The 230,686-nt window shown below is 71.4% G+C and carries 194 protein-coding genes and 3 pseudogenes (1 of these 197 cut by a window edge); 112 read left to right on the forward strand and 85 right to left on the reverse strand.

Annotation, left to right across the window (positions count from 1 at the left end; all coding sequences use genetic code 11):
• Positions 1–265: 265 nt before the first annotated feature.
• From ACFVHI_RS00005 to ACFVHI_RS00015, 3 genes are all read right to left on the reverse strand, one after another.
• A complete protein-coding gene (locus ACFVHI_RS00005) occupies positions 266–457 on the reverse strand; it encodes a DUF397 domain-containing protein (RefSeq protein ID WP_380334000.1) in 192 nt (63 codons plus the stop codon).
• Between the two features lie 65 nt (positions 458–522).
• A complete protein-coding gene (locus ACFVHI_RS00010) occupies positions 523–714 on the reverse strand; it encodes a DUF397 domain-containing protein (protein WP_380334003.1) in 192 nt (63 codons plus the stop codon).
• 10 nt (positions 715–724) lie between these two features.
• Positions 725–1,573 (reverse strand): helix-turn-helix domain-containing protein, encoded by an 849-nt coding sequence (locus ACFVHI_RS00015; protein ID WP_380334006.1) that lies wholly within the window; start codon positions 1,571–1,573, stop codon positions 725–727.
• 237 nt (positions 1,574–1,810) lie between these two features.
• On the opposite strand from ACFVHI_RS00015, the gene ACFVHI_RS00020 reads away from it, so the two are divergent.
• From ACFVHI_RS00020 to dnaE, 4 genes are all read left to right on the forward strand, one after another.
• Positions 1,811–2,170, forward strand: a complete 360-nt coding sequence (locus tag ACFVHI_RS00020; RefSeq protein WP_063347198.1) for an ATP-binding protein — start codon at positions 1,811–1,813, stop codon at positions 2,168–2,170.
• Positions 2,170–2,436: a hypothetical protein gene (locus ACFVHI_RS00025; protein ID WP_159398403.1), complete on the forward strand. Its 267-nt coding sequence runs from the start codon at positions 2,170–2,172 to the stop codon at positions 2,434–2,436. Before ACFVHI_RS00020 ends, ACFVHI_RS00025 begins: the two co-directional genes overlap by 1 nt.
• A gap of 174 nt (positions 2,437–2,610) precedes the next feature.
• On the forward strand, positions 2,611–3,543 hold the full coding sequence (locus ACFVHI_RS00030; RefSeq protein WP_380334010.1) for a hypothetical protein: 933 nt from the start codon (positions 2,611–2,613) through the stop codon (positions 3,541–3,543).
• A 139-nt stretch (positions 3,544–3,682) separates the two neighbouring features.
• Entirely contained in the window at positions 3,683–7,216 is a 3,534-nt protein-coding gene (gene dnaE / locus ACFVHI_RS00035) for a DNA polymerase III subunit alpha (protein ID WP_380334013.1), read from the forward strand.
• A gap of 42 nt (positions 7,217–7,258) precedes the next feature.
• Here dnaE and ACFVHI_RS00040 read toward each other — a convergent pair whose 3' ends face one another.
• Positions 7,259–8,146 carry a LysR family transcriptional regulator gene (locus tag ACFVHI_RS00040; RefSeq protein WP_380334016.1) on the reverse strand — a complete coding sequence of 296 codons (888 nt, stop codon included), beginning with the start codon at positions 8,144–8,146 and terminating at the stop codon, positions 7,259–7,261.
• 72 nt (positions 8,147–8,218) lie between these two features.
• On the opposite strand from ACFVHI_RS00040, the gene ACFVHI_RS00045 reads away from it, so the two are divergent.
• From ACFVHI_RS00045 to ACFVHI_RS00070, 6 genes are all read left to right on the forward strand, one after another.
• Positions 8,219–9,109 (forward strand): dihydrodipicolinate synthase family protein, encoded by an 891-nt coding sequence (locus tag ACFVHI_RS00045; RefSeq protein ID WP_380334018.1) that lies wholly within the window; start codon positions 8,219–8,221, stop codon positions 9,107–9,109.
• A 100-nt stretch (positions 9,110–9,209) separates the two neighbouring features.
• Entirely contained in the window at positions 9,210–10,256 is a 1,047-nt protein-coding gene (locus ACFVHI_RS00050; RefSeq protein ID WP_063347192.1) for an aspartate-semialdehyde dehydrogenase, read from the forward strand.
• A gap of 324 nt (positions 10,257–10,580) precedes the next feature.
• Positions 10,581–12,032: an NYN domain-containing protein gene (locus ACFVHI_RS00055; RefSeq protein WP_063347191.1), complete on the forward strand. Its 1,452-nt coding sequence runs from the start codon at positions 10,581–10,583 to the stop codon at positions 12,030–12,032.
• Positions 12,033–12,134: 102 nt separating this feature from the next.
• Entirely contained in the window at positions 12,135–13,133 is a 999-nt protein-coding gene (locus ACFVHI_RS00060) for an ABC transporter ATP-binding protein (protein ID WP_063347190.1), read from the forward strand.
• A complete protein-coding gene (locus tag ACFVHI_RS00065) occupies positions 13,130–13,945 on the forward strand; it encodes an ABC transporter permease (protein ID WP_063347189.1) in 816 nt (271 codons plus the stop codon). Before ACFVHI_RS00060 ends, ACFVHI_RS00065 begins: the two co-directional genes overlap by 4 nt.
• 110 nt (positions 13,946–14,055) lie before the next feature.
• Positions 14,056–14,877, forward strand: a complete 822-nt coding sequence (locus tag ACFVHI_RS00070) for a hypothetical protein (RefSeq protein WP_063347188.1) — start codon at positions 14,056–14,058, stop codon at positions 14,875–14,877.
• 45 nt (positions 14,878–14,922) lie between these two features.
• On the opposite strand, the gene ybaK is transcribed toward ACFVHI_RS00070, so the two are convergent.
• From ybaK to ACFVHI_RS00085, 3 genes are all read right to left on the reverse strand, one after another.
• Positions 14,923–15,417: a Cys-tRNA(Pro) deacylase gene (gene ybaK, locus ACFVHI_RS00075; RefSeq protein WP_063347187.1), complete on the reverse strand. Its 495-nt coding sequence runs from the start codon at positions 15,415–15,417 to the stop codon at positions 14,923–14,925.
• A 98-nt stretch (positions 15,418–15,515) separates the two neighbouring features.
• On the reverse strand, positions 15,516–16,244 hold the full coding sequence (locus tag ACFVHI_RS00080) for an LON peptidase substrate-binding domain-containing protein (RefSeq protein WP_063347186.1): 729 nt from the start codon (positions 16,242–16,244) through the stop codon (positions 15,516–15,518).
• A 71-nt stretch (positions 16,245–16,315) separates the two neighbouring features.
• Positions 16,316–17,893, reverse strand: a complete 1,578-nt coding sequence (locus ACFVHI_RS00085; RefSeq protein ID WP_380334026.1) for an oxidoreductase — start codon at positions 17,891–17,893, stop codon at positions 16,316–16,318.
• A gap of 91 nt (positions 17,894–17,984) precedes the next feature.
• On the opposite strand from ACFVHI_RS00085, the gene hisD reads away from it, so the two are divergent.
• The 8 genes from hisD (at position 17,985) to hisF (ending at position 23,842) form a co-directional block, all read left to right on the forward strand.
• A complete protein-coding gene (gene hisD, locus ACFVHI_RS00090) occupies positions 17,985–19,292 on the forward strand; it encodes a histidinol dehydrogenase (RefSeq protein ID WP_063347184.1) in 1,308 nt (435 codons plus the stop codon).
• Positions 19,293–19,345: 53 nt separating this feature from the next.
• Positions 19,346–20,446 carry a histidinol-phosphate transaminase gene (locus tag ACFVHI_RS00095; RefSeq protein WP_063347183.1) on the forward strand — a complete coding sequence of 367 codons (1,101 nt, stop codon included), beginning with the start codon at positions 19,346–19,348 and terminating at the stop codon, positions 20,444–20,446.
• A gap of 5 nt (positions 20,447–20,451) precedes the next feature.
• A complete protein-coding gene (gene hisB / locus ACFVHI_RS00100) occupies positions 20,452–21,045 on the forward strand; it encodes an imidazoleglycerol-phosphate dehydratase HisB (RefSeq protein WP_380334030.1) in 594 nt (197 codons plus the stop codon).
• The gene (locus tag ACFVHI_RS00105; protein WP_167745856.1) at positions 21,042–21,194 is read left to right on the forward strand and encodes a hypothetical protein; all 153 of its coding nucleotides are present in this window, start codon (positions 21,042–21,044) and stop codon (positions 21,192–21,194) included. Before hisB ends, ACFVHI_RS00105 begins: the two co-directional genes overlap by 4 nt.
• A 72-nt stretch (positions 21,195–21,266) precedes the next feature.
• Positions 21,267–21,902: an imidazole glycerol phosphate synthase subunit HisH gene (hisH, locus tag ACFVHI_RS00110; RefSeq protein WP_063347181.1), complete on the forward strand. Its 636-nt coding sequence runs from the start codon at positions 21,267–21,269 to the stop codon at positions 21,900–21,902.
• Positions 21,903–21,921: 19 nt separating this feature from the next.
• Positions 21,922–22,647 (forward strand): bifunctional 1-(5-phosphoribosyl)-5-((5-phosphoribosylamino)methylideneamino)imidazole-4-carboxamide isomerase/phosphoribosylanthranilate isomerase PriA, encoded by a 726-nt coding sequence (priA, locus tag ACFVHI_RS00115; protein WP_063347180.1) that lies wholly within the window; start codon positions 21,922–21,924, stop codon positions 22,645–22,647.
• Positions 22,644–23,075, forward strand: coding sequence for a RidA family protein (locus ACFVHI_RS00120; RefSeq protein ID WP_063347179.1), 432 nt, complete (start codon positions 22,644–22,646; stop codon positions 23,073–23,075). The genes priA and ACFVHI_RS00120 overlap by 4 nt, the downstream gene beginning before the upstream one ends.
• Entirely contained in the window at positions 23,072–23,842 is a 771-nt protein-coding gene (hisF, locus tag ACFVHI_RS00125) for an imidazole glycerol phosphate synthase subunit HisF (RefSeq protein WP_063347178.1), read from the forward strand. The genes ACFVHI_RS00120 and hisF overlap by 4 nt, the downstream gene beginning before the upstream one ends.
• A gap of 75 nt (positions 23,843–23,917) precedes the next feature.
• Here the strand turns inward: hisF and ACFVHI_RS00130 are convergent, their stop codons facing one another.
• Together ACFVHI_RS00130 and ACFVHI_RS00135 are read right to left on the reverse strand one after the other, a co-directional pair.
• The gene (locus ACFVHI_RS00130) at positions 23,918–24,700 is read right to left on the reverse strand and encodes a VOC family protein (RefSeq protein ID WP_380334035.1); all 783 of its coding nucleotides are present in this window, start codon (positions 24,698–24,700) and stop codon (positions 23,918–23,920) included.
• Between the two features lie 129 nt (positions 24,701–24,829).
• Positions 24,830–25,435, reverse strand: a complete 606-nt coding sequence (locus ACFVHI_RS00135; RefSeq protein ID WP_380334038.1) for an aminoglycoside phosphotransferase — start codon at positions 25,433–25,435, stop codon at positions 24,830–24,832.
• Between the two features lie 378 nt (positions 25,436–25,813).
• Here ACFVHI_RS00135 and ACFVHI_RS00140 point away from each other — a divergent pair, with 378 nt between their 5' ends.
• Positions 25,814–26,413 (forward strand): HAD-IA family hydrolase, encoded by a 600-nt coding sequence (locus ACFVHI_RS00140; protein WP_380334041.1) that lies wholly within the window; start codon positions 25,814–25,816, stop codon positions 26,411–26,413.
• On the opposite strand, the gene ACFVHI_RS00145 is transcribed toward ACFVHI_RS00140, so the two are convergent.
• Positions 26,399–27,682 carry a helix-turn-helix domain-containing protein gene (locus ACFVHI_RS00145; protein WP_380334043.1) on the reverse strand — a complete coding sequence of 428 codons (1,284 nt, stop codon included), beginning with the start codon at positions 27,680–27,682 and terminating at the stop codon, positions 26,399–26,401. The two genes, ACFVHI_RS00140 and ACFVHI_RS00145, sit on opposite strands and share 15 nt — an antisense overlap.
• 236 nt (positions 27,683–27,918) lie before the next feature.
• On the opposite strand from ACFVHI_RS00145, the gene ACFVHI_RS00150 reads away from it, so the two are divergent.
• From ACFVHI_RS00150 to ACFVHI_RS00200, 11 genes are all read left to right on the forward strand, one after another.
• Positions 27,919–28,695, forward strand: coding sequence for a 6-carboxytetrahydropterin synthase (locus ACFVHI_RS00150; RefSeq protein WP_380334046.1), 777 nt, complete (start codon positions 27,919–27,921; stop codon positions 28,693–28,695).
• The gene (locus ACFVHI_RS00155) at positions 28,692–29,417 is read left to right on the forward strand and encodes a 7-carboxy-7-deazaguanine synthase QueE (RefSeq protein WP_380334049.1); all 726 of its coding nucleotides are present in this window, start codon (positions 28,692–28,694) and stop codon (positions 29,415–29,417) included. Before ACFVHI_RS00150 ends, ACFVHI_RS00155 begins: the two co-directional genes overlap by 4 nt.
• Positions 29,407–29,931 (forward strand): phosphoribosyltransferase, encoded by a 525-nt coding sequence (locus ACFVHI_RS00160; protein WP_380334052.1) that lies wholly within the window; start codon positions 29,407–29,409, stop codon positions 29,929–29,931. Before ACFVHI_RS00155 ends, ACFVHI_RS00160 begins: the two co-directional genes overlap by 11 nt.
• Positions 29,928–31,040: a glycosyltransferase family 4 protein gene (locus ACFVHI_RS00165; protein WP_380334055.1), complete on the forward strand. Its 1,113-nt coding sequence runs from the start codon at positions 29,928–29,930 to the stop codon at positions 31,038–31,040. Before ACFVHI_RS00160 ends, ACFVHI_RS00165 begins: the two co-directional genes overlap by 4 nt.
• 88 nt (positions 31,041–31,128) lie before the next feature.
• Positions 31,129–31,830 carry a PIG-L deacetylase family protein gene (locus tag ACFVHI_RS00170; RefSeq protein ID WP_380334058.1) on the forward strand — a complete coding sequence of 234 codons (702 nt, stop codon included), beginning with the start codon at positions 31,129–31,131 and terminating at the stop codon, positions 31,828–31,830.
• 1 nt (position 31,831) lies between these two features.
• Positions 31,832–32,569 carry a WbqC family protein gene (locus ACFVHI_RS00175; protein ID WP_380334061.1) on the forward strand — a complete coding sequence of 246 codons (738 nt, stop codon included), beginning with the start codon at positions 31,832–31,834 and terminating at the stop codon, positions 32,567–32,569.
• Entirely contained in the window at positions 32,566–33,171 is a 606-nt protein-coding gene (gene folE / locus ACFVHI_RS00180; protein WP_380334064.1) for a GTP cyclohydrolase I, read from the forward strand. The genes ACFVHI_RS00175 and folE overlap by 4 nt, the downstream gene beginning before the upstream one ends.
• Entirely contained in the window at positions 33,168–33,842 is a 675-nt protein-coding gene (locus ACFVHI_RS00185) for a thymidylate kinase (RefSeq protein ID WP_380334066.1), read from the forward strand. Before folE ends, ACFVHI_RS00185 begins: the two co-directional genes overlap by 4 nt.
• Positions 33,839–34,888: a radical SAM protein gene (locus tag ACFVHI_RS00190; RefSeq protein WP_380334069.1), complete on the forward strand. Its 1,050-nt coding sequence runs from the start codon at positions 33,839–33,841 to the stop codon at positions 34,886–34,888. Before ACFVHI_RS00185 ends, ACFVHI_RS00190 begins: the two co-directional genes overlap by 4 nt.
• Positions 34,881–35,978: a DegT/DnrJ/EryC1/StrS family aminotransferase gene (locus tag ACFVHI_RS00195; RefSeq protein ID WP_380334072.1), complete on the forward strand. Its 1,098-nt coding sequence runs from the start codon at positions 34,881–34,883 to the stop codon at positions 35,976–35,978. The genes ACFVHI_RS00190 and ACFVHI_RS00195 overlap by 8 nt, the downstream gene beginning before the upstream one ends.
• Positions 35,966–36,631 carry a PolC-type DNA polymerase III gene (locus ACFVHI_RS00200; RefSeq protein WP_380334074.1) on the forward strand — a complete coding sequence of 222 codons (666 nt, stop codon included), beginning with the start codon at positions 35,966–35,968 and terminating at the stop codon, positions 36,629–36,631. The genes ACFVHI_RS00195 and ACFVHI_RS00200 overlap by 13 nt, the downstream gene beginning before the upstream one ends.
• Before the next feature lie 7 nt (positions 36,632–36,638).
• Here the strand turns inward: ACFVHI_RS00200 and ACFVHI_RS00205 are convergent, their stop codons facing one another.
• A complete protein-coding gene (locus ACFVHI_RS00205; protein WP_380334076.1) occupies positions 36,639–37,133 on the reverse strand; it encodes an NUDIX domain-containing protein in 495 nt (164 codons plus the stop codon).
• A gap of 150 nt (positions 37,134–37,283) precedes the next feature.
• Between ACFVHI_RS00205 and ACFVHI_RS00210 the strand changes: the two genes are divergently transcribed.
• From ACFVHI_RS00210 to ACFVHI_RS00220, 3 genes are read left to right on the forward strand one after another with little or no spacing between them, the layout of a single operon-like run.
• Entirely contained in the window at positions 37,284–38,270 is a 987-nt protein-coding gene (locus ACFVHI_RS00210; protein WP_380334078.1) for a hypothetical protein, read from the forward strand.
• On the forward strand, positions 38,267–39,835 hold the full coding sequence (locus ACFVHI_RS00215; RefSeq protein WP_380334081.1) for a PEP/pyruvate-binding domain-containing protein: 1,569 nt from the start codon (positions 38,267–38,269) through the stop codon (positions 39,833–39,835). The genes ACFVHI_RS00210 and ACFVHI_RS00215 overlap by 4 nt, the downstream gene beginning before the upstream one ends.
• A gap of 34 nt (positions 39,836–39,869) precedes the next feature.
• Positions 39,870–40,370: an NUDIX domain-containing protein gene (locus ACFVHI_RS00220; protein ID WP_380334083.1), complete on the forward strand. Its 501-nt coding sequence runs from the start codon at positions 39,870–39,872 to the stop codon at positions 40,368–40,370.
• A 103-nt stretch (positions 40,371–40,473) separates the two neighbouring features.
• Here the strand turns inward: ACFVHI_RS00220 and ACFVHI_RS00225 are convergent, their stop codons facing one another.
• Both ACFVHI_RS00225 and ACFVHI_RS00230 read right to left on the reverse strand, forming a co-directional pair.
• On the reverse strand, positions 40,474–41,118 hold the full coding sequence (locus ACFVHI_RS00225; RefSeq protein WP_380334086.1) for a TIGR03085 family metal-binding protein: 645 nt from the start codon (positions 41,116–41,118) through the stop codon (positions 40,474–40,476).
• 19 nt (positions 41,119–41,137) lie between these two features.
• A complete protein-coding gene (locus tag ACFVHI_RS00230) occupies positions 41,138–41,713 on the reverse strand; it encodes a hypothetical protein (protein WP_380334088.1) in 576 nt (191 codons plus the stop codon).
• 227 nt (positions 41,714–41,940) lie between these two features.
• On the opposite strand from ACFVHI_RS00230, the gene hisI reads away from it, so the two are divergent.
• From hisI to ACFVHI_RS00325, 19 genes are all read left to right on the forward strand, one after another.
• Positions 41,941–42,312, forward strand: a complete 372-nt coding sequence (gene hisI / locus ACFVHI_RS00235) for a phosphoribosyl-AMP cyclohydrolase (protein WP_063347172.1) — start codon at positions 41,941–41,943, stop codon at positions 42,310–42,312.
• Positions 42,313–42,360: 48 nt separating this feature from the next.
• A complete protein-coding gene (locus ACFVHI_RS00240) occupies positions 42,361–43,884 on the forward strand; it encodes an anthranilate synthase component I (RefSeq protein WP_380334091.1) in 1,524 nt (507 codons plus the stop codon).
• Positions 43,885–43,957: 73 nt separating this feature from the next.
• Positions 43,958–44,458, forward strand: a complete 501-nt coding sequence (locus ACFVHI_RS00245; RefSeq protein ID WP_380334094.1) for a Uma2 family endonuclease — start codon at positions 43,958–43,960, stop codon at positions 44,456–44,458.
• On the forward strand, positions 44,455–45,057 hold the full coding sequence (locus ACFVHI_RS00250; RefSeq protein WP_063347170.1) for a TIGR02234 family membrane protein: 603 nt from the start codon (positions 44,455–44,457) through the stop codon (positions 45,055–45,057). The genes ACFVHI_RS00245 and ACFVHI_RS00250 overlap by 4 nt, the downstream gene beginning before the upstream one ends.
• A gap of 202 nt (positions 45,058–45,259) precedes the next feature.
• Positions 45,260–45,514, forward strand: coding sequence for an HGxxPAAW family protein (locus ACFVHI_RS00255; protein WP_380334098.1), 255 nt, complete (start codon positions 45,260–45,262; stop codon positions 45,512–45,514).
• 135 nt (positions 45,515–45,649) lie between these two features.
• Positions 45,650–46,093, forward strand: a complete 444-nt coding sequence (locus ACFVHI_RS00260; protein WP_063347168.1) for a DUF2752 domain-containing protein — start codon at positions 45,650–45,652, stop codon at positions 46,091–46,093.
• Positions 46,094–46,440: 347 nt separating this feature from the next.
• Positions 46,441–47,247: an indole-3-glycerol phosphate synthase TrpC gene (trpC, locus tag ACFVHI_RS00265; protein WP_063347167.1), complete on the forward strand. Its 807-nt coding sequence runs from the start codon at positions 46,441–46,443 to the stop codon at positions 47,245–47,247.
• A 9-nt stretch (positions 47,248–47,256) separates the two neighbouring features.
• Complete coding sequence (gene trpM / locus ACFVHI_RS00270; protein WP_167745855.1) at positions 47,257–47,406, forward strand: tryptophan biosynthesis modulator TrpM; 150 nt, start codon at positions 47,257–47,259, stop codon at positions 47,404–47,406.
• A 47-nt stretch (positions 47,407–47,453) separates the two neighbouring features.
• Positions 47,454–48,725, forward strand: coding sequence for a tryptophan synthase subunit beta (gene trpB, locus ACFVHI_RS00275; RefSeq protein WP_063347166.1), 1,272 nt, complete (start codon positions 47,454–47,456; stop codon positions 48,723–48,725).
• Positions 48,726–48,727: 2 nt separating this feature from the next.
• Entirely contained in the window at positions 48,728–49,537 is an 810-nt protein-coding gene (trpA, locus tag ACFVHI_RS00280; RefSeq protein ID WP_063347165.1) for a tryptophan synthase subunit alpha, read from the forward strand.
• A gap of 212 nt (positions 49,538–49,749) precedes the next feature.
• Positions 49,750–49,998: a hypothetical protein gene (locus ACFVHI_RS00285; protein ID WP_063347164.1), complete on the forward strand. Its 249-nt coding sequence runs from the start codon at positions 49,750–49,752 to the stop codon at positions 49,996–49,998.
• A 200-nt stretch (positions 49,999–50,198) separates the two neighbouring features.
• Positions 50,199–50,717, forward strand: coding sequence for a MauE/DoxX family redox-associated membrane protein (locus tag ACFVHI_RS00290; protein ID WP_079135521.1), 519 nt, complete (start codon positions 50,199–50,201; stop codon positions 50,715–50,717).
• Positions 50,718–50,790: 73 nt separating this feature from the next.
• Complete coding sequence (locus ACFVHI_RS00295) at positions 50,791–51,654, forward strand: DsbA family protein (RefSeq protein WP_380334105.1); 864 nt, start codon at positions 50,791–50,793, stop codon at positions 51,652–51,654.
• Between the two features lie 143 nt (positions 51,655–51,797).
• Complete coding sequence (gene lgt / locus ACFVHI_RS00300; protein WP_380334107.1) at positions 51,798–52,898, forward strand: prolipoprotein diacylglyceryl transferase; 1,101 nt, start codon at positions 51,798–51,800, stop codon at positions 52,896–52,898.
• Positions 52,899–53,058: 160 nt separating this feature from the next.
• The gene (locus tag ACFVHI_RS00305) at positions 53,059–53,781 is read left to right on the forward strand and encodes a VIT1/CCC1 transporter family protein (RefSeq protein ID WP_380334895.1); all 723 of its coding nucleotides are present in this window, start codon (positions 53,059–53,061) and stop codon (positions 53,779–53,781) included.
• A gap of 601 nt (positions 53,782–54,382) precedes the next feature.
• Positions 54,383–58,984 (forward strand): glutamate synthase large subunit, encoded by a 4,602-nt coding sequence (gltB, locus tag ACFVHI_RS00310; protein ID WP_380334898.1) that lies wholly within the window; start codon positions 54,383–54,385, stop codon positions 58,982–58,984.
• Entirely contained in the window at positions 58,977–60,437 is a 1,461-nt protein-coding gene (locus tag ACFVHI_RS00315; protein WP_380334110.1) for a glutamate synthase subunit beta, read from the forward strand. Before gltB ends, ACFVHI_RS00315 begins: the two co-directional genes overlap by 8 nt.
• 342 nt (positions 60,438–60,779) lie before the next feature.
• A complete protein-coding gene (locus ACFVHI_RS00320) occupies positions 60,780–61,646 on the forward strand; it encodes a helix-turn-helix transcriptional regulator (RefSeq protein ID WP_363368552.1) in 867 nt (288 codons plus the stop codon).
• Positions 61,647–61,730: 84 nt separating this feature from the next.
• Positions 61,731–63,188, forward strand: coding sequence for an aldehyde dehydrogenase family protein (locus ACFVHI_RS00325; protein ID WP_063347158.1), 1,458 nt, complete (start codon positions 61,731–61,733; stop codon positions 63,186–63,188).
• Between the two features lie 115 nt (positions 63,189–63,303).
• Here ACFVHI_RS00325 and ACFVHI_RS00330 read toward each other — a convergent pair whose 3' ends face one another.
• The 5 genes from ACFVHI_RS00330 to ACFVHI_RS00350 all read right to left on the reverse strand — a co-directional run bounded on the left by ACFVHI_RS00330 (position 63,304) and on the right by ACFVHI_RS00350 (position 72,136).
• Positions 63,304–66,450 (reverse strand): discoidin domain-containing protein, encoded by a 3,147-nt coding sequence (locus tag ACFVHI_RS00330; protein WP_380334114.1) that lies wholly within the window; start codon positions 66,448–66,450, stop codon positions 63,304–63,306.
• A gap of 320 nt (positions 66,451–66,770) precedes the next feature.
• On the reverse strand, positions 66,771–68,603 hold the full coding sequence (locus tag ACFVHI_RS00335; protein ID WP_380334117.1) for a bifunctional metallophosphatase/5'-nucleotidase: 1,833 nt from the start codon (positions 68,601–68,603) through the stop codon (positions 66,771–66,773).
• A 251-nt stretch (positions 68,604–68,854) separates the two neighbouring features.
• Entirely contained in the window at positions 68,855–69,433 is a 579-nt protein-coding gene (locus ACFVHI_RS00340) for a hypothetical protein (RefSeq protein WP_380334120.1), read from the reverse strand.
• Complete coding sequence (locus ACFVHI_RS00345) at positions 69,420–71,051, reverse strand: VWA domain-containing protein (RefSeq protein WP_063351039.1); 1,632 nt, start codon at positions 71,049–71,051, stop codon at positions 69,420–69,422. Before ACFVHI_RS00345 ends, ACFVHI_RS00340 begins: the two co-directional genes overlap by 14 nt.
• Before the next feature lie 8 nt (positions 71,052–71,059).
• Positions 71,060–72,136, reverse strand: a complete 1,077-nt coding sequence (locus ACFVHI_RS00350) for a hypothetical protein (protein WP_063347154.1) — start codon at positions 72,134–72,136, stop codon at positions 71,060–71,062.
• 281 nt (positions 72,137–72,417) lie between these two features.
• Here ACFVHI_RS00350 and pyk point away from each other — a divergent pair, with 281 nt between their 5' ends.
• Positions 72,418–73,848 carry a pyruvate kinase gene (pyk, locus tag ACFVHI_RS00355; protein ID WP_063347153.1) on the forward strand — a complete coding sequence of 477 codons (1,431 nt, stop codon included), beginning with the start codon at positions 72,418–72,420 and terminating at the stop codon, positions 73,846–73,848.
• A gap of 53 nt (positions 73,849–73,901) precedes the next feature.
• On the opposite strand, the gene ACFVHI_RS00360 is transcribed toward pyk, so the two are convergent.
• Positions 73,902–76,901, reverse strand: a complete 3,000-nt coding sequence (locus ACFVHI_RS00360) for a trypsin-like serine protease (RefSeq protein WP_380334124.1) — start codon at positions 76,899–76,901, stop codon at positions 73,902–73,904.
• Positions 76,902–77,252: 351 nt separating this feature from the next.
• Between ACFVHI_RS00360 and ACFVHI_RS00365 the strand changes: the two genes are divergently transcribed.
• Complete coding sequence (locus tag ACFVHI_RS00365) at positions 77,253–77,864, forward strand: hypothetical protein (RefSeq protein ID WP_380334127.1); 612 nt, start codon at positions 77,253–77,255, stop codon at positions 77,862–77,864.
• A gap of 271 nt (positions 77,865–78,135) precedes the next feature.
• Here ACFVHI_RS00365 and ACFVHI_RS00370 read toward each other — a convergent pair whose 3' ends face one another.
• Entirely contained in the window at positions 78,136–79,479 is a 1,344-nt protein-coding gene (locus tag ACFVHI_RS00370; RefSeq protein WP_380334129.1) for an FG-GAP repeat domain-containing protein, read from the reverse strand.
• A gap of 698 nt (positions 79,480–80,177) precedes the next feature.
• On the opposite strand from ACFVHI_RS00370, the pseudogene ACFVHI_RS00375 reads away from it, so the two are divergent.
• Positions 80,178–80,399 (forward strand): annotated as a pseudogene (locus tag ACFVHI_RS00375) (hypothetical protein); the annotation flags it as partial.
• Here the strand turns inward: ACFVHI_RS00375 and ACFVHI_RS00380 are convergent.
• The 4 genes from ACFVHI_RS00380 to ACFVHI_RS00395 form a co-directional block, all read right to left on the reverse strand.
• A complete protein-coding gene (locus tag ACFVHI_RS00380; protein WP_380334132.1) occupies positions 80,353–81,303 on the reverse strand; it encodes a MerR family transcriptional regulator in 951 nt (316 codons plus the stop codon). The pseudogene ACFVHI_RS00375 and the gene ACFVHI_RS00380 sit on opposite strands and share 47 nt — an antisense overlap.
• A 416-nt stretch (positions 81,304–81,719) precedes the next feature.
• Positions 81,720–82,166 carry a nitroreductase family deazaflavin-dependent oxidoreductase gene (locus tag ACFVHI_RS00385; protein ID WP_380334135.1) on the reverse strand — a complete coding sequence of 149 codons (447 nt, stop codon included), beginning with the start codon at positions 82,164–82,166 and terminating at the stop codon, positions 81,720–81,722.
• Positions 82,167–82,452: 286 nt separating this feature from the next.
• Positions 82,453–83,007, reverse strand: a complete 555-nt coding sequence (locus tag ACFVHI_RS00390; protein ID WP_063351886.1) for a hypothetical protein — start codon at positions 83,005–83,007, stop codon at positions 82,453–82,455.
• A gap of 195 nt (positions 83,008–83,202) precedes the next feature.
• On the reverse strand, positions 83,203–83,730 hold the full coding sequence (locus ACFVHI_RS00395; RefSeq protein WP_380334139.1) for a MarR family winged helix-turn-helix transcriptional regulator: 528 nt from the start codon (positions 83,728–83,730) through the stop codon (positions 83,203–83,205).
• A gap of 168 nt (positions 83,731–83,898) precedes the next feature.
• On the opposite strand from ACFVHI_RS00395, the gene ACFVHI_RS00400 reads away from it, so the two are divergent.
• Positions 83,899–85,098 carry an FAD-dependent monooxygenase gene (locus tag ACFVHI_RS00400; protein WP_380334142.1) on the forward strand — a complete coding sequence of 400 codons (1,200 nt, stop codon included), beginning with the start codon at positions 83,899–83,901 and terminating at the stop codon, positions 85,096–85,098.
• Positions 85,099–85,235: 137 nt separating this feature from the next.
• On the opposite strand, the gene ACFVHI_RS00405 is transcribed toward ACFVHI_RS00400, so the two are convergent.
• Together ACFVHI_RS00405 and ACFVHI_RS00410 are read right to left on the reverse strand one after the other, a co-directional pair.
• Positions 85,236–85,799, reverse strand: a complete 564-nt coding sequence (locus ACFVHI_RS00405; RefSeq protein WP_380334145.1) for a DoxX family protein — start codon at positions 85,797–85,799, stop codon at positions 85,236–85,238.
• A 282-nt stretch (positions 85,800–86,081) separates the two neighbouring features.
• Entirely contained in the window at positions 86,082–86,663 is a 582-nt protein-coding gene (locus tag ACFVHI_RS00410; protein WP_380334147.1) for a TetR/AcrR family transcriptional regulator, read from the reverse strand.
• Positions 86,664–86,747: 84 nt separating this feature from the next.
• Between ACFVHI_RS00410 and ACFVHI_RS00415 the strand changes: the two genes are divergently transcribed.
• On the forward strand, positions 86,748–87,629 hold the full coding sequence (locus ACFVHI_RS00415; protein ID WP_380334150.1) for an SDR family oxidoreductase: 882 nt from the start codon (positions 86,748–86,750) through the stop codon (positions 87,627–87,629).
• A gap of 103 nt (positions 87,630–87,732) precedes the next feature.
• On the opposite strand, the gene ACFVHI_RS00420 is transcribed toward ACFVHI_RS00415, so the two are convergent.
• Together ACFVHI_RS00420 and ACFVHI_RS00425 are read right to left on the reverse strand one after the other, a co-directional pair.
• Positions 87,733–88,593 carry a DUF4240 domain-containing protein gene (locus ACFVHI_RS00420; RefSeq protein WP_380334153.1) on the reverse strand — a complete coding sequence of 287 codons (861 nt, stop codon included), beginning with the start codon at positions 88,591–88,593 and terminating at the stop codon, positions 87,733–87,735.
• Between the two features lie 185 nt (positions 88,594–88,778).
• A complete protein-coding gene (locus ACFVHI_RS00425) occupies positions 88,779–89,408 on the reverse strand; it encodes an isochorismatase family protein (RefSeq protein WP_063351891.1) in 630 nt (209 codons plus the stop codon).
• A gap of 239 nt (positions 89,409–89,647) precedes the next feature.
• Here ACFVHI_RS00425 and ACFVHI_RS00430 point away from each other — a divergent pair, with 239 nt between their 5' ends.
• Positions 89,648–90,103, forward strand: coding sequence for a MarR family winged helix-turn-helix transcriptional regulator (locus ACFVHI_RS00430; protein WP_380334156.1), 456 nt, complete (start codon positions 89,648–89,650; stop codon positions 90,101–90,103).
• 190 nt (positions 90,104–90,293) lie between these two features.
• Here the strand turns inward: ACFVHI_RS00430 and ACFVHI_RS00435 are convergent, their stop codons facing one another.
• Positions 90,294–90,971 carry a GAP family protein gene (locus tag ACFVHI_RS00435; RefSeq protein ID WP_380334159.1) on the reverse strand — a complete coding sequence of 226 codons (678 nt, stop codon included), beginning with the start codon at positions 90,969–90,971 and terminating at the stop codon, positions 90,294–90,296.
• 249 nt (positions 90,972–91,220) lie between these two features.
• On the opposite strand from ACFVHI_RS00435, the gene ACFVHI_RS00440 reads away from it, so the two are divergent.
• From ACFVHI_RS00440 to ACFVHI_RS00450, 3 genes are all read left to right on the forward strand, one after another.
• Positions 91,221–91,811, forward strand: coding sequence for a hypothetical protein (locus ACFVHI_RS00440; protein WP_244293777.1), 591 nt, complete (start codon positions 91,221–91,223; stop codon positions 91,809–91,811).
• A gap of 321 nt (positions 91,812–92,132) precedes the next feature.
• A complete protein-coding gene (locus tag ACFVHI_RS00445; RefSeq protein WP_380334162.1) occupies positions 92,133–93,488 on the forward strand; it encodes a Dyp-type peroxidase in 1,356 nt (451 codons plus the stop codon).
• 55 nt (positions 93,489–93,543) lie between these two features.
• Positions 93,544–94,668, forward strand: a complete 1,125-nt coding sequence (locus ACFVHI_RS00450) for a catalase family protein (protein WP_380334165.1) — start codon at positions 93,544–93,546, stop codon at positions 94,666–94,668.
• Positions 94,669–94,752: 84 nt separating this feature from the next.
• Here ACFVHI_RS00450 and ACFVHI_RS00455 read toward each other — a convergent pair whose 3' ends face one another.
• Positions 94,753–95,658 (reverse strand): hypothetical protein, encoded by a 906-nt coding sequence (locus ACFVHI_RS00455; protein ID WP_380334168.1) that lies wholly within the window; start codon positions 95,656–95,658, stop codon positions 94,753–94,755.
• Positions 95,659–95,925: 267 nt separating this feature from the next.
• Between ACFVHI_RS00455 and ACFVHI_RS00460 the strand changes: the two genes are divergently transcribed.
• A complete protein-coding gene (locus ACFVHI_RS00460; protein WP_380334171.1) occupies positions 95,926–96,852 on the forward strand; it encodes a DUF4232 domain-containing protein in 927 nt (308 codons plus the stop codon).
• 96 nt (positions 96,853–96,948) lie between these two features.
• Here ACFVHI_RS00460 and ACFVHI_RS00465 read toward each other — a convergent pair whose 3' ends face one another.
• From ACFVHI_RS00465 to ACFVHI_RS00475, 3 genes are all read right to left on the reverse strand, one after another.
• Positions 96,949–98,418 (reverse strand): condensation domain-containing protein, encoded by a 1,470-nt coding sequence (locus ACFVHI_RS00465; RefSeq protein ID WP_380334174.1) that lies wholly within the window; start codon positions 98,416–98,418, stop codon positions 96,949–96,951.
• Positions 98,415–111,800 carry a MupA/Atu3671 family FMN-dependent luciferase-like monooxygenase gene (locus ACFVHI_RS00470; protein WP_380334176.1) on the reverse strand — a complete coding sequence of 4,462 codons (13,386 nt, stop codon included), beginning with the start codon at positions 111,798–111,800 and terminating at the stop codon, positions 98,415–98,417. The genes ACFVHI_RS00465 and ACFVHI_RS00470 overlap by 4 nt, the downstream gene beginning before the upstream one ends.
• A gap of 159 nt (positions 111,801–111,959) precedes the next feature.
• Positions 111,960–113,240 carry an MFS transporter gene (locus ACFVHI_RS00475; protein WP_380334179.1) on the reverse strand — a complete coding sequence of 427 codons (1,281 nt, stop codon included), beginning with the start codon at positions 113,238–113,240 and terminating at the stop codon, positions 111,960–111,962.
• A gap of 371 nt (positions 113,241–113,611) precedes the next feature.
• On the opposite strand from ACFVHI_RS00475, the gene ACFVHI_RS00480 reads away from it, so the two are divergent.
• Complete coding sequence (locus ACFVHI_RS00480; protein WP_380334182.1) at positions 113,612–114,268, forward strand: 1,4-alpha-glucan branching protein; 657 nt, start codon at positions 113,612–113,614, stop codon at positions 114,266–114,268.
• A 179-nt stretch (positions 114,269–114,447) separates the two neighbouring features.
• Here ACFVHI_RS00480 and ACFVHI_RS00485 read toward each other — a convergent pair whose 3' ends face one another.
• Genes ACFVHI_RS00485 through ACFVHI_RS00495 form a run of 3 tightly spaced genes read right to left on the reverse strand, consistent with a single transcriptional unit; the run spans position 114,448 to position 120,814 of the window.
• The gene (locus ACFVHI_RS00485) at positions 114,448–117,249 is read right to left on the reverse strand and encodes a hypothetical protein (protein ID WP_380334184.1); all 2,802 of its coding nucleotides are present in this window, start codon (positions 117,247–117,249) and stop codon (positions 114,448–114,450) included.
• A complete protein-coding gene (locus ACFVHI_RS00490) occupies positions 117,246–118,847 on the reverse strand; it encodes a hypothetical protein (RefSeq protein WP_063351903.1) in 1,602 nt (533 codons plus the stop codon). Before ACFVHI_RS00490 ends, ACFVHI_RS00485 begins: the two co-directional genes overlap by 4 nt.
• Positions 118,848–118,864: 17 nt before the next feature.
• Positions 118,865–120,814, reverse strand: coding sequence for a hypothetical protein (locus tag ACFVHI_RS00495; RefSeq protein WP_380334187.1), 1,950 nt, complete (start codon positions 120,812–120,814; stop codon positions 118,865–118,867).
• Between ACFVHI_RS00495 and ACFVHI_RS00500 the strand changes: the two genes are divergently transcribed.
• The 4 genes from ACFVHI_RS00500 to ACFVHI_RS00515 all read left to right on the forward strand — a co-directional run bounded on the left by ACFVHI_RS00500 (position 120,737) and on the right by ACFVHI_RS00515 (position 125,705).
• Positions 120,737–122,707 carry a LodA/GoxA family CTQ-dependent oxidase gene (locus tag ACFVHI_RS00500; RefSeq protein WP_380334189.1) on the forward strand — a complete coding sequence of 657 codons (1,971 nt, stop codon included), beginning with the start codon at positions 120,737–120,739 and terminating at the stop codon, positions 122,705–122,707. The two genes, ACFVHI_RS00495 and ACFVHI_RS00500, sit on opposite strands and share 78 nt — an antisense overlap.
• Positions 122,707–123,855: an NAD(P)/FAD-dependent oxidoreductase gene (locus tag ACFVHI_RS00505; protein ID WP_380334192.1), complete on the forward strand. Its 1,149-nt coding sequence runs from the start codon at positions 122,707–122,709 to the stop codon at positions 123,853–123,855. Before ACFVHI_RS00500 ends, ACFVHI_RS00505 begins: the two co-directional genes overlap by 1 nt.
• Before the next feature lie 18 nt (positions 123,856–123,873).
• Positions 123,874–124,620 (forward strand): hypothetical protein, encoded by a 747-nt coding sequence (locus ACFVHI_RS00510; RefSeq protein ID WP_159398641.1) that lies wholly within the window; start codon positions 123,874–123,876, stop codon positions 124,618–124,620.
• Between the two features lie 212 nt (positions 124,621–124,832).
• Positions 124,833–125,705 (forward strand): universal stress protein, encoded by an 873-nt coding sequence (locus ACFVHI_RS00515; RefSeq protein ID WP_159398642.1) that lies wholly within the window; start codon positions 124,833–124,835, stop codon positions 125,703–125,705.
• A 62-nt stretch (positions 125,706–125,767) separates the two neighbouring features.
• On the opposite strand, the gene ACFVHI_RS00520 is transcribed toward ACFVHI_RS00515, so the two are convergent.
• Together ACFVHI_RS00520 and ACFVHI_RS00525 are read right to left on the reverse strand one after the other, a co-directional pair.
• Positions 125,768–126,421 (reverse strand): GAP family protein, encoded by a 654-nt coding sequence (locus ACFVHI_RS00520; protein ID WP_063351908.1) that lies wholly within the window; start codon positions 126,419–126,421, stop codon positions 125,768–125,770.
• Positions 126,422–126,584: 163 nt separating this feature from the next.
• Complete coding sequence (locus tag ACFVHI_RS00525) at positions 126,585–127,154, reverse strand: WHG domain-containing protein (protein WP_363367869.1); 570 nt, start codon at positions 127,152–127,154, stop codon at positions 126,585–126,587.
• 71 nt (positions 127,155–127,225) lie between these two features.
• Here ACFVHI_RS00525 and ACFVHI_RS00530 point away from each other — a divergent pair, with 71 nt between their 5' ends.
• Positions 127,226–127,711, forward strand: a complete 486-nt coding sequence (locus tag ACFVHI_RS00530; protein ID WP_380334198.1) for an FBP domain-containing protein — start codon at positions 127,226–127,228, stop codon at positions 127,709–127,711.
• Between the two features lie 48 nt (positions 127,712–127,759).
• Here the strand turns inward: ACFVHI_RS00530 and ACFVHI_RS00535 are convergent, their stop codons facing one another.
• The 3 genes from ACFVHI_RS00535 to ACFVHI_RS00545 form a co-directional block, all read right to left on the reverse strand.
• Positions 127,760–128,440: a hypothetical protein gene (locus ACFVHI_RS00535; protein ID WP_380334201.1), complete on the reverse strand. Its 681-nt coding sequence runs from the start codon at positions 128,438–128,440 to the stop codon at positions 127,760–127,762.
• A gap of 114 nt (positions 128,441–128,554) precedes the next feature.
• Positions 128,555–128,971 carry a hypothetical protein gene (locus ACFVHI_RS00540; protein ID WP_380334204.1) on the reverse strand — a complete coding sequence of 139 codons (417 nt, stop codon included), beginning with the start codon at positions 128,969–128,971 and terminating at the stop codon, positions 128,555–128,557.
• A 511-nt stretch (positions 128,972–129,482) separates the two neighbouring features.
• Positions 129,483–129,845 (reverse strand): hypothetical protein, encoded by a 363-nt coding sequence (locus tag ACFVHI_RS00545; RefSeq protein ID WP_380334207.1) that lies wholly within the window; start codon positions 129,843–129,845, stop codon positions 129,483–129,485.
• Positions 129,846–130,118: 273 nt separating this feature from the next.
• On the opposite strand from ACFVHI_RS00545, the gene ACFVHI_RS00550 reads away from it, so the two are divergent.
• Positions 130,119–130,604, forward strand: coding sequence for a hypothetical protein (locus ACFVHI_RS00550; protein WP_063351914.1), 486 nt, complete (start codon positions 130,119–130,121; stop codon positions 130,602–130,604).
• Positions 130,605–130,686: 82 nt separating this feature from the next.
• Here ACFVHI_RS00550 and ACFVHI_RS00555 read toward each other — a convergent pair whose 3' ends face one another.
• Positions 130,687–131,043 (reverse strand): hypothetical protein, encoded by a 357-nt coding sequence (locus ACFVHI_RS00555; RefSeq protein ID WP_380334210.1) that lies wholly within the window; start codon positions 131,041–131,043, stop codon positions 130,687–130,689.
• 184 nt (positions 131,044–131,227) lie between these two features.
• Here ACFVHI_RS00555 and ACFVHI_RS00560 point away from each other — a divergent pair, with 184 nt between their 5' ends.
• The 3 genes from ACFVHI_RS00560 to ACFVHI_RS00570 all read left to right on the forward strand — a co-directional run bounded on the left by ACFVHI_RS00560 (position 131,228) and on the right by ACFVHI_RS00570 (position 134,740).
• Positions 131,228–132,100 (forward strand): amidohydrolase family protein, encoded by an 873-nt coding sequence (locus ACFVHI_RS00560; RefSeq protein ID WP_380334213.1) that lies wholly within the window; start codon positions 131,228–131,230, stop codon positions 132,098–132,100.
• A 96-nt stretch (positions 132,101–132,196) separates the two neighbouring features.
• Positions 132,197–133,177, forward strand: coding sequence for a GlxA family transcriptional regulator (locus tag ACFVHI_RS00565; protein WP_380334216.1), 981 nt, complete (start codon positions 132,197–132,199; stop codon positions 133,175–133,177).
• A 156-nt stretch (positions 133,178–133,333) separates the two neighbouring features.
• Entirely contained in the window at positions 133,334–134,740 is a 1,407-nt protein-coding gene (locus ACFVHI_RS00570; RefSeq protein ID WP_380334219.1) for a DJ-1/PfpI family protein, read from the forward strand.
• Positions 134,741–134,802: 62 nt separating this feature from the next.
• Here ACFVHI_RS00570 and ACFVHI_RS00575 read toward each other — a convergent pair whose 3' ends face one another.
• A complete protein-coding gene (locus ACFVHI_RS00575) occupies positions 134,803–135,342 on the reverse strand; it encodes a MarR family winged helix-turn-helix transcriptional regulator (protein WP_380334222.1) in 540 nt (179 codons plus the stop codon).
• Between ACFVHI_RS00575 and ACFVHI_RS00580 the strand changes: the two genes are divergently transcribed.
• The gene (locus ACFVHI_RS00580) at positions 135,323–135,664 is read left to right on the forward strand and encodes an SDR family NAD(P)-dependent oxidoreductase (RefSeq protein ID WP_380334224.1); all 342 of its coding nucleotides are present in this window, start codon (positions 135,323–135,325) and stop codon (positions 135,662–135,664) included. The two genes, ACFVHI_RS00575 and ACFVHI_RS00580, sit on opposite strands and share 20 nt — an antisense overlap.
• A gap of 560 nt (positions 135,665–136,224) precedes the next feature.
• Here the strand turns inward: ACFVHI_RS00580 and ACFVHI_RS00585 are convergent.
• A complete protein-coding gene (locus ACFVHI_RS00585; protein WP_380334227.1) occupies positions 136,225–136,686 on the reverse strand; it encodes a hypothetical protein in 462 nt (153 codons plus the stop codon).
• A 371-nt stretch (positions 136,687–137,057) separates the two neighbouring features.
• On the opposite strand from ACFVHI_RS00585, the gene ACFVHI_RS00590 reads away from it, so the two are divergent.
• Both ACFVHI_RS00590 and ACFVHI_RS00595 read left to right on the forward strand, forming a co-directional pair.
• Positions 137,058–137,201, forward strand: a complete 144-nt coding sequence (locus ACFVHI_RS00590; protein ID WP_159398645.1) for a hypothetical protein — start codon at positions 137,058–137,060, stop codon at positions 137,199–137,201.
• A 360-nt stretch (positions 137,202–137,561) separates the two neighbouring features.
• Positions 137,562–138,257: an alpha/beta hydrolase gene (locus tag ACFVHI_RS00595; RefSeq protein ID WP_380334901.1), complete on the forward strand. Its 696-nt coding sequence runs from the start codon at positions 137,562–137,564 to the stop codon at positions 138,255–138,257.
• Positions 138,258–138,317: 60 nt separating this feature from the next.
• On the opposite strand, the gene ACFVHI_RS00600 is transcribed toward ACFVHI_RS00595, so the two are convergent.
• Entirely contained in the window at positions 138,318–138,866 is a 549-nt protein-coding gene (locus ACFVHI_RS00600) for a SixA phosphatase family protein (RefSeq protein ID WP_380334230.1), read from the reverse strand.
• Positions 138,867–139,005: 139 nt separating this feature from the next.
• Positions 139,006–139,908 (reverse strand): alpha/beta hydrolase, encoded by a 903-nt coding sequence (locus tag ACFVHI_RS00605; protein WP_380334233.1) that lies wholly within the window; start codon positions 139,906–139,908, stop codon positions 139,006–139,008.
• A 42-nt stretch (positions 139,909–139,950) separates the two neighbouring features.
• On the opposite strand from ACFVHI_RS00605, the gene ACFVHI_RS00610 reads away from it, so the two are divergent.
• On the forward strand, positions 139,951–140,424 hold the full coding sequence (locus tag ACFVHI_RS00610) for a MarR family winged helix-turn-helix transcriptional regulator (protein WP_380334236.1): 474 nt from the start codon (positions 139,951–139,953) through the stop codon (positions 140,422–140,424).
• A 452-nt stretch (positions 140,425–140,876) separates the two neighbouring features.
• Here the strand turns inward: ACFVHI_RS00610 and ACFVHI_RS00615 are convergent, their stop codons facing one another.
• Positions 140,877–141,986, reverse strand: a complete 1,110-nt coding sequence (locus tag ACFVHI_RS00615) for an FAD-dependent monooxygenase (RefSeq protein WP_380334238.1) — start codon at positions 141,984–141,986, stop codon at positions 140,877–140,879.
• 166 nt (positions 141,987–142,152) lie between these two features.
• Between ACFVHI_RS00615 and ACFVHI_RS00620 the strand changes: the two genes are divergently transcribed.
• Positions 142,153–143,217 carry a TetR/AcrR family transcriptional regulator C-terminal domain-containing protein gene (locus ACFVHI_RS00620; RefSeq protein WP_380334240.1) on the forward strand — a complete coding sequence of 355 codons (1,065 nt, stop codon included), beginning with the start codon at positions 142,153–142,155 and terminating at the stop codon, positions 143,215–143,217.
• A gap of 108 nt (positions 143,218–143,325) precedes the next feature.
• Positions 143,326–144,237 (forward strand): phosphotransferase family protein, encoded by a 912-nt coding sequence (locus tag ACFVHI_RS00625; RefSeq protein ID WP_380334242.1) that lies wholly within the window; start codon positions 143,326–143,328, stop codon positions 144,235–144,237.
• Positions 144,238–144,340: 103 nt separating this feature from the next.
• Here the strand turns inward: ACFVHI_RS00625 and ACFVHI_RS00630 are convergent, their stop codons facing one another.
• From ACFVHI_RS00630 to ACFVHI_RS00640, 3 genes are all read right to left on the reverse strand, one after another.
• Positions 144,341–144,922: a hypothetical protein gene (locus ACFVHI_RS00630; protein WP_380334245.1), complete on the reverse strand. Its 582-nt coding sequence runs from the start codon at positions 144,920–144,922 to the stop codon at positions 144,341–144,343.
• Between the two features lie 432 nt (positions 144,923–145,354).
• Positions 145,355–148,393 carry a M48 family metallopeptidase gene (locus tag ACFVHI_RS00635; protein ID WP_380334248.1) on the reverse strand — a complete coding sequence of 1,013 codons (3,039 nt, stop codon included), beginning with the start codon at positions 148,391–148,393 and terminating at the stop codon, positions 145,355–145,357.
• A complete protein-coding gene (locus ACFVHI_RS00640; RefSeq protein ID WP_380334251.1) occupies positions 148,390–148,989 on the reverse strand; it encodes a hypothetical protein in 600 nt (199 codons plus the stop codon). Before ACFVHI_RS00640 ends, ACFVHI_RS00635 begins: the two co-directional genes overlap by 4 nt.
• Positions 148,990–149,464: 475 nt before the next feature.
• Between ACFVHI_RS00640 and ACFVHI_RS00645 the strand changes: the two genes are divergently transcribed.
• Complete coding sequence (locus tag ACFVHI_RS00645) at positions 149,465–150,733, forward strand: phosphatidylserine decarboxylase family protein (RefSeq protein ID WP_380334254.1); 1,269 nt, start codon at positions 149,465–149,467, stop codon at positions 150,731–150,733.
• Between the two features lie 189 nt (positions 150,734–150,922).
• On the opposite strand, the gene dacB is transcribed toward ACFVHI_RS00645, so the two are convergent.
• The 4 genes from dacB to ACFVHI_RS00665 all read right to left on the reverse strand — a co-directional run bounded on the left by dacB (position 150,923) and on the right by ACFVHI_RS00665 (position 155,748).
• Complete coding sequence (gene dacB, locus ACFVHI_RS00650) at positions 150,923–152,584, reverse strand: D-alanyl-D-alanine carboxypeptidase/D-alanyl-D-alanine-endopeptidase (RefSeq protein WP_380334257.1); 1,662 nt, start codon at positions 152,582–152,584, stop codon at positions 150,923–150,925.
• A gap of 226 nt (positions 152,585–152,810) precedes the next feature.
• Positions 152,811–153,605 carry a DUF4097 family beta strand repeat-containing protein gene (locus ACFVHI_RS00655; RefSeq protein WP_380334260.1) on the reverse strand — a complete coding sequence of 265 codons (795 nt, stop codon included), beginning with the start codon at positions 153,603–153,605 and terminating at the stop codon, positions 152,811–152,813.
• Positions 153,606–153,631: 26 nt separating this feature from the next.
• Positions 153,632–154,972 (reverse strand): FtsX-like permease family protein, encoded by a 1,341-nt coding sequence (locus tag ACFVHI_RS00660; RefSeq protein WP_380334263.1) that lies wholly within the window; start codon positions 154,970–154,972, stop codon positions 153,632–153,634.
• On the reverse strand, positions 154,969–155,748 hold the full coding sequence (locus ACFVHI_RS00665) for an ABC transporter ATP-binding protein (protein WP_244293782.1): 780 nt from the start codon (positions 155,746–155,748) through the stop codon (positions 154,969–154,971). The genes ACFVHI_RS00660 and ACFVHI_RS00665 overlap by 4 nt, the downstream gene beginning before the upstream one ends.
• Before the next feature lie 267 nt (positions 155,749–156,015).
• Between ACFVHI_RS00665 and ACFVHI_RS00670 the strand changes: the two genes are divergently transcribed.
• On the forward strand, positions 156,016–157,026 hold the full coding sequence (locus ACFVHI_RS00670) for a sensor histidine kinase (protein WP_363367832.1): 1,011 nt from the start codon (positions 156,016–156,018) through the stop codon (positions 157,024–157,026).
• 33 nt (positions 157,027–157,059) lie between these two features.
• On the forward strand, positions 157,060–157,728 hold the full coding sequence (locus ACFVHI_RS00675; RefSeq protein ID WP_208869262.1) for a response regulator transcription factor: 669 nt from the start codon (positions 157,060–157,062) through the stop codon (positions 157,726–157,728).
• 19 nt (positions 157,729–157,747) lie between these two features.
• On the opposite strand, the gene ACFVHI_RS00680 is transcribed toward ACFVHI_RS00675, so the two are convergent.
• A complete protein-coding gene (locus ACFVHI_RS00680; protein WP_380334268.1) occupies positions 157,748–158,038 on the reverse strand; it encodes a hypothetical protein in 291 nt (96 codons plus the stop codon).
• A 162-nt stretch (positions 158,039–158,200) separates the two neighbouring features.
• Here ACFVHI_RS00680 and ACFVHI_RS00685 point away from each other — a divergent pair, with 162 nt between their 5' ends.
• The 8 genes from ACFVHI_RS00685 (at position 158,201) to ACFVHI_RS00720 (ending at position 169,901) form a co-directional block, all read left to right on the forward strand.
• Complete coding sequence (locus ACFVHI_RS00685; protein ID WP_380334270.1) at positions 158,201–160,882, forward strand: aldehyde dehydrogenase family protein; 2,682 nt, start codon at positions 158,201–158,203, stop codon at positions 160,880–160,882.
• 23 nt (positions 160,883–160,905) lie between these two features.
• Entirely contained in the window at positions 160,906–162,594 is a 1,689-nt protein-coding gene (locus ACFVHI_RS00690) for a thiamine pyrophosphate-binding protein (protein ID WP_380334273.1), read from the forward strand.
• Positions 162,595–162,619: 25 nt separating this feature from the next.
• Positions 162,620–163,897, forward strand: a complete 1,278-nt coding sequence (fabF, locus tag ACFVHI_RS00695) for a beta-ketoacyl-ACP synthase II (protein ID WP_380334276.1) — start codon at positions 162,620–162,622, stop codon at positions 163,895–163,897.
• Positions 163,898–163,907: 10 nt separating this feature from the next.
• Complete coding sequence (locus ACFVHI_RS00700) at positions 163,908–165,890, forward strand: condensation domain-containing protein (protein WP_380334279.1); 1,983 nt, start codon at positions 163,908–163,910, stop codon at positions 165,888–165,890.
• Positions 165,887–167,134, forward strand: a complete 1,248-nt coding sequence (locus ACFVHI_RS00705; protein WP_063351932.1) for an aminotransferase class I/II-fold pyridoxal phosphate-dependent enzyme — start codon at positions 165,887–165,889, stop codon at positions 167,132–167,134. The genes ACFVHI_RS00700 and ACFVHI_RS00705 overlap by 4 nt, the downstream gene beginning before the upstream one ends.
• Positions 167,135–167,236: 102 nt before the next feature.
• Positions 167,237–167,479, forward strand: a complete 243-nt coding sequence (locus ACFVHI_RS00710; RefSeq protein WP_063351933.1) for an acyl carrier protein — start codon at positions 167,237–167,239, stop codon at positions 167,477–167,479.
• 135 nt (positions 167,480–167,614) lie between these two features.
• Positions 167,615–168,871: an MFS transporter gene (locus tag ACFVHI_RS00715; RefSeq protein WP_380334282.1), complete on the forward strand. Its 1,257-nt coding sequence runs from the start codon at positions 167,615–167,617 to the stop codon at positions 168,869–168,871.
• A 259-nt stretch (positions 168,872–169,130) separates the two neighbouring features.
• Positions 169,131–169,901, forward strand: a complete 771-nt coding sequence (locus tag ACFVHI_RS00720) for a hypothetical protein (protein ID WP_380334285.1) — start codon at positions 169,131–169,133, stop codon at positions 169,899–169,901.
• 365 nt (positions 169,902–170,266) lie between these two features.
• On the opposite strand, the gene ACFVHI_RS00725 is transcribed toward ACFVHI_RS00720, so the two are convergent.
• Positions 170,267–172,549 (reverse strand): DPP IV N-terminal domain-containing protein, encoded by a 2,283-nt coding sequence (locus tag ACFVHI_RS00725; RefSeq protein ID WP_380334288.1) that lies wholly within the window; start codon positions 172,547–172,549, stop codon positions 170,267–170,269.
• Positions 172,550–172,638: 89 nt separating this feature from the next.
• Here ACFVHI_RS00725 and ACFVHI_RS00730 point away from each other — a divergent pair, with 89 nt between their 5' ends.
• Positions 172,639–173,307, forward strand: a complete 669-nt coding sequence (locus ACFVHI_RS00730; protein WP_363367813.1) for a TetR/AcrR family transcriptional regulator — start codon at positions 172,639–172,641, stop codon at positions 173,305–173,307.
• Between the two features lie 216 nt (positions 173,308–173,523).
• Here the strand turns inward: ACFVHI_RS00730 and ACFVHI_RS00735 are convergent, their stop codons facing one another.
• Both ACFVHI_RS00735 and ACFVHI_RS00740 read right to left on the reverse strand, forming a co-directional pair.
• Positions 173,524–175,185 carry a hypothetical protein gene (locus tag ACFVHI_RS00735; RefSeq protein WP_380334292.1) on the reverse strand — a complete coding sequence of 554 codons (1,662 nt, stop codon included), beginning with the start codon at positions 175,183–175,185 and terminating at the stop codon, positions 173,524–173,526.
• A 474-nt stretch (positions 175,186–175,659) separates the two neighbouring features.
• Positions 175,660–176,232, reverse strand: a complete 573-nt coding sequence (locus tag ACFVHI_RS00740) for a hypothetical protein (protein WP_380334294.1) — start codon at positions 176,230–176,232, stop codon at positions 175,660–175,662.
• Positions 176,233–176,459: 227 nt separating this feature from the next.
• Here ACFVHI_RS00740 and ACFVHI_RS00745 point away from each other — a divergent pair, with 227 nt between their 5' ends.
• A complete protein-coding gene (locus ACFVHI_RS00745; RefSeq protein ID WP_380334297.1) occupies positions 176,460–179,360 on the forward strand; it encodes a BTAD domain-containing putative transcriptional regulator in 2,901 nt (966 codons plus the stop codon).
• 6 nt (positions 179,361–179,366) lie between these two features.
• On the opposite strand, the gene ACFVHI_RS00750 is transcribed toward ACFVHI_RS00745, so the two are convergent.
• From ACFVHI_RS00750 to ACFVHI_RS00760, 3 genes are all read right to left on the reverse strand, one after another.
• On the reverse strand, positions 179,367–180,161 hold the full coding sequence (locus ACFVHI_RS00750) for a hypothetical protein (protein ID WP_380334300.1): 795 nt from the start codon (positions 180,159–180,161) through the stop codon (positions 179,367–179,369).
• A gap of 180 nt (positions 180,162–180,341) precedes the next feature.
• Positions 180,342–181,826, reverse strand: a complete 1,485-nt coding sequence (locus ACFVHI_RS00755; protein WP_380334303.1) for a sensor histidine kinase — start codon at positions 181,824–181,826, stop codon at positions 180,342–180,344.
• Positions 181,819–182,493, reverse strand: a complete 675-nt coding sequence (locus ACFVHI_RS00760) for a response regulator transcription factor (RefSeq protein WP_063351942.1) — start codon at positions 182,491–182,493, stop codon at positions 181,819–181,821. Before ACFVHI_RS00760 ends, ACFVHI_RS00755 begins: the two co-directional genes overlap by 8 nt.
• 130 nt (positions 182,494–182,623) lie before the next feature.
• On the opposite strand from ACFVHI_RS00760, the gene ACFVHI_RS00765 reads away from it, so the two are divergent.
• Positions 182,624–184,060, forward strand: coding sequence for a DUF2079 domain-containing protein (locus tag ACFVHI_RS00765; RefSeq protein WP_380334306.1), 1,437 nt, complete (start codon positions 182,624–182,626; stop codon positions 184,058–184,060).
• A gap of 191 nt (positions 184,061–184,251) precedes the next feature.
• On the opposite strand, the gene ACFVHI_RS00770 is transcribed toward ACFVHI_RS00765, so the two are convergent.
• Positions 184,252–185,676 carry an MFS transporter gene (locus ACFVHI_RS00770; RefSeq protein ID WP_380334904.1) on the reverse strand — a complete coding sequence of 475 codons (1,425 nt, stop codon included), beginning with the start codon at positions 185,674–185,676 and terminating at the stop codon, positions 184,252–184,254.
• Between the two features lie 187 nt (positions 185,677–185,863).
• Here ACFVHI_RS00770 and ACFVHI_RS00775 point away from each other — a divergent pair, with 187 nt between their 5' ends.
• Entirely contained in the window at positions 185,864–186,430 is a 567-nt protein-coding gene (locus ACFVHI_RS00775) for a MarR family winged helix-turn-helix transcriptional regulator (protein ID WP_380334309.1), read from the forward strand.
• A gap of 9 nt (positions 186,431–186,439) precedes the next feature.
• Here ACFVHI_RS00775 and ACFVHI_RS00780 read toward each other — a convergent pair whose 3' ends face one another.
• Positions 186,440–187,495 (reverse strand): MBL fold metallo-hydrolase, encoded by a 1,056-nt coding sequence (locus ACFVHI_RS00780; protein WP_380334312.1) that lies wholly within the window; start codon positions 187,493–187,495, stop codon positions 186,440–186,442.
• A 111-nt stretch (positions 187,496–187,606) separates the two neighbouring features.
• On the reverse strand, positions 187,607–188,542 hold the full coding sequence (bla, locus tag ACFVHI_RS00785) for a class A beta-lactamase (RefSeq protein ID WP_380334315.1): 936 nt from the start codon (positions 188,540–188,542) through the stop codon (positions 187,607–187,609).
• Positions 188,543–188,657: 115 nt separating this feature from the next.
• On the opposite strand from bla, the gene ACFVHI_RS00790 reads away from it, so the two are divergent.
• On the forward strand, positions 188,658–189,605 hold the full coding sequence (locus ACFVHI_RS00790; RefSeq protein WP_063351946.1) for a LysR family transcriptional regulator: 948 nt from the start codon (positions 188,658–188,660) through the stop codon (positions 189,603–189,605).
• Between the two features lie 86 nt (positions 189,606–189,691).
• Entirely contained in the window at positions 189,692–190,579 is an 888-nt protein-coding gene (locus ACFVHI_RS00795) for a serine hydrolase (protein WP_063352706.1), read from the forward strand.
• 66 nt (positions 190,580–190,645) lie between these two features.
• Here ACFVHI_RS00795 and ACFVHI_RS00800 read toward each other — a convergent pair whose 3' ends face one another.
• From ACFVHI_RS00800 to ACFVHI_RS00835, 8 genes are all read right to left on the reverse strand, one after another.
• On the reverse strand, positions 190,646–191,215 hold the full coding sequence (locus ACFVHI_RS00800) for a hypothetical protein (RefSeq protein ID WP_380334318.1): 570 nt from the start codon (positions 191,213–191,215) through the stop codon (positions 190,646–190,648).
• The gene (locus ACFVHI_RS00805) at positions 191,212–191,790 is read right to left on the reverse strand and encodes a hypothetical protein (RefSeq protein ID WP_380334320.1); all 579 of its coding nucleotides are present in this window, start codon (positions 191,788–191,790) and stop codon (positions 191,212–191,214) included. Before ACFVHI_RS00805 ends, ACFVHI_RS00800 begins: the two co-directional genes overlap by 4 nt.
• A 91-nt stretch (positions 191,791–191,881) precedes the next feature.
• A complete protein-coding gene (locus ACFVHI_RS00810; RefSeq protein WP_380334323.1) occupies positions 191,882–192,841 on the reverse strand; it encodes a hypothetical protein in 960 nt (319 codons plus the stop codon).
• Positions 192,826–193,524 (reverse strand): hypothetical protein, encoded by a 699-nt coding sequence (locus ACFVHI_RS00815; RefSeq protein WP_380334326.1) that lies wholly within the window; start codon positions 193,522–193,524, stop codon positions 192,826–192,828. The genes ACFVHI_RS00810 and ACFVHI_RS00815 overlap by 16 nt, the downstream gene beginning before the upstream one ends.
• Before the next feature lie 32 nt (positions 193,525–193,556).
• Positions 193,557–195,089 carry a Mur ligase domain-containing protein gene (locus ACFVHI_RS00820; protein ID WP_380334329.1) on the reverse strand — a complete coding sequence of 511 codons (1,533 nt, stop codon included), beginning with the start codon at positions 195,087–195,089 and terminating at the stop codon, positions 193,557–193,559.
• Positions 195,090–195,166: 77 nt separating this feature from the next.
• On the reverse strand, positions 195,167–196,567 hold the full coding sequence (locus ACFVHI_RS00825; protein ID WP_380334332.1) for a glutamine synthetase family protein: 1,401 nt from the start codon (positions 196,565–196,567) through the stop codon (positions 195,167–195,169).
• Positions 196,564–198,060 (reverse strand): amino acid permease, encoded by a 1,497-nt coding sequence (locus ACFVHI_RS00830; protein ID WP_380334335.1) that lies wholly within the window; start codon positions 198,058–198,060, stop codon positions 196,564–196,566. Before ACFVHI_RS00830 ends, ACFVHI_RS00825 begins: the two co-directional genes overlap by 4 nt.
• Positions 198,061–198,126: 66 nt before the next feature.
• The gene (locus ACFVHI_RS00835; RefSeq protein ID WP_380334338.1) at positions 198,127–199,107 is read right to left on the reverse strand and encodes a hypothetical protein; all 981 of its coding nucleotides are present in this window, start codon (positions 199,105–199,107) and stop codon (positions 198,127–198,129) included.
• Positions 199,108–199,355: 248 nt separating this feature from the next.
• On the opposite strand from ACFVHI_RS00835, the gene ACFVHI_RS00840 reads away from it, so the two are divergent.
• Complete coding sequence (locus ACFVHI_RS00840) at positions 199,356–200,714, forward strand: helix-turn-helix transcriptional regulator (protein ID WP_380334341.1); 1,359 nt, start codon at positions 199,356–199,358, stop codon at positions 200,712–200,714.
• On the opposite strand, the gene ACFVHI_RS00845 is transcribed toward ACFVHI_RS00840, so the two are convergent.
• The 3 genes and pseudogenes from ACFVHI_RS00845 to ACFVHI_RS00855 form a co-directional block, all read right to left on the reverse strand.
• Positions 200,692–202,086 carry a prolyl oligopeptidase family serine peptidase gene (locus tag ACFVHI_RS00845; RefSeq protein WP_380334344.1) on the reverse strand — a complete coding sequence of 465 codons (1,395 nt, stop codon included), beginning with the start codon at positions 202,084–202,086 and terminating at the stop codon, positions 200,692–200,694. The two genes, ACFVHI_RS00840 and ACFVHI_RS00845, sit on opposite strands and share 23 nt — an antisense overlap.
• 568 nt (positions 202,087–202,654) lie before the next feature.
• Positions 202,655–202,957, reverse strand: a pseudogene (locus ACFVHI_RS00850) (hypothetical protein); the annotation flags it as partial.
• A 92-nt stretch (positions 202,958–203,049) separates the two neighbouring features.
• Positions 203,050–204,189 (reverse strand): helix-turn-helix transcriptional regulator, encoded by a 1,140-nt coding sequence (locus tag ACFVHI_RS00855; protein WP_380334347.1) that lies wholly within the window; start codon positions 204,187–204,189, stop codon positions 203,050–203,052.
• Positions 204,190–204,282: 93 nt separating this feature from the next.
• On the opposite strand from ACFVHI_RS00855, the gene ACFVHI_RS00860 reads away from it, so the two are divergent.
• From ACFVHI_RS00860 to ACFVHI_RS00915, 12 genes are all read left to right on the forward strand, one after another.
• The gene (locus ACFVHI_RS00860) at positions 204,283–204,420 is read left to right on the forward strand and encodes a hypothetical protein (protein WP_167745851.1); all 138 of its coding nucleotides are present in this window, start codon (positions 204,283–204,285) and stop codon (positions 204,418–204,420) included.
• A gap of 14 nt (positions 204,421–204,434) precedes the next feature.
• Positions 204,435–205,625, forward strand: a complete 1,191-nt coding sequence (locus ACFVHI_RS00865; protein ID WP_380334351.1) for a cupin domain-containing protein — start codon at positions 204,435–204,437, stop codon at positions 205,623–205,625.
• Between the two features lie 29 nt (positions 205,626–205,654).
• Positions 205,655–206,467 (forward strand): aldo/keto reductase, encoded by an 813-nt coding sequence (locus tag ACFVHI_RS00870; protein ID WP_380334354.1) that lies wholly within the window; start codon positions 205,655–205,657, stop codon positions 206,465–206,467.
• Positions 206,448–207,296, forward strand: coding sequence for a hypothetical protein (locus tag ACFVHI_RS00875; RefSeq protein WP_380334357.1), 849 nt, complete (start codon positions 206,448–206,450; stop codon positions 207,294–207,296). The genes ACFVHI_RS00870 and ACFVHI_RS00875 overlap by 20 nt, the downstream gene beginning before the upstream one ends.
• Before the next feature lie 44 nt (positions 207,297–207,340).
• A complete protein-coding gene (locus tag ACFVHI_RS00880) occupies positions 207,341–208,060 on the forward strand; it encodes a class I SAM-dependent methyltransferase (RefSeq protein WP_380334359.1) in 720 nt (239 codons plus the stop codon).
• Positions 208,061–208,603: 543 nt separating this feature from the next.
• On the forward strand, positions 208,604–209,734 hold the full coding sequence (locus ACFVHI_RS00885; protein ID WP_380334361.1) for a radical SAM protein: 1,131 nt from the start codon (positions 208,604–208,606) through the stop codon (positions 209,732–209,734).
• Entirely contained in the window at positions 209,731–210,546 is an 816-nt protein-coding gene (locus ACFVHI_RS00890) for a hypothetical protein (protein ID WP_380334364.1), read from the forward strand. The genes ACFVHI_RS00885 and ACFVHI_RS00890 overlap by 4 nt, the downstream gene beginning before the upstream one ends.
• 118 nt (positions 210,547–210,664) lie before the next feature.
• A complete protein-coding gene (locus tag ACFVHI_RS00895) occupies positions 210,665–212,377 on the forward strand; it encodes a carbamoyltransferase (protein WP_380334367.1) in 1,713 nt (570 codons plus the stop codon).
• Positions 212,374–213,180, forward strand: a complete 807-nt coding sequence (locus ACFVHI_RS00900; RefSeq protein ID WP_380334370.1) for a hypothetical protein — start codon at positions 212,374–212,376, stop codon at positions 213,178–213,180. The genes ACFVHI_RS00895 and ACFVHI_RS00900 overlap by 4 nt, the downstream gene beginning before the upstream one ends.
• A gap of 112 nt (positions 213,181–213,292) precedes the next feature.
• The gene (locus ACFVHI_RS00905; RefSeq protein WP_380334372.1) at positions 213,293–213,736 is read left to right on the forward strand and encodes an NUDIX hydrolase; all 444 of its coding nucleotides are present in this window, start codon (positions 213,293–213,295) and stop codon (positions 213,734–213,736) included.
• A gap of 425 nt (positions 213,737–214,161) precedes the next feature.
• Positions 214,162–215,460, forward strand: coding sequence for a serine--tRNA ligase (gene serS / locus ACFVHI_RS00910; RefSeq protein ID WP_380334374.1), 1,299 nt, complete (start codon positions 214,162–214,164; stop codon positions 215,458–215,460).
• A gap of 150 nt (positions 215,461–215,610) precedes the next feature.
• The gene (locus ACFVHI_RS00915) at positions 215,611–216,180 is read left to right on the forward strand and encodes an HD domain-containing protein (protein WP_380334376.1); all 570 of its coding nucleotides are present in this window, start codon (positions 215,611–215,613) and stop codon (positions 216,178–216,180) included.
• On the opposite strand, the gene ACFVHI_RS00920 is transcribed toward ACFVHI_RS00915, so the two are convergent.
• The 3 genes from ACFVHI_RS00920 to ACFVHI_RS00930 all read right to left on the reverse strand — a co-directional run bounded on the left by ACFVHI_RS00920 (position 216,168) and on the right by ACFVHI_RS00930 (position 218,011).
• Positions 216,168–216,641 (reverse strand): NUDIX hydrolase, encoded by a 474-nt coding sequence (locus tag ACFVHI_RS00920; RefSeq protein WP_380334378.1) that lies wholly within the window; start codon positions 216,639–216,641, stop codon positions 216,168–216,170. The genes ACFVHI_RS00915 and ACFVHI_RS00920 overlap by 13 nt on opposite strands.
• Positions 216,625–217,398, reverse strand: coding sequence for an XRE family transcriptional regulator (locus tag ACFVHI_RS00925; RefSeq protein ID WP_380334381.1), 774 nt, complete (start codon positions 217,396–217,398; stop codon positions 216,625–216,627). Before ACFVHI_RS00925 ends, ACFVHI_RS00920 begins: the two co-directional genes overlap by 17 nt.
• A gap of 193 nt (positions 217,399–217,591) precedes the next feature.
• Positions 217,592–218,011, reverse strand: coding sequence for a hypothetical protein (locus ACFVHI_RS00930; RefSeq protein WP_380334384.1), 420 nt, complete (start codon positions 218,009–218,011; stop codon positions 217,592–217,594).
• 466 nt (positions 218,012–218,477) lie between these two features.
• On the opposite strand from ACFVHI_RS00930, the gene ACFVHI_RS00935 reads away from it, so the two are divergent.
• Together ACFVHI_RS00935 and ACFVHI_RS00940 are read left to right on the forward strand one after the other, a co-directional pair.
• Positions 218,478–220,154, forward strand: a complete 1,677-nt coding sequence (locus ACFVHI_RS00935) for an ABC transporter permease (RefSeq protein ID WP_380334386.1) — start codon at positions 218,478–218,480, stop codon at positions 220,152–220,154.
• Positions 220,155–220,184: 30 nt separating this feature from the next.
• Positions 220,185–221,549: a nitrate/sulfonate/bicarbonate ABC transporter ATP-binding protein gene (locus ACFVHI_RS00940; RefSeq protein ID WP_063351950.1), complete on the forward strand. Its 1,365-nt coding sequence runs from the start codon at positions 220,185–220,187 to the stop codon at positions 221,547–221,549.
• Here ACFVHI_RS00940 and ACFVHI_RS00945 read toward each other — a convergent pair.
• Together ACFVHI_RS00945 and ACFVHI_RS00950 are read right to left on the reverse strand one after the other, a co-directional pair.
• Positions 221,515–221,958 (reverse strand): hypothetical protein, encoded by a 444-nt coding sequence (locus tag ACFVHI_RS00945; protein ID WP_380334389.1) that lies wholly within the window; start codon positions 221,956–221,958, stop codon positions 221,515–221,517. The two genes, ACFVHI_RS00940 and ACFVHI_RS00945, sit on opposite strands and share 35 nt — an antisense overlap.
• Positions 221,959–221,977: 19 nt before the next feature.
• Positions 221,978–222,496 carry a hypothetical protein gene (locus tag ACFVHI_RS00950; RefSeq protein WP_380334907.1) on the reverse strand — a complete coding sequence of 173 codons (519 nt, stop codon included), beginning with the start codon at positions 222,494–222,496 and terminating at the stop codon, positions 221,978–221,980.
• 21 nt (positions 222,497–222,517) lie between these two features.
• Here ACFVHI_RS00950 and ACFVHI_RS00955 point away from each other — a divergent pair.
• Both ACFVHI_RS00955 and ACFVHI_RS00960 read left to right on the forward strand, forming a co-directional pair.
• Positions 222,518–222,670 (forward strand): annotated as a pseudogene (locus ACFVHI_RS00955) (pirin family protein); the annotation flags it as partial.
• Between the two features lie 507 nt (positions 222,671–223,177).
• Positions 223,178–223,534, forward strand: coding sequence for a beta/gamma crystallin domain-containing protein (locus tag ACFVHI_RS00960; RefSeq protein WP_063351953.1), 357 nt, complete (start codon positions 223,178–223,180; stop codon positions 223,532–223,534).
• Between the two features lie 450 nt (positions 223,535–223,984).
• On the opposite strand, the gene ACFVHI_RS00965 is transcribed toward ACFVHI_RS00960, so the two are convergent.
• The 5 genes in view from ACFVHI_RS00965 to ACFVHI_RS00985 are tightly spaced (at most 30 nt apart) and all read right to left on the reverse strand, a layout consistent with a single transcriptional unit that may run on beyond the window.
• Positions 223,985–224,185 (reverse strand): hypothetical protein, encoded by a 201-nt coding sequence (locus tag ACFVHI_RS00965; RefSeq protein WP_380334392.1) that lies wholly within the window; start codon positions 224,183–224,185, stop codon positions 223,985–223,987.
• 12 nt (positions 224,186–224,197) lie between these two features.
• Positions 224,198–224,944, reverse strand: a complete 747-nt coding sequence (locus ACFVHI_RS00970) for an SRPBCC family protein (protein ID WP_380334395.1) — start codon at positions 224,942–224,944, stop codon at positions 224,198–224,200.
• Between the two features lie 30 nt (positions 224,945–224,974).
• Positions 224,975–226,222, reverse strand: coding sequence for a cytochrome P450 (locus ACFVHI_RS00975; protein WP_380334398.1), 1,248 nt, complete (start codon positions 226,220–226,222; stop codon positions 224,975–224,977).
• Between the two features lie 11 nt (positions 226,223–226,233).
• Positions 226,234–226,449 carry an MbtH family protein gene (locus ACFVHI_RS00980; RefSeq protein ID WP_380334400.1) on the reverse strand — a complete coding sequence of 72 codons (216 nt, stop codon included), beginning with the start codon at positions 226,447–226,449 and terminating at the stop codon, positions 226,234–226,236.
• A gap of 3 nt (positions 226,450–226,452) precedes the next feature.
• A protein-coding gene (locus ACFVHI_RS00985; protein ID WP_380334403.1) for a non-ribosomal peptide synthase/polyketide synthase crosses the window boundary here: on the reverse strand, positions 226,453–230,686 show its final stretch. Its footprint extends 19,892 nt past the window's final position; only the last 4,234 of its 24,126 coding nucleotides appear in the window; its start codon lies off the right edge, out of view; it ends in the stop codon at positions 226,453–226,455.

Consider the following 230,686-nt stretch of genomic DNA (forward strand, 5'->3'; position numbering starts at 1 on the left):
GACGCCAACAACAGGCCCGGACCAGCCACTACAAAAGACGAGGCCACAGCCCAAGAGCTGAAGCCTCGTCACGGTAAGCACCGTTGCAGTACTAGGGCGTGTCTTCAAACCCCCGCCTGCGCGCCGACGCCGGGGCACGCGCCTCGCCGCGTTGTCGTCAGTCGCCGATGCTCCGCATGGACTCCCTCCTCCGCCTTGCGATGCACGCACCCCAACGCCGCCACGCCCGCCCTCCGGGCGGACGACGGGAGTTTGAAGACACGCCCTAGGCGTGGTGGTCGAACTCGCCGGCTTTGGCGGCCTGGAGGAAGGCGGCGAAGTGGGCGGGGGTGGTGGGGATGGTGAGGTGGCCCTCGTCCGACTCGCGGAGTTCGACGAGGCCGTCGGCGGTGCGGATCTCCACGCACTCGTTGTTCGCGGCGCTGTAGCTGGACTTTTGCCAGTTGCTGTCGGTCACCTGGGGTCCCGTTGGTTGTTTGGCGCAGGAAGTCGGGCTGGCCGACTTCCTGCGCTGTGGGGTGTCTAGGCGTGGTGGTCGAACTCGCCGGCCTTGGCGGCCTGGAGGAAGGCGGCGAAGTGGGCCGGGGTGGTGGGGATGATGAGGTGGCCCTCGTCGGACTCGCGGAGTTCGACCGTCCCGTTGGCCGTGCGTACCTCGACGCAGTTCTCGACGCTGCCGCTGAAGGAAGACTTCTGCCACTCGGTGTCGGTCATGATGGGCCTTTCATAGGTCTCGTGCGATTTTGCGGATCAGGTCGCGAGAGCCGCTCGCGCTCAGCGCAACCGATTCAGTGCGCTCGAAGATGTACCGGTAGCTGGCCAGCTCGTTGACGGCGTCGAGGTATTCGGGGCCCTGGGAGAGTTCCCGTTCGACAGTGTCGAGCTCAGGGACCGAGCCGAACGCATAGGCGAGGTTCTCGGCGGCCCCGGGGAAGGTCTCGACGTTGAACGGTACGACTCGAATGGTCATCCAGGGCAGTTCGGAGTCTTCGAGCAGGGAGCCGAGTTGTTCCTTGAGGATCTGGGTACCGCCGAACCGAGTCCACAGTACCGACTCGTAGATGAAAGCGGTCAGCGGCTTCGGATTGCGGCGCAGGTCGGCCTTGCGCTGCATTCTGAATGCGGTGCGGGCCTCCAACTCGTGCCGAGGGAGTGGAGGAAATACCCGACCGAAGACTGACGAGGCGTAGTTGATGGTCTGGCAGGGGCCCGGCATGTGGGTGAGGAGCCACATCATGAGCCCGTTCGAACGCTTCTCCAGCTCCGCGTTCTCAAGGATGCCGTCAGGGAGGGACCCTCGGTACTCCTCCCACCAACCCTTGGAGCGGTCCTGGACCATGGACTCCAGAGCCTCGATCAAGGGCATGTTCGTGCACTTGCAGGCTGCGGCGAAGGAGCGGAGCCGTTCTGGGCTCACGCCGATCTTGCCAGACTCCATCTGGCTGACCTGAGTTCTGTCGATGCCAAGGGCCCTGCTCAGGTTCACCGTCTGAAGACCGGCGGCCTCGCGCATCTTCCGAAGCTCGGCACCGATACGACGTTGACGGAGCGTCGGATTGAGTCGTGGCGGCATTGGGTCCTTCCTTGCCGGTGTGTTCCAAGTCTGCCGCGCCGCTTGGCGCGGGTCCACCTGGGGGCGGAGGGTGGCACTTCAGGGTGAACCTATCCGGTTTTCGTTCTACACGTGATACCGCTGCTGTATGTTCGGTGTCATGGCGATCCGACGGATCGTCAATAGGGCCCTCTCGTTGGGCCTTCGGCGGCATGCCCGCCGGTTCTTCCCTCACCATCACGCCTCGGGAGAACTCCCATGCGCCACCTCAACACGCCCTCCCTCGCCATCGCCCGCCAGTCCCTCCGGGACGCGATGGGTCGTTGCGGGTACCTGCCCTCGGTCACCGACGACGCCGAACTCGCGCTCGTGGAACTGCTCGTGAACGCCTGGCGGCACGGCGGCACCCCCGCGCCGCTCGTCCTCATCCTCGCCGTCGGCCCCACCCTCCGGGTGTCCGTCAGCGACGAGAGCCCGGACCTCCCCAAGAAGCAAGCGCCGGCGCCCCTCGCGCAGTCCGGCCGGGGCCTCCAGCTCATCGAAGGCCTCACCCATCGCTGGGGCGTGGATCCCCAGGAACGCGGCAAAATGGTCTGGTTCGAGCTGGACGCCGCCTGATGTCCTTCCCGCTCCCGCGCCGTCGCCCCATGCTGCCGACCGACCCCCGGATCCGGCACTACACCGACGACCACATCCACACGCTCCTCGCCGAAGTCCAGGAGCGTGGCCGGAGGTTCGGCCTGATCTGGCCCTCGGCCACCACCGACAAGACCATCGACGGCCGCATCCTCGTCCGCTTCAACGCCGCCCCCGCCTCCACTCTCCTCAACCTCCTCTCCCTCCTCCTCGCCGCCGAGCGAGGCGACGACTCGTGCGTTTCCTGATCGCCACCGCCTTCGCCGTCCTCCTCGCGCTCGCGATCGCCACCGTCGCCCTGGGTGTCATCACCGCCCTCCGCGCGACCCCGCCCGACGAGGACACCTAACCCCCAGCCCCCTCACCCCCACCTCCCCAGCCCCCGCCGCCCAGCCGTCGGGGGCTAAGGGACGATTGGGCACGTGGCACAGCGGAGATACGAGTACGCCCCGGCAGGCACCCTGCCCGGGCTGTTGCAGCGCGGCCGGGGCCTGGGCGCGCAGATGGCGGCGGAGGACCCGGCGGCAGCCGCCGAGCTGGTCTACGGGTGCATCCGCTGGGACTGGCGCTGGGACCGAGAGGCGGACGACCGGCACCTCTACCTGGCGCGGCTCGTCCGGGACCTGGAACTGCCGGTCGGACCGATCGTCGACCTGCTGACCGGGGACGAGGACACCTGCCTGCGGGCCACCGGAGTCCTGGAGCTGCTGGCGCTCGGCGGCTCCGCCGAGGCTCGGGAAGCACTCCGTACCCACGTCCGCGAGGGCGAGCACCGGGTGGCCGTCCTGGAGTCGGTGGCCACGGTCTGGCCGACCCCGTGGTGGGAGGACCTGGCGGCCGGGCAGGACGTCCGTGAGTGGCGTGGCCCGCGCGCCCTGCTGCCGGAGCACGGCGGCGCGAGTGATCTGCACATCGCGAGTGATCTGCCGACGGCGACGGGAGAGCTGGAGCGGCAGTGGGCGTCCCAGGAGTGGTGTGGCCCGATGCACACCGCCCGGGGCCTGGCCCGGTTCGGCCCCGATGCCGCCGGGGCCGCGTCGCTGCTGCGCCGCTTCTGGCTGTGGACGCCGCACTCCTCCGAGCGCCCCGCCTATCTGGAGGCACTGGCCGCCGTCGCCCCCGTCGGGCTGGCCGAGGTGTACACCGAGTGCCTCTGGGACTGCGAGGCCGGCGCCCGCCTGCCGGCCGTCGCGCACGCCCCCGACCGCCCCCACGTCCGGGAACGCCTCGCCCACCTGCGGGACGATCCGATGGAGGAGGCGGAGGTCCGTGAGGCCGCCGGGGCGCGACTCGCCGGGCTGAGCTCGGGAGGCTCCGAGCCGGAGGGAGCCGGCTCCGAAGGGGAGCTAGAGTAGACGGGTGAACGTGTGAGTGATGGTCCGGACCCCACGAGGTGGTCCGGGCCACATCCGTTTCCAGGCACCTTCCGTGACCTGCGCGTACCTGCGCGTTCGCCGGCCCACCAGACCCGCACTCGCCTCCGGAGGCCCCGCCTTGAGCGATCAGCCGTTCGCGCATCTGCACGTCCACACCGAGTACTCGATGCTGGACGGTGCCGCCCGGCTGAAGCAGATGTTCAAGGAGGTCGAGCGGCTGGGCCAGACCCATGTCGCGATGACCGACCACGGGAACATGTACGGCGCCGCCGAGTTCCACAAGCAGGCGACCGCCGCCGGGATCACCCCGGTGATCGGCATCGAGGCGTACGTCGCGCCGGAGTCCCGCTCCAACACCAAGCGCATCCTGTGGGGCCAGCCGCACCAGAAGCGGGACGACGTCTCCGCCTCCGGCGCGTACACCCACAAGACCATCTGGGCCCGTAACAAGGAGGGCCTGCACAACCTCTTCAAGCTGACCTCGCGCTCCTACGCAGAGGGCTGGCTGGTGAAGTGGCCCCGGATGGACAAGGAGCTGATCTCCGACCTGTCCGGCGGCCTGATGGCCACCACCGGCTGCCCGTCCGGCGAGGTGCAGACCCGGCTGCGCCTGGGCCAGTTCGACGAGGCGGTGAAGTCGGCCGCCGACTACCAGGACATCTTCGGCAAGGAGAACTACTTCCTGGAGCTGATGGACCACGGCCTCGACATCGAGAAGCGGGTCCGCGACGGGCTGCTGGAGATCAGCAAGAAGCTGAACATCCCCCCGGTCGTCACCAACGACTCGCACTACACCACCGAGGCCGACGCCGGGGCGCACGACCTGCTGCTCTGCGTGCAGACCGGCAAGAACCTCTCGGACCCGGACCGCTTCCGCTTCGACGGCACCGGCTACTACATCAAGTCGGCTGCCGAGATGTACGCCCTGGACTCCTCGGACGCCTGGCAGGAGGGCTGCCGCAACAGCCAGCTGCTCGTCGCCTCCCGGGTCGACACCGAGGGCATGTTCAAGTTCCGCAACCTCATGCCGCGCTTCCCGATCCCGGAGGGCTTCGAGTCCGAGGCGGACTTCTTCAAGTCCCAGGTGTGGAAGGGCATGGACTGGCGCTTCCCGGGCGGGTACGACGAGGAGCACAAGAAGCTCGCCGAGTACGAGATGGACACCATCATCCAGATGGGGTTCCCGGCGTACTTCCTCGTGGTCGCCGACTTCATCATGTGGGCCAAGGAGCAGGGCATCGCGGTGGGCCCCGGCCGTGGTTCGGCGGCCGGCTCGCTGGTCGCGTACGCGATGGGCATCACCGACCTCGACCCCATTCCGCACGGCCTGATCTTCGAGCGCTTCCTCAACCCCGAGCGCATCTCCATGCCCGATGTCGACATCGACTTCGACGAGCGCCGGCGCGGTGACGTGATCCGGTACGTGACCGAGAAGTGGGGATCCGACAAGGTCGCCATGATCGTCACGTACGGCACCATCAAGGCGAAGGCCGCCATCAAGGACTCCTCGCGCGTCCTCGGCTACCCGTACGCGATGGGCGACCGGATCACCAAGGCGATGCCGCCGGACGTGATGGGCAAGGGCATCCCGCTGTCCGGCATCACGGACAACAGCCACCCGCGCTACAGCGAGGCCGGCGAGATCCGGGGCCTGTACGAGAGCGACCCGGACGTGAAGAAGGTCATCGACACCGCGCGCGGCATCGAGGGCCTGATCCGCCAGCCCGGCGTGCACGCGGCCGGCGTCATCATGTCCGCCGAGCCGCTGACCGACCACATCCCGGTCTGGACCCGGCACACCGACGGCGTCACCATCACGCAGTTCGACTACCCCACCTGCGAGGGCCTCGGCCTTCTCAAGATGGACTTCCTCGGCCTGCGCAACCTGACGATCATGGACGACGCCGTCAAGGCGATCGAGAAGAACAAGGGCATCAAGATCAACCTGCTTGATCTGCCCCTGGACGACAAGCCGACCTACGAACTGCTGGCACGCGGCGACACGCTCGGCGTCTTCCAGCTCGACGGCGGCCCCATGCGCTCGCTGCTGCGGCTGATGAAGCCCGACAACTTCGAAGACATCTCCGCCGTCCTCGCGCTGTACCGACCGGGCCCGATGGGCGTCAACTCGCACACCAACTACGCGCTGCGCAAGAACGGCCAGCAGGAGATCACCCCGATCCACCCGGAGCTGGAGAAGCCCCTGGAGGAGATCCTCAAGCCGACGTACGGCCTGATCGTCTACCAGGAGCAGGTGCAGAAGGCCGCCCAGATCCTCGCCGGCTACTCGCTCGGCCAGGCCGACCTGCTGCGCCGGGCCATGGGCAAGAAGAAGAAGGAGATCCTGGAGGCCGAGTTCGTGCCCTTCCAGAAGGGCTGCCGGGACCACGGCTACTCGGACGCGGCGATCCAGGCGGTGTGGGACGTCCTGGTCCCCTTCTCCGGCTACGCGTTCAACAAGGCGCACACCGCCGGGTACGGGCTGGTCTCGTACTGGACGGCCTACCTCAAGGCGAACTTCCCGGCCGAGTACATGTCCGGCCTGCTGACGTCCGTCAAGGACGACAAGGACAAGTCGGCGATCTACCTCAACGAGTGCCGCAAGATGGGCATCCAGGTGCTGCCGCCGGACGTCAACGAGTCGGACTCGGACTTCACCCCGCACGGCGACACGCTCGTCCGGTTCGGCCTCACCGCGATCCGCAACGTCGGCGGCCCCGTCGTCGACTCGATGATCCGCACCCGCAAGGCGAAGGGGAAGTTCAGCTCCTTCCCGGACTTCCTCGACAAGGTGGAGTCGGTGGTCTGCAACAAGCGGACCGTCGAATCGCTGATCAAGGCGGGCTCCTTCGACTCGCTCGGGCACACCCGCAAGGGCCTCAGCGCGCAGTTCGAGCCGATGATCGACAACGTCGTCGGGGTCAAGCGCAAGGAGGCCGAGGGCCAGTTCGACCTGTTCGGCGGGGACGCCGTCTCCGACGAGCCCAGCTTCGGCCTCGACGTCGTCTTCTCCGAGGAGGAGTGGGAGAAGTCCTTCCTGCTCACCCAGGAGCGCGAGATGCTCGGCCTGTACGTCTCCTCGCACCCGCTGCACGGCATCGAGCACGTGCTCGCCGACAAGGCCGACTGCGCGGTGGCCGACCTCGCCGAACGGCCCGACGGCACCATCGTCACCATCGGCGGCATCATCTCGGGCCTCCAGCGCAAGATGACCAAGCAGGGCAACGCCTGGGCGATCGCGACCGTCGAGGACCTCGCGGGCTCGATCGACTGCATGTTCTTCCCCGCCAGCTACCAGCTGGTCTCGGCCCAACTCGTCGAGGACGCCGTGGTGTTCGTGCGCGGCAAGCTGGACAAGCGGGAGGACGTGCCGCGACTGATGGGGATGGAGCTGACCGTCCCGGACCTGTCGAACGCGCACGCCGAGGCGCCGATCATCATCAACATCCCGAGCGTGAAGATCACCCCGCCGCTGATCGCCCGGCTCGGCGAGGTGCTGGGCAGCCACCGGGGCACCACGGAGGTCCGGGTGCGGCTGGAGAGCCGCAACAAGACGACCGTGCTGCGGCTGGACCGGCACCGGGTGAAGTCGGACCCGGCGCTGTTCGGGGACCTCAAGCAGCTGCTCGGGCCGAGCTGCCTGGCGGGCTGACGTGCGCCTGATCCCCCGTGCCTCTTAGCGAGGCCCGGGGGATCAGCCGTGCCCGCCCAGGCCTGGGGGGACGGCCGTGTGCAGGGCGGAGACGAAGGCCGAGATGGCCGGGTGGGAACCGGCGCCCGCGCGGAAGGCGGCCCGGGTGCGGCGGTACATCGGCAGCCGGGTGAGGACCACGCCGGGCGGGGGCTGCGCGGCGCCCAGCTGTGGGACCAGGGCCACGCCCTGGCCGGCCGCGACCAGGGCCAGGACGGTCGCGAAGTCGTCGATCTGGTGCCGGATCCGGGGCGCGAACCCGGCGGCCTCGCAGGCCCGGACGGCCATGCTGTGGCAGAGCGTGCCCGGCGGGGCCATGATCCACGGCGCGCCGCGCTGCTCGGCGACCGTGCCCGGACTACGGGCCGCCAGGTACATCGGCTCGGTGAACACCGGACGGGTCACCGCCAGGCCCGGCTCCGGATCGGCCGGGACCAGGTCGTACTCGTGGACCAGGGCGACGTCCAGCTCGCCCGCGCGCAGCGCCGCCGCGACGCCCGCCGGATCCACCTCCGTCACCATCGGCTCCAGGCCCGGGTGCCAGGCGGCCAGCTCGCCCAGCACCGCCGGGATGATCGCGCGGGCCGCCGACGGATAGGTGCCGATCCGCAGCGGGCCGGCCAACCCCCGCCGGGCGTGGGCGAGTTCGGCGCCCGCCTGCTCCAGCAGGGCGAGCACCGCCTCGGCGTGCCGGACGAGGTTGCGCCCGGCCGGAGTGAGCGCGACCCGCCGCCCGGTCCGCTCCAGCAGCGGGACGCCCGCCTCCTTCTCCAGGACGGACAGCTGCTGGGACACCGCCGAAGGGCTGAAGGAGAGCGCCTCGGCGACGGCGGCGATGGTGCCGAGGTGGGCGAGTTCGCGCAGCAGGCGCAGGCGTCGGACGTCGAGCATCGGCTCAGCTTACGAGAAGCATCACGAATGTGAACTGGACCTGGGTGATCGGCGGGCCGCAGGATCGTGGCCATGGAACTCACCGGCATCCACGTCCCCCTGATCACGCCCTTCGCCGCGGACGGCACGGTCGCGCTGGACGCCCTCGCCGTGCTCGCCGCCGAGCTGCTGGAGGCCGGCGCGGCCGGGCTGGTCGCCCTCGGGACCACCGGCGAGCCCGCCGCGCTGAGCGAGGACGAGCGCTGGGCCGTGGTCGAGACCGCCGCGGCCGCCTGCGCCGCCCGCGGGGCCCTCCTGACCGTCGGCGCGCACGGCGGCGACACCCGCTCCACCGCCGATTCGCTGGCCGCGCTCGGCAAGCGGGTGCCGCAGGCCGCGGCCGCGCTGGTCACCGTCCCGGCGTTCCTGCGGCCGGGCGAGGCCGGGACGGTCGCGCACTTCCGGGCGCTCGCAGGGAGCAGCCCGCTGCCGCTGGTCGTCTACCACATCCCGTACCGCACCGGGCAGCAGCTGTCCGCCGCCGCGCTGCTCGAACTCGCCGCGCTGGACGGCGTGGTGGGCGTCAAGTACGCGACCGGGGGAGTGGACCAGACGGCGGTGGAACTGCTCGCCGCCGCCCCCGCCGACTTCGCGGTGCTGACCGGGGAGGACGCCTTCCTGTCCCCACTGCTGGCGCTCGGCGCGGCCGGCGGCATCCTCGCCTCCGCCCACCTGGCCACCGCCCGGTTCGTCGAGCTGACGCAGGCCTGGCAGGCCGGGGACGCCGCCCGGGCCCGGGCGCTCGGGCACCGGCTCACCGGGCTGGCGCTGGCCGCCTTCGCCGCGCCGAACCCGACGGTGATCAAGGGCGTGCTGCACGCCCAGGGCCGGATCCCCACCCCGGACGTCCGGCTGCCGCTGCTGCCGGCCGGCGGGGCGGAGGTCGAGGCGGCGCTGAAGCTCGTGAGTGGTCTGGACCACTAGTCGCTCTCACACCGTGGAACACCAGGCCGCCGCACCCTCGTGACAAGGCATGATGGGCAGAGTGCGGCTGTAGACAGCACCATCCAGAGGAGTAGTCGGAATGAAGATCGGCATTGTCGGGGCCACCGGCCAGGTCGGCGCAGTGGTCCGCGAGATCCTGGCGGAGCGCGCTGGTCGTGAAGGCGGACTGGGCCCGGTCGAGCAGCTGCGGCTGTTCGCCTCGGCCCGCTCGGCCGGACGCACCCTGCCCTGGCAGGGCACCGAGGTCACCGTCGAGGACGCGGCCACGGCCGACTACACCGGCCTGGACATCGTGATCTTCTCGGCCGGCGGCTCCACCTCCAAGGCCCTCGCCCCCAAGGCCGCCGCGGCCGGCGCCGTCGTCATCGACAACTCCTCCGCCTGGCGCCGCGACCCCGACGTCCCGCTGGTCGTCTCCGAGGTCAACCCCGGCGCCATCGCCGACCGGCCCAAGGGCATCATCGCCAACCCGAACTGCACCACCATGGCCGCCATGCCCGTGCTGCGCCCGCTGCACGAGGAGGCCGGCCTCGCCGCGCTCGTCGTCTCCACCTACCAGGCCGTCTCCGGCAGCGGCGTGGCCGGCGTGGCCGAACTCCAGGACCAGGCCGCCAAGGTCGTCGACGGCGCCGCCGCGCTCGCCCACGACGGCTCCGCCGTCGAGTTCCCCGAGCCCAAGGTCTACCAGCGCCCGATCGCCTTCAACGTGGTGCCGCTGGCCGGCTCCATCGTTGAGGACGGCTCCAACGAGACCGACGAGGAGCAGAAGCTCCGCCACGAGAGCCGCAAGATCCTCGGCATCCCGGACCTCAAGGTCGCCGGCACCTGCGTGCGCGTCCCGGTCTTCTCCGGCCACTCGCTCCAGATCAACGCCCGCTTCGAGCGCCCGATCAGCCCCGAGCGCGCCGCCGAACTGCTCGCCGCCGCCCCCGGCGTCGAGCTGTCCGACATCCCCACCCCGCTCCAGGCCGCCGGCCGGGACCCGAGCTACGTCGGCCGCATCCGGGCCGACGAGACCGTCGAGCACGGCCTGTCGCTGTTCGTGTCCAACGACAACCTGCGCAAGGGCGCCGCGCTCAACGCCGTCCAGCTGGCCGAGCTGGTCGCCGCCGAGCTCAAGGGCTGACACCCGGCCCCGCCGGGCCGCGGGCGCTCGCACCCCGCACCTCGCGGCGAGCGCCTCGCACCTCGCGGGGGGCGCCCGCTCGCACTCCCCGGCGTGACCAAGGGCGGGCCCCGTCGTTGAACGGGGCCCGCCTTTGCGTTCCGTTGGGCTTGCCGTTGCGGTACCGCGACATCCGTCGAGGTTCGGCGCGCGAACCAGGGGGAAAAGGTGACCCAACGATCGGGCGGCCACGGGGGCCCCTCACCCCACCACGTCCGGACGACGGGCGGATCCGCGCCCACCCGGCCCGACCCCCACACGAGGGCGAGTGGAAAGAGGTGCGCGATGGACCGCTGTGTCGTCCTGGTGGATGCCGGATACCTGCTGGGCGCCGCCGCCAGCCTGCTCGCCGGTGACCCATCCCGTTCCAGAGTCACCGTCGACCACACCGCGCTGATCACCGCGCTGCGCGAACGTGCCGAAGCCGAGACCGGGCTTCCGCTGCTGCGCATCTACTGGTTCGATGCCGCCCCCGACCGGCGCCCGATGCCCGAACACCGCCGACTGCGCGTCCTGCCCCGCGTCACCGTGCGGCTCGGCGCCCTCACCCGCGCCGAAGGGCGCTGGGTGCAGAAGGGCGTCGACGCCGCCATGCACGCCGAACTCTCCGAACTCGCCCGCAACCGGGCCTGCGCCGACGTCGTCCTGATCACCGGCGACGGCGACCTGCTGCCCGGCATGATGACCGCCAAGGAACACGGCGTGGCCGTCCACCTGTGGGCGCTCCAGGCCGCCGACGGCGACTTCAACCAGTCCGAGGACTTGGTCGGCGAGGCCGACGAGCGAAGAGTGCTCGACCGCGAGTGGATCGAGGGCTCCTTCAGCCTCCGGGACAACGCCAACGTCTTTCCGGCGCCCGGCGCCCGCCAGGAGATCGCCAAGATCCTCGCCGCCCCGCCCGGCGCCCCGCCCGTGGTGGCACCCGCCGCGGCGCCGGTCGTGGCGCCCCCGGTCGTCCAGCCGGCCGCCGTCGCCCCGGCCGCCGTGCCCGCTGCCGCCGTGCCCGCTGCCCTCGGGGCCTCCGCCGTCGGGGCCGTCCCAGGCGCCGGGCGGCCCCAGCCGGCCGCCGCGCTCAAGGTCGTCCCCACCCCCAAGGACCTCGCCGGGCGAACCCCCGCCGTCGCCCCGGCCGTCAACGGGCACGGCGGCACCGGACTCGCGAACGGCCACGGCGGCAACGGGCTCGTCAACGGGCACGGCGGCAACGGGCACGGCGGCAACGGGTTCCTGAACGGGCAGGCGAACGGGCAGGCGAACGGGCACGGCACCAACGGGCAGGCCGTCGGCACGACGGGCGCCCCCGGACAGGCCGGCCCCGTCCTGCGCTGGTCCTCCGACCGCGGATGGGTCGACCGCCCCGCCCCCGAACCCGCCGTCACCGCCGGCGACAGCCTCCCCACCCTCGCCCACCTCACCACCGCCGAACAGCGCTGGGCCGACCGCGAGGAGGACATCACCTCCATCGGCGGCGACGCCCACGAAGTCGGCCAGGTCTTCGCCCGCCGCTGGAGCGAACGGCTGGGCGACGTCGAACGGCTCACCGTGCTCTGGCCCGACTACCCCCGCATCCCGCACCGGGTCGACGGCGAACTCCTCCGCTACGCCGCCCGCTTCGGACTGCTCGCGCACAAGGACGACCAGATCGACGAACACGACCGCTACGCCATCCGGGCCGGATTCTGGAAGGAACTGGCGGTGCGGGTGCCCGGCGGATCGATGGTCGTCGTGGACGACTGACGGGCGCACGGCCCGGGTTGGACCCGGCGAGCCGCGTGCCGGTTTTCGGTGATCAGGCCCCCTTGTCCGGTTCGCCCGGGCGAACGCGTAAAGTCTTCGGTCGTGACCGAGTCGGCAGGGCGAGTACCCCAGAACACCCCGCCGTGCGTCGCCGTGCGCGACCTCGTCAGGACCTACCGCACCGGGCGCGGAGCCGGCGCCGGCGAGATCCGGGCCAACGACGGAATCAGCCTCACCGTCCACCAGGGCGAGATCTTCGGGCTGCTCGGACCCAACGGGGCCGGCAAGTCCACCCTCGTCCGCCAGCTCACCGGCCTGCTGCGCCCGGACTCCGGATCCGTCGAACTCCTCGGCCACGACATCGTCCGCCACCCCGAACGGGCCGCCCGGCTGCTCGGCTACCTCGGCCAGGAATCCAGCGCCCTCGACGAACTGACCGTCGCGCTCGCCGCCGAGACCACCGGACGGCTGCGCGGCCTCACCCGGGCCCAGGCCCGTACCGAAGCCGCCGACGTCCTCACCGAACTCGGGCTCGAACCCCTCGCCCAGCGGCCGCTCGCCAAGCTCTCCGGCGGCCAGCGCCGACTCGCCTGCGTCGCCGCCGCCCTCGTCGGGGAACGGCCGCTGCTCGTCCTCGACGAACCCACCACCGGCATGGACCCCGTCGCCCGGCGGGCCGTCTGGACCGCCGTCGACCGGCGCCGCACCGAACGCGGCGCCACCGTCCTGCTGGTCACCCACAACGTCATCGAGGCCGAGACCGTGCTCGACCGGGTCGCCGTCATCGACGACGGGCGGGTCATCGCCTGCGACACCCCCGGCGGGCTCAAGGCCCTCGTCGACGGCGACGTCCGGCTCGACCTGGTCTGGCGGGACGAGGCGCCGCTCACCGTCCCCGCCGTCGCCGAACTCGCCGAACGGGCCGAACGCACCGGCCGCCGCTGGACCGTCCGCACCACCCCCGAACAGGCCCGCGAACTGGTCGCCGCCGTCACCACCGGCCCGGCCTTCGCCGCCCTCGACGACTTCACCCTCGCCACCCCAAGCCTTGAGGACGCCTACCTCAAGCTCGGGGGCCGCCACGGAGGACTGGCCAAGTGACGCTGCTCTCGGTGCCGCCGCAGGCCACCGCCCCCGCGACCGGCGGCACCCCCGCCCCGCTCGCCCCCGCGGCCCGGCTGCTGCCCGCCCTCGCCGCCGTCTACCGGGCCCAGCTCGCCCGGGCCCGGGTGGCGCGGATCCCGCTGCTGTTCGTCGCCACCTTCCAGTCCGTCGGCATCCTCGTGATGATGCGGGGCGTGGTGGACGCCGGGCAGACCTCGGCCGCGCGGTCCGTGGTCGCCGGGTCCAGCGTGCTGGTGGTGGCGTTCGTCGCCCTCAACCTGCTCGCCCAGTACTTCGGGAAGCTGCGGGCCACCGGCGGACTCGACCACTACGCGACGCTGCCCGTACCCGCCGCCTCCGTGGTGCTCGGCGCGGCCGCCGCCTACGCCTCGTTCACGCTGCCCGGGACGGTCCTCACCGCGGCCTTCGGCGCCGTGATGTTCGGGCTGCCGCTCGGGCAGCTGTGGGTGCTGCTGGCCGTCGTCCCGCTCGCCGGAGCCGCCCTGTCCGGGCTCGGGGCCGCCTGCGGGCTGCTCGCGCCCCGCCAGGAGATCGCCACCATGCTCGGGCAGCTCGGCATGTCGGCGGCGCTGCTGCTCGGCGTGCTGCCCGTCGACCACCTCCCGCAGCCCGTCCTGTGGCTGCGCGACCTGCTGCCCTCCACGTACGGCGTCGAGGCCTTCGCCCGGACGTTCGAACCCGACCCGGACTGGGCGCTGATCGCGGGCGACCTCGCCGTCTGCGCGGGCGTCGGCGTGGTGTCGCTGGCGATCGCCACCTGGGCCTACCGGCGGGCCGTCTCCCGGTAGGGGGCGTCCCGGGGGTCGCCCGGGGTCCGGCTCCGCGAGGTGCGGGGTTCGGGTTCCGGGAGGCACGGGCGGCGGCTCGTCCCGGCCGCGATCGTGAAACGATGGGGCCTGTGACCGTACCGAACACACCTCCGGACCCCACCCGCGCCGCCGCGGACGCGGTGCCGGACATCACCCCCGATCCGTACGCGCCGCCGCCCGCCCCCGACGCCGGGACCCCGCCGCCGGCCGGCCTCGCGGTCGCGCAGTCGCCGGGCCCCACGCTCAAGGAGCGGCTGCTGCCCGAGCTGCGGCTCGGCGCGGGCACGGTACTGGCCTGCATCGCGGTCGGACTGGTGATGGCAGGGCTGTGGGTCTGGCTCGCGCCCAAGGTGCCGCTGGTCGTGGACGGCGACCGCATCCTCTACGCCGACCCCGAAGGCGAACAGCGGGCGGGGGCCGACGCGGTCTTCGCCCTGATCGCGCTCGGCGCCGGCCTCCTGACCGCGCTCGGGGCCTTCCTGGCCACCCGGCAGCGCGGCGGCGGCATCGCGGTCGCGCTCGGACTGATGGTCGGCGGACTCCTCGGCTCGGTCGGCGCCTGGCGGCTCGGCCGGTGGCTCGGCCCCAGCAACGACCTGATCGCCGAAGCCCGGCGGGTCGGCAACGGCGGGCACTTCGACGCGAGCATCGACCTCGGCGCGCTGGGGGCGCTGCTGGTGTGGCCGATGGCGGCGATGGTGGTGCTGCTGGCGCTGTCGGCGGCGTTCGGCAAGCGCGAGGAGGACCCGCCGCCGTACTGGGCCGGGCCGTACGGGGCGGCTGCGCCGCAGGCCCCCGCGGACGACGCTGTGTGGGCGGACGGCGCGGCGCGGCCGCAGGACGCCGTGCGGGCGGACGACGGTGTTCGGCCGGAGGACGCTGCACGGCCGGGGGAGCGCGGGCAGGGCTGACCGCGTAGGCCCGGGCCCACCCGCGGGTGGGCCCGTCGGCCGGGGTCAGCGGGCGATCGGTGCGGTGCGGGCGCCGGTCAGGGTGACCAGGTCGGCCGGGGCGAGTTCGACCTCCAGGCCGCGGCGCCCGCCGGAGACGTAGACGGTGGGGTGGGTGAGCGCGCTGGCGTCGACCACGGTCCGCAGCGGGCGGCGCTGGCCGAGTGGGGAGATGCCGCCGAGGACGTAGCCGCTGCTGCGCTCGGCGGCGGCCGGATCGGCCATGGCGGCGCGCTTGCCGCCGACGGCGGCGGCGAGGGCCTTGAGGTCGAGCTGACCGGCGACCGGGACCACGCCGACGGTGAGCACGCCGTCCACGTCGGCGACCAGGGTCTTGAAGACCCGCTCGGCGGCGACGCCCAGGACCTCGGCGGCCTCGCCGCCGTAGGAGGCGGCGGCCGGATCGTGCTCGTAGGCGTGCACGGTGAACGGGACGGCGGCGGTCTCCAGGGCGACGGTGGCGGGGGTACCCTGCCCGCCCTTCTTCGGCTTCTTCGCCATGTGGGGCTCCTTCTTCGCCGTGCGGGTTTTCCGGGTCAGCGTGCGGGCTTCCCGGGTCAGCGTGCGGGTTTTCCGGGTCGGCGTGCGGGCTTCCCGGATCAGTTGGGGCTGAACGACTGGCGGGTGAGGTCGACGGCGGGCAGCGACGGCAGCCAGCTGAGCACGGAGCTCTCGCGGCGCAGCAGGTCGAGTTCGGTGCGCAGCCGCTGGGCGGTGTCGGGGCAGGCCAGCAGCTGCTGCTTGACCGGGGTCTCGAACACCGAGGCGGCGGCGACCAGGTAGGAGAGCACCTGCGGGTCGTCCGGGAGCTCCTGGCGCCCGACCGTGCTGGCCTCGCGGGCCCCGGCGAGGCGCTTCTGGTAGACCCGGAAGGCCCGCTCGACCTCGGCGGCGAGGGCGCCGGAGCCTTCGCCGGGCTGTTCCTCGACGAGTTCGGCCTCGCCGGTCAGGTACGGGCCGGAGACGTCCGCCGAGCGGAGCCGGAACCGGGTGGTGCCGGTGACCAGCAGCTCGTAGCGGCCGTCCGGCTGCTCCTGGACGGAGGCGACGTCGGCGACGCAGCCGATGTGGAACATCGCCTCCAGCGGGTCCCCGGTGGCGGTGCCGAGGCCGTCGAGCGGCCCGGCCGGGCCCTCCTCGGGGCGGACCGGGGAGACCTCGCGGCCGTCCTTGATGGCGAGCACGCCGAAGCGGCGCGGCGTGTCGGCCGGTAGTTGGAGCAGGTCGGCGACGAGACGGCGGTAACGCTCCTCGAAGACGTTCAGGGGCAGCACGAGGCCCGGGTAGAGCACGTTGTTCAGCGGGAAGAGCGGGAGCCGTTCTGTCACGGCGGACAGCGTAGTTCCCCGCGCGGTCGCGGCGCGTCGGGGTTGTGCCCGAGGGCGGCCCGCCGGGGCGGTCAGCCCCGTTGCAGCATGCGGGTGGCGCCGGCCACGACGGTGGTGGCGAGCAGCCAGCCGACGATCACCAGTCCGGCGGTGACGTACTGGCTGAGGCCCCCGGGGTTCCAGCCCTGCTGGCCGAGCTCGACGACCGGGACCAGCTGGCTGAGCGTGTACAGCACCGGGTTCCAGTGCGGGTGCTCGTCGGCCTTCAGCGGCTCCAGCGGGTGGGTGGCGAACCAGACGCTGCCCAGCGCCCAGGCGAGCAGCAGCCACAGGCCGGCCCGGCCGGGGCGGTAGCCGTAGCCGACGGTGGCGTCCTGGACGCGGCCCCAGATCCGGGCGGGCAGCGGGAGGGTCCGATGGCGGCGGCGCTGCTTGGCGTACAGCACCTCGCGGGCGTCGTCGTCGGCGCCGTCGCGGCGCAGGGCGGCGGCGAGCTGCTCGTAGGACTCCGGCTGGAAGTCCACCGCGGAGCCCTCCAGCCAGGCGATCCGCTGCTGGACGCTGAAGGGCCCGGCCGGGCGCAGCACCTCGTAGACGAAGCCGGTCAGGCCCAGGTGGCGCCCGCGCGGCCAGGCGTCCGGGGTGTCGACGAGGTTGCCGACCCGGGCGCGGGAGAGCGAGACGGTGCCGGTGGGGCGGACCCGGCAGGTGAACCGCAGCTCGGGGGTGTGGATGCGGCGCAGCGAGAGCTCGTCGTCACCCTCCAGGTGGAACTCACCGGAGATCAGGCAGGCGCTCTCGAAGCGGGCGTCGGAGAGCCTGACCCGGCCGAAGGCGCGGAACGGGGTGCTGGGGGCGCCGGGCGGCGGGTTCTGGCCGTAGCCGGAGCCGTAGTAGCTGCGGGAGCCGAACCAGCCGCCGTCGGCGGAGCTGGTCAGGTAGAGGGTGTGGCCGACGGTGAGCCGGACGGCGTTGAGGCAGGTGCGGTTCTGCGGGACGGCGTGCAGCTGGGCGCCGCGCAGCGACAGCCGGCCGCCTATCCGGGCCGTGCGCAGGCTCAACTCGCCCTGCACATCGACGCGTTCGGCCTCGAAGTCCTGGTGGACGGCCAGGCCGTCGGCGGACAGCGCGCGGCCGTAGCGGTCGCCGCCCAGGACGGTCTGGTTGAGCAGCAGGTCGGTGCCGACCTTGGCGTCGGTGAGCCGTACGCCCTCGGGTATCCGGCAGCGGGCCAGATGGAGGTCGCCGGTGGTGGTGAGCCGGGAGGCCTCCAGGCGGGGGATCAGGCAGGTGACGAAGCGCAGCGTCGAGGCCGAGGCCTCCGAGATGAGGATCTTGCGCTCGAAACGGCACTCGCGGAGCTCGACGTAGTGGCCGATGGCGCCGCCGGCCAGGTTGAGCGCGCCGGTGACCAGCACGCCGTTGAGCCGCAGCGAAGCGACCCGCCCGGTCGCGGCGGCCGGGCCGGCCAGCAGCAGATGGGCGAGCACCCTGGCCCGGACGGTGCGCCCGGGGCCCCAGGCGGCGTCCCCGAACGGGTCGTCGGTGGCGGCGTCGCCACTCCGCCGGTCGAAGACGTTGCCGCGACGGAAGGCCTCCCAGAGCTCACGCTCCGTATCGGTCCAGCCCTCCGGGGCGTGCTCCAGCATGGTTTTCCCCGTCCCCCCGGTCGTCTCGCCTTTCGTATCACGGACTGAAATGCGGGACCAGGGGTTCCGGCCACTCCTTACACTGGGTGGCGTGATCTCTCGAATCGACCTCCGCGGCTCGCTGGACGACCCGCGTGACCTGCTGCCCCGTGCCGAGTTCGACGTGGCGGCCGCCCTGGAGAAGGTGCGGCCGATCGCCGAGGACGTACGCCATCGCGGGGTCGCGGCCGTGATCGAGATCACCGAGCGCTTCGACGGCGTCCGGCTGGAGTCGACCCGTGTCCCGGCCGAGCAGCTGACCGAGGCCCTGGAGACGCTGGACCCGAAGGTGCGGGCCGCGCTGGAGGAGTCGATCCGCCGGGCCCGCGCCGTGCACGCCGACCAGCGCCGCACCGAGCACACCACCCGGGTGGTGCCGGGCGGCACCGTCACCCAGCGCTGGGTGCCCGTGGAGCGCGTCGGCCTGTACGTGCCGGGCGGGCTGGCCGTCTACCCGTCCTCCGTGGTGATGAACGTGGTGCCGGCCCAGGAGGCGGGCGTCCAGGGCATCGCCGTCACCTCGCCGCCGCAGAAGGAGTTCGACGGCCGCGTCCACCCGACCATCCTGGCGGCCTGCGCGCTGCTCGGCGTGGACGAGGTGTACTCCGTCGGCGGCGCCCAGGCCGTGGCGATGTTCGCGCTGGGCACCGAGGAGTGCGCGCCGGTCAACATGGTCACCGGTCCCGGCAACATCTACGTGGCCGCCGCCAAGCGCTTCTTCGCCGGCCGGATCGGCATCGACTCGGAGGCCGGCCCGACCGAGATCGCCGTCCTCGCCGACGACAGCGCGCTGCCCTCCGACGTGGCCGCCGACCTGATCAGCCAGGCCGAGCACGGCCCGACCTCCGGCTCGGTGCTCGTCACCGACTCGCCGGCGCTGGCCGACGCGGTCGAGGCGGAACTCGCCGTCCAGGTCGCCAGGACCAAGCACAGCGAGCGGGTCGCCGAGGCGCTGGGCGGCCGGCAGTCCGGGATCATCCTGGTCGACGACCTGGAGCAGGGCCTCGCCGTGGTCAACGCCTACGCGGCCGAGCACCTGGAGATCCAGACCCGGGACCCGCACGCGGCGGCCGCCAAGGTCGTCAACGCGGGCGCCGTCTTCATCGGCCGCTGGACGCCGGTCTCGCTGGGCGACTACGCGGCCGGCTCCAACCACGTGCTGCCCACCGGCGGCTGCGCCTGCCACTCCTCCGGCCTGTCCGTGCAGACCTTCCTGCGCGGCGTCCAGGTCGTCGAGTACGACCGGGACGCGCTCGCCGACGTCGCCGCGCACGTGGTCAACCTCGCCAACGCGGAGGACCTGCCCGGGCACGGCGACGCGATCAAGGCGCGCTTCGACTGGACGGTGCCGGGATCGTGACTGCTGTTACTCCTTCTGTGACTCCTGTGACTTCTGAGGCTGGTGCGACTCGGGTGACTCGGATCGACGACCTCCCCATCCGCGACGAGCTGCGCGGCCAGTCCCCGTACGGCGCGCCGCAGCTGGACGTGCCCGTCCAGCTGAACACCAACGAGAACCCGTACCCGCTCCCCGAGGAGCTGGTCGCCCGGATCGCCGAACGCGTCGCCGAGGCCGCCCGCAACCTCAACCGCTACCCCGACCGGGACGCCGTCGAACTGCGCGAAGGCCTCGCCGCGTACCTCGGCCGGACCACCGGCTTCGCCGTCACCCGGCAGCAGGTCTGGGCCGCCAACGGCTCCAACGAGGTGCTCCAGCAGCTGCTGCAGACCTTCGGCGGCCCCGGCCGCAGCGCGCTCGGCTTCGAGCCCTCCTACTCGATGCACGCGCTGATCTCCCGGGGCACCGGCACCGAGTGGATCTCCGGCCCGCGCAACGACGACTTCACCATCGACCTGGACGCCGCCCTCGGCGCGATCGCCGAGCACCGGCCGAACGTCGTCTTCATCTGCTCGCCGAACAACCCGACCGGCACCGCCGTCGCCGCCGACACCGTGCTGCGGCTGTACGAGGCCGCGCAGGCCGCCGGGCCCAGCCTGGTCGTCGTCGACGAGGCGTACGTCGAGTTCTCGCACCGGGCCTCGCTGCTGCCGCTCATCGAGGGCCGCCCCAACCTGGTGGTCTCCCGCACCATGTCCAAGGCCTTCGGCGCGGCCGGGCTGCGCCTGGGCTACCTGGCCGCCGACCCGGCCGTGGTGGACGCGGTGCAGCTGGTCCGCCTGCCGTACCACCTGTCGTCCGTCACCCAGGCCACCGCGCTGGCCTGCCTGGAGCACACCGACACCCTGCTCGGGTACGTCGGCCGGCTCAAGGCGGAGCGCGACCGGCTGGTCGACGCGCTGCGCGGGCTCGGCCTGGAGGTCACCGACTCGGACGCCAACTTCGTCCAGTTCGGCCGCTTCGCCGACACCCACGCCGTCTGGCAGGCCATCCTCGACCAGGGCGTCCTGGTCCGTGACAACGGCGTCCCCGGGTGGCTGCGCGTCACCGCCGGCACGCCCGCAGAGAACGACGCCTTCCTGGACGCCGTTCGAACAGTGATCAAGGAGCTGTAACCCGTATGTCCCGCATCGGACGCGTCGAACGCACCACCAAGGAGACCGCGGTCCTGGTCGAGATCGACCTCGACGGCACCGGGAAGACCGACATCTCCACGGGCGTCGGGTTCTACGACCACATGCTCGACCAGCTCGGCCGCCACGGTCTCTTCGACCTCACCGTCAAGACCGACGGCGACCTGCACATCGACACCCACCACACCATCGAGGACACCGCCCTCGCGCTCGGCGCCGCCTTCAAGCAGGCGCTCGGCGACAAGGTCGGCATCTACCGCTTCGGCAACTGCACGGTGCCGCTGGACGAGTCGCTCGCCCAGGTCACCGTGGACCTCTCCGGCCGGCCGTACCTGGTGCACACCGAGCCCGAGAACATGGCGCCGATGATCGGCTCGTACGACACCACGATGACCCGGCACATCCTGGAATCCTTCGTGGCCCAGGCACAGATCGCCCTGCACGTCCACGTGCCGTACGGGCGCAACGCCCACCACATCGTGGAATGCCAGTTCAAGGCGCTCGCCCGAGCCCTGCGCTACGCCGCCGAGCGCGACCCGCGCGCGGCCGGAATCCTCCCCTCGACCAAGGGTGCACTGTGAGCAAGGCGACCCTCGCCCTCATCTTCGTCGGCCTCTTCCTGGCCGGCGGCGTGATCTCGTTCTGGAAGCAGAAGCTGCCCAAGGGCGTCATCCTGGTGCTCGCGTTCGGCTCGGTCATGTGCCTGGCCTCCGGCATCATGCGCCTCTAGCCGCATGGACGCTGGATACATGGGCTCTGGACACGTGAGCTCCGGACACGTAGAGAGACTGGACACCTGAACATGGGCAAGAACGTCGTCGTCCTCGACTACGGGTCGGGCAACCTCCGCTCCGCGCAGCGCGCGCTCGAACGGACCGGGGCGGACGTCACCGTCACCTCCGACTACGACACCGCGATGAACGCGGACGGCCTGCTCGTCCCCGGCGTCGGCGCCTTCGAGGCCTGCATGCGCGGCCTGAAGTCCGTCCGGGGCGACTGGATCATCGGCCGCCGGCTCGCCGGGGGCCGCCCCGTCATGGGCATCTGCGTCGGCATGCAGATCCTCTTCGAGAAGGGGGTCGAGCACGGCGTGGAGACGGCCGGCTGCGACGAGTGGCCCGGCGTCGTCGAGCCGCTGGACGCCCCCGTCATCCCGCACATGGGCTGGAACACCGTCGACGTGCCCGAGGGCAGCCGGATGTTCGCCGGCCTCGACCCGCAGAGCCGCTTCTACTTCGTGCACTCCTACGGCGTGCGGCACTGGGAGCTGGAGACCCACAGCGCACGGATCCACGCCCCGCTCGTCACCTGGGCCACCCACGGGCAGCCCTTCGTCGCCGCCATCGAGAACGGCCCGCTCTGGGCCACCCAGTTCCACCCCGAGAAGTCCGGCGACGCCGGCGCCGCCCTCCTGACCAACTGGGTCAACACCCTCTGAGCTTGGAAGAGTTGTGACTATGAGCCGCCTCGAACTGCTTCCCGCCGTCGACGTCCGGGACGGCCAGGCCGTCCGCCTGGTCAAGGGCGCGTCCGGCACCGAGACCTCCTTCGGCGAACCGCTCGCCGCCGCCCTCGCCTGGCAGAACGCCGGCGCCGAGTGGCTGCACCTGGTCGACCTCGACGCCGCCTTCGGCACCGGCACCAACTACGAGCTGCTGCGCGAGGTCACCGGCCGCCTCGACATCAAGGTCGAGCTGTCCGGCGGCATCCGCGACGACGAGTCGCTCGCCAACGCGCTCGCCACCGGCTGCACCCGGGTCAACCTCGGCACCGCCGCCCTGGAAGCCCCCGAGTGGGTCGCCAAGGCCATCGCCGAGCACGGCGACAAGATCGCCGTCGGCCTGGACGTCGTCGGCACCACCCTGCGCGGCCGCGGCTGGACCCGCGACGGCGGCCAGCTCTTCGAGGTGCTGGAGCGGCTCAACCAGGAGGGCTGCGCCCGCTACGTCGTCACCGACGTCAACCGGGACGGCACCCTGACCGGCCCCAACCTGCAGCTGCTGCGCGACGTCTGCGCCGCCACCGACCGCCCCGTCGTCGCCTCCGGCGGCGTCTCCTCGCTCGACGACCTGCACGCCATCGCCGGCCTGGTCGGTGCGGGTGTCGAGGGCGCCATCGTGGGCAAGGCACTCTACGAGCAGAAGTTCACCCTCGAAGAGGCCCTGGAGGCGGTTTCAGGATGACGGAACGTCGGATCGTACGTGGCAGGGTCGGCGGATTCTCCCCCTGGGAGGACCAGTTCGGCTACTCGCGGGCGGTCGCCGCGGGAGACCACGTGCACGTGGCCGGCTCCACCGCCTGGGTGGACGGCCGGATCGAGCACGAGGGAGACCCCTACCGGCAGACCCTCGCCGCGTTCGGCGTCGGGCTCAACGCCCTCGCCGCGTACGGTCTGACGGCGGACGACGTGGTCCGCACCCGGATGTACATCACCCACGTCCGCGACGCCGACGAGGTGGGCCGCGCCCACCACCAACTCTTCGACGCCGCCCGCCCGGTGGCCACCATGGTGGTGGTCGACGGGCTGATCGACTCCCGGATGATGGTCGAGATCGAGCTCGACGCCTATCGATCCGGGCTGGCAAAGACCCTGGAAGGCAAACAGCCGTGACCCTCGCCGTACGTGTCATCCCCTGCCTGGACGTCGACGCCGGGCGGGTGGTCAAGGGCGTCAACTTCCAGAACCTGCGCGACGCCGGCGACCCGGTCGAGATGGCCAAGCTCTACGACGCCGAGGGCGCCGACGAGCTGACCTTCCTCGACATCACCGCCTCCTCCGGCGACCGGGAAACCACCTACGACGTGGTCCGCCGCACCGCCGAACAGGTCTTCATCCCGCTCACCGTCGGCGGCGGCATCCGCGCCGTCGAGGACGTCGACAAGCTGCTGCGGGCCGGCGCCGACAAGGTCGGCGTCAACACCGCCGCCATCGCCCGGCCGGAACTGGTCCGCGAGATCGCCCAGCGCTTCGGGCGGCAGGTCCTGGTGCTGTCCGTCGACGCCCGGCGCTGCCCCCCCGGCACCGAGACCGCGTCCGGCTACGAGGTCACCACCCACGGCGGGCGCAAGGGCACTGGCCTCGACGCCGTCGAATGGGCCGGGCGCGCGGCCGAACTCGGCGCCGGCGAGATCCTGCTCAACTCGATGGACGCCGACGGCACCAAGGACGGGTACGACCTGGAGATGATCCGGGCCGTCCGCAAGACCGTCTCCGTGCCCGTCATCGCCTCTGGCGGCGCCGGCAAGCTCGCCGACTTCGCGCCGGCCGTCGAGGCGGGTGCGGACGCGGTCCTCGCCGCGAGCGTCTTCCACTTCGGGGACCTGCGGATCGGGCAGGTCAAGGACGCGCTGCGGGAGGCCGGACACCCGGTGCGGTGACCGGCCGTACGGCTTGAGGGCCCGCTGTTCCGGCTTCGGAACGGCGGGCCCTCCCGCGTTCTCAGGCCTTCTGTCTCACGCTTCCCGCGGCTCGCCCTTGATCAGCGCGAACGGCGTACCGTGCGGGTCCGCCAGCCAGGCCAGCCGCCCGACGTTCGGCACGCTCTCGGCGGGCATCAGCACCGAGCCGCCGGCCGCCGTCGCCTTCGCGATCACCGCGTCCACGTCGTCGGCGGCGAAGTACGGCGTCCAGGCGGAGGGCTGGCCCGGCTGCATCGTCGGGGCGATGCCGCCGAAGGCCGTGGCCTGCTGGTCGCCCTCGGAAGTCGAGATCACCCGGTAGTCCATGCCCGGAGCCGGCTCGAACTTCTCCACCCGCCAGCCGAACAGCGCCTGGTAGAAGCCGAACCCGGCGCTCTGGTCCGAAGTGTGCAGCTCGGACCAGACCAGCGTGCCGTCCTCCGACACCACGTCCAGACCGGTGGTCGCGCCCGGCTGCCAGACCGCGAACCTGGCCCCCTGCGGGTCGGCGAACTGGGCGAACCACCCCTCGCCCATGACATCCATCGGCGGGACCAGGACCGAACCGCCCGCCTGCTCGGCGGCCTGCGCGGTGGCGTTCACGTCGGCCGTACGGAAGTACGTCGTCCAGGTCGGCTGGTCACCCTCGTCGAGCGGGCCGACGGCGCCGACCGTCCTGCCGCCCAACTGGAAGAAGCCGTAGCCGCCCGCCTCCGGGCCGCCGGACCGGAACGTCCAGCCGAACACCTTGCCGTAGAACTCGGCCGTGGCGGGAATGTCCGGGCTGCCGAGATCGATCCAGCAGGGCGCGCCGGCCGGAAAGTCGGTGGTGAGCATGAGGTGGTGCCCCTTCGACGGAAGACGTGACCAGGCCGGTTCCGTCAGGCGCGCGCACGCACCCTCCCCGACCCTCTGCGAGTCTGCACCCGCCCACTGACATCCGCAGCCGGGGAGCGGCCGGAGTCCTCAGCTGCGCCCGCGGAAACGGGCCCACTGCTGAGCCGCCCGGTTCAGCCCGGCAGTCCACGGGTCCGGATCGTCTCCGGCGATCTCCGCCCACATCCGGGCCTGAGCCCGCGCGAAGGCGTCCAACACGGTCGGACCGCCGGTGTGCCAGGCCGGGACCCTGGCGGCCCACGCTTCCGCCGCAGCCGGGCTGTGGCCGCCCGCAGCGATCAACCAGACCACCCACAGGGCCGGGTCGATCCAGGGCGCTCCCCGGGTGGCCCACGCCCAGTCGACGAGAAGTGCATGGTCTTCGCGGATCAGGACGTTCTCGTTGTTCAGGTCGGTGTGCAGGAGGTGGTTGCCGCCGAACTGGCGTAGTACCCCGGGGTCGTCCACGTAGGCGGCCCATCGCTGCTCGGCACGGCGCAGCTCGATCGGGGGACACGGGGTGCGGCCGAGCCGGCTGAGGGCGTCGACCATCAGCTCCAAGTCCCCGGTGTCCCGGTAGTCGGCGTGGCGGGCCTCGACGTGCTCGAACGCGACGAGGCTCCAGCCGTCGACGTCGAGGTGCCAGAGGACGGTGGGGGGCGAGGCCTTCCACGTAGGGGTTGATCTCCCTCTCACGTCGCTGTGTCCACACGCGTGGGTGACTCAGCTGCATCCCCTTGACGAAGACGGCGCCCCTGGCGGTGCTGAGTCTGGCGGCGATCTCGGAGTTGAAACCGGCCGAGACGGTCTGCGCGGCAAGGACCGGCGTCCCGAGGCGGGCAGTGACGGCCCGGTGCACGGAGCCGGGCAGGTCTGCCCAGTGAAGGCGGGTGGTGGTCACGGCTCACAGGCTCCCAGAGTCACCCCGGAGGCCGACGGCACCGCAGTGAGGGCGACGATGGTGAGCGCGCCGTTTGAGCGTTCGGTGCCTCTCGTTCGGCGGGGTGTCGGGACGCTGAGGGTGGCCCGTACGCTTTGCGGATGGAGCGAGCTGGAGTGCCTTCGTTTCGCGCGGTGATCTTCGACTTCTTCGGTGTCCTGACCTCGAACATGGTCGAGGTCATCACGTGGTTCGAGGACCGGGAGAGGATCGCCCGGGGAACCTTCCTGCGAGCCTGGGCCGACCCCCGAGGGCAGGACCTGTTCCGCCGCCTCGAACTCGGCCAGATCAGCCAGGAGGATTGGAACAGCGGGTTCGCGACCCTGATGGGCGTGAAGCCGGACAACCTGCTGGGCCGATACCTCCACGACGCCTTTCCCGCCTACCCGGTCCTCCGGGTCGCACGGGAAGCCCGTGCGGCAGGGATCCGGACCGCGGTACTGTCCAACAGCCTCGGCAGGCAGCCCTACGACCCGTACACCGGCTTCGACCTGCACGGCACCTTCGATGTGGTGGTGCTGTCGGCAGAGCACGGTGTCCGCAAACCCGAACCTGCGGCCTTCCGGATCGTGCTGGAAAACCTTGATGTCCGCGCCACGGAGTGCCTGTTCGTGGACGACAGCGAGGAGAATCTCGCCGCTGCTCAGAAGCTCGGCTTCACCCCAGTACACGGGCTGGACGAGGACCTGGTGGCCCGGCAACTGCGCAAGCTTCTGCACCTACCCGGCCTCTAGGAAGGCGCGAACCCCCGCGTGAGCGGTGTGCGGGGCCAGCTTCTCGCGCAGGCCCCGCAGTTGGGTGGCGGAGCGTGCGGAGTCGACTGACCCCAGGCAGGCCGCCGCGTGCCTGCCTGTCGCCACGGCAGCGTCCAGGTCGTGCATTTTCAGGTGTGCCTCCGCCGTCCGGGCAAGGTAGATGGCGTGGCTGCGGGGGAATTCCTCGTCGCCCGGGTAGGCGGCATTCATTCCGGCTTCGAAGCACCTCAGGGCCTCGGCTGGGTCGCCCAGCTCCAGAGCGGACGAGCCGGCGATCATCTCGATTTCGCCGTAGTCCACCCAGTAGAGGAAGTTCGGGTCGTCCTCCCGCTTCCCCTTGTCCAACGCCGCGCGAGCGAGGTGAAGTTGGTGCTTGGCCTGCTCCTTCGCGCCAGCCTTGGACAGCGCTCGGGCGGTGCGGGCGGCCAGCATCGCCTCCATTCGCGGGGTGCTCCTGCCTCGCACCTGGGCCCTGGCCGCGTCGAGGAGGTCCACGGCCCGGTTGGCCAGGTTGGGGGTGGAGTAGCACTGGATGGCGGCGAACGAGAGCGTGTAGGCGCCAGCGAGCACGTCACCGCACTCGGCGGATGCCCGCAGGGAGGCGTCGAAGTAGTTCTGGGCGACGCCGAAGCGGTCCTGGTCGAAAGCGCTCCAAGCGACCTGCCGGGCCGCCTCGGCGGCGATCGCGAACAGCCGCACGAGGTGGCTGCCTTTGTAGCGCCCGGACTTGATCGCAGCCACTGTCAAGGCCAGGTCGCTGCGCGCTGCCGTGTAGACCTCGCCGCTGCCGAGTTCGTCGTCCACTCGGCGCAGGTGGTCGAGTCGGCCCTCCAGTCCCGCCAACAGGGCCGGGCCGTCCACTGGTGTGGCCCGCGGGTCCAGTAGGGCGCGTTGGATGGCCGTGATCCAGTTGTTTGCCGACGCCGACAGTGCGGCGCCGACGGCGAGGAACCCCCTGCGATCCACTCTTCTCCCGTCTACCAGGTTCGTGAGAACCGCCAGGGTTGCCCCGGCCTGGTTCCAAGGAACGTCCACAGGGGCGGCATCCGCAAGAGCAGCGGCGAACGCTCCGCCCGTGTCGAGAACCCGGTCGTAGGCGGCGGCGACCGAGTCGGTCACCCGCCGGTTGCCGTTCTCGACGTTGCGCATGTACGCCATGCCGAACCCGCTCGCGCGAGCGAAGTCCGCCCAGGTCATGCCGGATGCGCGGCGGGCTTCCCGCATGTCGTTCCGCAGTTGATCGGGCATCGCGGCGCTCCTCGGAAATGGGATCGCAGTTGGATCGCGCCACGCCATTGTCGTCGCGGCGCTGGCGGTGTGTGCTCGATTCAGTACAGATCGCGACAGTCCCCGCCTGACGTCGACGCTCGCTCGTCGCCGCGGGGTTGCTGTGCAGCGATCCGTCCACGCAGTCATGTCCATCAGTCACCATCCATCTGCTGCAGTCGAGTTCAGGCTGCCCTGCGCCGAAAGGTGCACCGTCAATGCCGCACTCTTCTCCGCCGCTCGATCGCTCGCCCGCAGGCCGGCTGAACAAGCCCGTCATCCCGAGACGACGCCCGATCGGCACCTACGCCATCGGCAAGCGGGCCAAGTTCGAGGCCGCCCGAACCGTCAACCGCGCAGACGCCAGCGACTCTCTGACCGCCGAACTCACCCTGACGGCCCATGAGCTGACCGGACCTGGGTTCGTCTGTGACTTCGGCGACCTCGCGGCATTCCAGAGGCACATCGAGGCGGCCCTCGACCACCAGGACCTCGACACCCTGCTCGCCGATGTCACCGACGCCGGCATCGCCGGCCACCTCCACCGCTGGGCGGCGGCGAACCTGCCCGTCGGCGCCCGAGGACGACTGAGCGAGGTACGCATCCTCACCGGCCGCCCCAGCAGTCCCCCTGACCCGGAAGCCGTCCACTTCCGGGCACGGCACTGGCTGCGCGGACTGCCGGTCGGACACAAGTGCGCCCGGCCCCACGGCCACGCCTACCTCATCACCCTGCCCACCGGGCCCAACCACGGGCAGCACCTGCCCATCCCCGCCCAACTGCGCGCACACCTGATGGCCGCGTTCCACGGACAGGTCCTCAACGACGTCCTCCCCGACCTCAATCCCACCTCCGAGAACCTGGCCGCGCACCTGGCCGACTTGCTTTCCGCCCGGGGCCTGTCGGGCCCCACCGGGCGGCCCTACACCGTGCGCGTGTCGGAGACGGAGACCACCTGGGCCCAGTTCACCCCGGACGCCGGAGCAGCCGCATGACCGGCCGGACGCTGCTGCCCGTGAACAGCCCGCGCCAGAGCATCGTGCTCTGCGAGACGTTCGGCCCGACGGTCCAGGGCGAGGGCCCCTCGGCGGGGCAGCATGCGTCGTTCCTGCGGATGGGGGACTGCAACCTCGCGTGCAACACCTGCGACACCCCCTACTCGTGGGACTGGAACCGCTACTCCCGTTCCGAGCAGACTCGCCGCGTGCCCCCCGAGCAGGTCGCCGCCGAACTCCTCCAGCACCCGACCCGGCTCGTGGTCATCACCGGTGGCGAGCCGATGATGCAGCAGGCCCAGCTGGCGCCGGTGGCCGCCCGCCTCACCGAGGCCGGACGCCGCATCGAGGTCGAGACCAACGGCACCATCGCCCCCGAGTCCGCCTTCGACCGGCACATCTCGCTGTACGTCGTCTCCCCGAAGCTCGCGCACATGGGCATGCCGCAGGTGCGCAGGATCAAGCCCGACGTGCTGGCTGTATTCCAGGCCACCAACCGGGCGGTCTTCAAGTTCGTCCTTGACAGCCCGCAGGACGCGGACGAGGTCGCGGTCCTCCAGGAAGCGTACGGGCTGGAACGGGTGTGGATCATGCCGCAGGCCACCACCGCCACGGCCGTTCTCGACGGTATGCGTGCTCTCGCCGACACCGCGATCGAGCGGCGCTGGAACCTCAGCCCCCGCCTCCACACGCTGCTGTGGGGGGACGAACGTGGCCGCTGATCGTGCGCCCAGGAACCTGACCTGGGGCGACATCGAGACGCAGACCGGCCGGATCGCCTCGGCGACGGGCGAAGTCGGCATCCCGCACACCATCGTCGCCGTCGTCCGCGGCGGCATGGTCCCGGCGGTGCTGCTGGCGCACCGCCTCGCTGTCAGGGACGTCCGGGCGGTGGAGGTCACCCACACCGTCGACGACTCGACCAACGCCGCAAAGACGGCCCGGCCGGTGGCGCGCAACGCCGCCTCCCTCGGAAACCTGTCCGGCCTCGACGTCCTCGTGGTGGACGACGTGGCCGGCACCGGCGACACCCTCGCGGCTTCCGTCCGCCTGGCGGAGCAGGCGGGAGCGGCGCGGGTGCGCAGCGCGGTACTGGTGCTCAACGAGGCGAACTGGACCGGAGACCGGCGGCCGCACGAGGCCGTGACCTGCATTGGGGAAACCGTCGGCTGTTGGGTGGTCTTCCCATGGGAGGAAAACGCCCCGGCGTCGGCCGAGAGGGAGGGATCACCGTGAGCACGATCGCGTTCTGCCTGCTGTCCTACCGGCCCAACCACCCCAGCGGGATCGAGCGATCAATCGCCGCGCTGGTGGAGGGCGTGCGCCGACTCGGCCACACACCGCTGATCCTGGCCGCCGGTCCCGCCGGGCCGGACGACCTGCTGGAACCGGGCCTGGTCCGGCTGGAGAGCGTTATCCTGCCGCGCCCGGCGCTGAACGAGGACGTCCTCGCCGCGCTCGCGGACCCCGCGCCGGTGGTGGCGGAGGTCCAGGGCATCCTGGCCCGCCACCGGGTGGACGCCGCCTGCTGGGCCGACACCCTGTGGGGCCTGGGCTACCTCAACCCCGCACCGGCCGGGGTGACCTCGGCGCTGATGATCCACAAGATCAGGCCCAGCGGCGAGGACCGGTGGCAGCGCGCACTGGCCGCCGTGGACGTGGTGTGCCCGGCAAGTCAGTACCTCGCCGAGGAGGGCGCAGCGGCGGGCCTGCACCGCGGCGAGTGGGTCACGGTGCCCAACGCGCTGCTCACCGATCCCGCCCCCGTCCCCGACGGGACCCGGGAGGCGCTACGCAGGGAAGGGCCGATCCGCATCGCCTCCCGGGTGGAGCCCGCCAAGGGCCTGGCGGAGTTCCTGACCGCGATGCCCGAGGACTGGGCCCGGCCCGTCGAACTGGTCCTGGCCGAGGCCGACTTCGAGTTCTTCACCGGCATGCAGGGCCAGGTGCTCGCGGCCTGCCGTGAGCAGGCCGCCCGCCGCCCGGACGTGGTGCGGATCCTGCCCGCGCTCGGATGGCGGGAGGTGCCCGCGTACCTGGCCGGGGCGGCCGCCACCGTCATCTCCTCCACCGAACCGGAGACGTTCTGCCACACCGCCGCCGAGGCCATGTCCGTCGGCACGCCCGTCATCGGCTTCGACTTCGGGAACGTCCCCACGATGACGGGCCCGGCCGGACGTGCCGTTCCCGCCGCCGACGGGCAGACGGGCCTGTTGGACGCGCTGAGCCGCCTGCTGGCCGACCCGGACGCGTACCGGGCCGCCAGCCGTGCGGCGCCGGGCCGGATCACCGCGTTCAATCCCGAGGACGCCGCCCAAGCGCTGCTCACCGCCCTCGGCCTGTAACACCCTCACCTCACGAGCTCCACCCTCGTCGCACGCACCCGCTGTGCGGCCCCGTCGACTCCTTCCCACGGACAAGAGGAGGGCACCCGTGTTCAACCCCGCCCCCGGCGACCGCGCCCTGGTGGTCGCCCCCCATCCCGACGACGAATCGCTCGGCCTGGCCGGCACCATCGCCAAGCTGACCGGCCACGGCGTGAGGGTGGACGTCCTGGCCGTCGCCCTCACCAGCGGCCCCATGCACGGCGGCCACTCCGATGCCACCACCCGCACCCGCGAGTTCACCGACGCCTGCGACGTTCTCGGCGTGAAGGCGCGGACCATCGCCTGGGTCGATGACCCGCGCGCCGCCAACCCCGCCGCACACCTGCCCGACCTCGTCCAGCTGATCGAAGCCGGCCCCGTCGCCTCCCTCGCCACCAGCCGACCCCATGTGCTGTTCCTGCCCGCCGCCGACGCGCACCACCAGGACCACCAGGCCGTCCACGCCGCAGGCCTGGCCGCCGCCCGCCCCGCCCTCGCCCGCCACCGGCACGTCCCGTGGACCGTGCTCGGCTACGACGGGCCCGAGGACCGCGCCTACCTCGCCCCGAAGACCACCCGGCCGCTGATCGTGGACACCAGCAGCCACTGGCCCGCCAAGCGCAAGGCCCTGGAGTGCTACGCCACCCAGCTGCGCCTGGCCCCGCACCCGCGCAGCCTGGAGAAGATCCACGCGCAGGACGAAGCCGCGGGTGCGGCGATCGGCACCGGGCTCGCCGAGCGGTTCGCTATCTACCGGATGGCGGCCTGACATGCGAGGCCCCGCCCGCCACGACGTGCTGGTCGCGCACCAGCCCGCCTACCTGCCCTGGCCCGGCTACTTCTCCCGGCTCCTGGACGTCGACAGGCTCGTGCTGCTCGACCACGTCCCCTACAGCGAACGAGGCTGGCAGAACCGCAACTTCGTCACCGGCCCGCTCGGGGAACGCATCCGGCTGACCGTTCCCGTCACCCGCGTCTTCGGCGAGCCCCTGGCCAAGGCCCTGGTCGCCGACGACCGGTGGCGCGGCCGGCATTGGCGCACCCTGCGCGAGGCCTACGGCCGCGCCGCCCACTGGCCGGGGCTGGAGCAGCGCCTGCTGCCGATCTACGAGCACCCGTGGACGCACCTCGCGGACCTGAACCAGGCGCTGCTGGCGGTGATGCTGGACGCCTTCGGCCTCGAGGTGCGGCTTGAGCGCTCCAGTGAGATCGCGCCCGACGGCGCGAAGACCGCCATGCTCGCGGACCTGTGCCGGCGCACGGGCACGAACGTGCTGCGGGTGGGCACCGGCGCCGCCGACTACCTCGACACCGCTTGGCTCACCGAGCGCGGCATCGGCGTGGAGGTCGCCACCTACCACCCGCCCGCCGCGATGCGCCCGAGTACCGGCGCCGCCGCATCCGCCCTGGACCTGCTCGCCCACCACGGCCCCGGTGCCCTCCGGCTCCTGGAAGCCGGAGGCCGTCTGCACCCCCAGGCACCGACGATCGAGGAGACCAACGCGTGAACCCCACCGCTGCCCACGACAAGCCCGCGACGCCCGGTATCGACGCCCCGCGGGTCGAGTCGATCATCGGCGAGCTGCTGAACGCCCTCGGCCAGGACGTCACCGGCGAGGGTCTGACCGGCACACCCGGCCGGGTCGCCCGGTTCTGGAAGGAGTTCCTGGAGTACGAGCCCGGCACCACCGACACCGTCTTCGAGCACCACGCCGAGGGAGAGGGCTGCGTCGCCGTCGGCGGCATCCGCACCGCCAGCGTGTGCGAGCACCACCTGCTGCCGTTCACGGTCCAGGTGTGCGTCGCCTACGCGCCCGCCGGCCAGGTGCTGGGCCTGTCCAAGCTGGTGCGCATCGTGGAGCGGCACGCCCACGCCCTGCAGTTGCAGGAACGCCTCAGTGCCCAGGTCGCCGAGGAGGTCGCCCGGCTGACCGGCAGCAAGGCGGTCGCCGTGTGGGCGGTCGGCGAGCACCAGTGCATGACGGTGCGCGGGGTGCGCGCCCACGGCTCCCGCACCGCCACCGAGTACCTGCTGGCGCCCCTGGCCGACGACCCCCGGACGGTGGAGCGGCTGCGCCGGGTCGCGGCCCTAGCAGGCGGTGCGCGGTGACCGCGTGGGTGGACCTGGAGGGGATCAACGGCGTCGGCAAGACTCGCCTCGGACGACTCGTGGCCGCCGTACTGGGCGAACTGTGCGTGCCGATGGTCGAACTTCCCGACTCTCCGCCCGGCGGCCTGCCCAGGCAGGTCATCGCCGCGCTGCACGGCTGCGGTGACCGGTTCCTGCGCACCGGGCACCCGCGCACGGAGACGCTGCTGCTGGCGGCCTTGCAGGTTCACCGCTTCGAGTCCCTGCCCGCGGTGGGCGCCGGCCAGGTCGTGCTGGAGGACCGCGGCCCGACCTCGGTCGCCGTCTACCAGGCCGCCGTGCTTGCCGAGGCGAACGGCGCCGCCGACGCCTGGGCGCTGGAGCAGGCCCAGGCCATCGCGCACCTCATCGAGGCGTGGCGACCGCCGCCCACGACCACCGTGCTGATCACCGACGAACCGGGGAGGTGTCTGGCCCGGTTCGAGGAACGCACCGGCCAGCCGTGCACCGGCAGCGAACGCGCGCTGATCAGCCGGGCCGACCGCGTCTACCACCTGCTCGCGAATGACCGGCCCGACCGGTACGTGCTGCTCGACCGGCGTACCACCGGCGAGGCGGAAGCCATCGAGTTCATCGCCGAGGCGTGCCGCACCGCGGCCGCCTCGAACCACACGGAGGGAACAAACCAGTGAAGGGACCGATCAGCGTGCTGTGGGGGCTGCGCTCGTTCTGCGCCTCGCACGGCTGCCTGGCCTGCTACTTCGGGACGATCCCCGAGCACCGCGAACAGATGCCGACCGCCCCCGGGGTGCTCTCGCACCTGTCGCCCAACGACCTGACCACCGCCGAAGTGTTCGCCTTCGCCAAGACCCTGGCGCACTCGCCGGTCGGCAGGGTGTTCCTCGCCGGCGGCGAACCGCTGCTGTGGAAGCCGATCATCAAGCTGATCCAGGTCCTCAAGGCCGGCGGCCTGGAAGTCGTGGTGTGCACCAGCGGCGTCGCCCTGAACCAGCCCGACCTGCGCGAGCCACTGGTCGAACTCGGCGTGGACGCCGTGTCCGTGTCGCTGGACTCGGCCGACCCCGCCTACAACGACCGCTGGCGGCCGCCGCGCCGTGAAGGCGACGGCTGGGAGGCCGTCGTGTCGGGCATCAGCGCGCTGATCCAGGCCCGCAGCTGCGCGCCCAGGCCGAAGGTCGGCATCTACAGCGTCATCACCCGCCTCAACCTCGCGGACGTCGTCGCCGTGCCCGAGCTGGCGGCCTCGCTCGGCTGCGACTACGCCGTCCCGCAGCCGATCGCCCTCGACCCGGGTCACAAGCTCGCCGACACGCTGTCCCTCACCCCCGAGCAACTGCCCCAGCTGCGCCAGCGGTTCAAAGACCTGTACTCCGCCAACCTGCCGATCACCCTGCCCTCGCGCACGTACCCGGGGCAGATCGCCTCCGCCGTCGCACAGCCGACCGGCCTCGTGCCGGGGTGCTTCGGCGGGGACACCCTCTTCTTCATCGAGCCGGACGGCACGGTGTGGGACTGCCCGTCCTCCCTGAAGATCGCCGCCACGCCGCCGCAGCGGCAACGCACCATCAAAGACGCCAAGGCCCAGGACCTGTTCCCGGCCCCGGCCGCCTGCGCTGCCGACTGCTCGCTGTTCAGCGTCGACTGCGTGAACATGTGGCCGCTCACCGGATTCGACCGCATCCTCACCGCCGCCGGACCGGAGGCGCCGGATGCCTGACCGCAACAGCGCCGCGCACCGGGCGATGGCCGCCGCCGTCGCCCGCATGCCCGACCCGGTGAGCTACCAGGAGACCGCCCTCCTGGAGACCGACCTCGTCGCCGCCTTCGGCACTTGCCGGGCGGTGGCCGTCTCCTCCGGCACCGCCGCGATCACCACCGCGCTGGCCGCCTGCGGCATCGGCGAGGGCCACGAGGTTCTCCTGCCCGCCGTCACCGTCGTCATGACGGTCGCCGCCGTCGCCGCCTGCGGCGCCCGCCCGGTGTTCGTGGACTCCGCCGCCGACGGCCGGGGCATGGACCTGAACGACCTCGCCGCGAAGACCGGCCCCGCAACCCGGGCCGTGGTCGCCGTCCACCTGGCCGGCCGCACCGACGGCATCCACGACCTGGCTGCCTACACCCGCGCCACCGGCCTGCGGCTGATCGAGGACGCCTGCCAGGCCCAAGGCACCACCAGCGGCGGCCGCCAGGCCGGAACCATCGGCGACATGGGCTGCTTCTCCCTCAAGGACGGCAAGCTGCTGGCGTGCGGGGAAGGCGGATACCTCCTCACCGACAACACCGATCTCGCCGCGCGGGCAGCCGCCTACCGCACCCACTGGCAGAGCGACGCCCCTGACGCCCCCGCCGGAACCCATCTCGGCGTCAACTTCCGACTGGCCGAGCCACTGGCGGCCCTCGCCCGCCACCACCTCACCCGCTTCCCCGAAGCCCTGGCGCAGCGCCGCGAGCAGGCCGCCGCCCTCCACCGCGCCGTGGATGGCACACCCGGCCTGGAACCCATCACGGCGGCTGCGGGGGAGGAACCGAACGGGTACGCCGCGCTGTGGCGGCTGACGTTGCCCGACCCGCGGGCCTTCGCCGCCCGCCTCGCTCAGGCGGGCGTGCCCAACAGCACCGGCACCCACCGCCTGACCGCCGCCCACCTCCACCCGGCCTGCTCCCGCTTCGCCTCCGGAGATCTGCCCCACGCGCGGGTTACGGTGGACGCCCTGCTGGCCGTCCCGTTCACCGAGCACGACACCGACGAGGCCATCCATCGAAGGGCGTTGACGATTCGACGGGAGGCCGTGCGATGGACGCGCTGATGCACGATCCGCGGTTCGCCGTAACGACATTCCTCGTCACGGACTTCGAGACCGTGACCCCGGCAGGCCGTCCCGCCGAGCCGATCGAGGTCGCCGCCCTGGCCCTGCGCCCCAGCGGCGGCCGACTGGCCGAGGTGGGCCGGTTCGAGGCGCTGATCCGCCCTCCCGCCGATGTCCCGGTCACCTCGCTCGACGTCCAACAGACCGGCATCACCGAGAAGATGCTCGCCGATGCCGCTCCGGTTGCCGAGGTGATGGCCCGGCTGGACTCCGGTCTGGTCTCGCCGTCGTACCGGATCGTCGCCCACCATGCCCCCACCGAGGCCGGACTGATCGCCCACCAGGGCACACACTGCCCGGTCCTGGCCGGCACCCCGCTGCTGGACACGGTGCGCCTGGCCCGGGCGCTCTTGCCGGGGCTCGGCTCCTACCGGCTCGATGCCCTGCTCGGCTACTACGGCATCCGCAAACCGGCGGGCCGGCACCGCGCGATGCCGGACGCCGAGGTCACTGCCCAAGTCCTTTCCCGGCTGCTGACGGACGGGTGCGCCGCCGGGCGGTGGCGCACCCTCCTGGATCTGGACGCGGCGGCCGGCCTTCAGCCCAAGCAGGTCGCCGCCCCGCCGGAGGCGGAGCAGGACGCCCTCTTCTGATCCCGGATCAAGAAGCGACGGTCAGCGATCCGTCGCTGATCATCGCGAACAACGCCTTCAGCTGGAGCCGGGAGTCCTCCGCGAGCCCCTCGGCCTCGGAGGCCTCCTGCTCGGTGAACCACCGCACCTCGTGCACCGCCCCCTCATCCGCGCCCCGCTCGTGAACCCGAGCAACGAACACATGGTCGATGTGGCGATGCGGCTCACGGGTGTGGTTGTCGGCGCAGGCGTACATCTCCACCACCCACCACGGCGCGACGGGCGCGGTGTGCGGGAAGCCGGCGGGAAGCGCGAGCGACGGCCCGGGAAGCAGCTCCGCGTCGAACCCGGTCTCCTCCCGCACCTCCCGCACCGCCGCCTCGGCGGCACCCTCATCAGCCTCGATGTGTCCGCCGGCCGGAAGCCACTCTTCCAACCGCGGGTGCCACACCAGAGCCGTCCTGCACACCCCATCCCCATCCACGTGGAAGAGGAATGTACTCGCCGTCGATTCCTTGATCATCCGCAACTCCTCGGCACCGGGCCCACCTTCACGCCGCCAGGCCCTCGCGGTCCGGCGGCCGGGCCGAGCCTTTCACAACCCTCACCCCCGACATGCCCGCCAGTCACCGATCCGACTGGCGCATCGTCAACCCAGCCAACGGAGAGGCCCGTGGAACCCGTCTGGAACGGCCACCTGACCTGCGACTACGAGCGCACCAGGCCCGGCAGCACCGCCCTGGAACTCGACCTCTACACCACCTCGCTCACCAGGTGGCCCACCGTCCTCATGAACGACCCGCGCCCCTACGGGCAGCTGCGCCGCGCGGGAATCGTCGACATTCCCGAACCGGACCACCGCACGCTCACCGAATCCTGGCACCGACAGCTCGGCGACCCCGACTACGCGGCCGCCATGGTCGCCGCCGCCCGACGACGGCGCCAGCACACCGACACGGCCCTCGACAGCCTCGAACACGCCCTCCGCGTCGCAGGGGGGAAGACCGGGACCTGCCTGGCGCGGGCCACAACAGCGTTCCTCGACGTGATGTCCACGCACGTCGTCAACTGGCTGCTGCCCGAACAGCAGTGGGAAGACCTGCTCACCGACCTCCTGGGCGGCCGGCGCCAGGGCCGCGCCTGCCTTCTCGTCCTCAACACCCCCGACGCGGCCGGACACCTGCTGGACGCCCACCAGTTCCTCCTGTCCAACGCCGCCGCCGTCCGCGACGGCACCGACCTGGCCGCCGCAGCGACCGCGGTCAGCGCCCGCACCGGCACCCTCTACGGACACGGCCCGCCCGCCGCCACTACCATGCCGCTCGAAGATCGGACCGCCGTTGCCGAACTGATCGTCACCACCGCCCGCACCGACACCGACGGCCAACTCCAAGCGATCGGTGATGCCCGCCACCGCGCCACCGTACTGCGCGACGCCTGGGCACTGGCCGCGCTCCTGGCCGCCGCCGGCGACACCGCCGCCACCCGCCAGGTGACGGCGCTCACCGCCGTGTGCCGGTGGGCGGCCGACAGCGAGGAGAGCCGCAAGATCCAACGCCACCGCTACCTGGCGGCCGCGCGCCGCTGCTGCGAGCGGGTCGACATCGACCCCACCGCCGTGACCACCGCCGACCTCCTCCACCTGGGAGCCGCCCGATGACCAGCACCACCCTGCGCTCCCTGAACGAGCCGCTGGAGCACACCAGCGCGGGAGCCAAGGCCGCCACTCTCGCCCGCCTCACCGCCGCCGGGCTCCCGATCACCGAAGGCGTCGTGATCCCCGTCGGCTACCCCGACGGCCTCCTGCCGTCCGCCGTCGCTGAGATCCTCAAGAACTGTGCGGCGCCCCACGGGCTGATCGCCCGCTCCTCCGCCGTCGCCGAGGACGGAACCAGCGCCTCCTACGCAGGCCTCTACACCTCCCGGATCTGCCTCGCCCACCCCACCGCGCTGCTGGACGCCGTCCGCGCCGTCCGCGCCTCCGTCCACAACCCTGCCGTCGCCGCCTACAGCCGCGCCCTGGGAGCCGAAGCTTCGCCGCCTCAGATGGCGGTCCTGGTGCAGCCGGTCCTGCGGCCGGCCTGCGCGGGCGTCCTCGCCGCAGACATCACCCGTGGCAGCTGGCGGATCGAAGCCGTCCACGGCCTCGCCGAGCCGCTCGTCAGCGGCAGTCGGACCGGAGAGATCCACACCGCAGGCCCCGACGGCCAAGCGGCCGTTCGCCCCACCACCCAATCGGTGCTCCTGCTCCCCGGCACGCCGCAGGAGCTGACGATGCCCCCGGGCGAGTGGGTGACCCTCGTCCCCGGCTCCGCCACCACCGCGAAGGTCCAGACGTCCGGATCGGGCATCCTCCACCTCTACACCCCCGGCGCCCTGTCTGAGGGGCCGGTCCTCGCCGACGACCTGCGCGCCCGACTGCTGACCGTCGCCGCCCAGGCCGCAGACGTCCTCGGCCTGGAGCACATCGACATCGAGTGGGCGATCACGCCCGACGGGCAGCTCCACCTCGTCCAGGCCCGCCCGCTGACCGTGCCGCTCACCGACGCCGCCGCGTCCGCCCCCCTCACCGACGCGCAGGTGCTCCACGGCATCCCGGCCGCCCCTGGCACCGGCGCAGGACCAGCGACCTTCGACGCCGACACCGCCAGCCGCGTCCTGGTCTGCGGCGCACTAGACCCCGGAGCGGTCGCCGCACTGTTGGCCCGCCCGGCCGCCGTCGTGGCCACCACCGGCGGACCGCTCTCCCACACCGCGATCATCACCCGCGAGCTGGGAATCCCCTGCGTCACCAACGTCACCGACGCCCTGACCGCCATCGCCCCCGGCACGCTCCTCGAGGTCGACGGCAGCGCGGGAACCGTGCGCCTCGCCTCCGCCGTCCCCACCCAGCGCACGGAGCCGCCCCGCTCGCTCGCCTCTGTCGCGGTGCTCACCCGCGCCCTGGACACCACCGCCCCAACGGACGGCCGGGCGGCGACGATTCTCTGGTACGACCCGGATGGCCCGACCACCGCTGGCCACGAGCATCCTGTGGGCGTGCTGCTGCCCGGCGACCTCCCGGCGCCGGTCACCGTGCCGGCCACCCACCGACCGCTCCGCCTGCCGGGCATGGGCGTGCTGCTGTGGGCCAGCGACGCAGCACCCCCGCCTGCCGAGATCGCGGTCCTGGACCCCGAGGGAGAGATCCTCTACCGCCGGGCGGTTCCCCATGCAGCAAACTGACCCGTGCCTTCGCGGCTACCAGGACCCGACCGACGTGGCCCAGCCGATCGCCGATCAGACGACTGTTCTCAAGCCCGCTACGGAGTCGATGACTCTGTTGGTCGCCGCCGTCATCGTCCACGACCTTGAAGCTCAACGTGTCGTTCTTCTTCGGCGGGGGCCCAAGGCCAAGTTCGCGCAGGGCCTGTGGGATCTGCCGGTCGGCAAGAGCGAACCAGGCGAGCCGATCACGGAGACGGCGGTTCGCGAGCTCAGGGAGGAGACCGGGCTCGTCGTCGCTCCCGAGGACTTGCAACTTGTCCACGTCATCCATGGTGCTCGCGGCGTCGAGGCTCCCAACGGCTTCCTGACCGTCGTTTTCGCGGCTCACCGGTGGTCCGGTGAGCTCGCGAACGGGGAACCTGCCAAGCGCTCGGACGTTACGTGGGTCGGCGTCGGTGCGGTACCGGAGGAATTCGTCTCCACTACCAGGGACGCTCTGATCAGTTATCTGACCAATGGACCGAGCGTCTCTCTCGACTCGTGGCGGAGCTGATTGTCGACCGGGAGTTTTCGATCTCCTCCCATTTCTATCGGTCTTGGGTCGTCGAGCGCTGCCCCTCGGTATTCCGAGGGGCAGCGCATCATTTTTCTCTCTTTTACCGCGCGGGTAGGGGGAGGACGTGGCGGAGGGCTTCGAGGGCGTCGGGGGAGCCGTCTGTGGTGAGGGTGGTGTGGGTGCCGCGGCCGTAGGTGAAGAGGACCAGGTCGCCCGGTTCGCCGGTGAGTTGGACGGTGGGGGAGCCGGCGGGGCCGACGGTGAGGGACTGGCCGTCGGGGCGGCGCAGGGTCAGGCGGACGGGGGAGCGGCGGCCGGCTTCCAGGCGGGCCAGCAGCGGCAGTCGGCGCCACAGGGCTTCGGCGCGGCCGGCGGGCACCGGGGAGGGCGTCCAGTCGTCGGCGGCCCGCAGGACGTCCTCGGCGTGCACGTAGTACTCGACGGTGTTCGCGGCCTCGTCGGCGCCGGGCAGGGCGAACAGGGAGAACACCGGCGGGCCGGAGCGGAAGAGCTTCAGCAGTTCCTCGTACGGGCGCTCGGCGTACGCGGACTGCACCCGGTGGGTCCAGTCGGCGAGGGCGCCGACCCGGATGCCGGCTGCCGCGTCGGCGCGGCGTTCCCGGATCACCAGGTGGGCGGCGAGGTCGCGGGTGGTCCACCCGGCGCAGAGGGTGGGGGCGTCCGGCCCGGCGGCGGCCAGGAGTGCGGCGAGGCGGTGGCGTTCGGCGAGGGCGTGGTTCGACATGGCGCCACGATAGAGGCTGTCAGTGCAGGTTGCCGGTGAGCTTGGGGCCGCCCTGCTTGTTGGAGGCCGTCAGGGTGCAGGTGTAGTCCCGCCAGCCCTGCTGGTAGTTGGCCTGGGCGGGGCCGAACTGGCGGCCGTAGTACGTCTTCCCGTCGTTCTGGCGGGCCTTGGCGGCGGCCTCGGCCTCCTTGCAGCCCTCGCGCATGGCGAGCGAGATCGGGATCTCGCCGGTCAGGCCGTCGGCCAGTTTCAGGTCGGCGATCACCTGGCCGTCGTGCTCGCCGGTGCAGGGGCGCTCCTCGGCCTTGGTGATCACCGGGCTGAGCTGCGGGTGGTCGAAGCAGGCGCCGACCGGGAAGAAGGCGTACGGCGGGGCCTTGGTCGGGGTGGGTGTCGGCGTGGGGGTGGGTGTCGGGGTCGGGGTGGCCGTGGGGGTGGGCGGAGGTGGCGAGGCGGCGGGCTTGCGCTCCTCCGGCCAGAGCAGGACGGTGGCCACCACCGCGAGCAGCACGGCCAAGACGGCCACGACGGCGAGGACCAGGCCCCGGGACGGGCGGGGGTCGGCGGCTGCGGGCGGCTGCTGCTCGGAGGTCATGGCCATGAGGATGGCCCACGCGGGGCCCGCCCGGCAGGCGGTTGGCCGAAATCGCCCCTTTACGGCGAGGTTCGGGGTGGGACGGGATAGGCTCCCCGGCCGCACGGATCCGGCCCGGAGGTAGTGAGTGCACCGCGTAGGGCCCACGGGGTAGGGCCCACCGCACAAGGCACGGCGCGGGGTGCAGGCCGCACCGGGGCTGCGGGCCGGACTGCAACAATGGCCCCATGTCCACCACACCCGCCACCCCCGGCACCACCGCCCTGGCCCCCGAGATCGCCGCGCGCCTCAAGCGCACCGAGGACGGCCTGCTCCCGGCGATCGCGCAGCAGTACGACACCGGCGAGGTGCTGATGCTGGGCTGGATGGACGACGAGGCGCTGCACCGCACGCTCACCACCGGCCGCTGCACCTACTGGAGCCGCAGTCGCCGCGAGTACTGGGTGAAGGGCGACACCTCCGGCCACGCCCAGGCGGTCAAGTCGGTGGCGCTGGACTGCGACGGCGACACCCTGCTGGTGAAGGTCGACCAGACCGGTGCCGCCTGCCACACCGGCGACCGCACCTGCTTCGACGCCGACGTGCTCCCGCTCGCCTGACCTCTCCTCCTGCTCCTCCTACCGGATCTCCAGAAGGTGCCGCTCGCCATGGATCTCGAAGCCTTCCGCAAGCTCGCCGTCGACACCCGGGTCATCCCGGTCACCCGCAGGCTCCTCGCGGACGGTCTCACCCCGATCGGCCTGTACCGCAGCCTCGCCGAGGAGCGGCCCGGCACCTTCCTGCTGGAGTCCGCCGAGCAGGGCCGCAGCTGGTCGCGCTACTCCTTCGTCGGCGTCCGCAGCGCCGCCGTCCTCACCGTCGGGGAGGATGGCGAGGCCCGCTGGCTGGGCACCCCGCCGGTCGGCATTCCGACCGGCGGTGACCCCTTGCAGGTGCTGCGCGCCGCGCTGGAGGCGCTGCACACCCCGCGCCGCGACGACGACGGCCTGCCGCCGCTCACCGGCGGCCTGGTCGGCTACCTGGGCTACGACGTCGTCCGCCGGCTGGAGAAGCTGCCCGACCTCAACCCGGACGACCTGCGGCTGCCCGAGCTGACCATGATGCTCGCCACCGACCTCGCCGTGCTCGACCACGTCGACGGCACGGTGCTGCTGATCGCCAACGCCGTCAACCACAACGACCTGGCCAGCGGCGTGGACGAGGCCTACGCGGACGCGGTGGCCCGGCTGGACGCCATGGAGGCCGACCTGCTCAAGCCGGTCGACCCGGGCCTGGCCACCTTCACCCCGGCCGGGCCGGGCGAGGCCCGCTCCCCGTTCGGCGGCGCGCCGTACCGGGCGGCGGTGGAGGTGGTGAAGGAGCGGATCCGGGCCGGCGAGGCCTTCCAGGTCGTCCCCTCGCAGCGCTTCGAGGCGCCCTGCCCGGCCTCGGCGCTGGACGTCTACCGCGTGCTGCGCACCACCAACCCCAGCCCGTACATGTACCTGTTCCGCTTCCCGGGGCCGGACGGCACCGCCGAGGGCGGCTTCGACGTGGTCGGCTCCAGCCCGGAGGCGCTGGTCAAGGTGACCGCCGGCGAGGCGATGGTGCACCCGATCGCCGGGACGAGGCACCGCGGCGCCACCCCGCACGAGGACGCGGCGCTGGCCGCCGAACTGCTCGCCGACCCCAAGGAGCGGGCCGAGCACCTGATGCTGGTCGACCTGGGCCGCAACGACCTGGGCCGGGTCTGCGAGCCGGGCAGCGTGGAGGTGGTCGACTTCATGCACATCGAGCGTTACAGCCACGTGATGCACATCGTCTCCACCGTCACCGGCCGGGTGGCGCCCGGGCGGACCGCCTTCGACGTGCTGACCGCCTGCTTCCCGGCGGGCACCCTGTCCGGCGCGCCCAAGCCCCGTGCGATGCGGATCATCGAGGAGCTGGAGCCTACCCGCCGAGGCCTGTACGGCGGCTGCGTCGGCTACCTGGACTTCGCCGGGGACTCCGACACCGCGATCGCGATCCGCACCGCCGTGCTGCGCGACGGCACCGCCTTCGTGCAGGCCGGCGCGGGCGTGGTCGCGGACTCCGACCCGCACGGGGAGGACACCGAGTGCCGCAACAAGGCGGCCGCCGTGCTGCGGGCCGTCGCCACCGCCAATACGCTGCGGACGCCGGAACTGTCGTGAGTCGACAGTCGTGAGCTGTAAGCCGTGAGCTGCAAGTCGTCAGTGTCGTGAGTCGTCGAGGGAGGCGGCCGGGATGTCCGAGGTGTCGCCCGACGAACTGCGGCGGGTGGTCGTGCTCGATGCGGCCGCCCAGATCGAGGACCAGCTGGGCGGGCACGGCCGGGTGCTGTCCGGCGCCGTGACCGACGTCCCGGCCGGGGCCCCCGACCTGATCCCCGACCTGACGGTGACCGCCCCGGGGGCGGAGCCCGACGGCCGGGGCCGGTACGCCGGGCGCGACGTCGAGGCCGTCCTGGAGGTGGCCCGGCCGCACCTCGCCGAGGCGGCGCTGGCGTACGCGCGCAGCGGGATCCCGCTGTACGTGGTGGTCGACCCGGCGGCGGCGGCCTGCACCGTGCACACCGCGCCGTCCGCCGACGGCGGGTACCGGGAGGCGGAGCGGGTGCCGTTCGGCAACGACCTGTTCCTGCCGCTCGCCGGGCGGACGCTGGTGCTGCGGACGGACGAGTTCCCGGCCGGGCCGCCCACCCCGGGTGCGGGGCCGGACGCCGGGCGGGGGATAGTGGACGGGTGAGCGCACCTGACCAGACCCCCGTACCCGCCCCGCCGGCCCCCGCGGCGGGCCGCCGGACGCTCGGCGTGATGCTCCTGCTGACCGTGCTGAGCGCCGTGCTGGTGCTGACCGCCGTCGGCCGGGTCTGGGCCGAGGGCCGGGCCGGCACCCTGGCGGTGTCCGTCTCCGGCGGCGCGATCTCCGAACTCCCGGGCGGGCTGGCCCTGGTGGGGCTGGCGGCGGCCGTCGCGGTGTTCGCGGTGCGCGGCGCGGGCCGGCTCGCGGTCGGCGCGCTGACCCTGCTGGCGGGCCTCGGCGCGGCAGCCGCCTCGGCCGCGGGCGCCGGGGACACCGCCGCGCTGGACGCCGAGGCGGCCCGCAAGCTGGCGCTGTCCGGGTCGGCGGCCACCGAGGTCGGCCACACCGGCTGGCCCTGGGTGGCGCTGGCCGGCGGGCTGCTGCTGGCCGTCGCCGGGCTGCTCACCCTCCGCTACGGCCGGAGCTGGCCGGCCATGGGCAGCCGCTACGAGGCGCCCACGCGCAAGGCCCCGGCGAAGAGCGAGACCCCGGCCGACCTGTGGAAGGCGCTGGACCGGGGCGAGGACCCGACCACGGTCTGAGCGCCGGCTTCGAGTGCCGGGCCCGAGCGGGTCCGGGCTTCGGGCTCCAGCGGCCCTCAACGGGCCCCGGCGGCGGTGTGACGCGATAGACCCGCCACCCGCTTTGGGTCGCCGGTGTGTGGCCCGGCACAATGGAACCCGTCAACCCGCCGGCGGCCCCGCAGGCCCGGCCGGGCCCCGAGAGGCTAGGAGCACCACTCAGATGGCAGCAGCAGCACACGGTCACACCACCGCCGCCTGGACCGGCGTGACCATCACGTTCATCGGTTTCGGGATCGCGGGGGTCGCGATGATCCTCCCGTCGGTGATGCTGGTCTGGGCCGGCATTGCGGTCATCCTGGCCGGCGGCGTGGTCGGCAAGGCGATGTCGATGGCGGGCATGGGCCAGCAGCCGAGCGCCAACGTGTACACCTCGCACGAGGAGCAGCGCGCGGCCCGGGCCGCCGTCGCCGCCTGACGACGGACTCCTCGCAGCAGTACGACTCGCAGGAGTACGACTCGTAGCAGTACCGACTTGTAGCAGTACCGAACGGCGGGCGCGCCACGCCCGCCGTTTCGTTCTGTCCGGGCCCGGCACGGGCAGAATCGGGGCGTGACCTCCGCCTCCACCACCTCCGCCCTGCCGCCCGTCCTGCGCCGGCTCGGCCCGCCGCTGGCCGCGCTGGCGGCGGTGGCCGTCCCCGCCGTCTACGTCGCCGCGGTGGACCCGAACACCCCCGGGCACTACCCCGACTGCCCCTTCCTGGCCGCCACCGGCTGGTGGTGCCCCGGATGCGGGGGGCTGCGCTGCGTCCACGCGCTGGCCCACGGGGACTTCACCGGCGCGCTGCACGACAACGCCGCGGCCGTCCTGCTGTTCGGCGTCCTGGCGCTGCTGTGGCTGCGCTGGGCCTGGGCCGCGCTGACCGGCGCCGGGCCGCGGCCCAGGCCCCCGGTCGGGGCCCGGCGCTGGGTGCTGATCCTCCTGCTGCTGCTGGTGTTCACGGTGGTGCGCAACCTGCCCGTCGGGGCGGGGCTGGCGCCCCTGCTGGTTTGATCGCCCACGCCGGCGGGTAGCGAGCCGCGCAGGCTCGCGCACCGGTCCACACCGGGGCCCGTACATCGGTCCACTTGGTCCGCACCGCGCGTCCGGGCACCGCCGGGGAACCGGTGAAACCGCAGTTGGGGGCTGCTCAGGGGGGCGTCCGGCACGCGAGACGCACACCGGGCGGATGCGCCCCGCGCCCCCGGGTGCCGATACCATCGAAGTGCCGCCGGGCCACCGCCCGGACGGCTCGTCGCCGGCGAACGAACAGAAATGTTGGGGGCACTTCGCGTGAGCGAGCGAACCATTGACAGGTGCGTGTTGCGCGCAGCGCCTGCTGAGCGAAGCGAGGTGTGCGCATGAGTGTGCTCGACACGATCATCGAGGGGGTCCGCGAGGACCTCGCCGAACGGCAGGCCCGGGTCTCCCTGGACCAGCTGAAGGAACTCGCCGCCAAGGCCCCCGAGGCCAAGGACGGCGTCGCCGCGCTCAAGGGCGACGGGGTCCGGGTGATCTGCGAGGTGAAGCGCTCCAGCCCCTCCAAGGGCGCCCTGGCCGCGATCGCCGACCCGGCCGCCCTGGCGAGCGACTACGCGGCCGGCGGCGCCGCCGCGATCAGCGTGCTCACCGAGCAGCGCCGCTTCGGCGGCTCGCTGGCCGACCTGGACGCCGTCCGCGCGGCGGTGGACACCCCGCTGCTGCGCAAGGACTTCATCGTCACCGCCTACCAGCTGTGGGAGGCCCGCGCGCACGGCGCCGACCTCGCGCTGCTGATCGTCGCCGCCCTGGACCAGTCGGCCCTGGTGTCGCTGATCGAGCGGGCCGAGTCGATCGGCCTCACCCCGCTGGTCGAGGTGCACGACGAGGAGGAGATCAAGCGCGCGGTGGACGCCGGGGCGCGGATCATCGGCGTCAACGCCCGCAACCTCAAGACCCTTGAGGTGGACCGCAACACCTTCGGCAACGTCGTCCACGCCATCCCGGACAGCGTCGTCAAGATCGCCGAGTCCGGCGTGCGCGGCCCGCTGGACGTGATCTCCTACGCCAACCTGGGCGCCGACGCCGTCCTGGTCGGCGAGTCCCTGGTGACCGGCAAGGACCCGCGCGCCGCGGTCGCCGACCTGGTCGCGGCCGGCGCGCACCCCGCCGTCCGGCACAAGGACTGACCCGCCGACATGAAGATCGCCACCCGCCTCGCCCCCGGCTGCCGCCCGCGCGGCTGCCGCGCGCCCGCACGCCGGGTGCTGGGGCGGCGGGTGCGCTACGTGATCGGCTGCGAGCCCGGGCAGGTGCCGGGCCGCCGATGGCGACGGACATCCGGCTGAGCCCAGCCACGAGACGTCCCTGTCGTCATCTTCCAAAGGACTCCACCATGTCCGACAAGTCCGCGAAGGACTACCTGCCCGGCGCCCAGGTGCCGGACGCCCGAGGCTACTTCGGTGCCTACGGCGGCCGCTTCATCCCCGAGGCGCTGGTCGCCGCGGTCGAGCAGGTCGCCGAGGAGTACGAGAAGGCCAAGGCCGACCCGGCCTTCGCCGCCGAACTCGACGGCCTGCTCAAGGACTACACCGGCCGCCCGAGCCCGCTGACCGACGTGCACCGCTTCTCCGCCGAGGCGGGCGGCGCGCGCGTCCTGCTCAAGCGCGAGGACCTCAACCACACCGGCTCGCACAAGATCAACAACGTGCTGGGCCAGGCCCTGCTCACCCGGCGGATGGGCAAGACCCGGATCATCGCCGAGACCGGCGCCGGCCAGCACGGCGTGGCCACCGCCACCGCCTGCGCCCTGTTCGGCTTCGACTGCACCATCTACATGGGCGAGGTCGACACCCAGCGCCAGGCGCTGAACGTCGCCCGGATGCGGATGCTCGGCGCCGAGGTGGTGTCCGTCACCTCCGGCAGCCGCACCCTCAAGGACGCCATCAACGAGGCGTTCCGCGACTGGGTCGCCAACGTGGACTCCACCCACTACCTGTTCGGCACCGTGGCCGGCCCGCACCCCTTCCCGATGATGGTCCGCGACTTCCACCGGGTCATCGGCATCGAGGCCCGCCAGCAGGTGCTCGACCGCACCGGGCGGCTGCCCGACGCCGTCGTCGCCTGCGTCGGCGGCGGCTCCAACGCGATGGGCATCTTCCACGAGTTCATCCCCGACGCCGGCGTGCGCCTGATCGGCTGCGAGGCCGCCGGCGAGGGCGCCGACACCCCCAAGCACGCCGCCACCCTCACCAAGGGCGACCCCGGCGTGCTGCACGGCTCGCGCACCTACGTCCTCCAGGACGAGGACGGCCAGACCATCGAGTCGCACTCCATCTCCGCCGGCCTCGACTACCCGGGCGTCGGCCCGGAGCACGCCTGGCTGAAGGACACCGGACGGGCCGAGTACCGCCCCGTCACCGACGACGCCGCCATGCAGGCGCTGCGGCTGCTGTCCCGCACCGAGGGCATCATCCCGGCCATCGAGAGCGCCCACGCGCTGGCCGGCGCCCTGGAGCTGGGCCGCGAGCTCGGGCCCGAGGCCACCATCCTGGTCTCGCTCTCCGGGCGCGGCGACAAGGACATGCACACCGCGGCCGAGTACTTCGGCCTGTACGACGAGCCGGCCGGCGGCTCGGCCCACGACGCGGCCCACGGGGGTAAGTGACCATGGCATCGAAGCTCAGTGGCATCCTGGCGGCCGCCAAGGCCGAGGACCGCGCCGCGCTGATCGGCTACCTGCCGGGCGGCTTCCCGACCGTCGACGGCGGCATCCGGGCGATCAACGCGCTGATCGAGGGCGGCTGCGACATCGTCGAGGTCGGCCTGCCGCACTCCGACCCGGTGCTGGACGGCGCCGTCATCCAGACCGCCGACGACATCGCGCTGCGCGGCGGCGTGCGGATCAAGGACGTGCTGCGCACCGTCCAGGAGGTCGCCACCGCGCACCCCGAGGCGGCGGTGCTGGTGATGACGTACTGGAACCCGGTCGACCGCTACGGCACCGCGCGCTTCGCCGCCGACCTCGCCGCCGCGGGCGGCGCCGGCTGCATCCTGCCGGACCTGCCGGTGGAGGAGTCCGAGGAGTGGCGCAAGGCGGCGGACGAGCACGGGCTCGACACCGTGTTCGTGGTCGCCCCCAGCAGCAAGGACCCGCGCCTGGCCGAGGTCACCGCGGCCGGCAGCGGCTTCGTCTACGCGGCCGCCGTGATGGGCGTGACCGGGACCCGCGCCCAGGTCGGCTCGCTCGCCGAGGACCTGGTCGCCCGCACCCGGGCCACCACCGACCTGCCGGTCTGCGTCGGCCTCGGCGTCTCCACCCCCGCGCAGGCCGCGGAGGTGGCGGGCTTCGCCGACGGCGTGATCGTGGGCTCCGCGTTCGTGAAGCGGATCCTGGAGGCCGGTGACGACGAGGCGGCCGCGCTGGACGCGGTGCGCGCCCTGGCCGGCGAGCTGGCGGCGGGCGTCCGCCGGCGCTGACCCCCGTACCACTGACGGCCCGTCGCCCTTCGTGGGCGGCGGGCCGTCGCGCTTGCGTGCGCCCGGCTCGCCGGGCGGCGGCGCTCGCGCGGCCCCGAACGGGTGAACAGCGACGGGCACACGCATCAGGCGGGGTTGACCGGCGTTGAGTGGAGGGACGAGTGCACGAACGAGGTGCACGGGGGTTGCCGAGCGAGCGAAGGAGTGAGCCGGTGCCGGGTCTCCATCGGGCCGTTCTGCTGCGGGCGGCCGCCGCCGCGCTGGCGCTCGGCGCCGCCGTCGGCGCGCACACCGAGGTGGGGCAGGCGCTGGCCAGGCGCGGTGCCGAGCGGGCCGTGCGGGACGCGTACGCCTGCGCCGAGGCGGCCCGCTGGGACGCCGCCGAGCGGGCCGCCCACCCGCACCACGAGGGCCGCGCCGACCTGTTCGACCCCGGCCGTCCGCCCGGCTGCCGCTCCTGAGGGCCGTGCGGACCTGATCGACCCCGGCCGTCCGCGCGGCCACCCGCCCGGCCGTCCGCCCTTGAACGGACGTTCGCCGGATTCGGACACACCATCACCAGACGTCACCCATCCGGCTTAATTCCTGAATATGGAGGAACCGCCCTTCATCCCTTACGGTTCATCAGGAAGTGAACGAGTTTCCCGAGGGGGGTTCCCTGATGGCCGGCCCGGCAGCGCAGCCCGGTGACCCGGCGCCCGCGCCGCCCGCCCGGCGGCCGGTGCCGGCCTGGAGTCCGTGGCTGGGCACCGTCGTCCGGCTCGGCCTCGCGGTGGTCTGGGGCTGGGCCGGCCTGGCCAAGATCGCCGACCCGGCGGAGGCCGCCCAGGCCGTCCGCGCCTACGAGATCCTGCCCGAGGGCCTGGTCAAGCCGGTCGGCTACGCCCTGCCCTTCCTGGAGCTGGCGCTCGCCCTGCTGCTGGTGATCGGCCTCGGCGTCCGGATCGTCGCCGGCGTCTCCGCGCTGCTGCTGCTCACCTTCATCGCCGGGATCGCCGCCGCCTGGGCGCGCGGCATCTCGATCGACTGCGGCTGCTTCGGCGGCGGCGGGCACGTCGACGCCTCGCAGACCGAGTACCTCCAGGAGATCCTGCGCGACACCGGGTTCCTCCTGCTGGCCGGGTGGCTGCTGTGGCGGCCCCGCACCAGGCTCTCGGCGGACGGCTGGCTGGCGAGCTGACCGGCCGGCCCCCGCCGCACCCCCACCCCACCCCACCCCACGAAGGCCCTCCCCGATTGTGGATGTCAAGGCAATGAGCGAGAAGAACCGAGAAGGCAAGCGCACCGCCCGCGAGCGGATGCTGGAGCAGCGGGCGGCCGACGAGGCCACGTCCAAGCGCAGGAAGAAGCTGTTGGTGGGCGGCGCGGTGCTCGTGGTGATCGCCGCCGCCGTGGTCACCGGCGTCGTGGTGCAGAACCAGCGCTCCAAGCCGGAGACCCCGGTCGCCGCCCCCGCCGGGACGATCGGCGACAAGAACCTGGTCATCCCGGCCGGCTCGGCCAACGCCCCGGCCGTCCTCACCGTCTACGAGGACCCGCGCTGCCCGGCCTGCGGGATCTTCGAGCGCGAGTTCTCCTCGACCGTCGACCAGTTGGAAGACGCCGGCAAGATCTACACCAACTACCACATCGTGTCGTTCATCGACCGGGCCGTCCCGGGCAAGGGCTCCAAGGCCGGCGCCAACGCGCTGGCCTGCGCCCAGGACGCCGGGCACTTCCGGGACTTCCACGACGTGCTGTACCGCAACCAGCCGGACGAGACCAGCGACGCCTTCGGCGACAAGGCCGTCCTGATCAACCTCGCCAAGCAGGTCAACGGCCTCGACACGCCCGCCTTCGAGGCCTGCGTCAACGACAACAAGTACGGCGGATGGGTGTCGTCGGTCCAGCAGGACTTCGACAAGTCCAGCTACAAGTCCACCCCGACCGTGCTGCTCAACGGCCAGCCGATCTACCCCAAGAACGGCGCCGAGGAGATCACCCCGGCGAACCTGGTGAAGTGGGTCGACGCCGCCAACCAGGGCAAGCAGCTGGGCACCGCGGGCTCCAACGGGCAGACCCCGGCGCCCACCAGCACCGCCTCGGAGGCCAACAACCCGTCGCCGACCGCAGGCTGAGCCCCGCCCACCGCCGGGTGACCGCCGCCGCCTCCTCCCCGTCCGGAGGGGGCGGCGGCGCCGTTCCCAGTGCCCGTTGTTCGGTATCTGTGACCCCGGGGGTGCCCAGCAGGGGCCGCAGACCCTGTAGCGTCGGAACCGCCATGGATATCGCCTACATTCCCAGCCCGTCGCGGGGCGTCCTGCACCTCGGACCGATCCCGCTGCGCGCCTACGCCTTCTGCATCATCCTCGGTGTCGTCGTAGCCGTCTGGCTCGGCAGCAAGCGCTGGGTCGCCCGGGGCGGTGCCAAGCACACGGTCGGCGACATCGCCGTCTGGGCCGTGCCCTTCGGCCTGGTCGGCGGCCGGCTGTACCACGTGATCACCGACCACCAGCTGTACTTCGGGGCCGGCAAGAACCCCTGGAACGCCTTCAAGATCTGGGAGGGCGGCCTCGGCATCTGGGGCGCCGTCGCGCTCGGCGCGGTCGGGGCCTGGATCGGCTGCCGCCGCCGGGGCGTGCCGCTGCCCGCGTACGCGGACGCCATCGCGCCGGGCATCGCGCTCGCGCAGGCGATGGGACGCTGGGGCAACTACTTCAACCAGGAGCTGTACGGCCGGCCGACCACGCTGCCGTGGGGCCTGGAGATCGACAAGAAGCTGCCGGGCGGCGAGGTCGTCAAGGGCGTCTACCACCCGACCTTCCTGTACGAGTCGATCTGGTGCGTCGGGGTCGCGCTGCTGGTCATCTGGGCCGACCGCCGCTTCAAGCTGGGGCACGGCCGGGCCTTCGCGCTGTACGTGGCCGCGTACACGGTGGGCCGGTTCTGGACCGAGTGGCTGCGGATCGACGAGGCGCACGTCTACTTCGGCCTGCGGCTGAACGACTGGACGTCGATCGTGGTGTTCATCGGCGCCGTGGTCTACCTGGTGGTCGTCGGCAAGAAGCGGCCCGGCCGGGAGGACCCGGCGAGCATCGACCCGCTGGCCGACGAGGAGGGCGAGGCGCAGGGCCCGTCCGACAAGGCGGCAGTGTCCGAGAAGGCTGGCAAGGCTGCGGGGTCCGAGAAGGCGGGCAAGGCCGAGAAGGCGGGCAAGGCCGCTTCGGCGGAGAAGGCCGCCGGGAAGCCCGCGCCGTCCGAGAAGGTCGCCGGGGCCGGTGAGACCGCCGAACTGTCCCAGTCCGTGGACGAAAAGGCGGACGCGGAGGCAGCCCCCGAAGCCGTCGAGAGCGCCGACAAGAATGCCAAGAACCTGACCTGACCTGGGAGTTCCCCCCGCTTCGGCCGCCCGCGCGATGCTCGCGCAGGGCGGCCGAAGCGCTGTTCGGACAGCCTTACTTTGCTGGAAATGCGCAGGTCAGACGGTCTACGGTCGGGGCAGACGAATCGAACGGAGGGGAACTGCCGTGAGCGCGACCACCCTGGAGCCCGAGGCCGGGCACCACCCCCGCATACCCGCTGCCGGGCACCACCGGGACGTGAACGGAGGCTGGCTGCGGCCCGCCGTGTTCGGGGCGATGGACGGCCTGGTCTCCAACTTCGCGCTGATGACCGGCGTGGTCGGCGGCGCGGCGTCCAGCGGCACGGTGGTGCTGACCGGGCTCGCCGGTCTGGTGGCCGGCGCCTGCTCGATGGCGGCGGGGGAGTACACCTCGGTGGCCTCGCAGGCCGAGCTGGTGCAGGCCGAGATCGAGGCCGAGCGGCTGGAGCTGAGCCGCAACCCGCACGGCGAGCTGGCCGAGCTGGCACAGCTGTACATGGCCCGCGGGGTGGAGCCGGAGCTCGCCCACGAGGTGGCCCGGCAGCTGTCCGCCAACCCGGACCAGGCCCTGGAGATCCACGCCCGGGAGGAGCTGGGCATCGACCCGAACGACCTGCCGTCACCGTGGGTGGCCGCCGGGTCGTCCTTCGCCTGCTTCGCGGTGGGCGCGCTGCTGCCGCTGCTGCCGTACCTGCTGGGGGCGACCTCGCTGCTGCCGGCGTTGCTGCTGTCGGTGGTGGGGCTGTTCCTGTGCGGCGCGGTGGTGGCCCGGGTGACGGCGCGCAGCTGGTGGTTCAGCGGGCTGCGGCAGCTGGTGCTGGGCGGGGCGGCGGCCGGGGTGACGTACCTGCTGGGGTGGCTGATCGGCGGGCACGTCGGCTAGGGGCTCTCTTTCGGATCACGCCGGGCGCGCGACGCCGGAGCACGCACCTCGCCGCGTTGTCGTCGGTCGCCGATGCTCCGCATGGACTCCCTCCTCCGTCTTGCGATGCACGCACTCCGACGCCGCGCGCTGATCCGACGTGATCCGAAAGAGAGCCCCTAGGTCCTGTCCGGCCGGGGTGTGTGTGACGACCCGGAGGAGTGCATGACTATGCCGGGCAGTGGGTGACGTTCCACACACGGCCGCCGGGCGGTGCCTGGCCTAGTCTCACCATCCGGGCCTCGGGGCCGAGGATTCGCATCCGTGGGTGAGCCCTCGGGATCGATTCACAGGCGTCCTTGATCGTCCTGTGTGGCGATCGGGTTTCGCCCCTGTTTCAGGCGGCCGACCGCCGGGCACAATCGAGGGGACGCGCATTGTGGCGCGTCCTCTCATTCCCCCCTTGACCTGCGGATCAGTCCGCCATGTGGACGAGATATTCCACTTCCCGGGATCTTGGGCATCATGTAACTTGCACGAAATCGCATCAGGGCCAACGTCGTCCCTCCTTGCACCACACAGCCGAAAGACGACGACGGGAGAGCCGATGCTGCCTGCATCCATGCACTCCGCCAACGAGCCCCAGGCCGGCGCAGCCCGCCAGCCGTACGCGCTCGTTCCGGATGCGCGACCTACCGCTCAGGGCCTGTACGACCCGCGAAACGAGCACGACGCCTGCGGCGTCGGTTTCGTCGCCACGCTGACCGGCATCGCCGACCACACCATCGTCGAACAGGCGCTGACCGTCCTGCGCAACCTGGAGCACCGCGGCGCCACCGGCGCCGAGCCGGACTCCGGTGACGGCGCCGGCATCCTCACCCAGATCCCGGACGCCTTCCTGCGCGGCAAGGTCGACTTCGAGCTCCCCGCCGCCGGCTCCTACGCGGTCGGCATCGCCTTCCTGCCCGACGAGGACGCCGCCGACGCGGACGCCGTCGCCCGGATCGAGGCCATCGCGGCCGAGGAGGACGTGACCGTCCTCGGCTGGCGCGACGTCCCCGTCACCCCGGACCTGCTCGGCGCCACCGCCCGCAGCGTCATGCCGCGCTTCCGGCAGCTCTTCCTCGCCAAGGACGGCCTGGCCGGGATCGAGCTCGACCGGACCGCCTTCGTCGTCCGCAAGCGCTCCGAGCGCGAGGTCGGGGTCTACTTCCCGTCGCTGTCCGCGCGCACCGTCGTCTACAAGGGCATGCTGACCACCGGCCAGCTGGAGCCCTTCTTCCCCGACCTGTCGGACCGCTCCTACGCCTCCGCCGTCGGCCTGGTGCACTCGCGCTTCTCCACCAACACCTTCCCGAGCTGGCCGCTCGCCCACCCGTACCGGTTCGTCGCCCACAACGGCGAGATCAACACGGTCAAGGGCAACCGCAACTGGATGAGCGCCCGCGAGTCCCAGCTCGCCACCGACCTCATCCCCGCCAACCGCAACGGCCGCGGCCTGGAGCGGATCTTCCCGGTCTGCACCCCGGACCACTCCGACTCCGCCTCCTTCGACGAGGTCCTGGAGCTGCTCCACCTCGGCGGCCGCTCGCTGCCGCACTCGGTGCTGATGATGATCCCGGAGGCGTGGGAGAACCACGCCACCATGGACCCGGCCCGCCGCGCCTTCTACCAGTACCACTCCAACCTGATGGAGCCCTGGGACGGCCCGGCCTGCGTCACCTTCACCGACGGCACCCAGATCGGCGCCGTGCTCGACCGCAACGGCCTGCGCCCGGCCCGCTACTGGATCACCGAGGACGGCCTGGTCGTCCTCTCCTCCGAGGTCGGCGTGCTCGACATCGACCAGGAGAAGGTCGTCAAGAAGGGCCGGCTGCAGCCCGGCCGGATGTTCCTCGTCGACACCGCCGAGGGCCGCATCGTCGGGGACGAGGAGATCAAGTCCTCCCTCGCCGCCGAGCACCCCTACGCGGAGTGGGTCGGCGCCGGGCAGATCCAGCTCGCCAAGCTGCCCGAGCGCGAGCACATCTTCCACACCCACGCCTCGGTCACCCGCCGCCAGCAGACCTTCGGCTACACCGAGGAGGAGCTGCGGGTCATCCTCGCGCCGATGGCCAAGACCGGCGGCGAGGCGCTCGGCTCGATGGGCACCGACTCGCCGATCGCCGCGCTCAGCGAGAAGCCGCGCCTGCTGTTCGACTACTTCGTCCAGCTCTTCGCGCAGGTCACCAACCCGCCGCTGGACGCCATCCGCGAGGAGCTCGTCACCTCGCTGCTCAGCAACCTCGGCCCCGAGGGCAACCTGCTGGCCGCCGAGGCCGCCGCCTGCCGCTCGGTCGGCATCACCTTCCCGGTGATCGACAACGACGAGCTGGCCAAGCTCGTCCACATCAACCACGACGGCGACCAGCCCGGCCTCAAGGCCGTCACGCTCTCCGGCCTCTACAAGGTCGCCGCCGGCGGCCAGGGCCTGGCCGCCCGGCTGGCCGAGATCGCCGCCGAGGCCGACGCCGCGATCGCCGACGGCGCCCGGATCGTCGTGCTCTCCGACCGGCACTCCGACGCCGAGCACGCCCCGATCCCCTCGCTGCTGCTCACCTCCGCGATCCACCACCACCTCATCCGCACCAAGCAGCGCACCCAGGTGTCGCTGCTGGTCGAGGCCGGCGACGTCCGCGAGGTGCACCACGTCGCGCTGCTGATCGGCTACGGCGCCGGCGCGGTCAACCCGTACCTGGCCATGGAGTCCGTCGAGGACCTCGTCGCCCAGAAGGTCTTCATCCAGGGCGTCGAGGCCGAGAAGGCCATCAAGAACCTGATCAAGGCGCTCGGCAAGGGCGTGCTCAAGGTCATGTCCAAGATGGGCATCTCGACCGTCGCCTCCTACCGCGGCGCCCAGGTCTTCGAGGCCATCGGCCTCTCCCAGGAGCTGGTCGACGGCTACTTCGCCGGCACCACCACCAAGCTCGGCGGCATCGGCCTGGAGGAGATCGCCAAGGAGACCGCCGCCCGCCACGCCAAGGCCTACCCGGCCTCCGGCATCCCGGCCGCGCACCGCGCGCTGGAGATCGGCGGCGAGTACCAGTGGCGCCGCGAGGGCGAGCCGCACCTGTTCGACCCGGACACCGTCTTCCGGCTCCAGCACTCCACCCGCAACCGCCGGTACGACATCTTCAAGCAGTACACGGACCGGGTGAACGAGCAGTCCACCCGCCTGATGACGCTGCGCGGCCTGTTCCAGCTGGACGCCCTCGGCCGGACCCCGATCCCGGTCGAGGAGGTCGAGCCCGTCTCCGAGATCGTCAAGCGCTTCTCCACCGGCGCCATGTCGTACGGCTCCATCTCCCTGGAGGCGCACGAGACCCTCGCCATCGCGATGAACCGCCTCGGCGGCAAGTCCAACACCGGCGAGGGCGGCGAGGACCCGGACCGCCTGTACGACCCGCAGCGCCGCTCGGCCATCAAGCAGGTCGCCTCCGGCCGCTTCGGCGTCACCTCCGAGTACCTGGTCAACGCCGACGACATCCAGATCAAGATGGCCCAGGGCGCCAAGCCCGGCGAGGGCGGCCAGCTGCCCGGCCACAAGGTCTACCCGTGGGTCGCCAAGACCCGGCACTCCACCCCGGGTGTCGGCCTGATCTCGCCGCCGCCGCACCACGACATCTACTCGATCGAGGACCTGGCGCAGCTCATCCACGACCTCAAGAACGCCAACCCGGCCGCCCGCATCCACGTGAAGCTGGTCTCCGAGGTCGGCGTCGGCACGGTCGCCGCGGGCGTCTCCAAGGCGCACGCCGACGTGGTGCTGGTCTCCGGGCACGACGGCGGCACCGGCGCCTCCCCGCTGACCTCGCTGAAGCACGCGGGCGGCCCCTGGGAGCTCGGCCTCGCCGAGACCCAGCAGACCCTGCTGCTCAACGGCCTGCGCGACCGCATCGTCGTGCAGACCGACGGCCAGCTCAAGACCGGCCGCGACGTCGTCATCGCCGCGCTGCTCGGCGCCGAGGAGTTCGGCTTCGCCACCGCGCCGCTGGTCGTCTCCGGCTGCATCATGATGCGCGTCTGCCACCTGGACACCTGCCCGGTCGGCGTCGCCACCCAGAACCCGGTGCTGCGCGAGCGCTTCTCCGGCAAGCCCGAGTTCGTGGTCAACTTCTTCGAGTTCATCGCCGAGGAGGTCCGGGAGATCCTCGCCGAGCTGGGCTTCCGCACGATCGAGGAGGCCGTCGGCCACGCCGAGCACATCGACGCGGCCGCCGCCATCGACCACTGGAAGGCCGCCGGGCTCGACCTGGCCCCGCTCTTCCACGTCCCGCAGCTGCCCGAGGGCGCGGCCCGCCACCGCACCACCTCCCAGGACCACGCGCTCGACAAGGCCCTGGACAACCAGCTGATCACGCTCGCCGAGGACGCCCTGGAACGCGGCGAGACCGTCCGCATCCAGCTGCCGATCCGCAACGTCAACCGCACCGTCGGCACCATGCTCGGCCACGAGGTGACCAAGCGCTACCGCGGCGAGGGCCTGCCCGAGGGCACCATCGACGTCACCTTCACCGGCTCCGCCGGGCAGTCCTTCGGCGCCTTCGTGCCGCGCGGCGTGACCCTGCGGCTGGAGGGCGACGCCAACGACTACGTCGGCAAGGGCCTCTCCGGCGGCGTCGTGATCGTCCGCCCGGCCCGCGACGCCGCGGCCATCGGCAACGACGCGCAGAACCACGTCATCGCCGGCAACACCATCGGCTACGGCGCCACCTCCGGCCGGATCCACCTGCGCGGCAAGGCCGGCGAGCGCTTCGCCGTCCGCAACTCCGGCGCCACCCTGGTCGTCGAGGGCGTGGGCGACCACGGCCTGGAGTACATGACCGGCGGCCGGGTCGTCATCCTCGGCGAGACCGGGCGCAACCTGGCGGCCGGCATGTCCGGCGGCATCGCCTACGTCCTGGACCTGCGCCCCGCGAACGTCAACGACGGCCTGGTGGGCATCGAGGCCCCCTCCGCCGCCGACCGCGACTGGCTGCGCGAGACCGTGCAGCAGCACTACGAGGAGACCGGCTCCACCGTCGCCGCCGAACTCCTGGCCGACTGGGGCAGCGGGGTCTCCCGCTTCTCCACGATCATGCCGACCGACTACAAGGCAGTGCTCGCCGCCAAGGACGCCGCTGAGCGCGACGGCCTCTCCGAGGCCGAGACCACTCGCAAGATGATGGAGGCGGCTAATGGCTGACCCCAAGGGCTTCCTGACCACGCCCAAGCAGCTGGCCGAGCGGCGCCCCGTCGACGTGCGCCTGCGGGACTGGAACGAGGTCTACGTCGAGCGCAGCCTCCTGCCGATCATCACCGAGCAGGCCGGCCGCTGCATGGACTGCGGCATCCCGTTCTGCCACAACGGCTGCCCGCTCGGGAACCTCATCCCCGAGTGGAACGACCTCGCCTACCGGGACGACTTCGTCGGCGCGATCGAGCGGCTGCACGCGACCAACAACTTCCCGGAGTTCACCGGCCGCCTCTGCCCGGCGCCCTGCGAGTCGGCCTGCGTGCTCGGCATCAACCAGGACGCGGTGACCATCAAGAACGTCGAGGTCACCATCATCGACAAGGCCTGGGACCGCGGCGGCGTCACGCCGCAGGTCCCGGAGCGGCTGTCCGGCAAGACCGTCGCCGTCGTCGGCTCCGGCCCGGCCGGCCTGGCCGTCGCCCAGCAGCTCACCCGGGCCGGGCACACCGTCGTCGTGTACGAGCGCGCCGACCGCGTCGGCGGCCTGCTGCGCTACGGCATCCCCGAGTTCAAGATGGAGAAGCGCCACATCAACCGCCGCGTCGAGCAGATGCGCGCGGAGGGCACCCGCTTCCGCACCGGCGTGCACGTCGGCGAGGACATCACCGGCCAGCAGCTGCGCGAGCGCTTCGACGCCGTCGTCGTCGCCGCCGGCGCCACCACCGCACGCGACCTGGCGGTGCCCGGGCGCGAGCTCAAGGGCGTCCACCAGGCCATGGAGTACCTGCCGCTGGCCAACAAGGTGCAGGAGGGCGACTTCGTCGAGTCGCCGATCAGCGCCAAGGGCAAGCACGTCGTCGTCATCGGCGGCGGCGACACCGGCGCCGACTGCGTCGGCACCGCCCACCGCCAGGGCGCGGCCTCCGTCACCCAGCTGGAGATCATGCCGCGGCCCTCCGAGGAGCGCCCCGGCCACCAGCCCTGGCCGACCATGCCGATGACCTACAAGGTCACCTCCGCGCACGAGGAGGGCGGCGAGCGGATCTACTCCGTGAACACCACCCGCTTCACCGGCGACGAGGACGGCAACGTCCAGGAGCTGCACCTCGTCGAGGTCGAGTTCAAGGACGGCCGCTTCGAGCCCGTCCCCGGCACCGAGCGGGCCGTCCCGGCGCAGCTCGTCACCCTGGCCATGGGCTTCACCGGCACCGACGTCCGCAACGGCCTGGTCGAGCAGCTCGGCGTGGACCTGGACGCGCGCGGTAACATTGGCCGCGACGGCCGGTTCGCCACCAATGTCGATGGCGTCTACGTCTGCGGAGACGCCGGCCGCGGTCAGTCGCTGATCGTCTGGGCCATCGCGGAAGGCCGCTCGGCCGCAGCCGCGGTGGACAAGTACCTCGGCGGCAAGACCCCACTGCCGGCCCCGATCCGTCCCACCGACCGCCCGCTGGTCGTCTGACGGGCCGACCGGCCCCCCGAACCCCCGGTGCCGCATCGCCGGGAGCTCAACCCGCTGCCCCCGCCAGAGTCGCCGGGCCAACGCGGTCTCCTGGCGCCTGCCCTCTTCCCCGACCAGTTGGAGGGCGGGCGCCGTCGCGTTCCCCCGCCCTACCCTGAAGCTGGCGGGCCCGTCAAGGGTCGTGTCAACTCTCAGACATTTCCCAGGACTTGGGTCTACCGTAGGCCCGTTCCGGACGCCGCGCGGGAGGGCCTGACCGGACGGACTGTTGTTCGCCGGTGCCAGGTGGCAGACTGCCGCCGACGGCCGGGGGGCTGCTGCGCGAGTGCGGAGGTTGACGCGATGAGCACGACTCAGACAAGCGGAGGCGCCACGGTACGGCGCCTGCTGCTCGGCACCCAGCTGCGCAAGCTCCGCGAGGCCAGGGGCGTCAGCCGCGAGGAGGCCGGCTACTCGATCCGCGCCTCCGAATCCAAGATCAGCCGGATGGAACTCGGCCGGGTCGGCTTCAAGGAACGCGACGTCGCCGACCTGCTCACCCTCTACGGCGTCGAGGCCGAGCAGGAGCGCGCCACCGTCCTCGGACTCGTCCGGGACGCCAACGCCACCTCCTGGTGGCACGAGTACGGCGACGTGCTGCCCGCCTGGTTCCAGAACTACGTCGGCCTGGAAGAGGCCGTCGCCGAGATCCGCAGCTACGAGGTCCAGTTCGTCCACGGGCTGCTCCAGACCGCCGACTACGCCCGCGCCGTCATCGCCGCCGGCGGCCACGTCACCGACCCCGGCGAGATCGAACGCCGCGTCGAGGTCCGGCTCAAACGCCAGGCCCTGCTCACCGCCGAGAGCGGCCCCCGCCTGCTCGCGATCCTCGACGAGGCCGCGCTGCGCCGCCCCTGGGGCGGCCCCGAGCTGATGCGCAACCAGATCGACCGGCTGCTCGAACTCGGCGAACTGCCCAACGTCCGGCTCCGGGTGCTGCCGCTGGGCTGCGCCGGACTGAGCGCCGAGAGCGGCGCCTTCACCGTGCTCGGCTTCGCCGAACCCGAACTCGCCGACGTCGTCTACGTCGAACAGTTCACCACCGCGCTCTACCTCGACAAGCCGGCCGAGGTCGCCGAGTACCGCCACGCCATGGAAGGACTGCTCGCCGACAGCCTCGACCCCGAACAGACCCGGCAGCTCCTGTACTCCGTACGCCAAGAGCTGTAAGACGTCAGTACGATGATGCCCAATCAGACCGGGCCGTAGCGGCTCGCCCGCCGACGTTCCCCGAACCGGCACGAGAGGGATCAGATGTCGTACTTCTCCGAGTTGGCGCTGCAGTACATCGACGGCGAATGGTGCAGCGGCAGCGGCTCCTGGGACATCGTCGACGTCGACCCCTACACCGGCGACAAGCTCGCCACCATCACCGTCGCCACCATCGCCGAGGTCGACCGGGCCTACCGGGCCGCCGAACGGACCCAGAAGCAGTGGGCCGCCACCACCCCCTACGCCCGCCGGCTCGTCTTCGAACGCGTGCTGCGCCTGATCGAGGAGCGCGAGGAGGAGATCACCCGCGCCATCATGGCCGAGCTCGGCGGCACCGCGCTCAAGGCCGCCTTCGAACTCTCCCTGGTCAAGGACATGCTGCGGGACTGCCTGCGGGTGGCCCTCGGCCTGGAGGGCCGGCTGCTGCCCTCGATCACGGAGGGCCAGGAGAACCGCCTCTACCGGCTGCCGGTCGGCGTCGTCGGCGTGATCAGCCCGTTCAACTTCCCGCTGTACCTCTCGATCAAGGCCGTCGCCCCCGCCCTCGCGCTCGGCAACGGCGTGGTGCTCAAGCCGCACCAGGAGACCCCGATCGTCGGCGGCACCCTGATCGCCCGGCTCTTCGAGGAGGCCGGCCTGCCGGCCGGGCTGTTCAACGTCGTGGTCACCGACATCGCCGAGATCGGCGACGCCTTCATCGAGCACCCCGTGCCCAAGGTCATCGCCTTCACCGGCTCCGACCGGATCGGCCGGCACGTCGCCACCGTCGCCGCCGCCAACTTCAAGCGCACCGTGCTCGAACTCGGCGGCAACAGCGCGCTGATCGTGCTCGACGACGCCGACCTCGACTACGCCGTGGACGCCGCCGTGTTCAGCCGCTTCGCCCACCAGGGCCAGGTCTGCATGGCCGCCAACCGCGTCCTCGTCGACCGCTCCGTCGAGGCCGAGTTCACCGCCAAGTTCGTCGCGAAGATCTCCTCGCTCACCGTCGGCGACCCCAAGGACCCGGCCACCCAGATCGGCCCGCTGATCAACCCCGTCCAGGCCGACACCATCACCGCCCAGGTCGACCAGGCCATCGCCGCCGGCGCCACCGCACTGCTGCGCGGCACCACCGTCGGCAGCCTGATGGAGCCCGTCGTCCTCACCGGCCTGGCCGAGGACGCGCCGATCCTCCAGCGCGAACTCTTCGGCCCGGTCGTGCTCGTGGTGCCCTTCGACGGCGAGGACGAGGCCGTCCGGCTCGCCAACGACAGCCCCTTCGGGCTCAGCGGCGCGGTGCACACCGGCGACGTCGAGCGCGGCGTCCGGGTCGCGCACCGGATCGAGACCGGCATGATCCACGTCAACGGCGGGACCATCGCCGACGAACCGGCGGTGCCGTTCGGCGGGGAGAAGAACTCCGGCATCGGGCGGCTCAACGGGGAGTCCACGGTGGACGCGTTCACCACCGTGAAGTGGATCTCCGTCCAGCACGGGCGCACGGCCTTCCCATTCTGAGCGTTCTTGTTCTGTTTTGGCGCTGCCGTTTTTGACGGTGCCGCCTTTGGCGGTGCTGCTTTGACAGCGCGAGGCCCCCGGCGGATGCCGCCGGGGGCCCGAGAGCGGTCCGGGGTCAGCTCACGCCGAGTTCACCGAGCTGAAGGTAGTAGTCGCCGAACTGGTCGGCGCTCAGCCGGGTGCCGGTGACCTTCACGTACCGGGCCGTGGTCGGAGCGAAGGTGAGGACCTGCGGCGCCGCGCCGGGGCGCGGCGTGCCCGTCCGGGTGGCGACGGTCGACCAGGTGGAGCCGTCCGCCGAGACCTGGACGGTGTAGTCCACCGGGAAGCCCAGGCCGGTGTTGGCGCCGTCATTGCGCGGGGTCAGGCTCACCCGGCTGATCAGGCTGGGGCCCTGGAGGTCCACGGTGACCCACTCGTTCGCAACCGGCCCGGCGGAACGGGCGCTGCTCCAGCCCATCGAGTAGTCGAGGGTGGAGTTCGCGACGCCGTCGTTGACCGCGGCCGGCCGCCAGCTGTAGGGGCCCGCCGAACTCGACGCCAGGACCGGCCGGTTGACCGCCAGCTCGCCGCCCGCCGCCTCGACCTCGGCGAACTGCATCCGGTACTGGCCGTTCGGGTCGGTGCCGAGCCTGGTCCCCGTCACCCGGACGTAGCGCACGTCGGCGGGCTGGAACGGGAAGGTCTGGACGGAGGCGTCCGACGGCTTCGGGTAGTTCTTGCGGTCGGCGACGGTCGACCAGGTGGCGCCGTCCGCGGAGACCTGGATGGTGAAGTCCACCGGGAAGCCCTTGCCGGCGGCCGCACCGTCGGCGCGCGGGTGGAGGTCCACCCGGCTGATCCGCCTGGTCGAGCCGAGGTCCAGCTGCGCCCACTCGCTGTGGTCCGCGTTCACGCCGGCGTTGCTGCTCCAGCCGTTGGTGCCGGTGGCCAGGCCCCGGCGCCCGTCGGTCAGCGCGGCCGTGCTCCAGCCGTCACCCTCGTACGTGCTGGAGGTGACGACGGCGGCGTTCTCCGCCGGGTCGGTGCCCGGGTTGAGCCGCACGTGCTCGAAGCGGGCGGACGCCCCGCCGGTGGCGAGGCCGAAGCCTCCGACCGGGTAGCCCTGGTCGGTCACGGTGAGCAGCTGGACGGCCCCGGCGTACACCTTGATCGTGCCGCCCTGGGCGGACACCCGCAGGCTGACCGTCTGGCCCGGGGTGTAGCCCGGCACCTTGGCCGACGCCAGCGGGACGCCGCTGCGGTTGACGAACACCTCGCCGGTGTTGCGCAGCGCGACCAGGTACCCGGTCTGCGACTCGGTCGGGTTCTGGTTGCGGACCACCATGCCCGCCCAGTTGGTGTCGCCGCCGTCGGGCCTGACACCGGTGATCCGGACGTCGACGGAGGCCGAGACGTCCTGGTACGCGCGCCCGGTCAGCCCGGCGACCACGTCCCAGCCGGAGTTGGCGTCACCCTGCACGTACCCGCCGTCCCCGGCCGCCGACCAGGAGCCGCGGGCGGTGCGCCAGGAGGCGTCCTTGTCCGCGCCGAAGTCGTCGGTGAACGGGAAGGCCGCGTCCGGGGCGGGGGAGGCGAGCGCGTCGAGGATCTGCCGGTGCCGCTGGTCGGCCGCCGCGCCGGAGGTGGAGAAGCTGGTGGTGCCGCTGATCAGCGAGCCGATGAGCGCGCGGGCCAGCACCGGCTTGGTGGCGGAGAGCTGGTGCAGCAGCTCGTAGTCCTGGATGCCGGCGAGCAGGGCCTCGCTGCGGACGCTGTCGTAGACGCCGTAGGTGGCCTTGTTCGGACGGACGAGGTAGAAGTCGCCGTCCATCCCGCCGTTGAAGGTGTCGAGGGGGGCGTAGTTGTTGTTCGGGTCGGTCCAGATGTTCCAGCCCCAGTGCAGGAAGCCGTTGCCGCCGGCGGACGCCACCATCCACGGCGTCAGCCGGGAGTCGGACAGCGGGTAGCTGATGTAGCGGTTGAGGTGCTTGTCGGTGGGGTTGTTGCAGTAGTAGAGCCAGAAGTCCTTCCCGGAGAGGCGGAGGTTCTGGTAGTACGCCATGTTCTCGTCGTACTGCGGCCCGCCGATGGAGGTCACTGTGCTGAGCGAGCCGTCGATGCCGGGGACCGGGCTCTGGCGGGACTCGTTGCTCAGCCCGGCCGGGAACGCGCGCTTGTAGTGGTCGTAGAGCCACACCGCGCTCCGGGTCTGCACGTCGTCGTCGGGGTTGGGCTCGTCGACGGCGCTCATGTAGAAGACGTCGCTCCAGCGCCGCCCCGGGGCACAGGTCGGCCCCGCGTCCAGGCACTTGGTGTCGAGGTGGTCCTTCAGCGCCTTGAACACCGTGTCCAGGTACGTGCCGGCCGCGTCCGAACCGGCCTGCTGGAACACCTTCTGGACACCGCCCCGGCCGTCCGGGACGAGGGTCTCCAGGTTGCTGCTGCCCTCCAGCAGGGTGGGGGTGTAGATGTACTGCAGGGCGCCGGCGTCCTGGAAGGTCTGCAGGAAGCGGTCGAAGTTCTTCCAGCTGAAGGTCAGCTTGCCGTTGGCGTCCGACGTGGTGTCCGGGATGGACAGGGCCTGGAAGTCGGCGTAGACCACGTTGTTGCGGTGCTTGGCGTGGTCGGCGGCGAAGTTGGTGATGACCTTCCACCAGTCCTCGTCGAAGGCCTTGACCGGCGCGCCCGAGCCGTCGCTCTTGGTGTACTGCGCGGGGATCGAGGCCTCGGTCCAGTTGTAGTCCCAGCCGACCGAGGTGAACCAGTTGTTCATCCGGAACGTCGACCGGTTGGCCGGCGGCACCGCCGCGTCGTACACCGTCACCGAGACCGGGACGTCCACCGCGCCGGCCGAACTCTGCACGGTGGCCCGCCCGGTGTAGACGCCGGGGGCCTGCCCGGTCGGCACCGCGACGCTGTAGTAGTACGGCTGGGTGGTGTTGGCGGCGAGGCTGTACGGGGTGTTCTCGACCAGCGCGTCGTAGTAGCTCGTCCCGCCGTCCGGGGGCTCCTGGTGGTCGTTGCCCGCCCAGCCGGTCTTCTTGTCGACGTTCGGGTGGTTGTACTCCCGGTTCACGGTGATCCGCGAGGCCGGGATGGTGGCCCCGCCCGGACCGGCCAGGTCGCCGGGGACCAGCTGGAGGCCGGTCAGCTGGGCGCCGGAGCGCACCGCGATCTGGGCCGCCTGGGTCTCGTTGCGGGCGGCGAACAGGTCGACCCGCTGGGTGGCGCGGCCGGGGACGGCCGAGGACGAGAAGACGTGGTCGTAGCCGCTCTCCACCCACACGGACGGTGCCGTGGCCGCGGATGCCGACCCTGGTGACAGGGGAGCCAACAGGGCGCCGAGCAGGGAGGGTATGAGGACCCTCGCAGTTTTTTTGCCCACCGTGTCCCTTTCTGGATGTTATGTAATTGGCATGTTGTGAAACTTCGTTGAAGGATAGTCAGGTTACGGAGCGACTGATTAGACCCGATGTGACGACGGAGTGACGGGCCCGGACGCGACGGAGTGACGGGCCCGGACACGACGAAGGAGCCCCGGCCGCGGCTGCGGCACGGGGCTCCTCGGTTCGGTCGGGTGTGGCTGAGGGGCCGGGCGGGCTAGAACACCGGCTGGCCGGCGCGCACCAGGCGCCAGGAGTCGGTGAAGAAGTCGGCCGGGTCGATGACGCCCTTGGCCTTCACCCAGGCGATCATCGTGTTGCGGATCTCGTCCGAGTTCGACCAGACCAGCTTGGCCTGCGCCACGTGCGGGAAGTTGCCGCCGCCGTTGGCACGGTAGTTGTTGACCGCCAGGACGAACTGCGCGGCCGGGTCGATCGGCTTGCCCTGGAACGACAGGTTGACGATCCGCCGGCCCTTCGGCTGCGCGATGTCGATGTCGTAGCTCAGCCCGTACAGCGAGTCGTAGTTGTAGTCCGGCGTGGTCTCCGCACCGGTCAGCGCGTCCTTGTCGACCGGCGCGCCCGGGGCCAGCTGGTTGTAGTACTTGGCCGAGAACTCCAGGTAGTCCTTCAGCTGCGCACCCGTCAGGACGCGCGCCTCCAGGGTGTTCTCGTAGATGTACAGACCCGCCGCGTCACGCAGCTTCACCTGGCCCGCCGGGATCAGCGCCGTCCGGTTGAACGGCGCCGCCTGCGCCAGCACCGGCAGGTTGGCGTACTGCCCGCCCGCCAGCGCCGCCTTCACCGCGTCCGCCTGCACCCGGCCGATCAGGTCGATGATCGGAGTCGCCCGGAACCGCGCCTCGGCGATCGACAGGTCCGTCTTGCAGGTGCCGATCTGCTGGTTGACGTACGCCACGACCTTCTTGTGCTGCTCGGTCAGCGCGTCCACGATCTCCGGGTTCTCCGGCACGGTGTTGGAGTTCAGCACCCGCGAGGACACCGAGAGGACCTTCCACGCGCCGTCGGCGAACTCGACGTCGAAGTCGAAGCAGCTCAGGCGCTGGCCCCAGCACAGCGGCTCGGAGAGCACCACGGTCTTACCGGTCTTCTTGTTGACGATCAGCCGCTGCGCCACCTCCTTGTGGGTGTGGCCCACCAGCACCGCGTCGATGCCCGGAACGGTCTCGGCCATCTCACCGGAGGCGTCCTCGGGCCAGGGCAGCTGGTCGCCGTAGGTGGTCGGCTCGTCGATGCCGGAGTGGGCGGAGACGACGATGACGTCCGCGCCCGCGGCCTTCATCCGGGGCACGTACTTGGCGGCCGTCTCGACGATGCCCGGGAAGACCATCTTGCCGGTGACGTTGGCCTTGTCCCAGATCGCGATGCCCGGGTTGGTGAGGCCGAGGATGCCGACCTTCAGCGGGGTGTCCTCGTCCAGCCACACCTCCTTGATCACGTACGGCTTGAAGGCCGGCTTCTCGTTCTTCGCGTGCAGCGCGTTGGCGCCCAGCAGCGGGAACTCCAGCTGGTCCTCGAAGGCCTTCAGGGTGGGGATGCCGTAGTTGAACTCGTGGTTGCCGAGCGCGGCGGCGTCGTAGCCCATGAGGTTCATGGCGACGGCCATCGGGTGGTCGGGCACGTTGTCGCCGTCGGTGGCGATCGGCTCGATCCGGGCGTAGTAGTAGGTCAGCTGGGTGCCCTGGATGATGTCGCCGGAGTCGATCAGCAGGCAGCGGTCCCAGCCCTTCTCCTCACGGACCTGGTTGGCCAGGGTGGAGATCTTGGCGAGGCCGACGTCGTTGTGCGCCTTGTCGGCGTACACGGCGTCGGTGAAGTAGTCCCAGTTGAGCACCCGGCCGTGCAGGTCGGTGGTGCCCATGACGGTGAAGGCCTGCTTGCGGCCCTTGCGCTTGCCCTTGGCGGCCGCCGGAGCCGGCTCGGCGGCCACGGCGGCGGGGGCGGCGGCGACGACTGCTCCGCCGGTCAGGGCGGCGCCGGCGGCGGTGGCGGCGGACCGGGTGACGAAGTCACGGCGGTTCAGGGGCATGGACGACTCTCCCGGGTGGGGACTGACGGGCCGATGGACCGTCAACTGGTGTTCGGGTGGCGTGCCGACGCGCATCGACGCGCGTAGAAGGACGCGCGTAGAAGTGTGCCGTGCGGGCCCGGCCGGTGAATAGCCCTCCGACGTTTCCAGCAGGTGAGATCTTGGCGACTCGTTCGTGACGGGGGTGCGCGGAGGGTGGGGTGGTAAGGGGCCCCGGCCTGGTCCTGCCTGGGCTTTTTCAGGCAGGACCCTCAGTTCAGCTCCGCGACCAGCCGGCGCACCTCGCGGCCGAGCTCCGCCTCCGGGTCCGGCGCGTCCGGCCCCGCCCACGGCCGCCAGGTCAGCGCCCGCAGGTAGCCGGCCACCGCCACCGGCAGCCGGTGCCGCACGATCTCCGCCGGCACCGGCCCCGGCCCCGCCGAGCGCAGCGCCGCCAGCAGGCCCGCCACCCCCGCCGAATCCGGCAGCGGCACCGTGGCCAGGTAGTCGGACAGCGCCGCGAGCTCGGGATCGGGCCGCGGTGCGGGTTCCGGTGCGGGCTCCGGTTCCGGCCTGGGCGTCGGTTCCGGCCTGGGCGTCGACGGCAGCGGAGGCGCCAGCGGATCGACGGGCGGCTCCACGGGCAGGACGACGGGCGGCTCTGTCCGCGGGCCCGGCGTCAGCAGCGCGCCGGCCCCGTACAGCCCCGCCACCACCGCCGGCCACCACGCCCCGCCCAGCCCGGCGAAGTGCAGCCCCAGCCCCACCGCGCCGCCCCCGCAGCCGACCAGGTTCCGGGCCGACTCCAGGTACCGCAGCACCCGCCGGCCGGCCCCGTCACTGGTAGCCACGAATCTCCTCGAACACCCCGTCCAGCGAACCCGACCCGTCGAACAGCTTGCCGCCGCTCACGTCCGCGATCCCCTGCAACTGGCCCACCGCCGCCTCCCCGAACTTGATCGGGAACACCGGGATCGACTTCTGCCCGGACGGCAGCCCGTCGTGGAACCGCTTGAAGTCCCCGTCCGAAGCCCCCTCGTTGCTCTCCCCGTCGGTCATCAGCACGATCGACGTGAACCGGTCGTCCCCCGCTGCCGACTGCTGCCGGTCGATCACCCGGTACGCCTCCTCCAGCGAGTCGTACAGCGCCGTACCCCCCGACGCCGCCAGCGACTGCACGTCCGCGTTGATCGACGCCAGCTCCGCCTCCGGGCCCGGCTTGCTCCCCGAGGCCGGCACCGCGTGCGTCCTCGCCCACTTCACCTTCGACGCGAAGGAGATCAGCGTCACCTCCTCGCGGTCCCGGAACCGGCGCACCGCCCGGGTGTCGTCCGCCCCCGTCAACCGGCCCAGCGCCGACTTCAGCGCCGAGATCCGCGAACCCTCCATCGACCCCGAGGTGTCCAGCACGTACACCGTCCGCGACGGCCGCCGCAGCTCGTTCTGGTACGAGGCCAGCAGCCCGTCCGCCACCGCCCGGCTCCCCGGGAACGGCAGCTCCCGCCGCCGGTCCGCCGGCAGCCCGGCCGCCGGCGACACCCCCGGCGCCACCGGGCGGCGCAGCGTCACCTCGGAGATCCGTTTCTGCACGTCCTCCTTCAACAGGTACGCCGTCAACCGCTGGAAGGAGTCCCGCTCCCGCTGCGCGGACGAGGACAGCAACGACAGCGGATAGTCCGCCGACACCACCCCGTCCACCGGGCGAATTACCGTCAACTGCTGGTCCGCCGCCAGCGACTTGTTCATCGACAGCAGCACCGACTCGTAGTTCACCAGCGCCCCGACCTTGCCCGGCTCCGCCCGGGTGTACGCCTGCGCCAGCCAGCCCGAGGAACCCGACGTCAGCTTCTGGCCGGTGAAGAACTGCTTCAACTGCGGCGCCGCCTTCTGCACGTCCCCCTCGGTCAGCGCCGCCCCCGCACCCGAGAACGCCGACGCCACCGCCACCAGCGTCGAGAAGCCCGAGTTCGACCGGGACGGGTCCGCCATCCCGTACGCCAGCTTCCCGGCCGACGCCGCATCCCCGATCTGCGCCCAGGAGACCTTCGAGCCGTCCCCCCAGCCGAGCTCGTTGAGGACCGAGGACCGAACCCCCACCGCCACCGGCGACACCATCACCGGCGTCTCCGACAGCACCTTCGACTTCCCCGCGTCGTCCAGCCGCAGGTACTGGTTGGACGGGAACCACACCGCGTCGTACTTGCCGTCCGCCCGGCCCGAGGACACCGCGTCCGCGCCGTCCAGCGAGCCCGTCCAGGAGAACTGCACCGTCACCCCGGTCGCCTTCCTGGCGTCTTCCAGGATCGGCGCCAGGTCCTGCAGCTCGCTGCCGGCCAGCACCCGCAGCACCCCCGGCTGCGCCGTCGTGGCCGGCGGGTCGGACGGCTTCGGGCCCGGCGGGGTGGAGGTGCAGGCGGCGGCCGCCAGCAGGGTCGCCAGCGCGGCGACCGTCCAACTGTGTTTCTTCATCCGGGAGTTCACTGAGCCTTCCCCTTGGCGGCCTTGATCAGCCTGGTCAGGATGTCGGGCACGGGAATCTGCGGCTGGTTGACCTTCGCCGCCGCGAGATTGGGCGCCAGGACCGGGGTCTTGCCCTTCACCAGCGCGGCGAAGGCGTCCGGGTCGTCCTGCGGACGGAAGCCGAACTTCGCCTCCAGGCGGCGCAGTTCGGCGTTGTCGTGCAGCTGGGCGGCCAGCCGCCGGCCGTTCGGCGTGCGGCCGACGATGGTGTGGTCGGTGTAGATGGTGGTGTCCGGGTACAGCACCACCATGTCGCCGGTCGACTCGCCCTTCAGCACCATCGCGGCGGCCTGCGACTCGTACGCGAGCACCAGCGGATTGCCGACCCCGGCCAGGAAGGCCTTGAACGGCTCGTCGCTGCTGCTCTTCTGGCCGCCCTGGATCGCGGTCGCCGTGCGCAGCACGTCCTTGGTGGCGTCGATCCCGGCCTGGTCGTAGACCACCTGGCGGTTGTTCAACAGGTACGACAGCAGGGCGATGTGCAGCGCCCCCGAGGAGGATGTCTCCGGGTCGGTGGTGGTGAGGAACACCGGGCCCTTCAACTCCGCGTGCTCGGTCGCGCCCGCGAGGTCGGGCCAGGTGCGGCCGGCCTTCAGCGCGGCCAGGTAGGCGTCCATCCGGAACGTCCACAGCCCGGTGGAATGGTCCAGGGTGGCCAGGCCGTTGCCCATCAGGACGTCCGCCACCGGGCGGTGCGCGAGGATCACCAGCGGCGAGTAGAACGGCTGGACCGGGACCTCCTTGATGTTCCAGTCCACGCGCAGCTTGTCGGCCGGCGGCTGACTGGCCGGGAACGCGAAGTCCTTCGCGTCGCCGTCCATCAGCCAGGAGCCGATGCTCTCCGCGTTCACCTTCATGCCCTGCTTGGCCAACTCGGCGACGACCTGCGGATCCTGGAAGAAGTCGCGCTTCTCCGAACCGATCAGGCCGGAGACGGTGACGATGTCGCCGCCCGGGTCGTCCTGCGGGATCAGTGCGTACGTCACCCCGCCCAGCAGGGCCAACGCCGCCAACACCCCCAGAGTGCGTCTCATGCCGAACGCCTCCCCCTCGTCCGCTACGTCGTCCGGGTGGTCACCCGGGGGTGACGAGCGTCCCGCCGGGCGGGGAGCGGCGGCCGAACCGGCGGTGAACCAAGGGTGAACACCCCTTCACGGGTTCGCATCGGAAGGCCGGACGGCGGCGGCACCCGGGCAGGTGCTCGCACACCGGTCCGAGGATGTGTCAGATTGTTCAACTCGCCTTACGGCAAAGGTCATCCCGCCGTCCGGACCCGCGTCGTGGTTACGCGCCGGTAATGCCTACCCTCAGCAGTATGCGCCGAGCAAAAATCGTCTGCACCCTCGGGCCGGCCACCGACTCGTACGACCAGATCAAATCCCTGGTCGACGCCGGAATGGACATCGCCCGCTTCAACCTCAGCCACGGATCCCACGACGAGCACGAGGAACGCTACCGCCGCGTCCGCAAGGCCGCCGACGAGAGCGGCCGCAGCGTCGGCATCCTCGTCGACCTTCAAGGCCCGAAGATCCGGCTCGACACCTTCGCCCACGGCCCCGTACTTCTCGAACGCGGCGACGAGTTCACCATCTCCACCGACAACGGCGTCGTCGGAGACAAGGACATCTGCGGCACCACCTACCCCGGCCTCGCCGCGGACGTCACCCGCGGCGAACGCATCCTCGTCGACGACGGCCGGGTCACCCTGGAGGTCGTCGAGGTCGACGGGCCGCGCGTGCGCTGCCTCGTCATCGAAGGCGGCCTCGTCTCCGACCACAAGGGCCTCAACCTCCCCGGCGTCGCCGTCTCCGTCCCCGCACTCAGCGACAAGGACGTCGCCGACCTGCGGTGGGGCCTGCGCACCGGCGCCGACCTGATCGCGCTCTCCTTCGTCCGCAGCGGCCGCGACATCGAGGACGTCCACCGGATCATGGCCGAGGAGGGGCGCCTCGTCCCCGTCATCGCCAAGATCGAGAAGCCGCAGGCGGTCGACAACCTGGAATCCATCGTCGACGCCTTCGACGGCATCATGGTGGCCCGCGGCGACCTGGGCGTGGAGATGCCCCTCGAACAGGTCCCGCTCGTCCAGAAGCGCGCCGTCAAGCTCGCCAAGCGCAACGCCAAGCCGGTCATCGTCGCCACCCAGATGCTCGACTCGATGATCAACGCCTCCCGGCCCACCCGGGCCGAGGCCTCCGACGTCGCCAACGCCGTCCTCGACGGGACCGACGCCGTGATGCTCTCCGGCGAGACCTCCGTCGGCAAGTACCCCGTCGAGACCGTCAAGACCATGAGCCGCATCATCGAGGCCGCCGAAACCGACATCCTCGCCGCCGGACTGCCGCCCCTGACCACCGGCAACAAGCCGCGCACCCAGGGCGGCGCCGTCGCCCGCGCGGCCGCCGAGATCGGCGACTTCCTGGACGCCAAATACCTCATCGCCTTCACCCAGTCCGGCGACACCGCGCGCCGGCTGACCCGCTACCGCTCACCCATCCCCGTCCTCGCCTTCACCTACGAACCCGCCGTCCGCAGCCAACTCGCCCTCACCTGGGGCGTCGAGACCTTCCTCGGCCCCTTCGCCCCCACCACCGACCAGATGGTCGAACAGGTCGACGCGGCCCTCCTGTCGCTCGGCCGCTGCCAGAAGGGCGACATCGTCGTCATCACCGCCGGCTCCCCGCCCGGCCTCGCCGGCTCCACCAACCTCGTCCGCGTCCACCACGTCGGGACCCTGGACAACTGACCGGAGCGGGGGGGGCCCGGGCGGGGGGGGCGCGCCCCCCCCCCGACTGCCGGTCACAGGCGGAAGGGGTTGCCGCCCTGTGCGGCGATCACGTACCAGGCGGTCGCCCCGGTGTGGAGGGAGGAGTAGTAGAAGTCGCCCTCCCCGGTGTCCAGGCCGTCGTGCGAGGCGGCGACGATGCCCTTGCCGTCTGTGTTGGCCGCGCCGCTCTGGGCCTTCTGCAGGGTCGCCATCAGGGTCGCCGCCTTCGCGGCGTCGCCGTCCGCGCGGCGGACCTGGTAGGCGGCCAGCAGGTGGGCGGTGCCCTCGAACCAGACGCCGCTGGTGTCCTTGCCGCTGAAGCCCACCCCGCTGTACGGGCCGTCGGTGGCCGCCATCCGCCCGGCCGCCCAGTCGACGGCGGGCGCGTAGGACGGGTCGAGGGTGGCCAGGTAGCTCCAGGTCTGCACGTCCTCCGGCTCGACGTCGTCGTTGGTGGTCACCCCGTCCAGGCCGGTGCCCGTCCACAGGTGGCCGTTGGCGGCCTGCACGGACTTCACGAACCGGAACGCGTTGGTGGAGCGCTGCGCCCAGCCCGCGTCGCCGGTGACGCCGGCGAGCATCGCGAAGAAGGCGCCGGTGTCGATGTTGTGCTCCGTGGCCTTCCAGGTGAGCGGGACCATCGTCTGGCCGGTGCCGTCGTCGTTGCGCAGGCCGCCGGTGTAGCCGCCGGCACCGCGGGTGTCCGCGGTGTTGTTCTGGATCCAGTTGGCGGCCTTCAACGCCCCGTCCAGGAAGCGCTGTTGGCCGGTCACCTGGTAGAGCCGGGTGAGCGCCATGCCGGCCCAGGCCATGTTCCCGGTGTAGACGGAGAACCCGCCGACGTACGGCTCGCCGGACGGGGTCTTGACGAAGGGGTCCGGCTCGTAGGAGGCGCGGATGCGGCCGTCCGGGGTGATGTCGTGGGCCTGGGCGTACAGCAGGCTGTCCCCGAGCGCCGTGGCGTGGGCGACGTCGTCGGTTCCGCCGCGTTGCAGGAACGCGGTGATGACGAGCGCGTTGTCGTACGTGAAGGAGGCCTGGAAGCCGTCCGGGCCGAACAGCTTCGGGTCCTCGAAGTGCCCGCCCTGGTAGCTGCGGGGCACGCGCAGCGTGCTGCCGGTGCCGTGGGCGTCGAGGCGCTGGGCGAGGAAGGAGTAGGCCGCGTCCACGGAAGGCCCGGAGGGCTTCACCGGCGGCTGCTGGGACGGCAGGTGCAGGCTGTCCGCGGGCGGGGGGCCGGGCGTGCTCGGCAGGTCGGCGTCCTCGTCTCCGACCGGCACCAGTTTGAAGAGCTGGTTCTCGTCGTTGTGGTCGCACGGGGCGTTGCCGGGTGTCGCGATGCTGTTCGGCACGCTCGCGCCGGGCCACAGTGCGAGACAGTTCCCGCCCTTGATCTGGAGGTGGAAGTACCAGTGGCCGCCCTCCCAGTCCGACATCTGGAGTCCGACGTCGGCGGACTGGCCCAGGTACTCGTTGGGGGCGGCGAGGTTCCGGAACATCCAGCCGCCGTCCGTCGTCTGGAGGATTTCCCAGTCGGCCCGCGGGTCACCGGGCTGGCTGCCGACGAGCCGGCCGCTCGGCAGGTCGTAGGCCATCGCCGCACCGTTGCCGTCGACCAGTTCGGTGTGGTCGTGCGGCTTGGGGTCGGAGCCCATCGCCACGCCCCCGCCGCCGCTGCCGTAGTCCTCCCAGCTCACGTGCCCGGTGCTCCAGTCGCGAACGCCGATCTTGGCGCCCAGCATGGGGAGGGCGTCCTCCAGGCCGACGAACATGATGCCGCCCGAGCAGGTGGTCGCCATCGTCTTCCCCGGCGTCTTGCAGCTCCAGGTTCCACCCGTGGTGGCCGAGACGATGCCCAGGGCCGTGATGTTGGGCGGCGCCCCCGGCAGGCCCGGGCCGCCTCCCAGCACGACGGGCCCTCCGCTGTCACCCCTGCGGGCCGCGATGGACGAGTTGTCGGCGGCGGTGAACTGCTTGAGGGCCTTCCACCCGTACATGTAGTGGTGCTCGATCTCGCCGCCCAGGTTGTCGGGGCCCTTGGCGTAGTAGTCGGTCACCTTGGTGGTGACCTGGATGTTGCAGATCTCGCCCGAGCGGGAGCCCTCGTTGCAGATCCAGTTCCCCTCGTGCGCCACCTGCGCGGCGCTCACCCACTTCTTGGTCTGCGAGATGCTGGACTGGTCGGCCGCGCCGCCCGTCCAGATCTGCTGGTCCATCGTGATGTTCGAAGACGGCTTGATGACGGCCGCGTCGAGGTAGACGGGCCCCCTCTCGTCCTGGCGGACGATGTGGGGCGAGATCCGGGTGCCGATCGCCGGCCCCTGTCCGCCCGAATCGTCCACGCCGTACCGGACGTTGGTCTCGTTGTTCGGCATGAAGCAGTGGTCCGCGGTGAGCATGGCGTTCTCGTCGCGGTACTTGATCGCGAACGCCGTGCTGCAGAACGGTGCGATGATCTGCGCGCCGCCGGCACTCGGATCGCTCCGGCGCGAGGGTTCGCCGAGGCTGATCGACTCCGTGCCGTTCGCTTCGACCGTCACCGGAACGCTCACGGACGCCACCGCCCGCCGCAGCCGCTGTGCGTCGGCCTCGCCGCCCACCACGGTCGCGGTGAGGCCGCTCCCGTCCTGCGGCATCGCCACGTCGGTGATCCGCACTCCGACGGAATCGGCGATGCGCGTCACCTCGCGCGAGGCGTCCTTCAGGTCCTGCGCACTGTGCGGCGCCGACTTGACGTCGACACGCACCGGGCTGTGCGCGACGACCGCCCGGACCTCGGGCGCCAGCTCGCCGTGCCAGTAGATCGTGAGGTGCTTCGTCTCGGGGGCGGCGACCACGCCGGCGAGGGCCTGGCTGCCGATCTGACCCGACACCTGTTCCACGGCCGAAGCGGTCTCGTTCATCTTGCCCTGGATGTCCATCAGTTGATGCCAGGACAGGAAGGGTGAAGGGCTCCCGAAGGAGTTCGCCACGGGCGCGATGCCGGGAGCCGCGAGCACTCCCACGACGGCGGTCGCGGTGGCGAAGGCCACGAGCGGCCTTCGCCACCTGCCCCTGCGGCGGGCCGGATCTTCGATGTGGTGGACCAACGGGAACTCCTCGGGGCTCGAAACTGTGGGGCGCCTCGGCGCCCTCTCACCCGTGCCTACGGGCGGGGGTGAACCCGCAGTTCAGAGCAGGTACGGGTCGGCCGAGAACGCTTGCCGGTCCGTGGTTCGGACGCCCGGATGCCACCGGTCGGTTCGCCGTTTGGCCACCGCCGGGCGTTCGGACCGGATCGGCTGCGACGGGACGTCCCGGAAACATCGGATTCGCACACCTCGTCGCTCCCGGACGGGCAGAGTGGGAACCCGATCCGCCGAACAGTCGACCTGGAGGCTCCCGTGCTCAACCTCTCCCGCGAGGAACTACCGGAACGGCACCAGGAGTTGCTGGACGTCCTGGTGACACGGCATGACCTGGCCACCAAGCGCCGCCGTAACACCTCGTTCGTACTCCTCGACCACGACGGACGTCGCTTCGCCGTCTGTGAGTACGGAGCACATTGGTACGAGGAAGGCGTGCCGGTGCACCTGGCAGTCGACCTGACCACGGGCAGCCATGTGTCGATCACCGCCTACCGCGCCTCCGCCGTGTGGCCGGGAACGTTCTGGTCGTTCTTCGAACCCGGCCGCGTCCCCTCCGACGACCCGGTGCGGGCCTGGCTGGCGACCCCGGCGGCTGCCCCCGGGCCGCGCCCGAGCGTTGCCGTGGCGTGGCCGGACCAACTCGAACGGTTCTGCGCTGCGGAGCTGGTCCGCACCGACCAACCCGAACTGCTCGCACAGGCCGAGCTGGTCGCGGACCCGGAACTTCCCGAGGACCAGACCACACTGGTACGACGGCACTCGGCGGCGGCACTGCCGTACGCCGTGCTGTTCCGCCACGAGGACGCGCTGAGCGTCGTCAACAAGCTGATCGGCAGCGGCCGGGGCTGTCCGCTCCCCGAACTCTGACAGCGGCCGCCCTGTCGATGGGTGCGCACCCGCCCCCTCCAGGGCGTCACCTCGCTGCCGCAGGTCCCGCACCAGGTACGGCAAAACACCCGAAAGGCACCTCGCAGACCTTCACCTCCGCGCCCCGATGATCCGGCAGCGGCGGACCGCCCGTACGACGGTCTCGACACAGGGTCAGCCGGCGGTCGTGTCGAAGCAGTGCGCCTCTGACGCGAGAACCCGCCGGGCCCGGGGCGGGTTCTCGCGTCAGAGCGGGTTCGTCACCCAGGGTCTACCAGTCGGTGCCGATGTTGGTGCGGTTGCCGAAGGTGTTCTGGCCGGTGCCGGGGTAGAAGTACATGTCGCCGGTGGATCCTTGGGGAGCCTGGACGGCTGCGATGTCGGTCCTGCCGTCGGCGTTGAAGTCGCCGCCGATGAGGTCGCGCATGATGTTCCAGCCGGTGCCGGCGTTGATCGGGGCTGCGAAGGAACCGGCGCCGTTGCCCGGATAAATGTACAGATTCCCGTCAGCAGTACCGACCGCGGCGATATCCGACTTCCCGTCACCGTTGAAGTCACCGCTCGCGAATTTACCCACGGTGTTCCAACCGGTACCGGCGTTGATCGGCACTGCGAAGGAACCGGCACCGTTACCCGGATAGACGTACAGATTCCCGTCAGCAGTACCGACCGCGGCGATATCCGACTTCCCGTCACCGTTGAAGTCACCACCGATGAGGTGGTCCAGGTTGTTCCAGCCGGTGCCCGCCAACCACGGCGTGCCGAACGCGCCAGCGCCATTGCCCGGATAGACGTACAGATTCCCGTTGGCGGTGTTCACCGCGGCGAGATCGACCTTCCCATCGCCGTTGAAGTCACCCGGCGTCACATTGCTGACCGTGTCCCAACCGGTACCGATCAGACTCCGCTCACCGAACGTACCGACACCGGTACCCGGGTACAGGTACATCTTCCCCGTCGCCGCATCCACCGCCGCCAGATCGGTCTTCCCGTCACCATTGAAGTCAGCCGACGCAAAACCCGTCATCCCCACCGGAATAGCGGGGCTCTGGCCGATGGCGTTGACGATCTTCTGCGCGTCGGCCGCCTGCCCCTGGTAGAGGCTGGGATAGGCCGACTGCTGGACGCCTTGGCAGACCTCGCCGATCGACTTGCTCTGCCACGTGTTGTTCGGATACGTCGAGAGCATCGCGCTGATGAACTTGCGGGTCGTCGTCGCCGGGTCGAGCCGCTGCGCGGTGGTGCCCCACGAGGCCCGCTGCTGGAACAGGCCGACACTGTCGTGGTCCTCCATGTTCGGGTTGTTCCGCAGGGTGGATTCCACAATCGCCGTGGTGATCGCGATGACCTCGGCCTGCTGCGGTAAGTCGTTGGCCCGCACGGTGTTGACGATGGCCCGGGCGCAGGACATCCGGTACGCGTTCATCGCGTTCCGCAGGCTGCCGGTGAGCTGTTGGTTCAGTTGGGCGGCGGCGGTGGTGTCGGCGGAGGTGACCGTGCCGCAGGACACATCGGGCAGGGTCGCGTGCGCGGGGCTCGTCGCAATCATCATCCCGCCGGCCAGGACCGCACTCACCGCGAGAAGTTGCAGGGCGTTGCGCACAGTCCTCTTCATGGTGAAACGTTTCCTTCGTTCGCAGGTCGGATGTGTCGTCGCCAGAGACCTGGGCCACGACAGGTCTCAAGGGCACTGAGGGAATTCGCCTTTGACCGTGCGCCGGACAGGGCATGGACAAGCCCGGCGCGCAACACGTGAGAGCGGAGTGAGAACACCCCGGTTCGGCGACCGCCCCGGCCGCGCGGCGACGGGCGCGGTGCCCGGGCCGGTGACGTGCGGGTGGGCCCGAAGTGGGCTGCTACCGCCAGCCCATGGTGTCGATGCTCACCAGGGGCGGCGTCGGAAGCAGGGTGGCGGTGACGAGCGGGGTGACGAGGGCGGCGACCGCGGCGGTCTTCGCGATGCGGGTGCGGATCATGGCAGGGCTCCTTCGGGACTCACGCGCAACAGGGAGTGGCCCGGATCCGGTGCGTCCCACGGTGACGCTGCCCCGGTTCCTTTCGGCTGCTTGTCGCTGCCGTTGGGTACGATCCTGCCCGCCGACCAGTGGCCCAACTAGGGTTCTGTGCTGGCCTGAACCGGCCTTGGCCCAAGCCGTCCACCGTGGTCGGATGCGGACGCCCAGCGCCTCGGGCCGACGCATACGACTGCAGGGCGATCGACGTTCCGGAATGCGGCCGGTGACGGTTCGGACTGCGGCCCTGAACGTGGCGGCCATGGCCGACGGCTACCGCGAATCGTCCGAGGCGTGGACCGGGCTCGCGATGGTGTTCAAGCTGGTCGAGTCCGCCCAGGCCCGGTGGCGCGCCGTCAACGGCGCCCACCTGGTCGCGCTCGTCCGCGCCGGTGCTCGCTTCGACCGCGGCCTGCTCGTCGAACGTGCCGCGGCCCTCGCAGCCTGGTCAGGGGCTGCGAGGGCCGGGCGGGAGGTTACGCGGTGGTGGGGCTGCTGGTCCCGGCGCGCAGGGCTGCGATGAGCCAGGCGAACACGGGCGCGAGGCTCGGCGGGGCGGGCCATGCGTTGATCACGGCGAGGAGGTGCCAGTAGCGTTCCGCCCGAGGGTCGTTGGCCGTCTCCAGACGCGTCAGCAACCACTCGCGCAGCTCGCCGTCGTCCGCACGGTTGAAGACTTGGGCATAGCGGGCGGTCAGGTCACCGACGATGGGTGCAGCCTCGGCGGAGGCCGGGGCGATGCCGGCGTCGAGGGCGTCGCCGACCCGGTCGCGGACGGCTTCGGTGAGCTCCTGGTGCAGGCCGGTGGTGTCGCCCTGGGCGCGCTCGTTCGCCTGGTGCTGGGCCATCCGTCGCACGGAGGCGCGGAAGTCCGGGTCCTGGGTGAGTTCCGCGAGTTCGACCCAGGCGTCGACTTGCTCGGGCTCGGGGTCGTCGGGCAGTTCGGGCATGGCCGAGCGCATCAGGGCCACGAAGTCGGGGTTGGCTTCGAGACCGCCGAAGGCGTCGTCGATGAAGTCGTTGACGAGGCGTCGGCGTTCGTCGTCGGAGAGCTTCGCGAGTTTGTGCATGAGGTCCATCTCCTTGGGAGTAGAGCCCCGTTTGGCCACCGCCCGCAGCACCGCGCGTCGCAGCCGGAGGGTGCGGATCTGCACCTCCAGTGCGTCGGCGTGGGCCGCCGCGACCGCGGACACCGAGACCTCCCGGTCCAGTACCTGCCGAATGACGGCAAGTTCCAGGCCCAGGTCGCGAAGAGTGCGCACCAGATCCAGGCGTGCGAGCGCAGTGAGGTCGTAGAGCCGGTAGCCAGCCGGGCTTCGGTCAGTCGACGGCACGATCCCGATGTCGGAGTAGAACCGTATGGTCTTGACCGTCAGTCCGGTCCTACGGGCCAAAGCCCCGATCGTGAAAAGTCCGTCGCCGTCCATGCCCCCACCCTCACGTCTCCCCCTGGTGGAGACTCAAGCCATCTTCCCTCCACCCGCCACCCACCACCCCACGGGACCGAGACAGCCGCCTCGTCCCCAGGTCTTGACAATGACTCGCAACGCGGCCTGGTCGAAGCCCGCGCTGACCGAGGTCGGCCCCCGACCGTGGCCGGGGGCCGACACTTCGGGACCGCTCAGCGGGCGTCGGTCTCGTCGATCAGGTACTGGAGCTCGTCGAAGATCGGGACGCCTCGACGGACCGGTCGGTTCACCCGCTCCGGCCGGGTTCTCCGTTCGTGTCATGTCACGTCGCGTCGTGACACGTCGCGTCGTGCACGGGAGCTGCCGTGCCGGGCGAAGGGCTCGGGCGGGAGGGCGGTTTCTGGTGCTCCGGGCCCCGCCCGAGCCGTTCGGGGTCAACGACCGGCGGTCTCCGGCTCCAACACGAAGACAGGGATCACCCGGTCCGTCTTCGTCTGGTACGCGGCGTAGTCCGGCCAGACCTCGACCGCGCGGGCCCACCACAGCTCCCGCTCCGCGCCCTCGACCTCGCGCGCCGTCATGTCCTGGCGCACGGCGCCGTCCTGGAGCTCGACCTGCGGGTGCGCGACCAGGTTGTGGTACCAGGTGGGGTTCTTGGGCGCGCCGCCCTGCGAGGCCACCAGGGCGTAGGTCCCCTCGTGTTCCACCCGCATCAGCGGGTTCTTGCGGATCTTCCCGCTCTTGGCCCCCAGGCTGGTGAGGACGACCACCGGCACGCCCCGGAGGGTCGTGCCCTCGGTGCCCCCGGAGCCCTCGTACAGCGCGACCTGGTCGCTGACCCACTTCTCCGGGCTCGGTTGGTATTCGCCGCTAAGAGGCATGCTGTTCCCGTCCCACTCGATGAGGACCGCCGGCGGCCGACCTGGTGCCGTCCGCCCCGGGGTCCTCGCTCCGTTCGGCCGCCTCCATGATTCACCACGAGGCCGCGGCCCGGTAGGAGGCGGCGCGACGGCGGGGCGTGACACCTCGGACCGGGCCGGTGGTGACCAACGGTCAACGCTGCGGCGGCGGCTGCTGCTGCTCCGGCGGCGGCCGGTTCGGGGCCCGATCGCGAACTGCCCGGCGCTGAGGGTCCGGACCAGGTCCGGACCCTCAGCGGATGCCAGGTCAGGGGCAGGTGACGTTGAAGGTGACCTCGTGGGTGGCGGCCACGTTGCTGCCCCAGTTGCCGAGGATGTCCTTCATCTGGACGCCGTAGTAGGACCACAGCTTCCAGGTACCGTTCTGGCACGGGTAGGTGCTGCCGTTGCTCGCGGCACTGTTCTTGCCGGAGGCGCCGGGGAAGAGCGCGTCCTTGGTCTTGGTGCCGTCCGGGAAGGTGATCTCGTAGGAGCTGGGCTCCCAGATGCGGCAGCCGTTCGGCGGGTCCGCCCAGCCGATGATCTTCCACCAGCCGCACTCGGTCCACAGCGTCGGGTAGATCCCCCCGTCCCCGCTGTCGTAGAGGCACAGCCAGCTCTTCATCCGGCGGTCCTCGTTGCCGTTGTAGTCGACCCATTCGCCGCAGTGCGGCTCGGCGACCGTACGCGTGGACGGGGCGGCCTGGCGTGGCGCGGGGGCGGCGGCGGCAGTTGTGGCGGTGAGGGCGAGCGCGCCGAGGGCGGCGAGGGCGGCAGCGCCCGCACGCAGCCGGCGGGCGGGCCGAGGAGGAGAAGTGATCATGGAGGCATGATGTCGCCGTCCGGGCCCTCCGATGCCGGTGGCCTCGGAGGTTTCACCCGAACGAGGTGAGGTGGGACGGGTTTTCGAGGTACCACCTTGACCGTTCAGGCGCCGCCCTCGCGGGGTGGATGCCAGCCGCGCGTTCAGCTCGCACGGGCACCCGGCGCGGCCCTCCTGAGGCTGGGGCGGGCCCGGTCAGGTGGCGGGCGGTGGCGCGCCTCCGCCGTCGTCGAGGAGGGCCAGGCGGGCGATGACGTCGTCGGCCAGCTTCGCGAGCAGGCGGCCCAGGTCCCCGCGGTCCTGGTCCGGCCAGTGCGCTATCGCGTCCGTGAACCAGCCGATCATGGACGTCGCGTAGGCGTTCGCGGCCCTCGTTCCTTCAGTGGTCGCCTCGATGAGGCTGGCACGCCGGTCGTGCGGATCGCCGACGCGATGGACGAGGCCGCGCCGCTCCAGCGCCTGGACCTGTCGCGTGACGTGCGGGCCGACCACCTGCATCCGTTCGGCGATCTCCCCGATGCGCAGCGGCCGGTCCGCCATGTGCAGGGTCATGAGCGCGCTCAGAGCGGGGCGCTCCAGGGCGAGTCCCGCCGCCTCGGCCGCCCGTTCGGCCAGGCGGCCGCGGGTCATGGCGTTGCTCAGCTGGGCCAGCCGGGGCAGGGCCGCCCAGACGGCTGCCGCCTGCTCGTCCGCGCCGGGGTCGTCCGGCGAGTCCGCGGTCATCGGACCACCACCTCCACTTGAATACCTAACTTAGGTATCTATATCCTGGGGCTGTACCCGCTCTCCGCGGGTGCACTGTGCCGTCCATAAAGATACCTAAGGTACGCATCTTCGGTGTGGCCGCCAGGAGGCGACCGCCGGGCTGCGCCGCCAGGAGGAGAGCACACCGTGAACAACCACTCCGCGAACCGCAAGGTCCTCATCTCGGGCGCGAGCATCGCCGGCCCCGCCCTCGCCTACTGGCTCGACCGCTACGGCTTCGACGTCACCATCGTCGAGCGAGCGTCAGCCGTACGGGGCGGCGGGTACGCCATCGACATCCGCGGCGCCGCCCGCGAGGTCGTCGACCGCATGGGGCTGCTCCCGCAGCTGCGCGAGGCCCACGTGGACACGCGCAAGCTCTCGTTCGTGGACGCGGACGGGGCGCTCATCGGCTCCGTCACCCCCGAGGCCGTCACCGGAGGCGCCGCAGGCCTGGACCTGGAAGTACGGCGCGGCGACCTGGCGAGCGCCCTCTACGCCCCGCTCCGCCACCGGGTCGAGTTCCTCTTCGGCGACTCCATCGCCACCCTGGACGACCGGGCGGACGGCGTCGACGTCACCTTCGACAGTGGCGCCCACCGCACCTTCGACCTGGTGATCGGCACCGACGGGCTGCACTCCAACACCCGCAGGCTGGTCTTCGGCCCCGAGGACGCGTTCCACCGCTACCTCGGCCACGTCTTCGCCGGTTTCACCCTCGCGAACGACCTGGACCTCGCCCACGAAGGGATCATCTGGAACACGCCAGGCCGCGCGGCCGTCCTCTACGCCCACGAACCCGCCGACCGCGTGCACGGGTTCCTCCTCCTCAAGCGGGAGGACGCCCCCGTCGACGCCTTCCGGGACCCGCAGGCGCAGCGCGAACTCGTCGCCGCCGCCTTCCCCGAGCGCAGCTGGCACATCCCGCGCCTGGTGGACGCGCTGCGCGAGGCCGACGACCTGTTCTTCGACGTCGTCAGCCAGATCCACATGCCCACCTGGTCCCGTGGCCGCGTCGCCCTCGCCGGTGACGCGGCCCACGCGACCTCGTTCCTGTCCGGCCAGGGCTCCAGCGTCTCGCTCGTCGGCGCCTACCTCCTGGCCGGAGAACTGGCCGGCCACACCGACCACGCAGCCGCCTTCGCGGCCTACGAGCGCAAGGCGCGCCCCTTCGTCGAGCGGAACCAGGCGCTGGCCACCTCCGGCGGCACCACCCTCATCCCCGGCACCCAGGACATGCTCGACACCCGCAACGCGGCCCTGCGCAACCCCACCACCTCGGCGGGCGCCGGGGGACGCGCCGCCCACAGCGACGTGATCCTGCCGGACTACGACCACGCCGGATGACGGCGCGCCCGCGTGCCGGGCTCGGCGAGTCGGGCGGTTCCGCGCTGCCCAGCGGCCACACCTGCTGAGGGATGCGACGGGTTGCTGGTCCTGGCTTCGCGCACGCAGTGGTGGTCCAACGCGGTGCTGACGCGGCGCTAGAGAGTCACCCCTTGCAGGGACAGCACGATGCCCGCGCCGATGCCGCCCATCCCCAGAGCGACGGCCGCACTCCACCACCCGCCCTGGCCCCACCGGAACGGGCGGTCCAGTGCCAGGCGTCCGGGGCCGATGGCGGAGACCGCGATCGCGATCAGCGCCAGGCACAGCGGGTACTCCATGCCGCCCTTGTCGGCCCACAGGCCTCTGCCCGAGGTGACGGACATCGCGTTGATCATCACCCCGATCACGGCGGCGGCGGCCAGCGGGGTGAACAGCCCGAGGGCGAGGCCCAGGCCGCCGCACAACTCTGAGGCTCCTCCCAGCGTGGCGAAGAGGACGCCGGGCCGGTAGCCCAGGGCCTCGAAGCCCTTACTGGTGGCATGCAGACCGGCGCCACCGAACAGGCCGAAGAGTTTCTGGGCACCGTGGCCGGCCAGCAGCAGGCCGGCCAGCCGGAGCACCAGCAGGCCGACGTCGGCGGCGGACACCGGCGGTGGATGCGTGGAGGTCGGAGCGGCACTGCGGACGGAGGTCCGCAGCCGCTCGGCGGTCAGTTTCATGGCGAAGGTCTCCTCCCGCGCGCCGCAACCGCCGCGAGCAGGATCGCCTCTCCCGAGACGAGGCGTCGACGCGCAGATCAGATCGGCCGGGCGCGACTCGCGCCGCCGTCGACCAAGTCCAGGAACAGCCGGACCGACACCGCCTCGCCGGAGGCATCCGCGTGTCTCACCGATAACCCTCCGAGAAGGGAAGCCGTGATCCAGCACTCTCCGTATCCACTCTACGCGGCAGCAACCGGCGGCAGGATTCCTCGTAGCGGCCGATACGGGGCTCAGCGGAGCTCAGCGGAGCTCAGCGACTGCCGCGCGGAGTTCGTCGAACGCGGCGCGCGTGTGGGGCGCCAGCCCGCCGGGGTCCTCGTCGTGGCTGGGGTCGGTCCACCGGGCGTAGCCGAGCCTGAACGCGAGGACGCCGAGTTCGGCGGCCACCTGCGCCGTGGGTTCCGCGACGTTCCGTCGCTTCAGCGCGTCGACCATCGCCGTGGCCATGCCGATGCACTTCAGCACGTTGCGCGCCTGCAACTCCGCGTTCGCCTCGATCGCCGCGTGCAGCAGCGGGCTGAGCTCGCGGTTGAAGGACGTCATCTCGCCCGATGCGCGTTCGAGTCCGGCCGCGACGGCCGTCATCGGCGTCGCGTCCGCGGGGGCGCCGTCGATGCCCTCGGCCAGCAGGCGGCTGAGCGCCGTCTGTCCCATGGTGAGGATCTCGCGCTTGTCGGTGAAGTGGCGGAAGAAGGTGCTCCGCGTGAGCCCTGCCCGCTCGGTGATCTGAGCGACAGTCGTTTCGTCGTAGCCCTGCTCGGCGAACAGGCCTAGCGCAGCCACGACCAGGCGCTGTCGGGCATCGGGTTTCCATCGCGGCATGTTGCCAGTCTAGATGACGGGACAAGTGTCGCATCGCGTCGTACAGTGATGAGACAACAGTCGCATCACTCCTCGGAGCTCACCATGCGCGTCTTCATCACCGGCGGCACAGGCCTGATCGGCTCTGCCGTCGTCACCGAACTGCTCGCCGCAGGCCACCTGGTCACCGCCCTCGCCCGATCCGACGCCTCCGCGGCCAGCGCGAAAACCGCCGGCGCCGACGTGCTCCGCGGCGGGCTCGCCGACCTCGACGTGCTGCGGACCGGCGCGGAACAGGCGGACGGCGTCATCCACCTCGCCTTCAGCAACGACTTCAGCTCGCCCGACGCACTCGCACGAGGGATCGCCGAGGAGAGCGCCGCACTCGCGGCCCTCGGCGACACCCTCGTCGGCACGAACAGGCCTCTCGTCACCGCGTCCGGCACGCCCCTCGTGGCGGGACGCGCCTCGACCGAGGAAGACCCGCTGCCGCTGGACGGCCCCGTCAGCGGACGCAGCCTGTCGGTGAACCGCACACTCGCACTCGCCTCACGCGGCGTGCGCAGCTCGGCGGTACGGCTGCCGCGCACGGTCCACAACCAGGGCCAGGGCGGGTTCGCCGGGCTGCTCACCAACATCGCCCGCGGCACCGGCGTCGTCGGCTACCCCGGAGACGGCGCGCAGCGCTGGCCCGCCGTCCACGCGCTCGACGCCGCCGTCCTGTTCCGGCTCGCCCTGGAGAAGGCCCCGGCCGGAAGCGCGTGGCACGCCGTCGCCGACGAAGGCGACGCGGTACGCGACATCGCCTCGGTCATCGGACGGCGGCTCGGCCTTCCGGTCGAGCCGGTGCCGCAGGAGAGTTTCGGCCCCCTCGGCCCGGTCTTCGCCGCCGACCAGCCCGCCTCCAGCGCTCACACCCGCGCCGCCCTCGGCTGGAAGCCGACGCACCCGGGCCTGCTCGCGGACCTGGAGAACATCGAAGCCTGAGCCGCCTGCCGGACGGACCGGCGACCGCCAGGGAACCCGGCCCCGCTCGCCCGCCGAGCGGGGCCGGGGCCTGCGGCGAGCGGTGCTCTGCGACAGGCGGCGCTCAGCCGCGCAGCTCGGGCCAACCGTCCGCGTTCGAGCAGGACTCGTAGTCGTAGCGGGTGAGGCGGTCCCACTCCGTCCCGGTCACGAGCTCGAACGCCTCCTCGTGCACGTAGAGCAGCGGTTCACACTGTCGCGCGGTGTACGGAGCGAACCGTTCGGGATCGTGGAACATGCTCTCGTACACGTCGCGGCCCGCAGCCACGACCGCAGCTCGCGCGTACAGGAAGTGGTCGCTCGACTGAGGGAACGGCGAGCCGTCGGGCAACACCGCCCCGGTGATCGGCAGCGTCCCGAACTGCTCCTGGTCCAGGCGGTGGAGCGCCTCGGCGAGACGCTCACCGAAGCCGATGATCTGGCCCAGCGGTTCGCGTGCGAGAACCTCGGTGAGGCGGGCGCAGGCGGCTTCGAGGCGCTCGCACGTCTCGGTACCGGCCTCGCCCCCGAGGACCTCGATCAACTGCCAGAACCGCTCCCAGGTCATCACCGGCAGGTCGAGGCCGTGGTCGACGTCGACGTCACTTCCCGCGGATGGTCCGGCACTGCCCGCCTCACGTCCGCCCTGCCCGTCCACGCCCTCGAACGGCCCGTCCACGTCCTCGAACGGCTCGTCACTCCACCGGAACCAAGCCCTGTCGTCCTGGATGTGCAGCAGGAACTCGGCGACCGGGCCCGAGGGCGAGAGCATCGACACGGTGCGCGTGATCTCGTCGTACGCGTCGTCGAAGGCCTCCCAGTCCTCCGCCTCGGACAGCGCGAGCGAACGGGCGAAGAGCGGCTGGACGGCGGGGAACGCCGTTCCCGGCACGAAGCGCCCGTGGAGCCAGGGGAAGTCCGTCTCCTCGACCACGATCTCGCCCACCAGCTCTTCCCCGCGCACCAGACGCCAGACCCCGCCCTCAAAACCCATCGCACACAGCCCTTGCCACCCGTTGCCGTCCTCTTCTGCCCGGCAGCATGCCAGCTGGCACTGACAAGCGACGGAGCGAGGCACATCCCCCCGTGGTGTGGGTCGGCGATGGCCGGGTGAGGTGGGTGTGCCGGCCGTTACGCGGGGCGGGCGGCCGCCGAGATCTGGCCGACCAGGACGGCGAAGGGCATGTCGAGGGCGGCGTAGAGGTCGCCGGCCTCGGGGGCGGCGTTGTCGGCCAGGGCCTCGACCATGAGGGTGGCGTAGTCGGAGACGGTGACGCCCGCCTGCTGCATGCGCAGCAGTCCCGCCTCGCGCTTGGCCTGGCTGAAGGTGCCGGAGGCGTCCACGGCGACGTACGCGTGGTGCCCGGCGGCCGTCGCGGCGATCGCGGGCAGCGCCGCGCACACCTCCAGTGACACTCCGGCGAAGATCAGCTTCTGCCGCCCGGTGGCTTCGATGGCTTCGCGGACCCGGGCGTCGTGCCAGGCGTTGACCGTGCTGCGGTCGATGATCCGCTGTCCGGCCGGCAGGGCCTGGACCAGTTCCGGGGTGGTCGGCCCCCACATACTGTCGGCCGCGGTGGTGGTGACGACCAGGGGGATGCCGAGCACGGTCGCCGCGCGTGCCAGCGCCACCACGTTGTGCTTCAGCTCGCCGAGCGGGATGTCCCGGACACCGGACAGCAGGCCCACCTGGTGGTCGACCAGGACCACGGCGGCGTTCTCCCGGGTGACCGGCTCCAGGAACTTGCTGTGCTCGCTCATCGTGCGCTCCTTCGGGTTGAACCACGGCTCCGTTGGCGGCCAGTAGTCACTAATCTTGATAGTCAAGATTAGTGACTACTTCGACGCTATACCCCTGCCCCCCAGGGCGCAAGCACTGGTCAGGGCGGGGCGCCGGAACGCCTGGGGCCCCGCCCGAGCCCACCGGGCGGGCGACTAAAGTTGCTGGTCACAGGGCGGAGCGGCAGACGGGCCCAAAGACGGCGGAAGCGGGAGAGGCGTTGAGCGGACACCAGGCGGCGGAACCGGACCTCGGCGTGCTCGCCGCCCGGGTGCTCTTCTCCGTCCAGCGCGAGCTGTTCACCGTGCTCGCCGAACAGGGCTTCGACGACATCCAGCCCCGCGCCGGCGCCGTGCTCGCCTACCTGCGCACCGACGGCATCCGGGCCAGCGAACTCGCCCGCGCCTCCGGACAGCACAAGCAGGTCATCGGGACCCTCGTCGACGACCTCGAACGCCTGGGTTACGTCGAACGCAGACCCGACCCCGCGGACCGCCGCGCCAAACTGATCCACCCCACCGAACGAGGCCTGCTCCAGATGGAGGCGGCCGCCGCCATCATGCGCTCGATCGAGGAGCGCCACGCGAAGGCCCTGGGCGCGCGGGAGTACGCCGCCTTCAAGACCGCCCTCCACCACGTGGCCGATCTCCAACGCGAGACCCGGCGCGAAGACTAGGGGCTCTCTTTCGGATCACGTCGGATCAGCGCGCGGCGTCGGAGTGCGTGCATCGCAAGGCGGAGGAGGGAGTCCATGCGGAGTATCGGCGACCGACGACAACGCGGCGAGGTGCGTGCTCCGGCGTCGCGCGCCCGGCGTGATCCGAAAGAGAGCCCCTAGGGCGTGCCCTGTCGATCAGAGCGGCCTGTCAGGAGGTGAGGACGGAGATCCCGTCTCCGAACAGTTTCAGCCCGAGCACGAAGAACAGGACCGCCATCACGGCGACGTTGTGCTGAGCTGCCCAGTCCTTCCAGTTGCCGAGCGTGGTCTGGGCTCGCTCTCCCCCGAGCACGAAGACTCCCAGCGGGGCCAACAGGCCGAGGGTGGCGATCACGACGAAGATCGCCAGCGAGGCGATCTGCTGCCCTGCCGGCAGTCCGGCCGAGCCGATCGCGGCGCCCGCGGCGAGGGTCAGCGGGGCGTTCTTGGCGTTGAGCGCGGACAGGGCCAGTCCGAGTGCGAGGACCTTGACCGGCGTGAGGCGGTCGATCGCGCTCATCCACTTCGGCAGCTGGGCCTGCGACGGATCCTTCGGGCGCCGGTGCCATTGCCGGACGCCGAAGAGGACGAGGAGCAGGCCCAGGACGAGCTTGAGGACTCCCACCCAGGTGGCCGGGTGATGGTGGGCGGAGGCGCCTGCGGGGGAAGCGATCGCCAGCATCACCGCGCCCAGCGCCGAGAGTCCCAGGATCCAGCCGACGGTGAAGAGGACTCCGTTGAGGCGTCCCCGAGGCGTGGCGAGGATGAGGATGATGGCGATGATCGGGAGTGGGCTGATCGCGACGCCGGCGGCGAGACCCAGGATGTCACCGAGAACTTTGCCCATGATTGCCTCCAGAGGGGAGTCAGAGCGCGTGACGACGACGAACCCGGCAGGCCCATGTTCCAGTTCCATGATCCTGCGCTCTGACGAAGCTGTCCTCATGAGCTTCTCGGAGCTCTGAAGGCCTTGGCCTGCTCGTCGCCCAGTGGTGCCCCCACCGCGCTCGGGTCAGGATGAAGAGGTGAGGGCGATGGCGCCTCATGTTCGGGCGGTTGGCGTCCCTCGCACCGACCACGGCAGGAGGACGTCACGATGACCGCGATGACAGGCGCTACCCAATCGGCTCACCCCGAGCGCCCGGGCAGGTCGGATGGGGTCTGCAGTGAGTTCACCGTCTTCACCAAGATCAAGCCGGGCCATGCGGATGCGCTGCGTGAGGATCTCGCGACGCTCGCCGACGCGGCGCATGACGAGAGCGCCCATGCGGCGGTGCGCCAGATCGGCACCCTGCATGACGCACGGCACGTGATCTTCGACGACGACACCCGGTTCATGTTCGCCAGCGTTTTCGACGGCTCCTGGGACACCTACATCGACGACTTCGCCAAGACGGTGGTCGGGTCCCGTTTCGACAAGGTCTTCTCGCACAGCGAAGGGTTCCCCGGCGTCGCCGATCCGGGGGTGAAGGACTGGTTCGTCGCCCACCAGGAGCCGGCGGGGGTCTTCGTCAGCGCCTATCCCGACCTCACCGTCCAGCAGATCTACAAGGACCACCGCGTGGACGACGCGTTCCAGGAGGTGCTGGACACCCCCCAGTTCCGGGCGGCGCTGGACAACCCGGCCAACGCGGAGTTGGTGGCCACGCCGGCCTTCCAGAAGCTGCTGGAGGAAGCCTCGGCCTAGGGGCTCTCTTTCGGATCACGTCGGATCAGCGCGCGGCGTCGGAGTGCGTGCATCGCAAGGCGGAGGAGGGAGTCCATGCGGAGCATCGGCGACCGACGACAACGCGGCGAGGTGCGTGCTCCGGCGTCGCGCGCCCGGCGTGATCCGAAAGAGAGCCCCTAGCACCCGGGCACGGCCGACCATCGGAGCCCACCCACCATCGGTGGACCAGGTCGGCCGGTGCGAGCCGGCCGTTGCCGGGCTGTCCAGGCGGAGACAGATGCGCAGGGACATATGCAGAGAGACAGATGTGGAGACGGATGTGGAGAGGCACAAGCGACCATGAACACAGCGGACAGCGGCAGCGCGGCGGGCGGCGTGCGCGTCGAGATCGACGACGTCCAGAGCGGGGCCCTGCGTCCACGGCCCGTGCCCTACGAGGGACGGTTCGTCTTCCTGCGCGTGGATGACCGGCACGTCGGGCGCGCCCTGCTGCGCAAACTGCTCCCGTTGACCTCGGGCGGTCTGCCCAGTGTGGACCCGAACCGGGATGCCTGGGTGACCGTGGCGTTCACCCACCAGGGGCTGCGGGCCCTGGGGGTGCCCCAGGAGTCCCTGGACAGCTTTCCGCGGGCGTTCCGTGAGGGCATGGCCGCTCGGGCGGAGCTGATCGGTGACGTGGGCGAGAGTGCACCGGCCCGCTGGGAGGCCCCGTTCGGAACCGGTGAGGTCCACATCGCGTTGAGCGCCCTGTCCTCCGATGCGGCGCAGCTGGAGAGGGAGCTGGGGCGGGCCCGTGTCGCCTACGAGGGCACGCCCGGTGTCCAGGTGATCTGGCAGCAGGAGGTCCACCAGCTCCCGACCGGGCGTACCACCTTCGGATTCCGTGACGGCATCAGCCATCCGAACATCGAGGGCGTCGGGCTGCCCGGCTCCAACCCGCAGGAAGCCCCGATCAAGGCCGGCGAGTTCATCCTCGGCTACCCCGACGAGACCGGCGGCCTGCCGCCCGTGCCCAGCCCCGACGTGCTGGGACGCAACGGGACCTACGTGGCCGTTCGCAAGATCCACACCAACGTGGCGGCCTGGCGCCGGTACCTTCGTGCGAACAGCTCCAGCGCCGAGGAGGAGACACTGCTGGCGGCGAAGATGGTCGGGCGCTGGCCGAGCGGGGCGCCGTTGACGCTGGCGCCGGAGCACGATGATCCGGCGCTGGCGGCCGATCCGCGCCGCGTCAACGACTTCCTGTACCGGGAGAACGACGATCGCGGCTTCCGGTGCCCGGCCGGGGCGCACATCCGGCGCACCAACCCCCGTGATGCCACCATCATCGGCGACGCACGGATGCACCGGCTCATCCGTCGCGGCACCACCTACGGCCCGCCGCTGCCGGAGGGCGTGCTGGAGGACGACGGCGCGGAGCGGGGCCTGGTCGGCGTGTTCATGGGGGCCCATCTGGAACGGCAGTTCGAGTTCATCAAGGCCGAATGGGTCAACGACGGCAACTTCATCGGCTACCCCGGCGAGAAGGACCCGGTGGCCGGACACCACGGCGGAACCGGCAACATCACCATCCCGGAGAAGCCGGTCCGGCGCCGCCTGAAGAACCTGCCCAGCTTCGTGGTCACCCGCGGCGGCGAGTACTGCTTCCTGCCGGGTCTGCGTGCCCTGCGCTGGCTCGCCGAGCTGGAGGACTGAGGGCGATTCCCACCCCCTGAGGTCCGATCACGCTCTCCGAGGAGAGGTCGGAGTCATGACAGCACAGTTCGTCCGCTACACGCCCGACGTCGAAGACGACGACCCGCACTTCGACCGCAACGTGCAGACGGTGATCGAGAAGACCGAGAGCTACATCGCCGAGTCGGTCGAGGCCGGTGGCACCGGACGGGCCCTGCGCGACGCCCACGCCAAGGGCTACGGGCTGGTCCGAGGGGAAGTGGAGATCCTGGCCGGGCTGCCCCCCGAGTACGCCCAGGGAATCTACGCGACTGCGGGAACCCACGATGCGCTGATCCGCTTCTCCAACGGCTCGCCCCACGCGGGAGCCGACGCGCGGCTGGGTGCCGCCACCGGACTGGCGCTGAAGATGTTCGACGTCCCCGGCCCGACCCTGCTGGAGGACGAACCGGACACGGGCACGTTCGACTACGCCAACATCAACGGACCGGTCTTCTTCTGCAACACGGTCGAGCACTACCTGTTCATCCAGGAACTGTTCCTGAACGCGCCGGCGTACTTCTCCCAGGGCCGACCCGGCGCGCATCGGTTCTTCACCGAGTTCGTGACCGGGAAAGGAACGCTGGACCAGGAGGACTGGGCCTGGGACGAGTTCCTGGCCTTCCTGCGCCTGTCGAAGACGCCTCCGGCGAACCTGCTGCTGTCCAGCTACTGGACGATGGGCGCGGTCCGGCACGGGGACTACATCGCCAAGGTGCGCATCACCCCCGAGCCGTCCTTCGCCGCGGCGGTGGTGCGGCGCACCATCGACCCGGCCTCGGGGGCGGAGTTCTTCCGCCCGGCCCTGCAAGCCGAGTTGCAGGAGCGGCCCTACGCCTTCGACATCCAGGTCCAGCTCTGCACCGACCTGGAGCGGATGCCGGTGGAGGACACCACCGTGGAGTGGCCCGAGCAGCTCTCGCCGTCCGTCACCGTGGCGAAGCTGCGGCTGCCGCAGCAGGACATCTCCGGCCCCGAGAACCTGGAGAAGATGGACTCGCTGTCCTTCACGCCCTGGCGGGTCACCGCCGAGCACGCACCCCTGGGCAACATCATGCGGGCCCGCAAGGAGGTCTACCGGCAGTCCTCCATCGCGCGCCATAGGCTCAACCGGCAGTCGCGCACGGAACCCCGCAGCGCCGACGACGTACTCGGCGCCTGACCCGGCCCACCACCGCGACGGTGCGTCGACCGGGGCGGTCGGCCCTGACAGCCCGCTGCCGCCGGCGTGCCAGGGCCCGGCCGGTCACTTCAGGGTGACGATCTTGCGCATGCCCAGGCCGGCGTTCGGGACGCCCGTCCGCTCGTCGGGAATCATGCAGAGCAGGACGTACCGTCCGGGCTGCAGGCCGTGGGCCTGCACGGAGGCGGTGCGGTCGCCGGACATGGCGCCGAGGCCGGTGGCCGGCCCGGTGAACGGGGACCGGGCCGGCAGGCCGCCCAGCGCGACGTCCCTCAGGTACTCCCCGATCTGCTCGTCGGTGGTGTCCGCACCGATCGGCCGCAGCTGCATCTCGTGGATCTGCTTCGACTCGTCGTGCACCAGGTAGGCCAGGTGCGCGTGGTCGACGTCCTCGGTCTGGAAACGCGGGCCCTCGGCCGTGTCCTTCTCGATCACGATGCCGTCGTCGAAGCGGACCTGGTTGTCGTTCTGGCCGTTCGTACCGACCAGGTTCAGTTTCCTGGAGACCGGGTGGGCCGGGTCCGCCCGGAACGCGGTGAGGTCCAGCAGGTAGACCGGCCCGGGGCTGACCTCCTCGGTGAACTGCTCGTGCACCTGCGAGGTGACCAGCGCCCCGCCCAGCAGGTCCGCCTCGCCGTTCACCGCCCGGATCCCGGCGCCCGCGGTGGCCGGCGACGGGCTGACCGCGTCGGCGAGGTCCCGGAGGACCTGGTCGATGGTCACTCCCTCGTACGGACGCAGCAGCTGCAGCTGTCGGCCGTTCGGGTCGTCCGTCTTGACCCGGAAGCTGACCAGGCCGCCCTTCGCGGTGTCCGGTGCCTGCAGGCCGGAGGCTCCGATGCTCACCTCGACGGGGTGCTCCTCCGGCGAGGCGGCGCCGGCCGTACCACTCGCACCGACGCTCGTCGCCAGGGCGAGGGCCGAGACGGTCACCGTCCGTACCATGCGCGCGAACACGTGCTCCACCATGAAGAATCCTTTCTGTGGGTGGCCTCCGGCGCGGAACATCCCCCACCGCGCGCGGCAGACCACGCCCCGCACCGGAAGGCGACCGGTTCGGACCATCGGGCAACGGGGCCCGGCCAGCGATGGCGATGGTGCCGGCGGGCGCGAAGGGGCGCCCGGAGGCCTGACCGGCCTCGGTTCGGCGGGCGCCGGGCGGATCGTTGCGGTCCTGTTGCGCGGGCAGTGGCGCAGCTCATAGGCGTTGCGGGTGGTTCGTGATCGCATCGGCTGATGCATCAGTTCGAGAACGCCGGGAATCACCTGACGGCCCGCCGGCCCGCTGCCGCTGTCGCGGTGGTCGCGGTCTGCGCAGCCCTGCTCGTGGGTTGCGGAGAGCGGGCGACCGGGGTTTCGGCGGCCACCGGCGGTGCCGGGCCGTGCGGGGCGCCGGTGCCGTCGGCGTCCCGCAATGGGCAGGCGTCGCCCGGGCTCGCGCAGGGCGGGGTGCGGATCACGGCCGCCAGTGCGGCCTGCGCGGAGTACGAGGTCACCAATCCGGGGGACGAGACCTCTGATGTCACAGCGGTGTTCAGCCGGCTCTCGGCGGCCGGAGGTGCGCTGGACAACGTGACGCAGGTCGTCACCGCGCTCGCTCCGGGGGCCACCGCGAAGGGGCGGATCGAGCTGGACGGGCACGGGCAGGCGCGGCCGGGCGCCGGACCGCTGGTGAAGATCGTCCAGGTCCGCAGTGTGCCCAGCGCCGAGGCCTCACAGCCGGGCGGCCCCTGCCCGACCTCAGGCCTGCGGCTGTACGCGGACGACGGCGACGCCGCGATGGGCCTGCGCGTGGTCGGCCTGCACCTGCGCAACTGCGGGACGTCCGCGGTGTCCGTCAACGGCTACCCGAAGCTGCAACTGCTCGACGTGGAGCACCGGCCGGTCGACGGGGTGCGTTTCCTGTCCGGCGGCGCCGGGATCGCCAGCGGCACCGGCGCGGACGACCCGCCGCAGGAGGTCGTGCTGCGCCCGGGAGAGGGCGCCCGGTCCACGCTGGTGTGGCGCAACACCGTGGAGGCCGGCAACCCGGTGAACGCCCCTTACGTGCGGGTCCGGGCCACCCCTGACGCGGCCCCGGTGATGGTCGTCCCGGAGATCGACCTGGGTACCACGGGGCGGCTCGGCGTCGGCGCCTGGACCAGGGAGGACAGCCGGCCGTGAGCGGGGCGCCGGCGGTCCTCCCTGGCGTGCTCTCGTGCTGGGAGAATTTTCCACGGAAAATTCCGCTCTCCGATCGCACTGCCCAGGGGCGGTCCGTCAGCCTGGCCGGTCCGGCAGGTGCCGGGCCAGGTCGTTCACCAGGGCGTCGAGCCAGGAGCGCACGGTATCCGGGTCGAACAGGTCGGCGTCGTACTCGGCCAGGCCCGCGTAACCGTCCGCGTCCGGGGTGAGGACCAGCAGGAGGTCGGAGCGGGCCGAGGGGCCCGGCACGTCCTCGACCTCGGCGGTCAGGCCGGGGAGGTCCAGGACGGCGGGCGGGGTGCTCTGCACGGTGAGCAGGACCTGCGGGTACGCGTCCGGCAGCCGGACGCCGCGTTCGCGCAGCGGTTCGACCAGCAGGCCGAAGGGGACGGTGGCGTGGTCGAGGGCGGTGGCGATCGCCGTCGCGGCCGTGTCGACCGATTCCCCGAACCCGCCCGGGGAACGGGTGGGCAGCCGGATCGGGAGGCCGAAGGTGAGCAGGCCGACGACCCGTTCGTCGGCCGGCCGGGTGCGGTTGGCGTGCGAGAGCACCACCAGGGTCTCGGACGCCCCGCTCAGCTCGCCCAGCAGCCGCGCGAAGGCGGCGAGCAGGACGGCCGAGGCGGTGGTGGAGCGGGCGGCGGCGTAGCGGCCCACCGCCTCGGCCAGTGCCGCGGGGAGGCGGAAGACGGCCGTGGCACCCCGCCCGGAGCGCTGTGCGGGGCGGGGCCGGGCGGTGGGCAGCTCCGCCGCCGACGCAACGCCGTCCAGGGTCTTGGCCCAGTGGTCGGCGGCCGCGGCGACGGCGGCGCGGGTGACCACGGTCCGCTCCCAGCAGGCGTGGTCGGTCATCCGGCCCGGGTCCTCCGGCAGCCGCCCGTCCGGGCCGTACAGTGCGCCCAGGTCGGCCAGCAGGGTGGCCAACGACCAGCCGTCGACCGCGACGTGATGGAGCGTCAGCAACAGCACCCACGCGTCGTCGGCGGGCCACAGCAGCCGGGCGCGCAGCAGCGGGGCCGTGGCCAGGTCGAAGGGGCGGTCGCTCTCGGCCCGGGCGGCCTCGGCGAGCGCCGCGTCCCGCGCCCCGGGCGCGAGCGCGCGCAGGTCGGCGACCGGGAGCTGCACCGGGGCGTTCGGCAGCACCTGTTGGAGCAGGCCCAGGTCGGTGTCCCGGTAGCTGGTGCGCAGGCTCTCGTGGCGCCCGGTCAGCGCCGTCAGCGCGGCGGCCAGCCGCTCGGACTCCAGCGGCCCGCGCAGGGCGATCCGCTGGGTGATGTTCCACACCGCCGGGTCCGCCGCCCGGGCGTGCGCCCGGTGCATCCGGCGTTGCGCCACCCCGGCGGGTGCGGCGGCGAGGGCCGTGCCGGAGTCGGTCAGGGTGGCCAGCAGCCGTTCCCGGTGGGCCCGGACGAGCCCGGTGGCCTCCTCGTCGAGCGCGCCGGGCGGGGCCAGGTAGCCGAGCCGGTCGCCGGTGGTGCGCAGGACGATCTCGCGCTCGTCGAGCAGCCGGACGAGCCGGTGCCAGCCATCGTCGATAGCGGTCACAGCGTGCCCTCCTCGTAGGCCGGGGCCTGGCGGTCCTCGGTCTGCGGCTGCTGGGCGGCCATCGCGCGGATGGTCGGGCGGCGGAAGAAGTCCAGGACGCCGGTCCGGATCCCGGTGGCCTCGCGGACCCGGTTCAGCAGCCGGGTGGCGGCCAGCGAGTGCCCGCCGAGGTCGAAGAAGGAGGTCTCCACGCCTGCGGGGCGGCCGAGTTCCTCCTCCCACAGCCGTTGCACGGTGCGTTCCAGTTCGGTGGCCGGGGCGACGGCGGCCCGGCCCGCGCCCAGCGGCAGCGGCTCCGGCAGAGCGGCAACGTCGAGCTTGCCGTGCGCGGTGAAGGGCAGCGCAGCCACCGCGGCCCAGAGCCCAGGCACCATGTGCTCGGGCAGCAGGTCGGCCAGGTGGTCGCGGACCCTGGGCAGTTCGGCGGCGGCGCACTGCACGTACCCGGCCAGCATGGTGCCCGTCCCGGTGCGGCGGGCCGTCACGGCCGCGCCGCGCACGCCCGGGACGGAGCGCAGCACGGTCTCGACCTCGCCCGGCTCGATCCGGTAGCCGCGCACCTTGACCTGGCGGTCGGCGCGGCCGAGGTATTCCAGGGTGCCGTCCGGCCGCCAGCGTCCGAGGTCGCCGGTGCGGTAGCGGCGGCCGTCCGGGGTGTCGGTGAAGGCGGCGGCGCTCTCCTGCTCCCGGCCGGGGTAGCCGAGCCCGACCTGGACGCCGAGCGCGTGGATCTCGCCGACCGCGCCGGGCGGGACGGGGCGCCCGGCGGCGTCCAGCAGCAGGATGCGGGTGCCCGGCACCGGGCGGCCGATCGGCGCGTGGTCCGGTCCGTCCGGGGCGACCTCGCCGGCTGTGACGGCGTGGGTCTCGGTGGGGCCGTAGTGGTTGATCAGCCGGCAGCCGGGGTTGCGGGCGAGGAAGGCCCGCAGCCCGGGGGTGAGCAGCAACTGCTCGCCGCCCGTGATCAGTTCGCGCAGGTGGGGCACCGGTTCGTCGCCGAGGGCGTCGACCAGCGCGGCCAGCGGGGTGTACGGCAGGTGCAGCCGCTCGGCCCGGGTGGCGCGGACCACGGCGGCCAGCGCCGTCACGTCGTAGCGGGTCTCCTCCTCGATCAGCAGCAGGGTGCCGCCGCCGGCCAGCGTGGTCAGCACCTCCTGGACGCTGACGTCGAACCCGCAGGAGGCGTACTGCAGGGTGCGGGCGGCCGGGTGCTCGGCGACGTTCCAGGCCAGCAGCGCGGACAGGCCGAGGGTGTGCATCAGCACGCCCTTGGGGCGGCCGGTGGAGCCGGAGGTGTACAGCAGGTACGCGGGGGCCTGCGCGGAGGGGGCGGGCAGCGGCGGCAGTTCGGCGGAGGCGGCGACGGCATCGGCATCGGTGTCCGTCAGGACCGTCGGCAGGGACAGGCCCATCAGGTCCGTGTCCGAGGCGGTGAGCAGCACGGCCGGTGCGCTGTCCGCGGCGATCAGCCGGCAGCGCTCCGGGCCCTGCAGCGGGTCGATCGGCACGTGGACGGCGCCGAGGCGCAGCACGGCCAGCAGCGCGGCCACCTGGTCCAGCGAGCGCGGCAGCAGCACGCCCACCCTGTTGCCCTCCCGCACCCCGGCGGCCAGCAGCCGGCCGGCCAGTTCGCCGGCCCGGGCGTGCAGCGTCCGGTAGTCGGTCCCGGTGCCGTCGGCGGCGACCACCGCGAGGGCGTCGGGACGGGCGGCCGCGACGGCGGCCACCGCCGCCAGCGGGTGTGCGGGCGCCCGCTGTGCCTCGGGCCCGCATTCCAGGGCGGGGTCGGCAGGGGCGGCCGTCAGCTCGGCGAGCGGGCGGGCCGGGTCGGCGACGGCGGCGGTGAGCAGCCGCTCGAAGGCGTCGAACAGCCGGTCCACCGTGGCCCGGTCGAACAGGGCCTCGGCGTACTCGACGTGGCAGCGGATGCCGTCCGGCAGGTTGGTGAGGAAGAGCGACAGGTCGAAGGCGGAGCGGTCCACCACGTCGTCGAGCGGGCGGGCCGTCACCCCGGGCAGGTCCAGTTCGAAGACGGCGTGGTTCTCGAACTCGACGAGGACCTGGAAGATCGGGTTGCGGCTGGTGTCCCGCTGCGGGTTCAGCTCCTGCACCAGGACCTCGAAGGGCAGTTGCTGGTGCTCGTAGGCGTCCAGCGCGCTGGAGCGGACCCGGTCCAGCGCCTCGGCGAAGTCCGGCTCCCCGGACAGGTCCAGCCGCAGCGCCAGCGTGTTGACGAAGAAGCCGACCAGGTCCTCGGTGCCCTCGGTCCGGTTGGCCACCGGGGTGCCCAGCACCACCTCGTCCTGGCCGCCGTAGCGCTGCAGCACCCCGGCGAAGGCGGTGAGCAGCACCATGAACAGGGTCGAGCGGCGGCTGCGGGCCAAATCCCGCAGGCCGTCGGAGAGTTCGGCGGGCAGTTGACGGACGTGGGAGCGGCCCCGGCCGTCCGGCACCGCCGGGCGCGGCCGGTCGGTCGGCAGGGCCAGCACCGGCAGGTCGCCGCCGAGCACCTTGCGCCAGTACGCGAGGCTCTCGTCGTACGCCCCGGCGGCCACCGCGGCCCGCTCCCGGACGGCTTCGGCGGCCGGGGTGGTGGTGAGCACCGGCAGCCGGGCGGGGCGCTGCTCCCGGGCGGCCCGGTACAGCTCGCCCAGTTCCCGGGTGATCACCACGGTGGACAGGGTGTCGATCACGATGTGGTGCATCGACAGCACCAGGACCTGCCGGTCGGGCCCCGTCTCCAGCAGCCGGGCCCGGAACAGCGGGCCCTCGGTCAGGTCGAAGCGGCGGGTTCCCTCGGCGGCGACCAGCGCGGCCACCGCCTCGTGCTCGGGCCCGTCGGCCGCGACCCGCTCCAGCAGCGGGCCCTCGGGCACCGGAAGCACCTGCTGGAACGGTTCGCCGTCCTGCTCGCGGAAGGCGGTGCGCAGCCCGACGTGCCGTTCGACCAGCGCGCGCAGCGCGGTGTCGAGTGCGGCCGGGTCGAGCGGGCCGTCCAGCTCGATGGCCTTGACCTCGTTGTACTGCCCGGTGTCGGGCAGCATCCGGTGCAGGAACCACATCCGCTGCTGCGCGTAGGACAGCGGGGCGCCGCGCTGGGCGGAGCGGCGCAGGGCGTCGATGTGCGGCATGCCGGAGGCCACCTGGTCGGGGGCGAGCCCGAAGTCCACGAAGCAGGCGATCTCGTCCGCGCCGGCCGCCCGCAGCTCGGCCAGCACCGACTGCACGCTCTCCGGCGTGCCGATCAGCGCGCGGGAGGCGCAGTACCGCTCGTAGGCGCGCTCCAGCACGAACTCCAGGTCCTCCTCGCGGGTGTTCTCGAAGTCCAGGGTCAGGCCGAGGCTGTTGGCCATCTGCCCGAACAGCGAGAGCGAGGAGCGCAGGTAGTGGCAGAACGGGCGGTACGCCTGCTCGCGGGCGGTGGCGAGGTCGGCGCCCAGGTAGGTGTGGACGAGCACGACCACCCGGCCGGCCTCCGGGTCGAGGCCGTGCTCGGCCCGGGTGCGCCGGTAGAGCGCGACGTTCTCGGCGAGCTGGGCGACGTCCTGGGTCATCAGGTTGGTGATGATGCCCAGGTCGTGCCGGGCGGCCTCGCGGAAGCTGTCCGGGTTGCCGACGATCGCGGTGAACATGGGCGGCTGCTCCTGCAGCGGGCGCGGGTGCAGGGTCACCTCGATCGGCTCCCCCTTGCCGTTGCGGCCCCGGTAGGGCTCGCCGCGCCACAGCGCCCGGACGGTGTCGATCTGCCGGTGCATCAGCTCCTTGTGGCCGCCGTAGTTCTCGGGGAAGAACAGGAAGTCGTTGGGATGCCAGCCGCTGGCGCAGCCCAGGCCGACCCGGCCGCCGGACAGGTTGTCGACCACCGACCACTCCTCGGCCACCCGGACGGGGTGGTGCAGCGGCAGGACCGCGCAGCCCGCGTTGAGCCGGATCCGGGTGGTCTCCCGGGCCAGCGCGGCGGCCAGCACCGAGGGGTTGGGGAAGACCCCGCCGAAGGAGTGGAAGTGGCGCTCCGGCAGCCAGACGGCGTGGAAGTCGTGCCGGTCGGCGAAGCGGGCGCTCTCAAGGACGATGCGGTACTTCTCGTCCTCCGGGGAGTCCAGGGGGTAGTCGCCGAAGAAGTAGAGGCTGAAGTCGACGGGGCGCTGCGGGTCGCTGACCGGGTGGTAGGGCGTCCCGGCGGGCTCGGTGTGGCCGGTACCGGTCTGGCCGGTGCCGGTGCCCGTGGTGCCGGTGGTGCCGGTGGTGCCGGTGCCTGTACGGTCGTCCGCCGCGGGCGCCGGCAGTGCGGCCGCCGGGCGCGGGGCCGGGAGCCGTACCCCGGGCGAGGCCGGGAAGAAGCCGCCGCGCCGCAGGTCGCGCAGAGAGTCGCGGACCGCGTCGGCCACGAACTCCAGGTCGCCGTCGGTGTGCGCGGTGGAGAGGAAGAAGTTGCGCCACTCCCACACGTAGACCCCGCGGGTCAGCAGCTGCGGGAAGAGCAGTTCCATGTCCGCCCGCGGCTCGAACCGGAACAGCGAGCCGAAGTGGGCCAGCCGCAGCGGGAACTCCTCCTCCTCGAAGAACCCGTTGAGGGTCGCGGCCAGCTCGTCGGTACGGGCGTTCAGCCGCTCCTGCAAGCCGGGGCCGGACGCCTTGAGGTGGCGCAGCACGGCGCCCGCGGCGGTCATCGCCAGCGGGTGCTGGATGTAGGTGCCGCCGAAGAAGGTGGTGTCCTTGGGCGGGTAGCTGTCGTCCCCGTAGTCCCAGTGGCCGCCGTCGATCCCGTCCAGGATGTCGGCGCGCCCGGCGATCGCGCCGATCGGGTAGCCGCCGCCGAGCACCTTGCCGTAGGTGGAGACGTCCGGGGTCACGCCCCAGAAGCCCTCGGCGCCGCGCAGGTGCGGCCGGAAGCCGGTGAGCATCTGGTCGAAGATGAGCACGATGCCGCGGCGGGCGGTCAGTTCGCGCAGCGAGCGGACGAACTCGACCGGCTGGCGCCCCGGGTGGCGGCTCTGGACGGGTTCGACCAGCACGGCGGCGATCCGGTCGCCGAGTTCCTCGATCACCTGGAGGCTCTCCGGATCGCCGTACCGCAGCACCACGAGGTCGGCGACCGCGCTGCCGGGGATGCCGATCGACACCGGGACGGTCTCCCGGTCGGCGCCGCGGCCCACGGTCCGGCCCAGGGTGTGGTCGAAGTGGCCGTGGTAGGAGCCCTCGAACATGACGATCTTGTCCCGGCCGGTGTACGCGCGGGCCAGCCGGATCGCCCCGGCGTTCGCCTCGGTGCCGGAGTTGGCGAACGCGACCCGCTCGGTGCCGGTCAGCTCCGCCAGCAGTTCGGCGGCCTCGCCGGTCTCCGGGCCGCGCGGGCCCAGCCGCAGTCCGCCGGCCAGGTGCTCGCGGACGGCGTCGGAGACGAACTCCGGGTCGTGGCCGAACAGCAGGACGCCGAAGCCCATGGTGATGTCGACGTACGTGTTGCCGTCGAGGTCCTCCAGGCGGGAGCCCCGGGCCCGGCGGGCGGCGAGCGGGTAGAGCATCTCCTTGGTCGCGGAGCGGAAGCCGACCACGGCGCGGCTGTCCGCGAGGGTGCGCCGGTGGCGGCGGGTGACCGCCTTGGAGGCGGCGGTCCGGGCCGTGAAGCGGGCGACCAGCTCGTCCACGTGGGCGCGCTGCTGCTCGGTCAGGCCGCCGGAGGCCATGCCGGACTCCCGGGAGACGGTCACCCGGGGGCCGTGTACCTGCGGGGCGGGCGGGGTGGCCGGCGCGGGTGCGGGGGCGGCGACCGGGGTGACGGCGGGGGCAGCGACGGCTGGGGTGACGGCGGGTGCGGCGGCCGGTGGCAGGGCTACGGGGGCGGCAGCCCCGGGGAGCGCGGGCGGCGCCACCCCGGTCCCGGCCAGCAGGCCGAGCTGGTCGCGCATCAGGTCGGAGAACTGACCGAGCAAGGCGAGCTGGCGCTCGATCAGGCCGGTGCCGTCGGCCACCGGGGCGAGCGCGGGCGGCGACGCGGGCACGGGCGGGACGGGCGGAGCGAGGTGGACGGGCGCAGCGAGGTGGACGGGCGCAGCGGGGACGGCGGCTGCCGCGATCGCCTGGGGCGAGGGTGCGGGAGCCGGTATCGGTGCCGCTTCCGGGGCGGGAACAGGGGCGGCGACAGGGACCGGTGCCGGAGCCGCCGCCGGAGCCGCCGCCGGCTCGGGTGCGGCGGCCGGCAGCAGCGCGTCCCGGACGGCGGGCTCCAGCCGGCCGGCGATCAGCCCGGCCAGCCGGGCCGGGGTGTCCGCCGCCTCGAACAGTTCGCGCATCGAGACCCGTACCCGGAAGGTCCGCTCCAGGTCCCGGATCATGTTGATCATCGAGAGCGAGTCGGCGCCGAGGTCGAAGAAGGGCTCGTCGGCTCCGACCGACCCCTCGTCGTGGCCGAGCTGGCGGGCCGTCTGCTCCAGCACCTGGCGCAGCACGGCCTCCTCGGCCAGTTGCTCGGGGCTCGCTGCGGACGTCACTGCGACGGGTGCCGATACGACGGGCGCCGGGCCGGGCGCCGACGCGGCCTCGGGTATGGCCGACGGCGGAACGGGCTGCTGGGGCGGCGGTGCCTGGTGCATGGCGGAGTCCTCGGTGGTCGGCCGGTCGGGGGCGGTGAACCAGTGGCGGCGGCGCTGGAAGACGGTGGTCGGCAGGGGTACGCGGCGGGCCGGGCCGTCCGGCCAGTCGCGGGCGGCGGCGAAGCGCGCCCAGTCGAGCGGGACGCCGTGGGACCACAACGCGGCGGCCGCGACGCCGAACTGCCGCTCCGGCGGTGCGCCGCGCCGGGCGCCGGCCACGAAGTGGCGGTGCGGCAGCTCCCGGCGGCCCATGCCGGTGAGCGTCGGGTGCGGGCCGAGCTCAAGGAAGAGCTCGTGGCCCTGCCCGTCCAGGGCGGCCAGGACCAGGTCGAAGCGCGCGGTCTCCCGGGTCTGCCGGACGAAGTAGTCGGGCGTGGGCACGGTGCCGGGGGCCAGCACCTCGCCGCCCAGGTTGCTCACCAGCGGTACGGTCAGCGGCCGCAGGCGCAGCCGGGCGAGCTGCTCGCGGAACGGGTCGAGCACCGGGTCGAGCAGCCGGGAGTGGAAGGCCCGGTCGGTGGCGAGCCGTTCGGTGGTCACACCGTCGGCGGCCAGCACGGCCTCGGCTGCCGCGATCTCGCGCGGCGCTCCGGCCAGCACGCACTGGCCGGCGCCGTTGACCACGGCCAGCTCCACCCCGGGCAGCCAGTCGCCGAGTGCGGCGAGCCGCTGCGGGCCGGCCATCACCGCCGTCATGGCGCCGGGCTCGGTCGCCCGGTGCATCAGCCGTCCGCGCACCGCGGTGAGGAACATCCCGTCGGCGAGGTCGAGCGCGCCCGCCGCGTGGAAGGCCGCGTACTCGCCGGCGCTGTGCCCGGCGACCGCGGCCGGACGCAGCCCGAGCTCCTGCCAGAGCCGAAGGTAGGCCGCTTGCAGGGCGAACAGCGCGGGCTGCGCCGCCTCGGTGGTCCAGGCGTCGTCGGCTCCCTCGGGCACGGCGTCGAGCAGCAGCGGCAGCAGCGGCTCGCCCCAGGCGTCGCGGTGCAGCCGGTCGCACTCGTCCAGCACGGCCCGGAAGACCGGGAAGGCGCGGTGGAGTTCGGCGGCCATGCCCCGGTACTGGGCGCCCTGGCCGGTGAACAGCAGCACCGGCTGCACGTCGCCGCGCCGGGCCTCGCGGTGGACGGGCGCGGCGCCGGAGGTACGGCCCGCAACAGGTGCTGCACCGGAGGTACGGCCCGCAACGGGCACGGCGCCGGAGGTACGGCCCGCCAAGTGGGCCTCCAGGCCCCGGCGCAGCTCGTCGGGGTCGGCGCCGGTGACGGCGAGGCGGTGGCGCAGCGCGCGGCGGCCGCCGCCGAGAGTGAGCGGCAGGTCGCCGGGGGCGGGGGCGGGCCCGGCGGCCAGCCGGTCGCGGAGCAGGCCGGCCAGGGCGGTCAGGCCCTGCTCGGTGCGGGCGGACAGCGGCAGCACGGTCGGGGCGGGGCGCGGGTCGGCGGTGCCGGGCGCAGCTGGCGCCTCCTCCAGCACCAGGTGGGCGTTGGTGCCGCCGACGCCCAGCGCGCTGACCCCGGCCCGGCGCGGGGTGGGGCCGGCCGGCCAGTCCCGGCGCTCGGCGGAGAGCCGGAACGGGCTTCCGTCGAGCTCCAGCGCGGGGTTGGGGCGGCTGAAGTTGACCAGCGGCGGGATCGTGCCGTGCCGCAGCACCAGCAGGGCCTTGATCAGCCCCGCCATTCCCGCGCAGGTGTCCAGGTGGCCGATGTTGGGCTTCACCGAGCCGAGCGAGCAGAAGTCGGCGGCCTCGGTGCGGGCGCGGAACGCCTGGGCCAGCGCCCGGAACTCGATCGGGTCGCCGAGCGGGGTGCCGGTGCCGTGCGCCTCGATGTAGCCGACGCTCTCGGCCGGCACCCCGGCCAGGTCCAGGGCCCGACCGACCACGGCCGCCTGCCCGTCCACGCTGGGCGCCGTGTAGCCGACCTTGAGCCCGCCGTCGTTGTTGACGGCCGAACCGAGGATCACGCCGTGCACGGTGTCGCCGTCCGCCAGCGCCCGGTCCAGGCGCTTGAGCAGGACGGCCGCGACGCCGTTGCCGCCGACCGTGCCGCCGGCCGCCGCGTCGAAGGCCCGGCAGGCGCCGTCCGGGGAGAGGATCGACCCCTCCTCGTAGCGGTATCCGGCGGCCTGCGGGGTGTGCAGGGCGGCGGCCCCGGCCAGTGCCAGGTCGCAGTCGCCCGCCAGCAGTGACTGCACCGCGAGGTGCACCGCGACCAGCGAGGTGGAACAGGCGGTCTGCACGCCGATCGCCGGCCCGGTCAGGCCCAGCCGGTAGGCGACCCTGGTGGCGGCGAAGTCGGCCTGGTTGCCGATCGCGGTCTGCAGCGCGGCCACCGGCTCGGCCGGGTCGGCGGTGGCGGCCAGGGTGTGCTGGTAGTAGTTGCGCAGCGCGTACAGGGTCATGCCGGTGCCGGCGAAGACCCCGACCCGGCGGCGCGGGTCCGGGGCGTCGTAGCCGCCGTCCTCCAGGGCCTGCCGGCAGATCTCCAGCAGCAGGCGCTGCTGGGGGTCCATCAGCGCCGCCTCGGTGCCGCTGATGCCGAAGGCCTCGGCGTCGAAGTGGTCGGTGTCCGGCAGCGCGCCGGTCACCGGGACGAAGTCGGGGTGGCGGTACTCCGCCGAGCGCAGGCCGGCCGCCGCCAGCTCGTCCTCGGTGAAGCGGGTGGTGCTGCGGACGCCGTCGACGATGTTGCGCCAGTACTGGTCGGGGCTGTCGGCGCCGGGGAAGCGCAGGGCCAGGCCGACGATGGCCACCCGGCGGTCGCCGCCGTCCGGGCCGCCGTCCCGGCCGCCGGGCGCGGCGGTGGCGGCCGTGGCTGCGGTGGACGCGGTGGGCACTTCGGTCAGGTGCGCGATCAGGGCGTCCACGGTGGGGTGCCGGAACAGCTCGGTGGGCGCCGGGGGCGCCGGCAGGACGGCACCGAGCGCGCCGTGCACCCGCATCAACTGGAGCGATCCGATGCCGAGTTCGGCGAGCGGGCGGCCAGGGTCGAGCGGGGTGTCGAGGACGGCCTCGAAGGCGTCCAGGACTGCCCGGCGCAGCTCGGCGGTGGCAGGGGTGGCGGGCCCGGTGGCGGCGGACGGTACGGCTGCGGCCGGTGCGGTGGCCCGCTCGTCGGCCGGCCGTCCGGCGGGCCGTGCGGCGGGCGCTTCGCGGACCCGTCGCGGTGCGGTGGCCAGCAGGCGGCGGCGCGCGGCGGGGGCGCTCGGGTCGGGCCCGGCGTACCAGCGGCCCGGGGCGGCGGCCAGCAGCAGCGAGGCGAGTCGGCGGCCGTGCGCGGCACTCAGCACGGCGATGCCCCGGTCGGCGGCGGCCTGCTCGTGGTCGGTGGCGCGGTTCATGCCGACCCCGCTCCACAGGCCCCAGGAGATCGTCCAGGCAGGGGCCCCGGTCTCCCGGTGCAGCCGGTCGACGGCGCTCTCCAGGTAGCGGTTGGCGGCGGCGTACGCCGTGGAGCCGACGGCCTCCTGGAAGCCGACCATCGAGGAGAAGCCGACGAACTGGGCGCCGGGCCGCTTCCGGACCAGCTCGACGAGGTGGTCCGTGCCGGTCGTCTTGGCGCGCACCGCCTCGCGCCAGCCGTCGGGGCCGGTGTCCGCGAGCAGTGCGAGCCGGTAGCTGCCGGCCAGGTGGAGCACGCCGTCCAGCGGCGCCTGCCAGTCCCGTTCGGCCTCGGCGACCACCTCCGCCAGCTGCTCGGGGTCCGTCACGTCGGCGCGGCGGTAGTCGACCCGGCCGCCGTAGGAGGACAGCCGGTGCAGCGCCGCGCGGCGCTCGGCCGCCTCGGCGGTCGGCGCGTCCAGGTCGGTGCGGCCGATCACGAGCAACCGGGAGCCGTGGTCGCGGAGCAGGCCGGGCAGCAGCTCGGCGGCGATCCCGCCGAGGCCGCCGGTGACCAGGTAGCGGGCGCCGGGGGTGAGCAGTGAGCAGCCCTCGGCTGCGGTACCGGCGTCAAGGTCAGGGTCGGCGTCGGGCCTGCTCACGGTCTCGGCCGGTCCCAGCCGGGGCACCCACGGGCGGCCCTCGCGCCAGGCGCACTCCGGCTCCGGCCGGGGCTCGGCCAGCAGGGCGAGCAGCGCGGCGGCCTGCTCGGCGGCCGGTGCGCCCGCCGGCAGGTCGATGTGCCGGGCGGCCGGCACCAGTTGCTCGGCCCGGGCGCCGGCGGTCAGCGCGGCCGTCAACTCCGCGCTCGGGTCCGGGAGTTCACCGGGCAGCACGGCATGCAGCCCGGCACTGACGGTGACCAGCTCGCCGATCGGCGGCCGGCCGGCCAGGGCCTGCAGCAGGGCGAGCAGCGCTTCGTCCCGCGCCGCCGCGTCCGAGGGCCGCGGCGCGTCCTCGGGCCCCGCGCCCCACAGGTGCACCACCCGCGCGGGGCGCTCCTCGCCGAGCGCCCGCAGCCACTCCCCCGGGTCGGTGGTCGGCGGCCGGTCCACCACCACGGCCTGCGGCAGGGCGGCGCGCAGCGCCTCGGCGAGGGTGCCGGGGCCGGCGGGGCCGAGCAGCAGGGTCGGCCCCGCCGGAGCGCCCTCCGCCGGGACCGTTCCGGCCGCCGGGGCCTCCGGCACCGGGCGGGGTTCCCAGGCGAGTCGGCGCACGCAGTCCGGCAGGGTCCGGGAGTTGGCCTCCGCCAGGTCCAGGGCCACGAGGTGCTCGTCGAGTTCGCCGTCGAGCAGCCGCCGGCGCAGCGCGGTGCGCTGGATCTTGCCGCTGGTGGTGCGCGGGAACTCCGACGGCGGCACCGGCAGCACCAGGGCGGGGGCGGGCTGCCTACGGGCGGCCAGCAGTCGCCGGACCTCGGCGGCCACGGGCGGTGCGGGGGCGTCCTGGTCGTTCGGCACGTAGACGACCACCAGTTGCTCGGTGCCGGTGCGGTCGTCCGGGACCCCGAAGGCGGCGACGTGGCCGGAGCGCACCCCCGCCACCGAGGCCACCACGTCCTCCAGCTCGTGGCAGAAGTAGTGCACCCCGTTGACGATGATGATCTCCTTGCGACGGCCGGTGAGCACCACCTCCCCGTCGGCCAGGAAGGCCAGGTCTCCGGTGTCGAACCAGCCGTCGCCGACGAAGGCCTCCCGGTCGGCGGCCGGGTTGTTCAGGTAACCGGGGGTCACCCGGCCGGAGTTGACCTGGAGCCGGCCGACCCAGTGCTCGGGCAGGGCCCGGCCGTCCTCGCCCGCCACCCGCATCCGGGTGCCGGGCGCGGGACGCCCCATGCTGAGGAAGCCGGTGCCGCGCTCGTGCGAGGCCGGGTCGGCGGGCTCCAGCCGGCCGGTCAGCGAGTCGGTGCGCACCAGGCGGCGGGCGCCGTCCTCGTGGTAGCGCTTGTAGGTGATCACGGTGCAGGTCTCGGCCATGCCCCAGCCGAGCAGGACGTGGTCCGCGCGAACGCCGAACGGCCCGGTGGCGGCCAGGAATTCGTCCAGCACTGCTTCGGTGCACTGCTCCCCGGCGTTGATCAGCGACTTGAGCGCGGAGAGGTCCCAGTGCCGGCCGGGACCGGCGGCCCGGACCGCCTCGGCGACCAGCCGGAAGCCGAAGTTGGGCGACCAGGAGTGCGCGCCCCGGTAGCGCTCCAGCGTGTCCAGCCAGACCAGCGGGTCGGCGAGCACCAGTTCGGTGGGCACCTGCACCTGGTCGGCGGCCAGCGCCACGTCCCGCAGGTGGAACATCAGCAGCCCGGCGACGTGGTCCAGCGGCAGCCAGTTGACGGTGACGTCCTCGGGCGAGCTGCCCTGGGAGGCGGCGCCGGCCACGTACTCCAGGATGCCGCGGTGGGTGATCTGCACCGCCTTGGACCGGCCGGTGCTGCCGGAGGACAGCTGGAGGATCGCGACGTCGCCGGGGTCCGGAGCGTGCTCGGCGCCTGGCGCGGCGCCGGTGTCGGCGGGCCGGTGGTCGACCGCGATGACCCGCAGGCCGGGCGCCGGGTAGAGCTCCCCGAGCCGTGCCAGGCCCGCCACGGCCGGGCCGCAGGCGAGCACCGGCGGCTCCTCCAGGGTCTGCCAGGCGTGCCAGAGCTTCTCCAGTACGGGGTTGCGCTCGTCGTAGGCCGGCGGGCGGGCCACCGTGACCGGCTGCACCCCGCCCAGCAGGCAGGCCCACAGGGTGGGGAAGTAGCGCTCCGGGTCGGGGACTTGGAGGATCACCCGGTCGCCCGCCCGCAGTCCTGCGGAGGTCAGCAGGGCGAGGGTCTCCCGGGCCTGCTCCAGCAGTCGGCGGTAGGTCAGCCTGGTCGCCCCGCCGTCGGCCCGGACCAGGTGCAGGCCGCGCCCGGGGTGCCGCTCGGCGGCGCGCAGCAGCGCCTCGGGCAGCGTCCGGGGCGCGTCCGGCGCCGGATCGGGCAGCGGGGCGCCGACCGCCTCCGTCCCGGTGCCCTCGGGGGCGGCCGTCGGGCCGTCCGGGGCGGGGCCCGCCGCCGTCCCGGCGTCGCCGAACGGCCGCCAGTGCGCGGTGAGTTCGCGCAGGTGGCGCAGGGCTGGCCCGGGCTCGGCGGGCGGCCGGGCGGCGGCGGCCGCCAGTACGGCGCGGTCGGGCTCGCCCTGCGGGGTGCGGACGATGCCGTCCAGGAGGTGCACCTCGGCGCTCGGGTCGGCGTCCAGCAGGGCCGCGGCGGCCCGGCGGCGCAGCGCGGCGGTGTCGGTGTCGGCGGCGGGCACCAGGTAGGCCAGCAGCCCGCGGCGGCCGTCGGCGCGCTCGACCGGCAGCAGCGCACAGTCGGCGACCTCGGGACGCAGCAGCAGCCGGGCCTCCAGGGCACGCAGCCGGGCGCGGTCGGGACCGGTGGAGCTCATCAGGTACGGCACCTTTCGGATCGGTGCCGGGGCGCGCGGGTACGGACCGCCCCGGGGTACGGAGGGTGAGCGGATCGGGCTGGTGCCTGCGGCGCGGTGGCGCCGGCGGATCCGGTGGCGCGGTACTTGTGTCGGGGCAGGTGCGTTGGGGTGGGGGGTTCAGCGTTTGCGGGACCGGGCGACCACGACCAGGAAGCCGAGCGCCAGCACGATCGGGACGGCGTGCGAGACGCCGACCACGGTCAGCGGGCTGAGCAGCGCCAGCAGCGATCCGCTCAGCAACATCCCGGTGCCCATGCCGACGTTCTCGGCGGAGGCCAGCAACCCGAAGGCCTGGCCGCGCCGTTCGTCGGCGAGGGCCTGGATCCGGGTGGTGTACGAGATCTCGGTGAAGCCGTCGCCGAGCCCGGCGCCGATCGCCGCCAGCAGGAACAGCGGGGTCGGCAGCCCGGTGAAGACCAGGATGAAACAGCCGGACATCAGACAGGTGCCCAGGGCGAAGGCGCGCTCGCCCGGTTCGATGCCCCGGCGCAGCAGGAGCCGGGAGACCAGTTGCTGGGCGCCGAGGTTGCCGACCGCCCAGGTGGCCCAGAACATGCCCAGCAGCGCGGCCGGGTTGCCGGGAGAGTGCTGGTTGGCGAAGACCGGCAGGCTGATGTTGTGCGCGGCCGAGCCGAAGGCGTCCAGCAGCCGGATCGCCGCCATCGCGCCGACCACCGGGGCGGCCCGCAGGACGATCAGCGCCTGCCACCGGCTCCCGCGCCGCTTCGTCCCCCCGGCGGAATCGGCGGGATCGGCGGCATCAGCCGGTTCTGCGGCGGGCTGCTCGGCGGGCTCGGCCCGGGTGCGCAGCGGCAGCCGGAGCACCACCGCCGCGAACACCAGGAAGCTGGACGCGTCGATGAGCAGCGCCGCGCGGAACCCGGCCCAGGCCACCACCACGCCGGCGGAGGCGAAGCCGAGCACCATGGCGGCCGAACGGCAGCTGGCCATCAGGCTGTTGGCACGGGCCCGGCGCTCGGAGCCGACCATCTCCGGGATGCTGGTCCGCAGCGCGACGGCGCACACCGCGGCCGCGCCGCCGAAGACCAGCGCGAGCGAGTAGAGCACCGGGATGCGCGCGGGGACGGGCGCGAGGGCCACCACGACCAGGGCCAGCGCCTGGGCCAGCGCGCAACCCGTCATCAGCCGGCGCCGGTCGGTCCGGGCCACCAGACGCCCGGAGACCAGCCCGCCGACGAGGCCGCCGGCCAGTCGGATGATCAGGTACCCGGCCGTGCCGAGCGCGTTCCCGGCCGCCTCGTAGGCGAACAGGCTGAGCGCCACCAGGTCGAGCTGGCTCCCGTACGTGGACAGGGCGTCGCCCAGTGCCAGCCGGTAGAACACCCGGGGCAGCTTGTCGGCGCTCTGGTGCGGTACTTGCTGTGCAGTGTCCGGCACCGGTCCCCCAGGCACGCCGTGTCGGTCGGTTCAGTGTGACATTGCACTGCAATCTAAGGGCGACCCCGCAGCAGATCAAGACCTTGATCGCCTGCTTGTCCGAAAGATCGCAAGTTCGGCCGACCCGGAACCATCTTTCCAGCCAGACTGGCGAGTTGGTGCCGGTACGCCCTACCGCCCGACGGCCGCGACGATGCCGCCGGGCGGTAGGCCCGCCGGTGGACGACCGAGGACAGGGAGGCGAGTTGGGCCAAGGCCAGGGCCAGGCCGGAACGGCGACGAACCTCGCAGCGGAACCTGCCTGCCCGTCAGCCCCGCACGGGTGGGAGGGTATGACCATCGCACTCGTACAACGGAGGAGCACCCCCGGCATGTCCGTCATCCACCACACCACCCTCCAGCCGAGCAAGCTGGAGCTGCTCGCCTCCTGGCTCCCCTCCCGGCCCTGGTACCGCGGCGGCTCGGGCGCCCCGGACCTGGCCAAGGCCGGCGGCTTCCGGCTGGACGACCCCCAGGGCGAGGTCGGCATCGAGTTCATGGTGGTCACCGACACCTCGGGCCCCGCCCCCGCCACCTACTTCGTCCCGCTCACCTACCGCGGCGCCCCGCTCGACGGGGCGGAACACGCGCTCGTCGGCACCATGGAGCATGGCGAGCTGGGACGGCGCTGGGCCTACGACGGCTGCCACGACCCGGTGCTGGTCGCCCAGTTGTCGGCCCTGATCGAGGGCCGGGTCCAAGCCCAGGACCAGAACATCAGCGACACCCCCAACCTGGAGGTCACCCGCTCCTACCGCGGCGACACCCCCCTGCGCCCCACCGCCGCCACCGACGACCAGGAGGGCACCGCGCTGACGGCCCCCCGGGGCACGACCCTGCGCCTGCACCGGGTGCTGCACCCCGCCGCCGACGACGCGACCCTCCCCGCCCCGGAGACGGCCGGCCACCTCGGCGGCGCCTGGCAGCTGCCCGACGGCACGCGCACACGGGGCCTGTTCGCCGCCCTGCACCCCGCCCCACTCGCCTAGCACTCCAGCACGACGCTGTCACTTGACCCGGGGTGATGCGGGCGGGCCGGCACGTAGCCGGGGTGCAGAACATCGGGGGCGGCTTCCCGCAGGCCGCCCCTCGTTCCCTTGCCCGCCAACCCCCAGGTGGGAGCGGGTGTTGTGATCCTCGGGCTGGGCCGCCCCCGGCGGCCTCCGGGTCAGACGGTGAAGGCGTAACTCGTCCCGTGGAATTCGAGGGACACCTCCGTCACGCCGGAGAGATCCAGGCTCGAGTTGTCCTCCGGCCGCACCTCGATCTGCCAGGTGGTGAACGGGCCGACCGTGGCATAGGACTTGTGCGGCGAGTCCGATTCGGATTCGAAGTCCGCCTCCTGGAACACCGTGCGGTCCCCCAGGTCGTAGCTGAACGTCTTGGTGATCCGCGCGTGGGTGAAATCGAAGACGTCGCCATGCGGGTTGACGATCTGCTCCGTTCCGGATTGGGTGATCTGCACGTTGAGCCGCTTGTGCTCGTTCGTCGTCGCGGCGCCCTTGATCCAGGCCCGCACCTTGCTGGCGCGGACGTTGGCCTTTCCCGCGAAGGGACTCGTCGCCATGTCCGTCGCGGGAGCGACGGCCTGCAACTTGACCATCAGCACGTTGCCGGTGCGGAAGACGTCGATCTGGGCCTGGGAAGCTTTCACGACCAGGCCCTCTTGTTCCGGCTTCGCGGGGAACCGCTGCGCCTGCGTGCCGAAGGACTCCACGGCACTTCCGTAGGCATCAAGGACCGTGTTGGCGGCGCTGGCCAGCACCCCGTGGTCAATCGTGGCCATCGTTCGCCCCCCGTAGGCCTCGGCGATCAGGTCGCGGTCCGACAGCGCCCACATCCGGTAGGCATGGGTGGTCAGGCTGAGCGCGCGCATGATCTGGTCGCGGCTCGCGTAGTAGAGCCGCGACACGAAGCTGACCAGGTCCGGAAGGTCTGGCCGCATTTCGTCCAGGGCCTTGTCGTTGAGGGCGGCGATGTGGTTCCTGGCGTCCTGGATGGTTCGGTGGTCGCGCGCGGCGAGCAGGACATGGGCGTTGTAGAGAAGGATCTGCTGGTTGCGGGCGAGGATCTGCTCGATGTAGGCGGAGAAGGCGTCCTCGACCTCCTTCAGATCGACGCCGAATTCCGACTTGAGCTTGTCGAACTCCTGTCGGAAGGTGCTTTCGACCGCCAGGAGCTTGGCGGCACCGGGGTCATCAGGCTGGAGCATCCCGTTGTCGAGCGACTTGAAGCCCTCGATCAGGTCGTGGACCGAGGATCCGACCGCCTTGATCTGATCGACCAGATAGGACTTGTCCACCGGGACACCGGTGTCCTGGGTGATCGAGGAGTCGGCCTGGTAGAGGAGGCCGCCGAACTGGGTCGCGATCATGAACTTCGACTGGGGCGCGAAGGCCACCGTCGACAACGCACTGATCAACTGCTTGAAGTCGAAGCTGAAGTGGTTCTCGATATCACTCTGGAACTTCCGGATCTTTTCTTCCAGATCCGACTTGAGAGGTGGCAGGGTGATGGCGTAGTGGGAGATGAGTCGGGCGGTCTCCGACAGCGCCTCGCCGATCAGCTTGAGCTCCTCCTCCGCTTCCGACGCGGCGGACGCGTACTTCCCCCGCGCCGTCCGAACGGCCTCCATCGACGCCTTGTTCTGCTTCAGATCGGCGAAGTACTTCAGATAGTCCTGCTCGATGGCCGAGAAGTTGTCGATCATGTCGCCGAGCAGCTTCTTGTAGAAGTCGAAGGAGGCTAGCGGGGACCAGTGCGCGTCGTACCCAAAACTGTCCTGCCCGCCACGCAACTGTGCCAGGAGGACGGTGCACTGCTGGTTGATCCCGCGGAGCTGCGCGACCGAGTCGACCGCTCCGGCCTTCCGTTCGTACTTCGCGTAGTGGCCGGCCAGCTCACTACCCTCCTTGAGGGCGGCGAACGGCCTGGTGCGGGCCTCCAGGCGAACCAGTACGGCTGCCAGATCCCGGACGCCCTGCGGGTGCTGCACGGGGTCCAGGGTCAGATACCGCAAACGGATGACCTCCAGCAGCCGGGCGCACTGGCTGGGGTGGACCAGGATCGAGGCCGGCAGGTCACCGACCGCGATATCCTCCGCTGTGCCGAAGGAGATGACCTTCCTCGAACCCTTGCTGCCGGACTTACCGCCGTTGCCCGATGGGTCGCCTGGGCCATAGGCGCCGTAGGCTCCGCCCGCGACATCGATCGCCGCGAGGGCTTTGCGGATGTCATTGTCCTGCAGGGCCCCGAGGTACTCGCCTGCTTGGCGGATCAGGCCCTCGAACGCAGCGTCCGTCGCCGCGGCTTGGGCGTTCTTCAGGGTGTCGAGCGTCTTCTGCCACTTCGACGTGGTGCCGACGGCCGCCTGCATCTCGTCCAGCAGGCGTTTGACGGCCTGCTTCTTCGCCGCCAGGGTCTTCTGCCCCAGCACACCCCGGAGCGCCACCAGGTATCCGGCCGAACGGGTGCCTGCGAAGAGAGTCGCCTTCCCGCCGTCACCACCGTTGCCACCTTCGCCGCCCGGGGCGCTGACCCCGACCTCGCCGTCCCCGCCTTTCCCGCCCGCTGCCGCCAGGGTCGCGTACGGTGCATCGCCCAAGGCGTTCTCCAGGTACAGCGAGAGTGCGCCCGCCGCTGTACCGTCGCCGCCGGGCTTGCCGGGCTTGTTCTTGTCCAGGTTCTGGGTCATCACGGACTCGCCCACGGCGCCGGACGTCGAGATCTGCCCCTTGCCTGCGAGTGAATTCACAGAGATGACAGCACTCTTGCAGGCGAGGCGGCCCTTCAGGACAACCGACTCGGCGAACAGGAAGATCTCGTCCGCTTCGTGGTTTCCGCCGAAGGTCGAACCTTCTCCCAGCAAAAACGCATCCATGACACTGACGACCACCTTCACGCCGTCGACCGTTACCTCCTGGAAGCGTTCGAGCGAGCTGGTGAGCAGCGCTTCGGAGTCGTCGTTCACGCCCCGCCTCCCTTGGTGAAGAACTTCTTGCCTTCCTCGCCACGCCGGTGCTCGGCGTCCTTGAGGTCCTTCCCGTTGTCAGTGCTCTCCCGGTCGGCGTCGTTCTTCTCTTCCTCCTTCCGACCGTCCTCCTTCTCCTGCTCCTCCTGTCTGTTTTTCAGTTCGTCAACTTCCTTCTGCAGCCGCTCCTTCGCCTTCTTGAGATCGGCATCGTCCGGGTTGCGGGACAACTTGTCCTCGGTCTTCTGCAGCTCGGACTGCTGGGCCTCAAGTTCCTCTGCCGTCTTCTGTGTCTCCTTCTGCGCGTTCGCGATCTCCTTCTGGATGTCGGCGCTCTTCTGCGTGAAGTAGTGCGTGCGCTCCTTCAGCAGTTCCGCCCGGACCGCGGCCTCGATGTAGCCGCCCTGAGTGATCTTGGGCTCCACCGCGTAGGTCCGCATCAGGGTGTCCACGCCCTCCGCGCCCAGCGCCTGAGCGAGGTCGGGATACTCCTGGTCGGTCGCGGTGGCAGCCAGAGCGTACGGCCCCAGGGCGTCGATCATCCGACCGCTCAGCCCCGCCTCCAGGACGCTCCGCACGGCATCGGCGGCCGGCATCGTGTACAGGGCCGGATCGCCCTTCAAGGCGCGCCGCACCTCGGTGCTGACGGCATGGTCCACGCTCTTCTCCGCAAGAGACCAGTCGAGCCTCGCTCCCATGCGCTCCGCCCGCTCCCGGAAGGGTTCCAGGTCGGCGCTGACGATGTCCTTGGGGATCCCGCCCGGGCCGTCGACGTCGAACTCGTTGTTGTAGACCATGTCGTCGATGGTGACGACGCCCGTGCTCTTGCCGCTCTTGACGAAGAAAGTCGCCCGGCCCTCCGGTTTCAGCACGGCGATCGGGTGTCCGGGTTCGGCGCTCAGCACCACGTTGACCGAGGAGCCGTCACGCACCGAGGTGGCCCGGAAAAACTCGGAGCCGCTTTCGAGCGCGGCGTTGCCGACAGCGCGGGTGAAGCTCGCGTCGTCCGGATGCATGTAGAGCTTCTCCACCGTGTCGTCGGCGTGGAAGGCCTGCGGATTTGCCTTCCGGGCGGTGCCGAGGATCTTTTCCAGCAGGGGTTCGCTCTTCGGATAGGTCAGGTCCAGCCCCTTGAGTTCCTTGGACGAGGATGAGAGGTCGAGCGTGAAAAGGAACATCGTCCGCAGCTCGGAGACCTTCGCCGTGACCCAGTCCGGTTCCGCACCCTTCTCGTACTCGAAGTACGCAACCTGCTGCTCGGGCGGCACCTCCGGGTCTTGATAGTGCGTCAGCTCCGGGAATTCGGTGTTCTTCTCGGATGGGCGTTCCGCCGACAGGTAGAGGCCTTGGCGCCCGCCCTCGTCCAGGTCGGACCCGGTCCAGCGGTTGGCGAGGTCCTTGCCCAGGTCCAGCCAGACCGTCCGGCCCGCCTGTTCCTTCTGGCCGAGGAAGTTGCGATAACCCACATAGCGGTACAGAGGATCGCCGGTCTCCATGGCGACGCGGCACTGGGCGACGAGGTCGTCCTCGGTCTGGAGAAACGCGTGCGCGGCCTCGTAGACCGACTGGTAGAGGTCGGGTCTCAGCAGCTTCGGCATCGAAATCCCCTTCAGGATCAGGAGTTGGCGACGTGACCGACGACCAGGAAGTCGTACGGGGTGTGGAGGCCGGCGCTGCTGTCGACGTTGATCATTGTTTTGGAGGGCTCCAGGAGATTGGTCTCCAGGAAGTAGTTCAGGCCCTTCAGCTGGACGTCGATCTCCGGCATGTGGAACTTCATCTCGTTACGATAGAAGGGCTGAACCGAATCATCGCATCCGTTCCCCCGTTCCCAAAAACTGCAGTCCTTTGTACTGAAGTTCGGCTTGAAGTCGTCGTTCGTGAAGGTGAAGTCCGGAAAGGTGATTCCGGTGTTGGACACGTCGACACCCTTCGCCCCCTTGTTCAACGCGATGTCCGCGTAGACCGTTCCGTAGAATGTCTTAGGATGGGGTCCACTCACGTTCCGATGCCACTCTGATGTCATCTTTCCCGACCACTTGACCTCCGCCTTGCCGTCGGTGATGATGAGCTTCACTGGATGATCCTGCAGACTGACCCGCATTCCTCCGTAGTAGTAGCCATTTCCGCCGTCGAATCCCGACCCCTTCTCCCCCTGGGCAATCACCGAGGTGTCCTTCTTGAGCTCCAAGGTGCAGCTTCCGTCCTTGGATTCGCCGCTCACAGTGAACCCGCGGGGAGCGAGCTGCTTCTTGATGAAGGTATTGACCATGAGGTCCTGGGAGAGAATGATGCTCGCCGTGTAGCCGGTGGGCACCGGCGGCACCTGCGTACCGTCCGGGTGAAAAACGGGCGCGGAAGCGCCCTGCGGGTTACCACTCTCGTCGGTCTGGATGAAGAGGCTCAGACAACCGGCGTCCTTGTCTCCGGTCGACGCGAAGGCGAAGGACTTCGGCGTCATGGCCATGTCGCCACCGGACTGGTTCTTGTTGTTGACCCCACCGAGCACATAGGCGATCTCATCGACCTCCTCCTGGAAGTGCTTCGTCAGCTTGGGCAGCAGCGGATCGAGGTCGTCCTCGTTCTGAACGGGCTGGAAGCCGAAACGGGTCCCGGTCTGGTTCTTGAAATGCAGGACGATGTGCTGGTCCGTGGTCTTGCCATGAGCGAAAGTGACCACCGCGCCTTGTTTCGTCACCTCCTTGGTGTCTCCGGCGATCGCGGCGAGAGGAACCTCAGCCCGCACGGACAGACCCGTGGGGAAATCACCTGTTCGCGCGGGCTTGGAATCCCCGTCCGGCGTCACCGAAAAGGTTGACCCGGCGCCGATTGGCATCAGAAGGACAGCCACGTTGGGCTGACCGAGCGCGAACTCGATGGTCGGGGGATTGAAATTGATCACATAGTCGACTGTGTAATTCTTGCCGTAGATCGGATCTTCCCCGTGAGCCTGAAGCTTCACGTTCTGGACGAGCCTGTTGTCTCGATAACTCTTCTGCAGAAATTCATTCAGCTGCTTTTCCGAATATGAGACGATAAAGTCCCACCGGTCGGTCGACGGCCCCTTCTTCATGCTGGAGGTCAGATCAGAGAGAGACGCCTGAGGCATGGTGCCACCTTTCACGAATACCCATCGGACGGAGGCCGGCACCCGTAACATCCGGCCGCCGGCAGCCGGCAGCCTAGCCGAATACTTCGTTCCCGTACGGACCATTTTTTGTCCGTGTTGCTGTGTCGAAAACCTGTAGCAGACTTGGCCCGCAGCGCGATTTCTCATTTGGTCGTACACGATTAGACGTTCGACGGCCTCGCCCGCACCATGGGTGGTGGGCGCTCCGCGCGGCACGGCTCCGTGCGTCCGCGACGAGGACGACACCCCGCCCCACTTCGAGTTCGGTCGCGACCGGGCCTCAACCCGTTCACGGGCGCCCCCATCCGGCACCCCGCGCTCCCGCAGGCTGTCGAACGCACCAGAGAGGCACCGGGCATGACCGAGATCGACCATGTGAAGATCCACCCCGCGATCGGCATCGCGCGGGTCGGCAACGGCGAGCAGTTCTTCCACGGACCGGAGAGTCCGGACGAGAAGCCCCTGGCCCCGGGCTCCTACAAAGAGGGCACCGGCAAGATCAAGCGGCAGGCGGCACGGTTCCGCGTCTACGGCTACGACAAGGACGGCAAGGTCGTCCGGGAGATCCTGCACGGGCAGGGCGGTGCCAGCGTCGAATGGGCGGTCCAGCTCGCCAATCACAAGGCCGCCTGGTACAAGTTCTCGCTCGCACTGGACATTCCCGAAGCCCAGCGCTTGTCACAGGACCAGTACGGCCAGCGCAACGCGGGGACCGACAGGGGCCAGCTGCGGATCGATCCGGGCTCCCGGAAGATCTCGGGGACAAACCAGAGCGGCCAGAAGTTCGACACCGGGAAGATCAACGGCAAGGCCGTCTACCTGGGCGAGTTGCAGACCGACGAAAAGGGGCGGCTCCGCGTTCTGGGCGGCAGGGGCAGCTCGGCCTCGTTCACCACGACCCCGACGCCGCTGACCACCTTCGGCAACAACGAGGGCTGGCACGACGACATCTCCGACGGCCCCGTGACCGCCACCGTCAGGATCGACGGCAAGGAGGTCGCGGTGCAGCCGGCCTGGGTGGTGGTCGGGCCCCCGAACTACGCGCCGGACGTCAAGGGCATCGTGACCCTCTACGACCTGCTGTACGACCTCTTCGTCCAGGGCGGGTACCTGCCCGCCCCCTCCACCGTCGTCTTCGACGAGCACATCAAGCCCCTGCTCCAGCGGTTCACCGGACACCAGTGGGTCAACCAGGGCTTCGCGGCGGAATTCGGCTGGCAGGGCCCCAACGACTTCACCTCGCCCCAACTCCTCGCCATCCTCGGCAACAAGAAGGACCAGTACCGGGAGCTGCGGCAACGCGTGTACTACCAGATGCGCAGCTACGACCGGGACGGCCTCTCCCCACTGCCCTGGCCCTGGCTCTACGGGGACGCGATGGCCGTCCCTGCCCAGTCCCCGCGCCAGTACGGCGTCCTGACCACGACGCAGGAGCAGATGCTGGAACAGTGGGTGAAGGGGGACTTCGACGACAAGACCAAGTACACCTCCTACCCCTCGCTGGACGACGCGCCCGTCGCACTGCAGCCCGGACTGCTGGACCGCGCAGCCCTGGACTACTGCCTCGCCGACGCCTTCCACCCCGGCTGCGAGGTCACCTGGCCGATCCGCCACGACACCCTGTACGCAGAGCCGTTCCGCATTCTCCACCGCCCGGCCGGCACCGCCGAGCGCGACTACGGCCCGCACCTCACGCCGCAGCTCGCGCTCTCGGGCAACGGCCCCCTGCACGGCCAGGGGCCCGGCGGCCTCACCCGCTGGATGGGCGTCCCCTGGCAGACCGACACCGCCAGCTGCCGCTCCGGCTACGAGCTCCGGGCCAACATCGGCCCCCGCTACAGCCCCTACCTGCCCTCCTTCTGGCCGGCCCGGGTGCCCAACCACGTGCTGAAGAAGACCGACTTCGACAAGGTCAACCAGAAGCCGAACACCACCGTCACCGAGGACGAGCGCGCGCAGGCCTTCGAGAACCGCGCCGTGTGGCTGCGGTTCCTGAGCCCGGACAAACAGACGGGCCTGCAGAACATGGTCGACAACTGGTCCAAGTTCGGCGTCATCGAAACCAACGCCTACACGGTGGCAGACGGCAAGTTCCCGGCCGCGATCCTGGTGGAGTCGACCCCCGACCCTTCGCTCCCCCAGGTCAAGGACCGCCAGAACCTCGTCAACGTCCACGTGCGCGAGACCGGACAACCCCAACTCGCCGAGAGCCAGCGCACCGCCGTCAACGAGCAGGCCGCCAACGAGATCGCCCTGACCACCGGGTTCCAGCCCGAGGAGATCTCGGCCGGCTACATCGCCAAGGTCGACCCCTTCCGGGACGCCTGATGACCACGGCGGCGCCCACCGACGACCAGACCGCACGGCAGCACGGCCGGTACGACGCCGTCGTCGCGGGCGGCGGCCCGGCGGGCGCCGCCGCCGCCCTCACCCTGGCCCGGGCGGGACGCACCGTACTGCTCGCCGACGCCGGCAGCGGCCCGCCGAAGACGGGCGAATCCCTCGTCCCCGCCGCCCGGTTGCTGCTCCACGACCTCGGCATCGACGTCCGGTCCCTCGACTCCGACCACCGCGCCTGCCACGCCACCCTCTCGGCCTGGGGCTCACCGCACCTGCACCGGACGGACTTCCTCATCGACCCGTACGGGCACGGCTGGCACCTCGACCGCCCCGTCTTCGACCGCCTGCTGCGCACCCGTGCCGCAGCGGCCGGGACGCGAGTGGCCGAACGGACCACGGTGAGCCACCCCGTGCCGCAACCGGACGGCGGATGGCAAGTGACGCTCCGCGCCGACGGCGCGGCGCGCCCCGTGCGGTGCCGCTGGCTGATCGACGCCACCGGCCGCCGGGCTTCGCTCGCCACCCGCTGCGGCGCCCGACGCCGCCGCTACGACCGGCTTGTCGCGGTCCACCTGCGGCTGGCTCCCGACCCCTCCGACGCCGAGGAAGCCTCCCTGGTCGAGTCCGTCCCCGACGGCTGGTGGTACACCGCGCCGCACTCCCCCGCCCACCGCCTGGTCACCTACTTCACCGACACCGACCTCGCGCCGACCGGTCTCCGGGCGACCGGGACGTTCCTCGACCGGCTCGCCGCCACCCGGCACACCACCGAACGCACCCGAGGCCGCCAGGCCCTCGCCGGGGCAGCCCCGCGCCGGTGCGCCGCACACACCGCACGGCTGGAGCCGACGGCCGGCGAGGGCTGGATCGCGGCCGGGGACGCGGCGATCGCCCTCGACCCGCTCTCCTCGCAGGGCGTCCTCACCGCCCTCTACTCGGGCCTGTGCGCCGGCCAGGCGATCGACGCCCGGCTGCGCGGCGAGACCCACGCGTTCGACACCTACGCCGCACGACTCGGCGAGACCTTCGACGCCTACCTGCACGGCCACCGCGAGATCCACGTCTGCGAGGAACGCTGGTCCGACCGCCCGTTCTGGCAGCGCCGCCGATCACCGCTGCCGCTCAACACCCCGTAACCGGAAGGCCCTGTGAACATGTCCCCGAACACCGACCCCCTGAGCGCCGACCACCGGTTCATCCTGCTCGGACGAACCACGCTCTTCGCCTACCACCTCGCCATGTTCCACGTGCCCGCGCACGCCTTCCAGATGGTCCTCAAGGTGGAACTCGACGACACCGCGCGAACCGCCTACCTGGAGGACCTCAAGAAGCCGGTGCCGCAGGGCAAGAGGCGCTACCACTCGCTGCACTCGAGCCCGAAGGACCCGTTCCCGCTCAGCGACATCAAGTCCGGCACCAGGACGTCCTTCACCGCCGAGGTGGAACGCGTGCTGGCCGACACCACCACCGGGGAGCGCCAGTTCGAGAAACTGACGGACGGTACGGTGCGGATCACCGCCTCCGGCGTGCTGTACTTCGAGCCGATCGGCACCTCCGACTACCCGGCCCACTTCACCGGGATGCTCTTCGGCACGCCCACCGAGACCTTCCTCGCGCACCGACTCGCCAAGGCCGATCACTGGGACGAGGTCCGCGAGGCCACCGCCGTCACCCCGCAACCGACCCAGAACACGCTGAACGACGTCCCCCTGGTGACCGTCCCCTCCGTCCGCGACACCCTGGAGACGGGAGTCGACCCGAACAAGCAGCAGAGCCCGTTCACCGAGAAGACGACCTACCAGGCGAAACTCACGCCGCGCGATGGCGGCGCGAGCTCCGACCTGTCCTTCACCGCAGCCGAACAGCGCTGGTGGAACAGCACCAGTCTCAACAAGAAGTAGGAGGCCCACCGCCTCGGACAGTCCTGAACCGTCCTGAACCGGCTGGGGCCCACCGGCCCTGCGCCGGGAGGCGCCCGCAGCGGCTCCCGCCGATACTGGCCGGGGCGCCCGGGCCACGTACGACCCGCGGGACGCGGCATGGACCACGGTCGCCGCCGCCCTCGACCCACAGCGGGCCTGACCGGCCCGGACCCGACCGCTGGGAGGTCACCGTGAACGGTCCCGTCACCGTGGACGGTCCCGTCGTCGCGGGCTTCGACGGTTCGCCGGAGAGCCTCGCCGCCACCGCGTGGGCCGCCCGGGAGGCGCTGCGCCGCGGGCTCGCCCTCGAACTCCTCCAGGCCTGGCCCTGGCCCAAGCGGGACTCGGTCGGCACCAACGAGGTGTACAACCGCAGCCGGGACGCCCTGGCCGCCCGCGAGGCGGAGCTGCGCGCCGCGCACGCCGGCCTCCAGGTCTCCTCCCGCCAGGTCCCCGACGACCCGGCCAAGGCGCTGGTGACCGCCGGCCGGACCTCCGCCGTGCTCGTGCTCGGCTCCCGGGGGCTGGGGCCCGTGCGCGGCTTCCTGGTCGGCTCGGTGAGCCAGGAGGTGCTGCGCCGAGCCACCTGCCCGGTGGTGCTGGTCCGGGCCGGTGAGGGCGAGCAGGGCGCCGCCACCGACCCCGTCCTGGTGGGCGTCGACCTCGCACATCCGCCGGACGACGTCCTCGCGTTCGCCTTCGAGGCGGCCGCCCACCGCTCGGCCCCCCTGCGGATCGTCCACGTCTGGGCGCCACCGGCCGGCAGCGAGTACATGGCGTTCGACGCCATCGGAGGGCTGGAGAAGGAGCTGTCCGCCTCCGAGCGGAAGCAGTTCGCCGACGTCCTGGCCCTCTGGCTGGCCCGCTACCCCCAGGTGACCGTGACGTCCGAACTCGTCCGGGGCAACGCCGCCATCGTCCTGGTGGAAGCGTCGGAGACGGCCCGGCTGGTCGTCCTCGGCCGCCACGTCCGGCGGATGCCTCTCGGCGCGCACCTCGGCCCGGTGGCACACGCCGCGATCCACCACGTCCGCTGCCCGGTCGCCGTCGTCCCGGACGCCTGACCGGCCGCGGGGGTCGCCCCTCCAGGTGAGCGGGACCGCCGTGGAGGCGGCCCTCACGCCGGTCACAGCCCGCTGGCACCGTCGATGACGAGGAGCACCCCGATCACTGCGAGGACCACAGCGGTGACGGTGCTGTTATGAGTCTCCAACCAGGTCCTGGCCCTGCCCAGCGGAGTGAGGACACGCTCCCCCCGCGCGATGTGGAGCAGCACGGGAAGCACGACGGTGGAGACGGCGAGCGCGGTGAACACCGCCACGGCGATGACCGTACGGGGCGGCCCCAGTTCGGCGGAGCCGATGGTCAGCCCTGCCGCCGCGGACAGCAGGATGGTCTTCGGGTTGGCCCCCGACAGCAGGAGCCCCAGCCGCAGGGCCTTGGCCGGCGTGGCGTCCGTGAGGCTCCGCATCCAGGCCGGGGTCCCCTTCTTGCCGCCGGAGAGCCACTGCCGCCCGGCGAGCAGGACGAGCACCGCGCCGAGGACGACTTTGGTCCAGGACGCCCAGGTGGGGGTCTCCTCGCGGGTCTCGATGACGGCCGCGAGTGCCGTGAACGCGGACGCCGCCGCGAGGATTCCGGCCGCCCACCCGGCCAGGAAGGCTCCGGCCGTGGCCCTGGGCCGGGGAGTGAACAGCAGGAGGAGCGCCGGCACGATCGGCAACGGCGACAACGCGATGGCCAGGGCCAGCGGCGCCACCTCGCTCAGCACGACGTTCACGGACCACCTTCCTCCCGCCGCTGCACAGGGCCCGGGCGGCCTGGTCGACCTCAATTCTCCCGCCGGACGGGCTCCGGCGCCCGCAGTCCCGGGCGGGAACGGTCACCTGGCCGCACCCTGGGGCCGGCCGACGGAGCCGCACGGAGCCGTGCGGAGCGGGCGGTCAGGCCGCCGGCCAGTTGCGCAGCAGTGCGTCGAGGGCGTCGAGGATGCGCGCCCAGGTGTCCTCGGTGCCGCGCGGGGTGTGCTGGAAGCTCCCGGCCCGTTCCAGGGCCACGTAGCCGTGGAAGGTGCTGCCGAGCAGCCGGACGGCGTCGGTCTCGTCGGGTTCCGCGAGGTCGTAGCCGCGTAGGATCGCGCGCGTCATCTGCGAGTGCCGGACGCCGGCGCTGGCGCGCGCGGTCTCGGGGTCGAGTTCGAGCTGCGCGGCGGCGTAGCGACCGGGGTGTTCGCGGGCGTAGTCGCGGTAGGCGTTGGCGAAGGCGGCCAGGGCGTCCTTGCCGGCGCGTCCGGCCAGGGCGGCGGCGACCCGGTCGGCGAGTTCCTCGAGTGCGAGCAGGGCGATCCTGGTCTTGAGGTCGTGGGAGTTCTTGACGTGCGAGTACAGGCTCGCGTCCTTGACGCCGAAGTGTCGTGCCAGCGCCGAGACCGTGACCTTGTCGAAGCCGACCTCGTCGGCCAGTTCCGCTCCCGCCCGGGTGAGTCGTTCCGCGTTCAGTCCTACGCGCGCCATGGCCTTCCCTCCGATCGACTGAGGCCATTATACATTTGCCTAATGGTCCTAGGTAATTTACGTTGGATCCTATGAAGCCGTTGACCGAGCAAGAGATCCGTGCCGCCTTCGTGAACTGCACCAAGGGCGAGGCGAAGCGACTGCACATCCCCCGCGACCTGGCCGAACAGCCCTGGGACGACCTGGACTTCCTCGGGTGGCGCGACCCGCAGGCGCCCGATCGCGCCTACCTCGCCGCCGAGTCGGACGGCCGCGTGGTGGCGGTCGCGCTGCGCTCCTCCGGCGCCGCCTCCTGGCAGGCCCGCCGCAGCATCTGTTCGCTGTGCGTGACCACCCACACTGGAGGCGTCTCGCTGCTGGTCGCGCCCCTGGCCGGGAAGGCCGGCAAGCAGGGCAACTCCGTCGGCGCCTACATGTGCAGCGACCTCGCCTGCTCGCTCTACGTGCGCGGCAAGCGGGAGACCGGCACCCGGCTGCACGAGTCGCTCACCGTCGAGGAGAAGATCCGCCGCACCGCGGTCAACCTCGCCGCCTTCGTCGCCAAGGTCACCGCGTGAGCCGCGGCGGGGCCTCACCCCGAGTCACCAGCCCCCCCTGTGCCGCTACTACATGCAGGCGCCGGGGTAGGAGTTGGGCTGCTGTCCGGTGGTGAGGGGGGTTGCGGTGGTGGCCGCCGTGTCGAGGGTGTGGAAGAGGGCGCGTGCGGCGGCGCCGGTCACGGACATCTGGGTGGCGGCGGTGAGTTCGCTGCCGGCCATGGGGTTGCGGCCGGCCTGGACAAGGGCGGACACGCCGTCGGCGCCGAAGGCCTTGACGGTGCCTTCGAGGTCGAACACCGGGACGGTGGTGGCGCCGAGGCCGGTGAGCATTCTGATGTTGTTGACGACGGTGGTGAGGTTGTCATACGGCGGGATCCCGGCATTGCCGATGGTGACCTGTCCCGCAGTGCCGAAGTAGCGCTGAATGTCGGCGAAGTAGGACGCCACGTAGCCGGATCCCAGGTCGATGCCGAAGGCACGGTAGCCCTGAAGGAAGTACTGGTCGTAGCCGGTCGGCGGGAACGCCGTGATGCCGAGCGCGGCCTGCAGGGCGATGCTGCCGTTGTCCAGGTCGTCCAGCGCGTAGGGCACGGGCGAGCCCGAGATCCGCATCCCGTTCTGGTGCGCCCAGGCGATGGTGTCGGCGTAGGTGTGGATCGCGCGGCACTGTGCGGCGGGGTCGAGGCTGTTGGCGTTCAGCAGGGCGTTGAAGCCGGTCAGGTCCTTCTGGGTGAGGGCCTGGGCCACGGCCTGGTCGCCGGCGGGGGATTCCAGGTCGAGTACGGCCTGGGAGAACTGCAGGTCGTGGGCGAGCGACCAGACGTGGAAGTCCTCGACGGCGCTCTGGACGAGGGCGGCGTTCTACTCGGTGTCGAAGGTGCCGTCCGACAGCGGCACGGTGATCCAGGCGCTGACCGGCACACCACGGGTGTTCGCCTGCTCGACCAGGGCCAGAGCGTCGGTGCGCTGGTTCTCGCCCGGCAGCGCGGGGCCGAAGTCCGAGCCGTACACGAGGTCGAGGTAGAGCGGGCTGTGGCCGGCGGCCAGGGTGTTCCACACGGTGTCGGTGAACGCGCTGAGGTCCCGCGGGCAGGTCAGCGGGTCCACCGCCAGACACGGCTGGACCGACTGCCCCGCCCAGAACGCCACCTGCGCGGCGAGGGCCCGGCCGGCGGGTACGGCCCCGGCCGGTGCTGCGCCGATGCCTGTGAACACCGAGCAGACGAGCACGCTCGCCGCGGCGATAGCCGAAGCTCTGGCGGACAGCGGATTTCTCATGGGTCTTCCTGTTCGCGGTCGTTGTCGGCGACTTGCGCCGTCACCGTTGTGGAGTGCCGCCGGGGTAGGCGGGGTGTCTCTGCGCGGGGCCCCTTCACGGTGTCGTGGGGAGCGCGTCGCGAAGGGCCGCTCCGGCCGGGCCGAATCCGTAAGCCTCACGAACCTTCCCGAGAGACCGAGAGACAGGATGGGAGCGATGCCAGGAGCTCCCGACAGCCTTGCACGACATCAGACATCCGATTGACTACACAGTGTGACGATTAAGTGGAGCACATCCCTACTCGACCTGAGAGCATCGCAACGCGAAGGAAGTTCGTGCCGCCACTATCTGCCGCCCGGAAGACAGCCCGGGCTCGGCTGGGCCCTGTCGGCGGAACCGGCTCCTGCGGGAAAACGGGCGCCCCGTGGCGGCTCGGGCGAACCCGGAGCTGCCACGGGGCGGTTCGTGCCGGTTGTCAGCGGATCGGTGCGGCCCCAGGCCTGCGTGGCCGGGGCGGCCGGGGAACGGTGCTCAGTTGAAGACCACGACGTCGGTGCGCATCGGCAGCGCACTGCCCCAACCGATGTTGATCTTGAACGTCACCACACCGTTGCCGGGGGCGATGCTCGACACCTGGAAGGGCGCCGCGCCGACGAACCGGTGCCCGTTGCCGTTGATCTCGGAGGCCGTGATGACGACCGTCGAGTCGATCCCGATGACGTTCCAGGCGGTCTGGAGGTTGAACGTCCCGTTCCCCGGGGTCCACGTCCACCACCCCCGCCACACGGCGCCGACGTTGCCGCCGATCGCCGCGAGGCCCTGGTCCCGGTCGGCGGGCTGCGAACTGCTCGCGATCCGCGGCACCTCGATGGAGGAAGATTCGACTGCGGCCATGACGTCCCCCCTCGCGCCGGGAGAGCCCCCACGAGCCCTCGAATACCCTGAGTGTCCATTTATGCACTAAGCATCACAATCACTCGTGCGAGTGAACCTCCGGCGCGTCGCCGTGCAACTCGCGCGGGCACGGCCGCAAGGCCGGACCTCGACCCGCGTCAGCCATTCGGCGGATGCCTGATCGCGGGCAGCTCCACGCATTGTCATCATGGTCGTGAACCTTGGCCAGCGGTTCGTCGGTGCACACGAGGTACTCACCGCACGGAGGCGCACATGGAGATCAAGCTCGTGGACGAGCACTTCATGAAGGCCCGATGGGACGACATCGAGACGACGCTGCGTCGCACGTTCCAGGACTCGCCATTCAATGACGCCGGTTACACGATCGACAACCCCGTGGACTTCACACGTGCCGCGGTCCACGGCACACTCGGCCCCGGCATCAAACACCTGGTGGCACTGGACGGCTCAGGGCAACTCATGGGCGGCTTCTTCTGCATCCCGACGGAACGCGAAGAAGGCCAGGAGGCAACCGATATCGGCTGGTTCTTCTCGGTTCCGGAACTCGACCGAGACCACCGGCGAGCGATGATCGACACCTTCGTGGAGCGGATGTTCCAAACGCTGCGCGAAGCGGGATTCACGCGGATCGAGACGAACATGGGAACCCCGGCCGGCGCGAAGTCGCTCGGTCAACGCTACGGCTTCGTCCACTCCCCCACCCCAGAGCAGGCCAACCGTTGGCTTCGGGACCTGTGACCCGAGGTCGAGCGAGACGACGGTCTCGCGCGACCGGTCGCGAACCGTCTTCACGTTCAGGGTGTGTCGCCGGGAGCGGGGATCAGAGGCGGAACGGGTTGCCGCCCTGGGCTGCGATCACGTACCAGGCGGTCGCTCCGGTGTGCAGGGCGGCGTAGTAGTAGTCGCCCTGGCCGGTGTCGAGGCTGTCGCCGGAGGCCGCGACGATGCCGCTGCCGTCGGTGTTCGGGGCGCTGGTCTGGGCCGTCTCCAGGGTGGTGAGAAGCTTGTTGGCCTCGACGGGGTCGGTGCCGTTGGCGCGGGCGTGGTAGGCGACCAGCAGGTGTCCGGTTCCTTCGAACCAGACCTTCTTGGTGTCGTTCCGGTAGAAGCTGACACCGGTGTAGACGCCGTACGTCCGTCGGCCCCCGGGCGACGCCGAGCGGTACCACTGACGCATGCCCGCTCCTTACCTGAGGTCCATGCGGCGCCGGAAGGAACCAACGACCGGCGCCGCACAGCGGCAGCGCCCCCGCGGCACCGGCCGCCCTGAACGTGAGCACGTCAGTACGTCGTCGAACATGCAGGCCAATATGACAGTCAGTCAGGTGAAGGTCCAGAGGCCCCCGACCTACCATCGGCGGGTGATCCGCGAATCGGCCGAGTCGGTACAGCCGGTGGAGTCGGTGCAGCCGGTGGAGTCGGTGGACACCCACGCCCACGTGTTCCACCGTGGCCTGCCCAGGGCCGACCGCCCCCGCTACGTGCCCGACTACGACGCCCTCCCGGCAACGTACCTGGCGCTGCTCGACCGGCACGGCATCGGCGGCGCGGTCCTCGTCCAGCCGAGCTTCCTGGGATCGCGCAACGACTTCCTGCTCGACTGCCTGGCCCGGCACCCCGCCAGGTTCCGCGCCGTCATCGTGCTGGACCACGACCGGCCCTGCCGACCAGGCGCGCTCGCCCCGCTCGCCCTCGACGGCGTCGTGGGCATCCGCCTCAACCTGATCGGCCGGCGGGTGCCCGACCTGGCCGGTCCGCACTGGCGGCAGGTGGCCGCGCTGCTGGCCGAGCGCGGGCAGCACCTGGAGGTGCACGCGGCGGGCGAACAGTGGGCGGCGATCGCACCCGCCCTCCGCAGCTGGCCGTCCCCCGTGGTGATCGACCACCTCGGCCTGCCGGGCGCATCCGAGGGCGCCGACCGCACGGTGCTGGATCTGGCCACGCGCGACCACGTGTGGATCAAGGCCTCCGCGCCCTACCGCTGCGCGCCCGACGTGCCCGGCCGCATGCTGCGGCGCGTGCTGGAGGAAGCGGGCCACCAGCGCCTGCTGTGGGGCAGCGACTGGCCCTGGACCCGCCACGAACGCGGCAGGACGTTCGCCGACTGCCTCGTCTGGCCGGCCGCGCACGTCGACCCGTCGGTCCTGCACGCCGCCGTCACCACGAACCCGGCCCGGCTGCTGAACTGGTCACCCCGGCGGCGAGCAGCAACCGGGGCGCAGCTGTCGGCGTAGGCGCAGTCCACAGCTCGGACGGCAGTGCCAGATCTGTCCGCCGCCCGTCCCTGGGAGACCTCGTGCGGACGGTTCGTGGCGGCCTACCGTGGCGGGGTGAGCGAGGAGACGAACGGGCGTACCGGACGGGTGCTGGTCCTGGTGCTGCCCGAGGTGAATCTGCTGGACCTCGGCGGTCCCGTGCAGGTGTTCGACGCTGCGGCGCATCTCGGCGGCGGCTACCGGCTGGAGTTCGTCGCCGAGACGGACGGTCTGCGGTCCGCGCAAGGCCTGCGGCTGGCGGGGCTGGCACCGCTGTCGACGAGCCGGGCGGCAGCCGGCGACCTGGTGCTCGTGCCGGGCCCCCGGCTGACCGGATCAGACCGGCCGGTGGCACCCGCCGTGGTGCGCTGGGTGCGCGAGGCCCACGACGCGGGTGCCTGGGTGGCGTCCGTGTGCAGCGGTGCAGTCGTTCTGGGGGAGGCAGGGCTGCTGGACGGCAGGGCGTGCACGACCCACTGGTCGCTCACCTCGGCGATGCGCGACCGGTACCCGCGGGCCCGGGTGCGTGAGGCCGCGCTCTACGTGCACGACGGGCGGATCAGCACCAGCGCGGGCATCTCGTCGGGGATCGATCTCGCGTTGTCCCTGGTCGAACGGGAGCGCGGCCCCGAACTGGCCGCGGGAGTCGCGCGTGAACTGGTGCTGTACCTGCGGCGGGACGGGGACGCGGCACAGATCAGTCCGTTCCTGCGGCACCGCGACCATGTCCAGCCCGCGGTGCACCGGGTGCAGGACCATCTGGCGCAGCATCTGGACGTCGCCTTCACCCTGCGTGAACTCGCAGGCATCGCCGGGCTGTCCCCGCGCGGTCTGACGCGGGCCTTCACCACGGCTGCGGGCATCACCCCGTTCGCCTACCAGCGGCAACTGCGGCTGGAGCGGGCCCGCACCCTGCTGTCCGGTACCGACCTGACGGTGGAGGCGGTCGCGCTCCGGTGCGGATTCCGTGACGCCCGGCAACTGCGCCGGGTGGTCGCTGACGCCTTCGGCGCGCCGCCCTCGCTGCTGCGCGCACCAGCGCGGCCGACTGCCTGACGGACTGGCCTCCTCGGCGAAGGGGCCTCCTTCCCGACCGTTTCCCCCGCTTCTTTCCCTTCCTCTCTCCCGTTTCCCGTTTCCCGTTTCCACGAGGGCCGACGGCACCGTGCTGCCCAAAACGTGCCCGGATTGTTGAGGTATGTCTTGCTTGAGATGAGCTCCGAGGCGCGCAAGGGGCACCGAGCGCGGCACCGGGCGCTGCGCCGTACCGGCTGGGTACTGCTGGGCACAGCTCTGGCGACTGCGTCCTTCGCGGGGATCGCCTTCGCGGGGGTGAGCGCGTCGATGGCCGACAGCTTCGCCGCCGCCCCTCGCGGATCCGATGCCGGGGTGTGGCCTGCCGCCCGGCCGGTACCGGAGGGCAGGATCACGGTGGCGGTCGCGGTCGGCAACGAGGGCTCCGTGGCCACCGATGTACTCGCGCCCTACCAGGTGTTCGCCGAGTCGCCGGACATGTTCGTCTACACGGTGGCGGCCGAACGCCGCGTCTCCCCGCTGTCCGGCGGCGCCCACCTGCTGCCCGACCACACGCTGGCCGAGGTGGCGGACGGCACTCTGCCGGAACCCGACGTGGTGGTCGTGCCCGCCGTGACCGACCCCACCGGCGCGGGCGAGGAGCGCCTGCGCCGGTGGATCGTCGAACGCCACCACAGGGGCGCCCGGATCCTCGGGGTGTGCGCGGGCTCCGAACTGCTGGCCGCCTCCGGTCTGCTCGACGGCCGCGACGCCACCTCGTTCTGGTCCAACATCACTTCCCTGGAACGCAGTTACCCGAAGGTCGCGTGGAAGCGAGGGCTGCGCTACGTCGAGGACGGGCGGGTGACCACCACCGCGGGTGTCACCTCCGGCACCATGGGTGCGCTGCGGTTGGTCGAGGAACTGGCCGGCACAGCGGAGGCGACCCGTATCGGCACCGGCCTGTCCTACCCCGGCTGGACTCCGGACGGACCGACCGCGATACCGGCCAACCATCTCGCCCTCGGCGACCTCCCGTACGCCTTCAACGCCGCATTCCCGTGGCTGCGCCCCACCACGGCCATCGGACTGGTCGACGGAGTCGAGGAGATCGACGCGGCCGCCGCCTTCGAGGGGTACGGCGGAGTCTCCTTCGCCACCCGGACGCTGGTGATCGGCGCCGGTGACACCGTCACCACCCGCCACGGCCTGGTCCTCGTCACCCGGTCGGCGAAGGGGGGCGCCCACGGGGCGGATCGATTCGTGGTGCCCGGTGTCAAGAACACCTCCGACCTCGGCAGTGCGCTGGACGGCTGGGCCCGCCGCAACGGGCTCGCCGCCGAACTGCCCGGCGGAGGACGGCGGTCCGGGGAGTTCGGCTTCGATCCGGTGCTACGGGACCTTGCTGAAAGCAGCGACCGTCGCACGGCGCTGGCCACCGCGAAGTTCTCCGAGTACCCCTCGGCCCACCTGGAGCTGACCGGCGCGTCCTGGCCCTGGCGGTCCACCCTGCTGGCCGCGGCGGCGGTCGTCGTGAGCGTGGGGGTGGGGCTGGCCCCGACGGCGATCCGCCACACGGTTCGACGGCGGCGCCCCACGGCGTAGCTCGCCTGACGCTCGGCGCCTTTCCGGGCTCGCCGGTTCGAGCGTTCCCGTGGGCGCGTGGTTCAGGCGCGGCGGTGGGCGCGGTCGCTGAGGTCCTGCAGCAGCACTGCCAGGAGGGGGGCCAGTTCCCGCTGCTCCTGGGGCGCCAGGGCTTCGATGAGGCCCCGCTCGTAGTTCAGGAGGCCGTCGACGGCGTTCTCCACTGCGTGGTGCCCCTCGGGGGTCAGCTCCACGGGCACGGCGCGGGTCCCGGGGTCCGCAGCCAGTCTGCGGACGAACCCCTCGTACTGGGCTCGGTCCACCCGTTGGATCACGGCCCCGGGTGTGATCAGGCAGCGGCTGGCGAGCTCGCGGGTGGACAGCCGGTAGGGCCGACCGGAACGACGGAGGGTGCTGAGCAGGTCGAGGGTGGCGGCGTCCATGCCGACCTGGGTCAGGACGCGGCGCCGCTCGTCGGCCAGCAGTTTCGCGGCGTCGTGGATCCGGGTGAGGATGCCGATCGAGTCGACCGGGAGTCCGGGCTGCTCGCGCCGCCAGGCTTGGGAGATCTCATCGGCGCGGTCGGTGCGGGGCTGGTCCGGTGTGGTCAGCGTCAGCTCCATCGCGGCCCACCGCGGCGGATCCGGCTCCTACGGCTCCGCCAAGGCCGCCGTCGAGGCCTGGAACCTCACGATCGCCCAGGACCTCGGCAAGGACCGGATCACGGCCAACGTCATCGCCCCGGGCTACATCGAGTCCACCGACTTCTTCCAGGGCGGGATGACCCCCCAGCGCCGTGCCGCCCTGCTCGCCCAGACGGCCAACGGCCGGGCCGGCACCCCGGCGGACATCGCGGGCACCGTGCTGTTCCTCGCCTCACCGGCCGCAGGGCACATCACCGGCCAGACCCTGCACGTCAACGGCGGCGCGCTGGCCGGGCGCTGAACAACGCGCTCGGCCGGACCGGTGCCACCGGCAGGAGCCTCGGCGTCGGTGACGGGCAGGCCTTCACCGACGCCGACGGGCCGCGGCGAAAGGGCGGACCCGCATGGTCAGTTGCGGTACCGACGGAGCCTTTCGACTGTGGGATCCGGTGGCCGGGCAGCAGGTCGGCTTCGGTGCGGAGGTCGCGGTGCCGTCCGGCCGCCGACCGTTCACCGGGGCCAGGTCCCGCCGTTTCGCAGGAGCGCTTGCTCACCGACTCGCCGACCCCGCAGGGCTGTAACACTCCCACCGCTTCAGAAGGACCGGAAGACCTCTGCGGGGTCGGCCTGGGCGCCTGCGCGGCATCGGCGACGTCTGCGAGGTCCAGGTTGGCGATCGACGGCTTCGACAGTTCCCCGCGCACGCGATGCCGGCCCGCACCGACAGGCGGCCGAACTCCGGTGAGACAGGCCAAGTCCGAGGACGGACCTGGGCCACGCGGCGGCGACCCACCTCAACCTGCCTCGACCGATCTCACCGAGGTTTGACCGCACGGCGGTTCGTGGCCGTCGATCGAGGGTTCACAGGTACGGCCGCAGGTCGTCGCGGTAAGCGGTGGTGCTGCCTTCAGGCCGCCAGGAACGACTGTGTCGGGACAGGGTCCAGGCTTCCGGCGCGTGCCGAGCGGCACTGATCCAGGCCGCGAGTTCGGGAACGGCGATCTGCCGCAGGACGTGTCGAGCCGCCGCCCGTTCGGTGGCCGGGAGCGGAGCAACACGAACCCGCACGGTGTACCACCATCTGGGATGGATGCCGCCGCCGTAGTTGGCGGAGATGGGTGGCACCCACTCGGCGTGCAACGCGGTCCCGTCCCCCCAGAGCCGGTCACCGAAATCCAGGTCGACGGCATCCGCCTCCTGCGCGCCGAGGACGGTGCGGATGTCCGTCGGGGTGAGCGGCCACGACAGGCCGCGCGGCAGGCGGCGGTTACGGGCTGGCATGCGCCCGAGGATGGCAGACGCCCTGCGGAAGCGCATGCGCATTTCGACCCGGCTCTACCGATATGCCGGTCAACTTTGCTGGGAATGGCCGGACTTCGACGAGGTGTGTCAGGTTGAGGACCCGCAGGGCCTCGGGCGCCTGTCCCGGCTCGGCCACCATTTCGCCCGTTCTCAGTGAGCACGGCGGATCTTCAGGGGCGCCGCCCTGCCGGTCGACCGACCACCCTCAGACGCCTGCCGGACCGATCGCACCTTGAACTTCTCGACGTTCTTATTCCACGTCAGGTAACCGATGGCACCGCCAAGTTGGCGTCGAAATGGCTCCTCCGATCTGTCGAGGGTGATAGTCCGGTGACGGTTGGTCATGGCAGGATCAGCACGGGTCGACACCGTGTCGGCCGGAAGGAGGAGACATGGCCGAGGACAGCAAGGCGACGGCGTCCGCCGAGGGCAAGACTCCGTCTGGCAAGTACGCAGGCACTGAAATCAAGATCGAGGGCGAGGATCACATCATCATTCGGGAGGACGAGGTTCCGGTAGCCACCGAAACCGAGTGATACGCCCACGCTTCGGTCCGGGCTGATCTCCGCCCGTGCTGGAACGGAGCGTTGTTGCCCAGCTACGAGAAGGGCCCCGTCGGTCGCCACCGGAAGGGCCCTTTCCGTTGCGGCTTCCGCAGGCCGTAGGCTCGCCCTCCACACTGGTTCCAGGAACAGCCCGGAGGCGGCCGTGTCGTCGTGGACGGTGAGGCGCAGCAGGGCGTCGAGGTTGCTGTAGTGGGTGGCCCAGGGGGCCAGGATCAGCACTCCGGGGCGGGCCTGACGGGATCCAGGCGTGCGGGATCTTGCGCAGCCCGTACGGGGCCACGAGTCGCGGCGACCACCGACGACATGATCGAGGTCGACGCGGAGGTGGCGATGAGGGTCGTGTTCGTGCACGGGGCGTGCGTGCAGGACGGTTCGTGGTGGTGGCACCGCGCCGCCGACCTGCTTCAGGAACGAGGGGTTCCGAGCGTCGCCCCGGCGCTGCCGAGCTGTGGCGAGGCGGGCCCGCCCGGTGGCGTCGGCGGTCCGGGGCTGCCCGAGGACGTCGCCGCGGTGCGGCGGGTGCTGCAGGCCGGCGACGAGCCGACCGTCGTGGTCGCCCACAGTTACGGCGGTGTCGTCACCGCGGAAGCCGCCGCGGGAGTCGGGTCGGTGCGCCACCTGCTGCTGGTCTCCAGCTACCTGCCCGAGGTAGGACAGAGCCTGTCGGAGTTCGGGGACGGCCGCCCCGCCCCGTTCCTCGACGTCAACCCCGACGCCGGCACGTTCAGGGTCCGCCCCGAGCTGCTCGTGGACACGTTCCTCCAGGACTGCGACCCCGAGGTCCAGGCGCAGGCGGCGGTCCACCTCGCCCGGCAGAGCGTGCGGGTGACCGGGCAGCCGGTCCGGGCTGCCGCATGGCAGCAGGTGCCCTCGACCTACCTCGTCTGTGCTCAGGACCGGGGCACCCCGCCGCGACTGCAGCGCGAGTTCGCCCGCCGGGCCGGCGGCGTCGTCGAGCTCGACGCCGGCCACCACCCGTTCCTGTCCCAGCCGGCAGCGATCCGGGACCTGCTGCTGAGCCTGTGACGGCGGCGACTGAACACCTCCTGGGACGCCGAACGCACCGACGCCCCGAGGCGCACCGTCTCAACCCTGCGACGGCGTCCAGAACGCGGTGATCCTCGCGGCTCCGGGCCCGATCCCCTGCCAGGAACCGTCGAACTCGAGGACGGCCACGGAGGCGGTCGGGAACCCGGACTCCTCCACCCGCCGCGAGAGGTCGTCGTCGGCCGTTCCGACGAGGAGCCGGACCAGCTCGGGCAGGCTCGGATTGTGTCCGACGACGACCAGGTCGCCCACGTCGTCCGAGCTCCCCCGCACCATCGCGACCAGCTCGCCGGTCCCCGCTTCCCCCCGATGGATCTCCACACTGAGGTCGTAGAGCCCCTGCTCGTGGACCGTCTCGGGGAGGCGCGGCAACGCGGCGCCCACGCGTTCCCAGGTCTCCCTGGTCCGGCGGGCGCCGGACACCCGCGCGAGATCGGGCGTGATGCCGGAACCCGCGAGCCATCGTCCGGCCCGGGACGCCTCCTCCTGCCCCCGCTCGTCGAGGCGCCGTTCCTTGTCGACCGCCGTCTCCCGTTCGGCCTGCGCATGACGGATCAGGACGAGCCTGCGGCCGGTACCCACGATCACGTTGACCTCCCCATGTCCGCGGGCCGTGGCGCGGCCCGGCGGAATCGCTTGATCCTTTGCATCCGAACACTATCCGGCCGCAGGTCCGCACAGCCGCGGTCTCCGGGTGATGCCCCGTCACACCTGTGCGGTCGGGACGTCAGGGGGTCGGGATCCGCTGGGTGAGGAAGAGGGCCGCGCGGTCGAGTGCCTGGTCGGCTTCGTCCAGAGTGCCGCCGGCGAAGGCCTGGAAGACGTGGGGGGCGTCGGCGGTGATGTCGAGGATGACGTCGACTCCGGCGTCGCGTGCGCGGGTGGCGAGGCGGGTGGAATCGTCGAGGAGGATCTCGTTGGCGCCCACCTGGATGAGGAGCGGGGGGAAGCCGGTCAGGTCGGCGAAGAGGGCCGGGCTGAGGAGGGGCTGCTCGGGGTCCTGGCCGGCGAGGTACATGGCCCCGGTGTGCGTGACGGCCTCGCGGGTGAAGATCGGGTCGATGCCCTCCTTGGTCGTCATGCTCTCCCCGCTCCGGGTGGCGTCCAGGCCCGGGGAGAAGACCACGATCGCGGCGGGCAGCGGCAGGCCCGCGTCGCGGGCGGCGAGGGCGGTGGTGACCGCGAAACCGCCGCCGGCGGAGTCCCCGGCGAACGCGATGGCGGACGGCTCCAGGCCGCTGTCGAGGAGGGCGCGGTAGGCGCTCAGGTTGTCTTCCAGACCAGCCGGGAACGGGTGCTCGGGGGCCAGCCGGTAGTCCACCGAGTACGCGTCGAGCCCGGTCTTCGAGACGAGCTGCGCGGTCAGCGACAGCGCGGTCTCGGGAGAGCCGAAGACGAAGCCGCCACCGTGGAAGTACAGGATCGTGCCCGGGCGCGCGCCGTTGTCCGGTGTGACGTGCAGGGCGGGCCGGCCACCGAGCGCGGTCTGACTGGTGCGGACGTCGTCCGGCACGATCATCGTGTCCATGAGCGCCCTGAACCCGGCGCGCAGCTCCTCGACGGAGCGTTGGCCCTCCGGTCGGGGCCGGCGGAGCATCGCGTCGATCTTGGCGAGCTGTTCCTTGCTCATCTGCGTTCCTCCTATGAAATGGCTTCCTCTACACTATATGCTGTGGAATATACATCGGATGGCGCCGCCGACCTCCAGGGATTCTTCGCGGATCTCGTCCGCTGCGAGACGCGCCTGTACAACGCGCTGAACGACCGCCTGCGCGAGCGGCACGGCATCGTGACGTCGCAGTTCGAGTTCCTGCGGTTCCTGCGCGAGCACCCGGGGGCCCGGGTGGCCGACCTCGCCGCGGAGTTCGCCATCGGAGCCGGCGCGACCAGCAAGGGCGTCGACCGCCTGGAGAAGCAGGGCTGGATCGTCCGCCAGGCCAACCCGGCGGACCGCCGGTCCTCACTGCTGACCCTGACCGACGACGGCTCCCAGCTCCTCGACGCCGCCGAGGCGACCTTCACCGCGGGCCTGAGCGAACTGGTCGAAGGCACCCTCGACCAGTCCACGACGGCCGCCGCCGCCCAGGCCCTCCGCCGGCTGCGCTCCGCGCTCGAACGCGACCAGATCGGCACCCCCACCGGCTGAAAGCGCGAGCCCGGCCACCTGCTCGCCTACGCGCGGCCCGGCGACACCACGCCCTTCCGCCGTCACCTTCGGTGAAGGCCCCGCTGGGGTTGCCTCCGCGGCCGACAAGGCGCACGCTGGGGGTGTCCCCTGGAAGCCGCGTAGGGCGAGAGCCCCACGGAAAGCAGGGAGCTCGGGAGCATCACCGCCCCATCCGGAGGAGCGGCCCCACCCCGAGCAAACCCGGGTGAAACGAACCGTCCGATCCGACTGCGCACGGACGGAGGCCCCAGCGGGGGTCGCTCTCGGAACAACATCACGCCGCGTCGTACGCGACGCTCGCTCCGTCCGGCCAGTGAGCACGGACGGCAACCAACGAAGCATGAACAGGCGTCAAGAACGAGAGTGTAAGTCGCAGGAGCAGTAGAGGCCCCCTCCTGGTAGAGGGGGCCGACGCCTACGCCGGGCAGGGCTCAGCCGTCCAGTGAGAGTGCGTTCTTGGCGTGCGCGACGGATTCCTCCGAGGCGGGCCCGCCGGGGCTCTCGGTGGCCAGGGCCTGGTTGAGGGTGACGAAGGGGCGCATCCGCCGCTCGTAGCGGGCATATGCGGCGCGGTGGTCGCCGCCGGCCCGGGCAAGGCAGTCGGCCAGCACGTGGGCGCCCACGAGGGCCAGGCTGGTGCCCTGCCCCGAGAGGGGGGAAGGGCAGTAGCCGGCGTCTCCGAGCAGGGTCACCCGGCCCCGCGACCACGGGTCCATGCGGATCTGGGCCATGGCGTCACAGTAGAAGTCGGGGGCCTTCCGGGCGGCCTCGGCCAAGCGGGTCCCTTCCCATCGCATCGATACGAGCTTGTCCACGACGAGTTGCCGGAGGGCGCCGCCGCCCCGGAGGTCGTGGGTGAGGGGGGCGGACTCGAAGCCGAAGGCGATCCTGAGTTCGGTGTTGTCGCGTGCGGGCATGATGCCGAAGCCCGCGTCGCCGTCCCGCAGCCACACCTGCCAGTTGTCCAGGGCGAGGAAGTTGTCCGCGCTGAACACCGAGAGGTAGCTGCCCAGGTGGTGGGCGAAGTGCTCCTCCGGCCCGAAGGCCAGGCGCCGTACGGTGGAGTGCAGGCCGTCAGCCCCGACCACGAGGTCGAAGCTGCGGGACGGTCCGTGCGCGAAGTCGACGCGCACGCCGGTGTCGTCCTCGTCGAGCGCGGCGATGCTGTCGCCGAAGAGGTACTCGACGCCTGCGCGCGTGTGCTCGTACACCATCCTCACCAGGTCCTCGCGCAGCACCTCGATGTCCTCGCTGTCGAGCCGTCCGCTGCTGAAGGTCGCCTCGGTGGAGCGGTCGACCTCGCGGCCGTCGGGGCCGAGGATCGACATGCCGCGCATCCGGGTCCGTACGCGGCTCGCCTGCTCCAGCAGGCCCATCCGCTCCACGACTTCCAGCGCGACACCGCGGATGTCCACGGCCTGTCCGCCGGGGCGCTGGCCCGGAGCGCGTTCGACGACAGTGGGCGCGAATCCGTGGCGGCGCAGCCAGTAGGCGAGGACGGGCCCGGCGATTCCGCCGCCGGAGATGAGTACGGTCTGCATGAGGAGCTCCTCCAGTGCTATGTACGGTGTACGCGCCCTGAACGTACGCCGTACGCGCAGAGCCTTCAACCAGCCGTCTACGCGACGTGTACTAGAGCAGTCCCCTTCCGTTCGGCGTTGCCGCTGCTACCCTCTGTCCTAGTACACAGAAGGAAGGCGGCAGGTCGTGACGAAGACCACAGGGACAGCCGGCGATCCGCCCTATCTGCGCATCGTCGCCGCGATCCGGCGGCGCATCGCGCACGGTGAACTCGCCCCCGGGGACCGGGTTCCCTCAACCCGGCAGATCGCCGCGGAATGGGGCGTCGCACTCGCCACCGCCACCAAAGCCCTGACCACCCTGCGCCTGGAGGGACTTGTCGAAGCCCGGCCCCGGATCGGCACGGTCGTCGCCGGAACCACCCCCGCCGCACCGGCCCGCAGGCGCCCGTCACCCGCCCCGGACCCCGAGCAGGAGCAGGAGCAGGAGCAGGAGCTGAGCCTCGACCGGATCGTCCGTACCGCCATCGAGATCGCCGACGCCGAAGGGCTCCCGGCGCTCTCCATGCGCGGCGTCGCGGCCCGCCTCGGCGTCGCGGCGATGTCGACCTACCGGTACGTCCCGAGCAAGGAAGACCTCGTCCTGCGCATGGCCGACGCCGCGTTCGGCGAGAAGTCCTACCCCGCAGAAGCCCCCGACGCCCCCGACGCCCACGAGGATTGGCGTACCCGCATCGAGCTGGGCGCCCGGACCCTGTGGAGCCTGTACCGGCAGCACCCGTGGCTGGCGCAGCTCGGCTCCCTCACGCGCCCGCTGCTCGTACCCAATCTGATGGTCCACGGCGAGTGGGTGCTGAGCGCCCTCGACGGCCACGGACTCGACCCCACGACGCTGTTCGACATCCACGTCCTGCTCTACAGCCATGTCCAGGGCCTGGCGGTGCACCTGGAGATGGAAGCGCACGCCGAAGCCGCCACGGGCCAGTCGGAAGACCAGTGGATGGACAGCCGCGCCCCCGCCCTCCAGGAACTGGTGGAATCCGGCCGCTTCCCGGCCTTCACCAAGGTGGTCGGAGCCTTCGAGGACGGCTACGACCTGCGCCTCGACGCCCTCTTCGAATTCGGCCTCAAGACACTCCTCGACGGCCTGACGTCCATCGTCGAAGGCCAGGAGGCTGTCACGGGCGGTACCGCCGCGATCGGGGGACCTCACCGTCCGGCGGAATCGCGGCTGCCTGCGGCTGACCGTTGACCGTCATGCCGCTGAAGTCCTTTGCGCGCGCTGCTGCCCGGATGATGAGGTGGCGCGGTGACCAACCATGACGAAGCGTCAGCCACCCGACCGTTGACACTGGCTTGGGTGCGCCGGCACCTGGAGGCCGGCGAACGGATCGTCGGAATCGAGGCGCTGCACGGCGGCATCACTGCCGAGATGCGGAGGCTGACCATCGGCACGCGGGACGGAGGCACCCGCGACCTGGTGCTGCGGAGTTTCGTCGACCCGTTCTCCGTGGCGCGCGCCGAGGACTGGCTGGGCAGGGAGGCCGGCGCCCTGGCCCTGCTGGCGGGGACCGGCGTGCCGGCTCCCGTGCTGGTCGCGGTTGATCCGCGCGCCGCGCAGTGCGAGTATCCGTCGCTCCTCATGACCCATCTGGCGGGCCGGACGGTCCTCGACGATGAGGGGGTGGAGACACGCGTCCCGCTGCTGGCCCGTCAGCTCGTGGCGATCCATGCGCTGCGGCCCGCCGAACGGCCCCGGGATTATGTGGCGTTGACGACCGCCGACACCGTCGTCGTGCCGAAGGGCGCCGACGCGGCGGCATGGGCCGCGGCGATCGACGTGATCCGCAGGCCCGCGCCGCCCGGTGAAGGGCGGTTCCTGCACCGGGACTTCCAACCCGGCAACGTGCTGTTCGACGTGCCGCCCCCAGGGCCGGCAGGTGCGCGGATCACCGGCGTCGTCGACTGGGCGGCGGCCTCCTGGGGCCCGGCGGATCTCGACGTGGCGCACTGCTCCACCAATCTCGCGCTGCTGCACGGCCCGGCGTGGGGTCAGCGGTTCGCCGAGGCGTACGAGGAGGCCGGCGGGGTGCTGGCTGCGGCCGCGAGCGAGCGGCTGTACTGGCGGGTGCGGGACGGACTGGCGTGCTCGGAGGAGGTGCGGTCGATGGCGCAGCCCTGGCGGGAGGCCGGGAGAACGGAGCTGACGACGCGAGCCGTGGAGCAGCGGCTGGACGCCTACGTCACCTCCCTGATGGACACCCTGGGCTGAGCTAGGGCCGGTCCGGAGCGGGGCCGGAGCGCGGGCCGGAGCGCGGGCCGGGCGCCGAACGACGTCTGCACCGCGGTGACGCCCGTCGAGCAGGTCGAAGGGCTCACCGCTCCGCACGCTCGTAGGACTCCGCGGTGCCGTCCCGTGGCACCGCCCCGTCCACCTCCGAGCCCGGCACGCAGCTCGTTGACCGTCGCGGCAGCCACACTGCGGCTGCGGCGCCGGCGGCCAGGGTGAGTGCCCCGGCGACCAGTGCTGCCGTGATCAGGCCGTCGATGAACGCCTGGCGGGCCGAGGCCAGGACGACGGACCTGAGTGCGGGCGGGACGTCTGCCAGGTAGAGGCGGGTGCTGAGGATGTCGGCCCTTGCTGCTTCGGGGAGTTGGGCGGAGTACGGGGACAGGGAGCGGTGCAGGCTGGAGACGGACACGGACGCGAGGATCGAGCCTTGCAGGGCCACCCCCACCGCCGAGCCGACCTGGCGGGTCGCGTCGTTGATGGCCGAGCCGAGTGCGGCACGCTGCGCGGGAACGGCCCCCATCACGGACCCGGTTCCCGCTGTTGCGGCCATGCCCGCGCCGAATCCTGCGATGATCTGGAAGACGGCCACCCGCGGGTACCCGGATTCCGGGGTCGCTCCGGCCAGGACGACGAAGGCGGCGACGACGAGGGCCAGGCCGCTCACGACCGTCGCCCGCGCCCCCCACCGGGAGATCTGCGGCACTACCGCGACGGCCCCGCGGCAAGGGCGAGCGGCAGGGGGAGGGCGCGGACGCCCGCCTGCCAGGGCGAGTAGCCCAGCACCTCCTGAAGGTAGAGGGAGACGACCAGCAGGGCGCCGTACAGGGCCAGGGAGAGGGTGGCCAGGGTGGCTGCGGCGACGCCGATGCGCGGGTCGGCTCAAGGATCGGCTCCGAACTCGGGGGTGCTGCTGTTTTCCCGAACTCTCCCGACAACAGGCGGTGGATCGTACACCGACATGCTAGCCCCGGCACGGTGATCATCCAGTTGGATCGGCAGTCGATCCAGGTTTGAACCGGGGGTACGTGACGCGACCGTTCTTCACGCTTCTCCTGAGCGTGATGCGTTCGATTGATTGGGCCACAGTGGTCGCGGGTCATCGGGGTGGGGTTCGCCGGACCACCGCGCCCGATCCGGCGAGCCAGGAGACCATCCGGCTCCCCGCGTCGACGGCGGCGCGCTGCGCCTCACCGGCGGCATAGCCGTTCGCGACGATGTCCGGCCGGTCCACGAGGTTCCGGCACGCAGTGGTCAACTGCTGGTAGCCGACCAGCAGTCGGGACCACAGCTGCTGTCCCGTCGGGTCGGGCACCGTGAAATACTCGTCGGCCCGCCGGGTCGCCCCGGCGAGCTGTTCGCAGGTGCCGCCCACTGTGCGCAGCTCCGCTTCGACCTGAGCGTCGGAGGTGGCGTTCGCGGCGCCGCCCATTGCGGCGGCGAAGTCACGCTGCGCCGCGTTGAACTCGTTGATGTGGTCCAGGCCTCCGACCGCCGCCCAGGCCTGGTTCTGGGCCAGCGCGATCGCCGCCGAGGGAGCGCTCCTCGTCTGGTCCAGCATCGACTCCGCGCGTTGGGCGTTCCCGCTGCCCGAGCCGGGCAGCTGGGCGACGGTCACCGCTGCGCCGGCGGCCCCGGCCACCACGGCCGCGACAGCCGCGACGGCCGCCACCCGGGCGCCATACCGCCGCCGCCCCCGGCGGGGCGGCCCCACCGCGACGGGCGGCGCGACGTCAGGCGGTACCGCGACGGGGCGCAGCCCGGCCCGGACGCGCCGCCACAGCAGGCCCGCCCCCCGGCCCACGAAGGCGGCCAGGGCCGCCACCAATATCCCCAGGGTCAGCGTGTAGGCCGCCGCGATCTCCACCAGCCTCCACACCGCCCCCGGCCTCCACCCACAGGTGTTGGTCATGACGTTGAACGGGCCGAGGCAGCCGTCCGCACTCGCCAGAACGAAGGCGCCCACCATCCCGATCAGGCCGGCGACGCCGGCTGTGACGAGCCCGGCGAGCAGCCAGGCCGCCCTCGTCACGGCGGCGACGACCACGGCGGTCAGTGCCATCGCGGCGCAGATCACCAGGATCGGCCACATCAGGTAGGTGATCTGGAACGGGCCGGTCATCCGCACGGCCGCCGGGCGCGGTGTGTGCATGTGGGCCTTCGCCGCGGCCAGGGCGGCCCAGCAGAGCAGCCCGCCCGCCAGGCCGGCGACCAGGAGCCTGCCCGGGCCGGGCAGCGCGGCGGCGTTCGGTGACACGGCCGGGGACAGGGGCGAGGGCGAGGGCGGCGGTGCGTCCGGGCCGGGCGGTACGTCCGTGTTCGGCTGTGCGTCCATGTTCGGCTGTGCGTCAGCCGCCCCCGGCAGCGCTTCGGCGAGCCACTTCGCGCGGCGCCCCGGCCGGCGCAGCGCCAGCGCGAGCAACGGCAGCATCCAAAGCAGCGCCTCGGCCCACCACAGGCTGTGGGCCTCGCTGTCGGCGCCGGGCAGGACGCCCACCACCGCGACGACCTCCAGCAGCGGGCCGATGTGCGCCGGCGGCAGCCCGGACAGACCGTACGAGCCCAGGAGCCCGGCCGTGGTGAACGGCCACCCGTCGGTCAGGACCTCGCCCTGCGCATACCACCAGTACAGCACGCAGGCGAGGGCCAGCGAGGCGGCGGCCAGGCCCACGACCATGACGGGGCGCAGCGAGCGCCCGCGCCAGGAGGCGATCCACCACTCGGCGTTCTGTGCGGTCCAGGTCATCGCCAGCACCAGCGCGGCGACGAGGACCAGCAGGGCTTCGGGGTGGTTGGGCCACCAGTGGTTCCAGGCCGCCCTTGGGCCGAGCAGTTCGGCCGCGACGACGCCGGTGCCGAGCCACAGGCCAACGGGCCATCCCGGTGGAGTCGGCCGGCCGGTGAGGACGGCGTACACCACGGCGCGCCACAGGGCGACGCCGCCGATGCCGACGACGAGTGTCGCGATGAGGACCGCTTTCGCGGGGAAAGCCTCGTAGGGCAGGCTTCCGAGCTGCCAGACGAGGATGTCGGAGGCGAGCCCGGTGAGGAACAGGGGCAGGGCGTCCAGCGCGAACAGTGCCTTCGGGTCGGTCAGGGAGGTCCGGCGCAGTTCCCAGGACGGGTGGGTGCGCCAGAGTTCGACGAACGCGGCGAGGGCCCGCGGCAGTGCGCGGCCGGAGCCCGGCCGGACGGGGACGTTCCAGGACTCCCGGCTCGCGCCCCAGCGGGCCGCCATGAGGTCGGCGTAGATCTCGCGGTTGCGCAGGATCCCGGCCCGCGTGAGGTGGACGGACACCGCGATCAGGAGGCCGAGCACCAGTTCGTGCGTGTTGAACGGGGCGAACTGCCCCCGGGCGTCCGCGGTTCCGGTGAAGAAGAGGTTCTTCACGCCCACTGCGGCCCACGGGAGCAGGACCAGCACAAGGAAGACGCGCCACAGGGCGACGGTGGCGTAGGTGATGCCGATGTCCTTGTTCCGCAGGTGCGCGAGCTCGTGCAGGACCACGGCACGGAACCGGTCCCGGTCCGTGCCGCTTGTGGCGAACAGCCCGCCGTACAGGCAGACCGTGGGGTTGCGCCAGCGGCCGAACACGACGGCGCCGACCTCCGGCACGACCGGGTCGACGACGAACCGGGGCGTGCGGGCGAGCCTGGCCGTGTCCATCAGCTCGTCGAGCTGCTGCCGCAGCCGTCCGGTCGTGTCCAGCTCCTCCAGGGCGACGACCCGGGAACGGCGTGCCTTCCACACCGGCAGCAACCAGTACGCCGTGAGAACCACGACGACCAGCAGCGCGCCCACGGCGACGGACACTCCGTCGAAGTTCTGGACGTAGCGCGCCGCGCACACCTTGAGCGCGGACTGGTTCCGGGTGGACAGGACGTAGCCGGCATTCATGGGTGCGCCGGGGTCGAGGCCCGCGGCCAGCCAGCAGGCCATCTCCTTGTCGGCCTGCTGGGAGGAGGCGAGGAGCTGCCAGACGGTCCTCGGGACCATGCTGGCGCCGGCCGCCGCCAACAGGAGCAGGAGCAGAACGAAGCGCAGGGTGGTGCCGGCGGCGAGGACCCGCTCGTCGGGCGGAGCCGGGGCCTGCCGTGGGCCTGCCTCGGGGGCGGCGTCGGCGGGCGCGTCGGTCATCGCGCCTCGCCGTCGGCCGCCGGGTCGGGTTCGGCCGGGTCGGGTTCGGCCGGGTCCAGTGCGGTGCCGCGCGGTTCGGCTTCGGCCGAATCGTGTCCGGTGCCGCCCGGGTCGGCCAGGGCCAGCCGGGCCACCACCGCGTCGGCGATCGCCGACGCGCGCTGTTCCGCCAGGCCCCGCTGCGCGGCCGAGTCCAGCACCGACTGCCGCACCTCGACGAGCTGCTCACGCGTCAGCGGAGGGATCGTCACCGGCGCGGCCCCCTTGCGGAAGACCTTGCGCAGCCCGGCTCTCAGCCCCTTGGCGGCGCCGTCCACCGCGGCGTCCGCGATCCTCTGCCCCACCTGGTCCAGCGCCAGCCACACCACGGGGGTCACCAGCGCGGCGACTTCGCCGAGGCCGAAGCCCAGTGGTTCGCTCCGGCTGCGGCCCGCGAGCCGGCGCACGGCCGATGCGTCGTCGAACCGGGTCAGCCACGTCACGAGCGGCAGTTCCTCTGCGGCGACCTCGGCCACCACGTCACGGACCACGTCGCGCACTTGTGCCCCGCCCGGCGCGGCCTTGCGGCTTTCGGAGTGAGCTGCTTCGGAACCCATGGCACCTCCGTGGCCAACTCGCGGCACGCCCAGGCCGGTTGCCGCACCGGTCTCACCTTGACCCAAGGAATCCGACGGGGCAATACCCGGCGGCACTCCCCGTACAATGCGGCGCCGCTGCGGCCGACCGGCCGTGCGCGGCGGCGCAGCCTGGCGGACGCCGGTGCCAGAAGGTCGGCCGGCGGGGAAGCAAGCAGGTGGCCTGGCTCGTCCACCACGGGCAGACCGCGCGCCTGGCCGCCGACACCAGCGGTGCGCATGAGAGTGACTCTGCGTAACGTCTCAAGTGGACATCAGATAGATCGTGTGCAGATAATGCTATCGGGGAGTGGGCGGGTTCGAGGTCGCTCCGAAAGAACCTCGTTCGGGCCGCACAGCACCGCGTGCCGCAGATCGAGGTCGTGCTGCCGAATGTGGACGCGGAGTCAGGCCCTCCCCATGCGTTCAGTTCACCAGCCAGGGCGAAGGGAACCCAGTGACGCACAGTAACGGCAACCAATGCACCGAGCAGGCCATTGAGGCCCGCTACCAGAACTCGTTCGGCCGGGCCGCCGGGTACCTTCCGCCGGACCGGGCCGTCGTCCACGCCTGGCTGGACGAACTCGGCGGGTACGTCGAGCGGCAGCAGGCACAGGGCGCCATCGTCCGGCACAACTCGGTGGCCGAGCTGGCGAGGCTGATCGACCGGGATCCCGTGGTGCGGATGTACGTGAGCCTGATGATCGAGCAGGCTGCGGAGAGCTGGAAGGGCAAGGTGCGCGACATTCCCGACCTGCTCGACCACCTCGACGCCATCGTCACCTGGGCCCCGCGCTACACCGACAAGATCCACTTTCCGATGTCCGCCCTGTTCGTCGACATGATGTACACGCCGGCCGGAGAGGCGGCCTTCCGCAACAGGGACCTCAACAGGGCGCTCGTGGGGATCCTGCGGGAGTGGTGCACGTACCTGGACAGCCCTGCCAGTCGTGAGGTGCTGACCACCGACCAGTGGCTGTCAGCGGATGCGAGGAAGGAGCTCAAGCTCGACGACTTCGAAGTCGATTTCACGCAGCCCTACGGTGGGCTGGCCTCGTTCAACGACTTCTTCCACCGGGAGGTCAGGCCCGGCAAACGCCCAGTCGCGGGCAGCACGGATCCCAAGGTCATCGTCGCCCCCAACGACGGCAGGGTGGTCAAGATCCAGGGCAACGTGCGGCGCACCGACGAGTTCTGGGTCAAGGGCCAGCGCTACTCCCTCTACGACATGCTGGACGGCAGCGATCTGACGGACGGCTTCGTCGGAGGCGATGTCTACCAGTCGTTCCTCTCCGGCGGCGACTACCACCGCTGGCACACCCCGGTCAGCGGTACGGTCATCAGCGCACGGGTGGTCGAGGGGCTGACGTTCACCGAACTCGAATCGGCGGGCCACGACGAGGATGCCGGCGTTCAGTCGCAGATCTACGAGGCCTCGGTCAACGCCCGCGCCCTGATCTTCGTCAAGAGCCCCGACCCCGTCGGCATCGTCTGCGTGATGCCCATCGGCATCACCGAGATCTCCTCGCTCACCATCGGGGTCACGCCGGGGCAGCACGTCGACAAGGGCGACGAGCTGGGATATTTCAGCTACGGCGGCTCCAGCATGGTCCTGGTCTTCCAGCCGGGTGCCGTAGCCGCCTTCGACGTGCCGGACAACACGACCGGAGACATGGAGAAGGGCCAGTGGTGCGCGGTCAACTCGCAGATCGCCCACACCCGTTGAGGAAAACGCCGTTGCGTTTGGCTGTTCGGCGGCTGGTCAAGTCCCTGACGACGAGGAGCGGGACCTCTGGTAGATCACTTGTGTCGAGCAAGATGATCAAGAACCAGGGGTCCCGCTGCACGCCGCCGCCGGCAAACGCAACGGCGTTGGTCTCCGGCTGCTGAATCGATCACCTGCTCGGGCTGCCCATCACGCCTTGGGCGACTTGTAGATGGTGGCGGCCATCGCTCCCAGTTGCTTGTTGGCCTTGAGCGCGAGGTCGATGGCATCGCTCACGGAGTCACTGGGCACCGGAATGTTGTTCACGTAGATCGCGAAGGCGTAGCGGCGACCGTCCTTCGCATCGATATAGCCTGCGAGCGCCTTCGTGCCGAGAGCCAGCTTGCCCTGGTAGGGGCTGACCAGGGTGCCAGTCTTCGCACGGATGTGTCCTGCGGCGGGATCGGTGCGCTCGATGACGTCGGCAAGCGAACCGTCGACGCCCATGCTCGGCATGGAGTCGTAGAAGACGTCGAAGTCGTCCTGTCGTGCCAGGTGCCGCAGCAGCGCCACCTGGGCAGTCGGCGTCGCCTTGTCGCCGGGGAGGCCCTGGGCATCGACGAGGCTCACCGAATTCGGATCCACACCTGAGTGAGCGAGGAACTCCTTCTCGATCTTCATGCCGTCCGCATAGGTTCGTTGCCCGTTGTGTGCTGCCATCAGCGGCGGCAGAAGGTTCGCCCCGAGATTGTGGCTGACCTTGTTGATCAGCTTTGCGTACTCCTTGAAGGGCGGAGAAGTGTAGGTCGCCGATACGGGCAGCGAGCTCACTTCCGCCGACGGAGGAAGCTTGCTGTCGGGGTTCGCTCCCAGCGAGGGGGCGGATACGCTGACGCCGTTTCTGGCGAGTGCCTCGATGAGGACGGTGCGGGCGAACGCCGCCGGGTCGGGAACCTGGTAGGTCGTCACGAAGGGAGCCTTCACGTCCGCGGGCACGGAACCTCGGACCCGGATATGACCAGGACTCACGCTTTCGGTCGTCACCGTCGGCTTGCTTCCGGCGGGTGTGGTCGTCACCTGCGCGTCGACGCCGAAGGCGGCCGTCTTCGGGCGCCAGTCGACCTTGGCCGGCTCGCCGGGTGCGCCCGGCGTGATGAGCACGTCGATCAGGTTGTCGTTGACGATGGCCGGAGTGACCAGCACCCCGCCGATCGACACCGGATCCCAGAGTCGGTTGTCGATCACCACGTCGCCGTCGACATGGCGGACTCCACTGGCCGCGACCTGTCGAGCCAGCTCGTCGACACCCGCCAGCGGATCCTCTTCGGTGATGGTCGCCATGCCGGGTACGGCGTTGGCGTCGTAGTGGTCGAAGTCGGGGACGTCCAGTCCGCCTGACGCCGTGGTCCGCCCGCCGAGTGCCAGATCGCCGCTCCCGACCAGGATGAGATCGCCGGAGAGCCGCCCGTCCGCGGAGACCGTACCCGAATGCACCACGGGCGTACGGAAGCGATGGTCGTCACCCAGGACATCGAGCGCAGCACTGACCGCGAAGGTCTTGGCCGTCGAACCGGTCATGAACTGGGAATCGGCGCCCTTGGATTGGACGACCTTCCCCGTCTGCAGATCGGCGACCTGCAGGCCCCACTGGCCCGACGACCACGGCGCGGTACTCATGAGCTTCTGCAGGTCGGCGCTTACCCGTGTGGCACCCGGTGCCGGAGAGGCTGAGTTGTCCGTGGAGTTGTGGGAGCACGCCGTCATCGCCACGGCAGCCGTCATCGAAGCGGCGAGCGCCAGGGCTGTACGCCGCCGTACCCGAGGTGTCTTGATTCCGGAGAGGAAGTTGCTTGAGAGGGAGTTGCTTGACATTCGTTCTTTCCTGTTCGACTTTCGCGCTCGATCGAACGCTTCCGGCCTGGTTGCTGCGCGGCGGCTAGGGGCTCTCTTTCGGATCACGTCGGATCAGCGCGCGGCGTCGGAGTGCGTGCATCGCAAGGCGGAGGAGGGAGTCCATGCGGAGTATCGGCGACCGACGACAACGCGGCGAGGTGCGTGCTCCGGCGTCGCGCGCCCGGCGTGATCCGAAAGAGAGCCCCTAGGACTTCCCGCCCTTGCCGATGGCGATGCTGCCGTTGCGGGTCCGGACGGCCACGGAATGGCCGCTCGCGTCGTCCTTCGCGACGTTCACGGTGACGTCGCCCTTCTTCGCGGCCGTGCGGACCGCGTACTTCGATTCCGGCAGGCCCAGCTCGACGTTGCCGTCCCTGCTCTGCACGTCGACCAGGTCGGGCACGGCGGCCAGGCCCAGGTCGACGTTGCCGTTCCGCGACGTGACGCTGACGGACCGGGCGGAGATCCCGTCGCCCTCGATGCTTCCGTCGCCGCCTTCCAGGGCCAGCTTGGCTCCGTGGAGGTCCGACAACCGGACGTCGCCGCCGGCGGTCCTGGCCGAGAAGTCCGCGGTGAAGCCGGTGGCCTCGATGCGCCCCTTGCCGCTCTCGGCGGTGACGGCGACGGCGCGCGGCACCTTCACGGTGTACTTCGCGCTGCAGCCCACCGAGATCCCCGTGCAGTCCAGCGAGAGTGTGAGCGTGCCCCCTTCGAGCTGCCAGCCGGACCCCACCTCCCCGCCGACCTTCCTGCCGCTGACCCGTCGTTCCACCTGAACGCCCTCGATGTCGGCGGCCACCAGCGCGAGGTCGGCGGAACCGGAGTTGACGGTCAGGCTGCCACCGGCGAAGTCGAAGGACTTCGATTCCACGGTCGTGTCGGCCGATGCGCCGTCCGTGGTGCAGGCCGTGGCGGCGAGGCCGAGGAGCGCGGCTGCGCCGAAGGCGAGAAGCGTGCGCGTGGTCGGTTTCATCGAAATTCTTCCTTCGTCAACGAACATGGTGGTGTGGATTCCCGCACCCCGGTTCACGAGCGCAGCGCCCGGACCGCGACCGTGCGCGACACCCGGGCCGCCTGCAGGACCAGCGCGAGGCAGGTGGTGACCAGCGTCCCGGCGGCGAGCGCCCCGAGCGTGGCCCAGGGGAGGCCCGCCAGGACCCGGACGACGTCGATCCGGGCTCCCAGGGCGATGGTGAGACTCGACACGGCGACGAACAGCGCGCCGAAGACGATCGCCGTCCCCGCGTAGATCGCCCCCTCGTAGACGATCGACCGGGTGACCACGCCCGGCCGCGCACCGGCCACCGTCACGACGGCGGAGTCACGGGCGCGCTCCCGCCCGACGAGGGCGATCACGGCGAGGCCCCCGACCCAGGACACGACGAAGACCCAGCCCAGCACGACCAGGATGTTGTCCAGCCCGGCGCTGCCTCCGGGCATGACCTTCCCCATCACCATGAAGAGGCCGACGAACGACAGGGAGAGCGCGAAGGGCAGCACCGTGGTGACGCTCCTCGTCGCGCGGGCCCGGCACGACTGCACGGCAAGGTGCCAGGCGACGCCGCGCGAGGGCACCAGCGCCGTCCAGAGCTTCATCAGCGGGGTGAGCACCCACGGCCCCATCAGCAGCAGCAGGCAGAGGAGGAAGAGGTTCCCGGCGAACGCGAAGGCCGTCCGCTGGGCGAGCCCGCCCTTGAGTTCGAGGCCCAGGCCGGGGACCCACATCCCGACCACACCGGCGAGCAGGCACAGGACGAGGCCACCGCGGGCTACGCCCGGCCGCGCCGGGGGATCGGAGAAGTCCCGGAAGGCGCGCATCTCCGGCGTCCTGGCGGCCCGCCGGGTGACGCCCCAGCCCCCGAGCAGGCACGGAACCAGTCCGAACAGCACGCTCACGCCGACGTACCAGAACCGGAACCCGACCGAGGCCCCGTGCAGTTCGAGACCCGTCCCCTTCCACTGCGCGAGGGCGACACCCGCGACCAGCAGGGCGAGCGGTGCGGCCAGCGCGCCGGCCACCGCGCCCAGCACCACCATCTCCGTCCGCAGGATGAACCTGACCCGGTGGCGCGGAATCCCGAGGATCACCCACAGGGCGTGCTCGCGCCGCTGGGTCGTCAGCGTCAGACCGACCGCGGAGGCGACGACGCCCACGGCGGCGAGCACGGTGAAGAAGACGATGTTGCCGCCGAGGGCGATCGACGCGGAGACCATCCGTGCGTCACCCGCCGCCCGCGCCGCCGAGACGGCGGTGAACATCGCGATGGCCGAGCCCGCCGAGCACGCCGCGCCGACCGTGGCGCACAGGAGCGTCCACCACCACATCGACGCCTGCAGGCGGATGTCCGACAGCACGAGCCGGATCACGACTCCTCCCCGCCCGCTTCGTCCGCCGACTGCGCCGCGAGGACGGCGTCGCCCACCGCGCGGGAGTCGCCACCGGGGATGACGGCGTGTACCCGCCCGGACCCCATCACCACGACCTGATCGGCCCGCGCGGCCGCATGAGGGTCGTGGGTGACCATGAGCACCGTGCTCCCCTGCGCGGGAAGCGCCTGCAGCCAGTCGAGCACCACATGACCCGACTTGAGGTCGAGCGCACCCGTCGGCTCGTCGGCGAAGACGATCCGCGGCTGGTTCGCCACCACCCGGGCCACCGCGACGCGCTGGCGCTCGCCACCGGAGAGGCGGTCGGGGCGTCGCCGCGCGTGCTTGGCGATGCCGAGCCGCGCCATGGCGTCCTCGACCCGCGCCCTGGGCACCCGGCGGCCGGCGAGCCGCGCCGGCAGGGCGATGTTGTCCTCGACCGTCAGCGAGCTGACGAGGTTGTACTCCTGGAAGACGAAGCCGATGTTCTCGCTGCGGAACGCGGCCTGCTTGCGGGGGCTGAGTGAGCGGACGTCCGTCCCGAGGATCTCGACGGACCCCGCGGTCGCCCGCTCCAGCCCGGCCGTGCAGAGCAGGAGCGTCGACTTGCCCGAACCGGAGGGGCCGACGACGGCGGTCAGCCGGCCTTCGGGAATCTCCAGGTCGATGTCGTGCAGGACGCGCGTCGTCTCGCCCCGGCGGCCGGGAATGGGGAATTCCGTCCGAAGGCCGCGCAAACGAATGCACGGCACGGGAGCGGTAGTGGAAACTGGCATGAATCAAGGAAAGCAGGGCCGGGCAGTGGAGTGCACGGGTTCCTGCACTGCTATTGGAGGTAGACTTGGATCTACCGCCTGACCGATCCGAACTGTGCGAAAATGTTGATCATGGCGCAGATTCGTGTTGCCCGGAGGCTGCTGACCGAATTCGTCGCAGCGGCCGCCTTTCCGATTCTCCTGATTTCCGTTCTCGCTGCGCCGGTCTCGGTTCCGGTGGTGGCCGAACTGGACCGCGCCAGGGCGCAGTGGTGCGGAGTCCGGACGATGCCGCTGCGACCCGCCGACCGCAGCTGGCCGCAGTGGGTGGCCGGTCGGCTGCGGGCACGGTCGGTGTGGAGGACCGACCTCCCCGTGTTCGTCACCGCCGCGCTCCTGTCCGCGCTCTCGCTGTTGGTGGGCTTCTTCGGATTCTTCGGCGCTCTGGCGCTGGTTTTCTCCCCCGTCCTCTGGGGTTTCGGCATCGCCGCGAAAGTCGGCCCGTTCACCCCGGCCGCCCTGTGGGAAACCCTCGTGGCGGTGCCCGCGGGAATCGCCCTCGGTGCGGTCACCGTGGGCGCGCTGGCCGGCATCTCCCTGCTCCGCGACCTGCTCCTGCGGGCCTTCTCGGGGAGCCGGAACCCCGACCTGCTCGCGAAACTGGAGGAAGTCCGCGCCAGCCGGGCCTCGCTGACGGCGGCCTTCGAGAACGAGCGCCGGCGCATCGAGCGTGACCTCCACGACGGCGCCCAGCAGGAACTCGTCGCCCTCGTCATGCGCCTGGGAATCCTGGAAGCCGCAGCGACGGCCACCGACCAGGAACGGATCGTCCAGCTGGCCCGCCAGGCCCAGGCCCAGGCGGAGCGCGCGCTCGAACGGCTGAGGGAGACGGTGCGCGACATCCACCCCAGCGAACTGAGCGATCTCGGTCTCATCGCCGCGGTCCGGGAACTGGTGGCCAGATCACCGTTGCAGGTCGAACTGACCAGCACCGGTACGGACGCCTGGCTCTCCTCGACGATCGCCACGGCCGTGTACTTCACGGTCTCCGAGGCCCTGACGAACATCGCCAAGCACGCGGGCGTCGGGAGCGCCCGGATCGAGATGCGGTGCACCGAGAGCGGCGTCCGCGTCCGGGTGGGCGACGACGGCGCCGGCGGCGCGCGAATCAGCACCGGATCCGGGCTCTCCGGGCTGCGTGAGCGGATGCGAAGCGTCGGTGGGAACCTCGAAATCATCAGCCCGCCGGGCGGCGGAACGGAGGTCGTGGCATCCGCCCCGGCCCAACCCCCGTGGTGACGGAATTCGACAGGGAAAAGCGATGGGAAATCGATTGTGAGAATCATCCTGGCGGACGACAGTCTGCTGATACGCGCCGGAATCCGGGAGATCCTGGTTTCCAGTGCCCACGACGTGATCCGCGAATGCGAGGACGCCGACGAACTGGTCGCCGCTGTCGACGACCTCGCCGCCGCCGGAGCCGCCCCCGACCTGGTGATCACGGATGTTCGCATGCCGCCCGGGAACACCGACGATGGACTCCGGGCCGCGATCGACATTCGGTCGCGGCACCAGGACCTGCCGGTACTGGTCCTCTCCGCCTACGTCACGGGCCCGTACGTGCGCGAACTCCTGAACGGCCCGGGCGCCGACGGGGCAGTCGGCTACCTGCTCAAGGAGAAGGTAGGCAGAGTGGCGGACTTCCTGCGGGCCGTCGAGACGGTCTCCGGCGGCGGAGTGGTGATCGACCCCGAGGTGGTTCGCCACGTCACCCGCGCCGACCCGCCGCGGGGCCCGCTCGCCCGGCTCACGGCCCGCGAACAGGAGGTGCTCGCTCTCATGGCCGAAGGCCGCTCCAACGCGGAGATCGCGGCAGAGCTGTTCCTCTCGGGCGCCGCCGTGGCCAAACACGTGGGGAACGTCTTCCTGAAACTCGGCATGCCCTCCGGCGAGGACAACCGCCGGGTGAAGGCCATCCTGACCTGGTTCGAATACAACTAGGACTTCAACGCCGTTGCGTTTACCGGCGGCGGCGTGGTGCAAGTCCGTCTTCCGTGACGTGGATCTCGACGGAAAGGGCGTGGGTCTGGGTGGTCTGCGGGTGTTTTCCTGCGATCGGCCCGTACTTGCTCGTTGGGTTCTTGCAGCTGCGGGCCTTGACGCGTTGGCGCCGCGCGGTGGGCAGCAGGTTGTCCAGGACCATCCGGCCGATCGGTCCGAGCAAGGGGTCGGGTCCGGCGGCGTGTATGCCGGTGGCGGTGGTGACCTGATCGGCGGCATTGCCCGCTCCACCTTCACCCTCAATGGCCATATTAAATGATTTCTATTGAGAATACCTCACACCCCATATTCCCCTTCCGTCACTACACACTCAATCACCCCTCACAGGTAGCGGAATTTCACCGAAGCACTCGACACCGTTCTTCGGATGTGGGACAGTCAATTTGAACCACCTGGTTTTGAGGAGCACAAGTTGCCCGTTTCCAGGAGATTGATCTCGCCCGATGGACACATCTGGGAAACCGACGAAATCACGGCCCACGTATTCGCCGCCACCGAACTCCTCGCACGCCGTGGCGTCGGGCCCGGTACGCGGGTGATGATGAGCGGGGCCAATTCCCCGGAATGGGTCGTCGCTCTGCTCGCGCTCATTCACCTCGACGCCTCGGTGGTCCTGGCCGATCATCGCGCCACCCCGTCACAGCGGTCGAAGATCCGCGCCCAGGCGCGCGTGGTGCTCGAAATCAGCGACGGTACGGGCCGCACCGCGGCGCCGCGCCCCGCTTCGGACACCGCGGCCGTGCCCGATGTCGCGAGCTGGGCACGGCGCCAGGACGCCGCGATCTCCTGGTCGTCGGGTACGACCGGCAGCCCCAAAGGCATCGTCCGCTCCGGCCGTTCGATTCTGGACAACCTCGCGCTCAGTGCGGAACGCATGGGGTACCGGCCTGACGACGTCTTCCTGCCCATCCTGCCGTACTCCCACCAGTACGGCCTGTCCCTGGTCCTCTGCTGGTGGCTGGGCGGAGGCACGCTCGTGGTCTACGGGCCGACCACGCGCCTGGACCGTGCGCTCGCGGTCGGCGTCGACCACGGCCTCTCCATCGTCGACGGAGCCCCGTCGACCTACTACAGCCTGCTCAACGTGCTCGACCGCCGCCCCGCCCTCGTGACCGCACTGGAGACGGTACGAGCCTGGTGCGTGGGCGGCGCGCCGCTGGGGAGCAGCCTGGCGGCCCGGTTCCACGCCCGCACGGGCCGGCACCTGCTCGACGGCTACGGAGCGACCGAGGCCGGAAACATCGCGCTGGCGCACCCGACCGATCCGGTCGGGTGCGGCACGCCGCTGCCCGGTGTGGTCGTCGAAGTCCACGACGACCATGGCAGGCAGCTTCCCCACGGCCGGCTCGGCGAGCTCGTCGTCCGCAGTGACGGCCTGATGACCGGCCACCTCGGCGCCGACGGTGAGATCGTTCCGGTTTCGAGTCCCGTTCACCGCACCGGCGACATCGGCCTGATCGACGATGCCGGCCGTGTCTTCCCGGTCGGGCGCAAGCACGCCGCGCACCGTGACGGCCACACGCTCTATCCCGACCACCTTGCCAAGCTGGCCGAGTCGGCCGGCGCGCAGACCGAGGTCGTCGCGGTCCCCGACGCACGTCTGGGCTGTCGTCTGGTGTTCGTGATCGCGGACCCGGACGCTCACGAGCCCGCGCACTGGAAACGGCTGCTGCGCCCTGTGCTCGCCCGCTACGAGCAGCCCGACCACATCGTCGTGCTTCCCTCGTTGCCCCTCACGAACACGGGAAAGCCCGACCGGGCCGTTCTGGAGAAGATCGCCATGAGCTCGCTGCCCGCATCGCCCAGGACGACCACCGACGTCACCGCATCCGACTCGACCGTCGGCTCGACCACCGGCTCGACCACCGGTACGACCGGCTACCGCATCCCCTTCGCCGGCCGTGTCGAAGCGCTGCGCGCAGTGCGCCGGTACGTGGCCGACAACGAGGACGCGGTGATGGGAATCCTCACCGAGATCTCGCCCCACCACACCGCCGGCGCGGAGATCCGCTCGTTCCTCGCCACCCTGGACGGAGCGGAGGAGGAGATCCGTCGCGTCCGGCCCGGCTGCGTGCCTCGGGTCGCGGTCTTCATGCCCTCCAACATGCCGCTCCATTCCTACGCGCTCTACATGCTCATAGCATCCCTTTACAGCGAAAGAATCACCTTTCGGCCGTCCTCCGAGATCAAAAGCCAGGTGCAGCGCCTGCACGACCTGCTGGCACCGGTTCACGGCCTGCCCATCAGCCTTTCCGAGCTCAGTCAGCGCAAATTCGTGACAGGGCCGGTACGCGAGGCGGACCTTGTCGTCTTCACCGGCAATTACGTCAATGCCGAGACCGTCCGCGAGGGGCTGGCGGAAGACCAACTCCTCCTCTTCTTCGGTAACGGCATCAACCCCTTCGTGATCGCACCCGACGCCGATCTCACCCGCGCCGTGCACGACCTCACGAGGATCCGGCTCTACAACTCGGGCCAGGACTGTTTCGGTCCCGACGTCGTGTTCACGCCGAAGGGCCGCACCGAGGACTTCGTCGACCTGCTGTCCACCGAACTGGCTTCGCTTCGATTCGGACGGAACGGCGACCCCGCCGCCGACTACGGCCCGATCTTCTACGACTCGGCGCTGGTGAACTGCTCGGGCTACCTGGTGCACCACGCACGTCGCATCCGGCACGGCGGGCGCATCGACCTGCCGTCCCGCAAGATCGAGCCGACCGTGCTGCTCTGGGGCTTCGACGACAAGATCCCCCTCGAAGAGATGTTCGCCCCGGTGTTCAACGTCGTGGCCTATCCCAGCGCGAGGCTGTTGCGTGAACGGCTGTCGAACCCCTACTTCAGCGAGCGCGCGCTGGGAGCGATGGTCTACGGGAACGATCCGCAGACGGTGGATGTGCTGGCCAGGCGTCACCAGACCTGTGTCGACCACACGCTGCTCGACGCCGAGGACGGCAACCGCCCGTTCGGCGGATTCGGGATGCGGGCGAACTACATCTCCTACGGCGGCGAGCGGCACGCCGAACCGCTGCTCATGTCGCAGGCCGTGGCGCAGACCCTCCCGGCGGCTGCCCCCGTCGCGGTGAGCGGGGAGTGAACCAGGTGAGCAAGGTGAGCCAGGTGAGCAGACGGTACGCCGACGCGTGGTCCGCGATCGTCGACCTGCTGGTGGCCAACGGGGTGGACACCTGCTTCGGGTTGCCCGGCGACGATCTGGAGCTGCTTCGTGCCCTCGACGCCGCCGGACTGGACCTCGTGCCGTGCCGTGACCAGCGCAACGCGATGTACATGGCGACCGGTTACGCGCTGCAGTCGGGCCGGCTCGCCGTGTGCGCACTGGGCAAGGGCCCGGCTGTCACACACGCGGCCACGGGACTGCTCGAAGCGCGGGAGTCCGGTGCACCCGTCCTCGTGCTCGCCGCCGGCGTGCCCGAACGCCGCCGGGGCAGCGGCGGGTTCCAGGAACTCGACCAGGTCGCCGTGACAGCGCCGCTCGTGCGGTGGGCGCACCGGGTGGGGCATCCGGACCGGGTCGTCCCGGCGACGGTGGCGGCGCTGACCCGGGCTCTGGGCCCGCCGCCCGGACCGGTGTACCTGGAGGTGCCCGATGACGTCCGCACGGCCGAGATCCTCGTCACCGGAGCATGGCCGACGCTGCCCGAACCACTGGTCCTCGAGTCCGTTCCCGTGACGCCGGGGCCGGCCCTGGCGGCGATCCGCGAGAGCCGGCGTCCGGTGGTGCTGGTGGGCGGCGGAATGCGGCACCGCAACGGCGGCGGCGTGGTCGAGCGCTTCGCCGAACGCCTCGGCGCGGCGCTCTTCACCACCGCGTCCGGCCGCGGTGCCGTCGACGAGCACCACCCGCTGTTCTGCGGCGTGGCGGGCCTCTACGCCGCGGCCCCCGCCCGCGAACTGTGGTCGTCCTGCGACCTGGTGGTGTCGCTCGCCGGGCGGCTCGAGGAGACGGTCGTCGAAGGCGGGACACCGTGGCCCCCGGTCGCGGTGGTGCAGGTCAACATGGATCCGGGCGGCCTGTCGGCCGAGTTCGCGGGCCCGCGGGTGCTCGGGGACGCCCGGCACGCTGTGCTCGGCTGGTCGCGGGCGCTGGAGGAGGGCGGCGAGGCCGAACGCGCGGACGCGACCGAGGCGTGGGCGAACAGGATCGCCGACGCCCGCAAGGCCATGTCACGTGAGGTGGAGGCGGAACTGGCCCGCGCGGCGACGCTGCCGGGGATCCGCATCGCCGAGCTGCTCGCCGCGCTCGACGCCACCGCGGGCGAGCCCCGCGTGCTGGTCCAGGAGAACGGGCTGCAGGACATGTGGTCCTACGGCTTCCCCTTCCACGTCGGTGGCGGGTCCGTCGTGCCGTCGGAGCAGACCCCCTTGGGCTTCGGCGCGGCCGCGGCCATCGGGGTCAAGCGGGCCGCCCCGGGCCACCAGGTCACCGCGTTCATCGGGGACGGCGCGTTCCTCGCGGCCCGCGCGGACATCGCCGTCACCGCTCCGGCCCACGGCGGCGTGCTGTACGTGGTGCTGTGCAACGGCGGCTACGGCTGGCTGGACGCCCAACGCGCCCGCCTCGGGCTCGACGCCGAACGCCACCCCTTCGCCCGCCCGGGCGCGCCGCCGCCCGTGGTGGACGGGCCGGACATCCACTGTCGAGTGCTGCGCGACAAGGCCGCGCTGACCGCTGAGCTTCTTGCCGCGCGACGGTTCTGCTCCCGGGGAGGCACGGCCGTGCTCATGGTGCCGGTAGCGCCCGACGACATCCTCCCCTGCATCCGCGACGCCGAGGTGGTTCCCCAGTGACGAACGCAGCCGAGGTGGTTCCCCAGTGACGAACGCAGGAGAGCGGGGCGACGCCGGGCGCAGCCGGCCCCGGCGCCAGGTGGTGGTCACCGGGTACGGGGCGGTGACGCCGCTCGGCCACAGTGTCGGCGAGACCTGGGCGGCGATGCTCGCCGGCCGCAGCGGCATCGCCACCGTGGACGCGATCGACGTGACCGGTCTCGGAGTCCGGATCGGCGGCCAGGTGCGCGGCTTCACACCCGGCCGCTACATGCCGCCGACGGTCAGCCGCCGCGCCGACCCGTACGCGCAGTACGCCCTCGCCGCGGCGCTGGAGGCGTGCGAGCACGCCGGACTCGTCGTCGACGACCGCCTGGCGCCGCGGGTCGCCGTGATCATCGGCAGTGGCTACGGCCCGGTCGGGGCGATCTACCGCGCCGCGAACACGCTGCGCGACAAGGGGCCGCGGGGCATCAGCCCGTTCACCCAGGTCACCACCGCCATGGACAGCGCTGCCTGCGAGATCAGCATGCGTCTCGGCACCCAGGGGCCCAGCCGGGCCCAGAGCACGGCGTGCGCCAGCGGCGCGGACGCGGTGGGCGCGGGGATGCGCATGATCGGCAACGGGGAGGCGGACGTCGTCCTGGTCGGCGGCGCCGACGCCTGCGTCACCACCGTCGACCTCGCGGGCAGCGGCAACGCCCGCGCGCTGTCCAGGCGCAACGACGACCCGACTGCGGCGTGCCGGCCGTTCGACGCGCACCGCGACGGGTTCGTGATGAGCGAGGGGGCCGCCGTGGTGGTGCTGGAGGCCGCCGAGGTGGCCGACCGGCGAGGGGCGGCGGCTCTGGCCGAACTCGCGGGTTACGGAGCGAGTTCCGACGCTCATCACTGGACCGCCCCGCATCCGCAGGGGCGGGGCGCGTGCCTCGCCGTCGAGGCGGCGCTGCGCGACGCGGGGATCACGGGGGCGGACGTGGACTACGTCAACGCGCACGGCACCGGAACGGTGCTGAACGACGCCACCGAGACGGCCGTCCTGCGCAAGGTGCTGGGTGATCGTGTCACCCGGATCCCGGTCAGCTCCACCAAGTCGATGACGGGGCACATGATCGGTGCCGCCGGAGCGGTCGAGCTCGTGGCCTCGATCCAGGTCCTGCGCACGGGTGACGTCCCACCGACCATCAACTGCGACGAGCCGATCGACCCGGACATCAACTTCGTGCCGCACCGGGCGCAGCACCACGAGCGGATGCGGATCGCTCTCAGCAACTCGTTCGGCTTCGGCGGCCACAATGCCGCTCTCGTGGTCCGAGCGGTGTGAGGGCCCGGCCGTGAACCGCCTCCCGGAGCCGACCCCGAGCGCCGCCGCCGTCACCCGCAGCGGGCCGCTGACCTGGGTCCAGCAGTGGCACTGGTTCGAACGCACCATTCCCGCAGCACGGCGGGTGAACCCGACGCCGCTCGCCGACCACTGCCACGTCCCGCCCCCGGCAACCCTCGCCGACGTCCACGTGGCACTGGCCTCCCTCACCGCCCGTCACGAGGCGCTGCGCACCACGGTCGACCCGCTCCGCCCGATCCAGCACGTCCACCGCGCGGACTGGGCCCCGCTGCCGGTCGACCACCTCGACGTCCCGGCCGTCGATGCCGGCACCCTGGAGGCCGCCACCGCGGCGCTGGCCGCCCGCCCGATCGATCCCGAGCGGAATCCGCCCTGGCTCGCCAGGGTGCTGCTCGTGGCGGGAAGGCCGCGTGCGGTCCTGCTGGCCGCCCACCACGTGCTGATCGACGGCTGGGGGCTGGCGGTGCTGATCAACCAGTTGCACGACCAACTGCACGATCAACTGCGCGGTGTCGGCGCGCCGGCGGAGGCGTCCGTGCACCCGCTCGACACGGTCGCCGCCCAGCCCCTGGAACGCGCCCGCGCGGCGGAGCACGAGTGGCTCGCGCGTCGCGCGAGCAATCCGACCGGCGTGCTGGCACCGTTCGGCGGGGCCGACGACGGCGCCGGGCGCCACCGCCTCCAGCACCGCTCGGTGGGTGCGTACGACGATCTCCACCGCGTCGCCCGGCGCCATCGGGTCAGCCCGGAGGTCGTCGTGCTCGCGGCGCTGGCCCACGACGTCGCCGGCCGCACCGGTGAACACCGGTTCCTCGCGTCCGTGGTCGTCTCCAACCGGGCTCGGGCCGCTCTGCGCAACAGCGTCGGCGTCCGGGCCCTGACGGTTCCGGTGCAGATCGACCTCCGCCCGGGCGCGGCGTTCGGCGAGGTGGTCGCCTCGGTGGCCGCCGCCTCCGCCGCCGCCTACCGGCACGGTCAGTGGCGCCCCGCGGAACTGGTCGCCGCCGAGGCGCGGATGCACCGTCGCCTCGGTGTCGTGACCGTGCCCACCATCGAGTACAACTGCTACTCGTGGCCGCGCGACTACCTGGTCCCCGGGTACCCGGCCCCCGCCCACGACACTTTGCCGGACGCGTCCGCCACCTGGATCCGCAGCGCGCCCGACGAGCCCTGCGACACGCTCTACGTCGACCTCAGCCTCGACGCGGGGGCCGTCACCCTCGATGTCACCGTCGGGGACCACCTGCTCGACGCCGGGCAGGCCTTGGCGTTGCCCGTCCGTCTGTGCGCCTTCCTGCGCGCGCTCGCCGGCGGTGCCGAGTGCCCGGTTCCGGCGCGCCCGCTGACACCGGCCGCCTCCGGATGGTGGCGCGCCCCGCAGGGGTGGGTGTGCCCGGCCAAGGTCGAGGACGTGTTGCGCGGCCACGCCGGAGTGCTCGACGTGACGGTGGCGCCCAGCGGGGACGCCGCGGGGCAAGGCGAACCGCACCTCGTCGCACACGCTCGCACCGCCCCCGATGTCACCCCCGAGGACCTCCACCGCCACGTCCTGGACCACCTCGACGAAGTGCCCGGTATCGCGGCCCCGGGCCGCTACGTCCTGTCCCCGGCCGGTCCCGGATCCGGCCGGTCCTCCACCCCCACCACCGACACGGGAACGCTGCGGATCCCGTCTCGCCCGCCCACGACAGACGCCGAACGGGCGCTGGCCGCCGCCGTGGCCGCTGTCACACCCGGCGGCCTGCCGGGCAGCCCCTCCGACAGCCCTGACGCCGTGGACATGAACCGTTGCCTGGCCGACCACGGAGTCACCCTGGTCGCCGTCCCCCGTCTGCTGGCGCTGCTCCACCGGTTCGGCTTCACCGGGATCGCGCCGGACGAACTGGCCGGAACGGCCTCGCTCGGCCACCTTGCCACCGCCCTGGAGCCCTCACCGCCCCGCGCCCATCGTGGAGGAGAAACCTCGCCATGACCGCGTCCCGCACCGCCGGCCCGTCCGCGGACCGCCTGGCCCCGTGGGCCTTCGCCGCCTTCGTCGAGGCGAACACCCACGACACGGCGTACCGCCCGCCGGTGGTGGACGGTCCGGTCGGGCCGACCATCGTCCGCAACGGCCGCGAGCTGGTGAACTTCGCCAGCATCAGCTTCCTCGATCTGGAGCGCCACGTCCCGGTACGGCGTCATTTCGCGGAGGGGGCGCTCGCCCACGGCCTGAGCACCAGCGGGTCCAGGATGACCCAGGGGATCTGCCGCCCGCACCAGGTGCTGGAGGCGACGATCGCCCGTCACACCGGCAAGGAACGAGCCATCAGCTTCGCCACGGGGCTCCTGGCCAACATCGGGTTCGTCCACGCCATGAGCAGTTCCGCGCACTTCGACGCCGGGATCGAGGTGCGCAACCACGACACCGTGTTCGTCGTCGACCGCGACGTCCACTGGAGCATCTGGAAGGGCCTCCAGGGACTTGACTACGGCCGCAACGTCCACGCGTTCCGGCACAACGACGTCTCCGACCTGGCACGCGTCCTGGACCGGGCCCGCACCCGCAAGACCGTGGTGATCGCCGAGAGCATCTACTCGGCCGACGGCACCATGGGGCCGATCGTGGAGATCCTCGACGAGTGCGACCGGCACGGCGCCGTCAGCATGATCGACGATGCGAACGGCTTCATGGTCTACGGGCCCGAGAACCGCCCCTACGCCCGGGAGGCGGCCGCGATCCGGGAGCGGGCCGACTTCGTCATGGTGTCGCTGTCGAAGGCCATCGGTCTGGAAGGCGGCGCGATCGCCGGGCCGGCGGCGGCCATCGACGCCTTCGAACTGCTCTCCGGCACCTCGATGTTCACGGCCGCCATCCAGCCGCCGACCGCCTACGCCGCCGACCGCACGATCGACGTCCTCGCCGGCACTCCGGGGATCGTCGACGACTACCTGGCGCATGCCGCCCGCCTTCGCCAACAGATGCACGAGGCCGGCACGGCGACGACGCCGACCGAGTCGTACATGCTCTCGGTGCCGATCGGAAGCGACGCCGCCGCCCTGCAGATGCGGGAGTGGTTCGTCGAGGACGGCTACCTCGTCCCCGTCTTCTCCTACCCGGCCGTCTCACGCAACCAGGCGCTCCTGCGCCTGTTCCCGCACGCGGGCCACACCGAGGAGCAGCTGGACGGCTTCCTGCGCACCCTCCTCGCCTACCGGCGACGCCTCGGGCTCTGACGTCCCCACCGAGGCCCGCCGCACCGGGGCTCGCCGCACCGAGGCTCCTCACCGACCGATGATCGACCCCATCCCCATCCCCATCCCCAGAGAGAGGAACCCGTGGTGGACTACATCGACATCCTCAACGCCATTGCCGAGATCGTCGAAGAGGTCCTCGGCATCGACTCCGCCGAGGTGAGCGCCGAGACGTCGTTCACCGACGACCTCGACGTCGACTCCCTGGCCATGATGGAGATCGCCGTGGCGGTCGAGGACAGGTTCGAGGTGAAGATCCCGGACGACCGGGTCACGGGGTTGAGGACCGTCGGCGACGCGGTGAACTACGTCGCCGAGCACCGGTGACCGCCGCCGGGACGGCTCTTCGACGGGGGCACCCACGTCGCATAGTGACGCCCGGCGCCGGCGCCGCCGGCGTTGCCGGTGGGCCGCCGCCACGCCATGGCTGATGCCCCGTACCCGAGCCCCGGAGAGCCACCGATGACGACGGAGCCGACTGCCCCGCCCCTTCCGCGCGAACCGCTCGGCGATTCGCACCTGCGCCGCCTGATCGCGGGTCAAGGGCTGGCGGCCGTGGTCGATGCGCTGTTCATCGTCTGGCTCACGCTCTTCGTGCTCGACCTGTCGGAACCCGGAATCGCCACGGGGTTGGTTCTGGTGGCCGTGGCGCTGCCGCGAGCGGTGCTCCTGCCTCCTGCGGGAGTACTGGTCGACCGCCTCGGTCCCGCCCGTGTCGTGGCCGGCGCCGCCTGGCTCCGGGTCGCCGTCCTGCTCGCCCTCGGCGCCCTGGTCACCTTCACCTCACCGTCGTTGACGACGGTCGCGCTGCTCGGCGGGCTGCTCGGCGCCGCCGACGCCGCGTACTTCCCGGCGGCCCTGGCGTTGCTACCCGCCGTCGTGCCGACCGACAAGCTCTCCCGGGTCAACGGTCTGGTGCAGGGCGTGGAGTCGGGGGGCGACCTGGTCGGCCCGGCGGTGGCCGCCGGATGCATCGCCGCAGTCGGCTTCGCCGCGACGCTCGGTGGGATCGTGGCGATGGCCGCGTTGGCCGCCGTCGTCCTCAGCACACTGATCCGGGTGGTACGGCGTGGCGAAGGTGCCGGGGTCGACGCCGGTCCGGCCGCCGTCGACGGCGAGCAGTTCAGCAGTGCGCGTGCCCTCGGCGTGGGCTTGGGATACGCCTGGCACGAACCACTGGTACGAGGGATGCTGGCCGCCATCGCCCTGATCAACATCGCGGTCGTGGGCCCCGTGCTGGTGGGCGGCGCGGTGCTCGCCGATCAACGCCTCGGCGGCGCGGGATCCCTGGGCGTCGTGCTCTCCGGTTTCGGTGCCGGCTCACTGGCCGGCTCACTGATGGCCGGGTGGCGGCCGCCCGCCCGGCGCGGCCGGACCGTGGTCGGCGGTGTCGCGGCGATCGGCGCAGGCATGGCCGCACTCGCCGCCGTCACCCACGTCGTCGCCGCAACCGCCGTCGTCTCGCTGATCGGCCTCGGATCCGGGTTCCTCGGAGTGGTCGTCGTGGCCACTCTGCAGGAGCGGGTGCCCGAGCAACTGCTGGGCCGAGTGCTCAGTCTCGTCGTGCTGGCCACGGTGGCGTTCGACCCGTTCTCCTACGTGATCGCTGGCGCCCTGCTCCCCTACGGCACGACCACGCTGTTCCTGGTCTGTGGCAGCGCCGTCCTGGCGTGCGCCGGCCTGGTCGCCACGAGCCCGGCGATCCGCTCCCTGCGTTGACCGTGTCGATCACCGGTCATCCGCCGATCACCGGGCCCGGCCGAGGCCCCCGTCGACGAAGATCTGCGCGCGGTCGCGGCACGTGGGTCGAGGCGGGACCCTTCGAGTGAAAAACCGGAGCACGGCCGCCTGAGCGGCGCTTCGCCAACGATCGAACGGTCGTCAGACCATATGTTTATCTCCGGCGCTCACAGCGGCGGTGCTCGTGCCCGGAGTGCAATCCCACGTGCCACAGACCACGAAGCCAAGAGGACCAGTCATGCGCTCCACCCGCCGCGCTCTCGCCGCTTCAATCGTGGCGGCCTCCGCCTCAGCCTTCGGCCTGACCGTCCTCTTCATGGGCGGGACGTCCCAGAGTTCCGACGCCACCCAGGTCCGCACGGTCAACGCCCTCGGCGCCTCGCAGAGCGAAGCCGAATCATCCTGGTCACCCTCCACCGATCCGGACTCGGACGACTCGGTGCCCCGTTGCTTCAGCTACGGCGGGCCCTACTGCGGCTGGGTGAGAGCCTACTGGGGCGGCTGCGACAGGGACTGGGGCCTGAGCTACGGGTTCAAAGACCCCGACGTGCTCTGCCCCCACGACCCCCGCCCGAGCCCCTCGGCCACGGCCAGTCCCTCGGCAACGTCGAGCGCCTCGGCCAAGCCCAGCCCCTCCGCCAAGTCCGGCTCCTCGGCCACGCCCAGCCCCTCCGCCAAGCCCAGTTCCTCAGCCTCACCCAGCCCCTCCGCCAGGCCCAGCGGCGCTCGACCACAGCCGGCCCCTCAGCCGTACCCGAGCCGCTCGGACGAGCTCAGCCCCTCCGCCACGCCCAACCGCTCGGACGAGCTCAGCCCCTCAGCCACGCCCGCTTCCTCGGCCGCACCCAGCCCCTCGGCCACCCCCAACCGCTCGGACGAGCTCAGCCCCTCAGCCGTGCCCAGCCTCCCGGCCACGCCCGGTTCCCCGGCCGCACCCAGCGCTCCGGGCGAGCTCAGCCCCTCGGCGGAGCCCAGCCCCTTCGCCGGAAGTAGCAGCTCCTTCTCATGAGCCCCGTCGGGCCGTAGGAGAGAGTCGGCGATTCGCCGACCTGATGACGGACCTGGAACTGGACACCTCCTACGGCCACCACCTCCCCGTCGCACCCGCCGACGTGCTCGCCGGCCCGGTCGAGGTCGAGGTGCCCCGAGACCGTGAGGGCAGCTTCCATGGTCCGCCGGCGCCGTGTCCGTGGTGGCATGAGGTATCCACCGACGCGTTCCAGTCCGCGTTCATCGATGCGGACACGGCGTTCGGGAACTGGTTCGACTCGCCGGCCGGGCCGTCGTGTCGGCCGGGCCGGCGGCTACTCGCGGTTCAAGAAGAAGGGCCGGGCCCGGGCAGAGAAGGTGGGCATGGGGAAGGTCCTTTCCACGTCAGCTGAAGAGGGCTTCGAGCAGTTCCAGGGAGAGCGGGACGTCCGCCAGCCGGTAGCCGGCCGGCGGCTCGCGGTGCATGAGGTGGCGCACCAGGTAGTCCCAGCGGCGTCGGGCGACGTAGCCGCTGCGGCCGAGGAAGCTGTGCTCGACGCCGGGGACTATCAGCAGGTCGAAGTCCTTGTTCGCGGCGATCAGCGCGTCGACCAGCCGCATCGTCAGATGCGGTGTCACGTTGTCGTCCATGTCGCCGTGGACGAGCAGTAGTTTGCCGACCAGGTTCCCGGCCAGCTCGGTGTTGGACAGCCGGGCCCCGGCGTCCGGGTCGAACGGTCCGTCGTAGGACTCGGCCCACAGCGCGTGGTAGTGGCGGTTGTCGTGGTTGCCGGCCTCGGCCACGCCGACCTTGTAGAAGTCGGGGAACGCCAGGAGGGCGCGGGCGGTGGTGAATCCCCCGCCGGAGACGCCGAAGATGCCGACCCGGTCCAGGTCCAGCCACGGACGCGCTTGCGCGAGTTGGCGCAGCGCCGCGACATGGTCTTCGAGCGCACCCGCGCTGCCCATGTTGCGGTGGGCGTGGTCGTGGAAGGCCTTGTCCCGGCCGGGCGTTCCGCGGCCGTCGACGGCCAGCACCGCGAAGCCCAGCGCCGCCACCGCCTCGGCGTCGTAGCCGTAGGCGCCCGGGTCGAAGGAGGCCGCTACCCGGTGGATCTGCGGGCCCGGGTAGGGGTGGTCGATCACCGGGTAGCGCTGCGCGGCGTCGAAGCCGTGGGGCTTGTAGAGGACGCCGTAGATCTCGGTGACGCCGTCGGCGGCCAGGGTCCTGACCCGCTCCGGCGGCGTCCAGCCGGCGGCCAGCAGCGGTGTGATGTCGGCCTGTTCCAGCTCGACCAGCACGGCTCCGCCCCGGTCACGCACGGTGATCGTCGGCGGGGTGTCGACGGTCGACGCGGAGTCGACGAACCAGCGGCCGTGTTCCGGCGCGGTGATCACGTGGTCCAGATCGTCGTCGGTGAGCTTGGCGATCCCGCCGCCGTCCAGGCCGACCCGGACCAGCGACCGTCGGTACGGGTCGGCCTGGACCAGTCCTGAGACGACGGCGTACGCGACCCGTTCCGCCTCGTCGACGTGCACGATCTGCTGCACCGCGAACGGCCCTCGGGTGAGCTGTTCGACCAGCTCCCCGTCCTCGTAGCGGTACAGGTGCCCCCAGCCGTCGCGCTGGGAGTACCACAGCGTCTCGCGGCCGCCGGCGAGCACGTGCACGATCGGCTTCTGGGTGATCTCCTGCGCGGCCTCCACCCGCGTGTCGCCGTGCTCCTCGACCAGGGTGCGCACCTCGCCGGTCGCCGGGTCGAGTGCGTGCAGCCGCAACGTCCGGAGGTCACGGGGCTGATCCAGGTAGTAGACGGCCGTGCTGTCCTTGGCCCACCACGCCTTCTTCAGCGTGACAGGTGACATGTAGGGCAGCAGGAACGGGTCGGTCTTGGCGGGTGTCGCGGTCCGGGACGCGACGTCGAAGACGATCCACTCGCCGCAGGTCATCGGCTCGCCGGGGACCGGGTAGTGGTAGCTGCGCAGGCGCGGCCGGCCGCCATCCGGCGGGACGGCTTCGACCAGGTGCATCAGGGCGACATCGCTCTGGTCGGTGCGGTGGGTGAGGATGCGCGCCGAGTCCGGCGACCACAGCAGCGCCGGCGGCATGTCCGCAAGACCGAGCTTGCCGAGCAGGTGGGTGGGGACCGCCGCGTCGGGGTGGGCCGCGTAGCTGCGATCCGCGGTGCCGTCGGCGGTGAGCGCGAACTCCTCGCCCGTCTCGGCCGAACGCACCCACAGGTCGTGGTCGCGGCGGAACGCCGCCCACTTCTTGTCCGGCGAGGCGACTTCCAGCGGTGCGGGTTCGGCGTGCTTCTCGTCCCGCGCGCACCGGTAGTCGGCCAGCCGGCAGGTCCAGCGCGCGCCGAACGCGTCGAACGCGACCGTCCCGTCCGCGAACTCGACCGCCCGGAACGGCAGTGCGTACGGCTGGACCGGCTGGCCGGCGGCGGACGCCAGCGCGGCGGCGAGTCGTTCGGGGTCGAACGCCGGCCCCCGGGTCCCGGCGGCGGGGTCGACCAGCACGAACTCGCCGCCCCGCTCGGTCTCGACCCGGTACCAGAACCTCTCGCCGCCGCCGATCCAGACGGGCTTCGCCTTGGCCCGCAGGGCGAGCCGGGATCGGTTGTGCAGCAGCATCCGCTCAGCTCGGTCGTAGGCGATGGCGGGGAGTGCGTTCATGGACATCCGGCCTCCTGGAATCAGTCTCGATCCAGGAACAGTACAGCGTACGGTACGCTGATGGAACTGCGGTCCCGAACGAATCAGGAACCCCAATGTCATCGCCCAGACACAAGACAGCGCCCGCTCGCGCACCCCGCGGCACCCTCAGCCCCGAGGCCATCGTCCACGCGGCGATCGAACTGATCGACCGCGACGGACTGGACGCGGTGACCATCCGTCGGCTCGCCGACCACCTCGGCGTCCGCCCGATGTCGCTCTACACGCACTTCCGCGACAAGGACGCGATCCTCCTCGCCGTCACCGCGGAACTGCTGAGCCGATTCCAGTGGCCCGACCCCGACCTCGACGACGTCGCATGGCTCCGGCAGGTGATGCACGCCTACTTCGAGCTGTTCATCACGCACCCGGCCCTCCTGCAGATCAACACCCCCTCCGACGGAGTCGGCGACGTCGAGGCCCGCATGTCCGAACAGATCTACGCCCGCCTGGCGCGACTGCAGGTCGACCACCGGACGGCGATCGGCCTGCTCGCCACGCTGATCCGCTTCGTCCTCGGCTGCGCCACGCTCTACCCCGTCCGCCGAGTCTGGGACGAGGACCCGCAGCACTGGGAACGGGTCCGCCAACAGTGGGCCCGCCTCCCGGCCGAGGTGTACCCGGCGATGCACGCCACCACCGTCGACTTCCCGACCTTCACCCAGCGGGACGTCTTCGAGTTCGGCCTCGACGCCATCCTCGCCTCGCTCCCACGATCGCCCTGACGCCCTGACGCCGGCGGCGCTCATGAGCTGCTCTTCCGTGATTGGGAGACACACCGGTCACCGGGCGCTGCCCCGTAATCCCGAAAACACCACACTCACAAGCTCGTTGACATCTCGCATGAGCCGTCAGCGACGCCCGTCACGCTTCGGTACCACTGATGATGGGACAGGGCCTCTTCAGGGCCGGGCCGTTTCACCGTCGGTCTGGTTGGTGGGTCAGCTGGCGGGGGTGCCGACGATGTTGGTGAGGTCGACCGCGGCCCAGCTGCCGTTCGGCTGGAGGGCGGTGAGGTTGATGTGGCCGCCGTTGAGGGAGCTGCGGGAGTAGACGGCGAGGGTGCCGTCGGGGTCGGTGGTGGCGCTGACGGCGCCGTCCGTCACCGGGGTGCCGACCTTGGCGGTGAGGTCGGTAGTCGCCCACTTGTCGGCGGTGTCCTTGTAGGTGATCTGCAAGTGGCCGTTGGCCGCATTGGCACTGACCACGCCGGTGACACCGTTCTTCATGGTGAAAGCACTGGGCGCGCCACCGGCCGAGACCGGGGCGCCGACGACGTTCGTCAGGTCTACCGTCGCCCACTGGCCGTTCGCATACCTGGCGGTGCCCTGAAGATGACCGTCCGTGCTGCGGGAGTAGATCATGAGGGTGCCATCGGAGTCCGTGGTGGCACTGACGGCGCCGTCGGTGGCGGGTGTGCCGGCCTGGTTGGCGAGGTCCGTGGTCGCCCACTGGCCGGCGGTGTCCTTGTAGGTGATCTGCAAGTGGCCGTTGGCGGCATTCGCGCTGGCCACGCCGACGGTCCCGTTCTTCTGGGTGAAGGTCGCAGGCACCCCACCCGCCGAAACCGGGGTGCCGACGACGTTCGTCAGGTCAACGGTCGCCCAACTCCCGTTCGGCTGAAGAGCAGTGAGACTCAGATGCCCGCCATCCGTCGAACCACGCGAGTAGATGGCAAGCGTGCCATCGGGGTCCGTCGTTGCACGGACCGCACCTCCGGTGACCGGCGTACCGACCTGGTTGGTGAGGTCGCTGGTCGCCCACTTGTCGGCGGCGTCGCGATACGTGATCTGCAGGTGCCCGTTGGCGGCGTTGGCACTGACCACGCCGGTGACACCGTTCTTCATCGCGAAGGCACTGGGCGCACCACCCGCCGAAATCGGAGTACCCACGACATTCGTGAGGTCAACGCTCGCCCACTTGTCGGTCGGATACCTGACAGTCCCCTGAAGATGACCATCAACGCTACGGGTGAACGTGTAAGCCGTACCATCAGCACCACTCACCGAACCACCGTCACCCAACGCCGGCACCCACGCCGAACCCGGCGCCGGGTCGTTGACGACGTTCTTGTAGCGCAGCGCCTTGTAGTCGCCGTTCGGGTGCGAGTCGAGGGACGCGGCGTTGATCGAGACGCCGGTCCGGTGCTTCACCGGTGTGCTGCCGAAGGAGTAGTACGAGAAGGTGGTGTGGGCGGCGTCGTCCCACTTCTCGAAGAGGATGACGTGGTCGTAGTACGAGTTCAGGATGTCGCCCGGCATCAGGTCGCTGCGGCTGATCTGGTAGGTGAAGCTGTCCGCGAGGCCCTGCGTGTTGGCGCTGGTGCCGAGGTGCCAGGCCATCGAGACGTAGCCCGAGCAGTCCGTGCGGTAGCCGCGGCCGGAGGAGTCCGGGTACGAGCCGCCCTGGTCGTAGCCGATGTTCTTGCCGTACCAGAACTGGGCGCGGGCGAGGATCTCCGAGCGGGTGATCTGGCCGCCGACCGAGGAGGTCGTCGCCGCGTACGAACTCCCGGCGGTGACGGCCGTGACGACGACGGCACCGGAGGCGGCGATGGCGGCGGCGAGCGTGACGCGCAGCAGCTTGGACGTCTTCGAAGGCATGACGGTGCTCCAGCGGGGAGAAAGGGGTGGGATCGGCCGTGCGTGGTGCTCGGCACACACCGGGCCGTGACGGCTGCCCTCCAGGAGCAGCGATCGGTGACACCTGGTCCGGTGTGCTGCCCCGGGCAGGTGCTCCCTGGCGGCGGTCACCAGTCTCACCACAGGTCAGGAGCCTCGAAAGGGCCTTCGGCTGGCCTGAATCGGCCCAGGCCCGTTCCGGCCAGCCCGGAGGTTCCGGCGCTCTCCCTCGCCGGACTCGACTCACGAACACGTCCTTACCAAGACCCCTCGATCCACCAGCCCCTCGTGACCGACGTCTGCACCAACAGCCCTGTCCCGTCATCGCTGGCGGCGAAGCGGGACAGGTACCGCTGGCAGGTCATGCGCCCCTGCCCCGGCCGTGCCCCCGCAGCTGCCGGGATTGCCGGGGAGGGGCCCGCCGAGTGGGCGGAGTGGGGGTGTCGGGACCGTGGCTCAGCCGAGCGTCAACGACTTGGAGTGGGTCCGCCAGGCCTCGTCCACCGAGACGGTCTCACCCTTGTAGCTGGGGCTCTCGTAGCCGGTGGCCTGGAATCCGGTGAACAGGTTGAACCAGCAGTTGGCGTACGGGCGCACCGAGTAGACGTGGTCCTGGAGCGGGGCGGGGATGTCGAAGGAGTAGTCGGCGGCGTTCCCGTTGTAGCACGCGTGCGGGCCGGTGAAGGTCACCGATTGGCCGCCGAAGAAGAAGTCCTGGTAGATCGTCCCCAGGACCACCAGGTCGGAGAGGCCGGCCGGGCTGTTCAGCTCCTTCGCGAACGCGCTGTCGCGGGCGGCCTCGGCGGCGGTCGACGGAGCGTCGGCGACCCGCCCGCCGGTGGCATGGCTGATGGCCTCCCGGTAGGTGCCGAAGCACTGCGCCTGGCCGCCCTGCGCGTTCACCACGCAGTGTCGGGTCGAGTCTGCGGCCGTCGTGGGTCGAGCGACGGCCGTGGCCGCGCCGGACAGGGACAGTGCGATCGCCGTCGCCGCGAGGACGGCTCCGATGCGCTTGAGGGAGCGTGCCATGGTTGATCAACTCCTGGGTCGAAGACCGGCGCCTTTCGGCCGGTGCACGGCAACCCTCTCAATCGGCTGCACGATTCTGGCATGATCTGATCACTGCTTTGTCGTGACGCGCGCTGCCGCGTGCCGGCACGTGACAGCTCAGGTGACACACCCGGGCGCGGAGTGACGCTTCGTCAACACCGGCGTCTCCCAAGGGAGGTGCCTCGGTATCGCCGGTGGGGGGGGACATGGAGTTCAGGATCCTGGGGTCCCTGGAGGTGTGGGCCGGGGCCGCTCCCGTACGGTTGGGCGGGCGCCGTCAGCGGAGTCTGCTGGCGATGCTCGTGACGCACTCGAACCGGACCGTCCCGGTCGCCCGACTGGTCGACACGGTCTGGGACCAGGACCCTCCGGCCACGGCGGACCGCCAGATCCGCAACATGGTCGGCCTGCTGCGCCGCATGCTCGGCACGGGGGCGGCCTCCCCCATCGTGACCGACGGCGCGGGCTACCGGCTGGTGGCGGACGACGCCCGGGTGGACCACCGCCTGTTCGCCTCCCGGGTCGCGGCGGCAGCGGACCTGGACGCGGCGCAGGCCGTCCCCCGGTTGCGCGAAGCCCTGGAGCTGTGGCGCGGCCCCGCACTGGACGGGTTGCCCGGCCTGGTCTTTGCCGCCCTCGCGACCGGCCTGGAGGAGCAGCGGATGGCCGTGCTGGAGCGGCTCTACGAACTGGAGCTGGAGGCGGGGCGGCACCGCGAGGTCGCCGCGGAACTGACCGGCCTGGTCGCCGATTTCCCGCTCCGTGACCGCCTGGTGCGGCAGCTGCTGACTGCCCTGCACCGCTCGGGCCGACACGGCGACGGGCTGGAGGCCTACCGGCGCCACGCCTCCCGACTCTCCGAGGACCTCGGGCTGGACCCGACACCTGAGGCCCAGGCCCTCCAACGGGCCCTCCTCCTCCCCTGTCCGGCACCAACACCCTCACCGGCACCGACCACCCATCCGGCACCGACCGCCCGTCCGGACCGGACCGCCCCGACCACCGGCGTCGCCCCTGCGGCGCCCCCGGCGGACCCGAGACCCGAGCAACTCCCTTCCGGCCTCTCCGTTTTCGTCGGCCGCGCCCCCGAACTGCTCGTACTGGACCGGGTGCTGGCCACCGGGGAGCCCGGCGCCCGCCCAACGGCGGCACCGTGCGCCGTGATCACGGGTGCCGCCGGAGTCGGGAAGTCCGTGCTGGCGCTGCACTGGGCCCACCTCACGCGGGAGCGGTTCCCCGACGGACGGCTGTTCGCGGACCTGCGGGGCTGGTCCGCCGCCGGCCCCCGCTCCCCGCACGGGGTGCTGGCGGCGTTCCTGCGCGCGCTGGGCGTGACGGCCGAGTCCATACCGGCTCAGTTGGACGAGGCGTCCGCGCTCTACCGGTCGCTGCTGGCGGAGCGGCGGATGCTCGTCGTCCTCGACGACGCCGCCGGCCCGGAGCACGTCAGGCCACTGCTACCGGGCGGCAGCGGCTGCGCCGTCGTGATCACCAGCCGGGACCGTCTCACCGGACTCGTCGCCCGCGAGGGCGCCCACCGGGTCGCGCTCGACGGCTTCACCCCCGCCGAGGGGCAGGCGCTGCTCGCCCGCATCCTGGGCGCCGACACCGCCGGCACCGCCGAGGCGCAGCGGCAGGCCGGCGCCCGGCTGCTCGACGCCTGCGGGCACCTCCCGCTGGCGCTCGGCATCGCCGCGGCCCAGCTACGCGATCGGCCGCAGCGTGATCTCGTCGCCTTCGCCGACGAGCTGGCCTCCTCCACCGACCGCCTGGGCGCCCTGGAGGCCGACGGTGACGACCGATCCTCCCTGCGATCGGCCTTCGGCCTCTCCTACCAGGCGCTCGACCCCGCCGCCCGACGCCTGTTCCGCCGGCTCGGCCTGTTCCCGGGGGTGGACATCAGCGCCCCCGTCGCCGCGACCCTGTCCGCGTACGCCGTCGACGCGTGCGAACGGCTCCTCGGCCGCCTGACCACCGCCCACCTGCTCGCCGAGCCCTCACGGGGCCGCTACCGCTTCCACGACCTGCTGAAGCTCTTCGCGGCCGAGCTGGGCGCCCGCGAGGAGAGCCCGGAGGAACAGCGGGAACTACACGAGCGCTGGCACGCGTGGTGCCTGCACCACGCGCACGCCGCTGCCCGGGTGCTGACCCCCGGGCGGCGGAGGGTCCCCCTGGGCTCGCCGCCCGAGGGTCTGCGGGTGGCCGACCTCACCGGCCCCGAACAGGCCACCCGGTGGTGCGACGACCAGCGGGCGAACCTGCTCGCCACCGTCCGCCACGCTCACGGACACGGGGACGACGAAACGGCCTGGAAACTGCCCGCGCTGCTGTGGAGCTACCTCCACCGCGCTTCGCCGCAGACCGAAGGGGTGGCCCTGGGCCGGACGGCCGTGGCCGCCGCCCGCCGCCTGGGCGACCTGAGCGCCCAGGCGCACGGCCTCAACGACCTGGGCCACGTCTGGGGCGCCCTGGGCGAACTCACCCTGTCCCGGCGGACATTCCAGCGGGCCAGGGTCCTCGCCCACAACGCCGGCGACCGGTGCGCCGAAGGCCGGGCCCTGGCCAACCTCGGCGCTTACCACTACTTCACGGGCCACTACGCCGACGCCGGGGAGTACTACGAGCAGGCCCTCGACCTGCTGACGGCCGACGGCCCGGAGACCGACGACTGGACGGCCGACCTCTGCCGTACCAGCCTGGCCCCGACCTACCTGCTCCTGGGCCGCTACCAGGAAGCATCGGACCACGCGAGCCGCGTGCTCGCCCGGCCCAGGGCCCAGCGGAACGGGCCGATGGACTGCTCTCTGCTCAACACCCTGGCCGCGGCGCAGCACGCCCTCGGGCGGCCGGAGGAGGCGGTCGGGCACTACGAACGGTCCCTCGCCGTGAGCAGCCGCCTGACAGGCTATCCCGCCCAGCGGGCCCACGCCTTGGCAGGACTGGCCGCCGCCCACCGGGCACTGGGGCGCGAACAGCGCTCCCGTCAGGCCTGGGACGCCGCGCACGAGATCTACACGGAGCTGCCGGCGCACCAGCTGACCTCGAACCTGCCGATCCTGGCCGCACTGGGTTTCACTCCGCCCGCCACGACCGACCGGCGACCCTGAGGCGTGTCACGTGTCGGAACGACGTCGGATCCATGCCGTGGCCAGCACTCCCAGAACCACCAGCAAACCGCCGACCGCGATGCCGACGTGGTCCGCGCTCAGCAGACGGCTGTGCCTGCCCTCGGCCGTGGCGGAGCGCGGAGGAGGGGGGATGGTGGCCCCGGGGCTGGGGGTTTCCGACGCAGACTGGCCGTCTTGAGGACGGTCCGTCGCCTGGGGTGACGGGGAGCCGGACGGGTCGCTCCCGTCGGCGGCTCCACCCCCGTACAGAAGAGCGCCGTCACCGCGGTCGCCGTCACCACGCTCACCGCCGTCGTGCTTGTCGATGCAGTGGGTGGCCGGGAAGGAGAAGACTCGTTCGTGGCGGTCGAACGCCTTCACCACGAAGAGCGGGTGCTCCCTGAAGAAGTCACGAATCTGCCACTCGTACTGGTTGCTGGTCTGGGTGGGATAGTTCACGTCCAAATACGTTGAAGGAGCGAAGTTGTCCCATGGTGCTGCCGGCGACGAGGACGGGGATGACGTGGACCCCTGGAGAACGAGAGCCTCCGGCCCGTGCCGGCCGTTCTTCAGGATGATTCGGAAGCTCTGGTCGATGAGGATGACACGGCGGGCACTGTGGCAGTCACGCGGGGGATTGTGGTCGTGGTGTCCTCCCTCCCCCACGCCGTCCCCGTCCTGAATCCACAGGGAGCCGAACGCATGCCGTGCGGACGCCTGCGCGGCGACGTCCGCCGACGGGGACGCGAGGGCGATGACCGCGCCCGCCAGCGACGCTGCGGCCCGGGGACGGCGATTCATCCAACGACCTCCATGGGTGGCGAACACGCTGGACCGCCCGCTGGGCGACGCGTCCGAATCTCAGGAGAAGTTAAGAGGAGTCGACTCGTCACATCGTGAGCCTCCCTGGGGAGCCCTCCTTTTGTCACTCAGCCGCAGCAGTCGGTTGACGACCTGGTCAAGCGCTGGGCCGGGCGGGGCTCACGGAGTGCGGGCGGGGTGGGGTGGCAGGGGGAGACGGAGGAGGAAGCGGGCGCCTGCGGGGGAATCGGCGAGGGCGAGGGTGCCGTGGTGGCGGGTTGCCAGGTCGCGGGCGATGGCGAGGCCGAGTCCGGCGCCGCCGGTGTCGCGGGTGCGGGCCTCGTCGAGGCGGGTGAAGGGGGCGAAGACGCGCTCGCGGTCGGGGGCGGGGATACCAGGGCCGTCGTCCAGGACTTCGAGGACGGCCCAGTGGCCGTCGGGGCCGGGGTCCTCGGTGAGGGTGACGGTGACGTGGTCGGCGGCGTGGCGCAGCGCGTTCTCCAGCAGGTTGCGGAGCAGGCGGTGGAGTTGGGCGGCGTTGCCGGGGACTTCCAGCGGGCGGTCGGCGTGGACGGTGATCCGGCTGGTGCCGTGCGGGAGTTCGGCGGCGACGTCGCGGGCGAGGTCGGTGAGTTCGACCCGGGTGTGGTGGGCCGGTGCGGCGACGGGTGGGCGGGCGAGCAGGAGCAGGTCGTCGGCGAGGTGCTGGAGGCGGACGGTGTCGGCGCGGGCGGCGCGGACGACGGTGGGCCAGTCGGTGCGGTCGGGGTGGGTGAGGGCGACCTCCAGGGAGGTGCGCAGTCCGGCGAGGGGACTGCGCAGTTCGTGGGAGGCGTCGGCGACGAAGCGGCGCTGGGCGGTGACGGCGTGGTCGAGCTTCTGGAGGGTCTGGTTGGTGGTGGTGGCGAGGTGGGCGATCTCGTCGGCGGTGGACGGGACGGGGACTCGCCGGTCGAGGTGCTGGGCGGTGATGGAGGCCATCTGGGCGCGGATCGCCTCGACCCGGCGCATCGCCCGGGCGGTGACCGCCCAGGCGATGGCGGCCACCAGCAGGACGGCGAAGGGCCCGGCGACCAGCAGCAGCCGTTGGACGGACTCCTGGACGCGTTCGGCGTCCCAGGGCGGTACGAGCAGGTAGGCGGTGACGGTGCGCTCGCCCCGGTCGGGTTCGCCGAAGCCGGACTGGATGGAGTAGCCGCTGATGCCGCCGGCGCTCTGCCCGTACAGGGGGAGGGTGTGGTGGGCCAGGCGGCTGGCGGTGGCGGTGGCCGGGGCGTCGAGTGTGAGGGTGCGGGAGACCTGCTCGTCTGCGGGCAGCGGCGTGAGCTGGGCGGCGACCTGGGCGCGGAAGGGTTCGAGGTCGGGGCTGACCTCCAGGAGCCGGCCGGAGTCCAGGACGAGGGCGTAGACGCGGTCGCCGAGCAGCAGGCCGCTCGCCGGGACGTGGCCGGTGCGCATGTCCGCGACCGCCACGTCGAGGCGGGCCTGTGCGGCGACCTTCGCGTCGTTCAACTGGGAGTCGTAGAGGCTGTGGCTGAGCCAGAACGCGCCCGTGGTGAAGGCGGCGGCAGCGGCCAGGCCGGCCGCTGCGGCGGAACGGGCCCGCAGCGAGCGCAGTGAGTGCAGTGAGCGCAGCAGCCGGGGCGGCCGCGGCGGCCTAGCCACGGGAGTCCAGCCGGTAGCCGGTACCGCGCACGGTGAGGATGGAGTTCCGGCCGAACGGGACGTCGATCTTGCGGCGCAGCGCGCTGACGTACACCTCGACGATGTTCGGGTCGCCCTCGTAGCCGCTCTCCCAGACCTGGTCGAGGATGGTGGTTTTGGCGACGACCTCGCCGGGGCGTTCGGCCAGGCACTCCAGGACGGCGTACTCGCGGGGTGTGAGGGCGATCGGGGTGCCGGCGCGGCGGCAGGAGCGGTCGGCGGGGTCGAGGACCAGGTCGCCGACGGTCAGCGCGGGCGGGCGTTCGGCGCCGCCGCGGCGGACCAGGGCCCGCAGCCGGGCGACCAGGACCGGGTAGGAGAAGGGCTTGGCGAGGTAGTCGTCGGCGCCGGTGTCCAGGGCCTCGATCTCGTCGTACTCGCCGTCCTTGGCGGTGAGCATCAGGATCGGGGTGGTGACGCCTTCCTGACGCAGCTGGGCGCAGACCCGGTAGCCGTTGAGGCCGGGGAGCATGACGTCCAGCAGGATCGCCCGGTAGTCGCCGGTGCGCGCGTACCAGAGGCCGGAGCGGCCGTCGTGGACGACGTCCACGGTGTAGCCCTCCGCTTCGAGCCCGTCCCGGAGGGCGTCGGCCATCCGGGTCTCGTCCTCCACCACCAGTACGCGCATGCGTCTCAGCATGTCACGGGGGGTGTCGCGGTTCCTGAAAGTGCTTTCAGGCTCTTTCAGCGGATCTTCAGAGGGCGGGTCGGACGCTTCGGGGGTCGCCCCACGTCCGCCCTACCGCGAGGTGAGCCCCGTGACTCTGACCCTGACCCGCGCACCCCGCGCCACGGTCGCACCCCAGCTCCGGTCCCAGCCCCAGGCCCGGCCGGGCCGGACCGCCCTGCTGCCCTGGGCGCTCGCCGCCGTGCTGTTCGCCGCCTACGGCGCGCTGTCCGTCTCCCGCCATCTGCACCTGCGCACATCCGGCTTCGACCTGGGGATCTTCGAGCAGGCCGTCCGCGGCTACGCCGAGGGCCGCGCGCCGGTCTCCGAGCTGAAGGGGCCGGGGTTCCACCTGCTCGGGGACCACTTCCACCCGATTCTGGCCACCCTCGCACCGCTCTACCGGGCGTTCCCCTCCCCGCTGACCCTGCTGGTCGCCCAGGCGGCACTGCTCGCCGTGTCCGCCGTCCCGGTGACCAGGGTGGCAACGCGGGCGGCCGGTCCGTGGGCGGGCGCGGGCATCGGCGTGGGGTACGGGCTGTCGGTCGGCCTGCAGCAGGCGGTGGCCTTCGACTTCCATGAAATCGCCTTCGCCGTACCGCTGTTGGCCTTCGCCCTGGAGCGGCTGACGCTGCGGAGGTGGCGCGCGGCCGCGTGGTGCGCGCTGCCGTTGCTGCTCGTGAAGGAGGACCAGGCGGCGACGGTCGTGGCCGTCGGCTGCTACCTGTTCTGGCACGGCCGCCGCCGACTCGGCGTGGCCGTCGTCGCGCTCGCCGCCGCCACCGTGGCGCTGGTGGTGCTGATCGTCATCCCGGCCCTCAATCCCGACGGCGTCTACACCTACCTGTCCAACGTGGACGGTCCGTCCGACGACCCCGTGACCAGGCTGCTCCTGCCCGCCCAGAAGTGGGGGACCGTCGCCGTCCTGCTGGCCCCCACCGCGTTCCTGGCGCTGCGCTCGCCACTGATCCTGCTCGCGCTCCCCACCCTGGCCTGGCGGTTCTGGTCCACCAACCCCGCCTACTGGGGGACGGGCTTCCACTACGGCGCCGTCCTGATGCCGATCATCTTCGTCGCCTTCGCCGACGCCCTGGCCCGGCTCCGCGCACGGCACGGCCTGCGGCGGTGGACGGCCTGCGGCCTCGTGGCCGTCGGGCTCGCGGTGACGGCCGCCGCCCTGCCCTTCCGCCCCCTCGCCGAGCTGGCCCGGCCCGCCACCTGGCAGCGCGACGCGACGGCCGACGCCGTGCGCGGGGTGCTGCGGGTGATCCCGGACGGTGCGCAGGTGGCGGCCGCCAACGGCATCGCGCCCCAACTCACCGACCGCACCCGGGTTTTCCTCTTCCCGTACTATCCCGGAGGCCCCGGCGCGAAGCCCGACTGGGTCGCGGCCCCCGACCACCCGCGGGACGGCCTCTTCCCCGCCGACCAGGAGGCCGAAGCCCTTCGCGCCCTCCCCGCCGCCGGCTACCGTCCCGTCGCGAGCGCCGGCGGTGTCACCGTCTACCACCTCGGCGCGCGGGAATGACGGCCTCCTGCGGAAGCGTCGGCCACCGGGGTGCGGGCGAAGGACACGTGCGCTGCGGCAGGCACCAGGTAGCCGGCCCCGGCCACCCGGGCCGGCTCCAGGCCGCCAGTGGCGTAGTCGTTGTGCACGTGGGTCTCGGCACCGACCTGGCCGCTCAGGTCGCCGGTGCGGCGCGGTCTCCCGCCCCGTCGTCAGACGGTGAGGTGCCTGGTGCCGGGGTCGGTGGCGGCCTCGGGGGTTGCGCCGTGCTGCTCCTCGTCGGGGCGGGCATCCCTGGGCAGGAGGAAGGTGATGGCGAGGAACGCCACCAGCAGGCACGCCTGGACGATCAGCGCGTGGTGGAAGCCGGTGGTGAAGTCGCCGGTCCTGACCTGGTCGAAGAAGACCGAGCCGAAGACGGCGACGCCGATGGAGCCGCCGACCGCCTGGACCGCGGTCAGGACTCCGGATGCGGAGCCGATCTCGTGGTCGTCGACGGCGGCGAGGATGAAGCTGAACAGAGCGGCGATCACCATGCCGGCGCCGATGCCCGCCACGACGGTGCCGGGAACGACGTCCCAGATGGAGAAGGTGGCGGTGTCGAGGCCGTCGAGTTCGAACCACAGCGCGGCCGCACCGGCGAGCTGGACCAGCGGTCCGATCTGGAGCACGCCACGGCCGATCCTGTTCACGAGGAAAGCGCCGCTGACGGCGCCGCCGATCGCGGTGCCCACCGCGAGGGGCAGGTTGCCCAGTCCCGCCTCACCTGCGGTGAAGTGCCTGCCGATCTGGAGGTAGAGGGTCAGGACGAGCTGGGTGCCGATCATCCCGCCGAAGAACAGGGCGATGCCGCCGAGCCCGACGGTGAAGGCGGGCTTGCGGAGCAGGGCGGGGGTCACCAGCGGTTCGCGGCCCGCGGCGGCCGTTCGGCGCTGCTGAAGGGCGAACAGGGCGAAGCCGATCACGGAGGCGGCCATGCTCAGCCAGGTCCACAGCGGCCAGCCGTCCTCCTGTCCCTGGTTCAGCGGCAGCACGAGCAGGGCGCACGAGGCCACGATCAGGGCCGCGCCGGTGATGTCGACCCGTACCGTGCGGCTGCCCGCCCTGTCGGGGACGAACTTCGCGGCGACGATCAGGGCCGCGAGTCCGATGGGCAGGTTGATCAGGAACACCGATCGCCAGCCGAGGCCGAAGAAGTCGCCCTCGATGAGGAAGCCGCCCAGGACCGGGCCGATGATGCCGCCCAGACCGAGGACGGGCCCGAAGATCGCGAAGACCTTGGCGAGCTCGGGGCCGGAGAAGTTCTCCCGCAGCAGGCCCAGGCCCTGGGGCAGCAGCAGCGCCCCGGCGGTGCCCTGCAGCAGGCGGAAGGCGATCAACGACTCGATGTTCGGCGCGAGCGCGCACAGCAGCGAGCTCGCGGTGAAGGCGGCCAGGCCGACCAGGAACATCCGGCGCCGGCCGTACCGGTCGCCGAGGCGGCCGCCGAGGACCAGGCCGGCGCCCAGGGTGAGGGCGTAGCCGCCGATGACCCATTGCAGTCCGACGGGGCCGGAGCCGAGGGATTCCTCCAGGTCCGGGCCGGCGACGTTGACGATCGAAGCGTCCAGGAGGTCCATGATCTCGGCCGTGATCATGACCGCCAGGATCAGCCACCGCCATCGGTAGGGCTCGGCGGCGGTGCCGAGGGTGGGGGCAGGGGCGGACACGAGCAGATACCTCCATGGTGAAGTAATTTCACAGTGAAGGTAAAATGATGGAGATAGGTTGTCAACCTGGAATGCCGATGTGACCGCGCGGCGGACGACGAGGGTGGAGGGTCCCGTGGAAGAGGCCAAGCGCGACAAGGTCGCGGAACAACGCGACAAGGTCGCGGAACAACGCGACAAGGTCGCGGAACAGCGCGAGCGCCTGACGGAAGCGCTGAGGATCTACGGCACCCACTACACGGAGCTCGGCCGCCGCTTCGCCGCCTGGCTCGGCCTGCACTCCACCGACGCCATCGCGCTGCTCCAGATCACCGCCGCCGAGGAGCGCGGAACCCCCCTGTCACCGGCCCGGCTCAGCGAGCGGATCTCCCTGTCCACAGGAGCGACCACCGCACTCCTGAACCGCCTCGAAGCCGCGGGACACATCACCCGTGCCCGTGAACACACCGACCGGCGCATCGTCACCCTGCGCGGCGGAGGACACATCCGGGAACGGGCGGAGGAGTTCTTCGACCCGGTCGCCCACCGCCTCGACGCCGCGATGTCGAACTACCCGCCCCGGCTCCTGGAGCAGTTCGAAGCGTTCATGGCCGACCTGAACACCGCCTTGGACACCCACCTCGGGGAACAGGACTCGAAGGCGCCGCACTCCCCCGGCACGTCCGCCCCCGGCCGGGAATGATCCGGACGCTCAGCAGCAGGCGAGCGGTGCCGCGACGGCCCGGGCCGTCGGAGCCTCGGCGTCGGCGATCCGGCCGCGCAGCATCGCGTCGATGACCGCCATGTAGCGCTGCGTCCGGGGGCCGCCGAGGAGGAAGGGGTTCGCGGCGCCGGGCGGCTGGTGGCGCAGTTGTTCGGCGCGTTCGAGGCCGTGGTCGTTCGGGTGGTTGGAGAGCTCGACCTCCACGTTCGCCCGGCGCATGACGGCCCGGAAGGCCTGGACGGACGCGAGGAAGGTGCGCAGCTCCTCCACCGTCGAGGGCGGGTTGAGGCCGCCCCACAGCATCGCGCTGTGGTGCCGGCGGCCGGCCCGGACGGGGATGATCGGGGAGACGGTGCCGGGGGTGTGGCCCGGGGTGTGGTGAAACTCGATCGTCGTGCCGCCGAGCGTCAGCTGCTCGCCGTCCGTGATGTCGAGGTCCCGGGCGGGGGCGTCGGCCGGGCGGGTGCGGGCGAGGAGGTCCCAGTCGGCCGGGGACATGTGCACGCGGGCGCCGTAGCGGTCGGCGAGGGTTTGCGCGCCACCGAAGTGGTCCGAGTGGCCGTGGGTGAGGACGACGTGCTTGATCGCCGCCGGATCGGCTCCGACCGCGCGCAGCCCGGGGACGATGATGCCGTCGGCGTCGGCCGGGGAGGTGAGTGCGTCGATCAGCACGATGCCGTCGTCCGTCAGCACGGCCATCGCGGAGACCCAGCCCGCGCTCAGGAGCACGAGGTTGTCGAACAGCTTGACGGGTGCCGGCGCGGGCAGTTGGGGAAGGTCGGAGCCGGGGGTCAGCGCCGTCACCAGGGCGCGCAGCACGGGGTCGTCGCCGGCGAGGCGGCGGGCGCGGTCGTAGTGCGGGCGGAAGGCGGACGGCGTACCCGCGGAGGTGGACGCCGGGGCCGGGGCCGGGGCCGAGGCGGAGGCCGGGGCCGAGGCGGCGATCGGCGCGGCTCCGGCGGCGATGCCCAGGGCGGCGAGCTGGGCGAAGCGGCGTCTGGTGAAGTCGGCGTCCGTGGCGGTCCGGCGGGTGGGGTGGATCACGGCGGTCGGGGCTCCTGGTGGTCGGCGCTCTTGGCGGTCAGGGCTCTTGGTGGTCGGGGGTGTTGGTGGTCAGGGCTCTTGGTGGTCAGGGGTGTTGCTGCTCGGGGGTGTTCAGCCGAGGGCGCCGACGACGGTCTTCGTCGCCTGGGCGATCAGCGCGTCGTCGGAGGTGGCGTCGGCCTTGCCGCGGTCGGACAGGACGACGATCACGACCGGGCTCCGGCCGCCGGAGGGCCATGCGACGGCGGCGTCGTTGCGGGTGCCGTAACCGCCGTTGCCGGTCTTGTCGCCGACCTTCCAGTCGGTGGGCACGCCCGCGCGGATGTACGGGGCGCCGGTGGTGTTGCCGACGAGCCAGTCGGTCAGCAGTCGGCGCCGGTCCTCCGCGAGGACGTCGCCGAGGGCGTAGCGGCGCAGGTCGGCGGCGAAGGCGCTGGGGGTGCTGGTGTCGCGGGTGTCGCCCGGGGTCGCCTCGTTGAGGGTGGGCTCGTTGCGGTCGACGCTGGTGGTCTGGTCCCCGAGGTCGCGCAGCGACTGCTGGACGGCCGCCGGGCCGCCGAGCTCGGCCATGACGAGGTTGGCGGCGGTGTTGTCGCTGTACTGGATCGCGGCGGCGGCCAGATCACGCACCTTCATGCCGGTGGCGACGTGCTGCGAGGTGATCGGCGCCCACGACAGCACGTCCTCCTGGCGGTACGCGACCACCTTGTCCAGCTCCGCGTCGGAGGCCTTGCGCAGGAGGGCGCCGGCGGCGAGCGACTTGATCGTGGACGCGAACGCGAACCGCTCGTCGGCCCGGTAGGAGATCTCCCGGCCGCTGCCGGTGTCCACCGCGTACACGCCGAGGCGGGCGCCGAACTGCTGCTCAAGCCCCTTGAAGGAAGCGCTCGTCGTATCTGCCGCAGGCATCGCGCTGGATGCCGCGGCGGGCGTGCCGGCAGTCGCATGGCTAGTGAGTCCCGCAGAGCCGCACCCGCTCAGCAGGGTGGCCGCGAGCAGGGCCACGGCGGGCAGCACGGTACGGGGGCGGCGGAGGGCAAGCGTCATCGGTGGTCTCCCAGGTGGTTCGTGTCGTCACCCTCAGCTAAACAGGCCGTCGGCCCATCAGTCCAAGATGACTATGGTGAAGAGATCGATAAAAGAATGCCTATGATTGCTGGCCATGGACCTGTTGGGGCACCTACGCCACTTCCGCGCTGTCGCCGAGGACCGGCACTTCGGCCGCGCCGCCGAACGCCTGCGGATCGCCCAGCCCTCGCTCTCCCAGCGGATCAAGCGTCTGGAGCGCGAGCTCGGCGTGACCCTGTTCGACCGCGGCCCGCGCGGAGTCGAGCTCACCCCGGCGGGCCTGCTGCTGCTCGCGGAGGCGAAGGAGGTGCTGGAGAGCACCGCCCGCCTCCTCGCCACCGCCGCCGACCTGCGCACCGGCCGGGCGGGCACCCTGCGCGCGGCCGTGCCGCCCGAGCTGGGGCCGGCCGTCCTGGCCGCGCTGCTCACCGGCTTCGAGAGCGCCTCCCCCGGCACCCGGCTCGAACTACGGGAACTGCCGGTCGCGGTCATGGCGCGCGAACTCGCCCAGCACACGGTGGACGTCGCCGTCGTCCGCCACCCGTGTCCGGCCGCCGGGCTGGCGTTCGGGCCGGTCCTGCACCAGCCGCTCGGCGTCCTGCTCGCCGCCGGGAGCCCGGACGCCGACCGCCCGGAGCTGGCGGTGGCCGAACTGACCGGCCGGCGCCTGGTGTTCTTCCCCCGCGCCACCGCCCCCGCGCTCTACGACGAGATGCTCACCACCCTGGCCCGGCACGGCTGCACGCCCGAGGCCGTCGTCGACCCGCCCGGCCCGGACGTCGCGGGCGCACTCGTGCTCACCGGCAGCGCCGTCGCCCTGGTGCCACGCACCGCGCCGCCACCGGGTACAGTCTGGCGTCCGCTGACCGGCACCCCGCTGGCCTGGCGCACCTCCACGGCCTGGCCGACCGGGAGCGGCGGGCCCGCCGTCCGGCTGTTCGCCGAAGCCGCCCACGAGGCACTGACCGAACACGGCGGCCTCCTGCCCCAGCCGCCCAACCCCCCGCTCTTCCCCCGGCCCGCAATGGAGTTCCCGCTGTGACCAGCGACCGCGCCTTCGGCAACCGCGCATCCGGCGACCGCCCCGCCGGCACCCGCACCGCCGGCACCCGCACCGCGCGCGCCCGCATCGCCGCCGCCTTCGCCGACGCCGGCGTCAGCGGCCGGCTGCACGTCCGCGACCTCGACACCGGCACCGAGATCGCCCTCGACGCCGACACCCCGGTCAGCACCTCCAGCGTTCACAAGCTCTGCCTCCTGGTCACGCTCTTCCGCGAGGCCGCCGCCGGACGGATCGACCTCACCCGGCAGGTTGACGTCCCCGCCGCCGGCCGCACCTCCGGAGGCACCGGCCTGGCCGCCATGCTCGACGCCGCCCGGCTCTCCCTGCGCGACCTCGCCTACCTGACCGTCGCCGTCAGCGACAACGCCGCCGCCGACGTCCTCTGGGACGAGATCGGCCTCGACACCGTCAACCGCACCATGGCCGACCTCGGCCTGACCCGCACCGTCGCCGTCCACAAGCTCCGCGACCTCATCGCCGCCCTCGCCGAGGACACCGGCCGGGACTCCCCGGTCGACCCCGCCGTCGTCGCCCGCCTCAGAGTCCTCGACCCCACCTTCACCAACCGCAGCACCGCCCGCGACATGACCACCCTGCTCGCCGCCCTCTGGCACGGCGACGCCTGCCCCGGCGAACACGGCGCCGCCCTCCGCCGCCTGCTCGGCCTCCAGGTCTGGCCGCACCGCCTCGCCTCCGGCTTCCCCTACGACGACGTCCGCGTCCACGGCAAGACCGGCACCCTCCCGACCCTGCGCCACGAGGTCGGCGTCGTCGAATACCCCGACGGCGGCCGCTACGCCCTCGCCATCTTCACCCGCGCCGCCGCCACCACCATCACCCTCCCCGCCGCCGACGCCGCCATCGGCACCACCGCCCGCCTCGCCGTCGACGCCCTGCGGGCGATGGCGACCGGAAGGGGCGACGGCCCGCCAGCAGATCAGCAGGTCCGGTGACCTGCGAGGTCACACGACAAGCTCGACTCGCGGTTCAACTCCCGACGCCCTACTGAACGCTGTAGTTCAGAACGATGATGGTTTCATCGGAAGTGGTGTACTCCAGGGTGCCGGCCGGAAAGGGTCGCCGTGGTAGCTCGCAGTCAAGAGCGGGGCCCGTCCGCCGATGTCGAGTTGGATCGTGGTGAAGCCGTGCCAGTAGTCGGGCGACCCGTACGGCCGGAACCCGCCGGGCACCGGGGTGACCGTGGCGGGGTTCCACAGCACCGCGGTGAACCAGGGGCGGTCGCGGTTGCGGGCCATCGCGACCGGCCCGGGGCTGCCATCAGAGCACACGGTGGTGGCGGTGAGTCCGCACTCGCGGGCCAGGCGCTCGATGACGGCAGCGGCCTGCGTGTCCCAGCGGTGGTGCCGCTTCGCCTCGTCGACGATCCCGTGCTCGTCGGCGTCCTCGGGGGCGTCCTCGTCGACCAGGACCTCCTGCCGCTTTCCGGCCGAGGAGGTGTTCGCGATGACGCTGACCTGTGCAGGAACGTAGCGGACATGTCCGTGATGTAGGAAGCGACACAGCGTAGAGCCACTCGATCGAGTTCGGGGGCCGCATCTCGTTCGTTGGCAGTTGGCCCCTAGCGTCACTTGCCACCGATCCAGAACAGGGCGATGTCGATGTCTCGTACTGTCCAGCTCGGTCCGAAGGAACCCTTGTGCGTGAGGAGCTTGTCGAGAAGGTCCATGTAGCGGCCGTATCGTCCTGGGTTGTCGGTGAGCGTTAGCCCAAGCGATTCCAGTCCTCGCTGAGCTCGGCTGTCGTAGACGGCCATGCGATGTGGTGCTGCGGCAGTGAGGACCGCAGATGCCAGTGCGTCACCCTTGTAGAAGCCCGGCAGGGTGACCAGCGCGGCGCGGCCGGCCTGGGCGGCCTGCCCGCGGGACCTGGATGTGTCCCGAACGACTTCCATCGCTTGGCCGGTCGCCGCGCGAACTTGCGCGTCCGGTAGTCCCATCAAGGCGGAGGCCCAGCGGGTGCGGGCGGACAGTCGTTTCCAGACGACGAGTGCGCCTATGTCGAGCTTGCCGAGGCTGCCCGACTCCTCGGCTCGCTGCGCGACTTCCCACAGCACTTCGTCATAGGTGGTCGACGTCGCAGCGTAGTAGGACTTATGTGCGGAAATCAGGAGATTCCAGATGCGTTCGGTTTCGGATATAGGCACTGTCCTTGACTCCTAGGTCTGTTCTCGCTCGTCGTTAGCGATAAGTACGCGAGCCAGCGGGTTGATGACGTCGGTGTTGACGCGGCCCGAGTCAGGCGTCCGAGCTGGGTGTTTTCGGTCGGACATAAACCTCGTGCACGGAGTCGTCGGCGGTAATGAGCCAGGCCCGGTTCAGGACGTCGGGGTGGCGAGAGGCCGCCTCCCGCATCAGTGTCCGGGCCACCTCGTGGTCGAGTGGTGCGATGGCGGGAGGTGGCTTTCGCGGGGAGATGTGATCGGCGTACAGGTGAGGCGGCTGCCAGCCCACCCGGGCGTCGATCAAGAGCCCGGTCGTCAGCCCGATTCTGGCGGCGCGGCGCAGTTGGCCCGGGCCGCCGTTCTTCTGCTTGTTCGCGGTCAGCTTCTCGTGGATGGGGTGGGCAAGGACGTCGCCGGCCGGGCCGAGGTCGTGAATCCAGCCGTGAGGGGTAAGCCGATGATGTACCTGCAGCGGCTGCGGCAGGGCGAACGACAGGATGACTGGCTGGCTAGGGTCCGCGGGATGCCAGGGTTCGGCGACCGGGAACGAGTAGGAGGGATTGAAGTCGGCGGCTTCGGTGTCGAAGACCGGACGCCCGGTGCGTGCGGCCTGTTCGCCCAGGGCCGCCAGCCGCGTGAAGTAGCGGTTGCGCTCCTTTGCCGTGCCCTGCTGTGGAGTGACCGTGATCCGCAATCCGCCCGTCGGGCTCAGCAGGAGCGCGCGAGCGAGCAGACGGTTCAGAGCGTCGGAGGCGGCCCGTATCGCCGACGGCATCCAGGCGCTCCCGGGCAGCGGCACCGTGGTGTGGTCCACGTACCAGTCCGCTCCATCAATGGCGAGATGTGCGTCGACCGTGAGCGCCCCGGCCGCGACTCCGAACCGCTGCTGATAACGCTCCTGTTCATCGTCCGGTTTCCCACGCAACACCACCTGCTGGCCTTGGGCCGCGAGGTGGGCACTCAGCAGCCGGAACGCCGACTCCTCCTGCGGGCTGGCGGAGAACAGATGCCATGGGCTCAGGTCTTGGGCCATGTCGCTCCTTCTGGAATCCTCAACGGTAGGCCCAGGGCCTGGTCACGTCGATGGCATCGGTGTCGATGCGGAACACGAGACCATGGTGATCGCTTGCCTCGGCGGGAGTTGCGAGGACGTGGTAGTCCGAGACGGCGCCGGCCAGCGGGCCGGAGGCCCATGCCTGGTCGATCCGGTCGGGGTGTGATGGCACGGGCGAGTGGCTCGGCGGGCCACGTGGGGTCGATGTCGCTGAGCAAGACCAGACCGGCCAGGACGGCGGCGATGCTCGCCTGCACCTGGTTGCGGACCCCCAGCCAGGAGCGCAGGTCCCGGCCGTAGCCGCGCATCGTGCCGGTCGAGACGCCGAAGTCGGCCGCCAACTCCGGGGCGGTGCGCCCGCCGACCCAGCCCGCGAGGACCCGCTGGAGGCGCCGAGGGAGCTGAACTGCGGTGGTGAGCGCGGTACAGGGCTCGGTGGTGCCGGTGACGATGCCGTATGCGGCGCCCCAGGCGACGAGCTGCAGCACGGTGCGCGTGCCGGTAGCCGTGAACAGCGCGCGGACGGCGGCGTCGACATCAGAAGGGGCCAGGGTGAGGGCGGGGTCGGCCGCGATCGTGCGGGTCTGGGACTCGGCGGCAATGTGGACGAGGAGCCGGATGTCGCGTTCGGGCAGGTTGTGCGCGGGCAGGGTGGTGGCCATGACAGCAGCAACTCCGGTGGTCGGCGGGTGGTTCACGGATGGTCAGTGGTGGGGGAACCGGTTCGCGCGAGGCGCTCCAGCAACCGGGGGCCGAAGCGGGCGGCTTGTCCGGTGCCGATGACGAGCACCAAGTCGCGGGGCTTGGCGAGGTCGGCGACCTGCTGCTCGGCGCTCGGTTCGCACGGGCTCAAACGCACCCGGTGAGCCTTGCTGGCTCCCAAGGGAGGCCTGGCGGCATTGACGACGGCATCGAGCGGGTCCGGGGCGTTCAGCACAGTCAGCGGGGTGGCTACCGGCAGCAGCACGGCGCGGTCGGCGGAGACGAGGGCCTTACCCAACTCAACGGCGTGAGCGCTGGTACGGGCGATGCCGTCCGGCTCCAGGACGACGATGACGTTGCCCTCAGTGAGCATCCGGGCGGCCGCCACATCATCGGCGACCTCCTGGGGGTGCCGGGCGCGGGAGTCGCGCACGGTGATCCGTGCTTGGGTGCCGGCTTCGGTCAGGGAGCGCTCCACACCCTTGAATCCGGCCAGGCGCTCGGCGATCGTCTTGGCGCTCTCCCCAGCGACGAGGGCGGTGGCGATGGCGGCGCAGGCAGCCAGGGCGTGGTGGTCGCCCACGATCGGCACGATGAACTGGTGCTGCTTGCCCTGGTGGCGGAGGGTGAGGAGATAGCTTTCCCCGAGCCATCGGGGCTTGAGGACCCACACGTCCGCGCTCTCCACAAGGCCCACGGTCACCACCGTGGGGCCGGGGCGGTCGCTCAGCCTCTCGTGCACGATCTTTGCCCCGTTGTCCCAGAGCGGCAGGACCACGGTGTCAGCGGAGCGGGCGAGGTTCGTGGCAGCGTTCAGGGCCTCGATGGTGTCCTCGAAGTGCGGTGAGTTCATGGTGGCGGCGGCGATCAGCGCCACCGACGGGGATGACCGCTGGTACACGTTCGGGACATTGGGGCGGTGGCTCCACGAGCCGGGCGGCGCGGCCTCGTGCGTGCCGGCGTCCGGGCAAAGGTCCACCACGAGGCGCCGTTCGCCGTCCTGGCCGGGGGTACTGCCAACGGCGGGGGCGTTGAGGATCCAGCCGGTTCGGCCGTCGGCCAGGGCCGCGGCCAGAACGGCTGCCGCGGTCGTGGTGCCGTGGCTGCCGCCGACGGCGATCAGCGGATGGCCGAAGTCCTCGCAGAGTACGGCGAGCGCGTGCGCGCGGGCGAGCACCGGCAGTCCCGTGGCCTGGGCCCGGTCGAGTTCGGGGTGCGGGGCGACGACCGCTCCGGACCAGACCACGGCCGTTCGGTCGTTGCGGATGTGTCCGGCGTCGGCGCCAACCGTGAGTTCCACGTCGGCCGCGCGCAGCCGGTCGGCGGCGGGGCTGTCCTGGTGTGCGGGGTCGATGCTGCCGGTGACGTCCAGGCCGCGGGAGGCCAGCCACAGGGCCAGGCCCTCCATGCCGGACTCGGTGGCGCCGACCAGGTGGGTCTTAGCCAGCAGGCCGGGCCCGGTGGGGGCGGGCTTCGCGCTCTTCTTCGGGGGGCGGACGGTGGTGTCCATGAGGGTCTCCGGCATGGTCAGGAATAGGGGGGGTGGGGTGGAACCGGGACGGCCGCGGGCTCGGGGGTGTGGCTCCGCGGCCGTCCCGGGGCTCAGGCCTGGGCGAAGCCGCGCGCGAGCTCGGCGTCGGTGACGCGGGCGGCGTGGTGGTCGACGTCCAGGCGGGCGAGGGAGGCGAGGTGGGCGACGACGTGGTCGCCCAGCAGCGCGGAGGCGAGGGGGCTGGTCTCGAACGCCTTGATGGCGTCCCAGGCGTGGCGAGGCACCTCGGGCAGGTCGTCGTCCCAGCCGGCGTCGCCGGTGACGGGCTCGCCGGGCGTGAGGTCTGCGGTGACGCCGTGGCGGACGGCGGCGACGACGGCGGCGAGTGCGAGGTAGGGGTTGGCGTCCGCGCCGGGCAGGCGCACCTCCAGGTGCAGGCCCGGTCCGTGGCCGACCACCCGCACCGCACAGGACCGGTTGTCCCGTCCCCACGCGATCCTGGACGGTGCGAACGGGCCCCCGAGGCGCTTGTAGCTGTTCACGTACGGCGCCCACATCGGTGCGCTGGCGGGCAGCACCTCCAGCAGCCCGGCGACGGCCCGCTCACCCAGCTCCGACAGGACGTGCGGGTCGTCGGCGCGGGCGAGGAGCGGCTCGCCTTTGGCCCACAGGGACAGGTGCAGGTGCATCCCGGAGCCCACCCTGTCCGCCGGGGCGGCCATGAACGTCGCCGCCATGTTCTGTCGGTCTGTCAGTGCCCGTGCGGCGTGCTTGAACAGCACGTGCTGCTCGCAGGCCTCCCGGGCCGGACCGTAGGGGAAGGTGACCTCGATCTGGCCGGGGGCGCTCTCCAGCTTGACCGCCTCGACGGGAAGCCCCGCCCCGGCCAGGGCCTGCCGCAGCGACCGCGAGAACCCGGCCGCCGCGCTCGGCCGGTCGAGGGCGTAGTCGCGGTTGTCCCACGTCACCGGACGCAGCCCCCGCCAGTCGGCCGCAGCTGCGTCGGCGGCCGTGCACTCGTAGACGACGAACTCGGTCTCGATCCCGACCCGCACCTCGTAGCCCAGGCAGCGGAGTTGGTCGAGCTGCTCGTCCAGGATGGTCGCCGGGGCCAGCGGATGCGGCCGGTCACCATCGACGGGGTGGGCGAACACCACGGCGGTGCCCGGCTCCCACGGGAGCAGGCGGGCTCGGTCGAGATCGGGCATCAGCGTGATGTCGCCGAAGCCGGACTCCCAGGAGAACGTGCCGCTGTCCTGGGGCGTCATGCCCAGGTCCGTGCCGATCACGTACCTGCACATCTCCGGGCGGATCCGCCCCGACGCCAGCCGAGCCAGCAGCACCTCGGCCTCGAACTCCTTGCCCTTGAGGCGCCCCTGCGGATCGACGGTGGCCAGCATCACGGTGTCCAGGCCGAAGACCTCCACCAGCTCCGGCAGCCGGCCGACCGGCGCGGTGGTGTCGGCGGACGGGGCCGCGGGCGGGTGGGCGGTGCGCATCGCGGGCCTCATACGATCTGCTCCTCGACCGCGGCCAGCTGCGGATCCTGGACGACCGGCACGGAGAACCGCTTGCCGGCGAGCCGCCACCACAGCGCCGCCAGCGCCAGGACCACCAGCAGGGTGACGGGGGCGTAGTTGAACGTCTCCACGGTCACCGGGTAGCGCTGCGGCAGGCACACCAGCACCGTGAGCACGACCACCCACGCCACCGCGGCGATCCCGACTGGCCGGCTCCATCGGCCCAGGTTCCACGGCCCCGGGACGAAACGGTCCCGCTGTCGCAGCCGCAGGTAGACGGGCACGATGTACGACGGCGTCATCCCGATGACGTTGACGGCGGTGACCGCCCCGTACGCCGCCGCGTTCCACATCGACGGCACCGCCAGGACGAACGCCACCGCCACCGACAGCCACACCGCCGGCACCGGAACCCTGCGGGGCGACACCCTGCGCCAAGTTGCCGAGCCCGGCAGCGCGTTGTCCCGGGAGAACGCGTAGACCATCCGCGAGCACGCGGTGACCTCTGCGGATCCGCAGAACAACTGGGCACCGATCACGATCAGCAGCAGGGCCTTCGCCCCGGTGGTCCCGAGCGCGTCCAGGAAGACCTGCGCGGGCGGCACGTCCGCCGCAGCGGTGCCCGCGTAGTCCTGCACCGCGAACAGGAGCCCGGCCAGCAGCACGAACCCGGCGATCAGGGAGACCCAGATCGAGCGGACGATGCCCTGTGGTGCGGCGACCCGCGCGTTCGTCGTCTCCTCGCTCAAGTGGGCGCTCGCGTCGTAGCCGCAGAAGGTGTAGCCGGCCAGCAACAGGCCGACCGCCGACACATAGATCGGGTTCGACCAGCCGGTGTCGTTGGCGAAATGCCCGAACACCCAGGAGGGGGACTGGTGGTGGGAAGGGACGGCCGCGAGCACACCGACGATCACCAGTACGCCGCCGATGTGCCACCAGACCGAGATGCTGTTGAACAGGCTGACCGCCCGGACGGCGAAGACGTTCAGCAGGGCGTGCAGCACCAGGACACCGGCGAAGATCGCGAGGATCAGGCCAGGCGTCGCCTCCACCCCCCACTGCAGGTCGGCGAACGCTGCGATGAAGCTCGCGGCGCCGTAATCGATCCCGGCGATCCCGCCCAGCAGGCCCAGCAGGTTCAGCCAGCCCGTCGCCCATCCCCAGCGTGGGCCGCCCAACTGCCGGGCCATGTAGTAGAGCCCGCCGCTGGTCGGGTAGGCGGAGGTGACCCCGGCCAACGCCATGCCGACCAGCAGCACGGCCAGACCCACACCCACCCAGCCCCACATCATCACGACGGGGCCGCCACTGATCAGACCGAATCCGAACAACGTCATGCAGCCGCTGAGGACCGAGATGACCGAGAAGCTGACGGCGAAGTTGCCGAACAGGCTCATCCGGCGCACCAGTTCGGGCTCTATCCCGAGTAGCTGCAGATGGTCGTCATCCCCGTGGGGAAGGGGAACGCGCTCAGAAAGCGGCATGAGGAAGCCTCCGAGGAAGGTCGGTGGTGTCGGATCCCGGTTTGCTGACCGGGGAAGGCAGAGAGGTCAGCGGCTGGCGGCGCACGACTGGGCAAGGGCCTGCCGGAAGAGGTCGTCCGGCCGATCGCCGACGCTCACCCACGGCTGGGACGAGACGAAGGGCGACATCACCGCGAACACCTCGGCAGCATTGACGGGACGACGGGCCGCCCAGAGCGCGTGCGCCAGGTGGCTCTCGTCCACTACCGGCCACCGGCCCTGCTCGCCGGGCGCCGCCCGCCAGTTCTCGTACGCCCGAAGCACTGCGGCACGGACTCGCTCGTTCTTCGTCCACTGCAGCTCGACCGCATCCCCGCGCGGCGCCCGCCGATACTGGTCGACGAACACGTACAGCGGAAGGGCGTGCAAGGGCGAACCCGCCGGCGCGCCGGGAAGGAACGCCGCCAGGAACTCGCTCGCCGTGCCGGCGCTACCGCGGGCGAGCCAGACTCGGAGCATCCGGTGGAACGCCTCCCGGTTCCAGGGGTCAGCCCGTTGGGCCTGGGCGAGAAGCCCCCACGGTCCGGGCGGGAGCATCTGGTCGGGTGCCGGCACCCGATGCTCGGGACGGGCCTGGCTGAGGTCCAACTGCGCCAGGGCGAGCAGGCAGATCCACGGCACCGGGTCGTCGGCGAGCGTGGCCGCCGCGTCCCAGCACAGCTCCCGGGCCGAGTGCTCCAGCCGGGCAACCGTCCGGGGATCCGTCGGCTGAGCACTTGCCATGAGAGCCCGGTCCACCGCCGCCCGCGCCAGGAGAGTCACCAGGCCGACGCTGCCCGCGGCCTCGGCTCGCCAGTGGTTGAGGACATCCGTACGCGACGCGACAGCGGCGAGGACCTGGGTACGAGTCGTCCACACCGGCCAGTCGCCCCACGACTGCGCCAGCACCGCGCGGGCAGCCATCCAGCGCCCCTGCTGCAACTCCTCCACAGCCCCACGAAGCTCGCCGTCGTGGCCGCCAGGGTGCTGGACGAACCGACCTGGATCAAGGGTGAAGGCTGTGTCCACGGCCGGGTCCTTTCTGGAGGCGATGCCGATCGCACCCGAAACATGGGCGGGAGAGTAGGCAACCGTCGAGCCGCCGGATCCTGTGCGATGCTCGGGTCCGACCGGTGCTGCCGAATCTGGGCGGGTCATACGGAACCACCAGCCAAAGCCCCTGTGACAGTGCAGACTTGTTGCACCGTGCGGCGTTGATGTTGAAAATCTGCCCATGACCTGCGAAGTCAGCGGCCAAAATTCTCTGAGGGAGCGCAATGACGCGATGGGGACGGCTCGCCGTGTTGCGCAGGGCCGCCGGCTACACCCAGGAACAGCTGGCGACGGCGATGGATGTGGACCGGACGACAATCCACCGGTGGGAGAACGGCAAGGCAACACCGCGCCCATGGCAGATGCCGAGGCTCGCCAGACTCCTGAAGGCCTCCCAGGACGAGTTGCGCTCCGCAGTCTTCGGGAACCCGGATGCTGATTGCGCTCCCCGATCGGGAGCAGAGGTAGAGCGCGGCGAGTCCGCGGCGGCCGCGCTTTCGCTGCCAGGACCAGGAACCACCTGGAAAGGAGCCGCCTCCGAGCTCGGCGACGTGGGACCGCGGCTCGCCACGGTAGACGCCCTGATCGGCGACTGGGCATCCGTCAACTCGAAAGCTCCAGCTCCCGCTCTGTCGCTGCGGGTCACGGAAGAGGACGTCGTTGTCGCGGAGGGCATGCTCGGCATGTTCCGCCAGCTCGACCACACGCACGGGGCCCGTCAGCACTGGCAGCAGGTCAGCTCCTACATCGACACCGAACTCGAAGGCCTTCTGCGCCGGCCTGCCGTCGACGAACAGGTCGCGCGTCAACGTGCCCAGCTCACCGTCGGGTTCTGCGAGCTTGCCGGGTACCAGGCCGTCGACATCGGCAACCCCGACAGGGCCCTGGAGTACTACCAGCGCGCCTTGGCCCTGACGACGGCAACCGGCGATCAGGCGTACGGTGCCTACCTCGTGGCCGTGAACCTCGGGCACCTCGCCCTGCACCGCGGGACTCCGGAGACCGCCCTGCGGTGGGCCTCCTCCGCCCGCGCCGCAGCCGGTACCGCCGCGAGCCCGGCCACGCGCGCGGCCATCACGGCTGTCGTCGCCCGAGCGAGCGCCAGAATGCTCAGGGAGAGCGAGGCGACCCGGCTGATCCTCGAAGCCGAGAAGCTCCTCGAAGCAGCCAGCATGGAAGACGAACCCACCTGGATCCGTTACTTCACCCACGCCTACCTCGCGGACGAGGCCGCCCACTGCCTCCACGACCTCGGCCGTGCGCCGGACGCCAGGATCCAGCTTGCCGACGCCCTCGGAGGCGTCGGCAAGGACAAGGTCCGTCGGCGCGCGATCGATGCTGCTCTGCTCGCCGCGACCTGGCTGCGCAGCGGGGACGTCGACCAGGCGTGCGCGGTCGGCCGCGATGCCGTCGTCTACGCTGCCCGGACAGGATCGGGACGATGCGTCGAGCGGGTGGCCAGCATCCTGGCCGACCTGCAGACACATGCCGACTACGTTGCGGTCCGGGAACTGCGTGAGTTCGCCCGGGCCGTACTGCCGGACGCCGACAAGCTGGCGGTCACGCTGGCAGGCGGCTCATGATGCCTCGGTAGAAGTCGAGTTCGGCGCGGAGTGCCTGCTCCCGTGCCAAGGGCGCCGACAGGTAGTGGTCGCCGCCTTCCAACAGCAGGCTGTCATGCTCACCGCCTCGGCCGGCCAGCTCCTCGGCGAAGTGCATGGCCTCCTCCGCAGACGTGATCGTGTCGGCGGAGCCGTGGATCACCAGCACAGGGCAGCGGACCCACTCGGGCTTCACCGCGCCGGCCGGCCCTCGCAGCGCAGCTGCGTGCGGACGTTGAAACGCCGGAACAGACAGCTCCCACAGAGCGGGGTCGATGATCGCCGAGATGGCCGTCGCGGCAACGAACGGTCCCGGACGGCACGCTGCCTGGAGCGCCGTGTACCCGCCCGCGCTCGCCCCGCTGATGAACACCTCTCCGGGGGTCGCCTGGCCGAGCGTCAGGAGATGTTCTGCGACGGCCGCGCAGTCGTCGACGTCGTAGGTGCCCCAGTGGGCATGCAGCGACTGCCGGAAGGCGCGTCCCTGACCCGTACTGCCGCGGTAGAGAACTTCGGCGACGGTGAAGCCGTGGCTGACGAAGTACTGAGTGACCCAGTCCAGCCGGAGGGGGACGTCGTCCGTCGGACCGGGATGGGCCCGCACGAGGAGAGGCCCCGGCAGCGTGTCTCCGGGCGGCAGGTGCAGCAGGAAGCGTACCGGCCCACCCGGACCCGCGATGGTCTCGACCGAGGGCGGAATCGGCGTCCAGGGCACAGGGAACTCGGAAGCCTTGCCCACCGGGAAGGCCTGGGCGTCCGTCCGCGCTGCCAGGTCGACTGACCAGATGGCCGGCGGGCTGCTCGCAGTGGAGCCGACCACGGCCAGGAGACCGCCATCGACGGTGACGTACGGCTTCACGGACGTGAGATTCGAGCCGACTTGTCGCCGACCGCCATCGGCGTCGACGGCGAGCAGCTCGGTGGTGAATCCGTTCATCACCGTCAGCACGATGGTGCCGTCGGCGGCGAATCCGTACGACTGGTAGCCGCCTTCCCAGGGCGCCGGCGCGCAGTCCGCGTCGATCGGCGCGACCGGCTCCACCACGCCGTCGCGTAGTCGGTACAGGTTCCACCACCCTGTCCGGTCCGAGATGAAGTACAGCAGACCGTCCGGTCCCCAGGACGGCTGCACCGCCGACTCCCCGAGGCCGCCTGCCACAACGCGGCTCGGCCCGACGATGTCCGATCGGATGTCGGCCAGCACGAGGCGAGTGCTGTCCCACGGCATCTGGTCACGCTGCCACTCCACGTACGCCAGGGTGCCTGCCGCCAGCTGAGGAGAGCCGAGGAACCCGCGGGAGCGAACCAGGACCCGGGTGTGCCCGGCCCGGGACACAGAGATGATCTCGTCCACGGTGTCGTCCCCGCGAACCGCGAGCAGACCACCGCCCGGTGCCGGAGCGAGCTCTCCGTACTGCACGGACCCAACGACAGAGTCGATCCGCTCGGGCACGCGGCCAGCCGCTTGCCGAAGGAGGGAACCGTCGTCACCGACGAACCACACGCCCCCCGATGTCACCGCGAAGGCGCCGCCACCGTAGGCATGGAGCTGGCCTCCGACTGAGAAGTCGGGGGACGTCACCGCGACGGCCGTGCCTGACCGGTCGGCGCGCATGACTCGTCGGCATCCACCGTGATCAGGATCCGACTGCAACCACCACAATGAGCCCGACGCCGACCGGAGCTCGTCGTACGCCACAACTTTCCGGGCCACCCACTCGGGCGGGAGCCCGATGCCGTCGGTCATACAGTCGAGGTCCTCTCAGCTGCGCTGCAGGCTGCTCGTAGGCTATCCGCCCGTCTGGAGAGCCACCGTACCCGGCAGTGGCCGAGGAAGCCTTCGAGGCCAACGACGGTGGCTCTCCCGTACGGGAGCTCAACGACGGGCGTGACGCACCCGACGATCAGTTGGACGCAGGCTTGGGGGCGTACCGCAGCAGCACGACGTCGCCGATCGTCCGAGCTTCCAGAAGTCCCATCCGTCGGCTGCTTCCACCGGGGTAGTCCGCCGGGTGGAGGAAGCGCGGTGCGGCGGCATCGGTGGTGTAGACGACCTTCTTGCCGCCGAAGTACCAGAACTTGAGGTCCCGGCTGAGGTCGCCGCTGGCGGAGATGGTGACCTTGAGGGGGTACTCGGGCTTGCCGGCCGCGATCCGGTCGGCGCGGCGCTTGTCGCTGTTGACCAGCAGGCGGGGGTTGTCGCTGCGCAGGGTGTTTCCGCCGATATCGCCTTCTCGAAGCCGGATGCCGCCTCACGGTGGCGCCCCAGGGACGACAACGACCGGGCGCGCTGGGCCTCCACGTAGGCCTCGTTGAGTCACCGGCCTCGGCCGAACGGTGCCTCTGGCGGCTTGGCGAGCAGCACGAGAGCTTGGTCGAAGGCGCGCTGGGCTGTCCTCTCGTCGCCGAGCAGCGCGTGTCCGTGGGCCGCGTACACCGCCCCCATGGCGTTCAACCGAGTTCCCGCGCCGGCCAAGCGCTGGGCCGCGGCGGCGAGGTCGATCGCCTCGATGGAGTCCTGCATGTCGCCGGCGAGCTGGGACTTCCGCGCCATGATGTAGGCGGTCAGCTCCTGCTCGCCGGAGGCGCTCGCCCAGTCGACGGCGCGGTCCGCCCAGTACTGGGCGGCACGGTGATCGCCGCTGTCCTGGTAGAGCCAGCTGCAGAACTCGGCGTACTCGGCCTGCACTTGCAGAAGGTCGTGCCGGTCTCGGCCGGAGGCCTCGCGGCGAAGATGCTGGATGAGGCGCACGTGCTCCTGGGCCGTGGCGACGACCTCGCGAGGCCCCAGGACGTTGTCGCACTCGACCAGCGACCTGCGGAGCAACCGCATGTTCTCGACCGGGTGGATCTCAGTGGAAAGCGCCGGCGGGACGGCCCAGGGGCCGGGTGCTGCGGATCTCTCGGAGGGTGTGACGCCCAGGACAGCGGTGCCGGCCCGCAACAGGGGCCGACGCGGCAGGCTCACGAAGACGATCCTCCCGTCGACCGTCCGGCAACCGACCCGGACGCCGCCGTCCATGACGGCCATGGACGCCACGCCGGCCCTGGTCTCCTCGGCACCGGCCGCCTCCATTTCCAGTGCCGCAGCTTGCCGGCCAGCTCCATCCGGCAGAGAAGTACCCTGCACCGGCCCCATGTTGCCGGTTGGACCGGTCCGCCCAGGAGCGTCCAGCAGGGCCTCGGAGAGTTCCTGCTGGTCAACTTTTAACAGCTCGGCGAGCTTCGGCATCTGCCACGGACGGGGCACAGCCTGACCGCGATCCCACCGGCCGGCCGTCGTCCGGTCGACCCCCATCGCGACCGCGAGGGACTCCTGCGTGTACCCCGCGCTCATGCGCAACGTGATGAACCGCTCGCGCTGTGCCCCCATCGCCCGTCCCCAAGAATGCCGGAACCCGCTTGCGCCAGAAGGTGCCAGGCCAGCGGACGCTTTGCCACACAGATGCAGCGTCAATGCAGCAATTCTGCTCTGTTCAAAGACGGTTCGCAGCGATTTCGTAGAGCTCGCCGGACACCACGGCGATACCACTGGAAGGAAGGACAAGGCATGGAGAGCACCACGCCCGCCGTTCACGACGACGAGGGCGGCCTGCTGGTCGCCGTCCGCAACATCCGAGCCGCCCGCTCCCGGGCCGACGTGCCGTCCGACAACACCGGCGGCCGATCCGACCAGAACGACACCTGAGCAGGACGCCCACGATGCCTGAGACCGCCTCGTGGGCGGTGCGCCTGGGTGGGGACCAGTTCCTCACCCAGGCGCTCCACCGCTCCTGCGCCGTGTTCCCCGCAGATGGAGCCGACACCGCTCCCCTCCTGTCCTGGGACGATCTGAACACCATCCTCGCCACCCACCGCATCGAGCCGCCCCGGCTGCGGCTCTCGCAGGACGGCCAGACCGTCCCCGTCAGCCGGTACTCGACGCCGACCACCAACCGACGCGGGGTGACCTGGAACCGGCTACACCCCGCCCAGCTGCACGCCAGGCTCGCCGAAGGTGCCTCCCTCGTCGTGGACGCGATCGACGAGATCCACCCGCCGATCCGAAGCGCAGCCGAGGACCTGGAACGCTTCGTCGGCACAACCGTGCAGACCAACGCCTACGCCTCCTGGACCGAGCAGGAGGGCTTCGGCCGGCACTGGGACGACCATGATGTCGTCGTGGTCCAGCAGTACGGGGCGAAGCGCTGGCGGTTGTGGGAGCCGACCCGGCAAGCACCCACCTTCCGCGACGTGGACTCACCGGAGGAGCCCGAAGGCGAGCCCGTCGCGGACCTCGTCCTCCACCCGGGCGACGTCCTCTACCTGCCTCGCGGTTGGTGGCACAGCGTCACCGCCGACCAGGGCACGGAGTCGCTGCACCTCACGTTCGGGCTCGTCGCCCAGACCGGTGCCGCCCTCGTGGGGTGGTTGGTGGACGAGCTGCACGAGAGCACCGTCCTGCGGATGGACGTCCCGCGCCACGCCGAGGCGGACGCGAAGGCCACCTACCAGAACGGCCTGCGGACCGCGGTGCTCACCGCACTGTCCGACCCCAACCTGATCGATCGCTGGGCACGGTCCACCGGCACCACCCACTTCGGCCGACTGGCACCGTCCCTGCCATACGTGGACACCCTTTCTGCGGACAGGGAGATCGCGGTGCGACTCACCGCCCCGCGCGCCGAACTCACCAGCAACCCGGAGGCCGGAACCGTCACCCTGTCCGCTGCCGGCACCGCGTGGGACTTCGCCGAGCGCGCCAGCCCCGCCCTGCAGATCCTGCTGACCGGGGACACCGCCAGCATCGCCGAACTCGCCGACGCCGCGGGCCTGGAGGTCAAGGACGTGGCCGGCGTCCTGACCGCCCTGGTCCAGGGCCAGGTCCTCGCCGTCGTCAAGGCCGACCGGTGAGCCCCGTTCTCGGCCTGGGGACCTACCGGGTGCGCGCTGCCGGCGACGCGGCGCGCACTGCCCTCATGGCCGGAGCCCGATGGATCGACACCGCCCCCAACTACGCCCACGGCCAGGCGCACCGTGACCTCGCCCCCGTCCTCGCCGAGCACCCGCACGCCAAGGTGACGACGAAGACCGGCTTCCACCCGGGCGGCCGCCACAGCCTCGCCCCCGTGGACGTCCGCGCCCAGACCGAGGAATCGCTCGCCGTGCTCGGCCGTGCCGACGTCGTGTTCGTCCACAATCCCGAGCGGTCGAGCCACGACCGGAACCAGCTGCACCGCGATATCAGGGCCGCGTTCGCGGTGCTGGAAGAGTTCGCGGACGTTGGCCGCATCGGGGGCTACGGCATTGCCACCTGGTCCGGCTTCACCGAGCAGGCGTTCACGGTCGCCGAGCTGGCTGGACTGGCGCGGGAGGCCGCCGGATCGACGGACCACCACCTGGCCGGTGTACAAATGCCGGTCAGCCTCGTCATGGCCGAGCCTCTCGCCCTGGCCCTCGACGGTGCTGGGCCGCTCGTCCACGCGCGCGACGCCGGAATCACCACGTTCGCGTCCGCGCCCCTGCACGGCGGTGAACTACCGGGCCTGATGACACCCGAACTGGTGAACCTCATCGCGCCGGGATCGACCCCATACACCGCCGCGTTCCAGGTCATCGGAGCGTGCCCGGCGCTGGACGTCGTCCTCACCTCGACCAGCACCCGTCAGCACTGGGACGATGCCTGGGCAGCTCTCGCCGAACCGATCCCCGACAAGCGACTCAGGACGGTGCTCGATGTCCTTTCAGCCGGATGACGACACCCGACACAACCTGACGGCAGCGCACGAAAAGGCGGCGGCCTTCCTCGGCCTCGTGTGCACCGGACCGGCGGTCTTCGGCACCTCCGGAACCACCATCGGCCGGCGAGCCGAGAGTATCTGGCTTCGGGTCTCCAGAAACAGCCGTTACCGGGCGCCCCGACCGACCGGTCAGGGAGCCCTCGGTGCGGAACAGCTCATCCCCGCCTCCGTCCCGCGACCCCGGCTCCACAACACCGCGGACTGGACCGAGACCGGCTGGTTCTACCAGGCTGACGTCTTTGACCTGGTAGGTCCCGCGGTCTCCTCCACGCCGGATCTTCGCGACGATCCTGGCCTGGACGACGGCTGGTGGAGCGCGCTGAAGGACGCGCTGGCCGGCATCGCGGAAGCACTCAGCGCGAAGATCACTCTGCGCCAGACGTGGGCCGAACAGGTCTTCCCGAAGTACCTCGGCATCCCGGCCCCGGCCGAAGTCGAGCGGACCACCGGGCACGGTGACCTCCAGTGGGCCAACCTGACCACCGGGCCGCTCAAGATCCTCGACTGGGAACGGTGGGGCCTGGTGCCGATCGGCTACGACCCCGCAGTCCTGTGGGTCAGCAGCCTCCTCGTGCCCGAGGTCGCGGACCGCGTCCGCGCGGACTTCGCCGACATCCTCGACACTCCTGCCGGACGTGTCGGTCAGCTGATCGCTCTCGCGGAGATGCTCCAGGCTGTCGATCGGGGGTACTACCCAGAACTTGCCCCTCTCCTCGCTGACCGGGCATGCGAGCTGACTGGGGTTACCCCGCCGCAGGGCACGGACCCCGGCCTCGTCAGGTAGACCATGGACCAGCAACAAAGCTAGCGAACAGGGAAGGAGTGCGCATGGACTCCATCGCGCGCCCTCCGGGCGGTCACGACGCCGAGGACATCGCGAGCGCGAAGGAGCGAGGCTGGCGCGATCTGGCGCCAATCGACGACGCCTACCAGGCGGGCGAGATCACGGTCGCCGAGTGGCACGCGGCTGTCCTGGACGTTCTCGAACCGGCCTACCTCAACGGCGACAATCCGCGGGCCCAGTCCGGCCACAGCGGCGACGAGAAACGCTGGCGAGAAGCCCGCGGCCTGCTCGTCGACCTTCTCCCGCTCCACGGCGGGACGTTCCTCGACGTCGGGTGCGCCAACGGACACCTGATGGAGAGCCTGACCGACTGGGCGGCTGAGGTAGGGATCACCATCGAGCCCTACGGAGTGGAGATCTCCACTGCCCTCGCCGACCTCGCCCGATCCCGCTGCCCGCAGTGGGCGCATCGGATCTGGACCGCCAACGCGATGGGCTGGAAGCCTCCGCATCGCTTCGACGCCGTCCGCACCGGCGTGGACTACGTGCCGGTAGACCTGCGTGGAGCGTACGTAGCCCATCTGCTGGACCATGTCGTCGCCCCGGGCGGCCGATTGATCATCGGCGTCTACAACGAGGAACGGCACCAAGTCACAACGGCAGACCTGCTGCGGTCCTGTGGCTACACCCCGGCCGGTACCACCACAAGAGACCACCGGCACCCCAAGATCCAGTACAAGGGTCTGTGGCTGGCCAACGCTTGAGCAAGCGCTTCGTTGCCGGCGCTGGGGCACGCGCCCTCCAGCGCCCTGATTGGCAGCGTGCTCTTCTCGGCAGGCCGGTACGTCGGCAAACAGCCAGCCACCGCGCGTAACGCTGGCACGGAGGCCAGAGCCTCGCCCATGTCGGTGTCGAGCTCGCCGTCTTCGTGAATACGGCAGTTGGGCCTTTGGGCCTAACGTCATCGCGCCCTGGCGGCTCGTAGCAATAGCGGGACGAGCAGCATGCACCTCCCTCGGTAGACCCCCGATCCGGTCCCGCCGTCACTCGCAGTGCGGCGCGATCCTGCTCCGCGCTGCCACCGCGCGGGAGACGCCAGGCAGCCCCCACTGGATACGTTTCGGGACGTCCCCAGAGCGTCCCGAAACGTGGTTGGAAGGCACCTGGTAGACCCGCCAGAATCGGGAGAATTCTCCGTTCTGACGGCGCAGGAGACTCTGAGTCTGGAAAACAGCACCCACTTCTGGGATCGGTTCAATCCGCGTAGCTCTCTTCCTGGACGCTATTCACCTGAAAGGCAGGTGCCCATGAAGCACGAAGCCAGGCAGACATCCCTGAAGGTGATGGACAACCGGTACTCGCCCGGTATGCGCAAATGGAACCTCCGGTTCGGTATCACGTCCCGCTGCAATATCCGCTGCAAGTACTGCCTGCCGGAGGGGAAGCAGGGAGTCATCGTTCAGCCTTCGCTGAAGGAGGCGATCGAAGTCCTGCAGGCCGGCTACGACATCGGCTTCCGGCGGGTCCACTACACCGGTGGAGAGCCGACCGTGAGGCGCGACTTCGTGGATCTGCTGCGCGCCGGCAAGGAGATCGGCTACGACCAGCAGATCGTCACGACCAACGGCTACCGCCTGCACCACTTCATCGAGGAGGCGGTCGACGCCGGCCTGACCCGGGCGATCGTCAGCATCGACACCCTGGACGAGCAGCGCAATCTGCTGATCACCCGCCGGGGCTTTCACAGTGACACCCTGCGCAGCATCGAGCGTTCGGTCGAGCTGCTGCCGACCCTGACGAAGATCTCGTGCGTGACGATGCGCGACACCCTTCACGAGCTGCCCGCCTTCATCGACTACGCCCGGGAGCTGAACAACAGCGGAGGGGCGGGCCAGCTCGCGATCAAGCTGAACCAGTTCTTCCCCTCCAACCCCGCCCAGCTCGGTGCCGAGGGCGAGGCATTCTGGAAGAACCAGTTCGTGGAGGAGCCGGCAATCCTCGCAGCGCTCGCGAAAGCAGGTGAACTGCGCCCGGTACGGCGGGAGTCGATCGAGGGCGACAACCCGAGCTACAACTACTACGAGATCGGCGACACCGGGGTGAAGGTCGCGGTGCTCGCGATGTTCTCCTGGGACTATCCGTGCGGCGGCTGCTGGAAGCTGCGGATCAGCCCGAACGGGATGACGACGGTCTGCATCAGCCAGAAGAACCCTCCTGTGCTGTGGGGGATGTCGCTGGACGAGAAGCGTGAGACGTTCAAGCGGCTGACCGGCTACCGCAACAGCGAGCAGTTCGACATCGATAACCCGAACCGCAAGCACTACCGCGACCAGCTGGGCGAGCTGCGGTTCGACAAGGTCGTCGGCGAGCAGAAGTCGATCGCGCACTTCCGCACCATCTTGACCCGTGAGGCGCTGGAAGCACGGGGTGAGATGTGACGGACCTGGAACGCCTGTGCTTCGGTACCTCGACGTTCGTGGCCGGCCGTCTGCTGCCTGGCAAGGACTCCCGGCCCGGACTGGAAGCGCTGCGTACCGCGCTGAGGGCCGGGGTGCGCATAATCCACTCCAACCCGCACCTCGGCACGCAGTGGGCGGTGCGGGAGGTGCTGGACGAGGTCGGCCCGGTTGCCGGGCTGCGCCACCTGGTCAAGGCGGAGTGCCCGCTGCGAGGGGATCTCGAAGCGCGCATCAACACGGCCATCGAGATGTCCACTGGCCAGCTGGGCATCGGCCGGATCGACGCCGTGGTGCTGCAAGTCGATCTCAAACGCACAGAGCGAACCGGACTGCTCAATGATCAGGCGGCGTTGAGGGAGTTCTACCGGTGTGGCGCCCAGGTGGCGTTCGCCTCCGGCCGGATCGACGCGGTCTACGCCTACTGCCATGGCCCTGCGGCCGTCCGCGCTGCCCTGCGGGAGGAGCCGATCACGGCCGTCGCTGCCCAGTACCACCTCGCTTCACCCTGGCCGGTCTCCCATCTGGCCCAGATCTCGCAGGCGGGCCGCGGCTTCGTCGGGATGTCGCCGCTCAACCGCGGTGCGCTGATCGACCCGCTCGCCCGCACTGGCAGCGGCAGACTCCGCCCTCTCGCCTGGGTGCTACGTGATCCGCGTGTGGAGACCATCGCCATCACCATGTCCTCACCGGAGCACGTCAACGAAGTGATCGACACCGTCCGGAACTCGCAACGCTCAAGGCACTCCGGTCCCCGCGCCGGCAGCACCGGGCTCAAGGAGGCGGTCCTGTGATTGACCTCGCCCCGCCACGAACGGCCCCCGAGAGCCACGTCCAGGCCGACAGCGTGATCTACGCCCCCAGAACCCAGCGCCCGTGCATGGGAGGCCGTGAGCGGATCGGCAGGCGCTGTTGACTCTGACTCTGGGGCTGAACTTCGGTACCCACGACGCGGCGGCGGCCATCGTTCACGACGGGACGGTGGTCGCCGCCGTTGAAGAGGAGCGCCTGAATCGGATCAAGAACACGAAGGCGTTCCCCGAGCAGGCGATCCGGGCCTGCCTGGACCTGGCCGGCGCCCACCCGCAGGACCTCGACCAGGCAGCGCTGTTCGTGGACCCGAAGCTCCACCTCCTCCTGGCACCGTCGAACCTGCGCTACGGCACGCCGGCGTCGATCGGCTCGCTGCTGTCCGACCTGGACAAGTACCGCACGCGCCGCCGGCTGCCTCACGTAGTCCGTCGCAGCGGCCTCTTACCCGGCCACCTGCCGCTCATACCCGTGCCGCACCACCGGGCGCACGCCGCCAGCTCCTACCTGACCTCCCCCTTCGATGACGCCCTGGTCGTCACGCTCGACGGCCGCGGCGAGTACGAGACCGCTGCGATCCATGACGGCACCGACGGCCGGATGACGAGGCGCCATCACATCGTCTACCCGCACTCGTTCGGATACCTGTACAGCGCCCTGACCCGGTATCTCGGCTTCCGGCCGCAGAGCGACGAGTACAAGGTGATGGGCCTGGCAGCCTACGGAGGCCCCCGGTACCTCGACCAGATCCAGCGCCTCGCCTGGCTCGACCCGCGCACCGGCCGACTGCACCTGAACCTGCGCTACTTCGACCACCACCGTCGGCCCAGCGCCCAGCGCAACCTGTTCAGCCCGGCTCTGGTCGAACTCCTCGGGCCGCCCCGGCGTACCGAGGACGAGATCACCGATCGGCACCGCGACATCGCCCGCGCCCTCCAGCACCTTCTGGAGCAGCTGGTTGGTTCCTACCTCGCCTTCGCCCAGCGCCTCGTGCCGCGACGATCGCTCTGCCTGGCCGGCGGCGTCGCGCTCAACTGCGTCGCCAACGCCACGGTGATCGCCTCGGGCCGGTTCGACCGGATCTTCATCCAGCCTGCGGCCGGCGACGCCGGCACCTCCGTCGGCGCGGCACTGGCCACCGCGGTCAGCCCGGTCCGGCGCCCGCTGCGACACGCCTTCCTCGGCCCCTCTTACGACGAGGAGACCATCCGCTCGGCCCTGGGCGGCATCCCTGCCGGACGGTACCGGGTGTGGCGCACGGCCGAGCCGCATCGGGAAGCCGCCCGGCTGCTGAGGGCGGAGAAGGTGATCGGCTGGTTCCAGGGCCGCATGGAGTTCGGACCGCGGGCGCTGGGAGCCCGCAGCATCCTCGCCTCTCCTCAGCACGCCACGACGGCTTCCCGGATCAACGCCATGATCAAACAGCGGGAGGCGTTTCGCCCGTTCGCGCCGGCTGTACTGGCAGAACGCGCCGACGACTTCTTCGCCCTGCCGTCGGCCGGCGCACTTCTCTACCCGTACATGCTGGCGACCGGCACGGTGCGCCAGCAGCAGCGGGATCGCCTTCCAGCCGTGGTCCACGTGGACGGCTCCGCCCGGGTCCAGACAGTGCACCGGGAGACAAACCCCTTGCTGTGGAACGTCACCGACGCCTATCACCAGCTCTCGGGTCTGCCCGTCGTGCTGAACACCTCGTTCAACGGCGCGGACGAGCCGATCGTCTGCACCCCGGGCGATGCGGTCGCGACCTTCCTGCGGTGCGGCCTGGACGCACTCGTGGCCGGCCCGTACGTCATCGAGGAGACCACCCGGTGAACCACCCCGGCGGCATCATCCCCGCCCCGTTACGCATAGCGGTGGAACGAGAGTTCGGCCCCGTCCTCCACGTCGAGGAGCGCCCAGGCGGCCACACCCCCGGCGTCTGCGCCGCCCTGACCCTGACCCATCGACGCGTTTTCCTCAAAGCGATAGCCGTCTGCCACCCATTCTCGAAGGACCACCAGCTGGAGGCCGGAATCAACTCCGTCCTGCCACCCGACCTCGGACCCCGGTTGCTGTGGTCCGACACCGTGGACGGCTGGCTCGCACTCGTCTTCGAGCACGTCGACGGGCGCCACCCGGATCTGAGCCCGCGCTCATCGGACATCCCGATGGTCCTGGAGAAGATCAGCATGCTGATCGACGTCCTGACCCCGAGCCCGTTCGCCGGTGCCGCTCCTATCGGCGACCACCGTGCCTACCGGGCGGTGCCAGCGGAAATCCTTGCCGGTGACACGCTGCTCCACTGCTCCCCGCGACCGGACAACCTGATCATCAACAGCGAGGTTCACGTGATCGACTGGGGCTCCAGCCGCTTGGGGGCAGGCTGGTTGGTGGCCGCGTTCATGGTGCCGCACTTCATCGTGGCCGGGCACAGCCCCCGCTGCGCCGAAGCACTCGTCCAGACCGTCCCGGCCTTCAAAGCGGCGCCGCGCGAGGCTGTCACGATCGTCGCCCGGGTCCTGGCGACCTACTGGAGCAGCCGCATCGACCACTACCCGCCTGGCGCCCTGTACGACTACCGCGTCCGGGCCGCCCACGCTGCCGGCAGCTGGGCGGATCACTGCGACACGCCGTAGACGGGCAGTTGGCCTGCGGCGGTCCCCGCCTCAGGCCGACCACGGCACGAGAATGCCCCTCACCCGTATCGGCCCAGCTCACCCTGAGCGGTCCGGACCTCAGGAGCAGCGCATGTGCCGCAACGTCCCGCCGTCCGTCCTTGCCCCTGTAGAGGATGCTGCTCGTGACGGCATCGAGCGCTTCGGCGCCGGGTGCCTGATCCGCGACCGTGGCCGGATCCTGCTCCTTCGACGGAAGCAGGGCGACTGCATGGCGGGCCTGTACGAGCTTCCGTCCGGAGGCGTGGAACCCGGTGAGAGCGTGGAGGAGGCCGCTCTGCGGGAGACCCTGGAAGAGTGCGGTCTGACGGTGACGATCACCGGCTACCTGGGCTCCGTCGACTACACCAACCGCAAGGGGCAGCGAGGCCAGCAGTACGCCTTCACCGCCACCGCGCCAAGCACCGAGCCCATCATCCTGAGCGAGCACGACGACTTCGTCTGGGCTTGGCCGAATGCCTTGCCGAACGTCTCGGACGCGGTGCGCGGGCTGATCGCGCTGGCCGAGCGGCGCTGATCAGCTTCGGCAGCCGGCCCTCACGAGAACCGGCGGCAGGGGGCTGCTGAGCTGGCACGACAGCGATCCGCACCCATCGCCATGACGTCACTCAGGGTGATCGGCCGAATCTGGACGGCGATTCTGCGTTGCTCACGGCGCCCCGGGCATTCTATCCTCTGGGCAACGCGCTGACGGAGACAAGTAGCCGCAGGGCACGCGAGCCGAGAGAGCTGCTGGCAGCTGGGAAGGCAGCCTCGCGTCCAGTGGTGAATCCCCTCCCGAGTGCGGGGAGGAACGGTCGGCTTCGGCCCAATGCCCCGCCGGTTCGCTCCCGTCATCGAGCTGTCGAGGCCGTCATCTCGGTGACGGCGAAGGCGTGGTGGCACCGCGAGTTCCCTTCTCGCCCACGCCCCCAAGGGATCACGTCGGACTCCGACTGATCGATGGGACCCGAAATGCTGGACATCACCGTGATCCGCGAGCACCCTCAGCGCATCGAACGCGCGCTGGCGAAGCGAGCCGTTCACATCGACCTCACCGCCTTCCTCGCCCTGGACGAGAACTACCGACACGGCACGACCGAGGTCGAGACGCTACGCGCCGAGCGCAAGCAGATCTCTCGCGAGATCGCGCGGCTCAACCCGGCGGACCCGGCCGCCGTCGCCAAACGCACCGAGGCAACCGAACTCGGCACCCGCCTTGCCGCACTCGAAGAGCAGCTCACCGCCCTGGCCGCCGAGCGCCAGGCGTTCCTTGACCAGCTGCCCAACCTGCCCGACGAGGACGTGCCGACCGGCGGCAAAGGGCAGAACCAGGTCGTCCGCGAGCACGGTGCCCGGCCGGACTTCGACTTCGAGCCGCAGAACCACGTCGATCTGGCCCGCCGGCTCGGGCTGATCGACTACGAGCGCGGCGTCAAGCTCGGTGGCACCGGCAACTGGGTCTACCGCGGCAACGGCGCGCTCCTCGAATGGGCGCTGCTCAACTTCTTCATCGAGACCCACGTTCAGGACGGCTACGAGCTGATCCTGCCGCCCCATCTGCTGACCTATCAGGCTGGCTACACCGCGGGACAGTTCCCCAAGTTCGCCGAGGACGTCTTCGCGCTCGAACAGGGTCCGGCCGGGCCGCAGCGGTTCCTGCTGCCGACTTCGGAGACCGCCTTGGTCAATCTGCACCGCGACGAGGTCCTGGCGGAGGCCGAACTTCCGCGCAAGTACGTCGCCTACTCGCCCTGCTACCGGCGCGAGGCCGGCAGCTACCGCGCCGCCGACCGGGGAACCCTTCGCGGCCACCAGTTCAACAAGGTCGAGATGTTCCAGTTCGCGCACCCCGACCACTCTGATGCCGCCCACGAGGAACTCCTGACCAAGGCAGCCGACTTGGTCGAGGCGCTCGGCCTTCACCACCGAATCACCCGGCTGGCTGCCGAGGACACCAGCGCGTCGATGGCCAAGACCTTCGACATCGAGGTCTGGTTGCCCAGCATCGACGGCTACGTCGAGGTGAGCTCGGTATCGAACGCCCGGGACTACCAGGCCCGGCGCGGCAACATCCGCTACCGCCCCGCGGCAGGAAAGGCCGCCTACGTGCACACCCTGAACGGCTCCGGGCTGGCGACCAGCCGCCTGGTGCCGGCCCTGCTGGAACAGCACCAGCAGCCGGACGGCACCGTGACGGTGCCGGCGGTGCTGCAGCGCTGGCTCGGCTGCAAGTCCTTGACCCCAGCAGCACCCAGGTAGTCGTACCGGCGGCAGGCCCGGGATAGCACATCCGGGCTTGCCGCGCAGGAGAGGCCACTGCCTGGGCCGCCGCTATCGGCGGTGGCCCAGGCAGTGCGTGCCCTCTTGCAGCAACCCATGGACCAGGCGCCAGACGGGGAGGCTGACACCGTGACGGAGACCTTGCCCCAGTGGGCGCGGCGGATCGCCGGGCAGGAGCTGGCGGACACTCTGCCGAGGCGGTGGTCGCACTCCCAGGGGGTTGCACGGCGAGCCGAGCAACTGGCCGCGGTCGCCGGGCCGGATGATGGCCTGCTGGTTGCCGCCGCTGTGCTCCACGATGTCGGCTACGCACCTCACCTGGCCCTGACGGGCTTTCACCCTCTGGACGGTGCAAGGTTCCTGCGGGACCAGCACGGGGCAGACGCGCGGCTCGTGCGGTTGGTGGCCAACCACTCGCTCGCCCTGCTGGAAGCTGAGGAACGCGGGCTCCGCCAGGCCCTGGAGCACGAGTTCCCGATGCTCGCTGACCAGGTGCTGGTCGACGCCCTGATCTTCTGCGACATGACCACCACCCCCGATGGAACGCCGACCGGCGCCCAGGACCGGGTAGCGGAGATCCTCGCCCGGTATGGAGCCGGCACGCTGGTGGGACGGTTCATCCAGCGCGCACAGCCCGAGATCGAGGCGGCGGTGGCCCGCACTGAACATCGGCTCGCCGCGGCGAGTCAGCCGAGGTAGGGGTATCGACCGCTGAGGTAGTGGCCGATCTGCTGGCGCATGCTCGGGTGGATGTCGTACTCGTCCAGGTCGCCCGGCCGCACCCAGCGCACACCGTCGGCCTCATCGTTGATCGTCGGGGTACCACCGACCGGGCGGCCGATGTACGCCACCTCGAACTGCTGGCGAGCCTCACCGTTGCTGCTGTAGACGACGATGTGCTCCGGATTGGAGTAGACCCCGAGGAGTCCGGTGATCTCCGCCTTGATTCCGGTCTCCTCCTCGCACTCGCGCACCGCGCAGTCGGCGGCGGACTCGCCGATGTCCTGCTTCCCGCCGGGCAGCGCCCACTGTCCGGTGTCGCGTCGGCGCTGCAGCAGGATCTCGCCGGCCTCGTTCTGCACGAGCAGGTTGCTCGCAGGGACCAACGAGTTCGCGGCCGGTGCGTCCGGATCGCCGTAGTACTCAGTCCTGCCCGCCATGAGACTGGCTCCCCTGCGCGTCGTCGGTCCACGGCCGGGCGGAGTCCCAGACCGCGTCGAAGCTCGAAGCGTAGCGGTCGAACCAGCCCAGCCCGCCGTCCTTCTGAAGGTGCAGCAGCGGGTTCGCGGACGCCGGCTGACCCCAAACGTGCGGGTTGACCAACAGGTCGTCGTCATAGCGGAACAGTGAGCTGTACAACGTGGTGTCGTGCAGGCGGATCTCGCAGCCGGGCGTGCCCAGCAGCGGCCGGTAGTAGGTCAGCGAGGCGCCGATCTTCGCTGCGAGGGCGTCGCCGATGCCCTCCTCACGTCCGCGGATCGCCACCGCGCGGCCCTGCGGGTCACCGAAGCACAGCCGGACCGTCACCCCGGCCGCCGCGCGCTGCGCCAGCATCGTGGCGATGCGCGGGTTCGACTGGGCGAAGAACGTCCCCGAGAACACCAGCACATCGATGACCTGATCTGCCTCGAGGAGCAGGGAGAGCCACATCTCCCGCGGGACGCTGGCACGATCGGGGTAGGTGGCCACGAGGCCGGCACCGGGACCGGTGACCTGTGCGGCCCGGGAACGGGGCTCCGGCCAGAGGAAGGTCTCGTCCACCTGGAGGTGGCGTGCAACGGTCCACCGGTGACGGGCATGGGGTACGCGACCGCCTAACCAACGGGTGACAGTCTTGGGGTCCACCTCGCAGACCGTCGCGAGTGCCGCAGGGGGCACACCGCGCTGGGCGAGTGCGGAGCGCAATCGCTCGTTCACAGCGGATATCCAACCGGACTGCGGCGGGACTCACAAGGACGTCTTGGGACCCATCACGGGCTTCACCATTCCCGCGCTGCGATACACACTCGACCTACGTCCCAAGTGAGTTGTCACATCGCAGGTAGATACCGAGCACTGCCGGCACCGACGCGCGCGGCCCTGGTGCTTGGCGAGCGCCTGACCGCCGGGACTAGGCACCGCTGGCCGGTGGGCCGGAAGAGTTCAGGCCCACGGTCACCACTACCGTCTCGGAGAAGAAGAAGCGCCCATTGCGGGCCGCGGCTTGCACTGCCGCGTGCCAGTCCGTCACATCGGCTGCGGTGACCGTCGTCGTGCCGCGTGCAACTGAGCCCAGCAGTGCTCTGCGCATGTCGTCCAGTCGACGTTCGGCGTGGCCCGTGAGTACCGTCGAGGCGGTCGTGAGTGTCTCGGTGCGCTGCAGGGTCAGCCCGGCGGCCGCGGCCAGGCCAGGCAGTGCGCGACCGATGCGGCCGTTCGCGTGGTCCATCCACGGTTGGCGATCGTCGGTGAAGGCGTGCCACACCCGCCGGTCCAGGTCAGCCGGTGGACCGGCCACCATGATCGAGTCGAAGTCGACGTGCGCGAGCACCAGGGCGCCTTCGACCTTGAGGAATCGAACGGCCTTGCGAACGACTGGCTCGGCCCCTGGATCACCCTCCGACGCTGCTGGCGAGCCTGGACCAACGCACCCCCACCACCCGAACTCCAAGCCCTGATTGACGCCGTTGGCACCGGCCACGCCCTTGATCTCTACTCCCCGGTTTAACAAATCACCGGTACCATGCTCGCGGCTGCGGCCGACCCGGCCGCCCGGCGGGTGGAGAGCAGCGGGCAACTCGGCGAGGAGGACGTGGGCGCCGGGTGAGGAACGCCTCGGCTGCTCTGGATCTTCTGTCGGTGAGTGTTCGCGTGTCGCTCGGCGGGGACTCGTCCGGAGTTTCCCGGGCATGGTTTCCTGGCCGAGGCAGCGAGCCGACGGTGACACGGGAGGCCAGGTGGCGGGTCCGGGCGGGTTCCCCTCGCGAGGGGTGTGGCGGCGGCCGGCATTCCGGTGGGTGGACGTGCTGGTGGTCGTGGCACTGGTCGCGTTCCTGTACGGTCTGCTGCGGCTCGCCCCGTCGCTGAACGCGCCGTTCCTGCCCAGTACGGCTCCTGACACGGTGTCGACGGACCCGGCGAACCTGCCGTACTACGCGGTGCGCTCGCTGGTGCGGATGTTCGCGGCGCTGGTGGCGTCGGTGGTGTTCACCTTCGTGTACGCCACCGCCGCGGCACGGCTTCGGCGGGCGGACAAAGTGCTGCTGCCAGTGCTGGACATCCTGCAGTCCGTGCCGGTGCTGGGCTTCCTGTCGGTGACGGTGACCGCGTTCATCGCCCTGTTCCCCGGCTCGATCCTGGGCCTGGAGTGCGCCTCGATCTTCGCGATCTTCACCGCGATGGCCTGGAACATGACCTTCGCCTTCTACTACTCCCTCGTCTCCCAGCCCAAGGAGCTGGACGAGGCCGCGCGGGTGATGCGGCTGACGAAGTGGCAGCGGTTCTGGCAGCTCGACGTGCCCTCCGGGATGATCCCGCTGGTGTGGAACGGCATGATGAGCTTCGGCGGCGCCTGGTTCTTCCTCGCCGCCTCCGAGACCATCAGCGTCCTCAACCACCGCTACGCGCTGCCCGGCATGGGGTCATACGCCGCGGCGGCCATCGCCGCCGGCGACCTGGGCCAGGTCGGCATCGCGATCGCCGTGATGGTGGTCATGGTGATGGGCGTGAACGTGCTGTTCTGGCGGCCCATGGTCGCCTGGTCGGAGCGGTTCCGGGTGGAGGAGTCGGAAGCCACCGAGCGCCCCCGCAGTCTGATGCTTGACCTGTTGCGCCGCTCAAGCGTCCCCGAACGGCTCGGGCGCCCGTTGCTGCCGATCGGCCGCGCGCTGGACCGGGCGAGCCGGCCGTTCGGGCTGGCCGAGCACCCGATCGGCGGGTCGGCGGCGCGCGAGCGGACGGGGGACGTGTTCTTCGCCGGTGCGGTCAGCGTGCTGGTGCTCTTCGGGGCCTGGAAGGCGTTCGCCTACGTCAGATCCACGGTGGGGCTCGCGGAGTTCGGACACGCGCTGGCCCTGGGAGCGGCGACCTTCAGCCGGGTCATCATCCTGATCGCGTTCGCGACGGTGGTGTGGGTGCCGATCGGCGTGTGGATCGGCATGAACCCGCGGGTGACCCGCTTCGCCCAGCCCGTGGTGCAGGTCCTGGCGAGTTTCCCGGCGAACTTCGTCTTCCCGTTCGCCACCGCCGCGTTCGTCGCGCTGGGCATCTCGCTGAACGTCGGCGCGATTCTGCTGATGGCGCTGGGCGCGCAGTGGTACATCCTGTTCAACGTGATCGCCGGCGCCTCGGCCATCCCCACCGACCTGCGCGAGGCGATGACCACCTTCCACGTCGGCGGGAGACTGAAGTGGCGCACCTTCATCCTGCCCGCGATCTTCCCCTCCTACGTCACCGGCGGGATCACGGCGGCCGGCGGAGCGTGGAACGCCTCCATCGTCGCGGAGGTCGTGACCTACGGCTCCCACACGCTGACCGCCACCGGCCTCGGCTCCTACATCACCCAGGCCACCGCCACCGGGGACTTCCCGAAGATCCTGGTCGGCATCGTGGTGATGAGCCTGTACGTCGTCGCCCTCAACCGGCTGTTCTGGCGCCGCCTCTACCGCATCGCCGAGACCCGCTACTCCCTCTGACCTTTCGTACCAGCGAGCGAGGCAGGACCCGTGACCACCGACCACCCGCGCACCCCCGGCCCCCGCCCGACCGGCGCCACGATCGTGCGGGCCGAGCGGGTGACCAAGACGTTCACCACCCCCGACGGCCGGGAGCTGCCGGTCCTGGACGACATCGGCTTCCACCTGGCGGAGGGCGAGATCGTCGCGCTGCTGGGCAAGTCCGGCTCCGGCAAGTCGACCCTGCTGCGGTGCATCGCCGGGCTGATCGCCCCGTCCTCGGGCACCGTCGCCTACCGGGGCGAGCCGCTGACCGGCGCCAACCCGGGTGTGTCGATGGTCTTCCAGTCCTTCGCCCTGCTGCCCTGGCTCACCGTGCAGCAGAACGTCGAACTGGGCCTGCACGCCCAGGGCGTCGGTGAACAGGAGCGGCGCGAGCGGGCGCTGAAGGCGATCGACCTGATCGGTCTGGACGGCTTCGAGTCCGCCTACCCCAAGGAACTGTCCGGTGGCATGCGCCAGCGCGTCGGCTTCGCCCGCGCCCTGGTCGTCGAACCGGACGCGCTGCTGATGGACGAGCCGTTCTCCGCCCTGGACGTGCTGACCGCCGAGAACCTGCGCAATGAGCTGGTCGGCCTGTGGGAAGGGCATGAGGCGCCGGTCAAGTCGATCCTGATCGTCACCCACAACATCGAGGAAGCCGTCCTGCTGGCCGACCGCATCCTCGTGCTGGCCGCCAACCCCGGCCGCATCCAGGCCGAACTGCGCGTCGACCTGCCCCGCCCCCGCAACCGCCAGGACCCGCACTTCGAATCCATCGTCGACACCGTCTACGGCATCCTCACCGGCCGGGAGGAAGCTGCCGTCGCCGCGGTAGAGCCTGCGACGACCGGTGGTGCCGAGCGGCCCGCCCCGACCCCGACCAGCGCGCCGCTGCCAGAGGTCAGCGTCGGCGGGCTGGCGGGCCTGCTGGAAATCCTCGTCGCCCGCGGCGGCGAGGACGGCCTGGCGGAGATCGCCGACGAACTCAACTTCGAGATCGACGACCTCCTGCCCCTGGTCGACGCCGCCGAACTGCTCGACCTCGCGCGCACGGACGGCCCCCGCATCCGCGTCACCGACGCCGGCCGCGAGTTCGCCGCCGCCGACATCCTCACCAGCAAGCAGCTCTTCGCCCACCACGCCGCCAGCCGCGCCCCGCTCGTGCGGGCCATCGTCCAGGCCCTGGCCGCCACCGACGATCACACCCTGCGCGAAGGGTTGTTCCTCGACCTGCTGCGGCGCGGTTTCTCCGCCGAGGACGCGCGCCGCCAGCTGGACACCGCCATCGACTGGGGCCGCTACGCCGAGCTGTTCGACTACGACTCCGGCGACGGCGAACTCACTCTGGAACCCGGCGCGCAGGACGCCCTGTAGGCGGGGTGCGTGCCTCAGTCCTTCCGGCGGGCCGCGCGTCGGCGAGCAGGCGGACCACGCCGGCGGGAAGGCTCAGGTGGCGCGCGATCCAGCCGGCGTCGTGGCCGTGGGTGGCGAACACCCACGCGGTGTAGAGCGTATTGAGGCTGGGCGCGTGCGCGCTCAGCAGCAGCGGCCGGACCGCCTCCATCGGGAAGCCCTCCAGGCTGTGGGCGCTGAACCACGAATCCTGGTCCGCCTCCGCCTGCGGCACAACAGGGTGGCGTCGTCTGCGCAGCCGCTGCCACAGCACGCCGGCCACGGCAAGGCCCGCGACGCCGGCACCGAACAGCGCGCCGCCGACCACCGGCCGGTCGCAAACCGGCAGCACCACCAGCGCGACGACCTCCAGCAGGAGCAGGGCGATCACACCCAGCACCACCGCGCCCTCACCGGTTCGCGGGCGGGGTACCGCTCTCATTCGGATCACCTCTCCTTCCGATCAGTCTGCCAGGCACCCGGGGAGGCGTCGGGTCCTTGACGCGCCACTGACGCGTGGTCAGGCCAGGGCCTGGTGCTTCGTGTCGCCCTCCTCCAGGTGCCAGTGCAGGTCGCTGACGCCCCGGCTCCAGGGAGAGGCGCGAGATGACCGGCTCCAGTGCTTGGGCGACGTCGCCGTTGACGGCGACCGTGGCCCGCAGGCTGGCGACCTCGCCGCGCTCACGCCGGGCACGCAGCCCGGTCGGTGCGAGGCCCGACGCACTGAGGGCCTGCAGAAGCAACGCACGGATGTATGCCTCGGCGCCACGTTCGCACTCCAGGTGGACGGCCGCGCGCATGGTGGAGTCGGGGGCCCGCGCCCTTGAGGAAGCCCGGATCCGCTGCGTCCTGGTCGCACCCTCGAAGATGGAGCGCCCCGCCGGCGACCGGATCCTCGACGCTGCCGGTGGTCCCGTCTCTGCGGCCATGGAGATGACCGACGGCGACGTATCGGGCAGTCCCACGAGGGCATCGTCCAGGCCCGCGACGAGTGGCAGGCCGCCACCGACCGCTGCGGCGCCGTCCGGGGCTACCCGGGCAACCGCCTTCCCGCCCCGGAGCTCCCCGGCACCCCCCTCACGCCCCGCGGCCGCACCCGCTGACCCGCGCGTTCGACGGGTACGGAGTCGCTGCGTGCCTTGGCTGCGGGACAACCCTCAGCGAGTTCGGCCACCTCACCGTCCGGCCGGTTCGTCCTCACGCCCCCGGCGGTCGGCCGGGGGCGTGAGGACGCCAACTCCGCCCTCACTCGGCAGCACCCGACACGTGATGCGCGAACTCGCCAGCCCCACCCCCCTCTCCCAGCCAGGTGCCCCCAACACCTGTCGCGCGCGGTCGGCAGTCGGACCATCACCCCACGTCAGAGCAGCCGGTAGGCGATCTCGGTCGACGGCCCGTCCGCCCGGCCCCGGAACCACTTGCGACACACCAGAACAACACACCCCACGCCTCGCCGAAAGTCCGGATGGAAATGACCGAGAACAAGTAAGGTCGAGGCTTGTTCGATTGACCCTCACAAAGGCGGTCTGGATACTGATCGAGCACGACGCAACCGAAACTCGTTGCGAAGCGAACTCCGATTCGAAATTTCATCCGGCTGAGGAGAATCCATGATCTCGAAAGCGAAGAAGGTCGTGAGCTCGTTGGCGATGGCCTTCGCCGCGGCGGCCACGCTCACCGTGGCCGTACCGTCCGGCAACGCCTTCGCCATCGACCACGTCCAGTGCGACGGGAGCCGCAATGACTTCCTGAAGATCTGGTCGCACCTCGACGGCCGTGACAGCGTCGACTGCTACGCGAACGGGGGGACGATCGGCTTCGGCGGGTGGTGGATCGACCGGATCTCCACGGGGAACAACGACCTGGTCTACTCCGACGCCAACGGCGACTCGGTGAGGGTCAACCGCTGGACCGACATCACGTACCCGAACCGCCCGCCGAGGGTCAACTCCATCCAAATCCTCTGACGAACCGGCGGAGCGAGACCCGAACGGAAATTCGCCCGGCCGCATCACCGCAAGTCCCCGCAGCGCTTTGATCGCCGTCGAATTTTCTGTGACGTGAATTCGCTCAATTCCGGTCCACCGGCGCCGGCCATGCCCTCCAGGGGCTGGCCGGCGCCGGCATGTGGTGTCACGGCTGCCCGCCGAGCCCCGACTTCCGCACCCCGAAGGGGGAACCCCAGGTGTTCCACAGAGCCCATCCTTCGGGCCTGTCCTCGACCCCGAGGCACGAGCACACCTCCTCGTAGCTCTCGGGCAGCAACGGAGGTCTCGGAAACCGGGTGCGACAGCACGGCCCCGCCTGGCTTCACCGAGGCGGTGGCGTGAGCGGTGCCGCCGCCGGACGTGGCGAGGCCGGTGCCGTCCGGGAGCGGTGGCTTCCGGACGGCACCGGCCTCGTGGGGGCGAGCAGGTCTACCGGCGGCGGCTCGGCGGTACCGGGTTGAGCTTGGCGGTGAGCGCCGAGAGGAAGGTCGGGAGCCTGTCGACCATGGCCTTGGGGACCGGGGTGGTCTGGACGGTGTCCCGCCGCACGTCCTGGAGGACGAGGGTGTAGGCGCCGTTCTCCTCGACGAGTTCGGCGGCGTAGAGCAGTGTTCCCGTTGAGGTTTCCATCAGGGGCCCTGGCTAGGCTCGGGTGTCGTTGAGCCAGGCGGTCCACGCCGCAGTGGCCTGCTCGTCGGCGCCCTCGGCGAACAGGTGGTGGCCGAGCCAGATCGGCACGTTCCAGGTGCTGCCGTTGAAGAACCGGTAGAGCGCGTCCGGGCCGCGCAGACCGACGAAGTCGGTGCTGAGCCAGTCCACGACCACCTCCTCCGGACGGCCGTCCGCATCCGGGAGGTCGAGCGACAGCCGGTCGCCGACGGTCGCGTCGTCGGCGAGGCCGAGGCGGCGGCGCAGCACGGCGAAATCGGCCGGGTCGGCGGTGGGTTCGGGGCGCTGGGCCCTGACGTAGACGGCGGGGCGGCCGGCGAAGTGGCGCAGGTACTCGGCGAGGCCGTGCTGGTAGAAGTCGACGTACTTCTCGGCCACGTCCGACTTGGCGTCCCACCCCCAGGCCTCGTCGACGATGCCCGTGTGCACCCAGTGGATCCCCATCCGCAGGCGGCTCGTTCCGCCGTCGGCGGGCTCGATGCGGTAGCTGAGCGTGTTGGAGAAGCCGCCGTCCTGGGTTGCCCGGACGGCGAAGTGCCGCGGCGGCTCCCACGCCACGACGGTGGAGTCGCCCCGGGTGGCCTTTCCGCCGACGCGCGGCTCGACCTCCATCGGGTACAGCCAGCCCAGGTTGCCGGCGCCGGTGGCGACCGCGTCCCAGACCTGCTCGGGTGTGGCGGGCAGGTCCTGTTCCCGGCGGACCTCGAACTCTCGGGCCATGGTCGGTGCTCCTTCGTCCTCGTTCATGGGTCAGTAGGTGAGCGGGAGGGCGCTCAGGCGCCGTTGCAGCGGGTTGGGCCGCCAATCGAGCACAGCGCCGTCGGCCAGCCGCAGCTCGGGCAGCCGGCGGACCAGCGTGCCGACGGCCACCTCCGCCTGGAGCCTGGCGAGCGGGCCGCCGAGGCAGAAGTGCGGGCCGTGGCCGAAGCTCAGGTGCCGGTTGCCGGGGCGGGTCAGGTCGAGCCGGTCGGGGTCCTCGAAGCGCTCGGGATCGCGGTTGGTCGCGCCGAGGAACAGGTACACCAGCTCGCCCTCGCGCAGTAGTTGCCCGCCGATCTCCAGGTCCTGCGCGACGACCCGGACGATCGCCTGGGTCACCGTGTCGTAGCGGGCCAGTTCCTCGACGGCGCCGCAGACCAGCCCCGGATCCGCGCGCAGCCGGGCCAGCTGGTCGGGGTGGCGCAGCAGGGCGAGCATGCCGTTGCCGACCAGGTGGGTGGTGGTCTCGCCGCCGGCGGTGATCAGGACGAAACAGGTGGACAGCAGTTCGGAGTCGGTGAGCCGGTCGTCCTGCGTCTGGGTGGCGACCAGGGCGCTGATCAGGTCGTCACCTGGCTCGGACCGGCGCCGGCGGACGAGCCGGGCGAGGTACTCCTCGTACTGCCCGATCGCCTCCTCGGACTTGTCGATGTCCTCGCCCAGCCGGCCGAAGCGGCGGAACCAGGTCTCGACCTGCGGACGGTCCTCGGGCGGGATGCCGAAGAGCTCGCAGACCACGGACATCGGGAACGGGGAGGCGACCGCCTCGATCAGGTCCATGGTGGGCCCGGCCGCGACCGCCTCGTCGATGAGCCGGTCGACGATCCGCTGGACGCCGTCGCGCAGGGCTTCGACGCGCCGGGCGGTGAAGGCGCGGTTGGCCAGCTTGCGCAGCCGGGCGTGGTCCGGCGGGTCGGTGTTGGACATCACCCGGCCGAGCCGGTCGGAGAGCCTGCTGAGGGCCTTCAGGTCGCCGCCCAGGCCGCCGAGGGCGCGGGTCATCCGGTCCCGGTCGTTGGACAGCCGCAGGTCGCTGAGGGCGGCCTCGACGTCGGCGTACCGGGTGAGGTACCAGATGCCCTGGGCGCTGCGGTGCACAGGGCTCTCGCGCCGCATGCGGGCGTAGCACGGGTACGGGTCCCGCCGGGCCTCGGGGGTGAGCAGGTCGGCGGCGAGGTCGTGGAGCGGGGCGAGGCCCGCCGTGGGGCGGGCCTCGTCCGTGGTGTCGGTCAGGTTCACTACGGGCCGCGCTACCGCTGGGCTTCCATGGCGTCGGCGAGGCTCCTGGGCCGCATGTCGGTCCAGGACTTCTCGACGTACTCCAGGCAGGCGGCGTTGGTGTCGGGGCCGTGGGCGACGGTCCAGCCCTCGGGGATGTCCGCGAACTGCGGCCACAGCGAGTGCTGGTTCTCGTCGTTGACGAGCACGAGGAAGGTGCCGTCCTCGTCGTCGAAGGGGTTGGTCATGGGTCAGTCCTCCTGGTGGGAAAGGGTGGTGGTGCCGTCGGCGCCATCGGTGGCCTCGGCACCATCGGTGTCACCAGTGGCCTCGGTGATCCTGGCGGCCAGGATCGGCCCGATCTGCGCCAGCGAGCCGGCTTGGGTCATCCGGTCGTGCCGGGTGGTGATCTCGTGCGATTCGATCCGGCCGGTGACGTAGGGGCGCCAGGTCTCGGGCCCGGCGTCGTCCTCGGCCCGGTCGATCGTGGAGTTGAAGAGCAGCAGGTCTCCGTCGAAGCCGCCGGGGACGAAGTCGACCGACAGCTTCGCGTTGTTGATCATGATTTCGACGATCACCTCGACCTGCCGCTCGTTCAGGCCGGCCAGCGCACTGCCCCGCCGGTTCAGCACCTCGGCGACCTCGGCGTAGGTGATCTCCCGCTCGCCCAGTTCGTCCGGGTCGACGTCGAGCACACCGACGAGCACGTCCCGCACGGTGGGCACCGGAGCCACCTCGAACTGCACGTCCTTCACCGGGTAGGCGTCGAGGATCGCCAGCAGTGCGGTCCGCTCGCCGCGCGACTGCAGCTCGCAGGCGATCGCGTGGGCGATCAGCCCACCGGCGGACCAGCCGAGCAGCAGGTACGGGCCCTCCGACTGGATCTTCTGGATCTGGTCGGCGTAGTCGGCCGCCATCTCCTCGTAGGACGTCGGCAGGGTTTCGGGCCGGCCGAGGCCGCGCGCCTGGATGGCGTAGACCGGGTGCTGCGGGCGGAGGTGGTTCAGCAGTCCGCTGTACGACCAGCTGATGCCGCCGCCGGGGTGGATGCAGAACAGCGGTGTGCCGGTCCCGGTCGAACGCAGCGGCAGCACCACGTCCAACGCGTCGTCGGGATCGTCCATGAGCAGACGCTCGGTGAGACCGGCCACGGTCGGCGCCTCGAACAGCATGCGCAGGCCCAACTCCAGACCGAGGGTCTCGCGGACCCGCGAGGCCAGGCGGGCGGCCAGCAGCGAGTGCCCGCCGAGGTCGAAGAAGTTGTCGTCGATGCTCACCTGCTCCCGGCCGAGGACCTCGGCGAAGAGGCCGCACAGCAGTTGCTCCTGCGGCGTCCGGGGGCCGCGCCCGGCGGCCGAGGCCCCGTACTCGGGGGCCGGCAGCGCGGCCCGGTCGAGCTTGCCGTTGGCGGTCAGCGGCAGCGCGTCCACGGTGACGAACGCCGCCGGCACCATGTAGTCCGGCAGTTCGCGGCGCAGCCGGCCGGACAGCTCCCCAGCCTCGGGCGCGCCCTCGGGGGCGGGCACCAGGTAGGCGACCAGGCGCTTGTCGCCCGGCCGGTCCTCCCGGGCGACCACCGCCGCCTGGGCGATGCCCGGGCAGCCCGCCAGGGCCGCCTCGATCTCTCCGGGCTCGATCCGCAGGCCGCGCAGCTTGACCTGGTGGTCGGCGCGTCCGGCGAACTCCAGCGCGCCGTCGGCGCGCCACCACGCCAGGTCGCCGGTGCGGTACATCCGGCTCCCGGGCGGACCGTAGGGGTCTGCGGTGAAGCGCTCCGCCGTCAGGCCGGCCCGTCCGAGGTAGCCGCGGGCCACGCCCGTCCCCGCGAGGTACAGCTCGCCGACCATGCCGGTCGGCACCGGGCGCAGCCTGTCGTCGAGCACGTAGGCGCGCATGTTCGCCATCGGCCGGCCGATCGGCACGGTCGCGGCGTGTTCGGGCAGGACGCCCACCGGGTGGCAGGTGGCCAGGGTGGTGGCCTCGGTGGGCCCGTAGCCGTTGACCACCTCGATGCCGGGGCATGCCGTCAGCACCCTGGCGACGGCGGCCGGGGAGACCACGTCGCCGCCGGTCCACACTTCGCGCACCCCGGCGAGCAGGCCCGGGCGCTCCTCGGCGACCAGGCGGAACAGTCCGGCCGTGAGCCACAGTCCGGTCACCCCGTGCGAGGTGATCGTGTGCTGGAGCAGGTCGAGGTCGAGTTGCTCCGGCGGTGCGACCACGACCCGGCCGCCGTTGAGCAGCGGCACCCACAGCTCGTAGGTGGAGAGGTCGAAGGCCGTCGGGGAGTGCATCAGCACCCGCTCGTGTCCACCGCCGTGGAACTCGGGGGTCAGCGCGTGGCCCACCACGTCATGGTGGGTGACGGCCACGCCCTTCGGTCGACCGGTCGAGCCGGAGGTGTACATGATGTACGCCAACTGCCCTGGTTCACAGCGAACTTCGACGCCGGAGGGATCGGCGGCCTCGGACTGCACCAGCGCGGTGAGCACCTCCTGGGTGAGCACCAGGGCGGCCCCGCTCTCCCGCAGGATCAGGTCGATCCGGGAGGAGGGGAAGCGCGAGTCCAGCGGCACGTAGGCACCGCCGGCCTTGATGATCGCCAGGATCGCCACGACCAGCTCCGCCGAGCGCTCCAGCAGCACCGCGACCGGGGTCTCCGGCCGTACGCCCTGGCGGATCAGCGCCCGCGCCAAGCGGTTGGCCCGCTGGTCGAGCTCCGCGTAGGTCAGTTCGGTGCCGCCGGCCACGACCGCGACCGCCTCCGGGGTGGCTCGCACCTGGCGGGCGAACAGCTCCGGCACCGCGGCCTCGGGCAGCTCGGCCGCGGCACCGTTGGACCCGGCGAGCAGTCGGCGGCGTTCCTCGACGGGCATGATGTCGATCCGGCTGATCGGCCGGTCGGGGTCGGCGACCGCCGCGCGCAGCAGACGGGCCAAGCGCTCGAACAGCAGCTCCACGGTGGGCGCGTCGAACAGGTCGGTGGCGTACTCCACCGCACCGACCAGGCCGTCGGGGGTGCCGTCCGGGCGGAACTGCTCGGCCAGGCTGAACGTCAGGTCGACCCGGGACGTGCCGGTGGGCGCCTCCAGGTGGCCGGTCTCCAGCCCCGGCAGCGCGAACTCGCCGACCGGTGCGTTCTGCAGGGCCAGCATGATCTGGAACAGCGGGTGGTGGGCCAGCGACCGCGCGGGGTTGACCACCTCGACCAGGTACTCGAACGGCACGTCCTGGTGGTCGTACGCGGTGAGCGCCTTCTGCCGCACCCGGCCGAGCAGTTCGGCGAAGCCCGGGTCCCCGCCGGTGTCGGTGCGCAGCACCAGGGTGTTGACGAAGAAGCCGACGAGGTCGTCCAGCGCCTGGTCGGTACGGCCGGCGATGGGGCTGCCGATCGGGATGTCGGTGCCGGCGCCGAGCCGGGTGAGCAGGGCGGCGAGGCCGGCCTGGAGCACCATGAACATGCTGGCGCCATGCACGGCGGCCAGGTCCCGCAGGTCCTGGTGCAGGTCGACGTCCAACCGGACCACGACCCGGTCGCCCCGCTGCGACGCCACCGGCGGCCGCGGCCGGTCGGCGGGCAGTTGGAGCTGCTGCGGGACGCCGGCCAGCTCCTCCTTCCAGTAGGCCAGTTGCCGGGCGAACAGGCTGTCCGGGTCGGCGGCGTCACCGAGCAGGTCGCGCTGCCACAGGGTGTAGTCGGCGTACTGAACCGGCAACGGGGACCACTGCGGGGCCTCGCCCCGGCAGCGGGCCGCGTAGGCCGCGGCGAGGTCACCCGAGAGCGGGCCCATCGACCAGCCGTCGGCGGCAATATGGTGCACCACGACCAGCAGCACGTGCCGGTCGGGGGCGAGGGCATACAGCACCGCCCGGACCGGCGGCTCCGCCGCGAGGTCGAAGCCGCACTGCGCCGTCTCCGCCAGGCGCTCCGCCAACCGGCTCTCGTCGAGCTCGACCACCGGCAGTGCGGGGTGCGCCTGCGCGGCGCTCAGCACGACCTGGTGGGGCACGCCGTCCGTCTCGCGGAAGACCGTCCGCAGGCTCTCGTGCCGGGCGACCACGTCCGCGAGCGCGGCGTGCAGGGCCGGGCGGTCGAGCTCACCGGTCAGGATCAGCGCGAGCGGCATGTTGTAGGTGGCGCTCGGCCCGTCCATCCGGTGCAGGAACCACAGGCGGCGCTGGGCGAAGGACAGCGGAACCCGGTCGGGGCGCGGCTGGGCGGTCAGCGCGGGCCGGGCCGTTCCGGAGCCGTCGAGGCGGGCCGCCAGGGCGGCCACGGTCGGGGTCTCGAACAGGGTCCTGACCTCCAGCTCCGCGCCGAGGGTCGCCCGGACCCTGGAGGCGAGCCGGGTCGCCAGTAGCGAGTGCCCGCCCAGGTCGAAGAAGCTGTCGTCGACGCCGACCTGTGCCAGCCCGAGCACTTCGGCGAAGAGCTCGGCGAGGAGCTGCTCCTGCGGGGTGCGCGGCGCCCGTCCGACCGCGACC

The organism is Kitasatospora sp. NPDC127121, from assembly GCF_042677305.1.
Taxonomy (GTDB): domain Bacteria; phylum Actinomycetota; class Actinomycetes; order Streptomycetales; family Streptomycetaceae; genus Kitasatospora.

Excerpts from the sequence above, each read along its gene's own strand:
- ACFVHI_RS00010 (WP_380334003.1), bottom strand. The coding sequence starts at position 714 with ATGACCGACACCGAGTGGCAGAAGTCTTCCTTCAGCGGCAGCGTCGAG.
- ACFVHI_RS00015 (WP_380334006.1), bottom strand. The coding sequence starts at position 1,573 with ATGCCGCCACGACTCAATCCGACGCTCCGTCAACGTCGTATCGGTGCC.
- ACFVHI_RS00020 (WP_063347198.1), top strand. The coding sequence starts at position 1,811 with ATGCGCCACCTCAACACGCCCTCCCTCGCCATCGCCCGCCAGTCCCTC.
- ACFVHI_RS00025 (WP_159398403.1), top strand. The coding sequence starts at position 2,170 with ATGTCCTTCCCGCTCCCGCGCCGTCGCCCCATGCTGCCGACCGACCCC.
- ACFVHI_RS00040 (WP_380334016.1), bottom strand. The coding sequence starts at position 8,146 with ATGCTCGACGTCCGACGCCTGCGCCTGCTGCGCGAACTCGCCCACCTC.
- ACFVHI_RS00045 (WP_380334018.1), top strand. The coding sequence starts at position 8,219 with ATGGAACTCACCGGCATCCACGTCCCCCTGATCACGCCCTTCGCCGCG.
- ACFVHI_RS00050 (WP_063347192.1), top strand. The coding sequence starts at position 9,210 with ATGAAGATCGGCATTGTCGGGGCCACCGGCCAGGTCGGCGCAGTGGTC.
- ACFVHI_RS00055 (WP_063347191.1), top strand. The coding sequence starts at position 10,581 with ATGGACCGCTGTGTCGTCCTGGTGGATGCCGGATACCTGCTGGGCGCC.
- ybaK (WP_063347187.1), bottom strand. The coding sequence starts at position 15,417 with ATGGCGAAGAAGCCGAAGAAGGGCGGGCAGGGTACCCCCGCCACCGTC.
- ACFVHI_RS00085 (WP_380334026.1), bottom strand. The coding sequence starts at position 17,893 with ATGCTGGAGCACGCCCCGGAGGGCTGGACCGATACGGAGCGTGAGCTC.
- hisB (WP_380334030.1), top strand. The coding sequence starts at position 20,452 with ATGTCCCGCATCGGACGCGTCGAACGCACCACCAAGGAGACCGCGGTC.
- hisH (WP_063347181.1), top strand. The coding sequence starts at position 21,267 with ATGGGCAAGAACGTCGTCGTCCTCGACTACGGGTCGGGCAACCTCCGC.
- priA (WP_063347180.1), top strand. The coding sequence starts at position 21,922 with ATGAGCCGCCTCGAACTGCTTCCCGCCGTCGACGTCCGGGACGGCCAG.
- ACFVHI_RS00120 (WP_063347179.1), top strand. The coding sequence starts at position 22,644 with ATGACGGAACGTCGGATCGTACGTGGCAGGGTCGGCGGATTCTCCCCC.
- ACFVHI_RS00130 (WP_380334035.1), bottom strand. The coding sequence starts at position 24,700 with ATGCTCACCACCGACTTTCCGGCCGGCGCGCCCTGCTGGATCGATCTC.
- ACFVHI_RS00145 (WP_380334043.1), bottom strand. The coding sequence starts at position 27,682 with ATGCCCGATCAACTGCGGAACGACATGCGGGAAGCCCGCCGCGCATCC.
- ACFVHI_RS00150 (WP_380334046.1), top strand. The coding sequence starts at position 27,919 with ATGCCGCACTCTTCTCCGCCGCTCGATCGCTCGCCCGCAGGCCGGCTG.
- ACFVHI_RS00155 (WP_380334049.1), top strand. The coding sequence starts at position 28,692 with ATGACCGGCCGGACGCTGCTGCCCGTGAACAGCCCGCGCCAGAGCATC.
- ACFVHI_RS00175 (WP_380334061.1), top strand. The coding sequence starts at position 31,832 with ATGCGAGGCCCCGCCCGCCACGACGTGCTGGTCGCGCACCAGCCCGCC.
- ACFVHI_RS00195 (WP_380334072.1), top strand. The coding sequence starts at position 34,881 with ATGCCTGACCGCAACAGCGCCGCGCACCGGGCGATGGCCGCCGCCGTC.
- ACFVHI_RS00200 (WP_380334074.1), top strand. The coding sequence starts at position 35,966 with ATGGACGCGCTGATGCACGATCCGCGGTTCGCCGTAACGACATTCCTC.
- ACFVHI_RS00205 (WP_380334076.1), bottom strand. The coding sequence starts at position 37,133 with ATGATCAAGGAATCGACGGCGAGTACATTCCTCTTCCACGTGGATGGG.
- ACFVHI_RS00215 (WP_380334081.1), top strand. The coding sequence starts at position 38,267 with ATGACCAGCACCACCCTGCGCTCCCTGAACGAGCCGCTGGAGCACACC.
- ACFVHI_RS00225 (WP_380334086.1), bottom strand. The coding sequence starts at position 41,118 with ATGTCGAACCACGCCCTCGCCGAACGCCACCGCCTCGCCGCACTCCTG.
- ACFVHI_RS00230 (WP_380334088.1), bottom strand. The coding sequence starts at position 41,713 with ATGACCTCCGAGCAGCAGCCGCCCGCAGCCGCCGACCCCCGCCCGTCC.
- hisI (WP_063347172.1), top strand. The coding sequence starts at position 41,941 with ATGTCCACCACACCCGCCACCCCCGGCACCACCGCCCTGGCCCCCGAG.
- ACFVHI_RS00240 (WP_380334091.1), top strand. The coding sequence starts at position 42,361 with ATGGATCTCGAAGCCTTCCGCAAGCTCGCCGTCGACACCCGGGTCATC.
- ACFVHI_RS00245 (WP_380334094.1), top strand. The coding sequence starts at position 43,958 with ATGTCCGAGGTGTCGCCCGACGAACTGCGGCGGGTGGTCGTGCTCGAT.
- ACFVHI_RS00255 (WP_380334098.1), top strand. The coding sequence starts at position 45,260 with ATGGCAGCAGCAGCACACGGTCACACCACCGCCGCCTGGACCGGCGTG.
- trpC (WP_063347167.1), top strand. The coding sequence starts at position 46,441 with ATGAGTGTGCTCGACACGATCATCGAGGGGGTCCGCGAGGACCTCGCC.
- trpM (WP_167745855.1), top strand. The coding sequence starts at position 47,257 with ATGAAGATCGCCACCCGCCTCGCCCCCGGCTGCCGCCCGCGCGGCTGC.
- trpB (WP_063347166.1), top strand. The coding sequence starts at position 47,454 with ATGTCCGACAAGTCCGCGAAGGACTACCTGCCCGGCGCCCAGGTGCCG.
- trpA (WP_063347165.1), top strand. The coding sequence starts at position 48,728 with ATGGCATCGAAGCTCAGTGGCATCCTGGCGGCCGCCAAGGCCGAGGAC.
- ACFVHI_RS00290 (WP_079135521.1), top strand. The coding sequence starts at position 50,199 with ATGGCCGGCCCGGCAGCGCAGCCCGGTGACCCGGCGCCCGCGCCGCCC.
- ACFVHI_RS00295 (WP_380334105.1), top strand. The coding sequence starts at position 50,791 with ATGAGCGAGAAGAACCGAGAAGGCAAGCGCACCGCCCGCGAGCGGATG.
- lgt (WP_380334107.1), top strand. The coding sequence starts at position 51,798 with ATGGATATCGCCTACATTCCCAGCCCGTCGCGGGGCGTCCTGCACCTC.
- gltB (WP_380334898.1), top strand. The coding sequence starts at position 54,383 with ATGCACTCCGCCAACGAGCCCCAGGCCGGCGCAGCCCGCCAGCCGTAC.
- ACFVHI_RS00315 (WP_380334110.1), top strand. The coding sequence starts at position 58,977 with ATGGCTGACCCCAAGGGCTTCCTGACCACGCCCAAGCAGCTGGCCGAG.
- ACFVHI_RS00320 (WP_363368552.1), top strand. The coding sequence starts at position 60,780 with ATGAGCACGACTCAGACAAGCGGAGGCGCCACGGTACGGCGCCTGCTG.
- ACFVHI_RS00325 (WP_063347158.1), top strand. The coding sequence starts at position 61,731 with ATGTCGTACTTCTCCGAGTTGGCGCTGCAGTACATCGACGGCGAATGG.
- ACFVHI_RS00335 (WP_380334117.1), bottom strand. The coding sequence starts at position 68,603 with ATGCCCCTGAACCGCCGTGACTTCGTCACCCGGTCCGCCGCCACCGCC.
- ACFVHI_RS00345 (WP_063351039.1), bottom strand. The coding sequence starts at position 71,051 with ATGAAGAAACACAGTTGGACGGTCGCCGCGCTGGCGACCCTGCTGGCG.
- ACFVHI_RS00350 (WP_063347154.1), bottom strand. The coding sequence starts at position 72,136 with ATGAGACGCACTCTGGGGGTGTTGGCGGCGTTGGCCCTGCTGGGCGGG.
- pyk (WP_063347153.1), top strand. The coding sequence starts at position 72,418 with ATGCGCCGAGCAAAAATCGTCTGCACCCTCGGGCCGGCCACCGACTCG.
- ACFVHI_RS00370 (WP_380334129.1), bottom strand. The coding sequence starts at position 79,479 with ATGAAGAGGACTGTGCGCAACGCCCTGCAACTTCTCGCGGTGAGTGCG.
- ACFVHI_RS00380 (WP_380334132.1), bottom strand. The coding sequence starts at position 81,303 with ATGGACGGCGACGGACTTTTCACGATCGGGGCTTTGGCCCGTAGGACC.
- ACFVHI_RS00385 (WP_380334135.1), bottom strand. The coding sequence starts at position 82,166 with ATGCCTCTTAGCGGCGAATACCAACCGAGCCCGGAGAAGTGGGTCAGC.
- ACFVHI_RS00390 (WP_063351886.1), bottom strand. The coding sequence starts at position 83,007 with ATGATCACTTCTCCTCCTCGGCCCGCCCGCCGGCTGCGTGCGGGCGCT.
- ACFVHI_RS00395 (WP_380334139.1), bottom strand. The coding sequence starts at position 83,730 with ATGACCGCGGACTCGCCGGACGACCCCGGCGCGGACGAGCAGGCGGCA.
- ACFVHI_RS00405 (WP_380334145.1), bottom strand. The coding sequence starts at position 85,799 with ATGAAACTGACCGCCGAGCGGCTGCGGACCTCCGTCCGCAGTGCCGCT.
- ACFVHI_RS00410 (WP_380334147.1), bottom strand. The coding sequence starts at position 86,663 with ATGCCGCGATGGAAACCCGATGCCCGACAGCGCCTGGTCGTGGCTGCG.
- ACFVHI_RS00415 (WP_380334150.1), top strand. The coding sequence starts at position 86,748 with ATGCGCGTCTTCATCACCGGCGGCACAGGCCTGATCGGCTCTGCCGTC.
- ACFVHI_RS00425 (WP_063351891.1), bottom strand. The coding sequence starts at position 89,408 with ATGAGCGAGCACAGCAAGTTCCTGGAGCCGGTCACCCGGGAGAACGCC.
- ACFVHI_RS00435 (WP_380334159.1), bottom strand. The coding sequence starts at position 90,971 with ATGGGCAAAGTTCTCGGTGACATCCTGGGTCTCGCCGCCGGCGTCGCG.
- ACFVHI_RS00440 (WP_244293777.1), top strand. The coding sequence starts at position 91,221 with ATGACCGCGATGACAGGCGCTACCCAATCGGCTCACCCCGAGCGCCCG.
- ACFVHI_RS00445 (WP_380334162.1), top strand. The coding sequence starts at position 92,133 with ATGAACACAGCGGACAGCGGCAGCGCGGCGGGCGGCGTGCGCGTCGAG.
- ACFVHI_RS00450 (WP_380334165.1), top strand. The coding sequence starts at position 93,544 with ATGACAGCACAGTTCGTCCGCTACACGCCCGACGTCGAAGACGACGAC.
- ACFVHI_RS00455 (WP_380334168.1), bottom strand. The coding sequence starts at position 95,658 with ATGGTGGAGCACGTGTTCGCGCGCATGGTACGGACGGTGACCGTCTCG.
- ACFVHI_RS00460 (WP_380334171.1), top strand. The coding sequence starts at position 95,926 with ATGCATCAGTTCGAGAACGCCGGGAATCACCTGACGGCCCGCCGGCCC.
- ACFVHI_RS00470 (WP_380334176.1), bottom strand. The coding sequence starts at position 111,800 with ATGAGCTCCACCGGTCCCGACCGCGCCCGGCTGCGTGCCCTGGAGGCC.
- ACFVHI_RS00480 (WP_380334182.1), top strand. The coding sequence starts at position 113,612 with ATGTCCGTCATCCACCACACCACCCTCCAGCCGAGCAAGCTGGAGCTG.
- ACFVHI_RS00490 (WP_063351903.1), bottom strand. The coding sequence starts at position 118,847 with ATGCCGAAGCTGCTGAGACCCGACCTCTACCAGTCGGTCTACGAGGCC.
- ACFVHI_RS00500 (WP_380334189.1), top strand. The coding sequence starts at position 120,737 with ATGACCGAGATCGACCATGTGAAGATCCACCCCGCGATCGGCATCGCG.
- ACFVHI_RS00505 (WP_380334192.1), top strand. The coding sequence starts at position 122,707 with ATGACCACGGCGGCGCCCACCGACGACCAGACCGCACGGCAGCACGGC.
- ACFVHI_RS00510 (WP_159398641.1), top strand. The coding sequence starts at position 123,874 with ATGTCCCCGAACACCGACCCCCTGAGCGCCGACCACCGGTTCATCCTG.
- ACFVHI_RS00525 (WP_363367869.1), bottom strand. The coding sequence starts at position 127,154 with ATGGCGCGCGTAGGACTGAACGCGGAACGACTCACCCGGGCGGGAGCG.
- ACFVHI_RS00530 (WP_380334198.1), top strand. The coding sequence starts at position 127,226 with ATGAAGCCGTTGACCGAGCAAGAGATCCGTGCCGCCTTCGTGAACTGC.
- ACFVHI_RS00540 (WP_380334204.1), bottom strand. The coding sequence starts at position 128,971 with ATGAGAAATCCGCTGTCCGCCAGAGCTTCGGCTATCGCCGCGGCGAGC.
- ACFVHI_RS00545 (WP_380334207.1), bottom strand. The coding sequence starts at position 129,845 with ATGGCCGCAGTCGAATCTTCCTCCATCGAGGTGCCGCGGATCGCGAGC.
- ACFVHI_RS00550 (WP_063351914.1), top strand. The coding sequence starts at position 130,119 with ATGGAGATCAAGCTCGTGGACGAGCACTTCATGAAGGCCCGATGGGAC.
- ACFVHI_RS00555 (WP_380334210.1), bottom strand. The coding sequence starts at position 131,043 with ATGCGTCAGTGGTACCGCTCGGCGTCGCCCGGGGGCCGACGGACGTAC.
- ACFVHI_RS00570 (WP_380334219.1), top strand. The coding sequence starts at position 133,334 with ATGAGCTCCGAGGCGCGCAAGGGGCACCGAGCGCGGCACCGGGCGCTG.
- ACFVHI_RS00575 (WP_380334222.1), bottom strand. The coding sequence starts at position 135,342 with ATGGAGCTGACGCTGACCACACCGGACCAGCCCCGCACCGACCGCGCC.
- ACFVHI_RS00585 (WP_380334227.1), bottom strand. The coding sequence starts at position 136,686 with ATGCGCATGCGCTTCCGCAGGGCGTCTGCCATCCTCGGGCGCATGCCA.
- ACFVHI_RS00590 (WP_159398645.1), top strand. The coding sequence starts at position 137,058 with ATGGCCGAGGACAGCAAGGCGACGGCGTCCGCCGAGGGCAAGACTCCG.
- ACFVHI_RS00595 (WP_380334901.1), top strand. The coding sequence starts at position 137,562 with ATGAGGGTCGTGTTCGTGCACGGGGCGTGCGTGCAGGACGGTTCGTGG.
- ACFVHI_RS00605 (WP_380334233.1), bottom strand. The coding sequence starts at position 139,908 with ATGAGCAAGGAACAGCTCGCCAAGATCGACGCGATGCTCCGCCGGCCC.
- ACFVHI_RS00615 (WP_380334238.1), bottom strand. The coding sequence starts at position 141,986 with ATGCAGACCGTACTCATCTCCGGCGGCGGAATCGCCGGGCCCGTCCTC.
- ACFVHI_RS00635 (WP_380334248.1), bottom strand. The coding sequence starts at position 148,393 with ATGACCGACGCGCCCGCCGACGCCGCCCCCGAGGCAGGCCCACGGCAG.
- ACFVHI_RS00640 (WP_380334251.1), bottom strand. The coding sequence starts at position 148,989 with ATGGGTTCCGAAGCAGCTCACTCCGAAAGCCGCAAGGCCGCGCCGGGC.
- dacB (WP_380334257.1), bottom strand. The coding sequence starts at position 152,584 with ATGTCAAGCAACTCCCTCTCAAGCAACTTCCTCTCCGGAATCAAGACA.
- ACFVHI_RS00655 (WP_380334260.1), bottom strand. The coding sequence starts at position 153,605 with ATGTTCGTTGACGAAGGAAGAATTTCGATGAAACCGACCACGCGCACG.
- ACFVHI_RS00665 (WP_244293782.1), bottom strand. The coding sequence starts at position 155,748 with ATGCCAGTTTCCACTACCGCTCCCGTGCCGTGCATTCGTTTGCGCGGC.
- ACFVHI_RS00670 (WP_363367832.1), top strand. The coding sequence starts at position 156,016 with ATGCCGCTGCGACCCGCCGACCGCAGCTGGCCGCAGTGGGTGGCCGGT.
- ACFVHI_RS00680 (WP_380334268.1), bottom strand. The coding sequence starts at position 158,038 with ATGGCCATTGAGGGTGAAGGTGGAGCGGGCAATGCCGCCGATCAGGTC.
- ACFVHI_RS00705 (WP_063351932.1), top strand. The coding sequence starts at position 165,887 with ATGACCGCGTCCCGCACCGCCGGCCCGTCCGCGGACCGCCTGGCCCCG.
- ACFVHI_RS00715 (WP_380334282.1), top strand. The coding sequence starts at position 167,615 with ATGACGACGGAGCCGACTGCCCCGCCCCTTCCGCGCGAACCGCTCGGC.
- ACFVHI_RS00720 (WP_380334285.1), top strand. The coding sequence starts at position 169,131 with ATGCGCTCCACCCGCCGCGCTCTCGCCGCTTCAATCGTGGCGGCCTCC.
- ACFVHI_RS00725 (WP_380334288.1), bottom strand. The coding sequence starts at position 172,549 with ATGTCCATGAACGCACTCCCCGCCATCGCCTACGACCGAGCTGAGCGG.
- ACFVHI_RS00730 (WP_363367813.1), top strand. The coding sequence starts at position 172,639 with ATGTCATCGCCCAGACACAAGACAGCGCCCGCTCGCGCACCCCGCGGC.
- ACFVHI_RS00735 (WP_380334292.1), bottom strand. The coding sequence starts at position 175,185 with ATGCCTTCGAAGACGTCCAAGCTGCTGCGCGTCACGCTCGCCGCCGCC.
- ACFVHI_RS00740 (WP_380334294.1), bottom strand. The coding sequence starts at position 176,232 with ATGGCACGCTCCCTCAAGCGCATCGGAGCCGTCCTCGCGGCGACGGCG.
- ACFVHI_RS00745 (WP_380334297.1), top strand. The coding sequence starts at position 176,460 with ATGGAGTTCAGGATCCTGGGGTCCCTGGAGGTGTGGGCCGGGGCCGCT.
- ACFVHI_RS00750 (WP_380334300.1), bottom strand. The coding sequence starts at position 180,161 with ATGAATCGCCGTCCCCGGGCCGCAGCGTCGCTGGCGGGCGCGGTCATC.
- ACFVHI_RS00760 (WP_063351942.1), bottom strand. The coding sequence starts at position 182,493 with ATGCGCGTACTGGTGGTGGAGGACGAGACCCGGATGGCCGACGCCCTC.
- ACFVHI_RS00770 (WP_380334904.1), bottom strand. The coding sequence starts at position 185,676 with ATGATCACGGCCGAGATCATGGACCTCCTGGACGCTTCGATCGTCAAC.
- bla (WP_380334315.1), bottom strand. The coding sequence starts at position 188,542 with ATGACGCTTGCCCTCCGCCGCCCCCGTACCGTGCTGCCCGCCGTGGCC.
- ACFVHI_RS00790 (WP_063351946.1), top strand. The coding sequence starts at position 188,658 with ATGGACCTGTTGGGGCACCTACGCCACTTCCGCGCTGTCGCCGAGGAC.
- ACFVHI_RS00810 (WP_380334323.1), bottom strand. The coding sequence starts at position 192,841 with ATGGCCCAAGACCTGAGCCCATGGCATCTGTTCTCCGCCAGCCCGCAG.
- ACFVHI_RS00815 (WP_380334326.1), bottom strand. The coding sequence starts at position 193,524 with ATGGCCACCACCCTGCCCGCGCACAACCTGCCCGAACGCGACATCCGG.
- ACFVHI_RS00820 (WP_380334329.1), bottom strand. The coding sequence starts at position 195,089 with ATGCCGGAGACCCTCATGGACACCACCGTCCGCCCCCCGAAGAAGAGC.
- ACFVHI_RS00825 (WP_380334332.1), bottom strand. The coding sequence starts at position 196,567 with ATGAGGCCCGCGATGCGCACCGCCCACCCGCCCGCGGCCCCGTCCGCC.
- ACFVHI_RS00830 (WP_380334335.1), bottom strand. The coding sequence starts at position 198,060 with ATGCCGCTTTCTGAGCGCGTTCCCCTTCCCCACGGGGATGACGACCAT.
- ACFVHI_RS00840 (WP_380334341.1), top strand. The coding sequence starts at position 199,356 with ATGACGCGATGGGGACGGCTCGCCGTGTTGCGCAGGGCCGCCGGCTAC.
- ACFVHI_RS00860 (WP_167745851.1), top strand. The coding sequence starts at position 204,283 with ATGGAGAGCACCACGCCCGCCGTTCACGACGACGAGGGCGGCCTGCTG.
- ACFVHI_RS00865 (WP_380334351.1), top strand. The coding sequence starts at position 204,435 with ATGCCTGAGACCGCCTCGTGGGCGGTGCGCCTGGGTGGGGACCAGTTC.
- ACFVHI_RS00875 (WP_380334357.1), top strand. The coding sequence starts at position 206,448 with ATGTCCTTTCAGCCGGATGACGACACCCGACACAACCTGACGGCAGCG.
- ACFVHI_RS00880 (WP_380334359.1), top strand. The coding sequence starts at position 207,341 with ATGGACTCCATCGCGCGCCCTCCGGGCGGTCACGACGCCGAGGACATC.
- ACFVHI_RS00885 (WP_380334361.1), top strand. The coding sequence starts at position 208,604 with ATGAAGCACGAAGCCAGGCAGACATCCCTGAAGGTGATGGACAACCGG.
- ACFVHI_RS00905 (WP_380334372.1), top strand. The coding sequence starts at position 213,293 with ATGTGCCGCAACGTCCCGCCGTCCGTCCTTGCCCCTGTAGAGGATGCT.
- serS (WP_380334374.1), top strand. The coding sequence starts at position 214,162 with ATGGGACCCGAAATGCTGGACATCACCGTGATCCGCGAGCACCCTCAG.
- ACFVHI_RS00920 (WP_380334378.1), bottom strand. The coding sequence starts at position 216,641 with ATGGCGGGCAGGACTGAGTACTACGGCGATCCGGACGCACCGGCCGCG.
- ACFVHI_RS00950 (WP_380334907.1), bottom strand. The coding sequence starts at position 222,496 with ATGGCCGCAGAGACGGGACCACCGGCAGCGTCGAGGATCCGGTCGCCG.
- ACFVHI_RS00960 (WP_063351953.1), top strand. The coding sequence starts at position 223,178 with ATGATCTCGAAAGCGAAGAAGGTCGTGAGCTCGTTGGCGATGGCCTTC.
- ACFVHI_RS00965 (WP_380334392.1), bottom strand. The coding sequence starts at position 224,185 with ATGGAAACCTCAACGGGAACACTGCTCTACGCCGCCGAACTCGTCGAG.
- ACFVHI_RS00970 (WP_380334395.1), bottom strand. The coding sequence starts at position 224,944 with ATGGCCCGAGAGTTCGAGGTCCGCCGGGAACAGGACCTGCCCGCCACA.
- ACFVHI_RS00980 (WP_380334400.1), bottom strand. The coding sequence starts at position 226,449 with ATGACCAACCCCTTCGACGACGAGGACGGCACCTTCCTCGTGCTCGTC.